158 protein-coding genes, 1 tRNA gene and 2 pseudogenes are annotated in these 172,968 nt (G+C 66.0%); 53 read left to right on the plus strand and 108 right to left on the minus strand.

Features of this window, described 5'->3' with window-relative positions:
- Positions 1 to 100, plus strand: a pseudogene (locus AB4Y43_RS10540) (IS110 family transposase); the annotation flags it as partial.
- A gap of 63 nt (positions 101 to 163) precedes the next feature.
- Here the strand turns inward: AB4Y43_RS10540 and gap are convergent.
- Together gap and tkt are read right to left on the minus strand one after the other, a co-directional pair.
- Positions 164 to 1,174 carry a type I glyceraldehyde-3-phosphate dehydrogenase gene (gap, locus tag AB4Y43_RS10545; protein ID WP_069269122.1) on the minus strand — a complete coding sequence of 337 codons (1,011 nt, stop codon included), beginning with the start codon at positions 1,172 to 1,174 and terminating at the stop codon, positions 164 to 166.
- A 137-nt stretch (positions 1,175 to 1,311) separates the two neighbouring features.
- Positions 1,312 to 3,354: a transketolase gene (gene tkt, locus AB4Y43_RS10550; RefSeq protein WP_069269123.1), complete on the minus strand. Its 2,043-nt coding sequence runs from the start codon at positions 3,352 to 3,354 to the stop codon at positions 1,312 to 1,314.
- A 379-nt stretch (positions 3,355 to 3,733) separates the two neighbouring features.
- Between tkt and speE the strand changes: the two genes are divergently transcribed.
- From speE to AB4Y43_RS10565, 3 genes are all read left to right on the plus strand, one after another.
- Positions 3,734 to 4,597 carry a polyamine aminopropyltransferase gene (gene speE / locus AB4Y43_RS10555; protein ID WP_368727771.1) on the plus strand — a complete coding sequence of 288 codons (864 nt, stop codon included), beginning with the start codon at positions 3,734 to 3,736 and terminating at the stop codon, positions 4,595 to 4,597.
- Between the two features lie 106 nt (positions 4,598 to 4,703).
- The gene (locus AB4Y43_RS10560) at positions 4,704 to 5,132 is read left to right on the plus strand and encodes a glyoxalase/bleomycin resistance/extradiol dioxygenase family protein (RefSeq protein ID WP_069269125.1); all 429 of its coding nucleotides are present in this window, start codon (positions 4,704 to 4,706) and stop codon (positions 5,130 to 5,132) included.
- 4 nt (positions 5,133 to 5,136) lie between these two features.
- A complete protein-coding gene (locus tag AB4Y43_RS10565; RefSeq protein ID WP_368618176.1) occupies positions 5,137 to 5,877 on the plus strand; it encodes a 16S rRNA (uracil(1498)-N(3))-methyltransferase in 741 nt (246 codons plus the stop codon).
- Between the two features lie 86 nt (positions 5,878 to 5,963).
- Here the strand turns inward: AB4Y43_RS10565 and AB4Y43_RS10570 are convergent, their stop codons facing one another.
- The 3 genes from AB4Y43_RS10570 to AB4Y43_RS10580 all read right to left on the minus strand — a co-directional run bounded on the left by AB4Y43_RS10570 (position 5,964) and on the right by AB4Y43_RS10580 (position 9,527).
- Positions 5,964 to 6,521 carry a barstar family protein gene (locus tag AB4Y43_RS10570; RefSeq protein WP_069269127.1) on the minus strand — a complete coding sequence of 186 codons (558 nt, stop codon included), beginning with the start codon at positions 6,519 to 6,521 and terminating at the stop codon, positions 5,964 to 5,966.
- A 7-nt stretch (positions 6,522 to 6,528) separates the two neighbouring features.
- Positions 6,529 to 6,960: a ribonuclease gene (locus tag AB4Y43_RS10575; protein WP_083245699.1), complete on the minus strand. Its 432-nt coding sequence runs from the start codon at positions 6,958 to 6,960 to the stop codon at positions 6,529 to 6,531.
- 272 nt (positions 6,961 to 7,232) lie between these two features.
- Positions 7,233 to 9,527 (minus strand): NADP-dependent malic enzyme, encoded by a 2,295-nt coding sequence (locus tag AB4Y43_RS10580; RefSeq protein WP_069269128.1) that lies wholly within the window; start codon positions 9,525 to 9,527, stop codon positions 7,233 to 7,235.
- 189 nt (positions 9,528 to 9,716) lie between these two features.
- On the opposite strand from AB4Y43_RS10580, the gene thiL reads away from it, so the two are divergent.
- The 5 genes from thiL to AB4Y43_RS10605 all read left to right on the plus strand — a co-directional run bounded on the left by thiL (position 9,717) and on the right by AB4Y43_RS10605 (position 14,867).
- Positions 9,717 to 10,706: a thiamine-phosphate kinase gene (gene thiL, locus AB4Y43_RS10585; RefSeq protein ID WP_368618173.1), complete on the plus strand. Its 990-nt coding sequence runs from the start codon at positions 9,717 to 9,719 to the stop codon at positions 10,704 to 10,706.
- Positions 10,696 to 11,280 carry a phosphatidylglycerophosphatase A gene (locus tag AB4Y43_RS10590; protein WP_368727772.1) on the plus strand — a complete coding sequence of 195 codons (585 nt, stop codon included), beginning with the start codon at positions 10,696 to 10,698 and terminating at the stop codon, positions 11,278 to 11,280. The genes thiL and AB4Y43_RS10590 overlap by 11 nt, the downstream gene beginning before the upstream one ends.
- A 34-nt stretch (positions 11,281 to 11,314) precedes the next feature.
- Positions 11,315 to 11,815 (plus strand): CinA family protein, encoded by a 501-nt coding sequence (locus tag AB4Y43_RS10595; RefSeq protein WP_069269131.1) that lies wholly within the window; start codon positions 11,315 to 11,317, stop codon positions 11,813 to 11,815.
- Between the two features lie 55 nt (positions 11,816 to 11,870).
- Positions 11,871 to 12,419, plus strand: coding sequence for a cupin domain-containing protein (locus tag AB4Y43_RS10600; RefSeq protein WP_069269132.1), 549 nt, complete (start codon positions 11,871 to 11,873; stop codon positions 12,417 to 12,419).
- 114 nt (positions 12,420 to 12,533) lie between these two features.
- Positions 12,534 to 14,867 carry an ATP-binding protein gene (locus tag AB4Y43_RS10605; protein ID WP_368727773.1) on the plus strand — a complete coding sequence of 778 codons (2,334 nt, stop codon included), beginning with the start codon at positions 12,534 to 12,536 and terminating at the stop codon, positions 14,865 to 14,867.
- A gap of 98 nt (positions 14,868 to 14,965) precedes the next feature.
- Here the strand turns inward: AB4Y43_RS10605 and pyrF are convergent, their stop codons facing one another.
- The 14 genes from pyrF to AB4Y43_RS10675 all read right to left on the minus strand — a co-directional run bounded on the left by pyrF (position 14,966) and on the right by AB4Y43_RS10675 (position 29,970).
- Positions 14,966 to 15,781: an orotidine-5'-phosphate decarboxylase gene (gene pyrF / locus AB4Y43_RS10610; protein WP_342949481.1), complete on the minus strand. Its 816-nt coding sequence runs from the start codon at positions 15,779 to 15,781 to the stop codon at positions 14,966 to 14,968.
- Positions 15,782 to 15,954: 173 nt separating this feature from the next.
- Positions 15,955 to 17,031 carry an aldose 1-epimerase gene (locus AB4Y43_RS10615; RefSeq protein WP_368727774.1) on the minus strand — a complete coding sequence of 359 codons (1,077 nt, stop codon included), beginning with the start codon at positions 17,029 to 17,031 and terminating at the stop codon, positions 15,955 to 15,957.
- A gap of 417 nt (positions 17,032 to 17,448) precedes the next feature.
- Positions 17,449 to 18,369, minus strand: coding sequence for an SMP-30/gluconolactonase/LRE family protein (locus AB4Y43_RS10620; protein WP_368727775.1), 921 nt, complete (start codon positions 18,367 to 18,369; stop codon positions 17,449 to 17,451).
- Complete coding sequence (locus AB4Y43_RS10625; RefSeq protein WP_069269138.1) at positions 18,366 to 19,178, minus strand: SDR family NAD(P)-dependent oxidoreductase; 813 nt, start codon at positions 19,176 to 19,178, stop codon at positions 18,366 to 18,368. The genes AB4Y43_RS10620 and AB4Y43_RS10625 overlap by 4 nt, the downstream gene beginning before the upstream one ends.
- Positions 19,179 to 19,211: 33 nt before the next feature.
- Entirely contained in the window at positions 19,212 to 20,240 is a 1,029-nt protein-coding gene (gene araH / locus AB4Y43_RS10630) for an L-arabinose ABC transporter permease AraH (RefSeq protein WP_342949485.1), read from the minus strand.
- 23 nt (positions 20,241 to 20,263) lie between these two features.
- Positions 20,264 to 21,775 (minus strand): L-arabinose ABC transporter ATP-binding protein AraG, encoded by a 1,512-nt coding sequence (araG, locus tag AB4Y43_RS10635; RefSeq protein WP_069269140.1) that lies wholly within the window; start codon positions 21,773 to 21,775, stop codon positions 20,264 to 20,266.
- A gap of 105 nt (positions 21,776 to 21,880) precedes the next feature.
- The gene (locus tag AB4Y43_RS10640) at positions 21,881 to 22,882 is read right to left on the minus strand and encodes an arabinose ABC transporter substrate-binding protein (protein WP_069269141.1); all 1,002 of its coding nucleotides are present in this window, start codon (positions 22,880 to 22,882) and stop codon (positions 21,881 to 21,883) included.
- 152 nt (positions 22,883 to 23,034) lie between these two features.
- Positions 23,035 to 23,814 carry an SDR family oxidoreductase gene (locus AB4Y43_RS10645; RefSeq protein WP_368727776.1) on the minus strand — a complete coding sequence of 260 codons (780 nt, stop codon included), beginning with the start codon at positions 23,812 to 23,814 and terminating at the stop codon, positions 23,035 to 23,037.
- Positions 23,811 to 24,488, minus strand: coding sequence for a 2-dehydro-3-deoxy-6-phosphogalactonate aldolase (locus AB4Y43_RS10650; protein WP_368727777.1), 678 nt, complete (start codon positions 24,486 to 24,488; stop codon positions 23,811 to 23,813). Before AB4Y43_RS10650 ends, AB4Y43_RS10645 begins: the two co-directional genes overlap by 4 nt.
- A gap of 89 nt (positions 24,489 to 24,577) precedes the next feature.
- Positions 24,578 to 25,603: a 2-dehydro-3-deoxygalactonokinase gene (locus AB4Y43_RS10655; protein WP_368727778.1), complete on the minus strand. Its 1,026-nt coding sequence runs from the start codon at positions 25,601 to 25,603 to the stop codon at positions 24,578 to 24,580.
- Positions 25,600 to 26,547, minus strand: coding sequence for an IclR family transcriptional regulator (locus AB4Y43_RS10660; protein WP_368727779.1), 948 nt, complete (start codon positions 26,545 to 26,547; stop codon positions 25,600 to 25,602). The genes AB4Y43_RS10655 and AB4Y43_RS10660 overlap by 4 nt, the downstream gene beginning before the upstream one ends.
- Before the next feature lie 500 nt (positions 26,548 to 27,047).
- The gene (locus AB4Y43_RS10665) at positions 27,048 to 27,437 is read right to left on the minus strand and encodes a RidA family protein (RefSeq protein ID WP_069269146.1); all 390 of its coding nucleotides are present in this window, start codon (positions 27,435 to 27,437) and stop codon (positions 27,048 to 27,050) included.
- Between the two features lie 84 nt (positions 27,438 to 27,521).
- Complete coding sequence (locus AB4Y43_RS10670) at positions 27,522 to 29,003, minus strand: amidohydrolase family protein (protein WP_368727780.1); 1,482 nt, start codon at positions 29,001 to 29,003, stop codon at positions 27,522 to 27,524.
- Between the two features lie 34 nt (positions 29,004 to 29,037).
- Positions 29,038 to 29,970 carry a MurR/RpiR family transcriptional regulator gene (locus AB4Y43_RS10675; protein WP_368605878.1) on the minus strand — a complete coding sequence of 311 codons (933 nt, stop codon included), beginning with the start codon at positions 29,968 to 29,970 and terminating at the stop codon, positions 29,038 to 29,040.
- A 127-nt stretch (positions 29,971 to 30,097) separates the two neighbouring features.
- Between AB4Y43_RS10675 and AB4Y43_RS10680 the strand changes: the two genes are divergently transcribed.
- Positions 30,098 to 31,378, plus strand: a complete 1,281-nt coding sequence (locus AB4Y43_RS10680) for an amino acid deaminase (protein WP_368605877.1) — start codon at positions 30,098 to 30,100, stop codon at positions 31,376 to 31,378.
- Positions 31,379 to 31,400: 22 nt separating this feature from the next.
- On the opposite strand, the gene AB4Y43_RS10685 is transcribed toward AB4Y43_RS10680, so the two are convergent.
- Together AB4Y43_RS10685 and AB4Y43_RS10690 are read right to left on the minus strand one after the other, a co-directional pair.
- Positions 31,401 to 31,877, minus strand: coding sequence for a MarR family transcriptional regulator (locus AB4Y43_RS10685; protein ID WP_342949490.1), 477 nt, complete (start codon positions 31,875 to 31,877; stop codon positions 31,401 to 31,403).
- Positions 31,878 to 31,951: 74 nt separating this feature from the next.
- Positions 31,952 to 33,547 (minus strand): MDR family MFS transporter, encoded by a 1,596-nt coding sequence (locus AB4Y43_RS10690; RefSeq protein ID WP_368727781.1) that lies wholly within the window; start codon positions 33,545 to 33,547, stop codon positions 31,952 to 31,954.
- A 123-nt stretch (positions 33,548 to 33,670) separates the two neighbouring features.
- On the opposite strand from AB4Y43_RS10690, the gene AB4Y43_RS10695 reads away from it, so the two are divergent.
- Positions 33,671 to 34,546: an EcsC family protein gene (locus AB4Y43_RS10695; protein WP_368727782.1), complete on the plus strand. Its 876-nt coding sequence runs from the start codon at positions 33,671 to 33,673 to the stop codon at positions 34,544 to 34,546.
- Here the strand turns inward: AB4Y43_RS10695 and AB4Y43_RS10700 are convergent.
- From AB4Y43_RS10700 to AB4Y43_RS10740, 9 genes are all read right to left on the minus strand, one after another.
- Positions 34,516 to 35,484 carry an alpha/beta hydrolase gene (locus tag AB4Y43_RS10700; protein ID WP_368727783.1) on the minus strand — a complete coding sequence of 323 codons (969 nt, stop codon included), beginning with the start codon at positions 35,482 to 35,484 and terminating at the stop codon, positions 34,516 to 34,518. The genes AB4Y43_RS10695 and AB4Y43_RS10700 overlap by 31 nt on opposite strands.
- Positions 35,485 to 35,627: 143 nt before the next feature.
- Positions 35,628 to 36,062: a CHRD domain-containing protein gene (locus tag AB4Y43_RS10705; RefSeq protein ID WP_069269154.1), complete on the minus strand. Its 435-nt coding sequence runs from the start codon at positions 36,060 to 36,062 to the stop codon at positions 35,628 to 35,630.
- 61 nt (positions 36,063 to 36,123) lie between these two features.
- On the minus strand, positions 36,124 to 36,411 hold the full coding sequence (locus AB4Y43_RS10710; protein WP_368727784.1) for a hypothetical protein: 288 nt from the start codon (positions 36,409 to 36,411) through the stop codon (positions 36,124 to 36,126).
- 240 nt (positions 36,412 to 36,651) lie between these two features.
- Complete coding sequence (locus AB4Y43_RS10715) at positions 36,652 to 41,217, minus strand: transporter substrate-binding domain-containing protein (RefSeq protein WP_368727785.1); 4,566 nt, start codon at positions 41,215 to 41,217, stop codon at positions 36,652 to 36,654.
- Positions 41,218 to 41,238: 21 nt separating this feature from the next.
- Positions 41,239 to 41,970, minus strand: coding sequence for an aquaporin (locus AB4Y43_RS10720; protein WP_368727786.1), 732 nt, complete (start codon positions 41,968 to 41,970; stop codon positions 41,239 to 41,241).
- 238 nt (positions 41,971 to 42,208) lie between these two features.
- A complete protein-coding gene (locus AB4Y43_RS10725; protein WP_368605872.1) occupies positions 42,209 to 42,892 on the minus strand; it encodes a response regulator in 684 nt (227 codons plus the stop codon).
- A gap of 26 nt (positions 42,893 to 42,918) precedes the next feature.
- Positions 42,919 to 43,707 (minus strand): response regulator transcription factor, encoded by a 789-nt coding sequence (locus AB4Y43_RS10730; protein ID WP_342949498.1) that lies wholly within the window; start codon positions 43,705 to 43,707, stop codon positions 42,919 to 42,921.
- Positions 43,704 to 44,345 carry a response regulator gene (locus AB4Y43_RS10735; protein ID WP_368727787.1) on the minus strand — a complete coding sequence of 214 codons (642 nt, stop codon included), beginning with the start codon at positions 44,343 to 44,345 and terminating at the stop codon, positions 43,704 to 43,706. The genes AB4Y43_RS10730 and AB4Y43_RS10735 overlap by 4 nt, the downstream gene beginning before the upstream one ends.
- A 157-nt stretch (positions 44,346 to 44,502) precedes the next feature.
- Complete coding sequence (locus AB4Y43_RS10740; protein WP_368727788.1) at positions 44,503 to 45,825, minus strand: MFS transporter; 1,323 nt, start codon at positions 45,823 to 45,825, stop codon at positions 44,503 to 44,505.
- 137 nt (positions 45,826 to 45,962) lie between these two features.
- On the opposite strand from AB4Y43_RS10740, the gene AB4Y43_RS10745 reads away from it, so the two are divergent.
- Positions 45,963 to 46,838 carry a LysR family transcriptional regulator gene (locus AB4Y43_RS10745; protein ID WP_368682798.1) on the plus strand — a complete coding sequence of 292 codons (876 nt, stop codon included), beginning with the start codon at positions 45,963 to 45,965 and terminating at the stop codon, positions 46,836 to 46,838.
- An 11-nt stretch (positions 46,839 to 46,849) separates the two neighbouring features.
- Here AB4Y43_RS10745 and AB4Y43_RS10750 read toward each other — a convergent pair whose 3' ends face one another.
- From AB4Y43_RS10750 to AB4Y43_RS10775, 6 genes are all read right to left on the minus strand, one after another.
- A complete protein-coding gene (locus AB4Y43_RS10750) occupies positions 46,850 to 47,821 on the minus strand; it encodes a threo-3-hydroxy-L-aspartate ammonia-lyase (RefSeq protein ID WP_368727789.1) in 972 nt (323 codons plus the stop codon).
- A complete protein-coding gene (locus AB4Y43_RS10755) occupies positions 47,818 to 48,486 on the minus strand; it encodes a transcriptional regulator (protein ID WP_218108657.1) in 669 nt (222 codons plus the stop codon). Before AB4Y43_RS10755 ends, AB4Y43_RS10750 begins: the two co-directional genes overlap by 4 nt.
- 154 nt (positions 48,487 to 48,640) lie before the next feature.
- On the minus strand, positions 48,641 to 49,663 hold the full coding sequence (locus AB4Y43_RS10760; RefSeq protein WP_368727790.1) for a 2Fe-2S iron-sulfur cluster-binding protein: 1,023 nt from the start codon (positions 49,661 to 49,663) through the stop codon (positions 48,641 to 48,643).
- A 17-nt stretch (positions 49,664 to 49,680) separates the two neighbouring features.
- Entirely contained in the window at positions 49,681 to 51,348 is a 1,668-nt protein-coding gene (hcp, locus tag AB4Y43_RS10765) for a hydroxylamine reductase (RefSeq protein ID WP_368727791.1), read from the minus strand.
- Between the two features lie 280 nt (positions 51,349 to 51,628).
- Entirely contained in the window at positions 51,629 to 52,171 is a 543-nt protein-coding gene (locus tag AB4Y43_RS10770) for a single-stranded DNA-binding protein (protein WP_069265232.1), read from the minus strand.
- A gap of 149 nt (positions 52,172 to 52,320) precedes the next feature.
- Positions 52,321 to 53,496, minus strand: coding sequence for an MFS transporter (locus tag AB4Y43_RS10775; protein ID WP_069264810.1), 1,176 nt, complete (start codon positions 53,494 to 53,496; stop codon positions 52,321 to 52,323).
- Between the two features lie 219 nt (positions 53,497 to 53,715).
- On the opposite strand from AB4Y43_RS10775, the gene uvrA reads away from it, so the two are divergent.
- Positions 53,716 to 56,607, plus strand: coding sequence for an excinuclease ABC subunit UvrA (gene uvrA / locus AB4Y43_RS10780; RefSeq protein ID WP_368727792.1), 2,892 nt, complete (start codon positions 53,716 to 53,718; stop codon positions 56,605 to 56,607).
- Positions 56,608 to 56,719: 112 nt separating this feature from the next.
- Positions 56,720 to 57,805 carry an AI-2E family transporter gene (locus AB4Y43_RS10785; RefSeq protein ID WP_069264815.1) on the plus strand — a complete coding sequence of 362 codons (1,086 nt, stop codon included), beginning with the start codon at positions 56,720 to 56,722 and terminating at the stop codon, positions 57,803 to 57,805.
- A gap of 30 nt (positions 57,806 to 57,835) precedes the next feature.
- On the opposite strand, the gene AB4Y43_RS10790 is transcribed toward AB4Y43_RS10785, so the two are convergent.
- From AB4Y43_RS10790 to AB4Y43_RS10850, 13 genes are all read right to left on the minus strand, one after another.
- On the minus strand, positions 57,836 to 58,531 hold the full coding sequence (locus tag AB4Y43_RS10790; protein ID WP_368727793.1) for a response regulator: 696 nt from the start codon (positions 58,529 to 58,531) through the stop codon (positions 57,836 to 57,838).
- Positions 58,532 to 58,603: 72 nt separating this feature from the next.
- Positions 58,604 to 60,613, minus strand: a complete 2,010-nt coding sequence (locus AB4Y43_RS10795; RefSeq protein ID WP_368727794.1) for a type IV pili methyl-accepting chemotaxis transducer N-terminal domain-containing protein — start codon at positions 60,611 to 60,613, stop codon at positions 58,604 to 58,606.
- 271 nt (positions 60,614 to 60,884) lie between these two features.
- The gene (narI, locus tag AB4Y43_RS10800) at positions 60,885 to 61,568 is read right to left on the minus strand and encodes a respiratory nitrate reductase subunit gamma (RefSeq protein ID WP_368727795.1); all 684 of its coding nucleotides are present in this window, start codon (positions 61,566 to 61,568) and stop codon (positions 60,885 to 60,887) included.
- Positions 61,565 to 62,266, minus strand: a complete 702-nt coding sequence (narJ, locus tag AB4Y43_RS10805) for a nitrate reductase molybdenum cofactor assembly chaperone (protein ID WP_368727796.1) — start codon at positions 62,264 to 62,266, stop codon at positions 61,565 to 61,567. The genes narI and narJ overlap by 4 nt, the downstream gene beginning before the upstream one ends.
- A gap of 16 nt (positions 62,267 to 62,282) precedes the next feature.
- The gene (gene narH / locus AB4Y43_RS10810; RefSeq protein WP_368727797.1) at positions 62,283 to 63,836 is read right to left on the minus strand and encodes a nitrate reductase subunit beta; all 1,554 of its coding nucleotides are present in this window, start codon (positions 63,834 to 63,836) and stop codon (positions 62,283 to 62,285) included.
- Entirely contained in the window at positions 63,833 to 67,558 is a 3,726-nt protein-coding gene (locus AB4Y43_RS10815) for a nitrate reductase subunit alpha (protein ID WP_368727798.1), read from the minus strand. Before AB4Y43_RS10815 ends, narH begins: the two co-directional genes overlap by 4 nt.
- A gap of 169 nt (positions 67,559 to 67,727) precedes the next feature.
- On the minus strand, positions 67,728 to 69,122 hold the full coding sequence (locus AB4Y43_RS10820) for a NarK family nitrate/nitrite MFS transporter (RefSeq protein WP_368727799.1): 1,395 nt from the start codon (positions 69,120 to 69,122) through the stop codon (positions 67,728 to 67,730).
- Positions 69,123 to 69,167: 45 nt separating this feature from the next.
- Positions 69,168 to 70,493, minus strand: a complete 1,326-nt coding sequence (locus AB4Y43_RS10825) for a nitrate/nitrite transporter (protein ID WP_368727800.1) — start codon at positions 70,491 to 70,493, stop codon at positions 69,168 to 69,170.
- A gap of 247 nt (positions 70,494 to 70,740) precedes the next feature.
- Complete coding sequence (gene purU / locus AB4Y43_RS10830) at positions 70,741 to 71,610, minus strand: formyltetrahydrofolate deformylase (RefSeq protein ID WP_368727801.1); 870 nt, start codon at positions 71,608 to 71,610, stop codon at positions 70,741 to 70,743.
- A gap of 74 nt (positions 71,611 to 71,684) precedes the next feature.
- Positions 71,685 to 72,569: a DUF4743 domain-containing protein gene (locus tag AB4Y43_RS10835; RefSeq protein WP_069264841.1), complete on the minus strand. Its 885-nt coding sequence runs from the start codon at positions 72,567 to 72,569 to the stop codon at positions 71,685 to 71,687.
- A gap of 18 nt (positions 72,570 to 72,587) precedes the next feature.
- A complete protein-coding gene (locus tag AB4Y43_RS10840) occupies positions 72,588 to 73,202 on the minus strand; it encodes a LysE family translocator (RefSeq protein ID WP_368727802.1) in 615 nt (204 codons plus the stop codon).
- Positions 73,203 to 73,237: 35 nt separating this feature from the next.
- Entirely contained in the window at positions 73,238 to 73,804 is a 567-nt protein-coding gene (locus AB4Y43_RS10845) for an adenine phosphoribosyltransferase (RefSeq protein ID WP_069264845.1), read from the minus strand.
- A 96-nt stretch (positions 73,805 to 73,900) separates the two neighbouring features.
- Positions 73,901 to 75,916 carry a cation:proton antiporter gene (locus AB4Y43_RS10850; protein ID WP_069264848.1) on the minus strand — a complete coding sequence of 672 codons (2,016 nt, stop codon included), beginning with the start codon at positions 75,914 to 75,916 and terminating at the stop codon, positions 73,901 to 73,903.
- Positions 75,917 to 76,141: 225 nt separating this feature from the next.
- Between AB4Y43_RS10850 and kdsD the strand changes: the two genes are divergently transcribed.
- The 11 genes from kdsD (at position 76,142) to AB4Y43_RS10905 (ending at position 85,807) form a co-directional block, all read left to right on the plus strand.
- Positions 76,142 to 77,128 carry an arabinose 5-phosphate isomerase KdsD gene (gene kdsD, locus AB4Y43_RS10855; protein ID WP_069264850.1) on the plus strand — a complete coding sequence of 329 codons (987 nt, stop codon included), beginning with the start codon at positions 76,142 to 76,144 and terminating at the stop codon, positions 77,126 to 77,128.
- Positions 77,128 to 77,682 (plus strand): HAD family hydrolase, encoded by a 555-nt coding sequence (locus AB4Y43_RS10860; RefSeq protein ID WP_069264851.1) that lies wholly within the window; start codon positions 77,128 to 77,130, stop codon positions 77,680 to 77,682. Before kdsD ends, AB4Y43_RS10860 begins: the two co-directional genes overlap by 1 nt.
- Positions 77,679 to 78,281 carry an LPS export ABC transporter periplasmic protein LptC gene (gene lptC / locus AB4Y43_RS10865; protein WP_342949516.1) on the plus strand — a complete coding sequence of 201 codons (603 nt, stop codon included), beginning with the start codon at positions 77,679 to 77,681 and terminating at the stop codon, positions 78,279 to 78,281. Before AB4Y43_RS10860 ends, lptC begins: the two co-directional genes overlap by 4 nt.
- A gap of 31 nt (positions 78,282 to 78,312) precedes the next feature.
- Positions 78,313 to 79,005, plus strand: a complete 693-nt coding sequence (gene lptA, locus AB4Y43_RS10870; protein ID WP_368682783.1) for a lipopolysaccharide transport periplasmic protein LptA — start codon at positions 78,313 to 78,315, stop codon at positions 79,003 to 79,005.
- Positions 79,002 to 79,793, plus strand: coding sequence for an LPS export ABC transporter ATP-binding protein (gene lptB, locus AB4Y43_RS10875; RefSeq protein ID WP_069264858.1), 792 nt, complete (start codon positions 79,002 to 79,004; stop codon positions 79,791 to 79,793). The genes lptA and lptB overlap by 4 nt, the downstream gene beginning before the upstream one ends.
- A gap of 274 nt (positions 79,794 to 80,067) precedes the next feature.
- Positions 80,068 to 81,585, plus strand: a complete 1,518-nt coding sequence (locus tag AB4Y43_RS10880; RefSeq protein WP_069264861.1) for an RNA polymerase factor sigma-54 — start codon at positions 80,068 to 80,070, stop codon at positions 81,583 to 81,585.
- A gap of 173 nt (positions 81,586 to 81,758) precedes the next feature.
- Positions 81,759 to 82,115: a ribosome-associated translation inhibitor RaiA gene (gene raiA, locus AB4Y43_RS10885; RefSeq protein WP_028201861.1), complete on the plus strand. Its 357-nt coding sequence runs from the start codon at positions 81,759 to 81,761 to the stop codon at positions 82,113 to 82,115.
- A 353-nt stretch (positions 82,116 to 82,468) separates the two neighbouring features.
- Positions 82,469 to 82,924, plus strand: a complete 456-nt coding sequence (gene ptsN / locus AB4Y43_RS10890) for a PTS IIA-like nitrogen regulatory protein PtsN (protein WP_069264863.1) — start codon at positions 82,469 to 82,471, stop codon at positions 82,922 to 82,924.
- 201 nt (positions 82,925 to 83,125) lie between these two features.
- Positions 83,126 to 84,094 carry an HPr(Ser) kinase/phosphatase gene (gene hprK / locus AB4Y43_RS10895; RefSeq protein ID WP_028201859.1) on the plus strand — a complete coding sequence of 323 codons (969 nt, stop codon included), beginning with the start codon at positions 83,126 to 83,128 and terminating at the stop codon, positions 84,092 to 84,094.
- A gap of 138 nt (positions 84,095 to 84,232) precedes the next feature.
- A complete protein-coding gene (gene rapZ, locus AB4Y43_RS10900) occupies positions 84,233 to 85,126 on the plus strand; it encodes an RNase adapter RapZ (RefSeq protein WP_069264864.1) in 894 nt (297 codons plus the stop codon).
- 42 nt (positions 85,127 to 85,168) lie between these two features.
- On the plus strand, positions 85,169 to 85,807 hold the full coding sequence (locus tag AB4Y43_RS10905; protein WP_069264867.1) for an LON peptidase substrate-binding domain-containing protein: 639 nt from the start codon (positions 85,169 to 85,171) through the stop codon (positions 85,805 to 85,807).
- A 29-nt stretch (positions 85,808 to 85,836) separates the two neighbouring features.
- Here AB4Y43_RS10905 and mutY read toward each other — a convergent pair whose 3' ends face one another.
- Positions 85,837 to 86,970, minus strand: coding sequence for an A/G-specific adenine glycosylase (mutY, locus tag AB4Y43_RS10910; RefSeq protein ID WP_368727803.1), 1,134 nt, complete (start codon positions 86,968 to 86,970; stop codon positions 85,837 to 85,839).
- A 15-nt stretch (positions 86,971 to 86,985) separates the two neighbouring features.
- The gene (gene mutM / locus AB4Y43_RS10915) at positions 86,986 to 87,816 is read right to left on the minus strand and encodes a bifunctional DNA-formamidopyrimidine glycosylase/DNA-(apurinic or apyrimidinic site) lyase (RefSeq protein ID WP_069264868.1); all 831 of its coding nucleotides are present in this window, start codon (positions 87,814 to 87,816) and stop codon (positions 86,986 to 86,988) included.
- A 122-nt stretch (positions 87,817 to 87,938) separates the two neighbouring features.
- Between mutM and AB4Y43_RS10920 the strand changes: the two genes are divergently transcribed.
- The 8 genes from AB4Y43_RS10920 (at position 87,939) to hisC (ending at position 95,204) form a co-directional block, all read left to right on the plus strand.
- On the plus strand, positions 87,939 to 89,774 hold the full coding sequence (locus AB4Y43_RS10920; RefSeq protein ID WP_368605855.1) for a tetratricopeptide repeat protein: 1,836 nt from the start codon (positions 87,939 to 87,941) through the stop codon (positions 89,772 to 89,774).
- Positions 89,774 to 90,436 carry a lipoprotein insertase outer membrane protein LolB gene (gene lolB, locus AB4Y43_RS10925; RefSeq protein WP_069264872.1) on the plus strand — a complete coding sequence of 221 codons (663 nt, stop codon included), beginning with the start codon at positions 89,774 to 89,776 and terminating at the stop codon, positions 90,434 to 90,436. Before AB4Y43_RS10920 ends, lolB begins: the two co-directional genes overlap by 1 nt.
- A gap of 80 nt (positions 90,437 to 90,516) precedes the next feature.
- Positions 90,517 to 91,419: a 4-(cytidine 5'-diphospho)-2-C-methyl-D-erythritol kinase gene (gene ispE / locus AB4Y43_RS10930; protein ID WP_368605854.1), complete on the plus strand. Its 903-nt coding sequence runs from the start codon at positions 90,517 to 90,519 to the stop codon at positions 91,417 to 91,419.
- Between the two features lie 50 nt (positions 91,420 to 91,469).
- A tRNA-Gln gene (locus AB4Y43_RS10935) sits at positions 91,470 to 91,546 on the plus strand.
- An 89-nt stretch (positions 91,547 to 91,635) separates the two neighbouring features.
- Positions 91,636 to 92,592, plus strand: coding sequence for a ribose-phosphate pyrophosphokinase (locus tag AB4Y43_RS10940; protein ID WP_069265235.1), 957 nt, complete (start codon positions 91,636 to 91,638; stop codon positions 92,590 to 92,592).
- 168 nt (positions 92,593 to 92,760) lie between these two features.
- Positions 92,761 to 93,369 (plus strand): 50S ribosomal protein L25/general stress protein Ctc, encoded by a 609-nt coding sequence (locus tag AB4Y43_RS10945; protein ID WP_069264876.1) that lies wholly within the window; start codon positions 92,761 to 92,763, stop codon positions 93,367 to 93,369.
- A gap of 149 nt (positions 93,370 to 93,518) precedes the next feature.
- Positions 93,519 to 94,121, plus strand: coding sequence for an aminoacyl-tRNA hydrolase (gene pth / locus AB4Y43_RS10950; protein ID WP_368727804.1), 603 nt, complete (start codon positions 93,519 to 93,521; stop codon positions 94,119 to 94,121).
- Between the two features lie 15 nt (positions 94,122 to 94,136).
- Entirely contained in the window at positions 94,137 to 95,204 is a 1,068-nt protein-coding gene (gene hisC / locus AB4Y43_RS10955; RefSeq protein ID WP_368727805.1) for a histidinol-phosphate transaminase, read from the plus strand.
- Positions 95,205 to 95,273: 69 nt separating this feature from the next.
- Here the strand turns inward: hisC and AB4Y43_RS10960 are convergent, their stop codons facing one another.
- The 3 genes from AB4Y43_RS10960 to rsmD all read right to left on the minus strand — a co-directional run bounded on the left by AB4Y43_RS10960 (position 95,274) and on the right by rsmD (position 96,868).
- Positions 95,274 to 95,534: a YfhL family 4Fe-4S dicluster ferredoxin gene (locus AB4Y43_RS10960; RefSeq protein ID WP_069264882.1), complete on the minus strand. Its 261-nt coding sequence runs from the start codon at positions 95,532 to 95,534 to the stop codon at positions 95,274 to 95,276.
- A gap of 80 nt (positions 95,535 to 95,614) precedes the next feature.
- Positions 95,615 to 96,118, minus strand: coding sequence for a pantetheine-phosphate adenylyltransferase (gene coaD, locus AB4Y43_RS10965; protein WP_069264884.1), 504 nt, complete (start codon positions 96,116 to 96,118; stop codon positions 95,615 to 95,617).
- Positions 96,119 to 96,226: 108 nt separating this feature from the next.
- Positions 96,227 to 96,868: a 16S rRNA (guanine(966)-N(2))-methyltransferase RsmD gene (gene rsmD / locus AB4Y43_RS10970; RefSeq protein ID WP_368727806.1), complete on the minus strand. Its 642-nt coding sequence runs from the start codon at positions 96,866 to 96,868 to the stop codon at positions 96,227 to 96,229.
- Positions 96,869 to 97,151: 283 nt separating this feature from the next.
- Here rsmD and ftsY point away from each other — a divergent pair, with 283 nt between their 5' ends.
- Positions 97,152 to 98,321, plus strand: a complete 1,170-nt coding sequence (gene ftsY, locus AB4Y43_RS10975; RefSeq protein WP_342949525.1) for a signal recognition particle-docking protein FtsY — start codon at positions 97,152 to 97,154, stop codon at positions 98,319 to 98,321.
- Between the two features lie 97 nt (positions 98,322 to 98,418).
- Here the strand turns inward: ftsY and maiA are convergent, their stop codons facing one another.
- Together maiA and AB4Y43_RS10985 are read right to left on the minus strand one after the other, a co-directional pair.
- Positions 98,419 to 99,066: a maleylacetoacetate isomerase gene (gene maiA / locus AB4Y43_RS10980; RefSeq protein ID WP_342949526.1), complete on the minus strand. Its 648-nt coding sequence runs from the start codon at positions 99,064 to 99,066 to the stop codon at positions 98,419 to 98,421.
- A gap of 44 nt (positions 99,067 to 99,110) precedes the next feature.
- Positions 99,111 to 99,809, minus strand: a pseudogene (locus tag AB4Y43_RS10985) (fumarylacetoacetate hydrolase family protein).
- 249 nt (positions 99,810 to 100,058) lie between these two features.
- Between AB4Y43_RS10985 and ybiB the strand changes: the two are divergent.
- The 3 genes from ybiB (at position 100,059) to leuA (ending at position 103,253) form a co-directional block, all read left to right on the plus strand.
- A complete protein-coding gene (ybiB, locus tag AB4Y43_RS10990) occupies positions 100,059 to 101,021 on the plus strand; it encodes a DNA-binding protein YbiB (RefSeq protein WP_342949528.1) in 963 nt (320 codons plus the stop codon).
- 392 nt (positions 101,022 to 101,413) lie between these two features.
- Positions 101,414 to 101,617 (plus strand): hypothetical protein, encoded by a 204-nt coding sequence (locus tag AB4Y43_RS10995; protein WP_342949529.1) that lies wholly within the window; start codon positions 101,414 to 101,416, stop codon positions 101,615 to 101,617.
- A complete protein-coding gene (leuA, locus tag AB4Y43_RS11000; RefSeq protein ID WP_368727807.1) occupies positions 101,607 to 103,253 on the plus strand; it encodes a 2-isopropylmalate synthase in 1,647 nt (548 codons plus the stop codon). Before AB4Y43_RS10995 ends, leuA begins: the two co-directional genes overlap by 11 nt.
- Before the next feature lie 150 nt (positions 103,254 to 103,403).
- On the opposite strand, the gene AB4Y43_RS11005 is transcribed toward leuA, so the two are convergent.
- The gene (locus AB4Y43_RS11005) at positions 103,404 to 103,787 is read right to left on the minus strand and encodes a nuclear transport factor 2 family protein (protein WP_028201838.1); all 384 of its coding nucleotides are present in this window, start codon (positions 103,785 to 103,787) and stop codon (positions 103,404 to 103,406) included.
- A 574-nt stretch (positions 103,788 to 104,361) separates the two neighbouring features.
- On the opposite strand from AB4Y43_RS11005, the gene rpoH reads away from it, so the two are divergent.
- The 4 genes from rpoH to cydB all read left to right on the plus strand — a co-directional run bounded on the left by rpoH (position 104,362) and on the right by cydB (position 108,535).
- Complete coding sequence (gene rpoH, locus AB4Y43_RS11010; RefSeq protein ID WP_069264904.1) at positions 104,362 to 105,297, plus strand: RNA polymerase sigma factor RpoH; 936 nt, start codon at positions 104,362 to 104,364, stop codon at positions 105,295 to 105,297.
- Positions 105,298 to 105,485: 188 nt separating this feature from the next.
- Positions 105,486 to 105,788 carry a cytochrome oxidase putative small subunit CydP gene (gene cydP / locus AB4Y43_RS11015; protein WP_342949531.1) on the plus strand — a complete coding sequence of 101 codons (303 nt, stop codon included), beginning with the start codon at positions 105,486 to 105,488 and terminating at the stop codon, positions 105,786 to 105,788.
- The gene (locus tag AB4Y43_RS11020) at positions 105,775 to 107,361 is read left to right on the plus strand and encodes a cytochrome ubiquinol oxidase subunit I (RefSeq protein ID WP_069264906.1); all 1,587 of its coding nucleotides are present in this window, start codon (positions 105,775 to 105,777) and stop codon (positions 107,359 to 107,361) included. Before cydP ends, AB4Y43_RS11020 begins: the two co-directional genes overlap by 14 nt.
- A 37-nt stretch (positions 107,362 to 107,398) precedes the next feature.
- Positions 107,399 to 108,535: a cytochrome d ubiquinol oxidase subunit II gene (gene cydB, locus AB4Y43_RS11025; RefSeq protein WP_368727808.1), complete on the plus strand. Its 1,137-nt coding sequence runs from the start codon at positions 107,399 to 107,401 to the stop codon at positions 108,533 to 108,535.
- A gap of 83 nt (positions 108,536 to 108,618) precedes the next feature.
- Here cydB and nagE read toward each other — a convergent pair whose 3' ends face one another.
- From nagE to AB4Y43_RS11080, 11 genes are all read right to left on the minus strand, one after another.
- Positions 108,619 to 110,379, minus strand: coding sequence for an N-acetylglucosamine-specific PTS transporter subunit IIBC (gene nagE / locus AB4Y43_RS11030; protein WP_368727809.1), 1,761 nt, complete (start codon positions 110,377 to 110,379; stop codon positions 108,619 to 108,621).
- A 120-nt stretch (positions 110,380 to 110,499) separates the two neighbouring features.
- Entirely contained in the window at positions 110,500 to 113,094 is a 2,595-nt protein-coding gene (gene ptsP / locus AB4Y43_RS11035; RefSeq protein ID WP_368727810.1) for a phosphoenolpyruvate--protein phosphotransferase, read from the minus strand.
- Positions 113,095 to 113,106: 12 nt separating this feature from the next.
- The gene (locus tag AB4Y43_RS11040) at positions 113,107 to 114,114 is read right to left on the minus strand and encodes an SIS domain-containing protein (RefSeq protein ID WP_069264913.1); all 1,008 of its coding nucleotides are present in this window, start codon (positions 114,112 to 114,114) and stop codon (positions 113,107 to 113,109) included.
- On the minus strand, positions 114,107 to 115,210 hold the full coding sequence (nagA, locus tag AB4Y43_RS11045; RefSeq protein WP_069264917.1) for an N-acetylglucosamine-6-phosphate deacetylase: 1,104 nt from the start codon (positions 115,208 to 115,210) through the stop codon (positions 114,107 to 114,109). Before nagA ends, AB4Y43_RS11040 begins: the two co-directional genes overlap by 8 nt.
- A gap of 76 nt (positions 115,211 to 115,286) precedes the next feature.
- Positions 115,287 to 116,021, minus strand: coding sequence for a GntR family transcriptional regulator (locus AB4Y43_RS11050; protein WP_324148451.1), 735 nt, complete (start codon positions 116,019 to 116,021; stop codon positions 115,287 to 115,289).
- A gap of 457 nt (positions 116,022 to 116,478) precedes the next feature.
- Entirely contained in the window at positions 116,479 to 117,291 is an 813-nt protein-coding gene (locus tag AB4Y43_RS11055) for a MetQ/NlpA family ABC transporter substrate-binding protein (RefSeq protein WP_368727811.1), read from the minus strand.
- 191 nt (positions 117,292 to 117,482) lie between these two features.
- The gene (locus tag AB4Y43_RS11060) at positions 117,483 to 118,124 is read right to left on the minus strand and encodes an SCO family protein (protein ID WP_368606406.1); all 642 of its coding nucleotides are present in this window, start codon (positions 118,122 to 118,124) and stop codon (positions 117,483 to 117,485) included.
- Between the two features lie 4 nt (positions 118,125 to 118,128).
- A complete protein-coding gene (gene cyoE, locus AB4Y43_RS11065) occupies positions 118,129 to 119,034 on the minus strand; it encodes a heme o synthase (protein WP_069264928.1) in 906 nt (301 codons plus the stop codon).
- A gap of 9 nt (positions 119,035 to 119,043) precedes the next feature.
- Positions 119,044 to 120,153 carry a COX15/CtaA family protein gene (locus tag AB4Y43_RS11070; protein WP_324162342.1) on the minus strand — a complete coding sequence of 370 codons (1,110 nt, stop codon included), beginning with the start codon at positions 120,151 to 120,153 and terminating at the stop codon, positions 119,044 to 119,046.
- Positions 120,154 to 120,191: 38 nt separating this feature from the next.
- Positions 120,192 to 120,788 (minus strand): SCO family protein, encoded by a 597-nt coding sequence (locus AB4Y43_RS11075; protein ID WP_368727812.1) that lies wholly within the window; start codon positions 120,786 to 120,788, stop codon positions 120,192 to 120,194.
- A 200-nt stretch (positions 120,789 to 120,988) separates the two neighbouring features.
- Positions 120,989 to 121,744, minus strand: a complete 756-nt coding sequence (locus AB4Y43_RS11080) for an SURF1 family protein (RefSeq protein WP_368727813.1) — start codon at positions 121,742 to 121,744, stop codon at positions 120,989 to 120,991.
- Positions 121,745 to 121,849: 105 nt separating this feature from the next.
- Between AB4Y43_RS11080 and AB4Y43_RS11085 the strand changes: the two genes are divergently transcribed.
- On the plus strand, positions 121,850 to 122,059 hold the full coding sequence (locus AB4Y43_RS11085) for a twin transmembrane helix small protein (protein ID WP_028201826.1): 210 nt from the start codon (positions 121,850 to 121,852) through the stop codon (positions 122,057 to 122,059).
- Between the two features lie 134 nt (positions 122,060 to 122,193).
- Here AB4Y43_RS11085 and AB4Y43_RS11090 read toward each other — a convergent pair whose 3' ends face one another.
- The 8 genes from AB4Y43_RS11090 to AB4Y43_RS11125 all read right to left on the minus strand — a co-directional run bounded on the left by AB4Y43_RS11090 (position 122,194) and on the right by AB4Y43_RS11125 (position 129,543).
- Positions 122,194 to 123,051, minus strand: a complete 858-nt coding sequence (locus AB4Y43_RS11090; protein ID WP_069264937.1) for a cytochrome c oxidase subunit 3 — start codon at positions 123,049 to 123,051, stop codon at positions 122,194 to 122,196.
- A 103-nt stretch (positions 123,052 to 123,154) separates the two neighbouring features.
- Positions 123,155 to 123,376: a DUF2970 domain-containing protein gene (locus tag AB4Y43_RS11095; protein ID WP_069264939.1), complete on the minus strand. Its 222-nt coding sequence runs from the start codon at positions 123,374 to 123,376 to the stop codon at positions 123,155 to 123,157.
- A gap of 43 nt (positions 123,377 to 123,419) precedes the next feature.
- The gene (locus AB4Y43_RS11100) at positions 123,420 to 123,998 is read right to left on the minus strand and encodes a cytochrome c oxidase assembly protein (RefSeq protein ID WP_069264941.1); all 579 of its coding nucleotides are present in this window, start codon (positions 123,996 to 123,998) and stop codon (positions 123,420 to 123,422) included.
- A 40-nt stretch (positions 123,999 to 124,038) separates the two neighbouring features.
- The gene (locus AB4Y43_RS11105; RefSeq protein WP_208867222.1) at positions 124,039 to 124,179 is read right to left on the minus strand and encodes a cytochrome oxidase small assembly protein; all 141 of its coding nucleotides are present in this window, start codon (positions 124,177 to 124,179) and stop codon (positions 124,039 to 124,041) included.
- 137 nt (positions 124,180 to 124,316) lie between these two features.
- Positions 124,317 to 125,930 carry a cytochrome c oxidase subunit I gene (ctaD, locus tag AB4Y43_RS11110; protein WP_069264943.1) on the minus strand — a complete coding sequence of 538 codons (1,614 nt, stop codon included), beginning with the start codon at positions 125,928 to 125,930 and terminating at the stop codon, positions 124,317 to 124,319.
- A 122-nt stretch (positions 125,931 to 126,052) separates the two neighbouring features.
- Complete coding sequence (gene coxB / locus AB4Y43_RS11115; RefSeq protein WP_342949538.1) at positions 126,053 to 127,720, minus strand: cytochrome c oxidase subunit II; 1,668 nt, start codon at positions 127,718 to 127,720, stop codon at positions 126,053 to 126,055.
- A gap of 89 nt (positions 127,721 to 127,809) precedes the next feature.
- Complete coding sequence (locus AB4Y43_RS11120; RefSeq protein ID WP_069264947.1) at positions 127,810 to 128,286, minus strand: DUF2244 domain-containing protein; 477 nt, start codon at positions 128,284 to 128,286, stop codon at positions 127,810 to 127,812.
- A 267-nt stretch (positions 128,287 to 128,553) separates the two neighbouring features.
- Positions 128,554 to 129,543 (minus strand): methyltransferase domain-containing protein, encoded by a 990-nt coding sequence (locus AB4Y43_RS11125; RefSeq protein WP_342949539.1) that lies wholly within the window; start codon positions 129,541 to 129,543, stop codon positions 128,554 to 128,556.
- An 87-nt stretch (positions 129,544 to 129,630) separates the two neighbouring features.
- Here AB4Y43_RS11125 and AB4Y43_RS11130 point away from each other — a divergent pair, with 87 nt between their 5' ends.
- Positions 129,631 to 130,461: a ComF family protein gene (locus AB4Y43_RS11130; RefSeq protein ID WP_368727814.1), complete on the plus strand. Its 831-nt coding sequence runs from the start codon at positions 129,631 to 129,633 to the stop codon at positions 130,459 to 130,461.
- Between the two features lie 42 nt (positions 130,462 to 130,503).
- A complete protein-coding gene (gene trmL, locus AB4Y43_RS11135; protein WP_069264956.1) occupies positions 130,504 to 130,974 on the plus strand; it encodes a tRNA (uridine(34)/cytosine(34)/5-carboxymethylaminomethyluridine(34)-2'-O)-methyltransferase TrmL in 471 nt (156 codons plus the stop codon).
- A 25-nt stretch (positions 130,975 to 130,999) separates the two neighbouring features.
- On the opposite strand, the gene AB4Y43_RS11140 is transcribed toward trmL, so the two are convergent.
- From AB4Y43_RS11140 to AB4Y43_RS11160, 5 genes are all read right to left on the minus strand, one after another.
- Positions 131,000 to 131,533, minus strand: a complete 534-nt coding sequence (locus tag AB4Y43_RS11140; RefSeq protein WP_368606412.1) for an O-acetyl-ADP-ribose deacetylase — start codon at positions 131,531 to 131,533, stop codon at positions 131,000 to 131,002.
- 69 nt (positions 131,534 to 131,602) lie between these two features.
- On the minus strand, positions 131,603 to 132,601 hold the full coding sequence (locus tag AB4Y43_RS11145) for an NAD(P)H-dependent glycerol-3-phosphate dehydrogenase (protein WP_069264958.1): 999 nt from the start codon (positions 132,599 to 132,601) through the stop codon (positions 131,603 to 131,605).
- A 46-nt stretch (positions 132,602 to 132,647) separates the two neighbouring features.
- Positions 132,648 to 133,112 (minus strand): protein-export chaperone SecB, encoded by a 465-nt coding sequence (gene secB, locus AB4Y43_RS11150; RefSeq protein ID WP_042270084.1) that lies wholly within the window; start codon positions 133,110 to 133,112, stop codon positions 132,648 to 132,650.
- Between the two features lie 227 nt (positions 133,113 to 133,339).
- A complete protein-coding gene (gene grxC, locus AB4Y43_RS11155) occupies positions 133,340 to 133,600 on the minus strand; it encodes a glutaredoxin 3 (RefSeq protein WP_042270085.1) in 261 nt (86 codons plus the stop codon).
- Positions 133,597 to 134,022: a rhodanese-like domain-containing protein gene (locus AB4Y43_RS11160; protein WP_042270087.1), complete on the minus strand. Its 426-nt coding sequence runs from the start codon at positions 134,020 to 134,022 to the stop codon at positions 133,597 to 133,599. Before AB4Y43_RS11160 ends, grxC begins: the two co-directional genes overlap by 4 nt.
- A gap of 212 nt (positions 134,023 to 134,234) precedes the next feature.
- On the opposite strand from AB4Y43_RS11160, the gene gpmA reads away from it, so the two are divergent.
- The 3 genes from gpmA to AB4Y43_RS11175 all read left to right on the plus strand — a co-directional run bounded on the left by gpmA (position 134,235) and on the right by AB4Y43_RS11175 (position 137,905).
- Positions 134,235 to 134,984, plus strand: coding sequence for a 2,3-diphosphoglycerate-dependent phosphoglycerate mutase (gpmA, locus tag AB4Y43_RS11165; protein ID WP_069264960.1), 750 nt, complete (start codon positions 134,235 to 134,237; stop codon positions 134,982 to 134,984).
- A 400-nt stretch (positions 134,985 to 135,384) separates the two neighbouring features.
- Positions 135,385 to 136,968 (plus strand): S41 family peptidase, encoded by a 1,584-nt coding sequence (locus tag AB4Y43_RS11170; RefSeq protein WP_368727815.1) that lies wholly within the window; start codon positions 135,385 to 135,387, stop codon positions 136,966 to 136,968.
- A 175-nt stretch (positions 136,969 to 137,143) separates the two neighbouring features.
- The gene (locus AB4Y43_RS11175; protein WP_368727816.1) at positions 137,144 to 137,905 is read left to right on the plus strand and encodes a ThiF family adenylyltransferase; all 762 of its coding nucleotides are present in this window, start codon (positions 137,144 to 137,146) and stop codon (positions 137,903 to 137,905) included.
- 76 nt (positions 137,906 to 137,981) lie between these two features.
- Here the strand turns inward: AB4Y43_RS11175 and ptsP (AB4Y43_RS11180) are convergent, their stop codons facing one another.
- The 7 genes from ptsP (AB4Y43_RS11180) to AB4Y43_RS11210 all read right to left on the minus strand — a co-directional run bounded on the left by ptsP (AB4Y43_RS11180) (position 137,982) and on the right by AB4Y43_RS11210 (position 145,958).
- On the minus strand, positions 137,982 to 139,721 hold the full coding sequence (ptsP, locus tag AB4Y43_RS11180; protein WP_069265236.1) for a phosphoenolpyruvate--protein phosphotransferase: 1,740 nt from the start codon (positions 139,719 to 139,721) through the stop codon (positions 137,982 to 137,984).
- A 212-nt stretch (positions 139,722 to 139,933) separates the two neighbouring features.
- Entirely contained in the window at positions 139,934 to 140,203 is a 270-nt protein-coding gene (locus tag AB4Y43_RS11185; RefSeq protein ID WP_042270095.1) for an HPr family phosphocarrier protein, read from the minus strand.
- Positions 140,204 to 140,288: 85 nt separating this feature from the next.
- Positions 140,289 to 140,870, minus strand: a complete 582-nt coding sequence (locus tag AB4Y43_RS11190; RefSeq protein ID WP_368618104.1) for a PTS sugar transporter subunit IIA — start codon at positions 140,868 to 140,870, stop codon at positions 140,289 to 140,291.
- 428 nt (positions 140,871 to 141,298) lie between these two features.
- Complete coding sequence (gene gshB / locus AB4Y43_RS11195) at positions 141,299 to 142,252, minus strand: glutathione synthase (RefSeq protein WP_368682763.1); 954 nt, start codon at positions 142,250 to 142,252, stop codon at positions 141,299 to 141,301.
- A gap of 135 nt (positions 142,253 to 142,387) precedes the next feature.
- A complete protein-coding gene (gshA, locus tag AB4Y43_RS11200) occupies positions 142,388 to 143,677 on the minus strand; it encodes a glutamate--cysteine ligase (RefSeq protein WP_069264972.1) in 1,290 nt (429 codons plus the stop codon).
- Between the two features lie 384 nt (positions 143,678 to 144,061).
- The gene (locus tag AB4Y43_RS11205; RefSeq protein ID WP_368606415.1) at positions 144,062 to 145,579 is read right to left on the minus strand and encodes an ammonium transporter; all 1,518 of its coding nucleotides are present in this window, start codon (positions 145,577 to 145,579) and stop codon (positions 144,062 to 144,064) included.
- A 40-nt stretch (positions 145,580 to 145,619) separates the two neighbouring features.
- Positions 145,620 to 145,958: a P-II family nitrogen regulator gene (locus AB4Y43_RS11210; protein ID WP_028201804.1), complete on the minus strand. Its 339-nt coding sequence runs from the start codon at positions 145,956 to 145,958 to the stop codon at positions 145,620 to 145,622.
- Between the two features lie 528 nt (positions 145,959 to 146,486).
- Here AB4Y43_RS11210 and AB4Y43_RS11215 point away from each other — a divergent pair.
- Entirely contained in the window at positions 146,487 to 146,744 is a 258-nt protein-coding gene (locus tag AB4Y43_RS11215; protein ID WP_069264980.1) for an accessory factor UbiK family protein, read from the plus strand.
- Positions 146,745 to 146,954: 210 nt separating this feature from the next.
- Positions 146,955 to 148,592, plus strand: coding sequence for a YifB family Mg chelatase-like AAA ATPase (locus AB4Y43_RS11220; protein WP_368727817.1), 1,638 nt, complete (start codon positions 146,955 to 146,957; stop codon positions 148,590 to 148,592).
- A gap of 418 nt (positions 148,593 to 149,010) precedes the next feature.
- On the opposite strand, the gene AB4Y43_RS11225 is transcribed toward AB4Y43_RS11220, so the two are convergent.
- Entirely contained in the window at positions 149,011 to 149,559 is a 549-nt protein-coding gene (locus AB4Y43_RS11225; RefSeq protein WP_368682760.1) for a hypothetical protein, read from the minus strand.
- A gap of 197 nt (positions 149,560 to 149,756) precedes the next feature.
- On the opposite strand from AB4Y43_RS11225, the gene AB4Y43_RS11230 reads away from it, so the two are divergent.
- On the plus strand, positions 149,757 to 150,290 hold the full coding sequence (locus tag AB4Y43_RS11230; protein ID WP_254340890.1) for a TlpA disulfide reductase family protein: 534 nt from the start codon (positions 149,757 to 149,759) through the stop codon (positions 150,288 to 150,290).
- A gap of 72 nt (positions 150,291 to 150,362) precedes the next feature.
- On the opposite strand, the gene AB4Y43_RS11235 is transcribed toward AB4Y43_RS11230, so the two are convergent.
- From AB4Y43_RS11235 to AB4Y43_RS11275, 9 genes are all read right to left on the minus strand, one after another.
- Entirely contained in the window at positions 150,363 to 151,712 is a 1,350-nt protein-coding gene (locus AB4Y43_RS11235) for a sigma-54-dependent transcriptional regulator (protein ID WP_368606430.1), read from the minus strand.
- Between the two features lie 56 nt (positions 151,713 to 151,768).
- Positions 151,769 to 153,748, minus strand: a complete 1,980-nt coding sequence (locus AB4Y43_RS11240; protein ID WP_368606431.1) for an ATP-binding protein — start codon at positions 153,746 to 153,748, stop codon at positions 151,769 to 151,771.
- Between the two features lie 156 nt (positions 153,749 to 153,904).
- The gene (locus tag AB4Y43_RS11245) at positions 153,905 to 155,191 is read right to left on the minus strand and encodes a dicarboxylate/amino acid:cation symporter (protein ID WP_254314733.1); all 1,287 of its coding nucleotides are present in this window, start codon (positions 155,189 to 155,191) and stop codon (positions 153,905 to 153,907) included.
- A 295-nt stretch (positions 155,192 to 155,486) separates the two neighbouring features.
- Positions 155,487 to 156,374 (minus strand): ABC transporter permease subunit, encoded by an 888-nt coding sequence (locus AB4Y43_RS11250; RefSeq protein WP_368606418.1) that lies wholly within the window; start codon positions 156,372 to 156,374, stop codon positions 155,487 to 155,489.
- A complete protein-coding gene (locus AB4Y43_RS11255; protein WP_368606419.1) occupies positions 156,371 to 157,180 on the minus strand; it encodes a taurine ABC transporter ATP-binding protein in 810 nt (269 codons plus the stop codon). Before AB4Y43_RS11255 ends, AB4Y43_RS11250 begins: the two co-directional genes overlap by 4 nt.
- 16 nt (positions 157,181 to 157,196) lie before the next feature.
- The gene (tauA, locus tag AB4Y43_RS11260) at positions 157,197 to 158,249 is read right to left on the minus strand and encodes a taurine ABC transporter substrate-binding protein (protein WP_368606420.1); all 1,053 of its coding nucleotides are present in this window, start codon (positions 158,247 to 158,249) and stop codon (positions 157,197 to 157,199) included.
- A 249-nt stretch (positions 158,250 to 158,498) separates the two neighbouring features.
- Positions 158,499 to 159,500: a lipoyl synthase gene (lipA, locus tag AB4Y43_RS11265; RefSeq protein ID WP_368606421.1), complete on the minus strand. Its 1,002-nt coding sequence runs from the start codon at positions 159,498 to 159,500 to the stop codon at positions 158,499 to 158,501.
- 13 nt (positions 159,501 to 159,513) lie between these two features.
- Complete coding sequence (gene lipB / locus AB4Y43_RS11270; RefSeq protein ID WP_368727818.1) at positions 159,514 to 160,428, minus strand: lipoyl(octanoyl) transferase LipB; 915 nt, start codon at positions 160,426 to 160,428, stop codon at positions 159,514 to 159,516.
- A 110-nt stretch (positions 160,429 to 160,538) separates the two neighbouring features.
- A complete protein-coding gene (locus tag AB4Y43_RS11275) occupies positions 160,539 to 160,865 on the minus strand; it encodes a DUF2917 domain-containing protein (RefSeq protein WP_069265084.1) in 327 nt (108 codons plus the stop codon).
- Positions 160,866 to 160,966: 101 nt separating this feature from the next.
- On the opposite strand from AB4Y43_RS11275, the gene AB4Y43_RS11280 reads away from it, so the two are divergent.
- Positions 160,967 to 161,944, plus strand: a complete 978-nt coding sequence (locus tag AB4Y43_RS11280; protein ID WP_069265086.1) for a transcriptional regulator GcvA — start codon at positions 160,967 to 160,969, stop codon at positions 161,942 to 161,944.
- Between the two features lie 84 nt (positions 161,945 to 162,028).
- On the opposite strand, the gene AB4Y43_RS11285 is transcribed toward AB4Y43_RS11280, so the two are convergent.
- The 10 genes from AB4Y43_RS11285 to AB4Y43_RS11330 form a co-directional block, all read right to left on the minus strand.
- Positions 162,029 to 162,322, minus strand: coding sequence for a DUF493 family protein (locus AB4Y43_RS11285; RefSeq protein ID WP_368618097.1), 294 nt, complete (start codon positions 162,320 to 162,322; stop codon positions 162,029 to 162,031).
- Positions 162,319 to 163,284: a D-amino acid aminotransferase gene (locus tag AB4Y43_RS11290; RefSeq protein WP_368727819.1), complete on the minus strand. Its 966-nt coding sequence runs from the start codon at positions 163,282 to 163,284 to the stop codon at positions 162,319 to 162,321. Before AB4Y43_RS11290 ends, AB4Y43_RS11285 begins: the two co-directional genes overlap by 4 nt.
- Positions 163,281 to 164,585 carry a D-alanyl-D-alanine carboxypeptidase family protein gene (locus AB4Y43_RS11295; RefSeq protein WP_342949557.1) on the minus strand — a complete coding sequence of 435 codons (1,305 nt, stop codon included), beginning with the start codon at positions 164,583 to 164,585 and terminating at the stop codon, positions 163,281 to 163,283. Before AB4Y43_RS11295 ends, AB4Y43_RS11290 begins: the two co-directional genes overlap by 4 nt.
- A 269-nt stretch (positions 164,586 to 164,854) precedes the next feature.
- Positions 164,855 to 165,487, minus strand: coding sequence for an alpha/beta hydrolase (locus tag AB4Y43_RS11300; protein ID WP_368682752.1), 633 nt, complete (start codon positions 165,485 to 165,487; stop codon positions 164,855 to 164,857).
- 46 nt (positions 165,488 to 165,533) lie between these two features.
- Positions 165,534 to 165,860 (minus strand): ferredoxin, encoded by a 327-nt coding sequence (locus AB4Y43_RS11305; protein ID WP_069265095.1) that lies wholly within the window; start codon positions 165,858 to 165,860, stop codon positions 165,534 to 165,536.
- Between the two features lie 163 nt (positions 165,861 to 166,023).
- On the minus strand, positions 166,024 to 167,382 hold the full coding sequence (locus tag AB4Y43_RS11310; RefSeq protein ID WP_368727820.1) for a VanZ family protein: 1,359 nt from the start codon (positions 167,380 to 167,382) through the stop codon (positions 166,024 to 166,026).
- Between the two features lie 69 nt (positions 167,383 to 167,451).
- Positions 167,452 to 168,096 carry an ABC-type transport auxiliary lipoprotein family protein gene (locus tag AB4Y43_RS11315; RefSeq protein WP_368682832.1) on the minus strand — a complete coding sequence of 215 codons (645 nt, stop codon included), beginning with the start codon at positions 168,094 to 168,096 and terminating at the stop codon, positions 167,452 to 167,454.
- 116 nt (positions 168,097 to 168,212) lie between these two features.
- The gene (locus AB4Y43_RS11320) at positions 168,213 to 169,178 is read right to left on the minus strand and encodes an MlaD family protein (protein WP_368727821.1); all 966 of its coding nucleotides are present in this window, start codon (positions 169,176 to 169,178) and stop codon (positions 168,213 to 168,215) included.
- A gap of 82 nt (positions 169,179 to 169,260) precedes the next feature.
- Positions 169,261 to 170,196, minus strand: coding sequence for an ABC transporter ATP-binding protein (locus AB4Y43_RS11325; protein ID WP_083245276.1), 936 nt, complete (start codon positions 170,194 to 170,196; stop codon positions 169,261 to 169,263).
- Positions 170,193 to 171,326 carry an ABC transporter permease gene (locus tag AB4Y43_RS11330; RefSeq protein ID WP_069265102.1) on the minus strand — a complete coding sequence of 378 codons (1,134 nt, stop codon included), beginning with the start codon at positions 171,324 to 171,326 and terminating at the stop codon, positions 170,193 to 170,195. The genes AB4Y43_RS11325 and AB4Y43_RS11330 overlap by 4 nt, the downstream gene beginning before the upstream one ends.
- A gap of 331 nt (positions 171,327 to 171,657) precedes the next feature.
- On the opposite strand from AB4Y43_RS11330, the gene AB4Y43_RS11335 reads away from it, so the two are divergent.
- The gene (locus AB4Y43_RS11335) at positions 171,658 to 172,569 is read left to right on the plus strand and encodes a biotin--[acetyl-CoA-carboxylase] ligase (protein ID WP_368727822.1); all 912 of its coding nucleotides are present in this window, start codon (positions 171,658 to 171,660) and stop codon (positions 172,567 to 172,569) included.
- Positions 172,566 to 172,968: type III pantothenate kinase (locus AB4Y43_RS11340; RefSeq protein ID WP_368727823.1), on the plus strand; the 403-nt coding region annotated here is incomplete at its 3' end. The genes AB4Y43_RS11335 and AB4Y43_RS11340, both read left to right, overlap by 4 nt.

The following is a 172,968-nucleotide window of genomic DNA, read 5'->3' on the forward strand; positions in this document are numbered from 1 at the left end:
CAAGGTTGTTCTGGTTGCCTGCATGAGAAAGCTGCTGACTATCCTCAACGCCATCGCAAAAACAGGAAAGCCGTGGGATGAATCCATCCACACGGCTTGACAGGTAAGACAGTTGCTCATTACCGCCCCGAGGGGCGGTCTTTTCATGCAGCGTCGAGCGTGCTTACTTCGCGTTCGCGAGCGCCACAGCCGTGTCCAGCATGCGGTTCGAGAAGCCCCACTCGTTGTCGTACCAGCTCGACACCTTCACGAGACGGCCCGAGACCTTCGTGAGCGTGGCGTCGAACGTCGACGACGCCGGGTTGTGGTTGAAGTCGATCGACACCAGCGGTGCGTCGTTGTAGCCCAGGATGCCCTTGAGCGCGCCTTCCGACGCTTCCTTCATGATGGCGTTGACTTCTTCGACCGTCGTGTCGCGCTTGGCGATGAACGACAGGTCGACGATCGAGACGTTGATGGTCGGGACGCGGATCGCGTAGCCGTCCAGCTTGCCGTTCAGTTCCGGCAGCACGAGGCCGACAGCCGAAGCCGCGCCCGTCTTCGTCGGGATCTGGCTGTGCGTGGCCGAGCGCGCGCGGCGCAGGTCTTCGTGGTACACGTCGGTCAGAACCTGGTCGTTCGTGTACGCGTGGATCGTCGTCATCAGGCCGGTTTCGAGGCCGATCTTGTCGTTCAGCGGCTTGACGAGCGGTGCCAGGCAGTTGGTCGTGCACGATGCGTTCGAGATGACCGTGTGTTCGGCCTTCAGCACGTTGTGGTTCACGCCGTAGACGATGGTCGCGTCGACGTCCTTACCGCCCGGCGCCGAGATGATCACCTTCTTCGCGCCGCCCTTCAGGTGCGCGCTGGCCTTTTCCTTGGTCGTGAAGAAACCCGTGCACTCCATCACGACGTCGACGCCCAGCTCGCCCCACGGCAGTTCGGCCGGGTTGCGGTTGGCCAGCACGCGGATACGGTCGCCGTTGACGACGAGGTAGTCGCCGTCGACCTTCACTTCACCCGGGAACTTGCCGTGTGCCGTGTCGTACTGCGTCAGATGCGCATTGGTCTTCGCGTCACCCAGATCGTTGATCGCAACGATCTGGATGTCGTGCTTCTTGCCGTTCTCGTAGAACGCGCGAAGCGTGTTACGGCCGATGCGGCCGTAGCCATTGATAGCGACGCGAATGGTCATGGTTTATCTCCTAAGGGCTGAAAAATTCTGAAACCGGTGCTGCGCTGGCGCCGACTCCGGGCTGCGGCGGCCCGGCGGGACGCTCAAGGCAGCGGGCCCGCCAGATCTTGCCGATCAGGCGGGCCCGTTACGCATGCTTAGTTGTCGAGCGCGGCCTTGGCCGTCGCGACGACATGATCGACCGTGAAGCCGAAGTGCTTGAACAGCACGCCAGCCGGGGCCGATTCGCCGAACGTGTCGATGCCGACCACGCCGCCTTCAAGGCCCACGTACTTGCGCCAGAAGTCGGTCACACCGGCTTCGATCGCGACGCGGCGCACGCCCTTGGGCAGCACGCGCTCACGGTAGTCGGCGTCCTGCTTGTCGAACACGTTGGTCGACGGCATGGACACCACGCGGGCGCCGATACCTTCGCGCTGCAGCGCTTCGACGGCCTTCATCGCCAGTTCGACTTCCGAGCCCGTGGCGATCAGGATGATCTTGCGGCTCGGGATGTCGTCGTTCCAGTCCTTGAGGACGTAGCCGCCCTTGGCGATGTTCGCGATCTGCGCGTCCGTGCGCTCGTTGAACTGCAGGTTCTGACGGCTGAAGATCAGCGACGAAGGACCGTGATGCGAGATCGACTCGGTCCAGGCCACCGCGGTTTCCACGGTGTCGGCCGGACGCCAGAGCGTCATGTTCGGGATCAGGCGCAGGCTTGCGACCTGTTCGATCGACTGGTGCGTCGGGCCGTCTTCGCCGAGACCGATCGAGTCGTGCGTGAAAACGAAGATCGACGGGCATTTCATCAGCGCGGCCACGCGCAGCGCGTTGCGGCTGTAGTCCGAGAACGTGAGGAACGTGCCGCCGAACGCCTTGTAGCCGCCGTGCAGGTTAAGGCCGTTGAGCGCCGCGCTCATGCCGAACTCGCGCACGCCGTAGTTGATGTGGTTGCCCCACTGGATGCCGGTCTCGCCGGCCTTGGCAGCGCGCACGGGCTTCGAAGCCTTCCAGTTGGTGAGGTTCGAGCCGGTCAGGTCGGCCGAGCCGCCCAGCAGTTCGGGCAGTGCGGCGGCGAGGCCTTCGATGGCCTGCTGCGAAGCCTTGCGCGTGGCAACCGTTTCCTTGCGCGAATCCGCGCCGGCGACGATCGCGGCGGCTTTCTGCGCCCAGTCCGCGGGCAGCTTGTGCGCCATGCGGCGCTCGAACTCGGCGGCTTCCGTCGGGTACTTCGACTTGTACGCGGCGAACTGCTCGTTCCATGCCGCTTCGAACTTCGCACCGGCGTCCTTCGCGTCCCAGTCTGCGTAGACTTCCTGCGGCAGCGTGAACGGCTCCCACTTCCAGCCCGCCGCTTCGCGCCACTTGGCGATTTCTTCGGCGCCAAGCGCCGCGCCGTGCACGTCGTGGCCGCCCTGCTTGGTGGGCGCACCCTTGCCGATGATGGTCTTGCAGCAGATCAGCGTGGGCTTGTCCGAGGCCTTGGCCTTCTGGATAGCCGCGTCGACCGCGTCCACGTCATGGCCGTCCACGTGCGGGATCACGTTCCAGCCGTAGGCTTCGAAGCGCTCCGGCGTGTTGTCGTGGAACCAGTTGACGACGTCGCCGTCGATCGAAATGCCGTTGTCGTCGTAAAGCGCGATCAGCTTGTTCAGCTTGAGCGTGCCGGCGAGCGAGCAGGCTTCGTGCGAGATGCCTTCCATCAGGCAGCCGTCGCCGAGGAACACATACGTGTGGTGATCGACGATCTTCGCGTCGGCCTTGTTGAATTCCGCAGCGAGCAGCGCTTCGGCCAGCGCCATGCCGACCGAGTTCGCCAGACCCTGGCCGAGCGGGCCCGTGGTCGTCTCGACACCCGGCGTGATGCCGAACTCGGGGTGACCCGGCGTCTTCGAGTGCAGCTGACGGAAGTTCTTCAGTTCCGCCATCGGCAGGTCGTAGCCCGTCAGGTGCAGCAGCGAGTACAACAGCATCGAGCCGTGGCCGTTCGACAGCACGAAGCGATCGCGGTCACTCCAGAGCGGGTTCGTCGGGTTATGGCGCAGATGGCGCGACCACAGTGCAACGGCGATCTCGGCCATGCCCATGGGCATGCCGGGGTGACCGGAGTTCGCTTGCTGAACGGCGTCCATGGACAGCGCACGAATGGCGTTGGCCATCAACTGGGTGGTAGCGGGGGAGGCGGAGGACGAGGTCGTCATGTCGAGTCCGGAAGTGTGCAAAAAGCGGCGTGGGCGGCGCAGGTCGCGAACAGCGCAAATTGCGAGGGCAAACTGCGGCGCACACAGCAGCGCGGGAGTCCGGAAGCTCGGCAAATCGCCCGCTCAGGCGCACATGCGGCGCCAGGAGACGCGAAACGGCCGGAGCAAACGGAGAGGGCTGCAAAGCGGAATATTCTAGCAGATCATGGGGATGAACCCTGGCCGTAAGGCGCGCGGTATGCGCCGCACGCGCAGTCGTCCTCGCGTTGGCCTCTGGCGCGGCCCAGGTCCGATTCACACCCCTATAATGGCTCTGTTGGCCCTATTTACTGCGGAATTTTCGCGTGCTCAGGCGCAACGGCAACACACCTCGACTTCCGTGACCGACTCCCTCCTCTTCCATCCTGCGGCAGACGCGCTCTACGGTTTTCCTGGCGCGCGCCGCCTCGCCGCGGCCGATACGCCGTGGCAGCGCATCGAGGTCTGGGACACGCCGCAACTGGGCTGCCTGTTCACGCTGGACGGCCGCCCGATGACCTCCGCCGGCGACGAGTTCATCTATCACGAATGCATGACGCACCCGGCCGCGCTCACGCATCCCGCGCCGCACGCGGCGCTCGTGCTGGGCGGCGGCGACGGCGGCGCGGCGCGCCAGTTGTTGCGCCACCCGGACATCGAGCGCATCGTCGTGGCCGAACTGGACCCGGACGTCGTGCGCCTGACGGGCGACTATCTGCCCGAGGTGCGCGGCGACGCCTTCGAAGATCCTCGGGTGGAACTCGTGATCGGCGACGCGGCCGCGTTTGTCGCCTCCGCGCAGGCTCGCTTCGACCTCGTCGTATTCGATCTGACTCCGCCTGACTCGCCGGCTGCGGGCCTTTATACCCCGACGTTCTACGCGGCGCTCAAGCGCGTGATGAGCGCCGACGCGCTCGTCTCGCTCCATCTGGGCTCGCCGTTCCATCATGCGCAGCGCGTGGGCGCGCTGCTCGGCGGACTGTGCGCGGCCTTCGCCGTCGTGCGACCGCTTGCCGCCTACGTGCCGCTCTACGGTTCACTGTGGCTCATGGCGATCGCGAGCGACACGCTCGACCCCGCCGGAGTCGACGAGACCACGTTGCAGGCGCGCGCCGCCGGGCGGCAACTCGAAGGCTTGCGCTACTACGACCCGCGACTGCACGTGGCGCTGTTAAAGGGTTCATGCACGGCCCGCGATAAACTAGGCAAATTCCTGCTGCTCTAGGGGTCCTGCCCGTGGAGAACGGCTGGTCCCATAGCGCTTTTATCCTGCGCGCCCTCGCCCGGAGCGGCACGGCGCTTCATCCGAACCGCGAATCTGGAGAGACTCGATGACCGCACCCCGTCCTGCCGGCGTGCCGTGGCTGACCCCGTATCTGACGGTACGCGACGCGCGCGCGTCGATGGACTTCTATCGGGCAGCACTCGGTTTTGCGGTACGCGACAGCGTGGAGGACGACGGCGCGATCATGCACGTGGAGATGACTTACCACGATCAGTTGATCGTCATGTTCGCGCCGGAGGGCGCGTTCGGCTCGACTGCGCGCACGCCCAAAAGCGCACAGACTGTCGCGCCGCAATCTTTTTATCTGTATGTCGACGACGTCGACGCGGTGTATGCGCGGGCGCTCGAAGCCGGCGCGAAATCGCTGAGCGAGCCGCAGGACCAGTTCTGGGGGGACCGTTTCGCACAGGTCGAAGACCTCGACGGTTACCGCTGGGCGCTTGCTCGGCACTTGTCCCGATTCAATGAGAAATAGTTCTATGCCCCGCTTTTTCGTCGGCAGCGCCCTGCAATCCGACGAGGTTGTCACCCTTCCCGACGAAGTCACGCGTCATGTCCAGGTGCTGCGCCTGCAGCCCGGCGACACCATCGTGTTGTTCAACGGTCTTGGCGGCGAGTACAGCGCCGAGATTGTCGGCATGGAGCGCCGCGACACGCAGGTGCGCATCGGCCCTCGCCGCGACTTTGAAGCCGAGCCGCCTTACCGCGTCACGCTCGCTCAGGGCATTGCCGGCAACGACAAGATGGACTGGCTGATCGAAAAGGCCGTCGAACTGGGCGCGACGAACTTCGTGCCGCTCACTGCCGCGCGCAGCGTCGTGCGGCTTTCCGGCGAGCGCGCCGTGCGCCGCCAGGCGCACTGGCAGCGCATTGTGCAGGCCTCGTGCGAACAATGCGGACGCAACCGCCTGCCCGACGTCGCGCCCGCGCGTGACATCGCCACATGGCTCGACTCCTTACCCGGGCGCCCCGGCGAAGGCGAACTGCGCCTGCTGCTCTCGCCGCGCGCGAACGTCGCGTTCTCGACCTTGCCGGTCGAGCCGCCTTCGGGCGAAGTGACGGTGCTGATCGGGCCTGAGGGGGGATTTTCGTCGCAGGAAGAGGAGGCGGCGCTCGACCGCGGCTTCCTCGCCGTGGGGCTCGGGCCGCGCGTGCTGCGCACCGAAACGGCAGGCATCGCCGTGCTCGCGGCGCTTGCCGCACGCTGGGGCGGCTGGTAAGCGCAGCGGGTAAAAATGACAAAGCCCGCCGGAAGGCGGGCTTGCGATTTTCTGTCGCATGCGCGCGACGGAACGTGAGCCGAAGGTCAGGCGAACGAATAAAAAACGCGGAACGGCACCTTGCGCTCGGCCCAGTATTCCGAAGCCTCGCGAAATACGTCGAGCAGCGTTTCCCGGCCGTCCTTGTCGAACTTCTGGGCAATCGGCAGTCCTTCCAGCACGATCACGAAACCGGGCTGCTCGCCGGCTTTCTGCACCAGATCGGTCAGGCAGTCGTACAGGCCGTCGTAGTTCTTGCCGAAATGCTTCGGAAACAGAAACGAGGTGGCAATCGTCTCGAGTACTTCCTGCCTGGTTTGCGCATTCGCGCAGAACGCATAGAGGAAATGCTGCTGCAGCCGCTGGGCTTCGTCCGAGAGATCCTGAATGCGAAACGCCCGGATCGACTGGACAATATTCGGCTGCACGGTCGAAAACAGGCTCATGGCCCCCTCGTTCGATGAAAGCCCCGCCTCATCCTGGCGCGCCTCGCTGTCGTGCTTCAACTGCATGACGCGCTGGAACAGGTTGCCCTCCCCGGACGCGAACAGATCGCTCGCGACCCGGGGGTCGTGCGCGTAAACGTTATCGCTCATGCCGCTCATCCCGGTGTCAATCAATAATTCGCCTGAAACTGGCGTAGTGGTCGTCGGAGTAGTAACAGTTGTCGGTCCGCTTGCGTGGACCACCGCAAACGATGCGCTTGGCACCGCGGTTGTGCGCGCCCGGCGTCGGGACCGTGTACTCGTGATAGTAGCCCCGCCGCTGCGGTGGCAATATCCGCTCAAAATTCCCGAAAACGACGCCGTCCTTCTCGAAAGGGAACGGGCCGCCCGCCGCAATCAGGCTCAACGTGCCTACCGCCTCACGCGGAAGTTCGTTGACCGAAATGCTGCCGACCGGATTACCCGCCTCTTCCGGCTGACTCGTGCGCGCCTGAGCGCCACCTGCCGCGAACGCTGCGGTTGCGACCAGCGCCACCGCTGCGGCGCGCCGCAAGCCAGACAAACCGCCGCCGAAACAATGAGTTAGACGAGGCGCCATCACCTGGTTCCCGCTTCCCTGGTTACGTGTTCGACGACCATGAAAGGTGTAAGGGTATCGCTAATGATGCCTGGAAGCAACGTTAGTCAGGCGAGGACGACTACAGCTTGACTCCTCACGAGGGTCAAACTGGTAAATTTTACAATCTCATTTCGCGCGATTTTGCTCGCTCGAGCCGGGTCTCGCGCTCAAAAAAATCGGCGTGCTCACAGGAGCACACCGATTTTCAGGTCCGCGTCACCGGGCGTCCCCGGCGACTCGCACGACTGAGTTCAACGTGCCGCGTTCACGTCCGCGACGAGCAGCGCCGTCATGTTGACGATGCGGCGCACCGTGGCGGAAGCCGTCAGCACGTGCACCGGCTTGGCTGCGCCGAGCAGGATCGGCCCGATGGCGATGTTGTTGCCTGCCGCCGTCTTGAGCAGGTTGTAGGAGATATTCGCCGCGTCGATATTCGGCATGATCAGCAGATTCGCTTCGCCTTCGAGCGTCGACTCCGGCAGGATCTCCTTGCGCAGGTTCGCGTCGATCGCCACGTCGCCGTGCATTTCGCCGTCCACCTGCAGGTCCGGCGCGCGCTCCTGGAGGATCTCGAGCAGGTCGCGCATCTTCTGGGCGCTCGGCGCGTTGCTCGAACCGAAGTTCGAATGCGAGCACAGCGCGATCTTCGGCTCGATGCCGAAGCGGCGCACTTCCTCGGCCGCCATGATGGTGATTTCCGCGAGTTGCTCCGGCGTCGGGTCGACGTTGACGTGCGTGTCGGCGATGAAAATCTGCCGGTTCGGCAGCACGAGCGCGTTCATTGCCGCGTAGACGTTGCAGCCGGACCTCTTGCCGATCACCTGGTCGATGAAGTGCAGGTGGCGGTGCGTCGTGCTGACCGTGCCGCAGATCATGCCGTCGGCTTCGCCCTTTTCCACGAGCATCGAGCCGATCAGCGTGGTGCGGCGGCGCATTTCGAGTTTCGCCATTTGCTGCGTGATGCCCTTGCGCGCCATGAGCTTCGCATAGGTCTGCCAGAACTCGCGGTAGCGCTCGTCATGGTCGGTGTTCACGACCGTATAGTCCTGGCCGGCGTGCAGGCGCAGGCCGTAACGCGCGATGCGCTGCTCGATCACCGAGGGGCGACCGATCAGGATGGGCTTCGCGAGCTTTTCGTCGACCACGATCTGCACCGCGCGCAGGATGCGCTCCTCTTCGCCCTCGGCGAACACGATGCGCTTCTTCTCCGGCTCCACGGCGCGCGCGAGCTGGAAGATCGGCTTCATGGTCGTGCCGCTGTGGTAGACGAATTGCTGGAGGTGCTGCTCGTAGGCGTCCATGTCCTCGATCGGACGGGTCGCGACGCCCGAGTCCATTGCCGCCCTGGCCACAGCCGGCGCGATCTTGACGATCAGGCGCGGGTCGAAGGGCTTCGGGATCAGATACTCGGGCCCGAACTGCAGATCCTGGATGCCGTAGGCCGTGGCCACGACATCGCTTTGCTCCTGGCGCGCCAGTTCCGCAATCGCGTTGACCGCGGCGATTTCCATTTCGCGCGTGATGGTGGTCGCGCCCGCGTCGAGCGCGCCGCGGAAGATGAACGGAAAGCACAGGACGTTGTTCACCTGGTTCGGGTAATCCGTGCGGCCCGTGGCGAGCACGGCGTCCGGACGCACTTCGAGCGCGAGCTCCGGCAGGATTTCCGGCGTCGGATTGGCGAGCGCGAGAATGAGCGGCTTGGCCGCCATCTGCTTGACCATGTCCTGCTTGAGCACGCCGCCAGCCGAAAGGCCGAGGAAAATGTCGGCGCCTTCGATCACTTCGGCAAGCGTGCGCGCGTGGGTTTCCCGCGCGAATCGCTCCTTGTCCGGGTCCATCAACTCGGTGCGGCCCTTGTAGACCACGCCCGCCAGGTCGGTCACGACGATGTTTTCGAGCGGCAGACCGAGGTCGACGAGCAGGTCCAGACACGCGAGTGCGGCGGCGCCCGCGCCCGAGGCGACCAGCTTCACGTCCTTGATGTCCTTGCCCACGACCTTCAGGCCGTTCGTGAAGGCGGCCGCCACTACGATGGCCGTGCCGTGCTGGTCGTCGTGGAAGACCGGAATCTTCATGCGCTTGCGCGCTTCGCGTTCGACGATGAAGCACTCGGGCGCCTTGATGTCTTCGAGATTGATGCCGCCGAACGTGGGTTCGAGCGCGGCGATCACGTCGACGAGCTTGTGCGGGTCCGACTCGTTGAGTTCGATGTCGAACACGTCGATGCCCGCGAACTTCTTGAAGAGCACCGCCTTGCCTTCCATCACCGGCTTCGAGGCGAGCGGTCCGATGTTGCCGAGGCCGAGCACGGCCGTGCCGTTCGACACGACGCCCACGAGGTTGCTGCGCGCCGTGAAGCGCGCGGCGTTGAGCGGATTTTCGACAATCGCCTCGCACGCGAACGCGACGCCCGGCGAGTACGCGAGCGAGAGATCACGCTGATTGATCATCTGCTTGGTCGGCGCGATCGCGATCTTCCCGGGCGTAGGAAACTCGTGATAATCGAGGGCGGCTTCGCGAAGCTTGTTCGTAGCGGGATTCGACATGGGGAGGCAGGACGTGGGTGCGGATTAGAATGACAACTCGAACGCTAAGTTTGACCGATTGTAGCGCCAATCCCTGGCAGCATTCCTTTCAGTTCGGGCGCAAGTCCGGCGACCGCGATGGGGGGAAAAGCCATGCCAGGGTGCCCTATGCGGCGACGGCCATATCCCAACTGACATAACCCTTTCGTCATGCTTTCCGAGTTCTCCCTGATCGACCGATATTTTGCGCGTCGAGCGCGCACGAACACGCAACGCGCCACGCTGGGCATTGGCGATGACTGCGCGCTCATCGCGCCCGCCGCGGGCGAAATACTGGCCGTCTCGACCGACATGCTGGTGGAAGGCCGCCACTTCTTCCCCGACATCGATCCGCACGCGCTCGGCCACAAAGCGCTCGCCGTCAATCTCTCCGATCTCGCCGCGATGGGTGCGCAGCCGCTCGGCTTCACGCTGGCGTTCGCGCTCCCCAAGGCGGACGAGGACTGGCTAGCCGCTTTCAGCGCGGGCCTCTTCGAGCTGGCCGACCGCTTCGACTGCGAGTTGATCGGCGGCGATACCACGGCAGGGCCGCTGAACCTGTGCCTGACAGTGTTCGGCTCCGTGCGTCAGGATGCCGCACTTCGGCGCGATGCCGCCCACGCGGGCGACGACATCTGGGTCTCCGGCACGCCCGGCGACGCGCGCGCGGGTCTCGGCATGATGCGCGGCGAATGGCCGGTGCGCGAGCAGGACGCCGCGCCGTTGCGCCGGGCGCTCGAATACCCTGAACCGCGCGTGGCGCTGGGCCTCGCGCTGCGCGGCGTGGCCCGCGCGGCGCTCGACGTATCGGACGGTCTGGCCGGCGACCTGCGCCATATCCTGGAACGCTCGCACCTCGCCGCGACGATCGACGTCGACGCCTTGCCGCTCTCGCCTGCGCTCGCGCGCCTGCCGCGCGACGTGCAGCTGCAATGCGCGCTCGCGGGGGGCGACGACTACGAACTGTGTTTCACGGCGGCGCCCGCGCGGCGCGACGCGGTCGAGGCGGCCGCGCAACAGGCGGGGGTGCGCGTCACGCGCATCGGTACAATGACTTCCCGCACTTCGCCGCAAGCCGCCCCCGAGATCGCCTGGCGCGACGCGGGCGGCACGCCGCTCAATCTGACGTTGCAAGGTTTCGATCACTTCCATGCAGACTGATCCCACGCCCTCGCCCGCCGGTCAGCCGGCTCCTCCGGCAGGCTCGGCAAGCAACGCCACCGCACCCGGCACGGGCGCTCAGGCCACTCGCCCGCGCCGCGCCGACGCGCCGTTCATGCTCACCCATCCGCTGCACATCGTTTCGCTCGGCTTCGGCTCGGGACTCTCGCGCCTCGCGCCCGGCACGGCCGGCACGCTGTTCGCCTGGGCGTCCTTCGAGGTGCTCAACCGCTATCTGACGGTGACGGAGTGGGGACTGCTGATCTTCTTCGGCTTCTTTGCGGGCATCTGGATCACGGCCTTCACGGCGAAGAAGCTGCGCACGGACGATCCCTCGGCCATCGTCTGGGACGAGATCGTGGCGTTCTGGCTCGTGCTGCTCATGATCACGCCCGTCGCTTTCGAGGGCCGGCTGTGGGCCTTCGTCGTCTTCCGGTTTTTCGACATGGTGAAGCCGCCGCCCATCCGCTATTTCGACCGGCGCTTCAAGGGCGGCCTCGGCATCATGCTCGACGACATCGTCGCCGCATTCTTTACGCTGCTCGTCATCGCGCTCTGGCGCATGTCGGTGTAGCGCCACCTCGCCGCCAACCCAACGGATTGCTGCAATGGCTACCGATTCCGTCGTCCACCAACTCGCCATCCGCGTCGGCAACAAGCTGCGCGACGGGCGGCTCATGCTCGCGAGCGCCGAATCCTGCACGGGCGGCATGGTCGCCACCGCCATCACCGACATATCCGGCAGCAGCGTCTGGTTCGAACGCGGTTTCGTCACCTACTCGAACCAGGCGAAAACCGAGATGATCGGCGTGCCGCCCGAACTCATCGAAAAGCACGGCGCGGTGAGCGAGCCGGTCGCGCGCGCGATGGCTGAAGGCGCGCTCAGCAACAGCCGGGCACAAGTTTCGCTCTCCATCACCGGCGTCGCTGGACCGGGCGGCGGCACGCCGGAAAAACCGGTCGGCATGGTGTCGTTCGGCTGGAGCAACCGGCTCCATACGAGCGTCGAGACGCTGGTCTTCAAGGGCGACCGCGAACAGATCCGCGTGCAGGCCGCCGCGCACGCGTTGCGCGGGCTGCTCGCGTTCATCGACGAACAGGAACGCTAAAACCGGCCCGCGCCTCGCCGGAGCGCCGGCCGGGCCCACCAAGGAGGCCCATGCCATGGCAGCCGCGAATACCGCAGTCGAAGCATTGATCCGCCGCTTCGGGCTCGAACCACATCCCGAAGGCGGCTACTACAGCGAAACCTATCGAGCCGACAAGCTCGTGCGGCGCGACGGCGCAGCCGCCGCAGAGGGCACGCGCGCAGCCTCGACGGCCATCTACTTCCTGCTGGCGGAAGGCGCCTATTCGGCATGGCACCGCATCCGCTCCGACGAGCTCTGGCACTTCTATGCGGGCTCCCCCCTCGAGATTCATTCGATCGATGAACGCGGCGTGCTCTCCACGCGCAAGCTCGGCCACGCGCTCGACCATCCGGGCACCGTGTTCCAGGCGGTGGTGCCGGCCGGACACTGGTTCGCGGCGCGCTGCTGCGATCCTTCGACCTATGCGCTCGTGGGCTGCACGGTGGCGCCCGGGTTCGAGTTCAGCGAGTTCGAGATCGCCGATGTGAACGCGCTCGCCGATAAATACCCGCTGCATCGATCGATCGTCGAATTGTTCCGCAAACCGGCATCCGTTGCGGCTGCAGCCGCGAAGAAAGATTAGGGGCGCGGCGTCCGGGGACGCGGATTCGCATGATGCCCAGCTTCGGCCGCCGCCATGGCGCCCCGCCCACTTCGCCGTACGCCGCGCTCGAGGCGCTCCAGCGCAACCTCAGGCGTGAACGGCGCGTCTTCGCTGACGGCCGCGCTCATTGCCATGCTCACCTTGCTGTCGCGCTACTGGAATCGCCGGGTGCTGACGCGCACTTACGACGAAGCCACGCGCGCGCTCGAAGGCGAGTTGCTCAATCACCTGCTCGTGCACGCCACGCCGGGGGGTCTGTGCATCGTCCGGCGCAGCAACTTCGAGATCGTCGTGGCGAACCAGATGGTGCGCGATGTTCTCGGGATAGACGCGCACGCCACGCGCTTGCCGAACGCACTGTGTGTCGCGTTCGAGCAGCACGGGCCGTGGCCCGGACCCGCGAAACACGATGACGAGACCACGGTGTATGAGTTGCCGTATTCGCTCGAGCGGCCCGGCAAGGGAGCGCTCCATCTCGCCATCACCTATGCGCCGGCCACGATGCACCACGAAGCCGTCCTGTTCTGCGCGATAGCCGACAGGTCGGAGCGCTACGAAGCCGAGCGCCTGCTGCGCGAAGCCAAGCGCATGAGCGACGAAGCCGCGCGCGCCAAGGTGAGCTTCTTCGCGGCGATGAGCCATGAGATCCGCACGCCGCTCGCTTCGCTCGTCGGCAATATCGAACTCGTCGCGCGCGGGCCGCTCGCGCCGGAACAAAGCGCGCGCGTGCAGGCCATGCAAAACTCCTCGGCTGAACTGCTGCAGATCGTGAGCGATGTGCTCGATTTTTCGAAAATCGACGTCGGTCAGATGAGGCTCGTCGAAGAACCTGGCTCGATTGCGGCACTCCTTGTCCGCATCGCGCTCGGCCATGCACCGCTCGCCGTGCGCCAGCACCTGCCGTTCTATCTCGTGATGGATCGGGCCATTCCGGCGCAGGTTCGCTTCGACGCCGTGCGCGTCGCGCAGATCGCCAACAATCTGCTCAGCAATGCGTTCAAGTTCACCCGCTCCGGGAAGATCGTCCTGCGTGCGCGCTGGAGCGAAGGCGCGCTTGCGATCAGCGTGAGCGACTCCGGCGACGGCATCCCCGAAGACCTCAAGCCACACCTGTTCCAGCCCTTCGCACAAGGCGACGCCCATCGACTGACGCAAGCGCGCGGCACCGGCCTCGGGCTTTCGATCTGCGCCCGGCTCGCCCAGTTGATGCACGGCCGCGTCCAACTCGACAGCGCGCTCGGCGTCGGGACGCGCGTGGCGGTGACGCTGCCACTGCACCCCGAAGGCGAAGCCACGGCTGGCGATGAATGGACGCTACCCGATGCGCATCCCGCCATCCTGTGCCGCGCGCCAGAGAATCGCGAGTGGCTGGCCAACCTGTTCGACAGCCGCAGCAGCACGCCGACCTTCCTGAGCCTCGAAGCGCCACCGCGTGACGGCACGCTCGACTACCTGCTCGTAACCGACGAATTCACCGGCGACGACATCGCTTCGCTATGGCCTGATCAAGCGAAAATCATATGGCTGCGACAGGACGGACCACTCGTCCCGCTCGAACTCGATGGCGGCGCACGCGTGGTGAGCCTGTACAGTCTCGCGGGCATACGCGCCGCGACGCAGAAGCGGATTCGCAGCCGTGTGGCGGCAGCGCAAGCACGGCAACCCGCAGCGGACCAGCCCGCGACAGATGAGAATTTCGCATCGCTGACTGCGCTGATCGCCGAGGACAACCGGCTCAATCGCGCACTGCTGCGCGACCAGTTGCGCATACTCGGCGCCACCGTCATCGAGGCGAAGGACGGCGAGGAGGCGCTGGCGCGACTCGACGAGCGGCCAGTGGACCTCATCCTCACGGATCTGAACATGCCGGGCATGAACGGCTACGCGCTGCTGGACGCCGTACGCGCAAAGCGCCCTCATCGACCGGTCTACGCGGTGAGTTCGGATGCGCTGCCCGAGCAGATCGCGCAGGGGCGCGCGTTGGGCTTTAGCGACTATCTCACCAAGCCGGTCGCGCTTGCGGAACTCGTCCGCGTGCTGGCCGTCGTGTCGGCGCAGATCAGCGTCGCGGCGAGCGCGACACTCGCAGAGGATTCCGAATCAGATCCACAAGCCGGGCCGCCCCGCTTCCCGCCGCTGCCGCCCGCGCTCGCCGATATTTTCATCGCGCAGGTGGATCACGATATCGTCGATTACGCGCAGATCGCCTCGCAGCGCGACTTCGCGCGGTTGAACGACTGGGCGCATCGCGTGTCCGGCGGACTGGCGGTGCTGGGTCCTTCGAGGATCAATGAAGCCTGCATGGAGTTACGCGCGACGATGCGCGATGCGGGCGGATGGACTGAGGAGGTCGGCGGTCTGGCGGCCGCCGTGGCGGCGGAACTCGAAGCACTGCGGGCGCTCGCGCGGCGCTCGCATTCGGGTTAGCCGCGCGGGCGTCGTCAACGTGACGCCCGCTCGCAAAGGCGGTGACGGTAAAGGCGCGAGCGCTCAGGAGCGTCTACCTGTCACCGCGGAAACCCGTCTCAACGATACGCGTTGATCCGGTCGCGCGTTTCTTTCGCGGCCGTTGCAGCCGCCTGCGCGTAGTCCTCGCCCTTGCTCGCGTAGATGATCGCGCGCGACGAGTTGATGAGCATGCCCGTGCCGTTCGCCGTGCGGCCCGCCTTCACGGTCGCCTCGACGTCGCCGCCCTGCGCGCCGATGCCGGGAATCAGCAGCGGCATGTCGCCTACGATGCCGCGCACGGTTTCGATTTCCTTGGGGAACGTCGCGCCCACCACGAGGCCGAGTTCGCCGCTCGCGTTCCATTTGTTCGCGGCAAGGTCCGCCACCACCTGATACAGCGGCTTGCCGCCGGTCTCGAGGAACTGCAGGTCCGAGCCGCCGGGGTTCGACGTACGGCACAGCACGATCACGCCCTTGCCCTTGTGCGCGAGCCACGGCTCGATCGAATCGAAGCCCATATACGGGTTGACCGTGACTGCATCGGCCTTGAAGCGCTCGAAGGCCTCGCGCGCGTACTGCTCGGCGGTGCTGCCGATGTCGCCGCGCTTGGCGTCGAGGATCACGGGCAGGCCTGGGTGCTTCTCGTGGACGTGCGCGATCAGCGCTTCGAGCTGGTCTTCGGCGCGGTGCGCGGCGAAGTAGGCGATCTGCGGCTTGAACGAGCACGCGTACGCTGCGGTGGCGTCGACGATCTCGCGGCAAAACTCGAAGATCGCGTCGCTGCGGCCGGCCAGCGCGGCGGGAAACTTCGTGGGCTCAGGGTCGAGGCCCACGCACAACAGCGAGCCGGTGCGCTGCCACGCGGCGCCGAGGGTCTGGATGAAGGAAGTCATGGTGGTTGCTCGCGGCGAGCCAATAAGAGAAAACGGCGCGTATTTTACCCGCCCCGGAAGATGAGGCCGCGCCGCGGCGCCCGAATCGGCCTGCGCCCAGCTCGTGCACGATACATCGCCGCAAGCGCGTCGCGCGCGTGTTCGACGCGCGCGACGCCCAACTCACGACCATCTTAGGTCCGTGCGCGCACGCCCTTGCCCCCTCTCGCACCCGTGCGGCCGCGCGCGCCGGCGCGATGTGGGCTCGCTGACGCGCGCATGTCCATGCGCTCCACGGTGAAGGAAAAGCGCCGCACGAGCCGCTCGCCGTGCGCGAGCACGGTCATGCCGTGCGCATCGCCGCCGCCAGTCAGGTTCACGGCGTTGATCGGATGATCGACGGGTTCGAAGCAGAAGAAGTCTGCGCCGGGAGGCGTGTAGAGCACGTAGTAGTCGGTATTCGCGCAAATCGAGAGCGAGAGCCTGCGGCGCTCCCACACCACCGCCGCGCGTCCGCTCCAGCCGCTGAACGCATGATTGACGAGTTGCGCAGGCAGCGGATAGGCCACGCCGAACTGCCAGGCGGGCGGCGCGGGCACGTGACGCACCGGCAGCCAGTCCTGGCCCGAGAGCCACAGGCCGCTCGCCGGGGCCGACAGCTCGGTGCTCGTGTCGCGCGCAAGAAACGGATGCACGCCGAGGCCGAACGGCAGCGCCTCGCGGCCCGTATTCTCCACTTCCAGCGTCATCGCGAGCGTCGCACCGTCGAGCGCATAGGTGAGCGCCGCGCGGTACGAATACGGCTCGCCATCGCTGCGGTCGAGCACGAGGCGCACGTTCTCGCGATCGGCGCTTTCGATGCTCCAGGGCGCGAGCCAGCCGTCACCATGGATCGGCAGCGGTTCGCTAGCGCGATTGCGCGGCACTTCGATATCGCGGCCGCCAAAGTGAAAACGCCCTGCGCCGATGCGGTTCGAGTACGGCAGCAGCGGGTAGCACGCGAGTTCGTTCGGGTCCATACGCGCGCTCACGCGCTCGCAACGACGAAACACGGGCTCGAACGCGCCTTCGCTGCGCCAGTCGAATCGCGTGATTCCGCCGCCCAGTTGGGGCGCGACGTCGAGCCTCAGATACGCGTTCGCGAGCGTCACGCACGCCACATCGCTCGAGCCCGCCGCGCCGATGGCGACCGCCGAAGTGCTCGGCCCCGGCAAAACCGGATGCGTGGCGGCTTCGAGCCGCGCGCGGCGCGCGGCGGCCGCTGGTGACACGACCGGTGACACAACCGGCGAGACAGACGGAGCGGATGTAACGGAAGGCGGCACGCTCGCAGCAGCGGCGCCTGCGGAAACGGTGGAACGGGTAGGTCGACGCACAGCGGAATTCGCGACGCTCATAAGATGCTCCTCGAGAGGCATGTTTGATTGCCGCCGCAAAAGGCGGCTCACCGGTGGCCTGTCGACACCGCGCGTATGCGCGGGCCTGTGGCCGCTTCTTGTGTTCGCCCTTCTAGTGGTACTGGCAAAGCCAACTGCACACTATCGATCGACTGCATCTGTTGCCGAACTACAACGACTGGCCGTCTCTTCATGCCGCCTGCCCGCAGCGGCGCTTCGCACTGTGCATGCGCATGTATCGTCTGATGAAAATCCACGCGCGCCTTTGTGCAAGCGCACGATACACCGGACTCAAGCGCGCCTGCGCCCCTGAAACCGCGGTTCTTCAAGGCCCTGGCGGCCAATTCGAACCGAAAACACGCCGCCCGCATGCGGCTCGCGCGCGAGGGCCTCCGCCTCCATTTCCTCGCGCGCGCTCGTGACATAAAGCGTGTCCAGAAGCGCACCGCCGAGCGTAACGCAGCTTGGCTGCGCTGTGGGAATCTTTACGCGTTCGGTTTCGACGCCATCGGCGCCATAACGCACCACGCGCTCGCCGCCCCACTGCGCGTTCCAGAGGCCGCCTTGCGCGTCGACGGTCGAGCCGTCCGGCACGCCGGTGTCGTCGGTGAGCGTGACGAAAGTGCGCTCGTTTGCAATCGTTCCGTCTGCGCCGTAGTCGCACGCGCGAATCTCGCGCGTGAGCGTGTCGCAGTAATACATGGTCGAACCGTCCGGGCTGAACGCGATGCTGTTCGAGATCGCGGGCGCGGGCAGCGGCAGACGTTCGAGCGTGAGATCGTGGTTCAGGCGATAGAAGCCGCCGATCGCCTGCCTCGGCGTTCCTTCGTATTTCGTGCCGAACACGAAGCGGCCCTGGCGGTCGCAGCGTCCGTCGTTCAGGCGCGTCGGCATGCCGGGTTCGACTTCGACGATGGTGTCGATCGCGCCCGTCTCCAGGTCGAAGAACGCCAGCTGCGAAGCGAGGCCGAGGAGCAGCGTGCGCTCGTCTTCGCACAGCGCGAAGCACGCGAGGCGCTCGGGCATCTCCCACGTGACGTGTTTGGCGCCGGACGCATTCGCGTCGTAGCGTTGCAGGCTTTTGCCCGAAATATCGACCCAGTAGAGCCGGCCGCTGCGCGCGCACCACGTCGCGCCTTCGCCCAGCTCGCATTTCGCGTGGACGAGCAGTTCGGCCACCGCTTCGTTCGAAGCGCTTTCCTTTGCGCTCATGCCCAGCCTCCGTCAACGACGATGTCCTGCGACGTGATCATGCGGCTGTCGTCGGCGCCGAGGAAGAGCGCCATGCGCGCGAGGTCTGCGGGCAGCAGCTCCGCGTCGATGCACTGGCCGCGCTTGATGGACTCGCGGCCTTCGTCGGTGAGCCACAGGCGCCGCTGCTTCTCGGTCATCACCCACCCCGGCACGAGCGAATTCACGCGGATACCGTACGGGCCGAGGTCTCTCGCAAGACCGCGCGTGAGACCCTGCACCGCCGACTTGCTCATCGTATAGACCGGCATTTCCGACTGCTTGAGCATCCAGCTGATCGAGCCCAGATTGATGATCGAGCCCGCGCGTGCGGCCTTCATGTCCTGGGCCACCGCCTGCGCGGCGAATAGCTGATGGCGCAGGTTCACGGCCACGCCGGCGTCGAACGACTCCGGCGTGACTTCGGCCAGCGTGTGGCGTTTGTCGTTGGCCGCGTTGTTCACGAGCACCTGAATCGGCCCGAACGCCGCCTTCACATCGGCGATGGCGGCGCGCAACGCCGAGATATCGGTGAGATCGACGTTGGCGAAGAGCGGCTTGTGGCGCGAATCGCCGAGTTCGTCGGCGAGCGCCTGGCCCGCGCTCGCGTCGATGTCGAAGAACGCCACGCGTGCGCCCTGCGCGGCGAAGTGCTCGACGAACGACGCGCCGATGCCGGTCGCGCCGCCCGTGATCAGCACCACGCGGTCGGTCAGGCTCGGATAGCGCGCGTAGTTTTCGTGCGCGTGGCGCGCGAGCGCGTTAGCGGGCGAATTTGCGTTGGACGACATCGTTTTGGTTTCCTTATGAAACTGTCAGCGAACTCAATCGCGAGCGCCGCGATTCTTGAGCTGGTCGAGCAGCACCGCCGCGAGCAGGATCGCGCCGCGCACGAGGTACTGGTAGAACGCGTCGATGTTGAGCAGGTTCATGACGTTCTCGACCGTACCCATGATCAGCACGCCGATCACCACGCCCGAGATGGTCGCGCGGCCGCCCAGCAGCGACACGCCGCCCAGCACGCACGCCGAAATCACGTTCAGCTCGAAGCCTTCGGCCGCATTCGGCTGACCCGACGTGATGCGCGAAGCGAGAATCACGCCCGCGAGCGCCGTGACCGCGCCCTGGATCAGGAAGATCCACACGCGCGTGCGCTCGACCTTGATACCGGCCAGACGCGACGCTTCCGGATTACCGCCGATGGCGAGCGTATTGCGCCCGTACACCGTCTGATTGAGCATCACGCCGAACACGATGAAGCAGACGAGCGTGACCCAGATCGGCAGTTGCACGCCGAAGAGCGAGGCCGTGCCCATGGCGATGAACGTGTCCGACGACACGCCCACGGCCTGGCCGTGCGAGGCGATGAAGCCGAGGCCGCGCACGATTTCCATCGTGGCGAGCGTGGTGATCAGCGCGTTGATGCGCAGATACGCGATCACCGCGCCGTTCACGAAGCCGATCGCGGCACCCGCCGCAACAGCGGCGACGATGGCGATGAACGTGTTGTTCGTCGCGTTGAGCACCATCGCGCAGAGCACGCCCGCGAACGCGACGATCGAGCCCACGGAAAGGTCGAAGTCGCGCGACGCGAGACAGAACATCATCGTGCAGGCCACCATGCCGATCTGCGAGACCGACAGTGCGAGGCCGAGCATGTTCTCGATCGAGAAGAAGTGATCGACGGTCAGCGACATCACGATGAACATGACCGCGAAGATCACGATCAGGCTGTACTCGGTGATCTGCTGCCACCACTTCTGCTTGTCGGTGGGACTCGGAATCAGCGCGTCGGCGACGCTCTTGGCGGCGCTGTTGGCAGACTCGGCCGCCAGGTTTTCTCTTGCTTGCATTTCAGTCACTCCTCCCCATCCACTCATGCAGCCTTGGCCTGCGTGCGCTTGGGCAGCGCGAGGTCAAGCACCGCGTGTTCGCTCGCCGCGCTGCGCGGCAACTCGCCCGAAATACGGCCTTCGCGCATCACCACGATGCGATCCGACACGCCGAGCACTTCCGGCAACTCCGACGACACCATCACGATCGCACAGCCGCGCGCGGCGAGCTGGTAGATCACGTTGTAGATTTCATGCTTCGCGCCGACGTCGATGCCGCGCGTCGGTTCGTCGAGAATCACGACCTTCAGGTCGGGCTCGGCGAGCCAGCGCGAAAGAATCGCTTTCTGCTGGTTGCCGCCCGAGAGGAAGCGGATTTTCTGGCGGCGACTCGGCGTCTTGATCTTCAGCAGCTTGATGAAGCGGTCCGCCGTTTCCGCTTCCTTCTTGCGGTCGAGGAACATGCCCGCGCGCAAAAAATGGCGACGGCAGCTGATGTTGATGTTCTCCGACACCGTCGCCATCGCAACGATGCCCTGCTCCTTGCGGTCTTCCGGGCACAGCACGATGCCGTGGCGAATCGCGTCGCTCGCGCTTTTCACGCGAATGGTCTTGCCGTCCAGCTCGATCTCGCCCGCGCGCCGCTTGTGCGTGCCGTAGATGAGCTGCATCAGCTCGCTGCGCCCCGCGCCCACGAGCCCGAAAAAGCCGACGATCTCGCCCGACTTCACCTCGAAGCTCGCCGCTTCGTTGAGCGGATGCCCTTGCACGCCGCGTACGGCGAAACGCACGTTGCCATGCTCGCGCGGCGAATAGTTGTAGATGTCGCTGATCTCGCGGCCCACCATTTCGGCCACGAGCGTTTCGCGCTTCACCGCTTCGAGCTTCTCGTGCGAGGCGACCTTGCGGCCGTCACGGAAGATCGTGCAGGCATTGCACAGCTCGTAGATCTCGTCCATGCGGTGCGAGATGTAGATGAGCGCGCGATTGTCGGCCCGCAGCTCGCGCACGAGCTTGAACAGCACTTCGGTCTCGCGGTGCGAGAGCGAGCTGGTCGGCTCGTCGAGCGCGATCACGCGCGCGTTGCGCAGGAGCGCCTTGCAGATTTCCACCATCTGGCGCTGCGCGATCGAGAGCTTGCGCAGTTTCGCGGCCGGATCGAGATCGACGCCCATCGCGGCAAGGCGTTCGCGCACGAACTTGCGCGCCTCGCCGCGCTTCACCCAGCCGAGCGCATTGGGCAACGCGCCGAGCAGCAGGTTTTCCGCGACGGTCAGGTCGGGCACGTACTGCAGTTCCTGGTGAATCACCGCGATGCCCGCGCCGATCGAGGCCGCCGCATCGGCGAAGTGCACCTCGTTGCCGTCCATCAGGATGCGGCCGGAATCGGGCTGATACTCGCCGCCGAGAATCTTGAGAAGCGTGGACTTGCCCGCCCCGTTCTCGCCCATCAGGCCATGGACTTCCCCTGCATTCACCTCGAACGACACGCCGTCGAGCGCGCGCACGCCTGGGAACACCTTGCCGATATTGTCAAAACGCAGTGTCGCTGACACTTCGGTTTCCTCTCATTCGATACGCTGCGGGCGCGGCCTTCATGCCTTTCGGGCCTGCTGGCCGCCCCGCAGCGGGAAACACCCTAAACCACTACTATCCAGCGCTTACTTCGACGCGAGACCCATCTGCTGACGCACGCTCTCCACGTTGTCGCGCGTGGCCAGCATGCCGGTCGTCAGCGTGAGCAGCGGCGGTTCCTTGCCTTGCGTGATCCACGAGTACATCAGGTCCGAGGTTTCCTCGCCGTGGCGCTTCGGGCTGATGATGACGGTGCCATAGAAGCCCGTCGGCTGCGGCTTCTTGAACTCGTTGAGCGCCGAGTCCGAACCGCCGATGCCGATGCCGATCATGTTGTCGGCCTTGAAGCCGCGGCCTTCCGCTGCGCGCACGGCGCCGAGCACGGCTTCGTCGTTCAGGCCGTATGCCACCCAGTGCTTGTACTGCGGGTTCTTGGTGAGCGCGATGTTGGCGGCGTTGAAGGCGTTTTCCGTGTCGGTCTTCGCTTGCGGCGCCTGGACGATGTTCGCCTTCGGGAAGCCCGCGGCCACGAGCGCGTCGGTCGCGCCCGACGTGCGGTCATGCGCCGTCGGCAACTGCTCGTAGGTCACGTCGATGGCGCCGACGTCCTTCATGTCCCAGCCGCGCTTCTTGATCTCGGCGGCGATGCCGTCGCCCACCTGCTTGCCGATGTTGTACGCCGAGATGCCCATGTGCGGCACCGACTCGATCGGCTTGCCCGCGCCGTCGACGAGACGGTCGTCTACCGTCATCATCTTGAGCTTGTCGGCCTTCGCCTTGGCGACGATGCCCGGTCCGAGCTTCACGTCAGGCGTGCAGATGATGAAGCCCTGCGCCTTTTGTGCGGCCAGGTTGTCGATCGCGCTCATCACCTTCTCACCCGAGGGCGCGCCGATCTTCACCAGCGTGAAGCCCTTTTCCTTCGCGGCCGCTTCCGCGAACTTCCATTCGTCCTGGAACCACGGCTCTTCGGGCTGCTTCACGAGGAAGCCGATCTTCACCTGGTCGGCGGCCTGCGCGACGGGCGCTTGCGCGAACATGGCAGTGGCGGCTGCAGCCACCAGCGTCAGAAAGATGCGTCGTTGCATGTTGCTAGTCTCCTGTCTTCTTCAGTCACGGGAAGGGTATCGGCCGCCTCTTCTTTTACCCGTCGATGCGCGCGGCCAGCGCCTCGGCGGATTCCTGCACATTCGTTCCAAGCTCGTTTTCCTTCGTGCTGCGAATTAGCTTTTCCACGCGCTCATTCGTGATGGAGCGCCGTGCGGCCGCCGTCGATCGTGATACAGCTCGCGTTGATGAACGGCGCTTCGTCCGAGGCGAGGAACACCGCCGTCATCGCGACTTCCTCCGGTCGGCCAATGCGTTTCATCGGCGGCAACTCGAGCGTCGCCTTGCGCGCGGCTTCCGGGTCGGGCTGCGCGTTCCACCAGTCGTGCGTGAGCTGCGTTTCGATGTAACCCGGCGCGATGGCGTTCACGCGCACGTTCTTCGGCGCGTACTCGATGCCGAGTGCGCGCGTGAGCCCGATGACGCCGTGCTTCGCCACCGGGTAAGGGAAGCAGCCCGGAATAATCTGGAACGCGTGCGTCGAGGCGATGTTGATGATGCTGCCCGCACACCGCTCGACCATGCCCGGCAGCACCGCGCGGCAGCCGTTCCACACGCCGTCCAGATCGACGGCGAAGCAGCGGCGCCAGTCGTCGTCGGTCATCGTGAGCGGGTCGGCGAACACGTTGATGCCGGCGTTGTTCACGAGCACGTCGACCGGGCCGAACGCGCGTTGCGCTTCTTGCACGGCGGCGCGCACCGAGGCGGGCTGCGTCACGTCGGTTTGCACGGCGAGCGTTCGCGCGCCTTCATATGCGTTCGCAATCTCGCGCGCCGTTGCAACGGCCGTCGCGCCATCGAGCTCCGCGAGCACGACGGCGGCGCCCTCGGCCGCGAACGCGCGCGCGATCGCCGCGCCGATGCCGCGTCCGGCGCCGGTTATGAGCGCGACCTTGCCCGCGAGGCGATTCACTTTTGCGCTCCTCGCGCAGCTTTCCAGCCTTCGATGAAGGCCAGTGCGTTCGCACGCGTGGCCGCCGCGTCCTGGCCCGGCTTGTAGAGCGCGGAGCCGAGGCCGAAGCCGCTCGCGCCCGCGGCCAGCTGCGGGCCCATGTTGTCCGGCTTCACGCCGCCCACGGGCAGCAGCGGCACGATCGGCGGAATCACGGCGCGCCATGCCTTCGTCACGGCCGGGCCGAGCTGCTCGGCGGGGAACATCTTGAGCGCATCGGCACCATGCTTGAGCGCCGCGAACGCTTCGGTCGGCGTGGCGACGCCGGGCACGCACGCGAGGCCCTGGAGCTTGGCGGCGAGGATCACGTCGGTGTCGGCGTGTGGCATCACGATCAGTTCGCCGCCCGCTTCGCGCACGTCGCGCACGCGCTCGGTGGTGAGTACGGTGCCCGCGCCGATCATCGCGTCGTCGGGCAGCGCCTCGCGCAACGCCGCGATGCTGTCGAGCGGCTGCGGCGAATTGAGCGGCACCTCGATCATCCGGAAGCCCGCGTCGTAGAGCGCGCGGCCATGCTCGGCGGCCTCGGCGGGCTTGATGCCGCGCACGATTGCGACCATGCCGCAGGCGCCGAACGCGGCGACGAAGCCGGCGTGCGGCGTGTACGGGGCGGGCAGATTCAGTTCGGGTTCCATGTCGGCTTCCTGTTGCCTGGCTTCCTGTTGCCTGGCTTCGTGTCTGGTTCGGTTCAGCGGGTTCGATTCATCGGCCCATCGGTGCGCACTTAGCGCGGCGTGACGAGGCCGGCCTGCACGGCGATGCGCCAAAGCCCGTGTTCGGTCGCCTGGCGCACGAGATGCGCGCCGCTGCATCCGAATGCGGCAAGCGCCATGCGGTAACGCTCGCACAGCGCCTCGGCGCCGATCAGCTGCGGCGCGCAGCCGGCGAGCGCCACGTCGCGCCGCGCCAGCGCCGCTTCGAGGCCCGCCAGCTCATGGCCGATCACGAGGCCCGATAGATAGTCGGGCTGCTCGTCGGCGGCGAGCTGGGCCGTGAGGCCGAGCGTGCGCGTGCTGAACGCGGTGGCCAGCAGTCCCACGCAGCCCTGCTCGCGCGCCACGCTCACGCCGCGCAGAAACGCCGCGGTGTCGGGCTCGACGGGATGCTTCATCGTGCGGCCGAGGATCGTGTGCGCGCACAGCGCCGCGTAGACCTCACCTGTCATGAAGGTATAGAAGCGCGCAATGCGCTCGCCCTCCACCACCACCCATTTCGCGTGCGTGCCAGGCAGTCCGACTAGCGCCGTTTGCGGCTCGGCATCGTCACCCGCTGCGCCGAGCGCGCCAAAGATTTGCGTTTCCTCGCCGCGCATCACGTTGGGCAGCGCACCCGGCTCCAGCACGCCCGGGACCACGGCGACTTCGGCGCCGCATGCAGCGCGCACGCGCACGATGCCGGCCACCAGCGCCTGAGCGCTCGCGGGCGTTTCGACATACGGTGCCTGCACCCAGCCCTGGGCGCTGCCGACCATCCCCGCGGCCAGCACGGGCAGCGAGGGGGCTTGCGCGAGCCACACGCCGCAGGCTTCGTCGAAGGCGGCGTCGAAGCCGCCTTCTTCGGCCGGCACGGGCAGGTTCATGATTCCCGCCGTCGAAACGCGCGTGGCGATCACCTGGCCCGCCGCATCGAACAGATACGCACGCAGCGAGGTCGTGCCCCAGTCGAGCGCGATGAGCGCGGCTTCGCGAGCGATCGCGGCGTCGCCGGCATCGATCGCCGCGCCGCTTACAGGCTTCTCGCGTGCTTTCATCGACGAATCCTGCGCGTGGTGGGCTGCGGCGCACGCCAGCCCAGTTCCTGCGAAATCGCGCGTGCCTCGCGCTGCACGACGGGAATCAGTTCGTCCATGCGCTCGAGCGGCATGTAGGGAATCGTGCTCGCCACCGAAAGCGCCGCCACGATCGCGCCGGAAGCGTCGCGCACGGGCGCCGCCACGCAGCGGATCGAAATTTCGTTCTCCTCCAGATCGAACGTGTACCCGCCCGCCGAATAAGTCGCCATGCGCTTGAGGAAGGTCTCGGGTTCGAGGCTGTGATCGGGACGGAAGCTCACGCCGGCGAGCGTGCGGCGCGAAGCGTCGAACAGGTCGCGCCACGATTGCGGCGCGAGATCGAGCATCATCGCCTTGCCGATGCCCGTCGACGCGAGCGGCATGCGGTGCCCCACGCGCGAGCGCATTTCGAGGCCCCGCTGGCCGGGAATCTTGTCGATGTACAGCACGTCGTCGCCGTCGCGCACGCCGAGGTGGATCGTGTCGAGCGTTTCGTCGGCGAGCGCCTGCAGATGCGGGCGCGCAACGGCCGTGAGCGGCATCTGCTCGAGTGCGATGGTGCCGAGTTCGATGAGCTTCGGCCCGAGCAGGTAGCCGCCCTGCACCTGGCGCAGATAGCGCGCCTGCACGAGGCTCGAAACGAGACGGTGCGTGGTGCTGCGCGTCGTGCCGAGCACCGCGCCGAACGAGCGCAGGTCGCGTACGCCGGCGGCGGCCGCTTCGAGGATCGCGAGGCCGCGCAGGAGCGTCTGGGTGCCGGCCTGCTGCATCGAGCCGTCGAGCAACGTGCTCGCGACGCCGATTTCATCGGCGGCGGGGCGGGCTTTCGGCTGCGCTTGCGCGGAGGTTGCCGCGGCGTTTTTTGCGGGCGCGGCCTCGTCGGGGAGATTCGCGGCGAGTGTGGAAGACATCGCTTTGTTCATGGCGAGGGCGATGAAAAGAGACGATCGAAAGGCGCGTGCCGTCAGGCGGCGCGCGAACCGTGCTTCGGGAGACGACCCGCCGCGCGGGCGGCCGGGACTCGGACAGGTAGCGGCGGGCGGCGCGTGGCCGCGCAAAGCGCTGGCTGAAGCATGGCGAACGTCTCCTTTGCGGTCCGGTTCGCTCCGCGTGTTACGCGTGCGCCGGATTTATCTGGGTCTGCCGACGATGTCTGCCGCGCTGTGACAGTCGCGGCTTATCGGATGGACGGATTGTAGGCAGGTTTTTTCGAGTTCTCCAATATGTGATTGGGTCGCTCATATATTGGGAAAATAGACACATGGGAGTGCCATCTGCCGAATGCCTAATGAGGGACAGAACTCAGCACGGAAAAGCCCGTCGGCATGGCCCGCAAGAAAAAACGGCTGCCGGATGATTCCGGCAGCCGTTTCGTGCGGCACTCAATGAGGCTTTCGCATATCGCTCGCCAAAAGCCGCGCCCTTACTTCCCCGCCGGCGCCTTGTAAGCCACGCAGTCGACTTCGACCTTGCAGTCCACCACCATGCTCGACTGCACGCAAGCGCGTGCGGGCGGATGCTCGCCGAAGTACTCGCGGAACACCTTGTTGAACGAGGTGAAGTCACGCGCGTCGTCGAGCCACACGCCGCAGCGCACCACATGCTCCGCGCCATAGCCCGCTTCCTTCAGGATCGCGAAAAGATTCTGGATGGCCTTGTGCGACTGCTCGACGATCCCGCCGCTGATCACTTCGCCGCCTTCCATCGGCGTCTGGCCCGAGACGTACAGCCAGCCGTCGGCTTCCACGGCGCGCGCGAACGGCAGATGCTGTCCGCCCTGGCCCTTGCCGCCTTCCGCTCCAATTCGTTTCATCGTTTGCTCCTTTGAGATCGTACGGCGCGCGCAGCTTTTTGGGCCGCGTACGCCGGGGGTCGAAATTCGATAGATAAAGCCGGTTTAGAAGGCCATTGCCTCGGCCTGCGCCTCGCGTTTGCCGCGCGCGACGAAGTGGCCCGCGCGCTCGCCCGTGGGTTGCCCGTCGCGATACGAAAGCACGCCGTTCACCCATACCGCGTCGATGCCCTCGGCCACCTGCTGCGGCTTCTCGAACGTCGCCGCATCGCGCACGCGCGTCGGGTCGAACAGCACGAGGTCGGCGTGCCAGCCCACATGCACCTCGCCGCGCTGCGAAAGGCCGAAGCGCCGTGCCGAAAGGCCCGTCATCTTGCGCACCGCTTCTTCGAGCGGCAGCAAGGCCGCGTCGCGCGCGTAATGGCCGAGCACGCGCGGAAATGCGCCCCACAGGCGCGGATGCGGCAGCGGATCGTTGGGCAGTCCATCCGAGCCGACCATCGTGGCCGGATGCGAAAGAATGCGGCGCACGTCGCCTTCGGACATGTTGTGGTACACGGCGCCCGCCGGCTGCAGACGCTTGCCCGCTTCCTGCTGCGACACGCCCCACCCGGCCGCGATGTCCTTAATGAGCTTGCCCGCCTGCTCCGGGTGCGGCGTGGACCACGTGATGGTGATGTCGATGTCGCCCGTCACCTGCTTGAGATCCAGCGTCGACGAGCTGCGGCTATACGGATAGCAGTCGCACCCGACCGGCTGATACTTGCGCGCGCTTTCGAGCGACGCGAGCACCTCCGTGCTGCGCCCCCAGTTGGACGGGCCCGCGCACTTCAGATGGGAGATCACCACCGGCACGCGCGCATGCTGGCCGATGTGGTACGCCTCGTTCATCGCTTCGAGAATCGCGTCGAACTCCGTGCGCATGTGCGTCGTGTAGAGCGCGCCGGCGGCGGCGAGCGGCTGGGCAAGCGAGGCGACCTCTTCGGTCGAGGCCTCGAACGCCGAGCCGTACGCGAGGCCCGTGGAAAGGCCGAGCGCGCCGTGCGCGAGCGCGTCTTCGAGCTGCGCGCGCATGGCCGCGATCTCGTCGCCGGTGGCAGCGCGCTTCAGGTCGTTCATGTGGTTGTTGCGCAGCGCCGTATGGCCAATCAACGCGCCGACGTTCACGGCGGGTCGCGCCGCGTTGACGGCGTCGACGTACGCGGAGAACGTCGGATAGCTGAACGCGTCGCGCTCGCCGAGCAGGTTCATCGGGTCTGGCGGATCGCCCTTTAACGTCACCGGCGAGGCGCTGATCCCGCAGTTGCCGACCACCACCGTCGTCACGCCCTGGCTGATCTTGGGCAGCATTTGCGGCGCGCGGATCACGTGCGTGTCGTCGTGCGTATGGACGTCGATGAAACCTGGCGCGAGCGCGCGCCCATTGGCCTCGATCACCTCTTCCGCGAGCCAGTTCGACAGGTTGCCGATCGCGACGATGCGTCCGTCGCGCAGCGCCACGTCGCGCTCGACGGGCGGCGCGCCGGTGCCGTCATACAGCATCGCGCCGACGATCAGCGTGTCGGCGGCTTCGGGGTGCGAATGCATACGCGTCTCCTCAGGATGGCTCTTGGTTGGACGCTCAGTCACCGAGCGGCTGGCGTTCGCCGCCGCCGCGATGCGCGTCCAGCGTGTGCTTCATGCGGCGCAGCAACTCGCGGCTTTCTTCGGGTTGCGCGAGCGCCAGTTCGGTCACGAGCACGTCGAGTGCCATCATCATCGCGTAACGTGACGACGACGGCTTGTAGATGAAATCGGTCTCGCTCGCGACGATCGGCACGAGCCAGTCGGCGAGCGCAGCGAGCGGCGAAGCCGGCGCGGTGAGCGCGACGAGCTTCGCGCCGTAGTCGCGCGCGATGCGGCACGCGTCGACGAGTTCGGGCACGCGCCCTGTTACGGAAAGCGCGACGACGACGTCTTCGGGCGAAAGCGTGCTCGCCACCATGCGTTGCAGCAGGCTGTCCTGGTACGAAGCCACCGGGCGGCCCAGGCGCACGAGGCGAAAGCGCATTTCGTCGGCGAGCGCACTCGAGCCGCCGCCCATGCCGAACACGTAGATCATGCGGGCCTGCGCCAGCGCCGCGGCGGCTTGCGCAAACGGCGCCTGGCACAGCAGCTCGTGGTTGCGCGCGAGCGCCGTGTGAATTTCGTCGTAGACGCGCGTGGCGAGCGGTTCGGCTTCGCCGTTCGCGTCGGCGGCGCGCGGCTTGCCCGCGCCTTCGGAAGCGCCAGTTGCCGCACCGCGCAGGAAGCGGTCGCCCACGGCGGCCGCCTGGGCGAGCCGCAGCTTGAGTTCGCGCACGTCGTGGCAGCCCACCGCCTTCGCAAAGCGCGTGACGGAGGCGATGCTCACGCCCGCGCGCTGCGCCAGCTCGCCGATGCTCGCCCGCGCGGCGCTGGCAAGATCGTCGAGAATGAGCGCAGCCACGTCGCGCTCGGCGGGACGCAATTCAGGCACGCATTGCGCGATACGCGCGACGATGTCGAAGCGGGCCGGATCGGCGGCGGTGTTCATTGCAGGGAGTCTGTTAATAAATAACAATTCACGAAGCGATGTTACTTTGTGTACTATCTCCGAGTCAACGCCGGTCCTGAAGATGCCGGTGTAGCGGAGTCGCATGAAGCATATGGAGCGAAGGGAAATGAAAGTTACAAACTATCAGAGTGCAACGATCGACCCGAACAGCAAGGGCCTTGGCAACGTACCGGGCGCGAGCGTGCCGCTCGGGGACGCCGGGCGCCTCGAATGGAATTTACTCGAAGAGGACGTGAGCCTGCCCGCTGCGGTGCTGTATGCCGACCGCGTCGAGCACAACCTCAAGTGGATGCAGGACTTCGTCACGCGCTATGGCGTGAAGCTCGCGCCGCACGGCAAGACGACGATGGCGCCGCAGCTCTTTCGCCGCCAGATCGACACCGGCGCGTGGGGTATCACGCTCGCCACGGCGCACCAGACGCGCGCCGCCTACCGCGGCGGCATCTCGCGCGTGCTGATGGCGAACCAGCTCGTGGGCCGCCGCAACATGGCGATCATTGCCGAGCTGCTCAGCGACGCGACCTTCGAGTTCTTCTGCCTCGTCGATTCGGTCGAAGGCGTGGAGCATCTGGGCGAGTTCTTCCGCGCAGCGGGCCGCACGCTGCAGGTGCTGCTCGAACTGGGCGTGCCGCGCGGCCGCACGGGCGTGCGCGACACCGACACGCGCAACGCCGTGCTCGCGGCGATCGCGCGCTATCCCGACTCGCTCAAGCTGGCGGGGGTGGAAATCTACGAGGGCATCCTCAAGGAAGAAAGCGAAGTGCGCACCTTCCTGCGCGACGCGCTGAACGTCACCCAGGAACTGGCCGCCGCGGGCCGCTTCGCGCGCACGCCCGCGCTGCTTTCGGGCGCGGGCTCGGCCTGGTACGACATCGTCGCGGAAGAGTTCGCGCCCGCCACGCAGGCGGGCGCGATCGACGTGGTGTTGCGCCCCGGCTGCTACGTGACGCACGACGTGGGTGTCTACAAGCAGGCTCAGTCGCAGATCCTCACGCGCAACCCCGTGGCGCGCGAAATGGGCGTGGCCCTGCTGCCCGCGCTACAGCTCTGGGCCTATGTGCAGTCGATTCCGGAGCCTGGCCGCGCCATCATCGGCTTCGGCAAGCGCGACGCCGCGTTCGACGCGGGCTTTCCGGAGCCGTCGCGCCACTATCGCCCCGCGAACGGCGGCGCGCCGCGCGAAGTGGCGGCAAGCGAAGGCTGGGAAGTGTTCCAGATGATGGATCAGCACGCCTACCTGAAGATTCCAGCGGGCGCGGACCTCAAGGTCGGCGACATGATCGCGTTCGATATCTCGCACCCCTGCCTCACGTTCGACAAGTGGCGTCAGGTGCTGATGGTCGATGCGAAATATCGTGTGACGGAAGTGATCGAAACGTTCTTCTGAGGCAGCGCGCATCGGTGCAGGCTCAGCCCGCTTCGGGCTCGGCCTGCGGAGCCTGCGCGAGCGCGGCCGCCGCCATAGCGGCCTCGCCGATGCGCGCCTCCATCATCCCCAACGCGCTCGACAGCGCCGCGAGCGCATCGTCGGGCAGCGACATCGTCACGTCCAGGAACGCGTTGCGGCGCGGCAGCCCCTCTTCGGTCACGGCGCGGCCGGCGTCGGTCAGCGTCACGTTGGTGATGCGGTTGTCGCGCTCGTCGGCGCGGCGCGCGATCCAGCCGAGCGCCTCCAGCGCTTTCAATTGGCGCGTGAGCGCGCCCGGGTCGACACGCAGCCGCTCGACGAGCCGCTTTTGCGACGACTCGCCGTCCTGCTCGTAAAGCGCGAGCAGAATGCGCCAGCGCGGCAGCGGATGGCCGACCTGCGCCTCGAACGCCGACATGAACGTCCGGTAGGTCCGACCAAACTGCTGCATGACGGCGATGCGATCCTGAATTTCCATGCTTTGCTTTCCTGCCGGCTTCATCGCCGCGCGTTTGCCGGGTCCGTGCCGGTGCCCGCCAGGGGCGGAACGTCTCAATCCGCGTGAATCACGGGCTCCAACTTGCGCTGCAGCTTGACGGGCGGCACGCGCCGGGTTTGCCAGATCGACACCACCGCGATCGCCGCCGCCACGGCAATGCCCAGGTGAATCGCGCCCACGAGGGCCTCGCGCGCAGCTTCGAGCAGCGGCGCGCCATTATGCCCGGCGTGCGCGAGATCGGCGATCAGTGAAGCCTGCGCGTCGCGGTTGATGAGGATCTGCGGGTCGGCGAGCTGCGGCAGCCAGTGCGTGGCGTGGTCGGCATCCAGCGCGCGTTGCACGCCGCTCGAGTAGAGCTGCGTGACCATCGTGCCGGTGAGCGCCGTGCCGATCATGCCGCCGATCATCCGCAGCGACTGCAACAGCGCGGTGGCGATGCCCAGATGCTCGCGCCCAGCGGTCTGCTGCGCGAACACCGTGAGGTTCGGCATGACGAAGCCCAAGCCGATGCCAGCCACGATCATGAACGTCATGAGCAGGCCGCGCGGCGTGTTGCGGGTGGCGAGCGCAACGGCGAAGCAGGCCACTGCGAGCATTGCGAAGCCGATGTAGAGCATCAGGTTCGGATTGCGGATGCGCGAGACGATGCGCCCGTTCGCGATACTGCCGATCGTGATGAACACCACGAGCGGCGTGATGACGACGCCCGCTTCCTTCGGCGTCATGCCGAAGCCGCCCTGGAAGAGGAGCGGCGCATAGAACAGCAACGAAAACATCGTGAAGCCGCCCAGCACGGCGAGCGTGAAAAGCGCGTTCAGGCTCGCGTTGCGGAACATGTCGACGGGCAGGATGGCTTGCGGGCAGCGCCGCTCCCATTGCCAGAGCACCCAGCCGGCCGCCAGCGCGAGGGCGAGCAGGCCGAGGGCCGAAGCGCTGAGACCGTGCCCCGGCAGACGCTCCACGAAAAGCTGCAGACTCCCGAGCGCGACCGCGATGAGGAGCGCACCTGGCCAGTCGAGCCGCATGCGCGCCTCGTGCGCGACGTGGCGCAGATGCGGCAGATACTTCCAGACGAAAAACAGCGAAAGCAGGCCAACGGGCAGATTCACATAAAACACGGAACGCCAGCCGTAGTACTGCGTGAGAAAGCCGCCGAGCGACGGCCCGACCGCGTTGGCGATACCGAATGCGGAACTCATGAGGACCTGCCAGCGCAGGCGCACGACCGAATCGGGGAAGAGATCCGGAATGCAGGCGAACGCCGTGCCGACCAGCATACCGCCGCCGATGCCTTGCAGCCCGCGCGCAATCACGAGGAACAGCATGCTGTTGGCCGCGCCGCACAGCACGGATGCGGCGGTGAAGACGACGATCGACGCGATCACGAACGGCTTGCGCCCGTAATAGTCGCCGAGCCGCCCGAAAATGGGGACAGTGATGACCGAGGTGAGCAGATAGGATGTGGCGACCCACGCATAAAGCTCGAAGCCGCGCAGTTCGGCGACGATGGTCGGCAGCGCGGTGCCGACGACGGTCTGATCGAGCGCGACGAGCATCGTCACGAACGAGACGCCGAGCATCGCGAGCAGCGACTCCCGGAACGGCAGAACCTGCCCGCTCGAATGGTGGGCGGCGGTATGAACGGCCATTTTTTGATCCAGCAACGGTTGACGCGTCAAAGATTAATCATCATAGCACGGTCCGATCCACTACACTGGGGCGTCGAACGGCGGCGATGCCCTCGCCGTCGTCGCTGAAAATCCGGGAGCGCCATGGAACCCACGACCGAACCGACCGCCGCAGATCCGGCCCGCACGGGCGCCATCGCGGCCTTCACAGAGGCCGATCTCGACGCGCTGCGGCGCGCCAAACATGAGCTCGAAACGCCGCCACTCGGCATGAAGCTCGCAGCGATCGTGGGTGCGCCGGTAGAAAAGCTGATCGCGCGGCTACCCGGCGTCGCGAACGACAAGGTGACCGAGGCGACGCAAGCCGCGCTGCGCAAGTGTCTGCAGCTCGCGCTGAAGACGCTCGGCAAGCAAAGCGCCCTCTCCACGGCCCAAGCGCGCACGAGCGCGAAGCCGAGCAACCTGCTGCATAAATTCGCGGTGGCGACCACGGGCGCGGCGGGCGGTGCGTTCGGGCTGTTCGCGTTGCCGGTCGAGCTGCCCGTCACGACCACGCTGATGTTTCGCTCGATCTGCGACATCGCGCGCAGCGAAGGCGAGAATCTGGCCGGCACCGACACGCAGCTGCAATGTCTGACCGTGTTCGGCATGGGCGGCCGCTCGGCCGCCGACGACGAGGCCGACTTCGGCTATTTCATCGCGCGCGGCGCGCTCGCGAAGGCGGTATCGGCGGCGTCGTCGGAAATGGCAACGAAGGGCTTCGCCGCACACGGCTCGACCGCGCTCCTCAAGCTCATGCAGACCGTGGCCGCGCGCTTCTCCGTGCAGGTGAGCGAGCAGGTCGCGGCGAAATCGATACCCGCCATCGGCGCGGTGCTCGGCGCCATGGTCAACACCGTGTTCATCGATCATTTCCAGCAGGTGGCGCATGGGCACTTCACCGTGCGCCGGCTCGAGCGCCGCTACGGCGAAGCCGCCGTGCACGCGGCCTATGACGCGATCGATGTCTCGCTCGATTGAGGCGGCTGCGGTTTCTCGTCGCCGCGCGCCGGCACGGGCGTCACGCGGCGCACGAAGCGCGCGGCGACGTCGAGCGTGCGGCGCGCTTCGGGCATGAACGGCGCATAGATCGGCCAGATATGCGGCATGCCGCTGGCAATCTCGCACTCCACCGACACACCGTCGGCGCGCGCGCGCTCGGCGACGCGGCGCGTGTCATCGAGCAGCGTTTCGGAGCTGCCCACGAAGAGGCTGAGCGGCGGCAAGCCGCGAAAGTCGGCATACAGCGGCGACACGTAGGGATCGGTCGCACTGGCCGCGCCGAGGTAAAACGGCGCGATGCGCTCGAATACCGCGCCGCTGAACATGGGATCGCGCCCGTCGTTCTCGCGTATCGAAGCGCCCGTCGCCGCAAGATCGGTCCACGGTGAAAAGAGCACGGCGCCGGCGGGAAGCGCGTCGCCTGCGTCGCGCAAGGCGACGAGCGTCGCAAGCGCAAGTCCGCCGCCAGCCGAATCGCCGCCAATCACGATCGAGCCGGGCTGCGTTCCTTGCGCCAGCAAATGGCGGTACGCGGCCAATGCGTCCTCGAGCGCGGCGGGAAACGGATGCTCGGGCGCGAGGCGATAGTCGAGCGAGAAGACGTCGGCGCCGGCGCGCTTGCCCAGACCGAACGAAATCGCGCGCTGCGAACGCGGCGAGCAGAAGTAGTACCCGCCGCCATGCAGATAAAGGAGCGTGCGATGCGCGGGCGAGCGCTCGCGGATGAGCCACTCGCCGCGCATCGGAACATCGGAGGTGTCGTACTGCTCGCGCAGGCGCCAGCCGCTCGGCACGCCCGGCGTCCAGATGCGCCTCGCCGTCAGCATGCGCACGCGCGCGACGTTGATCGACTTGCGCGTTTGCGGCCGGAAGGTGCGGCGCAAGAACCTGCAGATCAGCCTGCTTTGCCAGCTCATCGGCTCAGCCCCTCCGCAGCACTCAAACTGGCCTCGACCAGCACTCGGCGGCGGTCGGTCGATGGCGTCCCGCAATCAGACTTCGATCGCGGGAATGCGCGGCGCGCACGGTGCGGAGAGTGAGGCGAACGATCGAGGGCCGGTCAATTGGCGGGCAGCACCTGACCGCGAATCTCGCCTGACGGGTTCTGCGCCGTATGAATGTTGAAATACCACTGTCCGCCCATCAGCTGGGTGACCTGCTGCTCGTTGAGCGTGGCGGAACCCTTGATCGGACTCGCCAGTTCGCCCTTCGGAATCGGTACCTGCACGTTGGCGTTCTGTCCGACCGGCGCCGGGCCGTGGAAGTGCGCGGCGGCAGCCGGGCCGGAGAGGCCTTCATAGGTGATCGTCCAGTTCAGCGTTTTCGTGGACGTGTCGAAGGTGGCGTTGAGCATGCCGTGACCCTGGCTCACGCGCGGCGGGACTTCGCTGGACGGTTCGAGATCGGCCTTAAGGGCAACGGTGTCGGCATACGCGGCGCTGGAGGCAAGGACACACAGAGCGAGAGCGAGCTGCAGCGGACGAAGCAAATTCATGGAATTTCTCCTGTTTTTGTGGCGGGCTGCGCCAGAAGGCGCAAAACCGCGCTCTCACATGCTAGAGCAAATCGGCTGGGGGCGCGTCCGCTGCGCCGATGTCGGCCCAACGTAAGCTGCGTGCAATAAAAAATGCGCCGCAAGCGACGCCTTGCAACCCAGGTACTCCCTTCCTGCCATCGGGTATTGCCACCGAATGCCTGGAAGCGATGGCGAAGAACCGTTCGAGGTGCATGGACGCAACACCGAATTGATTTGCATAGCGAAGTGTCTTGGCGCCATCGTTTGACGAACCACCATTTGACAACGCGCACGTTCCGGCAAAAACACGCTCGTTCATCGATTTCACGGTCGAACCATTTCGCCGCCATGACACCGCGGCAGCAAGCGCGATTACCTGCACTTCCTGTAATAGTTAATTGATCGAAATTGTCTCGATTTCTCGTCGCACGGCGGCTAAGCTACCCAGTGCGAGAAGTGACTCTTCATCGAAGGGTCTCCAAGCTTGAACGCGGCTTCGGCCGCGTTTTTTTTCGCCTGTTTTTCCGCTCTATTGCCCTGCGCCAGTCGATTTCCTGATGTACATCATTCACGCGAGCAGCGCGACCTGCTGCTCGATTCCGACCAGCATCGCCTGGCAAGTGCGGATGAGCGCATAGCCTTCCTCACGCAGTTGACCGGCAGTGTGACCGTTCATATGACCGCGAAACGTCTCGAGCTCGGCGAGCAGCGCAGGGTACTGCAGCACGCCCACCGCACCGGCAAGCCGGTGATGCCATTCGCGCAGGCCCGCGACATCGGCTTGTTCGAGGAGCGGCGGCAAGGCATCCAGGTCGTCGCGCATCGCCGAAACGAACGAGCCGAGCAACGTCTTCACGGTCGCCTCGCCGCCCCAAACCTGGATCATATGCGCGAGATCCAGCGGCTCGAACGCCCGCGCGTTTGCAGGTTTTTCCGCGAGCTTTCCGTCGCGTCCCGGTGAAGGCGACCCGGAAGCCCGCAACGCTGCTTGCCCCGCCCGTTGTCCGTTCGCGCCTGCCTCGCGCACGACTTCGTCCTGCACGGTGCGTTGTATGCCCTCCACGCCGAACCAGCGCGCGAGATGCTCGCGCAGCGTGGCCACGCGCGTGGGCTTGACGAGGCAATCGTCCATGCCCGCTTCGCTGCATTGACTCAGGTTCTCGGGCGCCGTATTGGCCGTGATGCCGAGTATCGGCAAGCGCCGCGCGCCGTGCGCCTTCTGTTCCATTTGGCGTACGCGCCGGGCGAGATCGTAGCCCGATACGTTCGGCATATGACAGTCGGTGATCAGGCAGCCGTATTCGCATTCGGCCAGCGCTTCGAGCGCCTTCGCACCGTCGTCGACGACGTCGCAAGCGAACCCGATCAACGCCAGTTGATGGCGGATCAGCTCCTGATTCACGGGATGGTCCTCTGCCACGAGGATGACGCGGCTAGCAGCGCGTTCCTGCTCGCGATCGGGCGCCGGGAGTGTGGTTTCGACATCGGCGGCAGGACGCGACGGGCTGGCAGCCTTGACCGGCAGCCCCGCCAGCGCCAGCGCGCAAACGGCGCTCAAGCCCCGCCAGGATAACGGGTTGACGCTCACGCGCACGCCGCTCTCGACGACGCGATAACCGCTTGGCTTCGGGTTGTCCGTCAGACAAAGCACAGGCACACCGGGTTTGCCCAACTGCTCGGCCAGCGCTTCCGACACGAACACCAGATCGGCCTTGTCCGCGCTTACGGCGCGGGCGAGGTCCGCTGGCGCGGCGCGACGCATTTCCATGCCGAGCGCCGAGCCAAAATGCATCAATGCGGCGGCGATGCTCGCGTCCTCGCACGCCACGAGCGCGCGCTTGCCGCGCAGCCCGACGGCCGTGCCGCTACGCACTTCCACGGGCAATTCGATATGCAGCGTCAGACAGGTGCCGCGATCGACTTCGCTCTTCAGTTCGAGCGTGCCGCCCATCAGCGCCGCGAGCTTGCGGCAGATCGTGAGGCCGAGCCCCGTGCCGCCGAAGCGTCGCGTGGTCGAAGTCTCGGCCTGCACGAACGGCTCGAAGAGCTGCGCCTGCGCTTCGGGCGCAATGCCGATGCCAGTGTCGGCCACCGCGATCGACAGCCGCTGGCTGGCAGGCGCGCCTCCGCGGACGCCGATATCGCACACGCGAAAGTGCGCGCTCACTTCGCCTGCCGGTGTGAACTTGATCGCATTGCTGAGGAGATTGAAGAGGATCTGCCGTAGCCGGACACTATCGCCGCGCAACTGCACCGCGACGTCCGGCTCGACATCCACGCGCACCTTCAGCCCCTTCTCGTGCGCACGCGCGGCCAGCAGCCCAACGGCGTTGTCGACGAGTTCGCGCACGTCGAACGGCTGCGAGTCGATGACGAGATGGCCGGCCTGGATCTTCGAGTAGTCGAGCAGGTCGTCGAGGATTTGCAGCAGCGCCCCCGCCGATTCGTGCACCATGTCGACCATCTGCGCCTGGTCCGGGTTCAGGGGCGTACGTTCGAGCACCTCGACGAGACCCAGCACGCCGTTCATCGGCGTGCGGATCTCGTGGCTCATCATGGCGAGAAAATCGTCCTTCGCACGAGAGGCCGCCTCTGCGATATCGCGCGCATGCTCGAGTTCGTCGGCCCGCGCGTGCTCGACGCTCGCATCCAGCGCATAGCCGCTCCAGACGATCGCGCCGTCTTCGGCACGGCGCGGCGCGAACTCTGCGCGCACCCACACGAATCCGGCCGCGCCCTGAAAGCGGAACTCGGCGTGCACGGGTATGAACCGGCGCGCGGAGCGTTCGAGCCGCGATGCAAGGCGCGCGCGGTCTTGTCGCCCCACCCGCGAGAGATCGACCGAATACGCGCGGCGCAGCTCCTCGACGGTATTGCCGAGGAGCTGCTGCGTGTCGCCGCCAATGTACGGAAACGAGTAGCGGCCATCGGGCGATCGGCGCAACTGGAATACGATCGCGGGCAGCGAACCCGTCACCTCCGAAAGAAGCCGCTCCGATTCGCGCTCGCGCAACTCGGCGCGGCGAATGTCGGTGACATCGATCATCGTGCCGAGCACGCAGAACGGCGCGCCTTGCAGGTCGCGGCACAGCCGTGTCCAGAAAATGCCATGACGCGCCTCCCCGAGCGAATCCTCGAACATCAGTTCGACACGCTGGCTCTCCCCCTCGACGATCGTGAGCCGGTAGAGATCGTCCATGCGGCGGCTGTTTTCGGGCCCCCACGCCATCACGGCCGAACCTGTGCGCCCCAGCACCCTGGCGCGCGCGAGACCCGTCGATTCTTCGTAGGCGCGATTGATCGCGAGATAGCGGTTTTCGAGATCCCGTGCACCGAGCGGATACGGGATCATCTCCATCATCGTGTCCTGCAGTTCCACCTGGCGCGCGAGCACCTGCTCCGCGCGCCGCCGCCGGTGCATTTCTCGCTGGAGCAGCACGTAGGCGCGCAGCGTGACGAGCAGCAGCACGCCGAACACGATCAGGAGCGGCAGCAGCCGCAGCGCGTTCACGCTCCAGCCCCCGGCCCGAGTGGCGACGGCAGCGGTCCAGCGATTGCGGATGCGCTGCTGTTCGACGGGTGGCATCGCGTCGAGCGCGCGATTGATGAGCCGCGCGAGCGGGGCAAGGTCGCAGCGCACGGCAAATGCCGTCGAATCGTCGACACCCACCGCTCCGAGCACCTTCAGCGTATCGAGATAGGTGCCGCTGAGCGGCTCGTCGAGCGCGGCCGCGTTGCCCACCAGCACGTCGGCCTCGTGGCGACCGATCATTGCGAGCCCCGCGTCGAGGCTGGCGGCGCGCACGAACTGCGTACCCGGCAACGCCTGCATGGCCGGCGTGTGCGGCGCCAGCACGATGCGGCGGCCCGCAAAGTCGGCAAGCGAGCGCGCCATCGGCTCGTCGCGGCGCCCCACCATGACGAGCGGATAGTGCTCGAACGCTTCCGTGTACGCTACGCCTGTGCCGAACACGCCATCGCCGACCGAGGTTGCGGCGAGCGCGATCTCGCCACGCTGCATTGCGTCCCCGGTGCTCGTCCAGGGAGAAATCGGCACGCGCTCGAAGGTAACGCCGAGGGTACGCCCCAGATAGCCGAGATAGTCGACGGCCATGCCCGCCGGCTCGCCAGCCTTGTTCGTGAAGCTGAACGGGAGCCAGCCGCTGTCGTAGCCCACTTTCAGCGGCGACAAGGCGCGCAGCCACGCGCGCTCGTCAGCGCCCAGGCTGAACCCGGGCGGCGACGCCTGTGGTGGCGCGTCGCCTTCGAACCAGCGCGCCCGCTCGGCCGCCGCCGCGGCAGGCCGCACGCCAGCGAGCAGAAGGTCCAGCCGGTCACGCAGGTCCGACCTCGAGACCGGCACGGCGTAACGCAACTCGCGCAAGCGCTCGCGCTCCGCGAAGGCGACGCGCAGATCCCGGAATTCTTCGAGCGTGAGCTGATCGCGCGCCACGGGCGAAAAACCTGCATAGACGTCGGCCTGACCCTGAGCGACGGCGCGCAACGCTGCCTGCGTGCTCGCGAAGGTTTCGAAGCGCGCCTGCGCGAAACGCTCGCGCAATACCGATTCGAGGGCCTCGTCGCGCTCGACCGCAAACGTCGCACGCGCGAGGCGCGCCGGCTGGGTCGCGAGCGCAGTATTCCCGGCACGTGTGACAAATGCCGTGGTGCCGCTCAGATACGGCACCGTGAAAGCGAGACAGCGCTCGCGCAACGGTGTACGCGCGACGCTCATCACGATGTCGACATCGCCTGCGCAAGCCGCCGCGAGCAACGCCGGCATGCCTGCGAAGACGCGCGGCTGAAGCTTGACGCCAGCACCGGCGAGAAGGCGCAGATAGTCGGCGCTGAAACCCGTGAGCCTGGCGCCGTCGAGCACCTCGAGCGGCGGCCGCCCGCCCTCCACCACGCCGACGACGAGCTCTCGCGGCAACGTCGGGGCGACCTGCCGCGAGAGTTCGACGCCCTCGTTTGTCTGCTCACACGACGTCGCGGCGCTCGCCGCCGCGGAAAACGCGAGCACCCATGCCGCAGCGAACGCGCCGACGCAGGCGAACACGCGCGCGAGTCCGCGCGCCCGCCACGTTGCAGCCGCGCGCGCGCGAAGACGGAAGATGCGGTGAATCGACTTCATCGGCGCACGGCAGACTGGATTTCAGACGCCGTCGCGAGATGACGTGGTGCAAATGCGCGAGCGCCGGCTCCCGAGGCGGTAAATCACGCCAGCCGCGGCGCCCCCCAGCAACGGCGCCGCCCAGAAGAGCCAGAGCTGATCGAGCGCCCATTCGCCCACGAACAGCGCGGGACCGGTCGAGCGCGCCGGATTCGCGCCGCCGTTGCTCACCGGGATGGCGATGAGATAGATGGCGGCAAGGCAGGCTCCAACGGCGAGCGCCGCAGTCTTGCGGCGTGCGACCGTGCTCGACATCAGCAGATGGAAGAGGACGAACACGAAGGTCGCCGACAGTTCCAGCAGGAATACGGCAGCGAGGGCGTAGCCGGTCGGCGAATGATCGTCATAGCCGTTGCTGCCGAGGTCGGACGCCGCGATGGAAAAACCCGGGCGCGCGCTCGCCACGCGCAAGAGCAAGGCCGCGCCGAGAACGGCCCCGATGGTTTGCGCCGCGAGGTAGGGCCCGGTATCGCGCACCGGAAAGCGCCCGGAGAACGCGTAGCCAATCGTGACGGCGGGATTGAAATGGGCGCTCGCCGCGCGCGCGGCGGCGTAGTTCGCTAACGTGAGCGCGAGCCCGAATGCTGCGGCCATCTCGAAAACGTTGAAGCCCTGGGAGGGCGGGCTCGCGTTGAGCGCCGTGGTTGCGCAACCCGCGAACACGAGCCACGCGGTGCCCGCGCCCTCGACCGCTAAACGCCTACCGAGCTTCATCGTTTCATCTCCACATCCGGCCTGCATCCCGGCCCGGGTCTGACCTGGCCGTCGTTCGAACGCATTCCCAGGGTCGGCAATATCTGACGAGCGATGCGTCGAGCTTGGAATTATGGAGAGACGATTCCTGCAATCAGATAGGAGAACTCTTAAAACTCCGGCCGCATTGCGCTACACACGGCGAGAGAAAATCCGGCGATCGAAGGACTAATTTAGGGACGCGCCGCCTGACGATGGATCAGGTCAGCCCCACCTGCATGGCGAAATCGCTCAGATCGCGCTCCGTGACGAGCCCCAGCTTGCGCATCGTGCTGCGCTTTTGGGCGCTGATCGTTTTGCCGCTACGCTGAAACCGCTGCGCAATCTGGTGCACCGACATACCCTGCGCGTAAAGCTGGAAGACCTCCCATTCGCGCACGCTCGGCACACCCGAGCAGGGGGCGCACGCGGCACCCGCGCTCGCGAGCGTTGCGCGTGCATGGCTTGAGAGAAACGGCGTGCGCTCGCGAGCGGCGGCAACGGCGAGCAGGAGATCGTGCGTGACGTCGCGCTTGTCGACGATGACGTTCAGGCCGTGATGCATCAGGCCTGTCAGGATGGGCGGCGTCGACACCATGCTCAGGACGACGACGCCAGGCGTGCCTCGTGTTTGCGCGAGGCGCCGCAGCAGGGTGAGGGAGCCATATTCGCCGTCCAGCCCCGGCATGCAGAGATCGGAGATGACGACGTCGCACTCAGTCGTATCGAGTTGCGTGGCGAGCTCGAGCGTGTTGCCGGCTTCGCCGACGACAAGGGCTCGATCCGTTGCGCGCAGCAGACTGGCCACGCCGAGCCGGATGCACGCGTGGTCGTCGGCAACGATCACGCGCAGCGGCTTGCCCGTGTGAAGCGCGTCTTCTCGACCGACCCGGATAGCGTGCATGGGAGACCTCGCGTGCGAAGAACCGTTCAGGTTTGCTCGCCCTGCGTCACGCCGCATTCGACCGCGAAGCGATAGAGCTCGATATCGTTGCCGAGTGCGAGCTTCTTCATCGCCGCGCACTTTTGCGCACTGATCGTCTTGACGCTGCGCCCGAGCAGACCTGCGATTTCCGTTACGCCGAGCCCCGTTGCATAGTGCGTGATCACCTCGAATTCACGCCGGGTGAGAATGCGGTGCACCTCTTCGCGCCGCTCGGCGCGCGCCGCTTCCGTGAGCAGGTCGCGTACGACTGGCCCGATGTATTGCTCATGCGCCATCGCCGACAGGATCGCAACCGGGATCAGGTCGATGCGGTCGCGCTTGCTGAGCACCGCATCCACTTCCATGTCGAGGGTCTTGCGCAGCACCGAGGCCTCGCTTTCCATGGTGAGGACGACCACGGCCTTGTGCGGGAACCCGGCGCGAAAGGCGCGGATGGCTTCGAGCCCGTCCAGCTCGCCGGGCAACGCCATGTAGAGGTCCATCAGCAAGAGGTCGAACGCATTGCGGGCCGCGACTTCGAACAGCTCGGGCACGCTGCGCGCACACGCGACGACCTGCACGTTGGGATAGCTGGTGAGCATGCTGTCCAGCGCATGCACGACGAGCGGGTGGTCGTCGGCGATGATCACGCGTACGGGTGCCGCGAGGTCGGCCGTATCCGTCATGTTGCGTGCCGCGAGGCAGGCGCGCTGTTCGTCGTGGTCGCGCATGGCGCGCTGGGAAGCGGTCGCCGCAGCGGCATGATCCGGCAGTGATGAGGGAGGCAGGTTCATAGAAGTCCGTACGCCCTGACATAGGCGAAGAGTCCCGCGTCGTTGCTGATGCCGAGCTTCGCCATGGCGTCACGCTTCTGGCAGCTCACCGTGCGCACGTCGCGGCCGACGGCGCGCGCAATTTCCGTGATCGAGCCGCCGCTCGCGAATTTGCGGACCACCACCGATTCGCGCGGCGTCAAACGCGGCAAACACAGGTCGGAAGGTCCGCCGGCCACCGCGAGTTCGCGCTCGATGGCCGGGCTGAGATGGGCGAGACCCTGGGCGGCGCCGCGCACGATGGCTGCGAGATCGTCCATCGGCCCGGTTTTGCGCAACATGGCGACCACGCCCGCGTGCGCCACTGCGCGCAGGAGGACGGCGTTCGCAACCCCGGTCAGCACGACCACGGCGATATGCGGCCAGTCGCGGCGCAAACGCTGCACGAGGCGCAGGCCGTCCTCCGCTTCGCCGGAGACAGGCGGCATAGTGAGGTCAGTGATCACCACGTCGCATGGGACGGCTTCGAGCGTCTGCAACAACTCTCGCGCGCCGCACGCTTGCCCCACGACCTCGATATCGTCTGCTGCAAGGAGCACCGAGCGAACGCCGAGCAGAACGAATGGATGATCGTCGGCGAGGACGATACGTAGCTTCACACTGAATCTCCTTCGAGGCGGATCTGCGTGGAAGCGATGCGCCGCATGAGCGCATCGGCAACCAGCAACATCGACAAGGTGTTCATCTGACCATTGAAAGGCCGCCGTCGAAATCGGAGATTTCCGAAACGTTAAATATGGCTTGTGTTCCGTACGGTCAAACCGCGGCGCGCGCGCGAGTGCGTTGTCGACGCTCGCCAGTGCGCATCGCGTCGCTGCGCTCGCGCGGCGCCGCGAATGCGGGCCATGCCAGCGCGGCGCAGAGCGCGGCCGCCGCCCAGACCGCCGGCCACCCGAACCACGACAACAGCAGCGGGATCGCCGAAGGCGCGACGAAGAACGCAAGGAATGCGCCGGTGTTGCCCATGGCGAGTGCGGTTCCCACGCGACCGTTGCCCGCGAGCGTCGCGAGTTCGGTGAAGGCAACGCCATGCCAGGCGGAAGCGGCGATACCGCCTAGCACGATCACCACGGCAAGCAGGGTGACGAACGCTGCGCTTGCGCGATGCGCTGGCGACGCAAAAGCCGTCAACGCGGCAAGCACGACGAACAGCGCGACGGTGAGCGCCGCGCAACCGCGCAGCCAGATGCGCCGGTCGCCGTGCCGGTCCGTCCAACGGCCGCCGTACACACGCATGAAGGCCGCGCCGCCCTGCACGGCCGCAAGCGTCGCGCTGACTGCTGCGGTACCCGCACGGCCGACGTCATGCAGGAAAATGCTCGCGAACGAGAGCACCGCCACCTGGGGAATGCACAGCACGCCAATGCCGGTCACCATGCGCCACACGGTGACGCTGCGCAGCGGTGAGACGGCGCGTTGTGCCTGTCCGAGCGCTTCGTGAGCGACGAGTGGCGCCTGCGCGGCGTCCTGTTCGTGCGCGGGTTCATGCAACCAGACGATCGTCAGCACGGTGGAGACCACACACATCGCCGCGAGCGCGCCGTACACGGCTGCGAATCCCGCATGCTCGGCGAGCGCGGGCAGCACGAGCGCTCCCAGCCCGCCGCCGGTTGGCACGGCCGTTTGGCGGATGCTCATCGCGAGGCCGCGCTCGTGGGTGGCGAACCACGCCATCACCGCACGCCCGCTCGAGCCGTTCACGCTTCCGCCAAGCAGGCCGAGCGCGAGCAGGCCTACCGCGAGCACCGTGCCGCTGGGCGTGTGCGTGCCCGCCGGTGCGCCCCAGAGCGCCATCGCGACGAGGGCGAGCGCTGTCGTGGAGAGCCCCGTGAGCAACACGCGCCGGTCGCCCCAGCGATCCGTCAGGAGTCCCCAGGGAAGCTCGCTCAGCACGATGCCCAGTCCCAGCATGCCGAGCACGACACCCAGTTCCCCGGTACCGATACGGTAATCCGACCGGATCAAGACGCCCGTTGCGGGAATGCCGCCGAGCGCTGCCGCAAAACTCGCGTTGGCCGCCACGCCCACCGCGAGCACTTTCCAGCGGTGTGCGGCGCCTCGCGTCGTACTGCGTCCCATGATGATCTCCAGAAAACGGTTGACTGAGGGCATCGTAGAGGCGCACCATCTATCGGAAAAGCGGGAAATTCCAATCCGTATATTCGGAATTTCCGAATCATTGAATTGCATGAAACGCATCTGATCAAGCCGAATCAATGAACGCACGCGGTTTCGATCTCGCGCAGTTGCGCACGTTTATCGCCGTGACAGAAGCGGGCAGTGTCTCTGCGGGTGCCGAGCGGGTGTTCCTCTCGCAGTCGTCGGTGAGCGAACAGCTCAAGAAGCTCGAAGAGCGCGTCGGCCAGCCGCTTTTCGTGCGCAGCAAGCAGGGCATGTCCGCCACACCCGCGGGCGCGAAGCTGCTCGACCACGCACGCCGCATCGTCGCGCTTTGCGACGCCGCCTTCGACGACATGCTCGGCCGCACGCTCGACGGCGAAGTGCGCATTGCGATCACGGACTATTACCGGCCGCACGACGTCGCCGAGATCATCCGGCGCTTCGCGGTCCAGCATCCGCGCCTGCGTCTGCATGTGACCGTGCTGCCGAGCGCCGTGATCGACAGCAGCGCCGACGATAACGCCTACGACATCGGCTTGTCGCTGCGGCTGGTGGAGGAAGGCCGCAGCACGCACAAGAGCACGTCGATACGGCGCGAAAAACTGGTGTGGGTGGGCGCGACGCAAACGCTGCGCGAGCGGCCCGCGCTCACGCCGCCCTGGCCGCTCGTGCTGCTGCCGGCGACCTGCCAGTTGCAGCGCCGTGTCGTGAGGTTGCTCGACGAAGCGCGCATGCCCTATCTGATTTCGCATTCGGCTTCGGGCGTGGCCGGGCTGCAGCTCGCGCTCAAGGCGGGGCTGGGAATCTCGTGTCTGAACGAGTCGTCGATCGGCGAAGGACTGATGCCCTGCCCGGCTTCATTCGGCTTGCCTGCACTGCCCGCGGCCGAATTTCATTTGCTGCCGGGCCGGCCGGGCGAGTCCGCGCACGTGACGAACGCGCGCGCGGCGCTCGCGCAACTGCTCGCTTGAGTTCAGGCGCTTTAGCCTGCGGCCTGAACCAGTTCGGCAAAGCGCAGCAGGTCGACGTTGCCCCCGGAGATGAGCACGCCCACGCGCTTGCCGCGCACGTCCACCTTGCCGTGCAGCACCGCCGCCGCCGCGAGGCAGCCGGTGGGTTCGACCACGAGCTTCATGCGGCTCGCGAAGAACTTCATCGTATCGACGAGTTCCGCGTCGCTAACGGTGACGATCTCGCTCACGCGCTCGCGCATCACCGCGAAGGTCAGGTTGCCGAGATGCTGGGTTTGCGCGCCGTCGGCAAGGGTCTTCGGCGTGTCGATGTGGACGATCTCGCCCAACTGCAGGCTGCGCTGACCGTCGTTGCCGGCCTCGGGCTCGACGCCGATCACCGTGCACGCGGGCGAGAGCGCATGCGCGGCGGTCGCACAGCCCGACAGCAGCCCGCCCCCGCCAAGCGGGGTGAGCAGCATGTCGAGCTCGCCCGTTTCCTCGAACAACTCCTTGGCGGCCGTGCCCTGCCCGGCCATCACGTGAGCGTGGTCGTACGGCGGAATGAGCGTGAGGCCGCGCTCGGCCGCAAGCCGTTTGCCGAGTGCCTCGCGGTCCTCGGTATAGCGATCGTAAAAGACGACCTCGCCGCCATAGCCGCGCGTGGCCTCGACCTTCACGGCGGGCGCGTCGTGCGGCATGACGATCACGGCCTTCACGCCGAGCAGACGCGCCGACAGCGCGATCGCCTGCGCATGGTTGCCCGACGAAAACGTGATCACGCCGCCCGCCTTCTGCTGCGGCGTGAACTGCGCGATCGCGTTATAGGCGCCGCGGAACTTGAACGCGCCCATGCGCTGCAGGTTCTCGCATTTGAAGAAGAGCTGCGCGCCCGTGCGTTCGTTCGCGGTGCTGGAAGTCAGAACCGGCGTGCGGTGCGCGACGCCACGCAGGCGTTCGTGGGCGGCGGCGACGTCTTCGAAGGTAATAGGCAGAGTGCTCATGGTCGTTCTTCGGCTGGCAGGTAGGTGTAGACGGTCGAGCGCGCCACGCCGAGCGTGGTGGCCACGTCGGCGAGCGCATGACGCAGGTTCAGCATTCCGTTTGTCGCGAGCTCGCGCACGGCCTCACGGCGCTGCGCGAGCGTCATGCCGATCGGTGTGGTGTTGCGCGTGGCAGCGAAGCGTTCGAGCGCCTCGCGCACACAGCCCACGCCGCGCGGTGCGAGCGTTTCGGCGACGGGCGCAGCCGCGCTCGTCTGGATCAGCTGGCCGAGGCCCGCCGTCACCGCGCCGATCAGCGACACATCCATGTTCAGGCAGAGGGCCGCGACGTACTCGCCCGCGCTGTTCTTCAGGCCGATGGATGTGCTCTTGGCCGGACGCCCGTCGGGAAAGCGGTTCGGATAGTTGGCCACGACTTCGGGAAAGCCGGAGTCGGTGATGCGCGCGAGGCCCATTTCGGTGGCGGCGTCGCCGACTTGCCGTCCTGACAAATTGTTCGCGATCGCCACGACCGAGTGCTCGGGCCGCGTGAGGTCGTGCAGCACCACCTCGACGAGCGGGGCGAGCGTCTGGCCGAGCGCCGCGACGATCTTCTCGCCTTCGCGCAGGAGCAGCGCATTTTCGTCAGTGGAAAGGCCGGAACGGGATTTGCGAGTTGGCATCATGGTATTGGACATTTTGACAGTTAATGACTGAATGTCAATCGCTTGAACAGAACGCTCGGAAGTGCCGTGCATGGCCGCCCGAGACGCGAAAAAAAACCCCGCCCGAAGGCGAGGTCAATCAGACACGAAGAAACACGACTCACTGCATTGCTGGTCAGACCGTGAAGCGTTCGCTCACGAACTGCGTGGACGGCACGCGTGCGCGCGCCGCCACCGCCTGCGCGGCGCTCACCATCGCGGGCGGACCGCAAACGTAGAGGTCGGGCGCCGCGCCAGCGTCTGCCAACGCGGCGGCGAGCGCGTCGACAGGGGTGCTGTGCGAGCCCTGCCAGCCATCGCCCGCTTCGCGCACGCAAAGCTCGACATGCAGTTGCGGCAACGCCTCCCGAAGTGCGTCCAGTTCGTCGAGCAGGAAAAGTTCGCTCTCGCGATTCACGCCGTAGAAGAGCCGCGCGTCGTTCATTTCCCCGAATTCGGCCATGCGGCGCAGCATCGAGAGCACGGGCGCGAGACCCGTGCCGCCCGCCACGAACCAGCGCGGGCGCAGACTGTCGGCGATCAAACCGAAGCCGCCCTGCGGGCCGTGAACGGTGAGCACGTCGCCCGGCTGCGCTCGCTCGCGCAGATACGCCGAAAACTCGCCTTGCGGCCGCAGCCGGATCAGGAACTCGAGACGCCCCTCCCAGTTGCTCGTGTTGGCAAGCGAGAACGGGCGCTTCACGCCGCCCTTCGGCAGCTCCAGCTCCGCGAACTGGCCCGCTTCGAACTCGGCGGCGCTGCCGCTCGTGTCGTCGGCGTCGAGCAGCAGTTCGAGACGGCGCGTGTCGTCGGCGATCGTGTCGAGCGCGGCGATGCGCGCCGTGCGCGCGGCAACCGGCTGCAGCAGCACCTTCGTGCCGTCGTACGGCGCGGCGACGCGCAAGTCGGCCGAAGGTCTCGTGCGGCACAGCAGAACCGCCTGCGGGTCGCCGGACGGCAACGCATCCGCATTGTGATCGCCGAGCGTGTACGCGCCTTCGGTCACGGTGGCATGGCACGCGCCGCAGCTGCCGCGCCGGCACTGCGAAGGCAGCGTGATGTCCGCGGCCGCCGCCGCGCTCAGCACGTCCTGCCCCGGCTCGCACGCGAAACCGAACGCCTGGCCGTCGCGCGTGGTGAGCTCGATTTGATAACTCATGACGTTCTCACCCGCGCTCAAGCGGCCTTGCGAGCGAGCGCCGCGGCGAGGTCCGCTTGCGCTTCGCCGATCGGCGAAATGCCGAACTGCTCGACGAGGATGTCGAGGACATTCGGCGTGAGGAAGGCGGGCAACGTCGGTCCGAGATGGATGTTGCGCAGGCCGAGCGCGAGCAGCGTGAGCAGCACCGCGGCGGCCTTCTGCTCGAACCACGACACCACGAGTGTGAGCGGCAGGTCGTTCACCCCGCAGTCGAAGGCCTTCGAGAGCGCGATCGCGATCTGGATCGCCGAATAGCTGTCGTTGCACTGGCCCAGATCGAGCAGGCGCGGAATGCCGCCGATGTCGCCGAACTGGTGACGGTTGAAGCGGTACTTGTTGCAGCCGAGCGTCATGACGACGGTGTCGTCGGGCGCGCCCTGTGCGAACTCGGTGTAGTAGTTGCGGCCCGGCGCGGCGCCGTCGCAGCCGCCGATCAGGAAGAAGTGGCGGATCTGACCGGCCTTCACCGCGTCGATCACCTTGTCGGCCACGCCGAGCACCGTGTTGCGCGCAAAGCCGATGGGGATGGTTTCCTCCGGCGTCGTTTCGCGGAAGCCCGGCAGCGCGAGCGCGGCCTGCACGACCGGCGCGAACGCGTGATGCTCGAGATGGCGCACGCCGGCCCAGCCTACCGGCCCTGTCGTAAAGATGCGCTGGCGGTACTGCGGCAGCGGCTCGATCAGGCAGTTGGAGGTCATGAGGATCGGGCCGGGGAAATGAGCGAAGTCCGATTGCTGGTCCTGCCATGCGCCGCCGTAGTTGCCTGCCAGATGCGGATAAGCCTTGAGCTTCGGGTAAGCATGCGCGGGCAGCATTTCTCCGTGCGTGTAAATCTGCACGTCGGTGCCCTGGGTGGCTTCGAGCAGCGCCTCCAGATCGCCGAGGTCGTGGCCCGAAACCAGGATGGCTTTGCCCGCCGCGGGCGTCACGCGCACGGCAGTGGGTTCGGGCATGCCGAAGCGGCCCGTGTTTGCCGCATCGAGCAGTTCCATGACCTTGAGGTTCAGGTTGCCGAGGGCGAGCGCATGTTCAAGAAGATCGCCGGCCTGCGTGGGTTCGCTCGCGAGAAACACGAGCGCCGCCTCCACGCCCGTGTAGACCTCTTCGCTCTCGTATCCGAGCACGCGCGCGTGATGAGCGTAGGCACACACGCCTTTGAGGCCGTAGAGCACGAGGGCGCGCAAGCCCACAACGTCCTCGCCTACCTTCGGCAGCCCGGCCTTGATGCCGACGAGCGCGGCCTGCGCCTGCAGTTCGGCGAGATCGTTGCCCGGTTGCCAGAGCGCGGCGCCGCCCGGCTGCGCAACGGCGACGCCTTGCGCGAGCGCGAGCGCATCGCAGGTCGACTTCACGCGATCGCGGTGTTGCGCCGCCTCGCGCAGCATCGCCACGAATCGGCTGGCGCTAAAGTTGACGTTGGTGAGCGTTGTGAACAGCGCGTAGAGCATGAAGCGGTCGGCTTCGCGATCGGGGCTGCCGAGGCCGCGCGCGAGCGCGCCATACTGTGCGATGCCCTTGGCCGCGTAGATCAGCAGGTCCTGCAGATCCGCAGTCGTGGCGTCCTTGCCGCAGTTGCCCTTGGCCGAGGCACAGCCCGGTATGGCCTGGGTGCGGTCGGTCTGTTCACATTGATAGCAAAACACGGCTTACTCCTTTTCCTTGTGGGGTGACGGCGCGAGCCGTCTTGTAAGATGCAAAATCAATGCATCTTTTAAATGGTCGCGCGCCGGCGGGAGTTTTGCCGTGACAAAAATCAGAAAACGTGTCGCTTGAGGCGGAGAATTGACTGTGTGCGCGAAAACGTCGCAGCGGGTCGGCGCTCGACTCGCGTGGTTCGCTCGGTCCGCACGCACAAATGAAAAACCCCGCCTCGACCGTGAGGTCGAGCCGGGGCTTCAGGTCCTGCCGATCCGTTCGAACGCTTTAGAACGGAATATCGTCGTCCATTTCGTCGAAGCCGCCGCCAGCCGGCGCGTTCGAACGGCCGCCGCCTGCGCCGCCGCCGGCACCGCCACCGCTCGAACGCGGCGCGCCGCCACCGCCCGAAGCACGGCCGCCGCCGCGCGGTGCGGACTGCTCACGGCTGTAGCCGCCGTCGTCGCCCATATCGCTGCCCATCGAGGCGCCGCCGCTGCGGCCGCCCAGCATCTGCATCTGGTCGGCGACGATTTCCGTCGAGTAACGGTCGGTGCCGTCCTGCGCTTGCCACTTGCGCGTGCGGATGCGGCCTTCGATATACACCGACGAACCCTTCTTCAGGTACTCCGAGACGATCTCGGCCAGGCGCCCGAAGAACGACACGCGGTGCCATTCGGTCATTTCCTTGAACTCGCCGGACGCCTTGTCCTTGTAGCGGTCGGTCGTGGCGAGGCGAATGTTCGCCACGGCGTCGCCGCTCGGCAGATAGCGCACTTCCGGATCGGCGCCGAGGTTGCCGACGAGGATCACCTTGTTCACGGATGCCATGAATTTCTCCTGTTTGATTCCGTTGCGAGGAGCGGCCGCGCGGTGCGCGCCGGCGAGCGCCTGATGTGTCATGCGCCTTCGCCGGTCGCGGACCGCCTCCGCGAATTGCGTTGCTGTGAACCGCTGGTTCTAACTCAGGCCCGCCCGGGTCAAGCCCGCGTGGCTTCTGCCCGCTTGGGCGGCGCCTTCATATTGGCCGCGATTATAAGCCAGCACAAGACGAGCCCCGAGCACGTGTAAAAGACGGCGCTCGCGCCCTCGTGCTTGAGGATCCATCCGCCCACCACGCCGCCGAGCGCGAGCCCGATCGACTGGGTGGTGTTGTACACGCCCGTGGCCGCGCCCTTGCGGTTGCCCGGCGCGAGCTTCGACACGAGCGAAGGCTGCGAAGCCTCCAGGATGTTGAAGCCCAGGAAGTACACGAACAGCACGGCCGACACGATGACAAGTGTATGCGCGAGCGAGCCGAGCAAAAGCTGGCCGATCAGGATAAGACCGATCGCAGAAACGAGCACGGCCTTCATCCTGCCCCGCTTCTCCGCGACGATGATGGCGGGCACCATCATGACGAACGCGAGGCCCATGACCGGCAGGTAGATCATCCAGTGCGACGCGACCGGCAGGCCCGCGTCCACGAGCAGGCGCGGCACGACGAGAAAGAGCGCCGTCTGCGTGGCGTGCAGCACGAGCACGCCGAAGTTCAGGCGCAGCAGCTCCACGTTGTGCAGCACCTCGGCGAACGGGGCGCGCACGTGCACGGGCTTGCTGGGCGCGTCGGGCACGACCCAGATCACCACGCCCACCGCGAGGATCGAGAACACCCCGACCAGCGCGAACAGACCGCTCATGCCGACCCAATGGAACACGATCGGCGCGCCGACGATAGCCACGGCGAACGACATGCCGATCGAGCCGCCCACCATCGCCATGGCCTTGGTGCGGTGCTCCTCGGCCGTCAGGTCGGCGATGAACGCCAGCACGGCCGACGACACCGCGCCCATGCCCTGGATCACGCGCCCGACGATGATCCACATCATGTCGTGCGCGCCCGCCGCGACAAAGCTGCCGATCGCGAAGATGACGAGGCCGGTGGCGATGACGGGCTTTCTGCCCACCATGTCCGAAACCCACCCGTAAAAAATATAGAGAAGTGACTGCGTGACGCCGTACGCGCCGAGTGCGATGCCGACCAGCAGCAGGTTGTCGCCGCCGGGAATGGTTTTCGCGTAGACGGAAAACACCGGCATGATCATGAACAGACCGAGCATGCGCAGCGCGAAGATCGCCGCCAGCGAGACGGTCGCGCGCAACTCGGGCGCGCTCATGCGTGAAGAGGTAGCGGGTGAATTGGAGGACATCGGAGCGTTATGTGTTTGGACCGCATGTGCCCGCACGTTGTTGACCGGGACGCCCCCTGACGCGCCTCTTTCGAGGCCCTTGCACTTGCCGCTCCGGGCCCTTTCAAAGACCGTCAGCAAGCCGTAACGGCGGTCTGGAAAAGTCGTTATAGTAGCAGGTTTGGTTTCCCTTTCTCCCGCAGGTTCATGGAACAGATCCGTATCCGTGGGGCCCGAACCCACAACCTGAAGAACGTCAATCTGGACCTGCCGCGCCACAAGCTCGTGGTGATCACCGGGCTTTCCGGCTCGGGCAAGTCCTCGCTGGCGTTCGACACGCTTTACGCGGAAGGCCAGCGCCGTTACGTGGAAAGCCTGTCGGCCTACGCGCGCCAGTTCCTGCAGCTCATGGAGAAGCCCGACGTCGACCTGATCGAGGGTCTGTCGCCGGCTATTTCCATCGAGCAGAAGGCCACGTCGCACAACCCGCGCTCGACCGTCGGCACCGTCACCGAGATCCACGACTACCTGCGGCTGCTTTACGCACGCATCGGCACGCCCTACTGCCCGGACCACGAGATTCCGCTCGAGTCGCAAAGCGTCTCGCAGATGGTGGACGCCGCGCTCGCCCTCCCCGAAGAAACGAAGCTGATGATCCTGGCTCCCGTGATCGTGGACCGCAAGGGCGAGCACGCCGAGCTGTTCGACGACATGCAGGCGCAGGGTTTCGTGCGCTTTCGGGTGCGCTCGGGCGGCGGCACGGCCAACGAAGGGGAAGCGAAGATCTACGAGGTGGAGTCGCTGCCCAAGCTCAAGAAGAGCGAGCGCCATACCATCGACGTGGTGGTGGACCGCCTGAAGGTGCGCCCCGACATGAAGCAGCGCCTCGCGGAGTCGTTCGAAACCGCGCTGCGTCTGGCCGACGGCCGCGCCATCGCGCTCGAAATGGACACCAACCGCGAGCATCTCTTCAGCTCGAAGTTCGCCTGCCCGATCTGCTCGTATTCGCTGCCGGAGCTGGAACCGCGCCTCTTCTCGTTCAACAACCCGATGGGCGCGTGCCCCGAGTGCGACGGTCTGGGCCAGATCACGTTCTTCGATCCGAAGCGCGTGGTCGCGCACCCGTCGCTGTCGCTCGCGGCGGGCGCCGTGAAGGGCTGGGACCGGCGCAACCAGTTCTACTTCCAGATGCTGCAGAGCCTCGCCGCGTTCTACGACTTCGACATCGACACCGCGTTCGAGGACCTGCCGGAGAAAGTGCGCAAGACCCTGCTCTACGGCTCCGGCAAGCAGGAGATTCCGTTCTCGTACATCAACGAGCGCGGCCGCACTTCGGTGCGCGAGCATGTGTTCGAAGGGATCATTCCGAACCTCGAGCGCCGCTACCGCGAGACCGACTCCGCCGCCGTGCGCGAGGAGCTGTCGAAGTACCAGAACAACCAGGCCTGCCCGCACTGCGAAGGCACGCGCCTGCGCCGCGAAGCGCGTTTCGTGCGCATCGGCGCGGGCGAAGAGGCGCGCGCCATTTATGAAGTGAGCGGCTGGCCGCTGCGCGACACGCTCGGCTACTTCCAGACGCTGCACCTCGAAGGTGCAAAGCGCGAGATCGCCGACAAGGTGGTCAAGGAAATCGTCGCGCGCCTCATGTTCCTCAACAACGTCGGGCTCGACTATCTCTCGCTCGAACGCAGCGCCGAGACGCTTTCCGGCGGCGAGGCGCAGCGTATCCGCCTCGCCTCGCAGATCGGCTCGGGCTTGACGGGCGTGATGTACGTGCTCGACGAGCCGTCCATCGGCCTGCACCAGCGCGACAACGACCGCCTGATTTCCACGCTCAAGCATCTGCGCGACCTCGGCAATTCGGTGATCGTTGTCGAGCACGACGAGGACATGATCCGCATGGCCGACTACGTGGTCGACATGGGTCCGGGCGCGGGCGAGCACGGCGGCATGGTGATTTCGCAAGGCACGCCAGGGGAAGTCGAACACGATCCGGCTTCGATGACGGGCCAGTACCTCTCGGGCGCGCGCCGCATCGACTATCCCGACGAGCGCATCGAGCCCGGCGAGCGCCGCCTGCGCATCGTCGAGGCCTACGGCAATAATCTCAAGCACGTGACGCTCGACCTGCCCGTCGGTCTTTTGACCTGCGTGACGGGCGTCTCGGGCTCGGGCAAGTCCACGCTCATCAACGACACGCTTTATCACGCGGTGTCGCAGCATCTGTATGGATCGTCGGCGGAACCTGCGCCGTTCGAGGCGATCGAGGGCCTGGAGCACTTCGACAAGGTCATCAACGTCGACCAGTCGCCGATCGGGCGCACCCCGCGCTCGAACCCGGCCACCTACACGGGCCTCTTCACGCCCATCCGCGAACTGTTCGCCGGTGTGCCGGCCGCCAAGGAACGCGGCTACGAGTCGGGCCGCTTCTCGTTCAACGTGAAGGGCGGCCGCTGCGAAAGCTGCCAGGGCGACGGCGTGCTCAAGGTGGAAATGCACTTCCTGCCCGACGTGTACGTGCCCTGCGATGTCTGTCACGGCAAGCGCTACAACCGCGAGACGCTGGAGATTCAATACAAGGGCCGGAACATCAGCGAAGTGCTCGACATGACGGTGGAAGCCGCCTACGAGTTCTTCAAGGCGGTGCCGGTGGTGGCGCGCAAGCTCAAGACGCTGCTCGATGTGGGCCTCGGCTATATCCGCCTCGGCCAGTCGGCCACCACGCTCTCGGGCGGCGAGGCGCAGCGCGTGAAGCTTTCGCTCGAGCTTTCCAAGCGGGACACGGGCCGCACGCTGTATATACTCGACGAGCCGACCACGGGCCTGCACTTCCACGACATCGCGCTTTTGCTCGAAGTGATTCACCGGCTTCGAGATCAGGGCAACACGGTGGTCATCATCGAGCATAATCTCGATGTAATCAAAACCGCCGACTGGGTCGTGGACATGGGACCCGAAGGCGGCGCGGGCGGTGGGCAGATCGTGGCCCAGGGGACGCCCGAACAGGTGGCGAAGTCGAAGGCAAGCTTCACGGGCCGCTATCTCGCGCCGCTGCTCAAGCGCCAGATCGCCGCGCTGGACACGGCCTCGGGCAAATGACCCGCCAGGCGGGCTGACGACCGGGCCGGAAATTTAGCAGTAGAAATAGCTGCAGCAACAACGGGGCAGGGGCGCGTGCGCCCCCGAAGTTTGGAGACGGAATACACCCAACATGGTCAAGCGCAACGAAGCGACGGAAGATAAACAGGTGCGCGACCTGCGGCCACGGCCGGTCAGGCTCACGAGCGACATGAGCCTGCCGAAGCTTTCGGCAGTGGAAATCGGCAGCTATGTGGCCGCGCTCGCCGGCATGCTGGCGGTGCTGCACCTGAACCTGCTCGGCGCGCTGCTCGCGGGCATGCTCGTCTTCCAGCTCGTTCATACCATTTCGCCGCTCATCGAGCGGCGCATGTCGAGCAGCCGCGCCCGCTGGCTTTCCGTGGTGCTGGTTTCCATCGTGATCGTGGGCGTGCTCACGGGGCTCACCGTGGGCGTCATCGAGCAGTTCGAAAACGACGTGCCGAGCGTGCAGAAGGTCATGGCGCAGATGATGACGTTCGTCGACCAGGCGCGCGGGCGCATTCCCGAGTCCATTGCCGCCTATCTGCCCGTGGACGTCGCCCAGATGAAGCTCAAGGCGCTCGCGCTCATGCACGAGCACGCCACCCAGCTCGGCCAGGGCGGCAAGAACGCCGCGCGCATCTTCGGACATATCGTGATCGGCATGATCATCGGCGCGATCATCGCCATTGGCGCGCAGAAGAACGCCACCCGGCTGCCGCTTTCGACCGCGTTCGTCGCGCGCGTGTCGCGTTTCGCCGACGCGTTCCGCCGCATCGTGTTCGCGCAGGTGAAGATTTCGGCCATCAACACGGTGTTCACCGGCCTCTTCCTCCTGCTCGCGCTGCCGTTGTTTCACGCGCCGCTGCCGCTCGCGAAGATGCTGGTCGTGGTGACCTTCGTGGTGGGCCTGTTGCCCGTGATCGGCAACCTGATCTCGAACACGCTGATCGTCGCCATCGCGCTCACCGTGAGCCTGCCCGCGGCGGTCACAGCGCTCGTGTTCCTCATCCTGATCCACAAGCTCGAATACTTCCTGAACGCGCGCATCGTGGGCGGCCAGATCGAGGCGCGCACGTGGGAGCTGCTCGTCGCGATGCTCGTGATGGAAGCGGCGTTCGGCATTCAAGGCGTGGTCGCCGCGCCGATTTTCTACGCGTATATCAAGCGCGAACTGATCTATCTGCGGCTCGTCTGAGCCCGTTTTTCCCAGGCCCGCGCGCGGCCTTCAGCGCCCGCGCGGCTCGCCGGGCACGTCGGTCATGCCGTCGTGCCCCATCGCGTAGATCGCCACCTGCACGCGGCTCGTGAGATTGAGCTTGCGCAGAATGTTGCGCACGTGAATCTTCACCGTGCTCTCCGCCAGGTCGAGCGCACGCGCAATCTCCTTGTTGCTCGCGCCGCGCGCCAGTTCGCGCACGATGTCGCGCTCGCGCGCCGTGAGCGCCTCCGCGCTCGCGCGCGCGGCGCCAGGCGTGCCGCTTGCGCCGGTCGACTGCGCAGGCTTGCGCATCTGCTCCACGAGCTTCGCCGTCATGTGCTCGGTAATCACCGGCTGGCCGCTCGCGGCCTTGCGGATCGCCGCGACGAGCGCGTCGGCGTCGATGCTCTTGAGCAGGAAGCCACGCGCGCCCTCGCGCATCGCGGCGGTGAGTTCGTCGGCTTCCTCGGAGACGGTGAGCATCACGACCGCCGTGTCCGGCAGATCCTCCACCAGCAGTTGCAGCGTTTCGAGCCCGGAGAGACCCGGCATGTTGAGGTCCAGCAGGATGACGTCGGGCAGGTGCTGCTTCGCGCGCTTGACGCCTTCCACGCCGTCCGACGCCTCGCCGACCACTTCCAGGTCAGGCTGGCGCTGCAGGAGCGCACTCACGCCCGAGCGAAAGAGCGTGTGGTCGTCGATAAGCAGGATGCGTATGGTCATGGGGATCGTTGTTTTGTCGCGATGTCTTCTGATTTTGATCGTAACGCCATCGACGAGGTTCATTGGCCATATTTACGCGGCCATGCGGCTCGCGGCGGGCAATACCAGTTCGACGCGCGCGCCGCGCCCCGGCGCGCTCTGCAGCGTGAGCACGGCGGCAAGACGTCGCGCGCGCTCATGCATGATGTGGAAGCCCACGTGCGATTCGCCACGCGAGGCGATATCGGCGGGATCGTAGCCCACGCCGTCGTCCTCGATCGTGAGGCGGAAGTCGCGCGCGTTCACGACACTCACCTGTACGTGCAGCGCCTGCGCATGCTTGCGTGCATTCGAGAGCGCCTCCTGCAACACGAAAAGTACCTGCAGCTGCTGGTCGGGCGGCAGCGGCGGCCCGTCTTCGTCGCGATAGTCGAGCGTCAGCTCGGCGTCCGACTGGCGGCGAAAGCGCGCCACGGTGTCCTCCACGGCGAGGCGCAGCTTGCCTGGGCTGAGCTTCGTGCGGAAATTCAGCAGCAGTTCGCGCACGTCGTCGTAGCTCTCCTCTACGCCGCCCGCGAGCAGCGGCACGATCTCGCGAATCTCGTCGAGATCGCCCTGCTGCGCCGCCCCATCGAGCAGGTGCACCTGCATCTTCAGGAAGCTCAGGCCTTGCGCGATGCTGTCGTGCAGCCCCTGAGCGACGAGATTGCGCTCCTCGGACACGGCGAGCTGGCGTCCGAGCGCCACGAGCCGCCGGTTCATGAGCGCGACGCCCAGGTGGCGGCCGAGCGTCTGGAGCAGCTGGACGCCCGAAGGCGGAATCTCCCGCTCGCGCCGGAAGTGCAGCGAGAACGTGCCGAGCGTCTCGTTCTGCGCGACGATGGCCGACACCGCGACGCTCAAGAAGCCCGCCTTCAGGCAGCGCTGCGTGAAAGCCCCGCTCAAGCCGCTTTCGCCGCTTTCTCCGCCGGCCGCGCGCGTGCCCGGCTGTGCCACCAGGCCGAATACGACCGGCGCCTCGGCCGTGGCACCGCCGCACGCACAGTCCGCCGCCGGCATGCACTGCTCTGCGCGCGTGATCGATTCGGGCATGCCTTCCGAGACGAGCAGATGCAGATTGCCGTCGTCAGGCGAAACGACGCGCACCGTGCCGCCGTCGGCGTCGAATTCGCGCATGACGCGCGTGAGGAAATCGTGGCACAGGCTTTCCGCCGGGCCCGGCGTGTTGAGAAACGCCGCCATCTCGTAAAGCGTGGCGAGTTCGCGGTTTTGCGCGGCCAGTTGCGCGGTCTTGGCGTCCACGCGCCCGGCAAGGTCCCGGTACAGCGCCTGCAGCTCCGCGACCATGCGGTTGAAGCCTTGCGTGAGATGGCCGAACTCGTCGTACGTTTCGACCGGCAACCGCGTGTCGAACTCCCGCGCCTCGATGCGCGCGAGCCCGTCCTGCAAGCGCTGCACAGGCGCCACGAACCACTGGTAAAGCAAATAGACGATCGCCATCGTGCCCACGCACGACAGCGCCGCGAGCGCGACCTGCGAAATGCGCAGCCACGCGGTCTTGCGCGCATTCTCGCGCTCGATCAGGCTGACGAGCCGGTTCGCGTCGTCGACGAAACCGGGCAGCAGGCCGATATACATCGAGGGCTCGCCCCCGCTGGCGGCGAGGTCGCTTAGCGCAGCGGGCCTGAGCGTGTGATTCCAGGCAGACGCGACGCGTTCGAACTGCGCATGGATGCCGGCGTCTGCGGGAAGAAAGAGCGGGCGCGCCGGATCGCCGTCGCGCAATTCGCGCAGCGTCTCGTCGAGTTGGTGCATCTGCGCGTCGACTTGCGAGGGCTGGCCGGTGCGGGCTTCCCATAGCGCGATCGCCACCGCGTTCGCGCGCATGCGCAGGCTGCCCGCGTCGTTGATCGCCGCGCCGCCGCCTTCGAGCTGCCAGGAGAGCCAGAGCGTGCCGCTGATCATCGCAAGCACGAGCGCCAGCGCAACCGTGGAGAGCACAACGATGCGCGTGGAGAGCCGCTTCGGGAACGGCGCTTCGTGCGCGCCGGAGGATACGGCGGAAGCGGCAGATGCGGTTGCGGAATCGGAAGACGGAGTCATGGCCGGGACCGGGAATCGGCTGCGCCGAAGCGGCGGCGCCTGTATCGACATTATCGGACCGAGTGCGGCCGATCGCGCGCTATGTCGCGGTCTGCACGGCCAACTGCGACACTATGCGTCAGGTCAGCTGCCTCCCGGGCGAGTCCTGGCGAACCACGTCGCGCCGCCCCTGACCTGGGCGCATCGCGAAAAAAAGCGGGGAATGCGAGTGGGTCTCGCTCCCCGCAATGAACGGCCATCCCCACGGCCGTCCAGAGGCAAACGTTGGCCGCTAGCGGCTGCGCACGAGCTGCCAGGCGCGCGACAGATAGGTGATCGAGGCGAACCCGCTCCACACGTGCACGAGCCGCGTGAACGGGAAGATCACGAACAGCGTCATGCCCATGAAGAGGTGCATGCGGAAGATGAGCGGTGCTTCTGCCACGTAGCTCGCTGCGTCGCCGCGGAACGTGACGATGTGCTGCGCCCAGGTCATGAGCCGCACCATCATCGCGCCGTCCATGTGGCTCGCCGATTCGCCGATGGTGCTCAGCCCGAGCAGCAGCGTGACGAGCAGCCACAACAGCAGCACCTTGTCGCCCACGCGCGTCACGGCCGAAACGCGGGCATTCGAAAGCCGCCGGTGCAGCAGGATCGCGAGGCCCACCAGACACATCGAGCCCATCACGCCGCCCGCGACCATCGCCACGAGCTGCTTGACCGCGTGCGGCACGCCGAGCCAGTCCCACACGGCGACGGGCGTGAGCAGACGGAACAGATGCCCGAAGAAGAGCCCGAGCACGCCGACGTGAAAGAGGATATTGCCGAGCCGCAAATGTCCGCGATAGAGCAGCTGCGAGCTGTCCGCCTTCCACGTGTACTGCTCCCGCTCGAAGCGCGCGAGGCTGCCGAACAGGAAGATGGCGGCGGCAATATATGGATAGATGCCGAACAAAAACTGATTGAACGTGTTCATGGCGATTCCTTTGCGCAGGCAGCCGCGGTGGTCGCAGTGGTCGCGGCAAACTGCGCTCGCGGGTGGAATTGAACGACCTGCGGCGAGTTGCTCGCGCCGAACGCGTGCACGAGCGGCTCCACGCCGTCCGCGCCGGTGCCGAAGCGTTCGAGCGCCTCGTCCATGTCGCGCACGGGGGCGTCCACGAGCGGCAGCGGCTCGACATCGGTCAGCTCGCACAGCACCGTGAAGATGCCCGCGTACGGGCTTTCGCTCTTCTCGAGCTGATTGCCGAGCGCCGCGAGCACGTGAATCGCCTCGCCCAGCAGCGCGCGCACCTCGTCCTCGCCAATCAGGCCGAGCACTTCGAGAAAGAGCGGCACGTAGTCGGGCAACTCGCTCGTCGCGACGTCGAGGCCATGGCTGCGGTATTCGTCGAGCAGATCGACCATCGCCTGGCCGCGCGCGCGGCTCTCGCCGTGCACGTGCTCGAACAGATGCAGCGAGTGGCGCGGATTGCGGTCGAAGGTGGCCACGTACGCCTCCTGCGACTCGACGAGCGAGCGCTCGCGCAGCGCCGCGATGAGCGGCGCCAGTTCGCGCGCTGCGAATGCACCGTTCGGCAGGGCCTCGAGCGCGGCTTCGATCTCGTCGAGCGCGTCGAGCAAGGGCTGCTCGGGATAATCGAGCAGCGCGGAGAGAACCGGATAAATCGACATGATGATGCCCTCCCGCTCAAGCTTCAGACGGCGTCTTGCGACGCGACTTCGGCATATCGACATACGCCACGCTGCCTTCGACCTTCGAGCCGAACAGCGAACCCTCGGAAACGCCGCCCGAACACCCGTTGCCGAACGAGAAGCCGCAACTGCCCTTCTCGTTGAACGAGTCCTCGACCATTTCCTTGTGCGACGACGGCACGACGAAGCGGTCCTCGTAGTTCGCGATCGCCATGGTGCGGTACATGTCCTCGACCTGCTCGGGTGTGAGGCCTGCGCGCGCGAGAACCGCGTTGTCGTTCACGCCGTCCACGGCCTGGGTGCGCTTGTAGGCGCGCATCGCCAGCATGCGGTTGAGCGCCGAAATCACGGGCTTTTCGTCGCCGGCGGTGAGCAGGTTGCCGAGATAGCGCATGGGAATGCGCAGGCTCGCCACGTCGGGAATCACGCCGTCCATGCCGATATGGCCCGCGTCCGCGGCCGACTGGATCGGCGACAGCGGCGGCACGTACCAGACCATCGGCAGCGTGCGGTACTCGGGGTGCAGTGGGAACGCGATCTTCCACTCGACCGCCATGCGGTACACGGGCGAGCGCACGGCGGCGTCGAGCCAGCTCTGCGGCACGCCCTGGCGGCGCGCCTCGGCCTGAATGGCGGGATCGTGCGGATCGAGGAACACGTCGAGCTGCGACTGATACAGATCCCGCGTCGATTCAACCGAGGCCGCCTCGCTGATGCGGTCCGCGTCGTAAAGCATCACACCCAGATAGCGGATGCGGCCCACGCACGTTTCCGAGCAGACGGTCGGCTGCCCTGCCTCGATACGCGGATAGCAGAAGATGCACTTCTCGGCCTTGCCGCTCTTCCAGTTGAAGTACATCTTCTTGTACGGGCAACCCGAGATGCACATGCGCCAGCCGCGGCACTTGTCCTGGTCGACGAGCACGATGCCGTCGTCTTCGCGCTTGTACACCGAGCCCGAGGGGCACGACGCCACGCACGCGGGATTCAGGCAGTGCTCGCACAGGCGCGGCAGATACATCATGAAGGTGTTCTCGAAGGTCGAGTACATCTCCTTCTGCACGTTCTCGAACAGCTTGTCGCGGCTGCGCGAGGCGAACTCGCCGCCCAGGTCGTCTTCCCAGTTGGGACCCCAATGGATCTTGTCCATCTTCTTGCCGGTGATGACCGACACGGGGCGCGCGGTGGGCGGCGTCTGCGAGAGGCGCGCCTTCTGCAAATGCTCGTAGTCGTACGTGAACGGCTCGTAGTAGTCGTCGATGCCGGGCAGGTTCGGGTTGGCGAACAGGTTGGCCAGCACCTTGAGCTTCGGGCCCTGGCGCGGCTCGATCTTGCCGTTCGGGTTGCGGACCCAGCCGCCGTTCCACTTCTCCTGGTTCTCCCATTCCTTCGGATAGCCGATGCCGGGCTTCGTCTCGACGTTGTTGAACCACGCGTACTCGACGCCATCGCGCGACGTCCACACGTTCTTGCACGTGACGGAGCACGTATGGCAGCCGATGCACTTGTCGAGGTTCAGGACCATCGCCACCTGGGCGCGGATTTTCATGATGCTGCTCCTTCCTTCATCGGGCCTTCCAGCCACTCGACCTTCCTCATCTTGCGCACGATCACGTACTCGTCGCGATTGCTGCCGACGGTGCCGTAGTAGTTGAAGCCATACGCGAGTTGCGCGTAGCCGCCGATCATGTGCGTGGGCTTGAGCACCGTGCGCGTGACCGAGTTGTGAATGCCGCCGCGCATGCCGCTCGTTTCCGCGCCGGGAACGTTGATGATCTTTTCCTGCGCGTGATACATGAGGCACATGCCGCGCGGCACGCGCTGGCTCACCACGACGCGCGCGGTGAGCGTGCCGTTCACGTTGAACACTTCGACCCAGTCGTTATCGACGAGCCCGGCTTCTTTCGCCTCGGCTTCCGAGACCCAGACGTGCGGGCCGCCACGCGAGAGCGTGAGCATGCGCAGGTTGTCCGTGTACGTGGAGTGGATGCCCCACTTCTGGTGCGGCGTGATCCAGTTCAGCACGAGTTCGTGCTCGCCGTTGGGTTTCGCGCCGAGCATCGGCGAGGTCGTCTTCGTGTCGATGGCGGGCTTGTAGTTGCACAGGCCCTCGCCGAAATCGAGCATCCAGCGGTGATCCTGATAGAACTGCTGACGGCCCGTGAGCGTGCGCCAGGGAATCAGCTCGTGCACGTTCGTGTAGCCTGCGTTGTAGCTCACCTCTTCCGATTCGAGCCCCGACCACGTGGGCGCGGAGATGATCTTGCGCGGCTGCGCCTGCACGTCACGTAAGCGGATCTTGTCGTGCTCGCGGCCTTCGGCCAGATGCGTGTGATTCCGGCCCGTGATCTTCGAGAGCGCGTCCCACGCCTTCACCGCTACGTGGCCGTTGGTTTCCGGCGCGAAAGTGAGGATCATCTCGGCGGCGTCGATGGCCGTTTCCAGACGCGGGCGCCCCTCGGCCGCGCCGCGGTTCTGCTGGATGCCCGTGAGCCGGGCAAACTCGCCCACCTCGTGCACGGTGTTCCAGTTGATGCCCTTGCCGCCGTTGCCCAGCTTCTCGAGCAGCGGCCCGACCGACGTGAACTTGTTGTAGATCTCGCGATAGTCGCGCTCCACGAGCGTCATCGAAGGTGCGGTCTTGCCAGGGATCAGATCGCATTCGCCAAGACGCCAGTCCTTCGGCTCGAACGCCTGGCCGAGTTCGCCCGGCGTGTCGTGCATGAGCGGCGTGCACACGAGGTCCGTGCGCTTGCCCAGATGCGCGCCGCCGATCTCCGAAAACGTCTTCGCGATGGCCTTGTAGATCTCCCAGTCGGTCTTGCTCTCCCACAACGGCTGCACCGCCTCCGAAAGCGGATGGATGAACGGGTGCATGTCCGACGTGTTGAGGTCGTCCTTCTCGTACCACGTGGCCGAGGGCAGCACGATGTCGCCGTACAGGCACGTGGTGCTCATGCGGAAGTCGAGGACGGTGAGCAGGTCGAGCTTGCCTTCGGCCGCTTCGCGCACCTTCACTTCGGAAGGCTTGATCGTGTCGGCTTCGTCGCCGAACAGCGCGTTCTGCGTGCCGAGCAGGTACTTGAGGAAATACTCGTGCCCCTTGCCCGAACTGCCCAGGATGTTCGAACGCCACACGAACATGTTGCGCGGGAAGTTCGCAGGGTTGTCGGGATCGTCGCAGGCGAAGTTCAATGCGCCCGACTTCAGCTGATCGACGGTGTATTGCACTGGCGGCACGCCCGCGCGCTGCGCGGCATCCACCACGTCGAGCGGATTGGCGCCCAGTTGCGGCGCCGAAGGCAGCCAGCCCATGCGCTCGGACTTCGCGTTGAGGTCGAGCATCGACAGATTCTTGTAGCGTTCGCGGTCCGCGCCGGGGCCGAGGATCTCGTCGAGACTCACCTTCTCGTGGCGCCACTGGCTCGTGTGGTTGTAGAAGAACGACGTGCCGTTCATCTGGCGCGGCGGGCGCGACCAGTCGAGCGCGAACGCGAGCGGCGCCCAGCCGAATTGCGGACGCAGCTTTTCCTGGCCCACGTAGTGCGCCCAGCCGCCGCCGCTCTGGCCGATACAGCCGCACATCATCAGCAGATTGATGATGCCGCGGTAGATCATGTCGTTGTGGTACCAGTGATTGAGCGCCGCGCCCACGATCACCATGCTCTTGCCGCGTGTGCGGTCGGCGTTGTCGGCAAACTCGCGCGCCACCTGGATCACGAGCTTGCGCGGCACCGTGGTGTGCTTCTCCTGCCATGCTGGCGTGCAGGGCACGTCGTCGTCATACGAGGACGCGACGTTCGGGCCGCCAAGCCCGTGGTCGACGCCGTAGTTGGCCATCTGCAGGTCGTAGACGGTGGCGACCAGCACGCTCGTGCCGTCCGCCAGCGCCACGCGCTTCACGGGCACGCGGCGCGCGAGCAGCGCGCCATGTTCGCCGCCGAAGTACGGGAAGCCCACCTCGACCACTTCGTCATGCTGATCGACGAGCGAAAGGCGCGGATCGATTTCGCGGCCGCTGCCACCGTCCTTCATTTCGAGGTTCCAGCGGCCCACCTTCTTGCCGCCGTCGTGCTCGCCTTCGCCCCAACGGAAGCCGATCGAGCCGTTCGGCGCGACGATGTCGCCCGTGGTCGAATCGATGGCGAGCGTCTTCCACTGCGGGTTGTTCGCTTCGTCGAGATTCGCGGCGAGTTGCGACGCGCGCAGGAACTGGTCCGGCACCAGCGAGCCGTCGCGCTTCGCGAGCGCGACGAGCATCGGCATGTCGGTGTACTGCTTCACGTAATCGCGGAAGTACGCGGACTTCGCCGTAGCGTGAAACTCCTTGAGCACCACGTGGCCCATCGCGAGCGCGAGCGCCGCGTCGGTGCCCTGCTTCGGCGCGAGCCAGATATCGCCGAACTTCACCATCTCGCCGAAGTCGGACGACACGGCCACCGTCTTCGTGCCCTTGTAGCGGACTTCCGTGTAGAAGTGGGCGTCGGGCGTGCGTGTTTGCGGCACGTTCGAGCCCCACACCATGAGATAGGTGGAGTTGTACCAGTCGGCCGATTCGGGCACGTCGGTCTGCTCGCCCCACACTTGCGGCGAAGAAGGCGGCAGGTCGCAATACCAGTCGTAGAACGACAGGCACGCCCCGCCGATCAGGCTCAGATAACGCGCGCCCGCGGCGTACGAGACCATCGACATTGCGGGAATGGGCGAGAAGCCAATCACGCGATCGGGACCGTATTTGCCGATGGTGTAGGCGTTGGCCGCCGCGATCATCTCGGTGGCCGTGTCCCACCCGGCGCGCACGAAGCCGCCCTGGCCGCGCGCGCGCTTGTAGTGCGCCGCCTTCTTCGGGTCCTCGACGATCGAAGCCCATGCCTTGACCGGGTCGAGCGTCTTGCGCGCCTCGCGCCACATCTCGATCAGGCGCCCGCGGATCATCGGGTACTTCACGCGCTGCGCCGAATACACGTACCAGCTATACGAGGCGCCACGCGGGCAGCCGCGCGGTTCGTGATTGGGCAGGTCAGCGCGCGTGCGCGGATAGTCGGTCTGTTGCGTTTCCCACGTGATCAGGCCGTTCTTCACGTAAACCTTCCACGAGCACGAGCCCGTGCAGTTCACGCCGTGGGTCGAGCGCACGATCTTGTCGTGCTGCCAGCGGCTGCGATAGCCGTCTTCCCATTTGCGGTCCTCGTTCACCACCGCGCCGTGGCCTTTCGAAAACGTCGACTTCACGCGCGACATGAACTTCAACCGGTCCAGAAAATAACTCATCAGGTTCTCCGGGACTGCTGCTGGAATCGATCGATCGCGCCTGTCGCCGCCCGCTCGCGTTGCAAGCCTGGCGCCTCGCGCTCGTATCGTTCCGAGTATGGCGAGCAGGCACCTGCCTGCCCATTCATCAACGGGAGAGTTCGCACTACTCCCAAAGGACTAATCCGGTTCAGCAAGGCGTTGACGCGTTGCGGCGCGCATAGAAGAACCACGTCACCACCGCGCACACCACATAGAAGCCGATGAAGCACACGAGCGCGCCGACCGGCGAGCCGGTCATGTCGAGCGACGAGCCAAAGCTCTTCGGAATGAAGAAGCCGCCGTACGCGCCCATCGCGCCCGCGAAGCCGAGCACCGCCGCCGATTCCTTCCCCGCTTCGGCGAGCGCGCCGCGCTGTGCGTCATCACCCTTGCTCTTCGCGGCGCGTTGATGCTGCGTCAGGAAGATCACGGGAATCATGCGGAAGGTCGAACCGTTGCCGATGCCGGTGAGCGCGAACAGCACGACGAACATCGCGAGGAAGCCGGCGAAGCTGCCTTGTGCGCCGCCCAGCGCGCCGCCCGGCAGGAACGCGATCACGCCGATCACCGCGACGATCATCGCGAGGAAAGTCCACAGCGTGACTCGCGCGCCGCCGAGCCTGTCGGAGATCCAGCCACCGACGGGGCGCGTGAGCGCGCCGGCGAGCGGCCCGAGGAAGGCCCATGCAGTCGGGTTGATGGCGGGAAACTCCGCCTTCGTGAGAAGCGCGAGGCCGGCCGAGAAACCGATGAACGAGCCGAACGTGCCGACATAGAGAAAGCACATGATCCAGTTGTGCGCGCGGCGGAAGATCACGGCCTGCTCGCTGAACGAGGCCTTCGCGTCGGCGATGTCGTTCATGCCGAACCACGCGGCGAACGACGAGACGACGATGAGCGGAATCCACACGAAGCCGGCGTTCTGCAGCCAGATGCTGTGCTCGACGCCGTCCTTCACGTAGGTGTGCCCGTCGCCGAGCAGGCCGGCGAACACGGCTGTCGAGATGACGATCGGTGTGACGAACTGCACGAGCGAGACGCCGAGGTTGCCGATGCCCGCATTGAGGCCGGTGGCGAAACCCTTGCGCGCCTTCGGGAAGAAGAAGCTGATGTTCGCCATCGACGAGCTGAAGTTCGCGCCGCCCAGACCGCACAGCAGGGCGAGCACGAGCAGCGTCGAATACGAGGTGGACGGATCGCGCAGCGCGAAGCCCATGCCGAAGGCCGGGATCAGCAGACTCGCCGTGGAGATCGCCGTGAAGCGGCGGCCGCCGAAAATCGGCACGAGAAACGAATAGAAGATGCGCAGCGTGGCGCCCGAAAGCGCGGGCAACGCCGTGAGCCAGAAGAGTTCGTTCTTGGTGAAGTGAAAGCCGCCCTTGTCGAGATTGACGACCGTGACGCTCCACAGCGACCACACCACGAACGCCAGCATCAGCGCGGGAATCGAAATCCACAGGTTACGGGTGGCGATCTGCTCGCCGGAAGCCTGCCAGAACCTGGCGTTCTCAGGCTCCCATTGGGTCAGGAGATACTTGGACATGATTGTGCTCGTTCAGTAGGCGCCGCACGCGCGGCGCAAGTTGGATCATTCGGAGTACGTGGTTTCCTTCGGCGCCGGCGGCGCGGCTCGAACCTTGTGCGCGAGCTTCGCGCTGCCGTGGGCGAGCGCTTCGGGGCGGAACGAAAAGTGCATGAACAGCAGGCTCACCAGGGTGGCGCCGAACATCAACATGAAGCAGGTGGTACGCACGCCCGTGAGGTCGACGAGCAGGCCGAACAGGATCGGCAGCACGAAGCCCGCGAGACCGCCCGCCAGCCCCACGACGCCGGAGACGGCGCCGATGTTGTCGGTGTACTCGTCGCCGATGAACTTGAAGACCGAGGCCTTGCCTACCGCCATCGCAATGCCGACGACGAACATCAGCACCGTGTAGAACACCGGTCCCGTGCTGATATGCAGACCGAGCGGGCCATGCGCACTGTGGATCGTGAAGTCGGTCGGCGGGTAGCTCAGCAGGAAGAAGCACGCGAGCGCGACCCACATCACGGCCCACGTCGTGCGATAGGCGCCGTAGCGGTCGGAGAGCCAACCGCCTGCCGCACGCAGCACGCCGCCGGGCAACGAGAAACACGCCGCGAGAAACGCAGCCTGCTCGATGCCGAAGCCGTACTGGTTCACGTAGTACTGCGGCATCCACAGCGACAGGCCGACATAGCCGCCGAACACCACCGAGTAGTACTGCGCGTAGCGCAGCACACGCGGGTCGGCGAGCACGCGCAACTGGGCCGCCACGCTCTGCGTGCCAGGCACGCGGTGCGCCGGGTTGCTCGCGGAGAATATCCAGAACAGCAGCGCGGTCACGAGCATCGCAACGGCGTAGACCTTGGGCACGATGGTCCACGTGCCGGCCGCGACGATCAGCACGGGCGCCACGAACTTGTTGAGCGCGGCGCCCGAATTGCCTGCGCCGAAGATGCCCATGGCGAGACCCTGGCGCGACTTCGGGAACCAGCGTGCGACATAGGGCGTGCCGACCGAGAACGATGCGCCGGCGAACCCCACGAACAGGCCGAGCGTGAGGAATTGCCAAAGTTGCGTCGCGTACGAGACGAGCCAGATCGGCACGACGGTCGCGAGCATGGTGATGAAGAAGACGACGCGCCCGCCGAAGCGGTCGGTCCAGATGCCGAGCGGAACGCGGGCGAGCGAGCCCGTGAGCACGGGCATCGCGGCAATCAGGCCGAATTCGGTATCGGTGAGGTGAAGCTGCTTTTTGAGCGGAATGCCGAGGATCGCGAACATCATCCAGACGGCAAAGCAGATCGTGAACGCGAAGGTACTTGAACCCAGCACGCGCCAGGCACGGCTATCGGCGACAGGTTCCGCCTGCGGAGATGGGGCGGCTTTCATGAATTTCCCTCTTGTCGTTTAGTTGACGCGACAAGAGTAGGAAAGACGAAAGGTGCGGGCTATTCTCCGCAGGGAGTGCGCGACGATGCGCCACTAGAACTTAAGGAGTAGTACCGCGGGAACGAGTTGGCGCGGAAGAGAAATCGCATGCATGCGAACGCGCCGGAGAGCAATAAGATTAGTCCGAGAAGCCGTAGCGTGTCATGAAACACGCTACGGCATGGTGTCGCACGCGATCAACCAAAGATCAGCGGAACACGACCGTCTTGTGACCGTTGAGCACGATGCGATGCTCCACGTGCCACTTCACCGCGCGCGCAAGCGTCACGCACTCCACGTCGCGGCCGATGGCGGTGAGCTGATCCGGCGTCATGTTGTGATCCACGCGCTCGACTTCCTGCTCGATGATCGGGCCTTCGTCGAGATCGGACGTCACATAGTGCGCCGTGGCGCCGATCAGCTTCACGCCGCGATCGAACGCCTGGTAGTACGGCTTCGCGCCCTTGAAGCTCGGCAGGAACGAATGGTGGATGTTGATCGCGCGGCCTTCGAGCGCCTTGCAAAGCTGCGGCGAGAGGATCTGCATGTAGCGCGCGAGCACCACCAGATCGACGCCTTCGCGGTTCACCACTTCGAGCACGCGCGCTTCCTGCGCGGCCTTGTCGGCCTCGGTGCCGCCGAGCAGCGGGAAGTGATGGAACGGAATGTTGTAGCTCGCGGCGAGCTGATAGAAGTCCTTGTGATTCGAGATGATCGCTGGAATCTCGATAGGCAGCTGGCCGGTGCGATAGCGGAACAGCAGGTCGTTCAGGCAATGGCCGATCTTCGAGACCATGATGACGACGCGCGGCTTCACGTTCGCGTCATGCATCTCCCAGCGCATGCCGAACTCCTGCGCGAGCGCCTCGAATGCGCTGCGCAGACCGTCGAGGCCCGGGTCGCCGCCCACTTGCTGGAAGTGCACGCGCATGAAGAACTCGCCCGTGTGGCTGTCGCCGAACTGGGCCGAGTCGAGGATATTGCTGCCGCGCTCGAACAGAAAGCCCGACACGGCGTGCACGATGCCAGGCCGGTCGGCGCACGACAGTTTGAGGATGAAGCTGTGATCGGTCGACATGACCTTGGTAACTCCCGTCAAGACTTGGTGTTGCTAAAAGGGCTTTGGGCTTTGCTAAAAGAACCGGCGCCCTTTCACAGCGTCGGCGGTTCGAAGATCGCGGCAATGCCCTCGCACGCGTCTTCGTCTATCCATCGGCGGCGCAGCAGGCAGTCGAGCGTCGCAAGGCTCGCGTCTACCGTCATCGCGCCCTCCTCGATCCAGCGCGCGGCTTCGTCGATGCGTGCGAGGCGATGCTCGCCCACTTCGCCGTCCTGGTTGTGCGGCACGAAATCGGCCGGGAGCACGAGATCGTAGATGAAGATCTGCTCAGCCTGCGTGCCCTCTGGCAGCGACTGCAGCACGTGCACGGTGCGGCCCGCGCGCGCCTCGCGCGCCAGCTCCTCGGCAATGCCCGCCTCTTCCCAGCATTCCTTCACGAGCGTGGCCTCGATCCCGAAGCCCCAGCCGATGCCGCCCGCCACGACGTTGTCCAGCATGCCGGGGTCGGTGGCCTTGGTATCACTGCGCCGCGCGATCCACAATTGCGGCGCACCGGGCGCGCCTACGCCGGCCGCACCGGAATCTGCGTATTCTACGACGCCGTTCAGATGAACCGCGTACGTCATCGTGCCGAAAAAGCGCGAGGCCGCACGTTCGATAAAAGCGAGCGGCGGCGCATCGAAGGTGTTGCGGATCGCATAGGTTTCGTTGCGCCAGCCGGGAATGTGCCCTTGCGCCGCGAGTGCGCCGATCACCGAACCGAGCGCGGCGCTGCGTGCATCGACGCTATCGAAGTGCGGGGCGAGCGTCACGCGGGCGCTATCCGCATCGCCGTCGATTTCGAACACGTCGGGCCAGCGTGCGAGCCGCGCCACGTCGTTCTCGCGTATCCAGCCCACGCGCTCGTCACCGATGTGAAACGGCAGATGCGCGCCGGCATCGAAGCGTCGCGCGTCGATAATGCAAGGCAAGCTCATCGATCAGGACTCCATAGATCAGTCGCGCAGGGCGACGCGTATGCCGATGGCGATGAAGGTGATGCCGGCCAAGCGGTCGAGCCACAGGCCCGCGCGCGGCCGGCGCTTCAGCCAGCCGCCGATCGTGCCCGCGCACAGCCCGAAGAGGGAGAACACGACGACCGTCTGCGCCATGAACACGAGGCCGAGCTCGAGCATCTGCAGCGTGACGGGCTGCGCGCCATGCGGCTCGACGAACTGCGGCAGGAACACGACGAAGAACAGCGTCACCTTCGGGTTCATGATGTTGCCGAGCACGCTCTGGCGAAAGATCGCGGAGAGCGGCTGGCGCGGCTTGTCGCCGGCGGCGGCGAGGCCCTGGCTGCGCAGCGCCTTCACGCCGATCCACACGAGATACGCGGCGCCCGCGAGCTTGAGGATCTGGAATGCGAGCGGCGAAGAACGCAGCACGGCGGCCACGCCGAGTGCCGCGAGCGTGGTGTGGAACGTCACGCCCGCGGCGAAACCCAGCGCGGCCACGAGCCCGGCGGCGCGGCCCTGCGAAATGCCGCGCGCGAGCACCTGGAGATTGTCGGGACCGGGCGCGAACGTGATGGCGATGGAGGTGGCGAGAAAGAGCGCGAAATTCGGCATGAGATCGACTCGTGACGGTGGGCGTTCGGGTTGTTTCAGTGGCCGCCGAAGGCGGTCACGGTGAAGAGCGGCAGGCCGGCATCGGTGAGCAGCCTCGAGCCGCCCAGATCCGGCAGGTCGATGATCGCGGCGCCCTCCACCACGCTCGCGCCGAGGCGTTCGAGCAGCAGCTTGCCGGCCATCATGGTGCCGCCGGTGGCGATCAGGTCGTCGACGATCACGACGCGGTCGCCCTTGCTGCAGGCATCCTCGTGAATCTCGACGGTCGCTTCGCCGTATTCGAGCTTGTAGGTCTCGGAAACCGTCTTGTACGGCAGTTTGCCGATCTTGCGGATCGGAATGAAGCCAACGTTCAGCTCATACGCGACGATCGGCCCGATGATGAAACCGCGCGCGTCGAGCCCGGCCACGTAGTCGAGCTTCGCATCGACATAGCGCTCGACGAACAGGTCGATCAGCACGCGCAGCCCCTTCGGATGGCCGATGAGCGGCGTGATATCGCGGAACTGCACTCCCGGCGCAGGCCAGTCGGGCACCGTGCGGATCAGGCTGTTCACGAACTGGGCGGCTTCAGCGCTCGGGTTCGCAGGTGCGTTGGACATGATTTCTCCGGGTAATGACCAGACAAGAACGGTAGAGTTATTTAAACGGGGCTGGACCGCTTGGCGCGGTCTCGCGATCGCGCGAACGACGGCGTATCAGACCGCCGCCGCGCCCGCACCGGCCGCGCCCGGCTTGCGATGCCGCGAAAGCCGCTCCTCGGCCTGCGCGAGCTGCTCGGGCAGACCGCGCAGCACGACGATGTCGGCCTCGCGCAGTTTGGTCGATGGGTCCGGTTCCACACCGCGAATGCCGTGGCGGCGGATCGCCGTCACCTCGACGCCAAGCTCGTACAGGCCCAGTTCCGCGAGCGTGCGGCCCACGGCGTCGGCGCGCTCGTCGACCGGTACGGATTGTAGCCGCACCTGCTCGTGACCGTCCTCGCCCACATCGTCGGTACCGTGGAAGTAGCCGCGCAGGAGGCTGTAACGTTCGTCGCGCAGTTCCTCCACGCGGCGCACCACGCGCCGCATCGGCACGCCCATCAGCACCAGCATGTGCGAGGCTAGCATCAGGCTGCCTTCCACGATCTCCGGAATCACCTCGGTCGCGCCCGCGGCGAGCAGGCGTTCGAGATCGGCGTCGTCCACCGTGCGTACGATCACGGGCAAGGTGGGCTCCAGTTCGTGAATGTGATGGAGCACGCGAAACGCCGATTGCGTATTGGCGTACGTGATCGCCACCGCGGCCGCGCGGTGGATGCCCGCCGCGACGAGCGATTCGCGCCGCGCGGCGTCGCCGAACACCACCGACTCGCCGGCCGCCGCAGCCGCCGCGACGCGGTCCGGGTCGAGGTCGAGCGCGACGTACGAAAGGCCTTCGTATTCGAGCATGCGCGCGAGATTCTGCCCTGCACGGCCGTAGCCGCACACGATCACATGGCCGCTTTGCTTGATGCTTTGCGTGGCGATGCGCGTCATCATCAGCGACTGCTGCATCCATTCCGTCGAAGAGAGGCGCAGTACGATGCGGTCGGCGTTCTGAATCAGGAACGGTGCGGCGAGCATCGACAGCAGCATGGCCGCGAGGATCGCCTGGAGCAGCGTGGCGTCGACCAGATGCTTGTCGAGAATGAGGTTCAGCAGCACGAAGCCGAACTCGCCGGCCTGCGCGAGACCGAGACCCGTGCGCATGGCCACGCCCGGCGAGGCGCCGAAAATACGCGTGAGCGCCGTGATGAGCACGGCCTTCATCACGACCGGCCCGAGGAAGAACGCCGCCACCATGATGGGGTGCTGCCAGATCACGTGCGGGTTGAGCAGCATGCCCGTGGTCACGAAGAAAAGCCCGAGCAGCACGTCGCGAAACGGCTTGATGTCCTCTTCCACCTGGTGCCTGTACGGCGTCTCGGCGATCAGCATGCCCGCGATGAAGGCGCCGAGCGCGAGCGAGAGGCCGAACTTGTCGGTGATGAACGCGGCGCCCAGCGTGACGAGCAGCACGTTGAGCACGAACAGCTCCTGCGAGCGGCGGCGGGCGACCACATTGAACCAGCGCGTCATGAACTTCTGGCCGACGATGAGCAGAATGCCGAGCGCGAGCACGATCTTCACGGCCGCCGTGCCGAGCGACTCGACGAGCGACGCCGACGAACCGCCGAACGCCGCGATCACGATGAGAAGCGGCACCACGGCCAGATCCTGGAACAGCAGCACGCCCAGAATGTTGCGGCCATGCTCCGATTCGATCTCGAGCCGCTCGGAAAGCATCTTGCTGACGATGGCCGTCGACGACATGGCGAGCGCGCCGCCCAGCGCCACGCACGCCTGCCACGTGATATGCACCCACGGTTCCAGCACGAGCCCGAGCAGGAGTGCAACGACGATCGTGCCCATCACCTGCGAAAGCCCGAGTCCGAACACGGCGTGGCGCATGGCGCGCAGCTTCGAGAGCGAAAACTCGAGGCCGATGGAGAACATCAGGAACACGACGCCGAACTCGGCCAGGTTCTGCGCGCCGTGCGTGTCCGGCACGATGCCGAGCGAGCGCGGGCCCACGAGAATGCCCACCGTGAGGTAGCCGAGCATCGGCGGCAGATTCAGATAACGAAACAGCACGACGCCAACCACCGAGGCGAGCAGCAGGAACAGCGTCATTTCCAGCGGGGAGATCATCGTGTGAAGCGTCCTCGTTCGTCTGCGTCGTTACCGGCGATGCAAATTCTGCCCCGCGCCGGGTCAATGATCGACGCCAGGGCGGCTAAGGCCTGTTTACATGAATAACGGGCTAAATGGGAAGGGCTACGGAGAAACGGCTGGGCAAGCCCGGCGGCTCGCGCACGGGGTTTTGGCGCTGGGGGCGCCGGCGCGGCGCGCAGACGCCTTTGCTATACTCCGCGGATGATAGCGAAAATCAATGGCGACCGGGCGCTGAAGCTCGCTCGCAACGTGCTCGACATCGAAGCGGACGCCGTGCGCGGGCTTCGCGACCGGCTCGACGACAACTTCGTCGGTGCGGTCGACCTCATCCTCAGCTGCCGTGGACGCGTGGTCGTTTCCGGCATCGGCAAATCGGGCCATATTGCCCGCAAGCTCGCGGCCACGCTGGCCTCCACGGGCACCCCCGCGTTTTTCGTGCACCCGGCGGAAGCGAGCCACGGCGACCTCGGCATGGTCACCGCCGACGACGTCTTCATCGGCCTGTCGAACTCCGGCGAATCCGAAGAACTCGTGGCGATCCTGCCGCTCGTCAAGCGCATTGGCGCGAAGCTCATCGGCATGACGGGCAATCGCCCGCAATCGACGCTCGGCCAGCTTTCCGACGTGCATCTGGACGCCGGCGTGGAAAAAGAAGCCTGCCCGCTGAACCTCGCGCCCACCGCCAGCACGACGGCGGCACTCGCGCTCTCCGACGCACTCGCGGTCGCGGTGCTCGACGCGCGCGGCTTCGGTGCCGACGACTTCGCGCGCTCGCATCCGGGCGGCGCGCTCGGCCGGCGCCTGCTCACCTACGTGCGCGACGTGATGCGCACGGGCGACGAAATCCCGAAGGTGCGCGACGACGTGACCGTGCGCGACGCCCTCTTCCAGCTCACGGCCAAGCGCATGGGCATGACGGCGGTCGTCAACGCCGACAACCACGTGCAGGGCATCTTCACGGATGGCGACCTGCGCCGTGTGCTCGAGCGCGTGGGCGATTTCCGCGACCTGCCGATCGCTCAGGTCATGACGAAAGGCCCGCGCACGATCGGCCCGGACCAACTTGCCGTCGAAGCTGTGGAACTGATGGAGCGCCATCGCATCAATCAGATGCTGGTCGTCGATGCCGAGGGCACGCTGATCGGCGCCCTCAACATGCACGACCTGTTCTCCAAGAAGGTGATCTGATGGCTAGCCCACTCGACGCAACCGCGCGCGCCGCGCGTGTGCGCTTGATGATTTTCGACATCGACGGTGTGCTCACCGACGGTGGCCTGCTCTTCACCGGCGCGGGCGACACGATGAAGGCGTTCAACTCGCTCGACGGCCACGGCGCGAAGCTACTGCGCGAAGCCGGCATCGACACGGCCATCATCACCGGGCGCCGTTCGGAGATCGTCGCCGTGCGCGCGAAGGAACTGAAGATCACGCATCTGTGGCAAGGCGTGGAAGACAAGCGCGTCGCGTTCGCCGAGCTGCTCTCGCAAACCGGCATTGCGCCCGAAGCGTGCGGCTACATGGGCGATGACTGGCCCGACCTCGGCGTGATGCTCCAGTGCGGCTTCGCGGCTGCGCCCGCGAACGCCCACCCCGACGTGCTCTCGCGCGCCCACTGGGTGTCCGACAAGGTGGGCGGCCACGGCGCCGTGCGCGAAGTCACCGACCTGATCCTGCGCGCGCAGAACCGCTACGACGCCCTGCTCGCCGCGGCCTGCGCGCCGCTCGCCGGGATGCCGCGATGAACCACCAGAAGTTCCGCCTCACGTCGCTCGTGCCGCTCGTGTGCGTCGCCGCGCTCGCCGGTTTCACGTGGTGGCTGCTGCAGGCCGTCCAGCCGCGCGAGAAGGAGGCGGCGCCGCGTGCGCCCACGCATACGCCCGATTATTTCGCCGATAACTTCTCGGTGTCCGAGCTCGACCAGTCGGGCGCCACGCAGTACCGGCTCACGGCCACGCACATGGTTCACTACGAGGACGACGAGAACAGCGACCTCACGAACCCGGCCGTGCGCGCATTCCAGCCCGGCAAGCCGATCGTCACGGCCACCGGGCTGCGCGGCACGGTCAACGCCGACGCCTCGATCGTCAATCTGTACGACAACGCGCGCATTCTGCGCGCGGCCGGCGCCGGCGACCCCGAAATGCAGGCTGATTCCGAGCATTTCAAAGTGCTCGTGAACGACGATGTGATCCTGACCGAAAAGCCGGTTAAACTTCGACGCGGCCAGTCGGTCATGACGGCCACCAGCGGCATGAACTACAACAATGTCTCCCGGGTCATCCAGCTCTTCGGCAACGTCCGTGGAGCCATCGCCCCGGCAGACTCCGGCGGCTCGTCCTGAACGCCGGGCCGTCCACGCAAGGCACGATTGCATGAACGATTCGCTTCCCCGTCCACTGAACGGCCGTTCGCCTGACGCCCGCCGCGCACGCTTCGCGGCGCTGATGGCGCTCGCCAGCGCGCTGCTGTTCGCCGGCCTCGCGCCCGCGGCCCACGCCGAGCGCGCCGACAAGGACAAGCCGCTCAATATCGAAGCGGACAACATGACCTATGACGATCTGAAGCAGCAGACCGTCTTCACGGGCCACGTGGTTGCCACCAAGGGCACGATCCTCATCAAGGCCGACAAGCTCGTCGTCACCCAGGACCCGCAGGGCTACCAGTTCGCGACCGGCACCGTCGCGCCGGGCACGCCCGCCGACAAGCTCGCCTACTTCCGCCAGAAGCGCGAAGGCCTCGACGAATACGTCGACGGCACGGCCGAGCGCATCGACTACGACGGCAAGCAGGACCTCACCACGCTCACGACGCGCGCGACGGTGCGCCGCCTGCAGGGTCTCTCGACGGTGATGGATCAGGTCCACGGCAGCGTCGTCACGTACGACGGCCAGAACGACTTCTACACGGCGCGCTCCGGCAAGGACGTCGCGGGTCCCGGCAACCCCGGCGGCCGCGTTCGCGCGATGCTCTCGCCGCGCAACACCACCACCGGCGCACAACCGCCCGCCGGCGCCCCGGCCGCCCTCACGCCGTCCACCAAGCTGCAGGAAGCGCCGCCACAGTGAATACCGTCACCGCCACCCAAAGCTACGGCCGCCAGCTGGCCGGCAAGACGAGCACGCTCGTCGTGCGCAACCTGAAGAAGCGCTATGGCTCGCGCACCGTCGTCAAGGACGTGTCGCTCGACGTGAAGAGCGGTGAAGTGGTCGGACTGCTCGGCCCCAACGGCGCCGGCAAGACCACGTCGTTCTACATGATCGTGGGTCTCGTGCCGCTCGACGCCGGCGAGATCGACCTCGACGGCCGCTCCATCAGCCTTCTGCCGATCCACAAGCGCGCGGCGCTCGGTCTTTCGTATCTGCCGCAGGAAGCCTCGGTGTTCCGCAAGCTCACGGTCGAGGAGAACATCCGCGCGGTGCTCGAACTGCAGGTCGACGGCAACGGCAAACGTCTGTCGAAAGACGTCATCACCGAGCGCGCCGAAGCACTGCTCGAGGAGCTGCAAATCGCGCATCTGCGCGAGAATCCGGCGCTGTCGCTGTCAGGCGGCGAACGCCGGCGCGTCGAAATCGCGCGCGCGCTCGCAACCGATCCGAGCTTCATCCTGCTCGACGAGCCGTTCGCAGGCGTCGACCCGATCGCCGTGCTGGAAATCCAGAAGATCGTGAAGTTCCTGAAGCAGCGCAACATCGGCGTGCTGATCACCGACCACAACGTGCGCGAGACGCTCGGCATCTGCGATCACGCGTACATCATCAGCGACGGCAGCGTGCTCGCGGCCGGCGCACCCGGCGAGATCATCGAGAACGAGAACGTGCGCCGCGTTTATCTCGGCGAGCACTTCCGCATGTAAGCCCCCGGGCGCGCCTCGCGCGCCCGTTCACCGCAGTCCCGCAGCGCCCACCCGGGCGCGCGCGATCCGCTTTCGCGTTTTTCCGGCCTCATCTTTCGCGTTTCCCCGTGTAACTGCTCGACCTTGCCCCCAAAACGGTGCATGGCAGGCCCGGGAGCGCCCCTGTTTGCGCACCAAATTCCGGGCAGGCACCGGCGTGGCGCACGCTCGTTTTTGCGAGTGCCCCGTGGTTTCGTCCGCGTGGCAAACTCTTTACAATGGTTCGCACACCGCCATGAAAGCCAGCCTCCAACTCCGCCTCTCGCAGCATCTTGCGCTCACGCCACAACTGCAACAGTCCATCCGGCTGCTGCAGCTGTCGACGCTCGAACTGCAGCAGGAGGTCGCGACGGCGATCTCGCAGAACCCGCTGCTCGAGAACGAGGACGACTGGATCGCGAGCCCGCTGCGCGTGGCCGCGGACGGCTCGGTCATCGCGCAGCCGCCCGCGCCCTCCGGCGCCGAGCCGATGCAGGGCGCGAACAGTTCCACCTCGACGTCCAACGGCAGCGGCGAAAACAACGAGAGCGAGCCGCGAGGCGTGGACGAATACGACGGCCTTGGCGGCGACGCGAACGGCGACGCGAGCCAGTGGAACCTGGACGATTACGGCCGCTCGGGCAACGCCTCCGACGACGACGACCTGCCGCCGCTGCAGATCCACGAATCGACCACCACGCTGCGCGACCATCTCATGGCGCAGTTGCGCGAAACGAACGCGAGCCAGCGCGACCGCGCGCTCATCACGTTTCTCATCGAATCGCTCGACGAAGACGGCTACCTCAGCGCGACCTGCGAGGAAATTCTTGCCGACATTCCCGAAGAATTCGAAGTCGACGCCGACGAATTCAATGCGGCGCTAGCGCTGCTGCATAGCTTCGACCCCGCGGGCGTGGGCGCGCGCTCGGCCTCCGAGTGCCTCAAGCTGCAGTTGTTGCGCGTCACTTCGTCGCCCACGCGCACGCTCGCGCTCGAAATCGTGTCGAACTATCTCGAACTGCTCGCCGCGCGCGACTTCACGCGGTTGCGCAAGCAACTGAAGACGGGCGACGACGAGCTGCGTGACGCGCATGCGCTGATCCGTTCGCTCGAACCGTTCCCGGGTTCGTCGTATGGCAAGGCTGAAGCCGATTACGTGGTGCCCGACATCATCGTGAAGAGGACCGGCCAGAACTGGCATGCGGAACTCAACCCCGAGGTGGTGCCGAAGCTGCGCATCAACCACCTGTACGCGAATATCCTGCGCAACAACCGTGGCGATCCGGCTAGCGGTTCGCTGCGCCAGCAGCTGCAGGAAGCGCGCTGGCTCATCAAGAATATCCAGCAGCGCTTCGAGACGATCCTGCGTGTCGCGCAGGCTATCGTCGAGCGTCAGAAGAACTTTTTCGTGCACGGCGAAATCGCCATGCGCCCCTTGGTTTTGAGGGAGATTGCTGATACGCTGGGCCTACACGAATCGACTGTCTCGCGTGTGACAACCGGTAAATACATGCTGACTCCATTCGGGACACTTGAATTTAAGTACTTCTTCGGATCGCATGTATCGACGGACACCGGAGGCGCTGCATCGTCCACCGCCATCCGCGCCCTCATCAAGCAACTCATAGGAGCCGAGAACACCAAATCTCCTCTTTCAGACAGCCGCATAGCCGAACTGCTGGCAGAACAGGGCTTCGTGGTCGCGCGACGCACCGTTGCGAAGTATCGCGAGGCGCTGAAGATTCCAGCCGTCAATCTGCGCAAGTCTCTTTAGCCTGTTCCGGCTTTTTCGGAGCAGGCGTTTTCCGGCCGCTACGCCCGTTGGCGGACATGGCCGGCCGAGTTCGCCCGCCGTCGCAGGCCTTTCGGGGAGCCGCGTTCTGGCAGACAGTCGACCGGCATTGCCGCACTTCACGCGTCACGCGGCCATCAGCCTGGAGAAGCACTATGAATCTGAAGATCAGTGGACACCATCTCGAAGTAACGCCAGCGTTGCGAGAATACGTGATCACCAAACTGGACAGGGTGCTAAGACATTTCGATCAGGTAATCGATGGCAATGTGGTCCTCTCGGTCGACAACCATAAGGAAAAGGATAAGAGACAGAAGGTCGAAGTGAACCTTCATCTGAAAGGCAAGGACATATTTGTGGAGAGCGCGAACGGCGACATGTACGCCGCCATCGATCTCGTGGTCGACAAGCTGGACCGCCAGGTCGTACGTCACAAGGACCGCGTGCAGGGACATCAACATGAGGCGATCAAGCACCAGCCTGCGCCCATCATCGAAATCCCGCCGCAGTGATCCCACAGTGTCCTGTGTGGCGATTCACGCCATGAACCGGGGCTGGAGTCGATAGTTCATCCTCCGCCCCCCGAAGCGAAGCCGCCCAAACCGGGCGGCTTTTTCGTGAGTACGCGCAATGCAGGGTTTTACCGCTGGGTGCAACCGGGCAACGAGGGTTGCGCTCATGCGTGGCGCATCGCACCATCGGCGTGGACGCTTGTTCTATAATGGTCCAGTCGTATTACGGGGTCTAACGCGCCAACAGGTCCCCACGGTCCCGGCACCGGGCTTCGTCGCCAGATCCAAAGCTTCCGCCAAAGCGGTCAGCTGTCGGGGTGTGGAGCATTCAGGCCACGTTTTCGCCTGCCAACATGAATCGTTTAGCCAAAATACTTCCCATCGAGAACGTCGTCGTCGGCCTGTCCGTCACCAGCAAGAAACGCGTCTTCGAGCAGGCTGGCCTGATCTTCGAAAACCAGAACGGCATCGCCCGCAGCACGGTTACCGACAATCTTTTCGCACGCGAGCGTCTCGGCTCCACGGGCCTCGGCGAAGGCGTCGCGATCCCGCACGGCCGCATCAAGGGCCTGAAGCAGCCGCAGGCCGCCTTCGTGCGCCTCGCCGAGCCGATCGCCTTCGAAGCGCCAGACGGCCTGCCCGTGTCGCTTTTGATCTTCCTGCTCGTGCCCGAACAGGCCACGCAGCAGCACCTTGAAATCCTGTCCGAGATCGCACAACTACTGTCGGATCGCGAAACGCGTGAGCGGCTCCATACGGAAGAAGACCGCGAAACGTTGCATCGCCTGCTCACCCAGTGGCAACCTTGATGTAATGTGCGGCGTCTTGCGAGGCGCGGTCGCGGTACGCGCGGCCGAACAGCGCGCGCTCGACGCTCGTTGCAGGGGTGAAGCGTAAGGCGCCGGCAGCCGTGAACCACCCAGGTAGCGCACCCAGGCCAGGTCGCGCGGATTATTTAGCCAGCAATTCAGTCAGCCGTTAGGCGAGTCATCTCGCGGAGTCACCGACTCATGGACACTTCCAGCATCAACGCCCAAAGCATCTTCGACGACAACGCCACCACGCTGAAACTCAGCTGGCTGACGGGGCACGAAGGCTGGGAACGCGGCTTTTCGACCGAAACGGTGGCCACGGCCACGGCGAGCGCCGACCTCGTCGGTCACCTGAACCTGATCCACCCGAACCGCATCCAGGTGCTCGGCGACGCCGAAATTCACTACTACCAGCGCCAGACCGACGAAGACCGCTCGCGCCACATGGCCGAGCTGATCGCGCTCGAACCGCCGTTTCTCGTGGTCGCCGACGGCATGACCGCGCCGCCCGAACTGGTGCTGCGTTGCACGCGTTCTTCCACGCCACTCTTCACCACGCCGATGTCGGCGGCCACCGTCATCGACAGCCTGCGCCTCTACATGTCGCGCATTCTCGCGCCGCGCGCGACGCTGCACGGCGTGTTTCTCGACATTCTCGGCATGGGCGTGCTGCTCACGGGCGACTCGGGTCTCGGCAAGAGCGAGCTGGGTCTGGAGCTGATCAGCCGCGGCCATGGCCTCGTAGCCGACGACGCCGTGGACTTCGTGCGCCTCGGCCCCGATTTCGTCGAGGGGCGCTGCCCGCCGCTGTTGCAGAACCTGCTCGAAGTGCGCGGCCTCGGCCTGCTCGACATCAAGACGATCTTCGGTGAAACGGCCGTGCGCCGGAAGATGAAGCTCAAGCTCATCGTGCAACTCGTGCGCCGCCCGGACGGCGAGTTCCAGCGTCTGCCGCTGGAGAGCCAGACCGTCGACGTGCTCGGCCTGCCCATCAGCAAGGTCACGATCCAGGTGGCCGCGGGCCGCAACCTCGCCGTGCTGGTCGAGGCCGCCGTGCGCAACACGATCCTGCAATTGCGCGGTATCGACACCCTGCGCGACTTCATGGACCGCCAGCGTCTCGCCATGCAGGACCCCGACAGCCAGTTTCCCGGCAAGCTGATCTGACGCCCGAAGCGGTGAGGCCGGCGAGGCGCGCAATGTACGCCGTGCGCGCCCTCGAAACGAGCGCCTGCGGCCCGGAGAGCCAATACAGGCGCGCGGATCGGATGCTATGATGACCCAATCGGGTTCATCGACTCTCCCATGCGTATCATCCTGATCACCGGCATTTCGGGTTCCGGCAAGTCAGTGGCGCTCAATGCGCTCGAAGACGTCGGCTATTATTGCGTCGACAATCTGCCGCCGCGCTTTCTACCGCAACTCGCCCAATATCTCAGCGACGACGGCTACGAACGCCTCGCCGTCGCTATCGATGCGCGCTCGAGTTCGTCGTTCGACGACATGCCGGAGATGATCCGCGACCTGGCGCTTCGCCACGATGTGCGCGTGCTCTTCCTCAACGCGAGCACGCAGTCGCTCATCCAGCGCTTCTCGGAAACGCGCCGCCGCCATCCGCTTTCGGGCTCCGCCGCGCACGACGCCAACGTGGGCATGCTCAAGTCACTCGAAGAAGCGATCGAGCACGAGCGTGAACTCGTTTCGAACCTCGCCGAGTTCGGCCATCAGGTCGACACGAGCAACCTGAGTTCCAACGCACTGCGCCAGTGGGTGAAGGTGTTCGTCGGCGGCGAGCGCGGCTCGCTCATGCTCACGTTCGAATCGTTCGGCTTCAAGCGCGGCGTACCGCTCGACGCCGACCTCGTGTTCGACGTGCGCACGCTGCCGAACCCGCATTACGACGCCCGCTTGCGGCCGCTCACCGGGCTCGATCAGCCCGTGATCGACTTTCTCAATGCGCAGCCGGCCGTCCACGAAATGATCGACGATGTCTATGCGTTCGTCGCGAAGTGGCTGCCGCATTTTCGCGCCGACAACCGCAGCTATCTCACCGTTGCGATCGGCTGCACGGGCGGACAACATCGATCGGTGTACATCGCCCAGACGCTCGCCACGCGCTTTGCCGGCGAGTCGAACGTTATCGTGCGTCACCGCGACGCGCCTCTCGATGTCGGAGAGTCGTCACGGCTGATCGCCTAACCGGCTGCGCATCGCGCGGCCCTTAACCGAAAGCGTTGCGCCATGTCCTCGTCTCCTGCCGTGCTTGGCCGTTTGCCGTTGTTCCCGCTGCATACGGTGCTGTTCCCCGGCGGCCTGCTGCCGCTCAAGATCTTCGAAGCGCGATACCTGGACATGGCGAGCGAGTGCCTGCGCGAGCACACGCCGTTCGGCGTGTGCCTGCTCAAAAGTGGCGCGGAAGTCGCGCAGCCCGACGAGACGACTGCCGTGCCCGAATCCGTGGGATGCCTCGCGCTCATCGAGCAATGCGATGTCGAGACCGTCGGCATGCTGCATATCCAGGCTCACGGCACGCAACGCTTTCATCTGCTCTCGCATCGCGTGGAAGCCGACGGCCTGCTCGTGGGCACGGCCGAGTTGATCCCCGAAGATATTCCACTGGAAGGCGGCAAACAGCTCGCGCAATTCGGCGCGTGTGCGGAAGTGCTCGAGCGCATCATCGCGACGATCCGCGAGCGCGATTCCGCGAGCCTGCCGTTTGCGGAGCCGTTCCGCTTCGACGATCCCTCGTGGGTATCGAACCGTCTGGCCGAGGTGCTGCCGATCGCGCTGCGCGCGCGTCAGAAGCTCATGGAATTGAACGACGCGGGCGCGCGTATCGAAATCGTGCATCACTACATGCAGCAGCATCAGCTGCTTTGATGCAGCGTTGATGCGGCTTGCTCGCTGACTCAGATCAGCGGTCCACGCAAACCATCGAGCAGTTTGCGCACCGGCGCGGGCACGCCATACGCGTCGATGTTGCCTAGCGACACCCATGCGCTCTGTCCATCATTGGCTTCGAGCGGCGCGGCATTGCGCTTGAGTTCGATCACGCGCGGCTCGATGTCGAGCTTGAAGTGCGTGAACGTATGCGTGAGCGGCATGAGCGCCGAACTCGACGCCGCGCGCTCCGGCGTCACTCCGAAGTCTCGCGCGCGCTCGGCGAGCGCGGGTTCGTCCGCGGCTTCGGGCAAGCTCCACAACCCACCCCAGATACCCGATGGCGGGCGCTTCTCCAGCATCACCGCATCGCCGTCGAGCAGCACGAGCATCCACGTGCGCCGCGTGGGCACGGCCTTCTTCGGGCGCGCGGCGGGTAGTTCGCGTTGACGTCCCGTCGTGTTCGCCACGCAGTCCTGCGCGAACGGGCAGCGCGCGCAGTCGGGCTTGCCCCGCCCGCACAGCGTCGCGCCAAGATCCATCAAGCCTTGCGTGTACGCGCTCACGTCGGCGTCGCTCACTTCGGGACCCGGCACGAGCGTTTCGGCGAGCGTCCACATCGCGTTCTCCACGCGCTTTTCACCAGGAAAGCCTTCCACGCCGAACACGCGCGCGAGCACGCGCTTCACGTTGCCGTCCAGGATCGTTTCGCGCGCGCCGAACGCGAACGACGCGATCGCCGCCGCCGTCGAACGGCCGATGCCGGGCAGCTCCGCGAGCGCCTCGACCGTCTGCGGAAACTTGCCACCGTGGGTATCGGCCACGACCTGCGCGCAGCGGTGCAGATTGCGCGCGCGCGAGTAATAGCCGAGGCCGGCCCAGAGCGCCATCACGTCGTCGTCGGGCGCGGCAGCGAGCGCTTCGACCGTGGGAAAGCGCTCGAGAAAACGCGCGTAGTACGGAATCACGGTCGAGACCTGAGTCTGCTGCAGCATGATTTCCGAGAGCCAGATGCGGTACGGGTCGCGCGTGTTCTGCCACGGCAGGTCGTGACGGCCATGCTCGCGCTGCCAGGCGATCAGGCGCGGCGCGAAACCGGTGAGCAGCTCAGCGGGATACGCGCCAGCCGGTAGCGGCGCGGAAGTGGAAGAAGTTCGGTACATGGAAATGCCTGGCGCTCAGCGCTGGCAGCGCGGACAGAAATAAGTGGAACGCTGGCCCTGCACGATCTGCTTGATCGGCGTGCCGCACACGCGGCAGGGTTGGCCCGCGCGGTCATAAACGAAGTATTCGAGCTGAAAATAGCCGCTTTCGCCGTTGCTGCCGACGAAGTCGCGCAGCGTGCTGCCGCCCTTCTCGATGGCCGAGGCGAGCACGGCGCGCACGGCATCCGCGAGGAGTTCGTAGCGCGCGAGCGAAACGCGGCCCGCCGGGGTCGTCGGCCGGATACCGGCGCGGAACAGACTTTCCGATGCGTAGATATTGCCAACGCCCACCACGATATCGCCCGCGAGGAGAGCCTGCTTGACGGCGACCTTGCGGCCGCGGGTCTCGCGAAAGAGCAGTGCGCCGTCGAAGGCCGGTGTGAACGGCTCGATGCCGAGCGCCGCCAGCAGCGGATGGCCGAGCACGTCGCCAGCCTCGCGCGGGTGCCAGAGCACGGCGCCGAACCGGCGCGGGTCGCGAAAGCGCAGCGTGAAGTCGTCGAAGAACCAGTCGACGTGATCGTGCTTCTCCGCGGCCGGCGGCTTCGGCAGATTGCGCAGCACGCGCAGCGTGCCGGTCATGCCGAGATGCACGATGAACCAGCCTTCGTCGACCTCGAACAGCAAATACTTGCCGCGCCGCCCAACCGAACGTATCGTGCGGCCGCGCAGCGTACGGGCGAGCGTAGCCGGCACGGGCCAGCGCAATGCGGGGTTGCGCACCTCCACGCGCTCGACGCGGCGGCCCGCGACCCACGGTTCGATCCCCCTTCGGGTAACCTCAACTTCTGGCAACTCTGGCATATCTCGCGGCCTGATTCGGATGCTGGTCCGGGTTGGTCTGCAACTTGCGTAAACGTGTGTGCGCGTTGTGCGCGTATTGTAGCCAGCGCGTTACAATCGACCGAAACATTCGACGGAATTCCATGGAACTGTCTTTCGTTAAGCTGTTCGCGAAGCGTCCCGCGACGCCCCGCGCCCCTGCCGCCTTCGCGCGTCGCCTCGTTGGCGCCGCAGTTCTCGCCGCCTGGGCGTTGACCACGTCGAGCGCATATGCGCAGGATCCGTCCCCTGACACGGACGACACTTCCGTCACCATGCCGGACGCTTTCGGTCCCCCCTCGCCCGACGAGAAGAAGGATCTGCCGGCCGTTCCGCTGTCGAGCCAGATCGTCTTCCAGGTGCTCGCCGCGGAAATCGCGCTGCAGCGCGACCAGCCTGCCCCCGCCTTTCAAACGTATCTCGCGCTCGCGCGCGACACGCACGACCCGCGCATGGCGCAGCGCGCGACGGAAATCGCGCTCTCGGCGCAAAGCCCGTCCGACGCCCTGAATGCGGTGCAGCTCTGGCAGCAGTACGCGCCCGATTCCGAGCGCGCGGCGCAGCTCGACGCGTCACTCCTCGTGCTCGCGGGCAGGCCCGACGACGCCCAGCCGCTGCTTGCGCGCGAACTCGCGAAGGTACCGGCCGACAGCCGTGGCCAGGCGATCCTCTCACTGCAGCTTCTGCTTTCGCGCGGTCCCAATCGCGTGGGCGGCCTGAATGTGCTCAAAACGCTGCTCAAGGACGACATGAACCGTCCCGAGGCGCAGCTCGCGATCGGCCGCCAGCAACTGCTCGCCGACGACGCACCCGGCGCACGCAAGTCGTTCGAGCAGGCGCTCGCGCTCAAGCCCGACTACCTTCCCGCCGCGCTGATGCTCGCGCAGATGGGGCCGGAGGAGCGCGCCGAAGGCATTGCGTCGATCGAAAAATACGTCCAGCAGAACCCGAAGTCGCGTGAAGGGCGTCTCGCACTCGCGCAGACCTATCTCGCTGCCGACCGCCTCGACGACGCGCAGAAGCAGTTCGAGATTCTGCACAAGGACAACGCGACCGACCTGATGCCGCTCATGGCGCTCGCGCTCATCAGCGTTCAGCAGAAGAAGTTCGACGCCGCGCAGAAGTATCTGACGCAATACGCGCAGGTTGCCGAGAAGAATCCGGCCGCCGACCCAGGTCAGGCCTATATTTACCTCGCGCAACTGTCGGTCGAGCAGAAGGACGACGCCGGCGCACAGAAGTGGCTCGACAAGATCCAGCCCAACAGCCAGCAATATGTGCCGGCCCAGATCACGCGCGCACAGATCCTGGACAAGGAAGGCAAGACCGACGACGCGCGCCGTCAGCTCGCGAGCATTCAGGCCGACGATCCGCGCGACCAGGCGCTGATCGCGCGCACCGACGCCGCGATCCTGTTCGACGCGAAGCGCTACCCGGAAGCCGAAGCACGGCTCGCGAAGGCGACCGCCGACTTCCCGGACGACCCGGACCTCACCTATGACTACGCGATGGCTGCGGAAAAAACCGGCCACTACGACGTCATGGAAGCGCAGCTGCGCAAGCTGATCAAGACGCAGCCCGACAATCCGCAGGCCTACAACGCGCTCGGTTACTCGCTTGCGGACCGCAATCAGCGCCTGCAGGAAGCCGACAAACTGGTGGAAAAAGCCTCGTCGCTCGCACCGGACGACGCGTTCATCATGGACAGTGTGGGCTGGGTCAAATACCGCCTGGGTGACAATGCCGACGCGATCAAGCTCTTGCGCAAGGCCTACAGCCTCCAGCCGAACGCGGAAATAGGCGCGCACCTCGGTGAAGTGCTCTGGAAAAACGGCGACCAGGACGGCGCACGCGCCGCGTGGCGCGAGGCCCGCAAGCTCGAACCCGACAACGACACGCTCCTGAAGACGCTCAAACGCTTCCAGGTCAACGATCTCTGATGGCAGATTTTTTCACTTCGATTTCCCCCCAGGCCCTCACCGTTGCGCGCGCAGCCAGTTTCGTACGGCGCGCGTCGCTCGGCGCAGCGGCGGCCGCGCTCCTCGCGCTGACGGGTTGCGCGACGCAACAGCCGCCGCGCCAACCTTCCACCTCGAACGCCACGACCTCGCTCAGTACGCAGACGAACCGCGCCTATCATGGCCGCTTCGCCGTTCAATATGTCGATCAGAACGGCCAGCAGCGCAACGCGTACGGCAACTTCGACTGGCACGAGACCGATTCGACGGTGACGCTGCAACTGCTCAATCCGCTCGGCCAGACACTCGCGCTCGTCACTTCCGCGCCGTCGCAAGCCACGCTGGAACTGCCCAACCGCCAGCCGCTCACGGCCGACAACGTGAGCACGCTCATGCAGCAGGCGCTCGGCTTTGCCCTGCCCGTGGAAGGGCTGCGCTACTGGCTGCAGCCTTCGGTCGCGCCCACCTCGCATGCGCGCACTACGCCCGACTCGCAGAATCCGCAGCGGCTTTCGCAGATCGAGCAGGACGGCTGGACCATCGATTATGTCGCCTATGCCGACGCGCCGGCCAATGGCGTGAAACGCGTCAATCTCACGCGCGAAGCACCGCCGCTCCAGATCAAGCTCGTGCTCGACCAGTAAGCGGGCCGGTTGCGGTCTCTCATCAGCAATATCTGGCCGGCACGCGCCGGTCAGTATCCAGGCATCATCCCAAGAGCATCATGATCGAAACCCAGGACTCGCTGCGCGACTGCCTAGCGCCCGCGAAACTCAATCTCTTCCTGCACATCACGGGCCGGCGCCCCAATGGCTATCACGATCTGCAGACCGTGTTCCAGTTGCTCGACTGGGGCGACACGCTGCATTTCACGCGCCGCCACGACGGCCGCATCACGCGCACCGTGGAAGTGGAAGGCGTACCTGCCGAGCACGACCTCACCGTGCGCGCCGCGACGCTGCTCAAGGAACACACGGGCACGAGCGAGGGTGTCGAGATCGATATCGAAAAGCGTCTGCCGATGGGCGCGGGTCTCGGCGGCGGCAGCTCCGACGCGGCCACGACGCTGCTCGCGCTCAACCGCCTGTGGAAGCTCAACCTGCAACGCGAGCAATTGCAGGCGCTCGCGCTCGAGCTAGGCGCGGACGTGCCCTTCTTCGTGTTCGGGAAAAATGCGTTCGCGGAGGGTGTTGGCGAAGCCCTCGAGGCTGTACAATTGCCCCCGCGTCATTTTTTGGTCGTGACGCCGCGGGTTCATGTTCCTACTGCCGAGATTTTTTCAGAAAAATCGTTGACAAGGGACACAAAGACCTGCACAATTGCAGTCTTTCTTGCACAGCAAGCAACGCAGAACGGATGGCCAGACAGCTTCGGTCATAACGATATGCAAGCGGTTGTCGCAGGAAAATACGCGGAAGTAGCGCAGGTGCTTCGATGGTTTGAGAGTGTCTCGAGCAGCATCGCACCAGCGCGGATGACCGGATCGGGTGCCAGCGTTTTTGCAGCATTCGCCAGTCGGTCCGAAGCAGAATCGGCACAGGCCAGACTGCTTGCGGAACAACCGGACTGGCGAAGCGCGGTAGCCTCGAGTCTGAACAAGCATCCACTCTTCGCTTTCGCGGCATAGTTTTGCATGGTTGATCGTCCTACCGGTCAGTCAGGCTCAAAGTTGAGTGTAGGGGAGTCGCCAAGTTGGTTAAGGCACCGGATTTTGATTCCGGCATGCGAGGGTTCGAGTCCTTCCTCCCCTGCCAAAAATTCCAGGCAGTTCGCTCTGTGGGTTACCCGGAGCAGTTCGCCCAAGTAGTTCCTCTCGCCCTCCAAAGTCCGCAGCAGGTGCATGATGAGCAGCCATGACGGCCTGATGGTTTTTACTGGCAACGCAAATCCCGCGCTTGCCCAGGAAGTCGTCAAGATCCTCGGTATTCCCCTCGGTAAGGCTATGGTTAGCCGATTTTCCGACGGTGAAATCCAGGTCGAAATCCAGGAAAACGTGCGCGGCAAGGACGTCTTCGTCCTTCAGTCGACTTGCGCGCCGACCAACGACAACCTGATGGAACTGATGATCATGGTCGATGCGCTCAAGCGCGCATCCGCAGGCCGGATCACCGCAGCTATTCCCTACTTCGGCTATGCCCGTCAAGACCGCCGCCCCCGTTCGGCGCGCGTCGCCATCTCGGCGAAGGTCGTGGCGAACATGCTGGAAATCGCCGGCGTCGAGCGGATCATCACGATGGATCTGCACGCTGACCAGATTCAGGGCTTCTTCGATATTCCCGTCGACAACATCTACGCAACGCCCGTGTTGCTCGGCGATCTGCGCAAGCAGAATCACGAGAACCTGCTGGTCGTTTCGCCGGACGTCGGCGGCGTGGTGCGCGCCCGTGCGCTCGCCAAGCAACTGAATTGCGATCTCGCCATCATCGACAAGCGTCGTCCGAAGGCGAACGTCGCCGAAGTGATGAACATCATCGGTGAAGTCGAAGGCCGCACCTGCGTGATCATGGACGACATGGTCGACACCGCCGGCACGCTCTGCAAGGCAGCGCAAGTGCTGAAGGAACGCGGCGCGAAGAAGGTGTTCGCTTACGCCACGCACCCGGTTCTCTCGGGTGGCGCAGGCGAGCGCATCGCCGCTTCGGCTCTGGACGAACTCGTCGTGACCGACACGATTCCGCTGGGCGCCGAAGCGCGTTCGTGCGCGAAGATCCGCTCGCTCACGAGCGCAGGACTTCTCGCCGAAACGTTCTCGCGTATCCGTCGCGGCGACTCGGTGATGTCGCTGTTCGCGGAAAGCTAAAAAGAATTGACGCGCAAGGCGCGGTGTTCGCAAGGACGCCGCGCTTTTGCACGTAATCGGCGCGAACGGACGATGGTTCGCGCTGCATCGCTGGGGCCGGAAGGCAGGCATTCTGCTGAAAAGGCCCCGTTTTACTGCCTGGTCGCGGGCAGTGCAATGGAGAATCAAATGAAAGTCATCGCTTTCGAGCGTAACCTGCAAGGTACGGGTGCGAGCCGCCGCCTGCGCATTGCTGGCAAGACCCCTGGCATCGTTTACGGTGTCGGCGCCGAGCCGCAACTGATCGAAATCGATCACAACGCGCTGTGGCACGCCCTCAAGAAGGAAGCCTTCCACTCGTCGATCCTCGACCTCGAAGTGGCCGGCAAGTCGCAGCAAGTGCTGCTGCGCGACGTGCAATACCACCCGTTCCGTCAGCTCGTGCTGCACGTGGACTTCCAGCGCGTGGATCCGAGCAAGAAGATCCACACGAAGGTGCCCCTGCACTTCATGAACCAGGAAACCAACCCGGCTGTGAAGACGGGTGGCGCGATCATCTCGCACGTTCTGGCTGAAATCGAAATCCAGTGCCTGCCGGGCCAACTGCCGGAATTCCTCGAAGTCGACCTCGCCAAGATCGAAGCCGGTCAATCGCTGCATGCCAAGGACATCACCCTGCCCGCAGGCGTGACGCTGGTTCAGCACGTCGAAGTGGAAAACCCGGTCATCGTGTCGGCACCCGTGCCGGCTGGCGCCCAGGCGGCTGCTGAAGGCGAAGAAGCGCCGGCTGCGGAGTAAGCGCAGCGGCCTCAATGAGCCGATCCTCTCGATCCGTTTCCCTGAAACGGTCGACGTGACCCGCCGCGGTTCGCCCCGGCGGGTTTTTTTTCGCACTTTTTCGTACACTTGCGGGTCAGTTCATCGATTGACGCAAGCGGAACACCACAATGATCAGGTTGATCGTCGGGCTCGGCAATCCGGGCGCCGAATACACGGCGACGCGCCACAACGCGGGCTTCTGGCTCGTGGACCAGCTCGCGCGCGAAGCCGGCACGACGCTGCGCGACGAGCGGCGCTTCCACGGCCACTACGCGAAGGCGCGACTCTACGGCGAGGAAGTGCATCTGCTCGAACCGCAGACCTATATGAACCGCTCGGGGCAATCGGTCGTCGCTCTCGCGGCCTTCTTCAAGATCCTGCCCGATGAGATCCTCGTCGCGCACGACGAGCTCGATCTGCCGCCCGGCACCGTCAAGCTCAAGCTCGGCGGCGGCAGCGGCGGCCACAACGGCCTGAAGGACATATCCGCGCATCTGTCGACGCAGCAGTATTGGCGTTTGCGCATCGGCATCGGCCATCCGCGCGACCTGATTCCCGAAGGCGCGCGCGCCGGTGCAAAGCCCGATGTCGCGAACTTCGTGCTCAAGCCGCCGCGCCGCGAAGAGCAAGAGGTGATCGACGCATCGATCGAACGCGCGCTCGCCGTGATGCCGACGTTCGTGAAGGGCGAGGCCGAACGCGCGGTGATGCAGCTGCATCGCAACGGTTGAAACAAGGAGAGCGTCTTGAGTCGTTACTGGAGTGACATCGTCGACCGGCTCGTGCCCTACGTGCCGGGCGAGCAGCCCGCGCTCGCGAAACCGGTCAAGCTCAACACCAACGAGAATCCGTATGCGCCCTCCCCGCGTGTGCTCGAGGCGATCCGCCACGAACTGGGCGAGACGGGCGAGTCGCTGCGCCGCTATCCCGACCCCGTCGCGAAGCGTCTGCGCGCCGCCGTGGCCGCGCATCACGGCATCCGCGCGGAGCAGGTGTTCGTCGGCAACGGCTCGGACGAGGTGCTCGCTCACGCCTTCCAGGCGCTGCTCAAGCACGACGAGCCGATCCTCTTTCCCGACATCACCTACAGCTTCTACCCGACCTACGCGCGGCTCTACGAGGTCGAGTACCGCACCGTGCCGCTCACGGAACAGTTCACGATTCGCGTCGACGATTACCGCCAGCCCAATGGCGGCGTAATTTTCCCGAATCCGAATGCGCCCACGGGTCACGCGCTGCCGCTCGCGGAGATCGAGCGGCTTGTCGCGGCGAACACGGAATCCGTGGTGGTGATCGACGAAGCGTATGTGGATTTCGGCGCCGAGTCGGCGATTGCGCTGATCGACCGCTATCCGAACCTGCTGGTCGTGCACACAACTTCGAAATCGCGCTCGCTCGCGGGCATGCGCGTGGGCTTCGCGTTCGGCCACCCCGATCTCATCGACGCGCTCAACCGCGTAAAGGACAGCTTCAACTCGTACCCGCTCGACCGCCTGGCACAAGCCGCCGCGACCGCCGCTTACGAAGACGGCGAGTGGCTGAAGACCACGAGCGCGCGCGTGATCGCCAGCCGCGAGCGCCTGACGGCCGCGCTCACGGCGCTCGGCTTCGACGTGGTGCCTTCGGCGGCGAATTTCGTGTTCGCGACGCATCCTGCGCACGACGCGGCGGCAATTGCGGCCAAGCTGCGCGAAAAGGAGATCTTCGTGCGCCATTTCAACGCGCCGCGCGTGAGCCAGCATCTGCGTATCTCGATCGGCACGGATCTCGAGTGCGACACGCTCATCGACGCATTGAAGGCCATCGTCGCGTAAGAAGGCGGCAGGATGAAATAAAAAACGCGCCAGTTGGCGCGTTTTTTATTTTCCGCAGAATTGCGCGATTCAGGCGTTGTTCTTCGCCGCCGTCAGCGCGTGGTACTTCTGCATCAACTGCTCGGGCGACTCGACGTGCTCCGGATTCTTGGGAATGCACTCCACCGGGCACACCTGGATGCACTGCGGCTCATCGAAATGGCCGACACATTCGGTGCACTTCTTCGGGTCGATCACATAGATTTCCGGGCCCATCGAGATCGCGTCGTTCGGGCACTCGGGCTCGCACACGTCGCAATTGATGCACTCGTCGGTAATCATCAGGGCCATGCTGTTCTCACTTCCCGCCGGCGCGAAGGCCGGCTCACACGTTGCTTAGCCCGACAGTTTACGCTGCTTTGGCCGGGCGTTCACACCTTCGTAACCGGGGCGCCCATCGAGGCCACCTTGTCCTGCAAGCGCTTTTCCACGGACGGAAACACGAACTTGCTCACGTCGCCGCCCAACTGGGCGATTTCGCGCACAATCGTGCCCGAAATGAACTGATACTGGTCCGATGGCGTCATGAACATCGTCTCGACGTCGGGCAGCAGGTAACGGTTCATGCCCGCCATCTGAAATTCGTACTCGAAGTCCGACACCGCGCGCAGGCCGCGCACGATCACGCGTGCGTTGTTGGTGCGCACGAAGTCCTTCAGGAGCCCCTTGAAGCTCATGACCTGCACGTTCGGATAGTGGCCGAGCACCTCGTGGGCAATCTCGAGCCGCTCGTCGAGCGAGAAGAAAGGCTTCTTGTTGCGGCTGTCCGCAACGCCGACTACCAGCGTGTCGAAAATGCTCGACGCGCGCCGCACGAGATCTTCGTGGCCGCGCGTGAGCGGGTCGAAGGTACCGGGGTACACGGCGACTACCATGAGGCTTCTCCTCTCAACAGAAATGGGGCGCAATGCAGTGCCGTGGCGACGCATGCGCACGTGCGTGCGTGACGGCCAGGCCGCCCGCCGCTTCTTATCGAACGCGCATTATTCCTCATTTTCGCGCTGCAGCAAATGATAGTGAACGGCGCCGGCCCGGCCCTCGCGCACCACGCTCCAGCCCGCCAGCGCGGGCCGCGCACTGGGATCGATACGCTCACCTGACTCCACGTAAAGCCAGCCGTCCGGGGCGACGAGCGGCGCAGCCAGGTCGAGTGAGCGCTCGAGCAGCGCGGTGTCGCCGAACGGGGGATCGAGGAACACCACATCGAACGAGCCTGGCGCGAGATTGGCCGCGAGACGCAGTGCGTCGGCTTCTGCGATTTCGATCATGCGCGCGCCAAGGCGCGCCTGGTTCGAGCGCAGTTGCGCGGCGGCGCGCGCGCTGCGCTCCACCATCACGACGCGCGCGGCGCCCCGCGAGGCCGCCTCGAAGCCGAGGCCGCCGCTGCCCGCGAAAAGGTCGAGGCAACGCAGACCGTCGAGACGCTGGCCAAGCCAGTTGAAGACCGTCTCGCGCACGCGATCGGGGGTCGGACGCAAACCGTCGAGGTCGAGCACCGGCAGCGGCGTGCGCTTCCAGTCGCCGCCGATGATGCGGATCGTGTGCGCACCGCCGCCGCCACGTGCGCGGGGATCGGGCTGATGGGTGCGGCCGCCTTGGCCACGTGAAGGTGAGGAACGGGTCATGCGTTGGGTCGTACCGCTGCGTGCATTTGACCGCTGGCAGTCAACTTGCCGGCGGAACTCGACTGTGGGGTTCGACGCTTTCGCATCGCGCCCTCCAATGCGCGCACGTTACCACAGGGGCGCGCAGGTGCCGCGTGCGCGCCGCAACGCTCCCACCGCGATGCCGCAGCGACTCCAGCTAACGCGCCTGATAAAATGCCATGTTTTCCGCGCGTTACCTCTTCCATGCCGTCGCTGACCGCCCCTCGGTCCGACCCGCAGCGCGCCTGACCCACCCCAGACCATGTTCAGTTTCTTCAAACGATTCCGCGGCTCGAAGGACGCCGAGAACGCGCCGGCCGAGAATGCGCAGGACGAAGCCACTCTCGAGGCGCCGGACGAGGCCGTTGATAAGGCCGTTGATGAGGCCGCCAGCGCGCCGCACCAAACGTCGCCCGCGCCCTCCGCTCCACCGGCCGTGACCGCTCCGGTCGAGCCGCAGCAAGCCGTCGACAATGACGACGAACCGGAAACCGTCGAGATTGTCCCGCCGCCCGCGCTCGAGCCCGAAGCCAGGCAATCGTGGCTCAAGCGCCTGAGGTCGGGGCTCTCGAAAACCGGCTCGAACATCCAGAGCATCTTCGTCAACGCGAAGATCGACGACGATCTCTACGAAGAGCTCGAAACCGCGCTGCTGATGTCGGATGCGGGCGTCGACGCGACCGAATATCTGCTCGAAACGCTGCGCCAGAAGGTACGCGCCGAGCGCCTGACCGACGCACAGCAGGTGAAGAACGCCCTGCGCGAGCTGCTCATCGGCCTGCTCAAGCCGCTCGAGAAGTCGCTCATGCTCGGCCGCGCGCAGCCGCTCGTGATGATGATCGCGGGCGTGAACGGCGCGGGCAAGACCACCAGCATCGGCAAGCTCGCCAAGCATCTGCAAAGCTTCGACCAGAGCGTGCTGCTCGCCGCCGGCGACACGTTCCGCGCTGCCGCGCGCGAACAGCTCGCCATCTGGGGCCAGCGCAACAACGTGACGGTCGTGCAGCAGGAAAGCGGCGACCCGGCAGCGGTGATCTTCGACGCCGTGAGCGCCGCGCGCGCGCGCCGCATCGACGTGGTGATGGCCGACACCGCTGGCCGCCTGCCCACGCAATTGCATCTGATGGACGAGCTGAAGAAGGTCAAGCGCGTGATCGGCAAGGCGTTCGACGGCGCACCGCACGAGGTGGTGCTCGTGATCGACGCGAACACGGGCCAGAACGCGCTCGCACAGGTCAAGGCCTTCGACGACGCGCTCGGCCTCACCGGCCTCATCGTCACGAAGCTCGACGGCACCGCCAAGGGCGGCATCCTCGCCGCGATCGCGCGGCAACGCCCGATCCCCGTGTATTTCATCGGCGTGGGCGAAAAGGTCGAAGATCTGCAGCCGTTCGTGGCCGAAGAATTCGCCGACGCGCTGCTTGGCAGCTGATAGCGCGCAATTACCCGGCTTTGAATGTACGAAGGGCGTCGTTCTCACGAACGACGCCCTTTTTCATTGTCGCGGCCAGTGCAAACCGGTCATGCGCTCATTCCGTGTCCGGCTGCACGCCCGGCGCGGCGCGCGCGAACGCGTCGAGCGCGAGCGCGTAGTCGTTGATACGCTGAATGGTCGGGTAACGCGTCGTGTCGATCTTGAAGCGGTTCGCGTTGTAGACCTGCGGCACGATGCAAAGATCGGCGACGGTCGGCGTGTCGCCGAAAGCGAGCTTGCCGGTGCGCGGATCGCTGGCGAGCCGCTGTTCGAGCGTCGCGAAGCCCGCCTCGATCCAGTGGCGGTACCACGCGTCTTTCGTCGCGTCGTCGGCGCCTACGGTGTGCTTGAGGTACTTGAGCACGCGCAGGTTGTCCACCGGATGAATCTCGCACGCCACCTGCAGCGCGAGCGAGCGCACATGGGCGCGATCGATGGGCGACTTCGGCAGCAGCGGCGGCTCGGGATGCGTCTCTTCCAGATATTCGATGATCGCGAGCGACTGCTGAAGCGTGTGCCCTTCGTCGTCGACGAACGACGGCACGATCGCATCGGGATTCACCTGGCGGTAGGCAGGCTTGAGCTGCTCGCCGCCGTCGCGCACGAGGTGAACCGGGACGTACTCGTACGACAGGTTCTTCAGATTCAGCGCAATTCGCACCCGATACGATGCCGAACTGCGGAAATAGCTGTAAAGCTTCATGCTCCTCTCTTGCTCCTCTTGAATCGTGATGCGGCGCGCGCCGCTCAGACGACCCGCACGGCGAATTCGCCGATTCCTGCCACACCGCCCGTCATCAGATCGCCCTTGACCACGGCGCCCACGCCTTCGGGCGTGCCCGTGTAGATCAGGTCGCCGGCCTTGAGTTCGAACAGCGTCGAAAGGAACGCGATCGTGTCGGCAACCGGCCAGATCATCTGCGAGATATCCGAGCGCTGTTTCTCCTCGCCGTTGACTGCGAGCCAGATTTCGCCCTTCTCGAGCTGGCCGATCTTCGAAACCGGATGGATCGGGCCGATCGGCGCCTAATGGTCGAAGCCCTTGGCCGTATCCCACGGACGACCGAGCTTCTTCGCCTCGCCCTGCAAGTCGCGGCGTGTCATATCGAGGCCGAGCGCGTAGCCAAACACGTGGTCGAGCGCGCTCGCGACCGGAATGTCCTTGCCGCCTTTGCCGATTGCCGCGACGAGTTCCATCTCGAAGTGCACGTTCTGCGATTGTGCGGGGTACGGAAATTCGGCGGTCGAGCCCGGTGCGACGTAGAGCACGGCGTCGGCGGGCTTGGAGAAGAAGAACGGCGGTTCACGGTTCGGATCGTGGCCCATCTCGCGCGCATGCGCTTCGTAGTTGCGGCCAACGCAATAGATGCGCCGCACCGGGAAACGCGTGTCGGTGCCTGCCACCGGCACCGAGGCGAGTGCCGCCGGTTCGAATACGTACGTCATGGAGTTCTCCGTCTTTGTGATGGCGCGTGCACGAAGCACGCGTGCCTGTCGATCGCGCGGCTTGCGCCGTCAGAACAATCGCGAGTGTAACGCGCGGCGGTAGGCGTGCGCGGCGGCGTCTTCACGCGGCCGGCCGGGCGCGGCCGGCGATGCGTGCCCGGCGAGGCACCGCGTGCTCGTGCGATACTTCCCGCATCCCCATTTCAATACGACGGCGGCCCTCGGCACGCCGTCGAACGAACCGCGCCCATGACCGCCGCCGACTCCACCGACATCTTCCCGTGCGCCCGCTTCATCAAGGAGATCGGCCGCGGACCGCACGGCGCTCGCTCGCTCTCGTCCGAAGACACGCACGCCCTTTACGCCGCCATGCTCGACGGCCGCGTGCCCGAGCTGGAGCTAGGCGCGGTGCTGCTCGCCTACCGCCTCAAGGGCGAAACCGCGGATGAGCTGGCCGCCATGCTCTGCGCGGCGCACGCCTCGTTCGCGCCGCTCGCGGTGCCGCGAGGCGACTATCGGCCTGTCTCGATCCCAAGCTACAACGGCGCGCGCAAGCAGCCGAATCTCGTGCCGCTGCTCGCCTTGCTGCTCGCGCGCGAAGGCGTGCCGACGCTCGTGCACGGCGTCGTGACCGATCCGGGTCGTGTCACGAGCGCGGAAATCTTCGCGGCGCTGAATCGTCCCGAAGCACGCGATCACGCCGAAATCGAGGCGCAACTGGCGTCGGGCCGCGTGGCGTTTTCGTCGATCGACACGCTCGCGCCCAAACTCGCGCGCCTGCTCTCGATGCGCCGGCGCATGGGCGTGCGCAACTCCACGCATACGCTCGTGAAGCTGCTGCAGCCGTTCGCGGAGCCGGGCCTGCGTCTCGTGAACTACACGCACCCGCCGTACCGCGAAAGCCTCAGCGCCCTCTTCGCGGCGCATCCGGAAGCGGCGGTGGGCGGCGCGTTGCTCGCGCGCGGCACTGAGGGCGAAGCCGTCGCCGATACCCGCCGCCAGGTGCAGGTCGACTGGCTGCACGACGGCATCTGCGAAACGCTGGTCGAACCGGAGCGCTCGTCGCCCGGCGCGCCCGAAATCGATCTCCCCGAAGGCCGCGATGCACCGACTACAGCCGCCTGGATCGATGCCGTGCACCGCGGCGAAGCGCCGGTGCCGGATGCGATCACGCGCCAGATCGAGACGATCAAACGCATCGCGAAGCGCTGACGATCGAACCCGAAAACCCGGCGCTCAAGCCGCCGAGGGCCGCGCGGGGCGGGCGACGCGCGTGTTCCGCCGCAAGCGTATCGGCGCGCTTCGTCGGCCATCTTCACGCATCTTCACGCGCCCAACCAGCAAATTCGCTGTTGACACGCGCAGCCGCCCTGATTTACATTGGACGAATGCGTTCCTACCCGAACACCCTCCGAATTACCTTCGGCCGACTATCGGCCCTATCGCTACGCCTGGCCTAAAGCTGGTGTAGCGCCGCAACGACCCCTCCTCCGGTCACCGCGGTCCTCCCAAAGCAGTTCTCGCAGTACCCCAGATCCGCTGTATCTCTACAACTTGTCGTCTGCATTCGTCCGCTTACCGTTCGGACGAGTCGCGAGGTCAAAATGCACGTTGCATGGGCATCGTTCACGTCCGCTTTCGCCGCGCCGGTTACCGCCGTCACCGTGGCCGTCTTCTTCGCGTCCGAGGTTGCCGCCCGTACGCGTGAGGTTTCGCGCATCGTGCTCCGTCGCCAGCCCGCCAACCGCCCGCTGCCGACCACCATCGCAAACGACACCATGAAGAACGAGGCTCGTCATGTTGCGTAATCCCGCCGAGAAGTACCGCCCCTTCCCCGCCATCCGATTGAACGGCCGCAAATGGCCCACGCGCGCCGTCGAGCGCGCGCCGATCTGGATGAGCACCGACCTGCGCGACGGCAACCAGTCGCTGATCGAGCCGATGAGCATCGAGCAGAAGACCGAATTCTTCGAAATGCTCGTCGCGATCGGCTTCAAGGAAATCGAAGTCGGCTTTCCGTCCGCTTCGCAGACCGACTTCGATTTCGTGCGCAAGCTGATCGACGAAAAACGCATTCCCGACGATGTGACGATCGAAGTGCTCGTGCAGGCGCGCGAAGAATTGATTGCACGCACGTTCGAAGCGCTCGAAGGCGTGCCGCGCGCCATCGTCCACCTCTACAACGCGATCTGCCCGTCGTTCCGCAAGATCGTGTTCGGCCAGTCGAAGGAGGAAGTGAAAGCGCTCGCGGTCGAAGGCACGCGCATCATCCGCGCACACGCCGACAAGAACCCGCAAACGCACTGGATTTACCAGTATTCGCCCGAAACCTTCAGCATGACCGAGCTGACCTTCGCGCGCGAAGTCTGCGACGCGGTGGCCCAGACGTGGCGCCCGACGCGCGATCACAAAATGATCGTGAATCTTCCGGCGACCGTCGAAGCGGCGATGCCCAACGTCTACGCCGACCAGATCGAGTGGATGGACCGCAATCTCGCGTACCGCGACAGCATCGTGCTGTCGGTGCATCCGCACAACGACCGCGGCACGGCGGTGGCCGCCGCCGAGTTGGCGCTGCTCGCGGGCGCGGACCGGATCGAAGGCTGCCTGTTCGGCAACGGCGAGCGCACCGGCAACGTCGATCTCGTCACGCTCGCGATGAACCTCTACACCCAGGGCATCGACCCGGGCCTCGACTTCTCGGACATCGACGCCGTGCGCCGCGTGGTCGAGCGCTGCAACCAGTTGCCCGTGCATCCGCGTCATCCGTATGCGGGCGACCTCGTGTTCACGGCGTTCTCGGGCTCGCACCAGGACGCGATCCGCAAGGGCTTCGCGCAGCAGCAGCCCGACGCCGTCTGGGAAGTGCCGTATCTCCCGATCGATCCCGCCGACCTCGGCCGCAGCTATGACGCGGTGATCCGCGTGAACAGCCAGTCGGGCAAGGGTGGCGCGACTTATCTGCTCGAGCGCGGCATGGGCTTCACGCCGCCGCGCCGCGTGCAGATCGAGTTCAGCCACGCCGTGCAGACCGTCGCCGATACGTCTGGCGAAGAGATCACGGGCGAGGCGGTCTGCGCACTGTTCGCGCGTGAGTACTTCGAAACGCGCGGGCCGGTTGCCAACGCCGGTTCAGGCCGCGTGCGCTGGGAAGGCCGTGATGTGGCCATGCCGGCTGCCACGAGCAGCGATGAGGCACATGCGCAAGCTGTGGCCGCCGCCATCGCGGCACTCGCCGGCGAGCACATTGAAATCACGTCGTTCGAGACTGAGCGCACCTCGCAGGGCGGTACGGCCGTGTTCGTCGGCGCGCGCGTGGGCGGCCAGCCGCTGCGCCACGGCGTCGGCGTGGGCGAAGACGCGGTCCATGCGTGCGTCGCGGCAGTGGTCAGCGCGGTGAACCGCGCGGCCTGGCCGCAAGTGGATCGGCGCGCGGCGGCCTGACGCCTTTCGCGCGTGTCGCGCGCTGTGCGCGAAGCAGTTTGGGTTTCAGCAGGGAAATCGGCGGCATTGTTGAGCGCCGGCGGCAAAACGGGCCGCCGGCGTGCGCCTGAAGCGCCTACACGGCGTTTCAGCGAGTGGACTTACCGGTCATCACTCGATCGCGCAACGCGTCGCCTGCCATGCGAGCAGACGCCAGTGGCCCCCTTCCTGCGTCTGGATCGCCGTATAGGCAATCGGAAAGAGCAGCGCACCGTTGTTCGCTTCCATCTCGATCAACACGCGGCCGGAGACCACGCAGGCCTCGTTGCCCGCGTGCAGCACGTCCTGCGACTGGATCTCGATCTGGCGGTAGCGGCGGCGGCCGGCCGTGATCGCGTCGATGAACTGCTGCTTGGTCTCGCGTTTGCCGTTGGTGTGGACGAAGGTCGCGTGATCGGACAGCAACTGGTCCAGCGACGTGCCGTCGCCGTCGACCATCGCGCGAAAGCGCTCGCGCTCAAGTCCGCGAATCGCATCGATCAGTTTTGCCGCCATCGCTCGAGCCCCTTGCGCGTTGGCCCGCGCCTGAGCGCAGATCTCCGCCGAAGATTTCTGCATACGTCTGGCTGAAATTTATACCAGGTTTTGGCACAAGGATACTTGCGATCAAAGACATCGCCTCCATCTATGGTGGATACGCCACGCGCCCGGTGAGAACTGCGCCTGGCGTAGCGACATCTCCGCGGCCGCGCCCGGATGTCGCAGCGCAGCACTTTCCGCTTTATCCGATGTCTATTTCTCAGATTGTGTGACAAGGTCCTGGCGCTGCGCGGCCCCTCGAACGTCGCTGATTTCACCCCTTATTTCCCGCGCACTTCGCGCCGGACGCTGTCCCGTACTAGAGTGTTCCTTCGGCCTGCCCCTTGCGCAGGCCAGCGCCGGGCGCCGGGCCCCGCCCTGCTTGATTGCCGGCGTTTAGTGTAATCTATCGATACAACCATTTCGATAGGAATCAAGGAACCTTGAAGCCCCTACAGACTCCAAGTATTAGCACTCGGGGATTCAGAGTGCTAACATCCACCGTGGAGTCGGTGTCTGACTTTCGCAAGATTCCTGAGGAGTTCGCTACGTGAGCAACGCAATGACCATGACCCTTCCGAGTACGCTGAGCCCGTCGTCGGCCAAGGCCGGGGGCTCATTGGCGCTCGCGAATGCTTCCCTGTTGCCCGGCCAGCTGGGCAACATCGACGCTTATATTCAGGCCGTGAACCGGATCCCGATGCTGACGCCACAAGAAGAGCGTCAGTTCGCGACCGAGTTTCGCGAGCAGAACAATCTTGAAGGCGCGCGCCGCCTGGTGCTGTCGCACCTGCGCCTCGTGGTGTCGATCGCGCGTAATTATCTCGGCTATGGCCTGCCGCACGCCGACCTGATCCAGGAAGGCAACATCGGCCTGATGAAGGCCGTGAAGCGCTTCGACCCCGAGCAGAACGTGCGCCTGGTGTCGTACGCCATGCACTGGATCAAGGCTGAGATCCACGAATACATCCTGCGCAACTGGCGCATGGTGAAGGTCGCCACGACCAAGGCGCAGCGCAAGCTGTTCTTCAACCTGCGCAGCCACAAGCAGGGCCTGCAGTCGTTCACGCCGGAAGAGATCGACGGCCTCGCGCAGGAACTGAACGTGAAGCGCGAAGAGGTCGTGGAGATGGAAACGCGCCTGTCGGGCGCCGACATCGCGCTCGAAGGCCAGACCGAAGACGGCGAGGAGTCGTTCGCCCCGATCGCCTGGCTCGCCGACTCGCACAGCGAGCCGAGCGCCGTGCTCGCCGCACGTTCGCGCGACCGCCTGCAGTCGGACGGCATTGCGAGCGCGCTGGAAGCGCTCGACGCACGCAGCCGCCGCATCATCGAGGCGCGCTGGCTCAACGTGGACGACGATGGTTCGGGCGGCTCGACCCTGCACGAGCTGGCCGACGAGTTCGGCGTTTCGGCCGAGCGCATTCGCCAGATCGAGGCGAGCGCCATGAAGAAGATGCGCACCGCCCTCGCCGACTACGCGTAAGCGTCGCCAGGTCTCACCGGCACACCGAAAACCCCGTTCCCGCGAACGGGGTTTTTCTTTTGCGCGCACCACACGCTGCGCACCTTCGCACCGGCCTCGCTGATTCCACCCTAAGATGATTTCGAGGTGGTGAGCCAGAGGCCGCGCCGCGGTCTGGCCTCGTAACGCGTTCGAGGGCACCCGTCGCCATGATCCCGGCATCCGGTCAACGCCAGCGCACATCGTCGCTGCTGCGCACGCGCATCCTCCAGTGGATGCGCGGCCCCACCTTCGCGCGCGATATTGCCCTCGTTCTCGCCGTCAAGCTCGTCCTCTTGATGGCGCTCAAATACGCATTCTTCAATCATCCGCAGGCAGAAGACATGAACATGCCGCCTGCCGCTGTCGCGCAGGCCATCCTGGCCGTGCCCGAGTCTACGGCGCTCAAGCCGTCAGTGTCCCAATCCCCGACCATGCCGCCCCCGCGAGGAGACCGTCATGCCCACGATTGAATCGGTGGAACTCTCGCGTCTTCAGTTCGCCATCACCGCGCTCTACCACTTCCTGTTCGTGCCCCTCACGCTCGGCCTCTCGTGGCTGCTCGTCATCATGGAGTCCGTCTATGTGATGACCGGCAAGGAGATCTACAAGGACATGACGCAGTTCTGGGGCAAGCTCTTCGCCATCAACTTCGCGATGGGCGTCACCACCGGCCTCACGATGGAGTTCCAGTTCGGCACCAACTGGTCGTACTACTCGCACTACGTGGGCGACATTTTCGGCGTGCCGCTCGCCGTGGAAGGGCTCGCGGCGTTCTTCCTCGAATCGACCTTTGTCGGGGTGTTCTTCTTCGGCTGGAATCGCCTGTCGAAAGGCGCACACCTCTTCACCACGTTTCTCGTCGCGCTCGGTTCGAACCTCTCGGCGCTGTGGATTCTCATCGCCAACGGCTGGATGCAGAACCCCGTGGGTGCGTCGTTCAACTACGAAACCATGCGCATGGAACTCACCAGCCTGTTCGCGGTGATCTTCAACCCCGTCGCGCAGGTGAAGTTCGTGCACACGGTTTCGGCCGGCTATGTGACGGCGTCGATGTTCGTGCTCGGCATTTCGTCGTGGTACCTGCTGCGCCGGCGCGACGTCGAGTTCGCGCTGCGCTCGTACGCGATCGCCGCGGGCTTCGGCCTTGCGTCCACGCTATGCGTGCTGATCCTCGGCGACGAATCGGGCTACACCGACGGCGTGGTGCAGCAGGTCAAGCTCGCCGCCATCGAGGCCGAATGGGAAACCGCGCCCGCCCCCGCGCCGTTCACGCTATTCGGTTTGCCTAACCAGAAGGAAGAGCGCACCGACTACGCGATCCGCATTCCCTGGCTGATGGGCATCATCGCCACGCGCTCGATCGACACGCCCGTGATCGGCCTGAAAGACCTGATGGGCCGCGCCGAAGTGCGCATCCGCAATGGCATGCTCGCCTACGCCGCGCTGCAAAAGATGAAGGAAGGCACCGCCGACACCGAAACGCGCGACGTGTTCGAGGCGCACAAGGCCGATCTCGGCTACGGCCTGCTCTTGAAGCGGTTCACGCCGAACGTGGTCGACGCGACTTCCGGCCAGATCAGGGCCGCGTCGCGAACCGCGATTCCGGCCGTCGCGCCGGTGTTCTGGTCGTTTCGCGTGATGGTGGGTCTCGGCATCCTCTTTCTCGTGACCTTCGTACTCGCCTTCTGGTTCTGTGCGCAGCGCTCGCTGCTCAAGGACAGCCGCCGCTGGTTCCTCGGCTGGGCGCTGGTGGCGATTCCGCTGCCGTGGCTCGCTGCCGAGTTCGGCTGGGTCGTCGCGGAAACCGGCCGCCAGCCGTGGACCATCGCGGAAGTGCTGCCCACGCGTCTTTCGGCTTCGAGCCTCGCACCCGGCGACGTGATGCTGAGCATCGCGGGCTTCGTGATCTTCTACACGCTGCTCTTCATCATCGAGATCACGCTGATGTTCAAGTACGCGCGCCTCGGGCCTTCGTCGCTGCACACCGGTCGCTACTTCCACGAGCAGACGGCCGCGCTGGCCACCAGCGGCAAGGTCTCGTGATCGCTGCAAGACACCGAAAGACGCGAGGAAACACGCCATGGACTACGCAACGCTCAAGTTGATCTGGTGGGTGCTGATCGGCGTGCTGCTGATCGGCTTCGCGCTCACCGACGGTTTCGACATGGGTGCGGCCGTGCTGCTGCCCTTCGTCGGCAAGACCGACGAGGAGCGCCGCATCGTCATCAACGCGGTCGGCGCGACGTGGGAAGGCAACCAGGTGTGGTTCATCACGGCGGGCGGCGCGATGTTCGCCGCGTGGCCGCTCGCCTATGCGGCGTCGTTCTCGGGCTTCTACTTCGCGATGCTGCTCGTGCTGTTCTCGCTGTTTTTCCGTCCCGTGGGCTTCGACTATCGCGGCAAGCGCGTCGATGTGAGATGGCGCCAGGGCTGGGACTGCGGTCTTTTCATCGGCGGCTTCGTGCCGGCGCTCGTGTTCGGCGTGGCGTTCGGCAATCTGCTCCAGGGCGTGCCGTTCGCCTACGACACGGACCTGCGCGTGACGTATCACGGCAGATTCTTCGCACTCCTCAATCCGTTCGCGCTCGTCTGCGGACTGGTGAGCCTGTGCATGCTCACCGCGCACGGCGCGGCGTTCCTGAAGAGGAAGACCGATGGCGTCGTCGCCATGCGCGCTTCGAAGGCGCTACGGCTTTTCTCGGCGCTCACGATCGTGTTGTTTCTCGTGGCGGGCGCGCTCGTGGCGACGCTCATCGGCGGCTATACGATCACGTCGCCGGCGCCGCTCGATACCGTGGCCAATCCGCTCCTGAAGCGTGTCGATTCGGGGCCAGGGCTCTGGCTCGCGAACTACGGGCTTTATCCGTGGATGGCGCTCGCCCCTGCCGTGGGCGTGCTCGGCGGCGTGCTCGCATTCGCACTCGCGGGCTCGCGCTTCGAGCGGCTCGCGTTCGTGAGCACGGGGCTGCAGATCGTCGGCGTGATTCTGACTGCGGGCTTTTCGATGTTCCCGTTCATCATGCCCTCCTCGCTCGACCCGCGTTCGAGCCTCACCGTCTGGGACGCAACCTCGAGCAGGATGACGCTCGAGATCATGCTGGTGGCCGTCATCATTTTTCTGCCGATCGTGCTCGCCTACACGGCGTGGGTCTATCGCGTGATGCGCGGCAAGATCACCGCCAGCGCGATACAGGACAACCACCATACGCTGTACTGAGCGCCCAGGCGACTGAGCGGCGCTGGAAACGAAAACGCCGCGGCAGGTGCCGCGGCGTCTTTCACAGGCATACAGCGAATCGATTACGCCGGCTGGAGCGCCAGCTCGCGTGCATAGCGCGGCGCAGCGTCGCCGACCACGATGTGCAGCGTATCCGCCGAAGTCCACACCGCGTCGAGCGCGCCGAGCTTCTCGCGATCCACGGCCGCCGGGTCGCGCACGATCACGCGCAGGCGCGTGGCCGCCACCGCGTCGAGCGAAACGATATTGCCAACGCCGCCGAACACCGCGAGCCAGCGCGACGGATTCGGATCGAGCGGGCCATGCGCGATATCTGCGCTCGCGCTCGCCTGAGCAGCCAGAACAGCCTGAGCCGCAGGCTGCGCCGCGGGAGCCGCCTTGCCAGCCGCGGAACCGCCGCGGGCGATCTCACCGCGAATCTCATCGGCGATGATGTCCGCTTCCGGCCCGATGACGACCTGCACGCTTTCGCCGCCGCGCTTGAGCACGCCGCGTGCGCCGATCGCCTTCAACGCCGGCTCGGAAACATGCGCGGGATCGGCCACCGTGAGACGCAGACGCGTCGTGCAGGCATCGACCACCTTGAGGTTGGCCGCGCCGCCCAGCGCATCGATGTAACGCGCCGCACGCGATAGCGATGCCGTCGCCGCGCCGCCGGCTGCCACCGCAACGCCCGACATCGACGAGGCGATTGCCGTATCGCCCGCCGAAGCTTCACGGCCCGGCGTGGGCAGATTGAAGCGGCGGATGAAGAAGCGGAACAGCCCGTAGTACACGACCGCATAGACCGCGCCGAGCGCAATTGCATACCAGCCGTGCGTGGAGAGCCCGTAGTTCAGCACGTAGTCGATCGCGCCGGCCGAGAAGGTGAAGCCGAGCTTGATGCCGAGCAGCGAGCAGATCGCGAGCGACAGCCCCGTGAGCACCGCGTGGATCGCGTAGAGCACGGGAGCGAGGAACATGAACGTGAACTCGATCGGCTCGGTCACGCCCGTGAGGAACGAGGTGAGCGCCATCGAAAACAGCAGGCCGCCCACCATCGCGCGCTTGTCCTTCGGCGCTTCGTGCAGCATCGCGAGACACGCTGCCGGCAGGCCGAACATCATCACCGGGAAGAAGCCGGCCATGAAGCTGCCCGCCGTGGGGTCGCCCGCGAAGAAGCGGTGCAGGTCGCCCGTGACCGCCGCACCGCCGGCTGCCGGCGTGAACGAGCCGAACACGAACCACACGAGCGAGTTGAGGATGTGGTGCAGACCCGTGACGAGCAGGAGCCGGTTGAGCAAGCCGTACACGAAGGTGCCGATCGCGCCCGCCGTGGTGAGCCAGTGGCCGGCGGTGTCGATCACGCCCTGCACCGGTCCCCAGACGTAGCCGAACACGATGCCCAGCGCGAGACACGTGAGCCCCGTGACGATCGGCACAAAGCGTTTGCCACCGAAGAACGCGAGGAACTCGGGCAGCTTGATGTCCTTGAAGCGGTTGTACAGCATGCCCGCGACGACGCCGGCTACCACGCCCGACAGCACGCCCATGTTGAGCTTGTCGTTGATGTCCTTCATCACGGCGGTCTGGACCAGATAGCCCAGCGCACCCGCGAGGCCGGCGACGCCGTTGTTATCCTTGGCGAAGCCCACCGCAATGCCGATCGCAAACAGCAACGGCAGGTTATCGAAGATCGCGCCGCCCGCGTCGGCGATGATCTTGATGTTGAGCATGTCGGCCTGGCCGAAACGAAGCAGGATGCCGGCGACCGGCAGCACTGCGATGGGAAGCATCAGCGCGCGGCCGAGGCTTTGAATCTTGAGAAACGGATTGCCATCCATTGAACTGCCTCCAGTCTCTATCTCTTGCTTGACGTGTGTGGGTGAGAGAAGCCGGCGCGCGATCGCTGCGCACGCCGGCATGTTTCTAAGGATTACTTAGGGTGGGTGAAACAGAAATCATCAATCGAGCGGCCAGCTTTCGCGGCTTGCCGCACGCACGGCTTGCGCCGATTCGAGTGCGAGGGCGTTCTGCGCACGCTGGCGGCAGTCGTTGTAGTCGAGCGTGCGCACGCGCGCCTTGATCGACGGCACCGAAACCGGATCGACGGAAAGCTCCGTCACGCCGAGGCCGACGAGCAGCGGCACCGCGAGCGGATCGCCCGCCAGCGCACCGCACACGCCGACCCACTTGCCGTGCTTGTTCGCGCCTTCGACCGTCGCTGCCACGAGACGCAGCACGGCCGGGTGCAGCCCGTCGGCTTGCGCCGCGAGGTCAGGCTGGCAACGGTCCATCGCGAGCGTGTACTGCGTGAGATCGTTGGTGCCGATCGAGAGGAAATCGGCGTGGCGCGCGAGCTGGTCCGCGAGCAGCGCCGCCGAGGGCACCTCGATCATCACGCCCACTTCGACCGGCTCCGTGCGGCCCGCTTCGCGTGCCAATGTGTCGATGCGCTCGCGCAGACGCACGAGTTCGCCCACGTCGGTCACCATCGGCAGCAGGATGCGCACCTTGCCCGCCGGCTTCACGGCAACGAGTCCGCGCAGCTGATCGTCGAGCAGATCGGGCCGCACCTGCGCGAGGCGGATGCCGCGCAGACCCAGCGCCGGATTCGGCTCGGGCGGCAGCGTGAGATAGTCGACTTCCTTGTCCGCGCCCACGTCGAGCGTGCGGATGATCGCCGTGCGGCCCGCCAGTGCGTCCGTGATGGCCTGGTAGCTCTGAAGATGTTCGTCCACCGTGGGCGCGGCCTGGCGATGGATGAAGAGCAGCTCCGTGCGCAGCAGCCCCACGGCGTCCGCGCCGTTATCCACCGCCGTGTTGGCATCCTCCAGCGTCGCGATGTTCGCGGCGACTTCCACCGCGTGGCCGTCGCGCGTGGCTGCGGCCTCGTGCGACGTGCGGCGGTTCGCTTCGCGCACGCCGGCCAGGCGCTGCTTTTCGCTGCGCGCGCGTTCGATGTCGAGCGCGCTCGGCGTGTACGCAAAGCGGCCGGCGCTCGCATCGATGACGACTTCGGTGCCCTCGGGCACCGCATGCAGCGCGTCGCCGAGCGCGACGAGCGCCGGAATGCCGGCCTGGCGCGCGATGATCGCGGCGAGCGAGGTCGCGCCGCCGCGCGCCATCACGAGCGCCATCACGCGCTTGCGGTCGAGCGAGGCGAGATCGGAAGGCGTGAATTCGTCGGCGGCGAGCACGGCTTCTTCAGGCAGCGTACGCGCGGCCGCGTTCGACAGACCGAGCGCGCGCAGCACGCGCTTTTCGAGGTCGCGCAGGTCGGCGGCGCGCTCCGCGAGCAGCGGATCGTCCACCTTGCCGAGCACCGCAATCTGCGCGCGAATCGCTTCGCGCCACGCGTAGCCCGCGCTCTTGCCGAGGCTGATCGCGTCGCGCGCGGCGTCGACGAGCGTCGGGTCTTCGAGCAGCACGCGGTGCATCGTGAAGATGCCCGCCTCGCCGATCGCGCCGCGCTGCGACGCCGTGCGCACGCTCTGGTTCAGCTCGGCGTCGACAGCGGCGATCGCCTTGTCGAGCGCGCGGCTTTCCGCGGCCGACGTACCGCTCGCGAGTTCGGGCGGCGTCAGTTCGGCTTCGTCCCAGCGCACCAGCTTGCCGACCGCGACGCCCGGCGCGGCGCACACGCCCGCGAGCACGCCCGGCTCGGCGGAGGACGCCACGGCGGCCGCGGCTTCCTGCATCACGGGCGCGGGCGATTGCTGCCGCGCCGGCGCTTCGCCGTGCTCGCCGGGCGCTTCGCGCAGGAGCTCGTTCGCGACCGCGTCCACGGCGCGCTGCGCCTCCAGGCCGATGCCGACGAGTTCGATGGTCGCGCCCTCGCCCGCGCCGAGGGCGAGCAGGCCGACGACGCTCTCGATGGCGGACTTGCGCTCGCCGAAGCGCACCTCGACGCGCGCGTCGATGCCGCGCACCGCTTCGCGCGCCCGCGCCGCGGGCCGCGCATGCAGGCCGCCCGCATGCGTAAGTGTGACGCTGCGGCGCACTTCGTTTGCGATCAATTCATGGGCGGCTGCGATCTCCGCGCCGTCACGCACGCGCAGCACGAGCAGCGCGGACTTGCCCGCTTCGACGTGACCCGCGCCCGCGCGCTCGATCACTTCGAATGCATCCGAATTGGCGATCGCGACGACCGAAACGAGGCTCGGTGCATTGCACGCCACCACGTCGAGATCGAACTCGATCAAGGTGTCGCCGAGCCGCACCTGCGCGCCCTGCTTGACCTTCGGCGTGAAGCCCTTGCCGTTCAGCTCGACGGTGTCGATGCCGACGTGCACGAGCACCTGTGCGCCTTCCGCCGATTGCAGCGTGACCGCGTGGCCGGTGCGTGCGAGATGCACGACGATGCCGTCGCACGGCGCGACGACGCGGCCGACGAGCGGATCGACGCCGATGCCGTCGCCGAACAACCCTTCCGAGAACACCGGATCGGGCACCGACGCGAGCGGCACAACCGGGCCGGTGAGCGGAGAGACCAGTACGATGTGCCCCTCGGCGCGAGTATGCGGATCCATCAGGCGAGACTCCTCGATGCGTTCCATTCGCTTTCCAATCTAGTGTGTTTCGGTGACTTTGTTCAGGTAACGCGGCTCGTCAGGATTGCGGCCGCGCGCGGCGGCAAGGCCCGCCGCCATCACGTAGAACGACAAAATGGCCGCGATGGGATCGAGTGCCGCGTCGGCAGCCGTTTCGAGCGGCAGCGCAGCGCCAGCCACGTCGGCGGGCGCCGCGAGCAGCACGCGCGCACCGCGCTTTTCCATGTCGCGGGCGAACTCGATCAGGCCCGCCTGCTCCGGCCCGCGCGGGGCGAACACGAGCAGCGGGTAATCGCGGTCGATCAGCTCCATCGGGCCGTGGCGCACCTCGGCGCTCGAAAACGCTTCGGCCTGAATGCCCGAGGTTTCCTTGAGCTTGAGCGCAGCCTCCTGCGCAACGGCGAGGCCCGGACCGCGACCGATCACGATCATCTGTTTCACGTCGCGCAATTCTTCGACGGCCTTCGACCAGTCGAGCGTGCCCGCGCGATCGAGCGCGTCGGGCAGCGCGCGCACGGCGTCGAGGAACGCGGCGTCGCGCTGCCAGAAGCCGACGAGTTGCGCCGACATCGCGAGCATCGCGATATAGCTCTTGGTGGCCGCCACGCTCAGCTCGGGACCGGCGAGCAGCGGCAGCTCCATGCCGGCGGCCTCGGCGAGCGGCGAGCCCGCGACGTTGACCATCGCCGCCGTCAGCGCGCCGGCTTCGCGGAGCGCCTTGATCGTCGCAACCAGATCAGGACTCCTACCTGATTGGGAGAAAGCGAGGGCAAACTGGCTGCGCACACGTAAGGGCGCCTGCTGGAGCGTTGCGATCGACATCGGCAGCGTGGCGACCGGTATGCCGATGCGGCTCATGGTGAGCGCAGCGAAGTAGCTCGCCGCGTGGTCCGAACTGCCGCGCGCGACGGTGAGCGCGACATGGCGCGGTTCGGCCTCGAGCGCGCGGGCGAGCGCCTCGACGCGCGCGGTGTCCGCGAGTTGCGCGGCGACAACGCTGGCCGAGGCCAGCGCTTCCTTAAGCATATTCGACAATCGATTCTCCTTCGACGTAGGTCGCGGTGAGCGCCAGCTCGCGATCGAACACGTTGACATCGGCCCATGCGCCGCGCGCGAGGCGGCCACGGTCTTCGATGCCGAGGTAATCGGCGGCATAGCGCGACAGGCGCGCGGACACGTCTGCGATCGGCAAGCCGATCGAGACGAGGTTGCGCAGCGCCTGGTCCATGGTGAGGGTGCTGCCCGCGAGCGTGCCGTCGGCGAGGCGCACGCCGCCAAGGCACTTCGTCACGTGCTGGCTGCCGAGGCGGTATTCGCCGTCGGGCATGCCGGTGGCCGAGGTGCTGTCGGTCACCACATAAAGGCGCGGAATGGCGCGCAGCGCGGCGCGGATCGCGCCCGGATGCACGTGCAGCAGGTCGGGAATGATCTCCGCGTACTCGGCATGCGCGAGCGCCGCGCCGACTACGCCCGGGTTGCGATGGTGCAGCGGCGACATCGCGTTGAAAAGGTGCGTGAAGCCGCAGGCGCCATGCTTGAGCGCGGCCACGGCGTCGTCGTAGGTCGCGAGCGAGTGGCCGATCTGCACGCGCACGCCGCGCGCCGCCATCTCGCCGATGATCTCGATATGGCCCGCGATCTCGGGCGCCACGGTCACCACGCGAATCGGCGCGATCGAGAGGTACTTGAGCACTTCGTCGAGCACGGCCGAAACGGCGGCGTCGGGCTGCGCGCCGAGCTTGCCCGGATTGATGTACGGCCCTTCGAGGTGCACGCCCAGCACGCGCGCGCCACCCACCGTGCGGTTGCGCGTAACGTTGCCGAGGCCCGCGACCACGTTCATCAGCTCGTCGCGCGGGGCGGTCATGGTGGTGGCGAGCAGGCTCGTGGTGCCGTAGCGGGCGTGGGTGCGCGCGATGGTTTCGATCGCGTCGCCGGCTTCCATCACGTCGGCGCCGCCGCCGCCGTGCACGTGCAGGTCGATGAAGCCCGGCAGGATGTAGGGCGCGTCGTTGTTCGCCGGATCGGTGGCCTCGCCCGTGATCGCGGTGATGCGTCCGTTCTCGAACGACAGCGTGCCGTGGATCCAGCCTTCAGGGGTGAGTATGTTTCCGCTCAGCATGAGAGTTTTCCGATGAGGCGCATCGAAGCGCGGTAGGACGTTTCGGTGACGTGCATGAGAGAGACTGCGGCGGCGCTCACTGGCGCAGCTCCGCAACGAAGTCGTAATAGCCGTCGCGGCAATAGGTGTCGGTCAGCTCGATGGCCCGCTGATCGGCGGAAAAGCCCACGCGCGTGATGACGAGCAGCGCCGCGCGCGGCTCGACGCCCATCAGCGCGGCGATTTCGCCCGTCGCGTTGACCGCGCGAAAGTGCTGCAGGGCGCGTACCACGGGCACGCGATGCTGCTCGAGATACGCATACAGCGAGCCCTCGATGGCTTCCGGGTCGGGCACGATCGACACGGGCAGCGCCGAATGCTCGACGGCCATCACGGTGCCGTCGGCGCGGCGCAAGCGGCGCAGGCTCGCGACCGAGGCGCCCGGAGAGAGGCCGAGCTGCACGATCTCCTCGCGGTGCGCGGGCCGTACCTCGCGCGCGAGCCACACCGAGTCGGGCGTGAAGCCGCGCTGCTCCATTTTCTTCGTGAAGCCCGTGAGGCGCGAAAGCGGATCTTCCACGCGCGGCGTGATGAAGCTGCCCGCACCGCGTGCGCGCCGGATCAGCCCCTGCTCCACGAGCAGCTCGATCGCCTTGCGCGCGGTGATGCGCGACACGCCGATGGCGTCCGACAGCGTGCGCTCCGAAGGCAGCGCTTCGCCGGCCGACCACACGCCGCAGTGAATGGCCGTGGCAAGGTTGCGCGCCAGCTGCAGATAGAGCGGCGTCACATTGCGCGCATCGGGCATCAGGGCAGACCAACGGGTTTCCATGGACTTGGCGCCAGCGGTTGGACGTTCGTGGGGGGCCGGACGGGCACGCTGCGTGGCAGTGCCGGTGGTGCAGATTGGTCCGGTGTGGAAGCGAGCCCATTATATAACCACAATAAGACCAGTCAACAGAGGCTATCTCGCCGCGGCACATAGAAAATTATCGTTAAAAATCAATGCATTGCACGAATACATAAGGCTCAAACGGGGCGCAGCCTAGCATCAGGATTTACCCTGGCGCGGTATCCGGGCGCCCCACAACGGGACCAGAGTGGCAACAACAGGTTATCTGACATAGCCCACCGTAGTACCGCCGTAGGACCAGCACGCGACTTGGAAAGAGCGCGCGGCTCCGAGAGTGCACGCGCAATAAAAAAACGCCGTGGCGGTGGCCACGGCGTTCGGGTCCTGCTGGGCTCCCGCGTCAATTGGACGCAGGCAGCCACTGCTCGAAGGTTCCTTAGAACGACGGAACCATCGAGCCCTTGAACTCGTTCTTGATGAACTGGCGCACGTCTTCCGACTGGTACGCGGCGACCAGCTTTTTCACCCAAGGCTTGTCCTTGTCCTGGGTGCGAACGGCGATCAGGTTCGCGTACGGGCTGTGGATGTCCTCGATGGCGATCGCGTCTTTGGTCGGCTGCAGGCCGGCCGCGAGCGCGTAGTTCGTGTTGATCACGGCGGCGTCCACGTCGCCGAGCGCACGCGGAAGCTGCGCGGCGTCCAGTTCGACGAGCTTGATCTTCTTCCGGTTTTCGGCGAGGTCGAGCGGCGTCGCGTTGTTGCCGTTGACGCCCGCGCCAGCGCGCAGCTTGATCAGGCCCTTGCTTTGCAGGAGCAGCAGCGCGCGGTTTTCGTTCGACGGGTCATTCGGCACGGCGACCTTCGCGCCTTGCGGCAGATCGTTCAGCGATTTGAGCTTCTTCGAGTACACGCCGATGGGCGAGATGTACGTGAGGCCCGCGTTCACGAGCTTGTAGCCGCGCTGCTTGATCTGGCTGTCGAGATACGGGCCGGTCTGGAAGCTGTTGGCGTCGAGCTCGCCGGCGTCGAGCGCGGCGTTCGGCTGCACGTAGTCGTTGAATTCGACGACCTTGACGTTCAGGCCTTCGCGCTTGGCGACCTTCTCGACGACGGCCCAGACTTGCGCGTCCGGACCCGAAACGGTACCGACCTTGATGACCTGGTCGTCGGCGCGTGCGCCGAAGCTGGCTGCGAGCGTGGTGGCGGCGATGCCGGCGAGGAGTGCTTTAATCAGATTTCTGCGCTGCATGAAGAGGATGTTCCTGCGTGGTTTTGGTATTGCTCCGGTTCCGTGGCGTTGAGCGCCATCTGCCGGACGATATAAATCGTCTCATATGGAACCGGTTGCGGGAAATAATGAATTCGCATACTGGTATGCCCGTGCAGCCCTGAGGCGTGCGGCGCGCGTTCGCCTCTCGAGGCGAACACGCCGCGCTTCCCTTAGTCGGGATTCGAGCCGAGAAGGATCTTCAGATCGTGCAGCCAGGGCGTGACGCCCTGCCCGTCGCGCGCAAAGAGGCGCAGCTTGCCGGTCGTGTCGAACACGTAGCTCGCGGCGGTGTGATCCATCGTGTAGCTATCCGGCGTGTTGCCGGGCACCTTCGCGTAGTACACGCGGAAATCCTTCGCCACCTGCTTGAGCTGGTCCTCGTTGGCCGGGCGCAGCCCAATGAAGGTCGGATTGAACGCGGCCGCGTACTGGCCCAGGATCTGCGGCGTGTCGCGCTCGGGATCGACGGTGACGAACAGCACCTGCACGCGCTTCGCCGCATCGGGCCCGAGCTGCTGGAGCGCCTGCGAAAGCTCGGCCATGGTGGTCGGGCAAACGTCCGGACAGTGCGTGTAGCCGAAGAACAGCACGACCACCTTGTCCTTGAAGTCGGCGAGCGTGCGCGTCTTGCCGCTGGTGTCGGGCAGCGCGAAGTCCTTGCCGAACTGAGTATTGCCGGTGATGTCGAGGTTCGAGAACGCGGGCGGCTGCTGGCCGCAGCCCTCGAGAACCAGCGTGCCGCCGAGTGCGCCTGCAGCGGCAAGCGCGACGACCGTGGCGCGCACGAAGCGCGCAAGCGTGCGGTGGGCCATGTCGTTACGCCGCGATGAGCGCATGCACGTAATGGTCGACGAGCAGCGCCATGAACAGCAACGAGAGGTAGACGATCGAATAGCGGAAAGTCTTGCGCGCCAGTGCGTCGGAATATTCGACGTAGATCTTCCACGCGTAGGCGAGGAATACGGCGCCGAGCAGCACGGCCGAAGCCAGATACAGCACGCCGCTCATGCCCGAGATGTACGGCATGAGCGTGACCGCGAACAGGATCACGGTGTAGAGCAGGATGTGCAGACGCGTGTACTTCTCACCGTGCGTGTTGGGCAGCATCGGCAGACCGGCGTTTTCGTAGTCCTTGCGGCGGTAGAGCGCGAGCGCCCAGAAGTGCGGCGGCGTCCACACGAAAATGATCAGCACGAGAATCCAGGCGTCGCCGGGCACGTGGCCCGTCACCGCGGCCCAGCCGAGTGCAGGCGGCATGGCGCCCGAGGCGCCGCCGATCACGATGTTCTGCGGCGTGGCCGGCTTGAGCAGCAGCGTGTAGATGATCGCGTAGCCGATGAAGGTCGCGACCGTGAGCCACATGGTGAGCGCATTGGTGAACGTGTACAGCACCCACATGCCCAGGCCGCCGATCACCGCCGAGAAGATCAGGATCTGCGTGCTCGTGATCTCGCCGCGCGCCGAAGGACGCCAGGCAGTCCGACGCATGCGCGCATCGACCTTTTGCTCGACGAGACAGTTGATCGCGAAGGCCGCGCCGGCCGTGAGCCAGATGCCGACGGTGCCGCCGATCAGCTGCTTCCAGGGCACCATGCCCGGCACGGCGAGGAACATGCCGATGACGGCGCAAAACACGGCGAGTTGCGTGACGCGCGGCTTGGTGAGCGCGAGATATTGGGAAATCCGGCTACCGGGCGTCTGGGATAGGGTTGTACTTTCCATAGGGCGGGATCACACCGCAGCGGTGTCGCGCGCTGGGAGAACGGCGCGGCCGGGGCGGCTACAAGCAATTCGAAAGTTTAGCACGACGACCAAAAGCAGCAGGATCGCCGCGCCACCGTTGTGCGCCACTGCCACGGGCAGCGGCCACTGCAGCACGATGTTGGATAGCCCTGTCAGAAATTGGATAAAGATCACGATCATGATCCAGTTTGCCGGGCGTCGCAGCGAGGCATAGCGTCGCAACTTGAGGGCGAACCATACCAGATAAGCGATCACGACGAACGCGAAGGTACGGTGCGTCCAGTGGATTGCGACGAGCGCGTCCTGCGTGATCACGTCGCCGTTGCCGTCCATGCCGAGCGCGCGCCACAGGTGGAAGCCGTGATGGAAATCCATCGGCGGAATCCACGCGCCGTTGCAGGTCGGGAAGTCGGTGCAGGCCAGCACCGCGTAGTTCGTGCTCACCCAGCCGCCCAGCGCGATCTGCAAAACGAGCAACACGAGCGCCGCCAGCGCGGCCACGCGCCAGCGCGCGGCGTCCGGCTCGTACGCGGGCAGCGGCGTCATGCGCGCGGCGAGCCAGGCGAGCGAGCCGAGCAGCGTGAGGCCGAGCAGCAGGTGCGTCGTGACGATGATGGGTTGCAGCTTCATCGTCACCGTCCACGCGCCGAACACGCCCTGCACGAGGATCAGCCCGAGCAGCGCCGTGGGCCACCACGGCGACACATGCAGCGGCAGGCGCTTGATGCGCGCGCGCCAGGCAATCGCCATCTGCGCGATGATCAGCACACCGATCGCCATGGCGAAATACCGGTGGATCATCTCGATCCATGCCTTCGTCATGCTCACGGGGCCGCTCGGCATGGCCAGATGCGCCGCGGCAATCTGCACGTGCGCGATGAACGGCGACGACGTGCCGTAGCAGCCCGGCCAGTCAGGACAGCCGAGGCCCGAGTCGGTCAGGCGCGTAAAGCCGCCGAACATCACGAGGTCGAGCGTCATGAACGTCGTGAGCCACACGAGCTTGCGAAACTTGTTGTCGTCGGCCTTGACCCAGACCCACGAGAGCGGCAGCAACGCGATGCACAGGCCGATCAGGCCCAGCTCCAGGATAAACATCTCTCTTACTCTTCTCTGTCAGACTCGCGCTGCGCACCTTAACCGATGCGGGACCACTTGAGCAGTTTAGTGACGTCTTGTTTGATTTTCGACGGATCGGCTTGCGCCGGGAATCGCATCATCAGGTTGCCGTTCGGATCGACCAGATAGATGTGGTCGGTGTCGTTCGTCGTCTGCGTCGCGGGCAGCCACGCCGCGACGGCGACCGGATCGGCGCGCAACACGCGCGTGTCCGCGTAGGCGCCCTTCACTTTCGCGGGGACGCTCGTGTCGTCGGTGCGCAGCCAGACCGTGACGATGCGCTCGCGCTCCTGGCCCTGCGTCGCGCGCACCTGGCGCATGAAATAGAGCTTCGTGGCGCAGGCTTCGTCGCAGGCGCCGCCATTCACCGAGATCATTAGCCAGCGGCCCTTGAGCGAGGCGAGCGGCACTTCATGGCCGTCGTCGCCCGTCACCATGAGCGCGCCGGGAATGGGCCGCTGCGGCTCGATGAGCGTGCCATAGCTCGTCGAGCCGCCCTTCGGCTTGATCACGTAGTACGAGAAGTACGAAATCGCGATCGGCGCGCCGCAGATGAGCATGATGATGAGCAGCGTCCAGCGGCCACGCCGCTTCGCGTGATTCTGCGCGGACATGGCGGCCGGCTGTGCGGCTTGTCTGGCCTGGGCGGAACGGGGGGATTGCGTCGACACTCTCGTGGAACCTCGCTTCTGTCGCTTTCAGTTGTCCATGTGCTGCACGCGCAGCGCCATTGTCCGGATCATGTCGGGATCGAATCGATTCGTCCGACGGATCATCAGGCGTCCTTCGCGCTGCCTGCGTCTTGCCCTTCGGGCTATTCGGCGTGCCGCCCGGCTTCGCCTTCGGTGCGCGCTTTTGTCGCAGCGCTTTTCGCAGCTTTACGGGCCGCAAACAGACCGAAACCGAGGGCCGCGAGCGCCATGCCCCACCACTGGAGCATGTAGCCGTAGTTGCGCTCGACATCGGTATCCGGCACCGGCCAGTCGCGCACGAGCCCGTCCTTGAAGGCCGGCACGAAGCCGGTTTGCTGGATCACGAACGATTGCAGCGGCAACCCGGTTTCCGCAGCGTAGGAAGCGACGCCGAGATTCTGCCGTATCTTCTGATGCGCTGCAGAGCCACCCGCACCGAGTTCGAACGCACGCGAGGCGTTTGCGCGCGCAATGCCTTCGACTACGACCGGCCCAGGCGGCGTGACATAGGGCGCGATTGCGGTGCGGTCCGCGACGTTGCGCGGCAGCCAGCCGCGATTGACCAGCACGTAGCCGCCGCCTTCGAGTTTAAGCGGCATCACGACATAAAAACCCGGCTGGTCGTTATACGGACGATTGTCGAGATACACCACGCGCTCGGGCAGGAAGGTGCCCGTCGCCCGCACGCGATGGAACTCGATGTCCTTCAGTGGGAGCGGCGCGGCGCCCACCGGTTGCGGCGCAGACGATTCGTACTGCGTGATTTGCGCCTGCAGCGCCTCCTTCTGATGCGCGCGGTCGCGCTGCCAGAAGCCGAGCCGGATCGTCACGGCCATCACGATCAAGATGAGCAGCGTGGGGACGAGCCGGATTTTCATTGGGCACGTCCGATGCGTGAGATACCGGTGATCGAACCCCGCGCCACGCAGCGTGGTGCGATAATGAGACAGACGTTTTCAGGCATGCCAAATTCCGTGAACTTCATGCACATACTCGTCCCGGTTGCGTTCGCGCTGATCATCGCGAGCATGATCTCCGCGCTCTACTTCATGATGCACGACCGGGGCCGCACCAAGCGGATGGTCTGGTCGCTCGCCACGCGCGTGGGCCTTTCCATCTCGCTCTTTCTGTTCATCCTGTTCGCGCACTGGATGGGCTGGATTCAGTCCACCGGGATTCCCTACGGTCGCTGAGCACCGCTGACCGTCACCGAACACCGCCGCGCAAACCGCATTCCGGAAAACACAAGGCGCCGCGCCGACGAGGTCGGGCGGCGCCTTGTTTCGTTCCCGGCTCGCGCGCCGCGGCCTGCGCGGCGCACCCCGCATCACAGCCAGTACACGACGACGTAGAGGCCGAGCCACACCACGTCGACGAAGTGCCAATACCATGCCGCGCCTTCGAAGGCGAAGTGATGCTCCGCGGTGAAGTGGCCGCGAATGAGCCGGATCATCACGACGGTCAGCATGGTGCCGCCCAGGAACACGTGGAAGCCGTGGAAGCCCGTGAGCAGGAAGAAGGTCGAACCGTAGATGCCCGAAGCGAGCGTGAGATTCAGCTCGCCGTACGCGTGGATGTACTCGAACGCCTGCAGGAAGAGGAAGCACACGCCCAGCACGATCGTCGCGGCGAGCCAGGCGATGGCCTTCGAGCGATGGTTGTCGCGCAGCGCGTGGTGCGAAACGGTGAGCGTCGCGCCCGAGGAAAGGAGCAGCGCCGTGTTGATGGTCGGCACGGGCCACGGCGTCATCGAGCGGAAGTGCGAGACCAGCGCTGCGGGACCGTTGTTCGGCCACACCGCGGAGAAGTCCGGCCAGATCAGCCTGTAGTCGAGGCTGCCGAGCTGATGAAGGGCGATCGCACGCGCGTAGAAAAGCGCACCGAAGAACGCGCCGAAGAACATCACTTCGGAGAAGATGAACCAGCTCATGCTCCACCGGTACGACACATCGACTCGCTTGCCGTACATGCCGCCTTCGGACTCGGCGATGGCGTCGCCGAACCAGTGCCACAGCGTGAAGAGCAGCCACAGCAGGCCGACGAGCACGCCGATCGGCCCCCACGACTCGCCGTTGATCCACGAGGCGAGCGACCCGAGCATGACCACAAGCCCAATGGACGCGCTGATCGGATGCCGCGACGGGTGCGGTACGAAGTAGTACGGGCTATCGTTTTGGCCGCTCATGCCTGTTTCTCCAGTTTCCAGTTGCACCGGACATCGCCGGCTGCATTTGTCCGAGTGTGTCCTCGTTATTCACTGCTTCGTGCGCAGCGTTGCGCGCACTTGCTCATCCCACCACCGCGTGCACGATCAACAGCAGCACGACGATGAACAGCACTGCGCCGATGATGCCCGCGATGATCAACTGCACGGGGTGCAGGTTCGCCGCGTCGTCTTCGAGGTCGGCGCGCTTGCGCACGCCGAGAAAGGACCACGCCACCGCTTTCATCAACTGCAGGATGCCGCCTTTCTTCTTCGCCGGCCCCGCTCCGCCATGTTCGTCACTCATGCGCCCTTCGCCTCCTGGCATCGTTGACTTCGGCGCTGAAGGCTCACGCGCCCGCCGATTGCTTCGGCGGCGGCGGCACAGCCGGCTTGTTCAGCTCGAAGAACGTGTACGACAGCGTGATCGTCTTCACGTCTTTCGGCAGCTTCGGGTCGATCACGAACACCACCGGCATGCGTTTCGTCTCGTTCGCCTTCAGGACCTGCTGCGTGAAGCAGAAGCATTCGATCTTGCGGAAGTACTCCGTCGCCTGCTTGGGCGCATAGCTCGGAATGGCCTGCGCGTCGATCGTGCGTCCTTCGTTGTTCGAAATGTCGTACATCACCGTCATGACTTCGCCCGGATGCACGTCGAGGCTCGTCTGCTCCGGCTTGAAGCCCAGCAGCCCGCGTGCGTTCGCGTCGAACTCGACCGAGATCGTGCGTGTCATGTCCACCTGCGTGTTGCGCGCCTCGCGCTCCGTGGCGTCGCGCTGCACCAGGTTGTTGATGCCTGTGACCTGGCAGATCGCTCGATACATCGGCACCAGCGCAAAACCGAAACCGAACATCAGCAGCGCCACCACGGCGAGCTTGATGAGCATCGACCGGTTGAATGCGCGATCATTTCCAGCTTGCGTGGACATCGAACTTCCTCGAACGATCTTCCGGCAAACGCCCTGCGCGTCAGTGGCCGGGGAAATACACCTGCTTGACGACGGCCGCCACAAAGAAACCGACTACGACAGCCAGCAAGATGAGGCCGAGCCGTAGATTGCCCGCGCGAATCTGCTCAGGCGTGCGTCTTTTTTGTGGATCCCGGGTCATGCGTTCAGCGCGGCTGGCCGCGGCTTCTCCTTGCATCGTGAATCGCCTCTCGTACGTGCTCCGATGAAGACTGCGTGAAGACCGCGTGCTTCGTTCGCGTCCGGCTGCGCACAGCCGGACGCCACCCACTCAACGGGTTACTCGACCGTCGGCGGGTTCTCGAACGTGTGGAACGGCGCCGGGCTCGGCACGGTCCACTCGAGGCCCGTTGCGCCGTCCCACGGCTTGTCGCCGGCCTGTTCCAGTTCGCCGCCGCCGCGATACGCGGGCAGCGCGACAAAGAACAGGAAGTACACCTGAGAAAGCCCGAAGCCGAAGGCGCCGATCGTGATCACCTGGTTCCAGTCGGTGAACTGGGCCGGATAGTCGGCATAGCGTCGCGGCATGCCGGCCAGGCCGACGAAGTGCATCGGCAGGAACGCGAGGTTGAAGAAGATGAGCGAGCACCAGAAGTGGATCTTGCCGCGCGTCTCGTTGTACATCCAGCCGGTCCATTTTGGCGCCCAGTAGTACCACCCTGAGAACAACGCGAATAATGACCCCGCCACCAGCACGTAGTGGAAGTGCGCCACCACGAAGTAAGTGCCGTGATACTGGATGTCGAGCGGCGCCATGGCGAGCATCAGGCCCGAGAGACCGCCGAACGTGAACACGATCAGGAAGCCCACGGCCCACAGCATCGGCGTTTCGAACGAGAGCGAGCCGCGCCACATCGTGGCGACCCAATTGAACACTTTCACGCCCGTCGGCACGGCGATCAGCATCGTCGCGTACATGAAGAAGAGCTGGCCCGTGACCGGCATGCCGGTGGCGAACATGTGGTGCGCCCAGACCATGAACGAGAGAATCGCGATCGACGCCGTGGCGTACACCATCGAGCTATAGCCGAACAGCGGCTTGCGCGAGAACGCCGGAATCACCTGCGAAACGATCCCGAACGCCGGCAAGATCATGATGTAGACCTCGGGGTGCCCGAAGAACCAGAAGATGTGCTGGTACATCACCGGGTCGCCGCCGCCGGCCGCGTTGAAGAAGCTCGTGCCGAAGTGGCGGTCGAACAGCAGCATCGTGATGGCGCCCGCGAGCACCGGCATCACGGCGATCAGCAGGTAGGCGGTGATGAGCCACGTCCACACGAACATCGGCATCTTCATGAGCGTCATGCCGGGGGCGCGCAGATTCAGGATCGTCACGACGATGTTGATACCGCCCATGATCGACGAGGCGCCCATCATGTGCAGCGCGAAGATCGCGAAGTCCATGCCCGGGCCCATCTGCGTGGAAAGCGGCGCGTAGAGCGTCCAGCCCGCGGCGGTCGCGCCGCCCGGCGAGAAGAACGAGCCGACCAGCAGGCAGCCGGCGGCGGGCAGCAGCCAGAAGCTGAAGTTGTTCATGCGCGCGAACGCCATGTCCGAGGCGCCGATCTGCAGCGGAATCATCCAGTTCGCGAAGCCCACGAACGCCGGCATGATCGCGCCGAACACCATGATGAGACCGTGCATCGTGGTGAGCTGGTTGAAGAACTCGGGGCGCATGATCTGCATGCCCGGCTCGAACAGCTCCGCACGAATGGCGAGCGCCATGACGCCGCCCGAGAGGAACATCACGAACGAGAAGAGCAGATATAGCGTTCCGATGTCCTTGTGATTCGTCGCGAGCAGCCAGCGGCGCCAGCCGTGGGGCGTGGCGTGCGCGTGGTCGCCGTGCACGTGACCGTGCCCGCCAGCTACATCGTGTCCGATGCTAGACATGTCTTATCTCCTGTCGGTCCGGAGTTGGCGCTTTGGCGCCTGACTCCAGCCCCATGCAATTGAAATGCTGAAGCGAATTGCTTTTGCGTCTCTTGCTGCTTGTTCTTATGGCGCGGGCCCGTTCAGGCCGCCGCGCTGATCTCCACCCGACGCGCTTCTTTCGCGTTCGCGCCGCCCGTGATCGTTTCCGGCTTCTTCAGAATGATGTGGTCTTCCGCAATGCCTGCCGCCTTCATCGCGTCGCGCACCGCTTGCGCGCGGCGCTTTGCGAGGTCGGCGTTCGTGCTGGCGTTGCCGCTCGAATCGGTGTAGCCCGACAGCGTGAACTTCGCGTCCGGATGCGCCTTCGCGTAGTCGGCTGCCGCCTGGATGGCGTCCTTAGCGTCGGCGGGCAGCGTGCTCTTGCCCACTTCGAAGTAGACGCTCGCCGGCAACGCGGCTGCGCTCGGCGCCGCTGCGCCCGACGCCTGATCCGCGCCGCTTGCGGGGACCGCGCCGCTCGCCGCGCTCGCTTGGGCCGCGCCGCTGGCGGCTTCCGCGCCGCTTGCCGCGGCCGCGCCGCTCGCGGCGCCCTCGCCCGCGGCCGCCGTCGTGCCGCCGCCCTCGGGCATTTTGCCGTTACGCGCGTCGGCCACCTGACGCGGCTGCAGAATGTCGCCGGTGTGGTTGCCCCACGAGTTGCGCTCGAACGTGATGACCGATGCGATCTCGACGTCGTTGAGCGTCGGCGCCCATGACGGCATGGCGTTCTTGCCGTGCAGGACGATGCTCACGTGCTCCGCGAGCGGACCCTGAACGACCTTGCTGCCGTCGAGCGCCGGGAACGCGCCCGCGCCCTTGCCGGTGGGCTGGTGGCACACCGCGCAGTTCGAGTTGTAGATCTTTTCGCCGCGCTCCTTGAGCTCGGCCAGCGTGTAGGTCTTGTTCGGGTCGTCGTTGGCAGAGGCCATCTTCGCCTTTTGCGTATCGACCCACTTCGCGTAGTCCTCGTCGGAGAGCACCTCGACGACGACCGGCATGAACGCGTGCTCCTTGCCGCACAGCTCGGTACAGAAGCCGCGATAGGTGCCGACCTTGTCGGCCCTGAACCACGTGTCGCGCACGAAGCCCGGAATCGCGTCCTGCTTCACGCCGAACGCGGGCACGTACCACGAGTGCACGACGTCGTTGGCCGTGGTGATGACGCGGATTTTCTTGTTGACCGGCACCACGAGCGGATTGTCGACTTCCTGCAGGTACGTATCGGTGATCGGCACGCGGTTGTTCACCTCGGAGCGCGGCGTGCTGAGCGTGGAGAGGAAGTTGATGCCTTCGCCCGGCCCCTTCACGTAGTCGTAGCCCCATTTCCACTGGTAGCCCGTGACCTTTACGGTGAGGTCGGCGTTGGAGGTGTCCTTCATCGCGACGACGGCCTTGGTGGCGGGCAGCGCCATCAGCACGACGATGATGAACGGCACCACCGTCCAGATGATTTCGACCGTGGTGCTCTCATGAAAGTGAGCGGCCTTGTGGCCCTTCGCCTTACGGTGCGCGTAGATCGAATAGAACATGACGCCGAACACGCCGACGAAAATCACGACGCACAAGAGCAGCATCATCATGTGGAGGCTGTAAAGCTCTTCGGCGATGCGCGTGACGGGCGGCTGGAAATTGATCTCGTTGACCGCAGGGCCGCCTGGGCTGTCTCCGACTGCGAGTGCCGCGCCGGCGACGAGGAATCCGCTGCACGCCAGCACGCCCTGGAGGGCTCGCTTGATTGTTTTCATAGCTTCCTTACCCATAATTTCCATTCAAACCCTCGACCCCGCAGGAAGGTTTTGCAACCAGGGCGCCCCCTGGGACGCTCGTACCGCCAACCGGCAAGCTCACGCGCCGCGCATCAAGGCGCGCGCGCAAGCCAGGCACGCAGTTCCCGCGCGAACTGCGCTCGCCGATATTGCGGCAGATGCAACCCGACAGCGACCGCCTGACCGCGGGACACGAGACGCACCGGGTCGCGTGGGGTCGCGCCCGGCTCGACCCGGACCCAGCGGGGATTGAATTCGAACTGCGTGAGCGCGTCGGCGCTCATCTGTTCGATCACCAGCCGGTTCGGATAAAGCCTGATACGTTCGTAATCGACAGCATGGCGCGCATAGATGACAAAAGCGCCGCCTACTACCAACAGATCGATACCGGTAAACGGCAAAACCAGCCAGGCGCCGTGGATCAACAACAGAACGGCGATCGCGATGGAAACCAGCGCCAGCGAAACATAGAAGAACACGAATTGCCTGGGCGAAACCGAACAGTTGCGCTTCATGATCCAGTCTTTCAGGACCGGTTCCGGACTCGCCAGCAGATCAGACGCCTGCATCGCTCGCTTCCCCCACTTGCAACTTCGCCAGACTATCGCCGCGTCGCGCCTCGCACAACTACGGGAACATCTGGACTTGCCACAACGGAATTTGGGGACCCTTCCGCGCAGCAAACTGACGCATTATAGGCGCGATCCCCAGCCCTCACAAGCAAGGCCCAATCGCCCGCGAACCCATACCAGACGGGCTTTACAGCGATTTTTCAAGCATTTCCCCAGGGCTTTTCCGGCGCTAATTTCAGGCATAACGAAAGCCCCCTTACCACGTTACCGATTCCTTGCAGGACCCCGGCCGATGTCTTCGATGCGCACGATGCCATGGCCTTCGGCGGTCGTGCGCGGCACGGCCTTCCACGCGTGGCCGTAGATGATCTCGAAGGTCAGCGGGATCGTGCCCGCGTGCGGACCGTCCGTGCAGCGGCGCGCCTCGAGCGCCGCCACGAGCGCACGGTGCAGGCGCCGCGCGGTGCCACCGTTCTCACTGTCGCCATCGCCGTTGCGCTCGAACGGATACGCGCCCCAGCGGCGCACGTCGGCGAGCAGCTTCTCCGGCGTCTTGTAGGTGATGGTGAGCGTTTCCTGGTCCATGACCGGAATCTCGAAACCGTTCTCGACGAGCATGTCGCCGAGATCGTGCATGTCGACGAAATCGATGACGTGCGCGCGCGTCGGCACGCCGTGCGCGGCTTCGACTTCGGCGAACGCGCCGCGCAGCTCCTTGAGCGTGTCGGGGCCGAGCGTGCTGAACATGAGCAGGCCGTTGACCTTAAGCACGCGCTGCCACTCGCCGAACACGAGGTCGGGGCGCGGATGCCAATGCAGTGCGAGATTCGACCACAGCAGCTCGAACGCACCGTGCGCGAACGGCAGTTCGGCGAAGTCGGCCTGCGCAACCCGCGGACCGCGCGAACCGAGGGCGCGGCCGACCGTTGCAGGCAGGAAACGCCGCCAGCTCGTGTCGGGGGCGTCGTGCTCGCGGGCACGGCGCAGCATGGCGAGGGAGAGATCGGTGCCGAACACGGGCGCTTCGGGAAAGCGCTCGCGCAAGCCGGGCAGGTCGTCGCCCTGGCCGCACGCGATGTCGAGCACGGCCGCAGGTTTCACCTTAATGTACTCGAGGCGCTCGCGCATGCGTTGCGCGATTTCACGCGGCAGGAAGGCAACGTCGTCGAAAGTCGCCGCACGGCGATCGAAGATGCGCCGCAGGTGCCGGGTGTCATAGTCCGGACGGCCAGTTCTTGCGGGAGACGGGGACATGTCGGTCGTATTGGCGAAGTCTGCGAAGTATACTCGCTCACTCCTTTCCTTTCAGTCACGCGAGCCCGCTGCCCAGGCCGTCCTTCGATGCCGCCGCGCCCTTCTTCACGTGATGCACGCAATGCAGCGGGCGTCACACCGCCCGCTTCGCACCGCACTCGTCTTGCGGGCGTTGCGCGCGTCTGTCGAAAAGCGCGGGCGCTGCCGTCACAGCTTGCCCACTTCGTGCTGCCCAATCTGTGCCCATTATGCGGCAATTTGACGCGAGCCACGCTCTGTGTGTGCTGCGATGCCGCGTACTGGAACGAGCCGCGCCTGCGCTGCACGGTCTGTGCGATGCCGCTCGCGCACAGGCGCGGTGCGGCGGGACGCACACGCTACCGCTGCGAGGCCTGCACCGACGCACCGCCTGCATTCGACGCCACGCTCGCGCTCGCCGATTATCGCGCGCCGCTCGACCTGCTCGCGCGTGGCCTGAAGTTTCGCGCGCGCCTCGCACTCGGCGAGGAATTTGCGCGACGCCTGGCGCTGGCCGCACACGATATGTGCGAAGAGCACGATATGCCCGAGATCGTCGTGCCGGTGCCGCTCTCGCGCGAACGCCTGATCGAGCGCGGCTACAACCAGGCCTGGCAGATCGCGCGGCCGCTCGCGCGCCGGTTGGGCACGCCCGCGGACGCCACGCTCGTACGACGCATCCTGCATACGGCGCCGCAATCGAAGCTCGATCGCGAGACGCGCCGCCGCAACGTCGGCCGGGCCTTCGCGCTCGCGCGGCCGCTTGCCGGCCTGCACGTGGGCGTCGTCGACGACGTGATGACCTCGGGCGCCACGCTCGACGCGCTCGCGCATACGCTCAAGGCCGCGGGCGCACGGCGCGTGACGAATTTCGTCGCGCTACGCACGCCGAAAGACTGATCGGCCTCACACTATTCAAGACATCGAGAGAGTTTCATCGTCATGTTCAACGTCGTTCTCGTCGAACCCGAAATTCCGCCGAACACGGGCAACGTGATCCGCCTGTGCGCGAACACCGGTGCGCGGCTTCATCTGATCGAACCGCTCGGCTTTCCCCTCGACGACGCGAAAATGCGCCGCGCGGGCCTCGATTACCACGAGTACGCGCAGATGCACGTGCACGCCGACTGGGATGCCTTCATCGCCAAGGAAGCGCCGGACCCGTCGCGCATGTTCGCGTTCACGACGCGCGGATCGGGCCGCTTTCATGCGCATGCGTTCCAGCCGGGCGACTGGTTCGTGTTCGGCGCGGAAACGCGCGGCCTGCCCGACGCGGTGCTAGAGCGCTTTGCGACGCCACAGCGTGTGCGCCTGCCGATGCGACCCGGCAATCGCAGCCTGAATCTCTCGAACACAGTTGCGGTCGTGGTGTTCGAAGCGTGGCGTCAAGCGGGGTTCGAAGGCGGCGAATGACGCGGGTACGTTGTACCGCGTCGCCCTACGCCCTGCCGCGCGCCGCAAGCTCACGCTCGTAGCGCGTGAGCATCGCATTGTCGAAGCACGCGAAGATCACGTGTTCGAGCGTCGGATATTTCGATAGCTCGTCGATCACGGTCGATACCGCAATCGCCACGGCCTCGTCGGCAGGAAAACGGTAGACGCCGCAACTGATTGCCGGAAACGCGATGCTCGTCACGCCGGCCTCGCGCGCGCACTCGAGTGAGCGCCGGTAGCAGGACGCGAGCAGATGCGCTTCGTCACGGCCGCCGCCGTACCAGACGGGGCCCACGGTGTGGATGACGTGTTTGGCGGGAAGGCGATAGCCGCCGGTGATTTTGGCGTCGCCGGTCGGACAGCCGTTCAGCGTCTCGCATTCGCGCAGCAGGTCCGGCCCGGCGGCGCGATGAATCGCGCCGTCCACGCCGCCGCCGCCGAGCAGCGATTCGTTCGCGGCGTTGACGATCGCATCGACCTTCAACGTGGTGATGTCGACGGCCTGCGCTTCGATGCGGCAGTTTCCGATGGTCAGCATACGGTCCTCCTTTGCGATCCGGTCCACGCAAAGCGTGCTCAGCACCTGGCGCAGCAGGACCGAAGCGCCCTACTCCGCCTTCGCGTCGCGCCGCAGCAGCGCGCTCACGGCGTCGCGCGGCGTGACACCGTCGAACAGCACGGCGCATACCGCCTGGGTGATCGGCATGTCGATGCCGTGCGCGCGCGCGAGTGCCAGCACGGCCTGCGCGCAGCGCACGCCTTCGGCCACGTGGCCGAGTGCGGCGAGGATATCGTCGAGCGTGCGGCCGCTCGCGAGCTGCTTGCCCACGGTGCGGTTGCGCGAGAGGTCGCCCGTGGCGGTGAGGATGAGGTCGCCGAGGCCGGTCAGCCCCGTGAAGGTCTCGGCACGCCCGCCGAGCGTGACGCCAAGGCGCGTCATCTCGGCGAGACCGCGCGTGATGAGCGCCGCGCGTGCGTTCAGGCCGAGGCCCAGACCATCGGCAATGCCGGTCGCGATCGCGAGCACGTTCTTGACCGCGCCGCCCACCTCCACGCCGACCACGTCGTCGCCGGTATAGATGCGCATCGCGCGGTGATGGAACGCAGCGAGCGTGCGCTCGCGACAATCGGCGGAGGCGCTCGCCACCGTCAACGCGACAGGCAGGCCCTCGCCGACTTCGCGCGCGAAGCTCGGCCCCGAAAGCACGCCGTTGCTCGCATGGCCCGGCAGCTCGGCCGCCACGACCTGATGCGGCATCAATTGCGTTTGCGCTTCGAAGCCCTTGCAGAGCCAGACGAAGTGCGCCGGCACGCGGCCCATGTCGCGCAGTGTGCAAAGCATGCCGCGCAGGCCGGCCACGGGCGTAGCGAGCACGACGAGATCCGCCTCGCCCGACGCATGGTCGAGCGCGGCGGCGAGATCCGTTTCGTATTCGAGATTGCTGGGCAGCGCGACGCCCGCGAGGTAGCGGGCGTTTTCGTGCGTCTTGCGCAAGGTGTCGACGAGCGCGCCATCGCGCGCCCACAACAGCGTGTGATGCGCCTGGGCGAGATGCCCTGCCAGCGCGGTGCCCCACGCTCCGGCGCCGAGAACGGCGATGTTCATTCCGATACTCCGCACCGGTAGTTCGTGGAAACGATCAACGTACGCTTTAGTGCGTTGCGCTGCTTGCGCCGTCTTGCTGGGCGAGTTGCTGCAGGCGTTGCTCGTAGAGCGCCTGGAAGTTGATCTCGGCCAGGTGGATCGGCGGGAAGCCCGCGCGCGTGATCGCGTCGGCGATATTCGAGCGCAGGTACGGGAACAGGATGGTCGGGCATGCGATGCCGACGAGCGGATCGACCTGTTCGGCCGGGATGTTGCGGATGTCGAAAATGCCGGCTTGCTTGGCTTCGATCAGGAACGCAACCTTGTCCTTGACCTTGGCCGTGACGGTGCCGGTGACGATGATCTCGAACACCGATTCGGCGAGGCGCTCGGCCTTGACGTCGACTTCCACTTCGACCGAAGGCATGTCCTGCTCAAGGAAGATGGCCGGCGAATTCGGCTGCTCGAGCGACATGTCCTTGAGGTAAATGCGCTGGATATTGAAGAACGGCTGGTTGTTCTCGTCAGACATGGTGTATGGCTTCCCTGATTGAATGGATCGCGGCGGCATCCTCGTGACATCTCAGCGTCCCGAAAATGCGCCGCGCTACGGCAATGAACGGCAACAGGCCCGCGCAAGCCTCACTGGCTCGCGCGGGCCGAAACCCTGCGTCGCTACGTCACGCTGCGCAGCCCGCCTGCGGACCGAGGCCGCAAGGCTATCGGGCTGCGAATCAGGCCTTGAATCCGCCCGTAACCTCAGGCGGCTTCGAGCAGCGGCATCAAGCCGCCCGCACGGTCGAGCGCGGAGAGGTCATCGTAACCGCCCACGTGCGTCTCGCCGATGAAAACCTGCGGCACGGTACGCCGGCCGGTGCGCGTCATCATCTCTTCGCGCCGCGCCGGGTCCCGGTCGATCAGCACTTTCTCGATGTGTTCGACGCCGCGCGACTTTAAAAGACGCTCGGCCATCTGGCAATACGGGCACACCTGGGTGCTGTACATGACCACTTTGCTCACTTCGAACCTCCTTGTTTCACGACCGGCATACCGGCCTGCTGCCAGGCGTTCACGCCGCCGTCCAGCACGTGGACTTCGGCAAAACCGGCGTCCTTCACGAGGCGCAGCGCCTTGTGCGACTGCTGGCCCGTCTGGCAGACCAGCAACACCGGGTTGCTCTTGTTCTTCACGAGCTGGCCGATCTTCGTCTCGAGTTCGCCGAATTCAACCTGGCGCGCCGAGGGCAGATGACCCTTCGCGAACTCACCCGCGGGACGCAGGTCGACCACCACCGCGTTGCGGCGGTTGATGAGCTGCGTCGCCTCGGCGGTGGAAACCCCGCCGCGGCCGCCGCGCTTGAGCGTCGGCCACAGGAGCAACCCTCCTGAGATGAGGACGATCGCGATGAGTACAAGGTTGATGTAATTGGTGAAGAACGTCACGGAGGGGCCGCCGGAAAAAGGGAAAGTCGGAGAAATCGTGCGAAATCGGATTCGGACAATCCGCTCATTATAAAATAACCGTTTGTCGCAGGGTTACCGCCCCCCAGCCCGGGCGTGCCACCCGCCGGACCTGGACCGCCGCCATGGCGCAGCTGCCGTGTTGCGTCTTCCGTCCCCGATTACCGCTTCCTTCACTACCGACCGGCATCCTCATGTACAAACTCGTACTCATCCGCCACGGCGAATCGACGTGGAACAAGGAAAACCGCTTCACCGGCTGGGTGGACGTCGACCTCACCGAGCAGGGCAACCGCGAAGCGCAGCAGGCAGGCCAGCTGCTCAAGGAGTCCGGCTACACGTTCGACATCGCCTACACCTCCGTGCTCAAGCGCGCGATCCGCACGCTCTGGCACGTGCAGGACCAGATGGACCAGATGTACCTGCCCGTGGTCCACTCCTGGCGCCTGAACGAGCGTCACTACGGTGCGCTTTCGGGCCTGAACAAGGCCGAAACGGCGGCCAAATTCGGCGACGAGCAGGTGCTGGTCTGGCGCCGCAGCTACGACACGCCGCCGCCGGCGCTCGAGCCGTCCGACTCGCGCACGTCGTACAACGACCCGCGTTACGCCAAGGTGCCGCGCGAGGAACTGCCGCTCACCGAGTGCCTGAAGGACACGGTCGCGCGCGTGATGCCGATCTGGAACGAGTCGATCGCGCCGGCCATCAAGGCGGGCAAGAAGGTGGTGATCGCCGCGCACGGCAACTCGATCCGCGCGCTCGTGAAGTACCTCGACAACATTTCGGATGACGACATCGTCGGTCTGAACATCCCGAACGGCGTGCCGCTCGTCTACGAGCTGGACGAGAGCCTCAAGCCCATCAAGCACTACTATCTGGGCGACGCCGAAGCCATCGCGAAGGCGCAGGCCGCCGTGGCGAACCAGGGCAAGAAGGCGGGCTGAGGCTTGGTGCTTCCCCTCGTCGGCCGCATCCTGGCCCTGCCTGGTTGATTCAGGAAGCCGCCGGTCCGTCGGGCCGGCGGCCTGTCCGCAGGCCATGCCCTCCCGCCACGCGAAGCGCCGCGCGGCTTCGCCCCGGCACTCTGGCCGCGCTGGAATTCGTTGCACATTCCCCTTTTCTGTCTTTTTCGGGCCCTGGCTGGCAGGATTGCCAGCGCACTGCCAGCACCGTGCCAGAAGCAAAATTGCGGCACACGGTTTGCGAACCTGGCGGCTGCAGCACTGTCTTAGTCCCCATCGTACGCGCCATATACACAGCCACGGCGGGTGTGCAGTTATACTTGTCCGTCGCTTTTCCAATAGACGCTGCCACGCGCCTTTTCGACCGCACGCAACATACTCTATGCGAAAGAACCTGAAAAACATCGGCCTGATCGCCGCTGGCCTCGCGACCGGCGTATTTGCCACCCTGCAGATTTCCGCCGAGGCGCAGCAAACCCAGCAGACGGTCGTAGAACCGCTGCCGCTCGACCAGCTGAGGCTCTTCGCCGAAGTCTTTGGTCAAATCAAGCATGAGTATGTCGTGCCGGTGGACGACAAGAAGCTCCTCACCGCCGCCATCAAGGGCATGGTGTCGAGCCTCGACCCGCACTCGTCGTATCTCGACAAGACCGATTACCAGGAACTCCAGGAGCAGACCAAGGGTCGCTTCGCGGGCCTCGGCATCGAAATCTCGTCGGAAGACGGCCTGATCAAGGTCATCTCGCCGATCGAAGACACGCCCGCCTACCGCGCCGGCATCCGTCCGGGCGACCTCATCACGCGCATCAACGACAAGCCGGTGCGCGGCATGACGCTCGACCAGGCCGTCAAGCAGATGCGCGGCGACCCGGGCACGAAGGTCACGCTCACGATCTTCCGCAAGACCGACGACCGCACCTTCCCGCTCACCATCACGCGCGCCATCATCAAGGTCCAGAGCGTGAAGTCGAAGATCGTGCAGCCGGGCTACGCGTATATCCGCATCACGAGCTTCCAGGAGCGCACGGTCCCCGACCTCGCCCAGAAGCTGCAAGATATCGCGCGCCAGGAGCCGAACCTCAAGGGCATCATCCTCGACCTGCGCAACAACGGCGGCGGCCTGCTGCAAAGCGCCGTCGGCGTTGCGGGCGCGTTCCTGCCGCCGGATTCGGTCGTCGTCTCGACGAACGGCCAGATCCCGGACTCGAAGCAGGTCTACCGCGACACCTACGAGAACTACCGCCTGCCGTCGTTCGACGGCGACCCGCTCAAGGGCGAGGCGGCCGAGTTCAAGACCGTGCCGATGGTCGTGCTGACCAACGCCTACTCGGCGTCGGCCTCGGAAATCGTGGCGGGCGCGCTGCAGGACTCGAAGCGCGCGCTGATCGTCGGCAAGACGACGTTCGGCAAGGGCTCGGTGCAGACCGTGCGCCCGATGACGGCCGACACGGCGCTGCGTCTCACCACGGCGTACTACTACACGCCGAGCGGCCGCTCGATCCAGAACAAGGGCATCCGTCCTGATATCGCGGTCGACCAGTACGCAGACGGCGATCCGGACGACGCACTCGTCACGCGCGAAGTGGACTACCAGAACCACCTCGCCAACACGCAGGATCCGGACGAGAAGAAGGAGCAGGAAGTGCGCGAGCAGGAGCGCATGGACATGCTGCGTCAGCTCGAAGAGCAGAACGACAAGAAAACGCCGGATCAGCGCCAGAAGGATCGCGAGCGCAAGCCGGTCGAGTTCGGTTCTACCGACGACTACATGCTCCAGCAGGCGCTGAACAAGCTCCAGGGCAAGCCGGTGGCCGAATCGAAGTCGCCGATGGAGCGCCGCCTCGCGCAGCAGAAGCCGCCGACCTCGGCTTCCGCGCCGATCGCCGTGAAGCCGGGCGCGCTCATCATGGCGCCGGCTCCGGGCTCCGCTGCCGCGCCGGCCTCCGCTCCCGCGCCGGCGAAGTAACACGCCGTACCGCCTCGCGACCCGTGCGCCTCGTGCGCCGGTCGCGAGGCCGCCCCTCCTCCAGCCGCTGGCGTCGTTACAATAACGGCACGGTATTTCCCCGGCGCGCGCTCCCCCATTCAGGGCCATTCAGGCTCTCGAGTCCATCGCAGCGCCATCGAACCAGCGCATCGCGATGAACGACGACCAACTCCTTCGCTATTCCCGCCATATCCTCGTCGACGAGATCGGCATCGAGGCGCAGCAGCGCTTTCTCGACGCGCATGCGATCGTCGTGGGCGCGGGCGGCCTGGGGTCGCCCGCGGCGATGTATCTCGCGGCCTCGGGCGTGGGCACGCTCACGCTCGTCGACAACGACACCGTCGACCTCACCAACCTGCAGCGGCAGATCATGCACGAGACGGCTTCGGTCGGCCGCGCGAAGGTCGAGTCGGGCCGCGACGCCATCGCGCGCCTGAATCCCGAAGTGAAGGTGATCGCGCTGCAAACACGCATCGACGATGCGTGGCTCGACGCGCAGGTGCCGGGCGCGACGGTCGTGCTCGACTGCACCGACAACTTCGCCACGCGCCACGCCATCAACCGCGCGTGCGTGAAGCATGGCGTGCCGCTCGTCTCGGGCGCGGCGTTGCGCTTCGACGGACAGATCAGCACGTTCGACTTCCGCGACGACGCCTCGCCGTGCTACGCCTGCGTGTTCCCGGAAGATCAGCCATTCGAGGAAGTGGCGTGCTCGACGATGGGCGTATTCGCGCCAACGGTTGGCATCATCGGCGCGATGCAGGCGGCCGAGGCGCTGCGCGTGATCGGCGGCATCGGTACGCCGCTCGTCGGGCGGCTCATGATGCTCGACTCGCTGCGCATGGAGTGGAGCACGATGCGCGTGGCACGGCAGCCGGATTGCCCGGTGTGCGGCGAGCGTCGCCGGCACGCCTGAACCCCCGCGCGAGTCAAGAAAAAAGCCCCGGACATGCCGGGGCTTTTCGCATTTTCGCGTATCAGCAGGTGCACGCTCAGGCCTGGGCCACACGCTGCAGCGCGGCCTGCAGCTCCTCGGGCTCGTAAGCGGCCAGCACCTCCGCCACCGGTTTTTCCAGCGTCTTGAGCTGCGAGCGCAGGATCTCCTGCTTCACCACGAGCAACTGGCTCGGGTGCATCGAAAACTCGGTAAGCCCCATGCCGAGCAGCAAACGCGTGAACGACGGGTCGCCCGCCATCTCCCCGCATACCGAAACGGGCACGCCCGCGCGCTTCGCCTCGCGCAGCGTATGCGCGATCAGCTGCAGCACGGCCGGATGCAGCGGATCGTACAGGTCGGCCACCGCGTTGTCGGCGCGGTCGATGGCGAGCGCGTACTGGATCAGGTCGTTGGTGCCGATCGAGAGGAAGTCGAGACGGCGCAGGAACATCGGCAGCGCGAGCGCGGCCGCCGGAATCTCGATCATCGCGCCGACCTGGATGTTGGGATCGTAGGCGAGGCCCGCGTCGTCGAGCTGGCGCCTGGCCTCGCGGATCAGGTCGAGCGTCTGGTCGATCTGCTGCGCGTGCGCGAGCATCGGAATCAGGATCTTGACCGAACCGAACGCCGAGGCGCGCAGGATTGCCCGCAACTGCGTGAGGAACATCTGCGGCTCGGACAGGCTCCAGCGGATCGCGCGCAGGCCGAGCGCCGGGTTCGCAGCCGTCTCGTAACCGTCGCCCGCATTCATGGCGTCGAGCGGCTTGTCCGCGCCCACGTCGATCGTACGGATCGTCACGGGCAGCCCGTTCATGAGCTCCACCGCGCGGCGGTAGGCGGCGAACTGCTCGTCCTCCTCCGGCAGGTGGTTCTTGTGGTTCATGAACAGGAACTCAGTGCGAAAGAGGCCCACGCCCGTCGCGCCCGAGTCGAGCGCGGCCTGCGCGTCGTCGGGCAGCTCGATGTTCGCGTACAGCTGGATCTTCGCGCCGCATAGCGTTTGCGTCGGCGAGAACTTCAGGCGCTGCAGCTTGCGCCGCTCGAGCGCCATCTCGCTTTGACGGTAGGTGTACTCCTCGAGCACGATCGGCGCGGGATCGACGATCACGATGCCGTGGTCGCCGTCGACGATGATGAGATCGTCCTGGCGGATCAGCGCGCTCGCCTGCTGCACGCCCACCGCGGCCGGGATGCCGAGGCTGCGCGCGACGATCGCCGTGTGCGAGGTGCGGCCGCCCAGATCGGTGACGAACCCCTGGAAGGTTTGCCCCTTGAACTGCAGCATGTCGGCCGGCGCGATGTCGTGCGCGACGACGATCATCTCGTCGCAGCCGCCGTGCAGCGAAGGCGGCATGGCGCCGGCGAGCGACTTCAGTACGCGCTCCACGACTTGCTCGATATCGGCCTTGCGCTCGCGCAGGTACTCGTCCTCCACGTCGTCGAAGTGACGCGAGAGGCGTTCGAGCTGTTCGGTAAGCGCCCACTCCACATTGAAGCGGCGCGTGCGGATGAGATCGATGGTCTCCTGTACGAGCATCACGTCGTTCAGGATCATGAGGTGCACACCGATAAATGCGCCCATTTCGGAAGGGGCGTCGGCGGCGAGATCGGCGCGCAGCGTGTCGAGTTCGTGCTCCACGGCCTGCAGCGCCGCGCGAAAGCGCACGATTTCGTCTTCGATCTGCGCGTGCTCGATGAGGTAATGGTCGACGTCGAGCGCAGCCGGAGCGATCAGGTACGCTCGCCCGATGGCTATACCGCGTGATACGGGAATTCCATGCAGCGTGAACGGCACGCGCACCTCCTCTGGTTATTTGATGCTGCGGCAAACCGCTGCAATGCGCTCTCTCAGACCCCGGCGATGATTATAAATTCCAGCGCGGCGGAATGTGGCCATGCGCACCTGTGCGCGCATGACTGCGGCGTTGTGCAGCAGTCGCCGCCCGCAAACAAAAACGCCGCGGCAAACCGCGGCGTTCCGAGCAAGGCGCAATGACCACGCGCGTCTTACTGGCCTTCGCCAAACTTATCGGCGATCAGCTTGAGCAGCGCGCTCATGGCGTCGGCCTCGTCCGGGCCTTCGGTTTCGATCATCACCGTGCTGCCGATGCCCGCCGCCAGCATCATGACCCCCATGATGCTCTTGGCGTTGATGCGGCGGCCGTTGCGGCTCATCCAGATTTCCGACTGATAGTTGCCTGCGAGCTGCGTCAGCTTCGCCGACGCCCGCGCGTGCAGGCCGAGTTTGTTCACGATGGTCGTTTCTTGTTGCAGCATAGGTCGATCCGGACGCGGTGTGTGGAAGTGAGCTTGGGTTGTTTCGCTGTGCCTTGTTGTTGGCTTTCGCTGGCGCGCCGCCGGCTCAGGTGCTGCCAGCCGGCCTGAACACGCCCGCCGCAACGCCGCCGGTGCAAGCCGCGCCGCGCGTCGCGGCTGCTGGCTGGCTCGCGCTCTGGCCGGCTACCGGATTCGCGGCCTGCTTTGTCGCCTCCGCAGTGGTTTCGGTGCAGGGCGTGGGCGGGCAAGCGCATTCGCTCGCAGGAGCAACGGGCGGCATGGTCGGGCCGATGGTCTGCACGCCCTTGCTCGCGCCGGCCAGCGCCTTTTCGACCAGCGTGTCGAGCGGCGTTGCCCGGTAGCACACGGCACGCACCAGCATCGGCAGATTCACGCCGGCCAGGACGCGCACCTCGGGCACCGTGGCGAGGCGCGCCGCGATGTTCGAAGGCGTGGCGCCGAACATGTCGGTCAACACGAGCGCGCCGTTTTCTTCGCGCAGGCGCTCGATCTCCGAATTCGCCTTGGCGACCACTTCAGCCGGGTCGCTGTCGGGGAGCACGTCGAGCGCGCCGATGCGCGCCGGACAACCGCCATAGATATGCGCGATGCACTCGCGTAGCGCGGTGGCGAGCGGTGCGTGCGCAATGATCAGAATCCCTGCCATGTCAGCTTGACTGCAAAAAACGGCTCCGGTTGATGCTCGGACGACCCCGTAGATCGCGTCCTGCAGCGCCAACCCCGCAGCCAGCCGTGAGCTCGCAGGGTCGGAACACGCGCCGCGCGGCAGCCAAAGCGTCTCGTCGACGCCCGCTTGCCAGCCCGGAACGCGGGCTCGCGGCATTGTAGCAGGGTCATTTTCGCGCACGCGAGGCGGTTCTGCTCACAGCGGCGACAGATATCGCGCGCGATTCACAGGCTCCGCGTACGCGCTCGACCTTTCGTGGTCCAAAACTGCCCGCCAGTCAAGGTCTGGAGGGGGCGCCTGCCCTGCAAGGCGTCCACAATCGGCAAATGCAGCCATACGCGAGGCTTTCAAGTCCGCGCTCCAGGTGCGGGCTTCAAATGCGCCCGGTCCCCGTTTCGAAAGCAGATTCAGGCCGCCGCGCGCTCCAGCGCGTCGATGAACATCGCGGCCACGTCGAAGCCCGTCTGCTCCATGATTTCGCGGAAACACGTCGGGCTCGTGACATTGACCTCGGTGAGCCAGTCGCCGATGGCGTCGAGCCCGACAAGCAGCAGGCCGCGTGCCGCGAGCGTCGGGCCGAGCGCTTTGGCGATCTCCATGTCGCGCCCGGTGAGCGGCTGCGCGACGCCGAGCCCACCCGCCGCCAGATTGCCGCGCACTTCATTGCCCTGAGGAATACGCGCGAGCGAAAACGGCACCGGCTCGCCGCCGATCAGCAGGATACGCTTGTCGCCGGCCTTGATTTCGGGGATGAACTTCTGCGCCATCACGCTGCGCGCCCCGTCGTGACTCAGCATCTCGATGATCGAGCCGAGGTTCATGCCGTCCGCCTTCACGCGGAACACGCCCATGCCGCCCATGCCGTCGAGCGGCTTGAGGATCACGTCCTGGTGCTCCTCATGGAACTTGCGCAGGCGCGCCGCGCTGCGCGTGACGAGCGTCGGCGCGACGAACTGCGCAAATTCGCCGATGGCGAGCTTCTCCGAGTGATCGCGAATCGACTGCGGCTTGTTGAAGATCTTCGCGCCCGCGCGCTCGGCGATCTCCAGCAGCCACGTCGACGTGACGTACTCCATGTCGAACGGCGGGTCCTTGCGCATGACGACGGCGTCGAAGCCGGTGAGCGCGCGCGCATCGGCCGTGGCTTCGAACCACGTTTCGCGATGCAGGTCCGCCGTATCGCCGATGATCGTGAAGCGCCGCACGTCGGCCTCCACCTGGCCGTTCACCCATGCGAGGTGCCGAGGCTCGCACGCGAAGAGCCGGTGGCCGCGCTTCGCGGCCTCGGCCATCATCGCGTAGGTCGAGTCCTTGTAGATCTTGAACCGCTCGAGCGGATCGGCGATGAAGAGAATGTCCATATCGTCTCTGCCTTGTCCCTGTCCTGTCGCTGCTTGACGCCTGGCATGGCGCCTGGTGTGGTGCCTGCTTTCATGACGGCAACGCCCGCACGGTGGCGGGCGCTGCGTTCGATTGTGTGAAGGATGACGGCTGGATCAGACCTGGATCGCTTCGGGGTCGGTCTTCTCCAGCTCGACCGAGGCCGCCAGCAAGCCGAGCCGCGCCACCACGCCGTACATGTAAAAGCGGTTCGGCGGCGCCGCCCCCGCTTTCGCGCGCGTGTCGGGCAGCGCCGTGTGCTCGAAGCCGAGCGGCACGAAATGCATGCCCGGCGCGTTCAGGTTCTGGTCGCGCTCGCGGCTGCCGTGCGCGCGGTAGAAGCCGCCCACCACATAGCGGTCGATCATGTACACGACCGGCTCGGCCACTTCGTCGCCGATATGCTCGAACGTATAGACGCCTTCCTGCACGATCACGTCGTGCACTTCCAGCCCGTCCTTCGTGGCCGACATCTTCGCACGTTCGCGCTTCGTGAGTGCGGCGACCTCCGAGGCATCGTGCACCGTCATCACACCGCGGCCGTCCGTGCCGGCATCGGACTTGATGACGACATAGGGCTTTTCGGTGATGCCGTACTCGCGGTACTTCTTCGCGATCTTCTTGAGCACGGCGTCGATGGCGGTCGCGAGCGGCTCCTCGCCCGTGCGCGCCTCGAAGTCCACGCCTTCCACGTGCGCGAAGTACGGATTGATCATCCACGGGTCCACGCCCACCATCTTCGCGAACTTCTTCGCCACGTCGTCATAGCAGGAGAAGTGCGTGGACTTGCGGCGCACCGCCCAGGCGGCGTGCAGCGGCGGCAGCACGTACTGCTCGTGCAGGTTTTCGAGCACGGGCGGAATGCCGGCCGAAAGATCGTTGTTCAGCAGGATCGAGCACGGGTCGAAGTTCTTCAGGCCGAGGCGCCGCTGCGAGCGCTCGAGCGGTTCGAGCACGATCTTCTGGCCGTCCGCGAGCGAGATCGTGACCGGCCCGGCGATCGTGTCGTCGAGGGTGCCGAAACGCACGTTCAGGCCCGCCTGGCGCATGATCGTGGCGAGCCGCGCGACATTCTCCAGATAAAACGCGTTGCGCGTGTGCATCTCCGGAATCACCAGCAGGTTCTTGGCGTCCGGGCAGATCTTTTCGATGGCGGCCATGGCCGCCTGCACGGCGAGCGGCAGCACTTCCTGCGGCAGGCAGTGGAAGGCGCCGGGAAAAAGGTTGGTGTCGACGGGCGCGAGCTTGAAGCCGGCGTTGCGCAGGTCGACCGAGGCGTAGAACGGCGGCGTGTGCTCCTGCCATTCGAGGCGGAACCAGCGCTCGATGGCCGGCGTCGCGTCGAGGATGCGCTGCTCCAGTTCGAGGAGCGGGCCATTCAACGCCGTAACCAGATGCGGGACCATAAGGGGTGACTCGCGGACGAAATGCTTTGATTGTAGGGAAACCGGTCGTTTATCTGGGGACGATTGCGCCAGTTGCAAGACGGGATTGCCCTCGTGAATCCCCGTCATGAATTCCCTGGGCGCGGTAGGGTCAATCGAGCGTTTCGCGCGCGCGGATATTCAAGCCGGATATCCATTCTGGACCGCCCGCGCCGCCCGGCGCAATTGGGCACACGGATTGAAGGGGCACTATGCGAACGCGCGGGCGCGGCGCTTATTCCCCCTCCCGCGGGAGCAAAGCCCACACCCGGCGCCGCAGTGCGCAAAAGAAAAGGGCCCGCCGAAAAGGCGGGCCCAGGTCGCTGCTTACTGCCCTGCTAGATCAAACCATCTAACGCGGCGCGCTCATTCCACGCGTTCGCCATGCAGCACCACGTCGAGACCTTCGCGCTCTTCTTCTTCCGAAACGCGCAGGCCCATCACCATGTCGATCACCTTCAGCAGGACGAAGCTCACCACGCCGCTATAGATGAGGGTCGTGAGCACGCCCTTGGCTTGCAGGATGAGGCTGCCATCCGCGCCGCCGATGTCCTTCACCGCGAACACGCCGGTCAGCAGCGCACCGATGATGCCGCCGATGCCGTGCACGCCGAACGCATCGAGCGAGTCGTCATAGTTGAACTTGTGCTTGAGCCACGTCGCCGACCAGAAGCAGACCACGCCCGCCACCACACCGATCACGATTGCGCCCAGCACGCCGACGAAACCCGAAGCCGGCGTAATGGCCACGAGACCTGCAACGGCGCCCGAAGCGATACCGAGCACCGACGGCTTGCCCTTCGCGATCCACTCCGCGAACATCCAGCCGAGCGCGGCGCAGGCGGTAGCGATTTGCGTCGTGAGCATCGCGAAGCCGGCACGGCCGTCAGCCGCAACTGCCGAACCCGCGTTGAAGCCGAACCAGCCCACCCACAGCATGGCCGCACCCATCAGCGTGAGCGTGAGGTTGTGCGGAGCCATCACTTCGCGGCCATAGCCAACCCGCTTGCCGAGCACGAGACAGCACACGAGACCCGCGATACCGGCGTTGATGTGCACGACCGTGCCGCCCGCGAAGTCGAGGATGCCGGCGCTGGCGAGCCAGCCCGTCGGCTCCCACACCATGTGCGCGATCGGCGAGTAGACGATGACCGACCACAGCGACATGAACACGAGCATCGCCGAGAACTTCATGCGATCGGCAAACGCACCGGTAATGAGCGCCGGCGTGATGATCGCGAACGTCATCTGATAGACGAAGTACACGGTCTCGGGGATGGTCGGCGCGAGGTGGCTCACGGTAAGCGTCGTCGCCTTGTCGCCCTTGATGTAGTTCATGCCCTCAAGGAAGATGCGCGAGAAGCCGCCGATGAACGAGCCGCCCGGCGTGAACGCGATCGAGTAGCCGACCACCGTCCAGATCACCGTGACGACGCAGGTGATCGCGAAGCTCTGCATGAGCGTCGAGAGCACGTTCTTCTTGCGGACCATGCCGCCGTAGAAGAGCGCGAGGCCCGGGATCGTCATGAACAGCACGAGCGCGGTGGAAGTCAGCATCCACGCGGTGTCGCCGGAGTTGATCTTCGACGAATCGACCGAGAACGGCGCGGTCGGTGCGGCGGGCGCCGCGGCTGCGGCAGCGGCCGATGCGTCGGCCGGGGCGCTTGCGGCGGCGGCCGGGGCGCTGGCTGCTGCTGCCGGGGCCGAAGCCGCGTCGGCTGCGGGCGCCGAAGCCGGGGCGGCTGCGGACGCATCGGGCGCCGAAGCCGTGGTGGCCGGCGCGGAGGCCGCGGCGGGCGCGGATGCGTCGTCCGCCAGCGCGGCGCCGACGCCGCCGGCCAGCAGCGAGCCGGCCATCATCAGGGACATCAAAAGTTTGCGCATCTCGGTTTCCTCTTTCCTCTTGTCTCGGTCTCTTTAGGCTTTACAGCGCGTCGGCGCCGGTCTCGCCGGTGCGGATGCGGATCACTTGTTCGATCGGGGTGACGAAAATCTTGCCGTCGCCGATCTTGCCCGTGCGGGCCGCGCGTTCGACTGCCTCGATGGCCTGCTCGACGATATCGTCGGCCACGGCGGCTTCGATCTTCACCTTCGGCAGGAAGTCGACGACATACTCCGCGCCGCGGTACAGCTCGGTGTGCCCCTTCTGGCGACCGAAGCCTTTCACCTCCGTCACCGTGATCCCCGAAACGCCGATCGCCGAAAGGGCTTCGCGCGCCTCATCGAGCTTGAACGGCTTGATGATTGCTGTAATGAGTTTCATGTAGTCCTCGCTGTGGTTTGCTTCATTCCTTTGTCTGCTTCTGCAACGGGCGCCCGGCGAACGGCGCGTGATGCTTCGCCGCGTCGCTGGCACACCGTGAGCCAACCTGTCGTTCGGTGCGCGGGGCAGTATTAGCAACACCCGTGCCAATTTGCTGCACTCCGTGCGTAAAGGCGGTGTGATGGACTTCGATGCAAGCGCGCTCAAAGCCGTGGACAATGCGGTCCGCGCCTTGAGGGGCGCGGCGCGCAAGGCCCTGGCCGAACGGCCAGCGTGGCGCGCGCGCGGTGGCGTGGCGCGGGGAACGTTGCTACAGTGTTCTCAGGCATTGCTGCCGCGCCGGGCGCCGCATGGCGGCTGGAAACGGCCCGCCGCGCCACAGCGCGAAGCACACGGGCCCGCGGTGCGCACCACTTGCGCGCACACTGGCCGTGGCCCTGCGAGTTCGCACCAAGATCGATCACGGTCCGCCGCGGGGCACAGGCGAAACAAAACTTGCACATTTTTTGTGCAGCGAAGGGGAATCGAATGAAGCAACCTAACGATGTATTCAATGATCTGCAGTCGCGCATGAGCGATCTGCTCAAGAACTCGCCGGCGCGCGATGTCGAACGCAATGTTCGCGCAATGTTGTCGCAAGGCTTTTCGAAGCTCGACCTCGTCACGCGCGAGGAATTCGACGCGCAAACGCAGGTGCTCGTGCGCACGCGCCAGCGCCTCGAAGAACTCGAGCGCCGCGTGGCCGAGCTCGAGCAGAAGCTGCCGGTGACTAGCCAGTCCTCCTGATCATTTCCTTGCGCACTCCTGTGCGCAATTGAGTGCAGCACCGCTGCCGCCCCGCCGCAAGCGATCCGTAGCGTGGTCGCAATGGAACCGTAAAGGGGCATACGCCTCACCAGCCTGGCGCATGCACGGCGCGCGAAACACATACGAAGCCCGGTCCGAAGCTTCGTACACCGCGCGCCACTTCCGCATGCGAGCCTTCCGGAGAATCCCATGTCGCTTGCCGTGGTGCGCAGCCGCGCGCCGGCTGCTGGCCGCGCGCCCGAAGTCACCGTCGAAGTCCATCTCGCCAACGGTCTGCCGTCGTTTTCGATTGTGGGGCTGCCCGACCTCGAAGTGCGCGAAAGCCGCGAGCGCGTGCGCGCCGCGCTCTCGAACTGCGGCTTCGATTTCCCGGTGAGGCGCATTACCGTCAACCTGGCGCCCGCCGATCTACCCAAGGAATCCGGCCGCTTCGATCTGCCCATCGCGCTCGGCATTCTCGCGGCGAGCGGGCAGCTTCCGGCGGCGGCACTCGCGCACCGGGAGTTCGCGGGCGAGCTTTCGCTCACCGGCGCCGTGCGGCCCATGCGCGGCGCGTTTGCCATGGCTTGCGGCACGGCACGCGCGCACAGAGAGCGCGCAGCGCATTTCGACGAAGCGGCAGCGTTCAGCCGCGAGCCCATAGGCGAAAGCGCCATCCTTCGGATTCCCGATACTGAACCCGGCGAAGCAGCGCGCCCCGGCATGCCCGAGCTTTATCTGCCTGCGCAAAACGCTGCCGAAGCGGCGCTCGTGCCAGATGTCGCGGTGTACGGCGCGGCAGACCTGCGCTCCCTGTGCGCCCATCTGGCGGGCGGCGATCCCGAAGCGCGCCTCGCCCCCGTGCGCGCGAGCGCCCTCGACACTGGACCCATCGCCACGCCCCCTGACATGGCCGACGTCGTCGGCCAGCGCGGGGCGCGCCGGGCGCTCGAAGTCGCGGCGGCCGGCGGGCACCATCTGTTGATGGTCGGGCCGCCAGGCGCCGGCAAGTCGATGCTCGCCGCACGCCTGCCCGGGCTCCTGCCACCCATGACGGACGACGAGGCGTTAGCCTCCGCCGCCCTGCTCTCCGCCAGCGCGGTCGGTTTCACGCCGCAGCAGTGGCGCAAGCGGCCGTTTCGCGCGCCGCATCACTCGTCGAGTGCCGCCGCGCTGATCGGCGGGCGCAATCCGCCGCAGCCGGGCGAGATCACGCTCGCGCATTTAGGGGTGCTATTTCTGGACGAGCTGCCCGAATTCGACCGCCACGTGCTGGAGACCCTGCGCGAGCCGCTCGAAGTGGGCGCGATCACCATTTCACGCGCCGCGTGGCAAACCGACTTTCCGGCCGCCTGCCAACTCATTGCCGCGATGAATCCCTGCCCGTGCGGCTGGCGCGGCGACCCCGCTGGTCGCTGCCGCTGCACGCCCGAAAGCGCCGCGCGCTATTTGCGCAAGCTGTCGGGGCCGCTCCTGGACCGCATCGACATCCAGATCGAGATTCCAGCGCTGCCGCCCGCCGAACTGGCCGCTCGCGCGAGCACGAACGCCGAATCGAGCGCCGCGATCGCCGCTCGCGTCCAGGCGGCACGCGAGCGCCAGCTGGCGCGCCAGAGTAAAACCAATCGCGAATTGAACGGCCGCGAAACCGACGCAGTCTGCCAGCCGGACGCCGCCGGGGAAGCGCTGCTGCGCGAAGCGGGCGAGCGCTTTGGCTGGTCGGCACGCGCCCATTACCGGGTGCTCAAGGTCGCGCGCACGATCGCCGATCTCGCGGGCGCCGCGATGCCCGAAGCCGCCCACGTGGCGGAGGCCGTGCAGTACCGGCGCGTGTTCACCGAGCGGTAACCCGCAGTGCCGGTTTCGCCGGAGAGCGCTGCCGCTTTGCGCCGCAGGGAATGTGAATAGCGCCAATAAGTCGAAGTCAAGACTTGACTTATGCACATTTCGTCATGATGCCCCTGGTTCTGAGCATGGTTCGCATTACGCCACGATCGCTTTCGTAACCCATTGATTCTTCTACCCTTCTGGATTTACAGAAAAGCGGCCAAAACTAACAGAAAGCCCACAGGACGGCCCTTTCCGGCCAACGGGGCGTTGTTTTCCACAAAGTTACCCACAGCTCCTGTGGGTAACCAGTAAACCGTCAATCAAATCCGATAATTAGCGTGTTTACCTTCAGCGCAACTTTCACTTCGGCCCGCAAGCGCCCGCCGCTGTGTGACCAAAACATCGCGACGCAAGGCGTACTGCGGACTCCCAAAACTCAGTACAGCTTGAAAGATCCGAAGAACTGATCGACCTGCTCGACCGGCGGCTCGGTACGGCCGACGATCGCCACCTGATAGACGCGTGCGCCCTTTGCCACGAGCCGCGCGTGGATCGTGCGCGTCTCGCCGTTGGCGCCCGCCTTGCCGGCCATGCGCATTTCGACGCCCTCGACCGAGCCGCCCATTGCAAGCGGCACCCCCACCGCGTGTGTCTCGGCAGCCGCGCCCACGTTGCGCGCGAGGCCCGCGCGCAGGAAGTCGAGTGCCTTTTGCTGCGTTGCGGGCTGCGCGTCGGGCAGATCGAGCGTGCCGACCACGAACACGTCGCCGGCGACTTCGGCCGTCTGCACGCGCATGCGCATCGGCGTGCCGTTCACGTCGATGCGGCGCTCGTCCTTGTCGGGCTTGGCCGGCAGATCGATCGCGTAGCCGCTCGCATCGTTTGAAATCGTGCGCCAATCGTAAGTGGGCGAGCAGGCGGCCAGCGCGAACGCGGCGGCGACTATGCCCAGCGCCGCCACGCGGGCAGGAACGGAGGCGCGCATCGGTAGATTCAACGGGAGTCGGGCACGGCGAAGGATGTCCAGGACCATGGGGCGCGGTTCGTCACGGAGGTGAAAGGTGCGCGACATTATCCGTCGACGCATACCCGGATGTTGTCTCGCAACCGCTATGCCGGGAAATTCGGCGCTACAATATTTGCGCTCGACACCCGCGCCCTTCGGCGCACGAGGCAAGGCTCATGACCGCTGCATCCCCGAATTCTTCGAACAAGCGTTCCGGCGCGCTCATGCGCATTGGCGCGGCGGTGGTCGTCGTCGCGATCGCTGTGGCCGGCTACTTCGCGTTCTTCGGCAGCCAGCAGCGCGTACCCGACGCCACCTTCACGCTCCTGTCCGGCCAGAAGGTCTCCACGAACGACCTCAAGGGCAAGGTCTACCTCGTCAACTTCTGGGCGACGAGTTGCACGACCTGCATGGCGGAAATGCCGAAGATGGTCCAGACCTATAACCGCTTCAAGGGCGAAGGTCTCGAGTTCGTTGCGGTGGCGATGAACTACGACGCGCCGATGTACGTCGCCAACTACGCGCAAACGCGCCAGCTGCCGTTCAAGGTGGCGATGGACGACGGCTCGGCGGCCAGGCAGTTCGGCAACGTCCAGCTCACGCCCACTACCTTCGTGATCGGCCGCGACGGCAAGATCCTCAAGCGCTACGTGGGCGAGCCGCAGTTCGCCGAACTCGACCAGTTGCTGCAGAAGGCGCTGGCGACCTGATACGCAATTCGCGTAGCCAATAAAAAAAGCAGCGGAAAACCCGCTGCTTTTTTTATGCCTCTTTGTGCCGCTTCACGCCTCGCCGCGCGCCACCAGCCCATAGCGGCGTATTTTCTCGTACAGCGTGGCTTTCGCCATTTGTAGCCGCTCGGCGGCCTGGGCGACCGCGCCGTTGTTCTGCTGCAGCGCGTCGGCAATCAGTGCGCGCTCGTACTGCTCCACGCGCTCCTTGAGCGGCAACGCGTCGTCCTCGCCGGCCGCCGCGACTGCCGACAGATCGTCGGGAATCCCGAGGACCCTGCGGTCCGCCGCATTGCGCAGCTCGCGCACGTTGCCCGGCCAGTCGCGTTGCGCGAGCCGCATGCGATCGCGCTCGGTGAGGAGCGGCGCAGGACGCTGGTAGCGCACCGCCGCGTCGAGCAGGAAGTGCTCGAAGAGCGGCACGATGTCCTCGCGGCGCTCGGCCAGCGGCGGCAACGCGATCGTCACGACGTTCAGCCGGTACAGCAGGTCGCGCCGGAAGGTCCCCGCCGCGACGTGCTCGCTCATGTCGCCCTTCGCCGCCGCGACCACGCGCAAGTCGGCGCGCACCGGCTGGTTCGAACCGAGGCGCTCCAGCACGCCATCCTGCAGCACGCGCAGCAGCTTCACCTGCAGCGAGAGCGGCATGCTTTCGATCTCGTCGAGAAAGAGCGTGCCGCCGCTCGCGTGCTCGAGCTTGCCGATCCGGCGCTTGGCCGCGCCCGTGAAAGCACCCGCCTCGTAGCCGAACATCTCCGACTCGAACATCGGTTCGGGCAGCGCGCCGCAGTTCACGGCGACGAACGGCTTGTCATGGCGCGGCGAAAGCTCATGCAGGCTGCGCGCAATGAGTTCCTTGCCCGCGCCGGTGTCGCCGTTGATGAGCACCGAGGCGTCCGTCGGCGCGACGTTCGCGATGAGCTTGCGCACCTGTTCGATCGCCGGACTTTTGCCGATGATGCGCGGCGCGAGCGCGTCGTGCCCCGCCAGCTCGCGGCGCAGCGCGAGGTTTTCGAGCACGAGCAGGCGCCGCTCCAGCGCGCGCCGCACCGTTTCGATAAGGCGTTCGGAGGCGAACGGCTTTTCGATGAAGTCGTAAGCGCCGTCGCGCATGGCCTGCACGGCCATCGAGATATCGCCGTGGCCCGTCACGAGGATGATGGGCACCTCGGGCGCTCGCTCGTGGCACTGCGCGAGCAGATCGAGCCCGCTCATGCCGGGCAGGCGGATATCGCTCACCACGACGCCCGCGAAGTCGGCATCGACGAGCGGCAGCGCGCTTTCCGCATTGGCGAAACCGGCGGCGTCGAAGCCGGCGAGCTGCAGGCTTTGCACGCCCGCGCGGCGCACCAGTTCGTCATCCTCTACGTAGAGCACCCGGCCGGGCGCGGTATTGACCATGCGTTCACCATGTTCGTTCGTCATCCTGATTCAAAAGCCAGCCACGCAACCCAGCGTCACAACCCCGCGGCACGCGCCGCGCTCTCGGCATCGGCACGCGCGCGGCGCAACGTCAGCACGAAGCGCGCGCCGCCTTCGGGTACGTTGCTCGCCGTGAGCGAGCCGCCGCAGTCGCGTGCGATCGACGAGGAGATCGCAAGGCCAAGGCCAAGCCCCTGCCCCATTTCCTTCGTCGTGAAAAACGGCTCGAAGAGGCGCGGCAGCACATCGTCGGGAATGCCCGGTCCATTGTCGCTCACCGCGATGGCGAGCGTCGCGGCGCTCGCCTGCACGTCGATCGCAATGCGCGGCGACGGCAGGCCTCCCACGGCGTCGAGCGCATTGCCGAGCACGTTGATGAGCACCTGTTCGAGCCGCAGGTCGTCGCTCTGCGCGCTCAGGTCCGGGTACTCTGCGTCCACGTCGAGCGGCACGGTCGGCGCGCCGTCTTCCGTCAACGTGAGATCCACGCGCAAGCCGTCGAGCCGCTTGCCGAGCAGCGCGAGCGAGTTGCGCAGCGCGCGGGTCACCGGTGCACGCGCGCCTCTCGGCCGCGCGCGCCCGACGAACAGCTTGAGCTGATTGACGATCTTGCCCATGCGCTCGGTGAGCGAGCCGATCGCCTCGAGGTTTTCGGTGGCCGCCGCGTATTGGCCGCGCTCCAGAAACACGCGCGTGTTGTCCGAGAAGCTGCGCAACGCCGCGAGGGGCTGGTTCAGTTCGTGCGTGATGCCCGCCGCCATCTGGCCGAGCGCGGCGAGCTTGCTCGCCTGGATCAGCTCGTCCTGGGTGGCGCGCAGTTCCGCTTCGGCGCGCGTGCGCTCCGCCACCTCGCGCTGCAGGCGCTCGTTGGCCTGCGAGAGATCGGCGGTGCGCTCAGCCACGCGCTCGTTGAGCATCGCATAGGCCTTTTGCAGCATCGCGCGGCTGCGCATCACTTCCCTCACGCGTGCGCGCCGCATGCGCCAGTAGAAGCCGAACAGGCACAGGGAAACGTAGCCGAAACCGGTCATGATGGTCGCGTTGCGCGAGGCTTCGAGCACGGGGTCGATCGACGACATGGTGACGAGATGCCAGTCGGGCTCGACGAGCGAGCGGCGCGTTTCCAGGTAACGCGGTGCACGGATGCCGGCGCCCATGCGCACGATGTCGGCGCCGCCCTGCAACACGCGTTCGACGCGCGTCGGCAGCGGCGCGATCGGCTCGCTCGCGTACTGGCGCGTGGCGTCGATCGAGGCCACCACGGCCGGCGGCAGCGGGCGCACCGTGCGGTACTTCCACGCGGGCACCGAGGAGAGAAAGATCACGCCGTTGTCGTCGGTGACGAGCAGCGGCTCCGAGGCATCGGTGCCCGGAAACCATTCGAGATTGAGCTTCACCACGGCCACGCCGACGATCTTGCCGTCGCGCCGCACGGGCTGCGACACGTAGTAGCCCGGATCGTGCGAGATCGTGCCGATGCCGAAGAAGCGCCCCACGCCGCCGTTCATCGCGTCGATGAAATACGGCCGGAAGCGGTAGTCCACGCCCACGAAGCTATCGGGGTCGCGCCAGTTGCTCGCCGCGATGCTCATGCCGTCGGCGCGGATGATGTAGGTCGTCGTGGCGCGCGCGTGACGGTTCACGTCTTCGAGATAGCGGTTCGCGGCGGCCACCCACTCGGGTCTCGGATCGACCAGCACGTCCTGCACGAGCGGATGCTCGCCGACGATATAGGGCAGCGAGTCGTAGCGCTCGAGCGTGCTCTTGAGCGAAGCCGCGGTGCGGTCGCCGCGCACGGCGGCGTTGCGGCGCAGCGCGTCGATCCCGGTCTGCCACGTGAGCGCCCACGTCAGCGCGCAGACCGCGACGAGGCCGGCTGCGAGCGCGAAGAGGATGATGAGGCGGCGCGTCACGTGAGCGGCTTCCAGACGGTCGAGGGGGATGAGAGAGATTGTGGCACACGGCCGCGCCGCGCCGGGGCGTCCGGCTGGACTAAGCGCTTCGGACCCACTCAGCCAAACTGCGGCGAAGTCAGACGAGAAACAAAAACGGACGGCGCTCGCGCAGGGGAAACGCTCGCGCCGCCCAGCGGCCATGGCCGCGAAACATCGAGAGAACAGACATCGACGGGCGGCGCGCCTCACGGCCTGCGCGCGCCCGCCCAGCGCGGCTTACGCGCCTGCGCTTTCCTTCATTTCTTCGACCTCGCCGGAGAGCACGGCGCGCAGCTTGTTGCGGTCGAGCTCCTTCTCCCATGCCGAGACCACGACCGTCGCCACGCCGTTGCCGACGATGTTGGTCAGCGCACGGCACTCGCTCATGAAGCGGTCGATGCCGAGGATCAGCACCATGCCCGAGAGCGGAATGGTCGGCACCACGGCGAGCGTGGCCGCCAGCGTGATGAAGCCTGCGCCGGTCACGCCGCTCGCGCCCTTCGAGGTGAGCATCGTCACCGCGAGCAGCGTGAGCTGCTGCGTCCACGTGAGATCGGTGTTGGTCGCCTGGGCGATGAAGAGCACCGCCATCGTCATGTAGATGTTGGTGCCGTCGAGGTTGAACGAGTAGCCGGTCGGCACGACGAGGCCCACGACCGACCGCGAGCAGCCAAGGCGCTCGAGCTTCTGCATCAGTTGCGGCAGGGCCGATTCCGACGAGCTGGTGCCGAGCACGATCAGCAGCTCTTCCTTGATGTAGGAAACGAAGCGGATGATCGAGAAGCCCGTGAAGCGCGCGATCGCGCCGAGCACGACGAGCACGAACACGATCGACGTGAGGTAGAACGTGCCGATGAGCTTGAGCATCGGGATCAGCGAGCCCACGCCGTACTTGCCGATGGTGAACGCCATCGCGCCGAACGCGCCGATCGGTGCGAGCTTCGTGACGATCTTCACGACGCCGAACAGCACGCCCGAGATGCTGTCGATGAACTCGGTCACCACGCGGCCACGCTCGCCCAGTTGCGTGAGCACGGCGCCGAACAGCAGCGCGATCAGCAGAATCTGCAGGATTTCGCCCTGCGCGAACGCCGAGGTGATCGTGTCCGGAATGATGTGCATCAGGAAGTCGACGCTGCTCTGGCCATGCGCCTTTTCGGCGTAGCTGGCCACGGCCTTGGCGTCGAGCGAATGGACGTCGACGTTGAAGCCCGCACCGGGCTTCAGCACGTGCGTGGCGATCAGGCCGAGCACGAGCGCGAAGGTCGAGACGATCTCGAAGTAGAGCAGCGCCTTGCCGCCCACGCGGCCCACTTTCTTCATGTCCTCCATGCCGGCGATGCCGGTCACGACGGTACAGAAGATGATCGGCCCGATCACCATCTTGATGAGCTTGATGAAGGCGTCGCCGAGCGGCTTCATGTCGATGCCGATGGCGGGCCAGTAATGGCCGAGGATCACGCCGATGACGATCGCCACGATCACCTGGAAATAGAGGACTTTGTGGAGAGGTTTCTTCACGATGGTTCCTGCAAATGAGTTAAGCCAATGGCCGAACGAATCGAGTTCGGGCCGCGACAGGTCGAAACTGGGGATCAGCGAAACCGGAAGAGGGGATCGGACATCGGCTGTCTCCTTGCTGTTTTTTTGTCGCGGCCGGGGTGGCCGCGCGTTCTTATGTGCAAGGAGAATGCCAGCTAGCGCAACCGCTCACGCCATTGATTTATAAGGTTTTTTATCCAACGAACCAAGGCGCGAATCTGGTTTTCCAGAATCGCGCCCTATGAGCGTTCGGATTTCCAGAAAGACGGGAGCCGCCTTAGCCGCGTCCCTTCCACGGCACGAGGCGCCGTTCGAGCGCGCGCATGGCGAGGTCGAAGAACCAGGCAATGAGCCCGATCAGCACGATGCCCATCACCACGACGTCGGTGCGCAGGAAGCTCGACGCGTTGAGCACCATCTGCCCGAGACCTGCCGTCGCGGCGACCATCTCGGCGGCCACGAGCGTAGTCCAGCCGAAGCCGATGGCGATGCGCAGGCCCGTGAGGATCTCCGGCAGCGCGGCGGGCAGCACGACGAAGCGCACGATCTGCGCGAGGCTGCCGCCCAGCGACGCCGCCGCGCGTATCTGCTCGACGCTCGCGCTCTTCGCGCCGGCGCGCGCGGCCATAGCGATGGGCGCGAAACACGCGAGCCAGATCACGACGATCTTGGCCGTTTCGTCGATGCCGAACCAGATCACCACGAGCGGCAGGTAGGCAAGCGGCGGCAGCGGCCGGTAGAACTCGAGCGGCGGATCGAGCAGGCCGCGCGCGATGCGCGAGACGCCCATCAGAATGCCGACGGGCACGGCCGTCACCACCGCCAGCAAGAACGCACCGAACACGCGCAGCGCGCTCCAGAACAGATGCTCGGAGAGCGGCAGGCCCCCCTGGATGCGGCCGTGCAGCGCGTCCGTGAAGGCTTGCCAGACGGCTTCCGGCGTCGGCAGGAAAAGCGGCGGCAGCCAGTGCAGGTGCGTCGCGAGCCACCAGAGCAGCGCGAGCGCCGCCACCGACGCCGCGCTCAGCGCCGCCGTGGGGCCTTCGCCGGGCATGCGCCAGACTTTGGAGCGCGCCGTTTGCGCCGCGTGCGCCTCGTCAGTGCGGGGCAGCGCGCGGGCCGCTTTAAGCGCGACTTCTCTCAACGATTCGTGCGACACGCTCATACCGGCTCCTCGTGTGCATGTGCGCCCGCGTCTGCATGCAGCAATTCCACCAGCCGCTCGCGCCACGCGATGAACTCCGGCGACGACTTCACGGCGCGCGCGTCACGCGTGGCGAAATACCGGCGCGCGAACGGCACCTCGTACTCGCGCTCGATGCGGCCCGGGCCCGGCGTCATGACGACGATGCGCGTCGCCAGAAAGAGCGCCTCCTCCACGCTGTGCGTGATGAAGAACACCGTCTTCTGCGTGCGCGCCCAGACGTCGAGCACGAGCGTCTGGACCTGCTCGCGCGTCATGGCGTCGAGGGCGCCCATCGGCTCGTCCATCAGCAGGATCTGCGGATCGCTCGCGAGCGCGCGCGCAATGCCCACGCGCTGCTGCATGCCGCCCGAGAGCGCATACACGCGTTCGCGCGCCTGGGCTTCCAGGCCCACGAGCGCAAGCTGCTCGCGCGCGATGCGCTCGCGCTGCGCCTTCGGCACGCGCCGAAAGCGCAAGCCGAGCGCGACGTTATCCAGCACGTCGAGCCACGGCAGGAGCGCGTGCTTCTGGAACACCACGCCGCGCTCGGCGCCCGGCCCCTCCACGCGCGCGCCGTTCACGCGCACCTCGCCAAGCGCCGGCTCGATGAAGCCCGCGATGCAGTTGAGCAACGTGGTCTTGCCACAGCCCGAAGCGCCGAGCGCCACGACGAACTCGCCGCTCGCCACGTCGAGGTTCACGTTCGCGAGCGCGACGTTCGGCGCAGCGTCACGTCGAGCGCCTTCGTAGATGACGGTGAGATCGCGGATCTCGAGCGCGCTCATGGGTTGCTCCTTGCGTTCAATGCGCAGCGGCGCGCTGCACGTACTGCGGATCGACGCCTACCGAATAGTCGGGCAGCACGTTCTGGATCGTGCCTTGCTCCTTGAGGAAGGCCGCCGTGGCGAGCAGCGACTGCGCCGCCCCCGACTGCGCGCCACCGCCCAGCCAGGTCTTCGAGGCCTGCTCGGCGGGCGTGGGGAACGCGTAGAGCGCGAGGCTCGCGGGCACTTCGGCGGCATTCGCACCCGACTCTTTCGCCACCGCCAGCACCTGCGGCGAAGCCGCGTTCCATGCCGTGCGATGCGCGCTGTAATCGGCGTCGGCGGCGGCCAGCACCTTCACGAACCTGGCGACGAAATCGCCGTTGTCCTTCGCGAACTTGCGATCGACCACGAAGCCGTCGAAGGTCGCCTTGCCCGTGGCCTTCGCCACCTGGCCCGAAGTCACCAGCACCTTGCCGTTCTTCTTCACCTGCGCGAGCACGGGGTCCCAGATGTAGGTCGCGTCGATGTTGCCGCGCTGCCAGGCGGCCGCGACCTCGGGCGGACGCAGGTTGACGATCTTCACGTCGGCGGGATTCACGCCCGCGTTCTGCAGCGCGACGAGCGCGTGAAAGTGCGAGGTCGAGACATACGGCACGCCGATCGTCTTGCCCTTCAGACCCGCGATGCTCGTCACGCCCGAACCGTCGCGCGCGACGAGCGCTTCGGCGTCGTTGATGTTGTCGAGAATCCAGAAGAGCGAGAGATCCACGCCCTGCGAGAGGCCCGCCGCAATCGGGCTCGAACCGGCTTCGCCGAGCTGCACCGAGCCCGAGGCGAGCGCGCGGATCACATCGGCGCCGCTCGCGAGCTTACGGTAGGTGACCTTGTAGCCCGTTTCCTTCTCGACTTCGCCGGTTGCCTGCGCGTAGCGCCACGGCACCACCATGTCCTGATACGCGATCACGACCTCGCGCGTTTCGGCGTGCGCGCGCGGCGCGCCGAACGCGCTAGCGAGGCAGGCGGCGGCGAATGCGACGGCGGCGATGTGCGGGCGGCGTGCGAATGCAGGGATAGCGCGAGGGTTCATCGGGAGACTCCGGCGAAACGACGTTCGAGTGAATGAAGGTTCCGACTATAGGGAGTCTGGCGGCGACCGGTTCTAACTTATCCGCGTTAGCTAATGACGCTGCTGGAGCATTGCTTTTCGCGTTGAGGTGGATGGTGCGGGAATCGATGCATGCATCGCGCTGTTCGAGCGCGGCGCGACGCAAAAAAGCAAAAAGCCCGCTTTTCAGCGGGCCTTTCGACTGGGTGCTTGCGAGAAGCGGGGAATTGTTTAAACCACCCCTGCCCCATGCGCCTGCAGATCGGCGTGATAGCTCGAACGCACCATCGCGCCAACGGCCGCGTGCGTGAAGCCCATCTTGTACGCCTCTTCCTCGTACATCTTGAAGGTGTCGGGATGCACATACGAACGCACTGGCAGATGGTGCTCCGAAGGCTGGAGGTACTGGCCGATCGTCAGCATGTCGACGTCGTGCGCGCGCAGGTCGCGCATCACCTGAAGAATTTCTTCTTCGGTTTCGCCGAGTCCCACCATCAGGCCCGACTTCGTCGCGACTTCGGGATGCAGCGCCTTGAAGTCCTTGAGCAGCTTGAGCGAGTGCGCGTAATCCGAACCCGGGCGCGCTTCCCTGTAGAGGCGCGGCACCGTTTCGAGATTGTGGTTCATCACATCGGGCGGCGCGGCATTGAGGATCTGCAGCGCGCGATCCAGACGGCCGCGGAAGTCCGGCGTGAGAATCTCGATACGCGTTTCGGGCGATTGCTCGCGCACCTGACGGATGCACTCCACGAAGTGGCCGGCGCCGCCGTCACGGAGGTCGTCGCGGTCCACACTCGTGATCACGACGTACTTGAGCTTGAGCGCGCCGATCGTGCGCGCGAGGTTCGCCGGCTCATCCGGATCGAGCGGATCGGGGCGGCCGTGGCCCACATCGCAGAACGGGCAGCGGCGCGTGCACTTGTCGCCCATGATCATGAACGTCGCGGTGCCCTTGCCGAAGCACTCGCCGATGTTCGGGCAGCTCGCTTCCTCGCACACCGTGTGCAGGTTGTGCTCGCGCAGGATGTTCTTGATTTCGTAGAAGCGCGAGTTGCCCGTGGCCGCCTTCACGCGGATCCACTCGGGCTTCTTCAGCTTCTCGATGGGAATGACCTTGATCGGAATGCGCGAGGTCTTGGCCTGCGCCTTCTGTTTTGCGGTGGCGTCGTAGGCAACGGCGTCGGCGCTCGTGCCAGCGGAGTTTGCGGCGGGGTTCGCGGTTACGTCAGTCATGCTTTCGATCCAGTCAGGCCGCCGGTGCAACGCCAGCCTGCGGTTGCGGCGGTTGCCCGCCTGATACGGCCGCTTCGGCCGGGTCCATCGCGGCCGCGTAAGCGGCCGCTTCCTTTTCAGCCGCCTCTGCGACCGGGTGCGTCCCGGCCGCTTCGGCTGAAGGGTCTGTGGCAGCCGCTTCGGCTACCGCCAGAAGTGTTGCTGCGTGCGCCGCGAGATTCGCCTCGAGCCGCGCCGCCAGCGTGGCGGCGACTTCGCGCCAGTCCGCCCGGACGCCAAGCGTGGCCATATCGACGGTTTCGAGACCGGCGTATCCACACGGATTGATCGCCAGAAATGGGTTCAGATCCATCGACACGTTCAGGCTCACGCCGTGATAGCTGCAGCCGTTGCGGATCTTCAGGCCGAGCGCTGCAACCTTGGCGCCCACATGCAGCGCGCTCGCGCCGCTGGCGTCTTCTGGCACGTAAATGCCGGGCGCGCCGGCCTTGCGCTCGCCGGCGAGATTATACGCCGCCAATGTTTCGATCACGGCGTCCTCGATGAGCGTGACGAGCTCGCGCACCATCAGCTTCCTGCGCCGCAAGTCGAGCAGCAGGTAGGCCACCACCTGGCCCGGCCCGTGATACGTGATCTGGCCGCCGCGATCGATCTGTACGAGCGGGATGCCGCTGTTCGCCACCAGCAGATGCTCGGGCTTGCCGGCCTGGCCGAGCGTGAACACGGGCGGATGCTCGACGAGCCAGATTTCATCGGGCGTATTGGCGTCACGGGCGGCCGTGAACTCGCGCATGGCGTCAAAGCTTGCTTGATAAGCCTCGTTGCCGCGCCAGCGCACGACGATGGACGAACTTGCCGTTTGAGACGCGACCGCGGCCGCGCCGGGGTCGGAATGAATTTGCGAGGGTGAAACCGGGGTGGCGCACATGATTTCGGGAGTTTACCGAATTCGGGGCGAGCGCGCCGGGCATGCTGCGGACAACGGCGGCGATGGGTGGCTTTCCCATCGTCGCCGCTTTCGAGTGACGAGCCGTCAGGTCAAACCGTGCGCCAGCCGTCGCCGATGTGAACGCCTGCGCGCTGTGCGGCGCGCGCGGCCAGGTCGACCACGCGCTCACTCAGGCGCGCCGGCGCGGCGAACCCCACCCACGCGGGCGCGCCGCCTTCCGCGCCGATCCACAGGCGCTCGCCGCGCCGCAGCCGCATCGTGTGGCCGGGTTCGAGCCAGTAGTCGGCGGTGTCGTCGCTGCGCGTGACCCAGACGGTGCCGCACTTCACGCTCAGCCGCGTGCTGCGCGCGACGCGCACTGAAGCCGTTTGACCGGCCGCCACTTCAAACGTGATATCCGAAGAAATTTCTCTCATTTTCGACTCCGAATGACCTGCTTCGATAGCTACAATCGTAGACACCATAAGGGGTCGAGCAAAACGATCAATTTTCACGCCTATGTGAGAAAAAATACGATATGGATCTGCGCCAGCTACCCGCGCTGAATGCGCTTAAGGCCTTCGAAGCCGCCGCCCGCCACGAAAGCTTCTCGCGCGCCGCCGACGAACTCTTCGTCACGCACGGCGCCGTGAGCCACCAGATTCGCGCGCTCGAAGCGGAACTGGGCGTGGCGCTCTTCGCCCGCGACGGCAAACGCGTGCGCGTAACCGACACCGGCCGCCGCTACGCCGGCCAGGTGCGCGACGCGCTCAGCCAGCTCGCGCACGCCACCCAGGAAATCCGCGCCGGCGACCGCGACCGGCGGCTCGTCGTTTCAATGCTGTCGTCGTTCGCGGCGCGCTGGGTCACGCCGCGCATCGGCCGCTTCATCGAGGCGCATCCGCAGTGGGACGTCGAGCTGCAATCGACGAATTCGCTCACCGACTTCGCGCGCGACGACGTCGATGTCGCCATCCGCTTCGGCTACGGGCACTATCCGGGGCTGCACGCCGAACTGCTGCTCGACGAAATCTTCTTTCCCGCCTGCTCGCCCGAATTCAACGGCGGCAATCTGCCCACCGATCCACACGAACTCGCGAAGCTGCCGCTACTGCGCTCGGACGACGAACTGTGGCGGCCGTGGTTCGACGCCGCTGGCCTCCAGGACCTGCCCGAGCCGAAGCGCGGCGTGCTTTACCAGGATTCGTCGAACCTGCTTCAGGCGGCGATGGACGGCCAGGGCATCGCGCTCGTGCGCCGCTCGCTCGCCATGCACGAGATCACACGCGGGCGCCTCGTGCGCCTTTTCAAGGACATCGACGGACCGAGCCCGTGGCGCTACTACTTCATCTGCCCGCCGCAACGCATGCAGACCGAGCGCGTGCAGGCGTTCCGCGACTGGGTGTTCGACGAGGTCGCGCGCTTTCGACGGCTCTACGAGGACGCTTGCGAAGCCGGTCCGCTGATGACGGCCGCCGCCGCGGCGCAGCGCGCGCGCATCGGCGACATGCCCTGACGTCCACCTGGACGCCAGATGCGGCGCACGATGCAAAAAGGGCCGCATATTGCGGCCCTTTTCGTTCGAACGCCTTCTGCCCGCTTACAGCACGATCTTCACCATCGGATGCCCGGTGAGGGCGCGATAGATGTCGTCGAGATGCGCCTGGCTCGTGGCGCGCACCGTCACGGTGAGGCCCGTGTAGTTGCCGCCGCTCGACGGACGCGTCTCGATGGTCGTGGCGTCGAAGCCGCCGTCGAATTCGCGCAGCACCGTCACGATGGTGTCCTGGAATTCCGGATGCGTCTTGCCCATCACCTTGATCGGGAAGTCGCAGGGGAATTCGATCAGCGATTCTTTCGCTGCGGGGGGGTTTGCCTGTTGTGTCACGTTCATTTCTCCACTTCCTGTAGCTCGGCAACTGCTGCACGCAATGCCTGCGCCTCGCGTTGCTTCGCGCGCTGGTACGCCGCGTGAAGCGCCGCATAGACCGGCCCCGGCTTGCCGCCGCCTACCGGCTTGCCGTCGAGCGCGACGACCGCCAGCACTTCCTTCGTTGCCGAGGTCACGAGAATCTCGTCCGCCTCGCGCAGTTCGGCTTCGGCGATCTCTCGCGCTTCGAAGCGCACGCCGCACTCCCCGGCCAGCTCCTCGACCAGGCCGTAGCGAATGCCTTCGAGAATGCGGTTGCTGCGCGGCGGCGCAAAGAGCGCGCCGCCCTTCACGACCCACACGTTCGACGAGGACGCTTCGGTGAGCCAGCCGTCGCGCAGCTGGATCGTTTCGAACGCGTCGTTTTCCGCCGCGTGCTGCGCCATCAGCACGTTGCCGAGCAGCGAGGTCGACTTGATGTCGCAATTGAGCCAGCGCTTGTCTTCAGCCGTCACACAGCGCACGCCTTGTTCGCGCTGTGCAACGCCCGGCAGCTTGAGCGGATTGACCATCGCGAACACGGTGGGTGTGGCCGCCGCCGGGAAGGCGTGGCCGCGCGGCGCCACGCCGCGCGTCACCTGCACGTAGAAGTTGGCGTGGGCATCGCGCGCGAGCGCACCCGCCGCTTCGTTCGCCTCGATCAGACGCGCGAGGAGCGCGCGCCAGCCTGCTTCGTCGAACGGATTCGCGATGCCGACCTTCTCGAGCGAGCGCTTGAGCCGCGCGAGATGCTGCGCGATGCGAAACGGCACGCGCACCGTGCCTTCATCATCGGCGAGCGCATAGACGGGCACGACTTCGTAAATGCCGTCGCCGAAGATGAAGCCGCGATCGAGCACGGGAATGCGTGCTTCGGAAAGCGGCGTGATCTCGCCGTTGAGCCAGACGAGCGGCTCGGCCGGCTGCGTCGCTGAAGCGGGCGTCATGACTTCTTCTTGTTGACCATGAGCATGAGCGAATCCCACACGCGGCCGACGACACCGGCCTGCGGCACGGCTTCGAGCGCGACGAGCGGAACCTGCGCGAGCACCTTGCCGTCCGCACCCACGAACTTCGCCGAACCGACCTGCTGGCCAACGGCGAGCGGCGCGATCAGCGGGCTGCTGAGTTCGACCTGCGGCTTGGCCTTCTCGGCGGCGCCCTTGGGCAGCGTGACGAACTGATCCTTCTGCACGCCGACCTTCACGGCGTCGAGCGTGCCCTTGTAGATGCGCGGCGTCGCCACGGCCTGGTTCGCCTGATAGATGCGCGTGGTGTCGTATGCGCTATAGCCGTAGTTCAGCATCTTCAGGCTGTCCTGCACGCGGTCGTGTTCCTTCGGCTCGCCCATCATCACCGAAACGAGACGGCGGGAGGCGCCGCCCGCGATCGGACGCTTGGCCGATGCGATCAGGCAGTAACCCGCAGCTTCGGTGTGGCCGGTCTTCAGACCGTCGACGGTCGGGTCGATCCACAGCAGGCGATTGCGGTTCGGTTGCTTGATGTTGTTGTACTTGAATTCCTTGACCGAGAAGATTTCGTAGTACTCGGGATAGTCGCGGATCAGGCGCGCGGAGAGCCTGGCGAGGTCGCCGGCCGTCGTGTAGTGATTCGGGTCGGGCATGCCGTTCACGTCGGCGAAATGCGTGTGCGTCATGCCGAGCTTTTGCGCCTCGGCGTTCATCATGTTGGTGAAATTCGCCTCGCTGCCGCCCACGAGTTCGGCGAGCGCGATGGCCGCGTCGTTGCCCGACTGCACGATCATGCCGTACACGAGGTCATGCACCGAGACCGGCTTGTTGGCTTCGATGAACATGCGCGACTCGTCGTTCTTCACGCGGCGCACGGCTTCGCTCGGCTCGATGATCTGGTCCATCGAGATCTTCTTGCTCTGCAGCGCCTCGAACACGAGGTACGCGGTCATGAGCTTCGTGAGCGATGCGGGCTCGACGCGCTCATCGGCGTTGCCGGAGGCGAGCACCTGGTTCGCGGTGGCGTCGACGAGCACCCACGAGCGCGCGTTCACGCCGGGCGGCGGCAGGCCGCCAAGCACCTGGTCTGCGGCCGCGCCGGCAGACGCCTGCGCCTGCGGCTGTGCCTGCACTTTCGCGCCGGCGGGTGCGGGCGTGCGGGCAAACGCGCTCGCGCTCACGAGAAGTGTGGCGGGCAGCAGCGCTGCGAGCGTGACATTGCGGACGACGGAGGAAGGAACGAAAGAAGACGGTTGGCCGGAGGAGAGAAAACGCATAGGTTCAGGTCGGGCTGAATGGGGACGGGATGAACGTAGCGCGCCATGCGGCGCACGGTCGGTGAAAGCCGGAATGCGGGTGCCGTGCATGCGCCGGTCGCGGCGCAGCAAGCACAAAATTGGCGAACATTATACGCGTCACGTCGTGGCGAATTTTCGCTAAGTCACACGTTTGCGCATACCTGTCGTGCATTTTTCACGCATTTCTGCCGACATAAGCGAGGTGACGAAGGGCTAGCATCGGGCCCCGAAACTGTGGGGCCGACGCTTCAGCGCCACGCTTCGACGATGATGCGCTTGAGGATATGCAGCTTGCGGTGCAGGAAATGTTCCGCCCCCGGAATCACGACGACCGGCAATTCCTGCGGACGCGCCCATTCGTACACCGAGAGAATCGGCACGGTGTCGTCGAGCTCGCCGTGGATCACCAGCGTGTCGTCGCGCACGGGCGCGACTTCCCAGCGGCTCGCAGCCGTGCCGACGAACACCATGCGCTCGATCGCACCGCCCGCTTCGAGGTAGCGCTTCGCGACGTGCGAGAGCACGAAGGTGCCGAACGAAAAGCCCGCGAGCACGAGCGGCACGTCGGCCTGGCCCGGTTGCGCGCGCATGTAGGCGATGAGTGCGAGCAGATCGTCCTGTTCGCCGATGCCGTTGTCGTGCGTGCCCGCCGTTTCGCCCACGCCGCGAAAGTTCGAGCGATAGGTCGTGTAGCCGAGCTGCACGAGCGTGCGCGCGAGCGTTTGCGCGACCTTGTTGTCCATCGTGCCGCCAAAGAGCGGATGCGGATGCGCGACGAGCGCAATGCCGCGCGGCGTCGTGCCGGCGTCGGGCACGTCGAGCGCGCACTCGATCTTGCCGACGGGACCGTCGATCTGGAATTTATGTGTCTGGGCGTTCATCGTGCGGCAGTCCTTACGGGTACTGTTTGGCCGTGCATTGGAGCAATCAGCGATCGATTTTCAGGCGCTCGACCACCTGGCCGTTCTGCAGATGCGAGACGACGATTTCGTCGATGTCGCTCTCGTCGATATACGTGTACCACGTGCCTTCCGGATACACGACGACGGCCGGGCCCTCCTCGCAGCGATCGAGACAGCCCGCCTTGTTGATGCGCACCTGGCCGGGACCGGCGAGGCCCAGCTGCTTCACGCGCTTCTTCGCGTACTCCTGCATGGCCTGTGCGTTGCAATTCGCGCAGCTCGGGCGGTCCGCGCCGGGGTCGCGCTGGTTCAGGCAGAAAAAGACGTGGTACTTGTAGAACGAATCGGTCATGGCGTGGGGCACCGGTGAGTGTCGCGCAGTGAGCGCGGGCTTGCTGAAAGCGTGTGGCCCGCCTTCGCGGCAATACATTGCGTGGCGCGCGAGCGTGGCTGCGCGGCGATCCGGTCGATTATAGCGAGCGCGGCGTGAACGCTCTTGCGAGCGCCGCGCGCCCTCACCGGTCGTGGCGAGCGCGCTTCGCGGCCCGGCGCGCTCGCCGCACGAGCCACGCGCGTTCGAGCGAGAACGCCGTCCATGCGAGCGCGGCCCAGGGCCACGTCCACGCGAGCCAGCGCGCGAGGCCGTTGAAGTGCAGGTAGCGGCCCTGGCGCCAGTCCGCGAGCACGACGTCGAAATACGGATTCACGGGCAGCACATTCACGAACACGAGAGCCGCCGCGAGCGCGAGCGTCGCCGCCGCGGCGCGCACGGCGCGCGGCAGACGCAAGGCGAGAAACGCGAGCAGCGTGCCCCACACGAGGCCCGCGAGCGCCCCCGGCGTCGCCCAATCGAAGATCAGGCCGCTTTGCGACTGCAGAAAGGTCGCGCCTACCTTGACGACGAGTGTCACCGCAATCAGCGCAATGACGAGCCGCGCGCGCGGCGCCCGCGAGCGCATGGGGAGCGTCGCGAACGCCGCCGCGCCGAACAGGTTCAGCGTCGTGACGATCGCCTCCCAGCCGCTATCGGGCAGGCGCGCGGCCAGCATGTCGGGCAGCGAGCGCAGATGCCAGGCGGCAGGCGTCCAGGCGAGCACAGCGTCCTGCATCGAGACGTCGAGGCGCTGCCAGAGCGCACGCGCCCACTCGCCCAAGCCGAAGAGGCGCGGCGTGGGATACATCGTCGCGAACGGCCAAAGCCCCGCGAGCACCATCAGCACGGCCGCGTCGCGCTCGAACCAGCGAAAGCGCAGGCGGCGCAGGAAGCCGCGCTCGAGCAGCGCGCCGGTGGCGGGCGCCACCACGAGCGCGCCGAGCAGTGCGCCGAACGCGTTCGAGGCGAGATCGAGATTGGACGCCACGCGCGTGGGCAACCAGGTCTGCACGGCCTCCATGACGCCCGAGAGCAGCGTGCCCGCAATGGCGGCGAGCAACACGGCGAGCCAACCGCGCCAGCGGGGCCACGCGGCGAGCACGACGAGCGCGCCGAACGGCATGTAGCCGAGCACGTTGGTGACGATGTCGAACACCGTCCAGTAGCGTGGCCACGGATCGCCCAGATAGGCGAAGGGACTGAGACCGAGCGACCGCCAGCCAGTGAACGGATACCAGGAGCCGTAGACGATCAGCGCGGTGTAGAGCGCGAGTGCCTGGCGCGAGAGCGTCGAGGCCTGGCGCGGCAGCGGCTCGCGTGCGGCGGCAGGCGATGGCGATGGCGCTGACGACGCGGGCGTGTCGCCGCTGGCGATCGCACCGCGTTCGTCGCCAGCGCCCTGGCCGTTGCTTTGGCCACCGCTTTGACCACCCTCGTCGCCGTCCATCCCGCGCCGCCCGCCGTGCGGGGCGCGCAGCCGGAGCCGTCCCGCTTCGATCATGCCGCTATCCCGCCCTTGCCCCCGATGTCACGCCGCGCATCGCAATCGCGCGACGCCTCTCTATATCCATCAAGGCGTGCCCGCGAACGACTGCGTGCTCAGCCACGCGCCCACTTGATTGGCGAAATCGTCACTGGCCGCCTGCAGCGCACGCACGCCGCCCGCGGCGTCGGGCGTGGGCGCCGGCGCGCGCGTGGCGAACGAGCGCTGCGCCAGCACCCTGCCGCCCTGCATGAGCGTTGCGCGCGCAGCCAGCACGCCCGCGCTTTGCGTCGGGCTCTCGAACACCTGCTCGAACTCGTACAGCTCGACCTTGAGCATCGGCGCCTGCACGGCGTCACCGCCCGCGAGCACCGTAGCGTGCGCGCCGAGCGACGTGCGCAGACGTTCCGTGAGCAGCCGCGCGGGCGACATCGTCCAGCGGCTGTTCGCGTAGCGCGCCGTGCGCTGCGAGTCGAAATTCATCCGGTAGAGGATGCCGTCGTTATCGAGCGGCGGCGGCGCGCTCACGGCCAGCACCTTCAAGAGCGGCCTGGCACCCGGCGCGCCGGGCACCGCCGGGGCGGCCTGGGCGCCAGGCGCTTCCTGCGACGACTGCAGGCCGAGGTCGTAGCGAGCCTCGTTGATCGCCGGATTGCTCGCACAGGCGGCGAGGAGCGCACCGAGCGCGAGCGCCGCCAGCCAGGCTGAGCCGGCCGCTGCAGCGCGTTGCATCGATGGTGGCAGGCGTGATGTGCGTGACATTGCGTTTCCTTCTTTGGCGCGCGGCGCATGCGCCGCGCGAAGTGCATCGAATGGTGTCGCGTAGGACCGTCAGGCAGCGGCGCGGCCTACTTCGTCCCCGCAGTAGCCGGCCACGCAAAGCCCGCCTCGCCGGGCCCGGGCGCCGGCTGCGGCGCGCCGCCGAACAGCACGCTGCGCGGGCTCGTGCTGAAGGTGCCCGCCGCGCGGTCCACGGCGCGCATGGCCGAGCGCACATCGTCGGTGAGCGAGTCGACGCGCGGCAGCGTGTCGTAGCCCACGCGCGCCGACAGGTCCTGGATCGAGGTGTCGATCGAGGTGAGCGCCGCGCCGGCCTGGGCCGCCGCCGTGCCGGCCTTGTTCAGGTTGGTCTGGAACGGGCCGTCCGGGCGGTTCATGCTCGTGATCAGCGTGTTGGTCGACTGCAGCGTGTGCTGCAGCTGCGTCACCGCGCCCGGTAGCTGCTTCGTGGCGGGCTGGAGCTGCTCGGCGAGCACGTTCACGCTGCTCGCGGCCTGCTGCAGGCTGTTCACGGCCTGCATCACCTGCTTGCGGTTGTCCTCGGAGAGCATTTCGTCGATGTCGCCCGCGATGTTGTCGAGCTTGCGCAGGAGCGCGTCGCCGCGGCGCTGGAGCTGGTCGAGCAAGCCCGGGCGCAGCGGCAGCTCGGCCACGCGCGCTGGCGAAGAATGCAACGGCGAGAGGTCCACGCCGTTGTCGTCGAGCTGCACGAACGCGATGCCCGTCACGCCCTGCAGCGCGAGCGAGCCGAAGGTGGAGCGCGTCATCGGCGCCTTCTGGTCGACGAGAATGCGAATGCGGATCTGGCCCGGATGCTGGGTATCGAACTTGATCGACTGCACCTTGCCCACGTCGATCCCGCGAAACCGCACCGCCGCGTCCGGATAGAGGCCCGTCACGCTCGAGCGCGAAATGAGGTCGTACGGCACGCGCACGGCCCGATCGGCGCTGAAGAAGACGACGACAAGCGCGATCACGATGAGCAGCCCTATCGTGAACATGCCCGCCCAGAACGCATGCGGTTTGTTTTCCATCGTCAGATTCCTTCTTTGGCGGCCGCGGCGCGCCGGTTGAGCCGGTCAGGCCGATCGAGCCGGATAGCGGCGCGCGCGGACCCTACCACGGCTTGTACCCCACGGCTGCGGGAGCGAGCGCCGCCGGCGGCAGCTTTGCGCGCCGCTCGGGCGGCAGCGCCTGGAGCGCGCGGCGACCGCGCATGCCCAGAAAGTACTCGCGGATGAACGGATGATCGACGCTCGCCGCCTCTTCCACGGGCGCCGCCACGAGCACCCTGCGCTCGGCGAGCACGGCCACGCGCGTGGAGAGCGCGACCATGGCGTCGAGGTCGTGCGTGACGAGCACCACCGTGAGCCCCAACGCCCGGTGCAGCGTGCTGATGAGCTCCACCACTTCGTCGGAGGAGCGCGGGTCGAGCCCGGCCGTGGGTTCGTCGAGAAAGAGCAGCTCCGGCTCCAGCACGATCGCGCGCGCGAGGCCCACGCGCTTGATCATGCCGCCCGAGAGCGCGGCCGGCATTTTTGACGCGTGCTTGCACGGCAGCCCGACCATTTCGAGCTTGAGCATCACGATGTCGCGCAGCAGGCCGGCCGGCACCTTGCCGAGTTCGCGCACGGGCTGCGCGATGTTGTCGAACACCGTGAGCGACGAGAACAGCGCGCCCTGCTGGAACAGCATGCCGGTGCGCGTGCGCATGAGGCGCGCACGCTCGGCGTCGATGGTCGAAATGTTCTCGCCGAACATCTTGATGGTGCCCGAGGTCGGCTTCTCGAGCCCGAGGATCTGGCGCACGAGCGTGGTCTTGCCCGAGCCCGAGCCGCCTACCAGCGTGACGATCTCGCCACGGCGAATTTCCAGGTTCAGATGCTGATGGACAACGTTGCGCCCATAGCGCTTCGAGAGGTTGTGGACCTCGATCACCGGCTCGCCGATGGTCGGCAGCGGCAGATCCTGCGCGACCTCCTTGAGCGGCGTGGTGATCGTGCCGGTCGTTTTCGTCTCGATCGTCGTAACCGTCGTGCCAGTCGTGCTCATGAAAGCCCCACGTTCTGGAACAGGATCGCGAACACGGCGTCGGCGAGGATCACGATCGTGATCGACGTGACGACCGACGTGGTCGTGCCCTCGCCCAGGCTCTGCGAATTCGCCTTGATGCGAAAGCCGAAGTGACAGCCCACGATCGCCACCAGCATGCCGAACGCCACTCCTTTGCCGAGGCCGATCCAGAGATTGGCGATCGGCACGACGCTGGGCATCGAGCGCATGAACCACGAAATGTCGATGCCCAGCACGATCTTCGCCGCGATCGCGCCGCCTAGCAACGCAATGATGTCGGTCCAGATCACGAGCAGCGGCATTGCGATGCCGAGCGCGATCACCCGAGGCAGGATCAGACGCAGGCCGTGCGAGATGCCCATCACGCGCATGGCGTCGAGTTCTTCGGTCACGCGCATCACGCCGATCTGTGCCGTGATGGCAGAGCCCGAGCGCCCCGCCACGAGAATCGCCGAGAGCACGGGCCCGAGTTCGCGGATCACCGCAAGGCCGAGGATATTGACGATGAACTGGTTCGCGCCGAACAGGCGCAATTGCTGCGCCGAGAGGTACGACAGCACGATGCCGATCAGAAACGCGACGAGCGCCGTAATCGGCAGCGCGCGCGCACCGGCGTTGTAGATGTTTGCCGAAATCTCGATCCATGGCGTGACCTTGGGCTTGCGCACCACGAGCAGCAGATCGAGGATCACGCGCCCGAACATGGCGATGCCGCCGTACAGGTGGTCGAAGAACGAGAAGATCGCGAGGCCGAGCTGCGTGACCGGATCGATGCGCACGATGCGCTCCGCCGGCTCGCGCACGGAGTCGAGCAGGGCGATGCGCTCGAAGATGTCGCGCTGCGTTTGCGTGAGGTCGACGAGGTCGGCCGGCAGCTTGTGGCCCCAGACGCGCCAGAGCGCCTGGCCGCCGACGTGATCCATGCGCTCGACGCCCGAGAGGTCCCAAGCGCCCACGCGCTCTTCGGCGAGCGCACGCAGACGGCGCGCGGCGCCGCCCTGATCGCGGTCGCGCGCGAGCGCGAGCGCCGTCCACTGGCCAGACAGGCGCACGGTCTTTCCGTGGGTGCCGGCCGAGACTTCAAGGCCGGGCGGCGTGTCTTGATTCAAGGGTAAGCACTCGACGGACGGGGTGAGCAAACATTGTAGCGAACGCGCCCCGTTTCGTCGGTCCGAAAGCGCACGGTTGGCTTTCAGACACGAGGCGAACTGTGGGCAACTCTCTGGATAACTTGTGGACTGCCTGTGGGCGGCCTGTGAATTGCCTAAAGATTGGGCAAATTGCGGGGAATCGACGGGGGGCGATTGCCACCGTCACCCTGTGGACGATTCCGTGGATAACCTGTGGGCTGCCTGTGGGTGGCATGTGAATTGCCCACATTTCGGGTCGAAACCAGCGTTGCGGGCTGCTACCCGCGCCTCAGCCACTACAATATGAGACATGAATGCGACGCCCCCCACCCCCGAGACTCCGAGCGCCGGCGACTGGCGCATCGACCGCAACCGCGCGATCACGCTGTTCGGCCCGGCCGCACACGACTGGCCCATCGAGATCGTCGAGGAAACCGGCTCGACCAACGCCGACCTCATGGCGCGCCTGAAGGCGCTGCCGCAAAAGCGCGACGCCCTCGCACGCCCGATCGTGCGCGTGGCCTATCTGCAGACGGCCGGCCGGGGCCGGCGCGGCCGCACCTGGGTCGCGCAGCCCGGCGACGCACTGCTGTTCTCGATCGGCTGCGTGCTGCCGCGCCCGATCGAAGGGCTTGCGGGCTTGAGCCTCGCCATCGGCTCGGCGTTGGTGGACGGCCTGCGCACGCTGCCCGTCACGGCGCCCGGACAAATCGCGCTCAAGTGGCCCAATGACGTGCTGCTCGAAGGCGACAAGCTGGTGGGCATCCTCGTGGAAACCGCCTGGACCACCGCCGACGCCACAGCGGTCGTGATCGGCATCGGCACGAACGTGCGCGGCGAAGATGCGCTCGCCGCCAGCGTCGAGGCGCTCAACGCCGCGGGCGGCAGCGCGGCAGTCGTGCCCGGCACGACGCCCACGGCGCTTTCGCGCGCGTGGCCGAACGCCAATCTCACCGACACGCTCGCCGCCGAACTCAACGCACTCGAAGCCGCGCTGCAACGCTTCGGCGCGGCGGGCTTTGCGCCCTTCCAGGCGCGCTGGAACGCGTGCCACGCGTACGCGGGCCGCGAGGTCGCCATCTACGAGCAGGGCAAGGAACTGCTGCGCGGCACCGCGACCGGTGTGGACGAGCGCGGCCAGTTGCTCCTCGATACGCCGAACGGGCGCGAGACCGTCACGGCCGGCGACGTGTCGCTGCGGCTCGCGGACAGCGGCGCATGAGCCGCGGCCCCTTCCTCCTCATCGATGCAGGCAACAGCCGGATCAAATGGGCGCTCGTCGCGCGGGATGGGTCGCGCCTGCACGCGGGAACGATGAATCATGTGCGCGACGACGGCGCGCAATCCGCGCCCATCGCTCATGAAGCTGGTAGCAGCGAAGAATGGGCGACGCTGCCCCGGCCCGCCGGCGCGTGGATATCGAACGTCGCGGGCGCGGCGGTGGGCGATCGCCTCGGCGCGCTGGTCGAGGCGCACTGGCCCGGTCTCCCGCGCACTGTCGTGCGGGCCTGCGCGCAGCAGTGCGGCGTGACGAACAGCTATGCCACGCCCGACGCGCTCGGCAGCGACCGCTGGGCCGGCATGATCGGCGCGCACGCCGCCTATCCGGACGAGCCCCTCC

It is taken from the genome of Paraburkholderia sp. BR10872, assembly GCF_040965835.1.
GTDB lineage: Bacteria > Pseudomonadota > Gammaproteobacteria > Burkholderiales > Burkholderiaceae > Paraburkholderia > Paraburkholderia nodosa_A.

What these genes read in the sequence shown, in the direction of transcription:
- AB4Y43_RS10845 (WP_069264845.1), bottom strand. Translation starts at nt 73,804, where the DNA reads ATGTCCAACGCACCTGCGAACCCGAGCGCTGAAGCCGCCCAGTTCGTG.
- AB4Y43_RS11250 (WP_368606418.1), bottom strand. Translation starts at nt 156,374, where the DNA reads ATGAGCGTGTCGCACGAATCGTTGAGAGAAGTCGCGCTTAAAGCGGCC.
- AB4Y43_RS10690 (WP_368727781.1), bottom strand. Translation starts at nt 33,547, where the DNA reads ATGGCCGTTCATACCGCCGCCCACCATTCGAGCGGGCAGGTTCTGCCG.
- AB4Y43_RS10580 (WP_069269128.1), bottom strand. Translation starts at nt 9,527, where the DNA reads ATGTCGAATCCCGCTACGAACAAGCTTCGCGAAGCCGCCCTCGATTAT.
- AB4Y43_RS11080 (WP_368727813.1), bottom strand. Translation starts at nt 121,744, where the DNA reads ATGAAAATCCGGCTCGTCCCCACGCTGCTCATCTTGATCGTGATGGCC.
- AB4Y43_RS11290 (WP_368727819.1), bottom strand. Translation starts at nt 163,284, where the DNA reads ATGACGCCCGCTTCAGCGACGCAGCCGGCCGAGCCGCTCGTCTGGCTC.
- gshB (WP_368682763.1), bottom strand. Translation starts at nt 142,252, where the DNA reads ATGGACATTCTCTTCATCGCCGATCCGCTCGAGCGGTTCAAGATCTAC.
- AB4Y43_RS11075 (WP_368727812.1), bottom strand. Translation starts at nt 120,788, where the DNA reads ATGTCCGCGCAGAATCACGCGAAGCGGCGTGGCCGCTGGACGCTGCTC.
- AB4Y43_RS10625 (WP_069269138.1), bottom strand. Translation starts at nt 19,178, where the DNA reads ATGTCGTCCAACGCAAATTCGCCCGCTAACGCGCTCGCGCGCCACGCG.
- AB4Y43_RS10730 (WP_342949498.1), bottom strand. Translation starts at nt 43,707, where the DNA reads ATGAACCTGCCTCCCTCATCACTGCCGGATCATGCCGCTGCGGCGACC.
- AB4Y43_RS11275 (WP_069265084.1), bottom strand. Translation starts at nt 160,865, where the DNA reads ATGAGAGAAATTTCTTCGGATATCACGTTTGAAGTGGCGGCCGGTCAA.
- AB4Y43_RS10680 (WP_368605877.1), top strand. Translation starts at nt 30,098, where the DNA reads ATGAAAGTTACAAACTATCAGAGTGCAACGATCGACCCGAACAGCAAG.
- AB4Y43_RS10715 (WP_368727785.1), bottom strand. Translation starts at nt 41,217, where the DNA reads ATGAAGTCGATTCACCGCATCTTCCGTCTTCGCGCGCGCGCGGCTGCA.
- lipB (WP_368727818.1), bottom strand. Translation starts at nt 160,428, where the DNA reads ATGTGCGCCACCCCGGTTTCACCCTCGCAAATTCATTCCGACCCCGGC.
- AB4Y43_RS10945 (WP_069264876.1), top strand. Translation starts at nt 92,761, where the DNA reads ATGAAAGTCATCGCTTTCGAGCGTAACCTGCAAGGTACGGGTGCGAGC.
- AB4Y43_RS11185 (WP_042270095.1), bottom strand. Translation starts at nt 140,203, where the DNA reads ATGCTGCAACAAGAAACGACCATCGTGAACAAACTCGGCCTGCACGCG.
- AB4Y43_RS10850 (WP_069264848.1), bottom strand. Translation starts at nt 75,916, where the DNA reads ATGATCTCCCCGCTGGAAATGACGCTGTTCCTGCTGCTCGCCTCGGTG.
- AB4Y43_RS10740 (WP_368727788.1), bottom strand. Translation starts at nt 45,825, where the DNA reads ATGGGACGCAGTACGACGCGAGGCGCCGCACACCGCTGGAAAGTGCTC.
- ptsN (WP_069264863.1), top strand. Translation starts at nt 82,469, where the DNA reads ATGAATCGTTTAGCCAAAATACTTCCCATCGAGAACGTCGTCGTCGGC.
- uvrA (WP_368727792.1), top strand. Translation starts at nt 53,716, where the DNA reads ATGGAACAGATCCGTATCCGTGGGGCCCGAACCCACAACCTGAAGAAC.
- AB4Y43_RS10815 (WP_368727798.1), bottom strand. Translation starts at nt 67,558, where the DNA reads ATGAGTTATTTTCTGGACCGGTTGAAGTTCATGTCGCGCGTGAAGTCG.
- AB4Y43_RS11125 (WP_342949539.1), bottom strand. Translation starts at nt 129,543, where the DNA reads ATGTCCCCGTCTCCCGCAAGAACTGGCCGTCCGGACTATGACACCCGG.
- araH (WP_342949485.1), bottom strand. Translation starts at nt 20,240, where the DNA reads ATGCAAGCAAGAGAAAACCTGGCGGCCGAGTCTGCCAACAGCGCCGCC.
- AB4Y43_RS10755 (WP_218108657.1), bottom strand. Translation starts at nt 48,486, where the DNA reads ATGATGCCAACTCGCAAATCCCGTTCCGGCCTTTCCACTGACGAAAAT.
- leuA (WP_368727807.1), top strand. Translation starts at nt 101,607, where the DNA reads ATGTTGCGTAATCCCGCCGAGAAGTACCGCCCCTTCCCCGCCATCCGA.
- AB4Y43_RS10700 (WP_368727783.1), bottom strand. Translation starts at nt 35,484, where the DNA reads ATGAGCTGGCAAAGCAGGCTGATCTGCAGGTTCTTGCGCCGCACCTTC.
- AB4Y43_RS11055 (WP_368727811.1), bottom strand. Translation starts at nt 117,291, where the DNA reads ATGCAGCGCAGAAATCTGATTAAAGCACTCCTCGCCGGCATCGCCGCC.
- AB4Y43_RS10920 (WP_368605855.1), top strand. Translation starts at nt 87,939, where the DNA reads ATGGAACTGTCTTTCGTTAAGCTGTTCGCGAAGCGTCCCGCGACGCCC.
- rapZ (WP_069264864.1), top strand. Translation starts at nt 84,233, where the DNA reads ATGCGTATCATCCTGATCACCGGCATTTCGGGTTCCGGCAAGTCAGTG.
- AB4Y43_RS10775 (WP_069264810.1), bottom strand. Translation starts at nt 53,496, where the DNA reads ATGAGCGCGCCCGAGTTGCGCGCGACCGTCTCGCTGGCGGCGATCTTC.
- AB4Y43_RS10790 (WP_368727793.1), bottom strand. Translation starts at nt 58,531, where the DNA reads ATGACCATACGCATCCTGCTTATCGACGACCACACGCTCTTTCGCTCG.
- AB4Y43_RS11280 (WP_069265086.1), top strand. Translation starts at nt 160,967, where the DNA reads ATGGATCTGCGCCAGCTACCCGCGCTGAATGCGCTTAAGGCCTTCGAA.
- AB4Y43_RS10575 (WP_083245699.1), bottom strand. Translation starts at nt 6,960, where the DNA reads ATGGCGCCTCGTCTAACTCATTGTTTCGGCGGCGGTTTGTCTGGCTTG.
- AB4Y43_RS11060 (WP_368606406.1), bottom strand. Translation starts at nt 118,124, where the DNA reads ATGGCCCACCGCACGCTTGCGCGCTTCGTGCGCGCCACGGTCGTCGCG.
- AB4Y43_RS11205 (WP_368606415.1), bottom strand. Translation starts at nt 145,579, where the DNA reads ATGCGCAAACTTTTGATGTCCCTGATGATGGCCGGCTCGCTGCTGGCC.
- AB4Y43_RS10650 (WP_368727777.1), bottom strand. Translation starts at nt 24,488, where the DNA reads ATGGAACCCGAACTGAATCTGCCCGCCCCGTACACGCCGCACGCCGGC.
- AB4Y43_RS10785 (WP_069264815.1), top strand. Translation starts at nt 56,720, where the DNA reads ATGGTCAAGCGCAACGAAGCGACGGAAGATAAACAGGTGCGCGACCTG.
- AB4Y43_RS10960 (WP_069264882.1), bottom strand. Translation starts at nt 95,534, where the DNA reads ATGGCCCTGATGATTACCGACGAGTGCATCAATTGCGACGTGTGCGAG.
- AB4Y43_RS10640 (WP_069269141.1), bottom strand. Translation starts at nt 22,882, where the DNA reads ATGCAACGACGCATCTTTCTGACGCTGGTGGCTGCAGCCGCCACTGCC.
- AB4Y43_RS11235 (WP_368606430.1), bottom strand. Translation starts at nt 151,712, where the DNA reads ATGGTCAATACCGCGCCCGGCCGGGTGCTCTACGTAGAGGATGACGAA.
- AB4Y43_RS11310 (WP_368727820.1), bottom strand. Translation starts at nt 167,382, where the DNA reads ATGATCGAAGCGGGACGGCTCCGGCTGCGCGCCCCGCACGGCGGGCGG.
- nagE (WP_368727809.1), bottom strand. Translation starts at nt 110,379, where the DNA reads ATGGATGGCAATCCGTTTCTCAAGATTCAAAGCCTCGGCCGCGCGCTG.
- pyrF (WP_342949481.1), bottom strand. Translation starts at nt 15,781, where the DNA reads ATGACTTCCTTCATCCAGACCCTCGGCGCCGCGTGGCAGCGCACCGGC.
- AB4Y43_RS10600 (WP_069269132.1), top strand. Translation starts at nt 11,871, where the DNA reads ATGGCAGCCGCGAATACCGCAGTCGAAGCATTGATCCGCCGCTTCGGG.
- rsmD (WP_368727806.1), bottom strand. Translation starts at nt 96,868, where the DNA reads ATGACCCGTTCCTCACCTTCACGTGGCCAAGGCGGCCGCACCCATCAG.
- AB4Y43_RS10695 (WP_368727782.1), top strand. Translation starts at nt 33,671, where the DNA reads ATGGAACCCACGACCGAACCGACCGCCGCAGATCCGGCCCGCACGGGC.
- AB4Y43_RS10860 (WP_069264851.1), top strand. Translation starts at nt 77,128, where the DNA reads ATGGCTAGCCCACTCGACGCAACCGCGCGCGCCGCGCGTGTGCGCTTG.
- tkt (WP_069269123.1), bottom strand. Translation starts at nt 3,354, where the DNA reads ATGACGACCTCGTCCTCCGCCTCCCCCGCTACCACCCAGTTGATGGCC.
- AB4Y43_RS11040 (WP_069264913.1), bottom strand. Translation starts at nt 114,114, where the DNA reads ATGCTTAAGGAAGCGCTGGCCTCGGCCAGCGTTGTCGCCGCGCAACTC.
- raiA (WP_028201861.1), top strand. Translation starts at nt 81,759, where the DNA reads ATGAATCTGAAGATCAGTGGACACCATCTCGAAGTAACGCCAGCGTTG.
- AB4Y43_RS10685 (WP_342949490.1), bottom strand. Translation starts at nt 31,877, where the DNA reads ATGGAAATTCAGGATCGCATCGCCGTCATGCAGCAGTTTGGTCGGACC.
- gap (WP_069269122.1), bottom strand. Translation starts at nt 1,174, where the DNA reads ATGACCATTCGCGTCGCTATCAATGGCTACGGCCGCATCGGCCGTAAC.
- lptC (WP_342949516.1), top strand. Translation starts at nt 77,679, where the DNA reads ATGAACCACCAGAAGTTCCGCCTCACGTCGCTCGTGCCGCTCGTGTGC.
- AB4Y43_RS10590 (WP_368727772.1), top strand. Translation starts at nt 10,696, where the DNA reads ATGCAGACTGATCCCACGCCCTCGCCCGCCGGTCAGCCGGCTCCTCCG.
- tauA (WP_368606420.1), bottom strand. Translation starts at nt 158,249, where the DNA reads ATGAACCCTCGCGCTATCCCTGCATTCGCACGCCGCCCGCACATCGCC.
- AB4Y43_RS10825 (WP_368727800.1), bottom strand. Translation starts at nt 70,493, where the DNA reads ATGAAAGCCGCCCCATCTCCGCAGGCGGAACCTGTCGCCGATAGCCGT.
- AB4Y43_RS10795 (WP_368727794.1), bottom strand. Translation starts at nt 60,613, where the DNA reads ATGACTCCGTCTTCCGATTCCGCAACCGCATCTGCCGCTTCCGCCGTA.
- AB4Y43_RS11170 (WP_368727815.1), top strand. Translation starts at nt 135,385, where the DNA reads ATGCGAAAGAACCTGAAAAACATCGGCCTGATCGCCGCTGGCCTCGCG.
- AB4Y43_RS10560 (WP_069269125.1), top strand. Translation starts at nt 4,704, where the DNA reads ATGACCGCACCCCGTCCTGCCGGCGTGCCGTGGCTGACCCCGTATCTG.
- AB4Y43_RS11120 (WP_069264947.1), bottom strand. Translation starts at nt 128,286, where the DNA reads ATGCAGGCGTCTGATCTGCTGGCGAGTCCGGAACCGGTCCTGAAAGAC.
- ftsY (WP_342949525.1), top strand. Translation starts at nt 97,152, where the DNA reads ATGTTCAGTTTCTTCAAACGATTCCGCGGCTCGAAGGACGCCGAGAAC.
- AB4Y43_RS11105 (WP_208867222.1), bottom strand. Translation starts at nt 124,179, where the DNA reads ATGACCCGGGATCCACAAAAAAGACGCACGCCTGAGCAGATTCGCGCG.
- hprK (WP_028201859.1), top strand. Translation starts at nt 83,126, where the DNA reads ATGGACACTTCCAGCATCAACGCCCAAAGCATCTTCGACGACAACGCC.
- kdsD (WP_069264850.1), top strand. Translation starts at nt 76,142, where the DNA reads ATGATAGCGAAAATCAATGGCGACCGGGCGCTGAAGCTCGCTCGCAAC.
- ybiB (WP_342949528.1), top strand. Translation starts at nt 100,059, where the DNA reads ATGACCGCCGCCGACTCCACCGACATCTTCCCGTGCGCCCGCTTCATC.
- AB4Y43_RS11225 (WP_368682760.1), bottom strand. Translation starts at nt 149,559, where the DNA reads ATGCGCGCCTCCGTTCCTGCCCGCGTGGCGGCGCTGGGCATAGTCGCC.
- AB4Y43_RS10620 (WP_368727775.1), bottom strand. Translation starts at nt 18,369, where the DNA reads ATGAGCGCAAAGGAAAGCGCTTCGAACGAAGCGGTGGCCGAACTGCTC.
- AB4Y43_RS11335 (WP_368727822.1), top strand. Translation starts at nt 171,658, where the DNA reads ATGAATGCGACGCCCCCCACCCCCGAGACTCCGAGCGCCGGCGACTGG.
- AB4Y43_RS10745 (WP_368682798.1), top strand. Translation starts at nt 45,963, where the DNA reads ATGAACGCACGCGGTTTCGATCTCGCGCAGTTGCGCACGTTTATCGCC.
- AB4Y43_RS11300 (WP_368682752.1), bottom strand. Translation starts at nt 165,487, where the DNA reads ATGAACGCCCAGACACATAAATTCCAGATCGACGGTCCCGTCGGCAAG.
- AB4Y43_RS10760 (WP_368727790.1), bottom strand. Translation starts at nt 49,663, where the DNA reads ATGAGTTATCAAATCGAGCTCACCACGCGCGACGGCCAGGCGTTCGGT.
- mutY (WP_368727803.1), bottom strand. Translation starts at nt 86,970, where the DNA reads ATGTACCGAACTTCTTCCACTTCCGCGCCGCTACCGGCTGGCGCGTAT.
- ptsP (WP_368727810.1), bottom strand. Translation starts at nt 113,094, where the DNA reads ATGGAACGCATCGAGGAGTCTCGCCTGATGGATCCGCATACTCGCGCC.
- AB4Y43_RS10675 (WP_368605878.1), bottom strand. Translation starts at nt 29,970, where the DNA reads ATGAACACCGCCGCCGATCCGGCCCGCTTCGACATCGTCGCGCGTATC.
- coxB (WP_342949538.1), bottom strand. Translation starts at nt 127,720, where the DNA reads ATGGAAATTATGGGTAAGGAAGCTATGAAAACAATCAAGCGAGCCCTC.
- AB4Y43_RS11210 (WP_028201804.1), bottom strand. Translation starts at nt 145,958, where the DNA reads ATGAAACTCATTACAGCAATCATCAAGCCGTTCAAGCTCGATGAGGCG.
- thiL (WP_368618173.1), top strand. Translation starts at nt 9,717, where the DNA reads ATGCTTTCCGAGTTCTCCCTGATCGACCGATATTTTGCGCGTCGAGCG.
- cyoE (WP_069264928.1), bottom strand. Translation starts at nt 119,034, where the DNA reads ATGGAAAGTACAACCCTATCCCAGACGCCCGGTAGCCGGATTTCCCAA.
- gpmA (WP_069264960.1), top strand. Translation starts at nt 134,235, where the DNA reads ATGTACAAACTCGTACTCATCCGCCACGGCGAATCGACGTGGAACAAG.
- AB4Y43_RS11315 (WP_368682832.1), bottom strand. Translation starts at nt 168,096, where the DNA reads ATGCAACGCGCTGCAGCGGCCGGCTCAGCCTGGCTGGCGGCGCTCGCG.
- AB4Y43_RS11255 (WP_368606419.1), bottom strand. Translation starts at nt 157,180, where the DNA reads ATGAGCGCGCTCGAGATCCGCGATCTCACCGTCATCTACGAAGGCGCT.
- AB4Y43_RS10570 (WP_069269127.1), bottom strand. Translation starts at nt 6,521, where the DNA reads ATGAGCGGCATGAGCGATAACGTTTACGCGCACGACCCCCGGGTCGCG.
- AB4Y43_RS11140 (WP_368606412.1), bottom strand. Translation starts at nt 131,533, where the DNA reads ATGCTGACCATCGGAAACTGCCGCATCGAAGCGCAGGCCGTCGACATC.
- secB (WP_042270084.1), bottom strand. Translation starts at nt 133,112, where the DNA reads ATGTCTGACGAGAACAACCAGCCGTTCTTCAATATCCAGCGCATTTAC.
- AB4Y43_RS11305 (WP_069265095.1), bottom strand. Translation starts at nt 165,860, where the DNA reads ATGACCGATTCGTTCTACAAGTACCACGTCTTTTTCTGCCTGAACCAG.
- AB4Y43_RS10660 (WP_368727779.1), bottom strand. Translation starts at nt 26,547, where the DNA reads ATGAACAAAGCGATGTCTTCCACACTCGCCGCGAATCTCCCCGACGAG.
- AB4Y43_RS10705 (WP_069269154.1), bottom strand. Translation starts at nt 36,062, where the DNA reads ATGAATTTGCTTCGTCCGCTGCAGCTCGCTCTCGCTCTGTGTGTCCTT.
- narI (WP_368727795.1), bottom strand. Translation starts at nt 61,568, where the DNA reads ATGAACACGTTCAATCAGTTTTTGTTCGGCATCTATCCATATATTGCC.
- AB4Y43_RS11295 (WP_342949557.1), bottom strand. Translation starts at nt 164,585, where the DNA reads ATGCGTTTTCTCTCCTCCGGCCAACCGTCTTCTTTCGTTCCTTCCTCC.
- AB4Y43_RS11285 (WP_368618097.1), bottom strand. Translation starts at nt 162,322, where the DNA reads ATGAACGTGACACAACAGGCAAACCCCCCCGCAGCGAAAGAATCGCTG.
- AB4Y43_RS10880 (WP_069264861.1), top strand. Translation starts at nt 80,068, where the DNA reads ATGAAAGCCAGCCTCCAACTCCGCCTCTCGCAGCATCTTGCGCTCACG.
- coaD (WP_069264884.1), bottom strand. Translation starts at nt 96,118, where the DNA reads ATGGTAGTCGCCGTGTACCCCGGTACCTTCGACCCGCTCACGCGCGGC.
- narJ (WP_368727796.1), bottom strand. Translation starts at nt 62,266, where the DNA reads ATGTCGATTTATCCGGTTCTCTCCGCGCTGCTCGATTATCCCGAGCAG.
- lptA (WP_368682783.1), top strand. Translation starts at nt 78,313, where the DNA reads ATGAACGATTCGCTTCCCCGTCCACTGAACGGCCGTTCGCCTGACGCC.
- AB4Y43_RS10940 (WP_069265235.1), top strand. Translation starts at nt 91,636, where the DNA reads ATGAGCAGCCATGACGGCCTGATGGTTTTTACTGGCAACGCAAATCCC.
- AB4Y43_RS10655 (WP_368727778.1), bottom strand. Translation starts at nt 25,603, where the DNA reads ATGAAAGCACGCGAGAAGCCTGTAAGCGGCGCGGCGATCGATGCCGGC.
- ispE (WP_368605854.1), top strand. Translation starts at nt 90,517, where the DNA reads ATGATCGAAACCCAGGACTCGCTGCGCGACTGCCTAGCGCCCGCGAAA.
- AB4Y43_RS10750 (WP_368727789.1), bottom strand. Translation starts at nt 47,821, where the DNA reads ATGAGCACTCTGCCTATTACCTTCGAAGACGTCGCCGCCGCCCACGAA.
- AB4Y43_RS11070 (WP_324162342.1), bottom strand. Translation starts at nt 120,153, where the DNA reads ATGTTTATCCTGGAGCTGGGCCTGATCGGCCTGTGCATCGCGTTGCTG.
- AB4Y43_RS10565 (WP_368618176.1), top strand. Translation starts at nt 5,137, where the DNA reads ATGCCCCGCTTTTTCGTCGGCAGCGCCCTGCAATCCGACGAGGTTGTC.
- AB4Y43_RS10725 (WP_368605872.1), bottom strand. Translation starts at nt 42,892, where the DNA reads ATGCACGCTATCCGGGTCGGTCGAGAAGACGCGCTTCACACGGGCAAG.
- cydB (WP_368727808.1), top strand. Translation starts at nt 107,399, where the DNA reads ATGGACTACGCAACGCTCAAGTTGATCTGGTGGGTGCTGATCGGCGTG.
- AB4Y43_RS10665 (WP_069269146.1), bottom strand. Translation starts at nt 27,437, where the DNA reads ATGAAACGAATTGGAGCGGAAGGCGGCAAGGGCCAGGGCGGACAGCAT.
- AB4Y43_RS11050 (WP_324148451.1), bottom strand. Translation starts at nt 116,021, where the DNA reads ATGGAAACCCGTTGGTCTGCCCTGATGCCCGATGCGCGCAATGTGACG.
- narH (WP_368727797.1), bottom strand. Translation starts at nt 63,836, where the DNA reads ATGAAAATCCGCGCCCAGGTGGCGATGGTCCTGAACCTCGACAAGTGC.
- AB4Y43_RS11215 (WP_069264980.1), top strand. Translation starts at nt 146,487, where the DNA reads ATGAAGCAACCTAACGATGTATTCAATGATCTGCAGTCGCGCATGAGC.
- AB4Y43_RS11220 (WP_368727817.1), top strand. Translation starts at nt 146,955, where the DNA reads ATGTCGCTTGCCGTGGTGCGCAGCCGCGCGCCGGCTGCTGGCCGCGCG.
- AB4Y43_RS11100 (WP_069264941.1), bottom strand. Translation starts at nt 123,998, where the DNA reads ATGTCCACGCAAGCTGGAAATGATCGCGCATTCAACCGGTCGATGCTC.
- cydP (WP_342949531.1), top strand. Translation starts at nt 105,486, where the DNA reads ATGATCCCGGCATCCGGTCAACGCCAGCGCACATCGTCGCTGCTGCGC.
- lolB (WP_069264872.1), top strand. Translation starts at nt 89,774, where the DNA reads ATGGCAGATTTTTTCACTTCGATTTCCCCCCAGGCCCTCACCGTTGCG.
- AB4Y43_RS10595 (WP_069269131.1), top strand. Translation starts at nt 11,315, where the DNA reads ATGGCTACCGATTCCGTCGTCCACCAACTCGCCATCCGCGTCGGCAAC.
- AB4Y43_RS11020 (WP_069264906.1), top strand. Translation starts at nt 105,775, where the DNA reads ATGCCCACGATTGAATCGGTGGAACTCTCGCGTCTTCAGTTCGCCATC.
- AB4Y43_RS11325 (WP_083245276.1), bottom strand. Translation starts at nt 170,196, where the DNA reads ATGAGCACGACTGGCACGACGGTTACGACGATCGAGACGAAAACGACC.
- nagA (WP_069264917.1), bottom strand. Translation starts at nt 115,210, where the DNA reads ATGCTGAGCGGAAACATACTCACCCCTGAAGGCTGGATCCACGGCACG.
- AB4Y43_RS10835 (WP_069264841.1), bottom strand. Translation starts at nt 72,569, where the DNA reads ATGAGCTTGCCTTGCATTATCGACGCGCGACGCTTCGATGCCGGCGCG.
- AB4Y43_RS11005 (WP_028201838.1), bottom strand. Translation starts at nt 103,787, where the DNA reads ATGGCGGCAAAACTGATCGATGCGATTCGCGGACTTGAGCGCGAGCGC.
- trmL (WP_069264956.1), top strand. Translation starts at nt 130,504, where the DNA reads ATGTTCAACGTCGTTCTCGTCGAACCCGAAATTCCGCCGAACACGGGC.
- purU (WP_368727801.1), bottom strand. Translation starts at nt 71,610, where the DNA reads ATGTCGACCGATCACAGCTTCATCCTCAAACTGTCGTGCGCCGACCGG.
- mutM (WP_069264868.1), bottom strand. Translation starts at nt 87,816, where the DNA reads ATGCCAGAGTTGCCAGAAGTTGAGGTTACCCGAAGGGGGATCGAACCG.
- AB4Y43_RS11320 (WP_368727821.1), bottom strand. Translation starts at nt 169,178, where the DNA reads ATGGAAAACAAACCGCATGCGTTCTGGGCGGGCATGTTCACGATAGGG.
- AB4Y43_RS10820 (WP_368727799.1), bottom strand. Translation starts at nt 69,122, where the DNA reads ATGTCCAAGTATCTCCTGACCCAATGGGAGCCTGAGAACGCCAGGTTC.
- lipA (WP_368606421.1), bottom strand. Translation starts at nt 159,500, where the DNA reads ATGACTGACGTAACCGCGAACCCCGCCGCAAACTCCGCTGGCACGAGC.
- AB4Y43_RS11190 (WP_368618104.1), bottom strand. Translation starts at nt 140,870, where the DNA reads ATGGCAGGGATTCTGATCATTGCGCACGCACCGCTCGCCACCGCGCTA.
- AB4Y43_RS11130 (WP_368727814.1), top strand. Translation starts at nt 129,631, where the DNA reads ATGCCGCCGCGCCCTTCTTCACGTGATGCACGCAATGCAGCGGGCGTC.
- AB4Y43_RS10670 (WP_368727780.1), bottom strand. Translation starts at nt 29,003, where the DNA reads ATGCATTCGCACCCCGAAGCCGCCGACACGCTGATCGTCGGCGCGATG.
- AB4Y43_RS10995 (WP_342949529.1), top strand. Translation starts at nt 101,414, where the DNA reads ATGCACGTTGCATGGGCATCGTTCACGTCCGCTTTCGCCGCGCCGGTT.
- AB4Y43_RS11095 (WP_069264939.1), bottom strand. Translation starts at nt 123,376, where the DNA reads ATGAGTGACGAACATGGCGGAGCGGGGCCGGCGAAGAAGAAAGGCGGC.
- AB4Y43_RS10770 (WP_069265232.1), bottom strand. Translation starts at nt 52,171, where the DNA reads ATGGCATCCGTGAACAAGGTGATCCTCGTCGGCAACCTCGGCGCCGAT.
- gshA (WP_069264972.1), bottom strand. Translation starts at nt 143,677, where the DNA reads ATGGTCCCGCATCTGGTTACGGCGTTGAATGGCCCGCTCCTCGAACTG.
- AB4Y43_RS11175 (WP_368727816.1), top strand. Translation starts at nt 137,144, where the DNA reads ATGAACGACGACCAACTCCTTCGCTATTCCCGCCATATCCTCGTCGAC.
- maiA (WP_342949526.1), bottom strand. Translation starts at nt 99,066, where the DNA reads ATGAAGCTTTACAGCTATTTCCGCAGTTCGGCATCGTATCGGGTGCGA.
- AB4Y43_RS10840 (WP_368727802.1), bottom strand. Translation starts at nt 73,202, where the DNA reads ATGCCGAATTTCGCGCTCTTTCTCGCCACCTCCATCGCCATCACGTTC.
- pth (WP_368727804.1), top strand. Translation starts at nt 93,519, where the DNA reads ATGATCAGGTTGATCGTCGGGCTCGGCAATCCGGGCGCCGAATACACG.
- AB4Y43_RS10720 (WP_368727786.1), bottom strand. Translation starts at nt 41,970, where the DNA reads ATGAAGCTCGGTAGGCGTTTAGCGGTCGAGGGCGCGGGCACCGCGTGG.
- AB4Y43_RS11230 (WP_254340890.1), top strand. Translation starts at nt 149,757, where the DNA reads ATGACCGCTGCATCCCCGAATTCTTCGAACAAGCGTTCCGGCGCGCTC.
- AB4Y43_RS11145 (WP_069264958.1), bottom strand. Translation starts at nt 132,601, where the DNA reads ATGAACATCGCCGTTCTCGGCGCCGGAGCGTGGGGCACCGCGCTGGCA.
- AB4Y43_RS11090 (WP_069264937.1), bottom strand. Translation starts at nt 123,051, where the DNA reads ATGAGCGGCCAAAACGATAGCCCGTACTACTTCGTACCGCACCCGTCG.
- ctaD (WP_069264943.1), bottom strand. Translation starts at nt 125,930, where the DNA reads ATGTCTAGCATCGGACACGATGTAGCTGGCGGGCACGGTCACGTGCAC.
- AB4Y43_RS10905 (WP_069264867.1), top strand. Translation starts at nt 85,169, where the DNA reads ATGTCCTCGTCTCCTGCCGTGCTTGGCCGTTTGCCGTTGTTCCCGCTG.
- AB4Y43_RS11085 (WP_028201826.1), top strand. Translation starts at nt 121,850, where the DNA reads ATGCACATACTCGTCCCGGTTGCGTTCGCGCTGATCATCGCGAGCATG.